This window comes from Serratia silvae, from assembly GCF_023282985.1.
Lineage (GTDB): Bacteria > Pseudomonadota > Gammaproteobacteria > Enterobacterales > Enterobacteriaceae > Chania > Chania silvae.
On sequence record NZ_JAGQDC010000001.1, the window covers coordinates 172,160 to 402,845 of the forward strand.

Consider the following 230,686-nt stretch of genomic DNA (forward strand, 5'->3'; position numbering starts at 1 on the left):
GCGCTGACAGAGTGCCTGAAACTGCCGCAGGGCAGCAAACCGTTGATTGTCAGTCACGGCATCGCGTTGGGGTGCCTGATCGGGACGGTATTAGGGTTACCGGCCTATGCAGAGCGCCGTCTGCGTTTGCGCAACTGCTCGTTGTCACGCGTCGATTATCAACAAAGCCCCTGGTTGGCTCCGGGCTGGATTGTGGAAAGCGCGGGCGATATCTCGCATCTGGATATGCCCGCGTTGGATGAGCTACAGCGCTAACGGCGGATCGGGATCAGATAGTCGCAACGGATCTCGCTGGGTGGCTGAGGCGGACGCCGGTCACCTTGCGGATAGAAGCGTTCAATATCATGTCCTTTGCGGCGGGTCAGTTCTAATGCTGGCAGGCAGGTGCCGTACAGTATCAGGATAAAGTCCTGCAGGCCGGATGCTGGCCCCTGATAACGGAACATGGCGTATTCACCGCCCTGCAGCGTGATCGGCTGGCCTTCCGGCACCTTGGTTGGAACGTGTTGTGCTTCTAGTGCGGTGGTATACAGCACTTCCTGCTCGTCGTCTTTTTCTTGGCTTGGGCGCGAGTGGTGCAGGCCGTACAGCACCGGAGGCAGGGTTTCTATCTGTCCCAGGTATTGTTGCCAGAATTGGGTACGCAGCTCGGAGCGGAAGTTGGAGATTTGCTCTAACGTACAGGAGTAGCTCTGCGTCAGGCCGATCAGATCCAGCTCTGGTAGCGTGATAAACTCTGGATGTGGCAGCGTAAAGGCGCCCAGGCGTATTGGCGGGCACATGCCGAAGGCGTTCCAGTCTTCCGAGCGGCGATACAGCGCGGGGGTTTGCGCAAACTGTTTTTTGAATGCGCGAGTGAAGGTCTGCTGTGAGTCGAAACGGTACTGCAAAGCAATATCCAGAATAGGCCGACTGGTGAGGCGCAATGCGACGGCGGCTTTGGACAATCTTCTTGCCCGAATATATGCCCCGATGGCGTTCCCAGTGATATCCTTAAACATCCGTTGCAGATGCCATTTAGAGTAACCCGCTTTTGCCGCTACGTTATCCAGTGACAAAGGTTGGTCCAAATGGCTTTCCAGCCAGCTAAGCAGATCACGAATGATACCGGCTTGATCCATAGATCTTCCTCGTAGAGCTTCAGGTTCGGAACTCGAACTGTTTGATTTGTCATGCTGATACCTGATGCCCACTGACTTATTTATTAACCAGTTGCATTACATACGGCGCTTTCGCGATATGCGTTGCGGGAAGGCGGGGAAAAACTGGTGTTAACAGGCATTAAGCGATGACGATGCCGCATAATAGCAACTTTTTTCCTCCACGACTCCCAAAGATTTTTTTCTATCTCTGTGCTAAAAAGAGCGGTCTGGGCCGGGATGAAACCACTTCTGTGACCTGAAATATCGGCGTTCTTATTGGCAGCCCTGTTATTTAACACGCTGTTCTATTGGAGTTAAGTGAATGAAAAAAGGATGGATATTTTTATTTGGCCTGGTTTGCGCAACGGTTAATAGCGCACAGGCGGAACAGGTAGGATCGGTCGATACGGTATTCAAACTGTTTGGTCCAGATCATAAAATCGTGGTAGAAGCGTTCGACGATCCTGATGTGAAAAATGTAACTTGTTATATCAGCCGGGCTAAAACCGGTGGGATAAAAGGTGGGTTAGGGCTGGCAGAGGATACCTCAGATGCTGCCATCTCTTGCCAGCAGGTTGGGCCGATAGAGCTGAGCGACAAGATTAAAAAGGGTAAGTCGGAAGGGACCGTGGTGTTCCAGAAGCGTACGTCTTTAGTGTTCAAAAAACTGCAGGTGGTGCGTTTTTATGATGCCAATCGCAATGCGCTGATCTACTTGAGCTATTCCGATCGGGTGGTGGATGGTTCACCGAAAAATGCTCTGAGCGCGGTGCCAATCATCCCTTGGAGTGCGGCCAAATAATTTCAGATCCAGACGGGCGCAGCATCATACAGCGCCCGTCCAGCCAGGCCTCAATAAAAAGGGTTCAGCAAGCTGAACCCTTTAACCAGTGAAGCGAGGCTGGCTTATTCTTCCAGCTCGCCGCAGAAGCGGTAACCTTCACCATGAATGGTGGCAATAATTTCCGGCGTATCCGGCGTGGATTCGAAGTGTTTACGAATACGGCGGATAGTCACGTCTACGGTACGGTCATGCGGCTTCAACTCGCGGCCAGTCATTTTCTTCAGTAGTTCACCACGGGACTGGATCTTGCCCGGGTTTTCACAGAAGTGCAGCATGGCGCGGAATTCGCTGCGTGGCAGCTTATACTGCTCGCCAGCAGGGCCGATCAGAGAGCGGCTGTTGATGTCCAGCTCCCAACCGTTGAACTTGTAGCTCTCAACCAGCTTACGCTCTTCGCCGACGCTGCCCAGATTCATGGTGCGTGACAGCAGGTTGCGCGCTCGGATGGTCAGTTCGCGTGGGTTAAACGGTTTGGTGATATAGTCATCGGCGCCGATTTCCAGACCGAGGATTTTATCGACTTCGTTATCACGACCGGTCAGGAACATCAGCGCGACGCTGGCTTGCTCGCGTAGTTCACGCGCCAGCAGCAGGCCGTTCTTGCCTGGCAGGTTGATATCCATGATAACCAGGTTGATATCATTTTCAGACAGGATGTTGTGCATTTCTGCACCGTCATTGGCTTCATGAACAATGTAGCCTTCCGCCTCGAAAATGCTCTTCAGGGTGTTACGAGTGACTAACTCGTCTTCGACAATCAGAATGTGCGGGGTCTGCATATTTGCTACCTAAAATTGCCAACAAAATAGAAAATAGGAAGTACAGTAGTCTTGGTGTTCTTCCATGGAGGGCAGAGATACCGCTCACGTTCCCTCTATTACCAAACAACTACAGTACGTAAACTCGTTCTTGATGCGCTTTCCATCAATGTCAACAAGATCGCTAGCTGGGTGGGGGTGCTATTTTTTACAACCCCGAATGATGCCAAAACGGCGGATATCCTAACCCTATTAACAGCAATATAACAGTGTGCGCCGAATTCATCACCTAACAAAACTACGGTTTGTTGACATATATCAAATTCAATTGTAGCACGTTAACAGTTTTGTGAAAAACACTTACAGAACTGCCAGCTTAAGTCACAGATCGTCAAATTCTGTGAACGATTCAGCTTTGTTGTGGTTGACGCGTTACAATTGATGGCTAACTGTTTGGGTTGAATATATAGTGCTTTGTTTTTAATGAAAATTAAAACTTAACCTGTAACTATGATTGTTTCGTCTGGTTTTTAAGTTGAACGGCCTATTTAATAATATTATAGCAGGTGGCCATTTGCGATGTTAATCGTTTGTAAATATAATCAGACAAGTCTCAACAGTCAAAGAACTATTCTCATTATTTTTCCGGAGTCTTGATGCAGTTTCATATCGTGTTAGTCGCGCCCGCTCGGGCGGAAAATGTTGGCGCAGCGGCGCGGGCGATGAAAACCATGGGGTTCACCTCGTTGCGCATCGTCGACAGCGAGGCCCATCTGCAGCCCGCGGCCCGCTGGGTCGCCCACGGTGCTGGCGATATTCTGGATGCGGTACAGACGTTTTCTACGCTGGAACAGGCTTTGGCAGACGTGGACTTTACCGTTGCAACCACCGCTCGCAGCCGTGCACGCTTCCATTACTACTGTACCCCTCAGCAACTGACGGACCAGTTGGTGGAGCGCCAGCAATGGGTGCATCAGGCTGCACTGGTGTTTGGCCGTGAAGACTCTGGCCTGACCAATGAAGAGCTGGAGTTGGCCGACCTGCTGACCGGCGTACCGATGGTGGCCGATTATCCTTCGCTGAACCTCGGCCAGGCGGTGATGGTGTATTGCTATCAACTGGCACAGTTAATGGCTGTCGGTGCGACGCAGGAGCCGCTGGCCGATATTGGACAGCTCAAGGCGCTGCGCCAGCGGGCGGATCGACTTTTACAGGCACTGGACGTGGTGGATGACCAAAAACTGCGCGATTGGTTACACCAGCGGCTAGGAGTCTTGCAGCAGCGCGATACGGTCATGCTGCATACTTTGCTGCATGATATTGAAAAAAAACTGACCAAGTGATGTAGGTGTTTTATGTTCTATATCTGGTGTTATTCACTATTTTTGTGGCGTTATTGTGATTTTTTATTCTGCAATTTTGTTTTTTTATCGGATTCATCGCGCAGATCTCGCTGTGGCCAGTAAATAGGCAAAACAAAGAAATAATTTGACTTGGCGAGACGATTGCTTTAACCAATAGAGGGGACAGAGATTCTAATGAGACAGACAGACAAAATGCGAAACATCAGCCTGAATACGACAATTATTACCACCACCGATACCACAGGTAACGGGGCGGGCTGACGCGTACAGGAAACAGAAGAAAAAAGCCCGCACCTAACCAGTGCGGGCTTTTTTTTCGGCATAAATTCAGGAGATAACAGAAATGCGAGTGCTTAAATTTGGTGGAACCTCGGTAGCGAATGCGGAACGTTTTCTGCGCGTTGCCGATATCGTGGAGAACAATGCACGCCAGGGACAGGTAGCCACGGTATTGTCCGCACCGGCCAAGATCACCAATCACCTGGTGGCGATGATTGAAAAAACGGTAGCCGGCCAGGATATTCTGCCAACCATGAGCGACGCCGAGCGCATTTTTACCGAGTTGCTCAGCGGTTTGGCCAAGGCGCTGCCAGGCTTTGAGTATGATCGCCTGAAGGCATTGGTCGAGCAGGAGTTCGCGCAGCTCAAACAGGTACTGCATGGCGTGGCTTTGCTGGGGCAGTGCCCGGATAGCGTCAATGCGGCCATCATCTGCCGGGGTGAAAAGCTCTCTATTGCCATCATGGAAGGCGTCTTCAAAGCCAAGGGCTATCCGGTGACGGTGATTAACCCGGTAGAGAAGCTGCTGGCTCAGGGCCACTATCTGGAATCGACCGTGGATATTGCCGAGTCCACTCTGCGTATCGCCGCAGCGCGAATTCCTGCCGACCATATCGTCCTGATGGCGGGTTTTACTGCCGGTAATGACAAAGGCGAACTGGTTGTGTTGGGGCGCAACGGCTCCGATTATTCCGCTGCGGTGCTGGCTGCCTGCCTGCGTGCCGACTGCTGCGAGATCTGGACCGATGTGGACGGGGTTTATACCTGCGATCCACGTACCGTGCCGGATGCCCGATTACTGAAGTCGATGTCCTACCGGGAGGCGATGGAGCTCTCTTACTTCGGCGCCAAAGTTCTCCACCCGCGTACCATCACCCCGATTGCCCAGTTCCAAATCCCTTGCCTGATTAAAAACACCGCCAACCCACAAGCTCCCGGCACCTTGATCGGTGGCGAAAGCGTGGCCGATGATACGCCGGTAAAGGGCATCACCAATCTGAACAATATGGCGATGATCAACGTTTCCGGCCCAGGTATGAAAGGCATGGTCGGCATGGCGGCACGTGTGTTTGCCGTGATGTCACGCGCCGGGATCTCGGTGGTGTTGATCACCCAGTCCTCTTCCGAATACAGCATCAGCTTCTGTGTGCCGCAGAGCGAGCTGCAACGCGCTCGTCGTGCCCTGGAAGACGAATTCTACCTGGAGCTGAAAGACGGCGTGCTGGAGCCGCTGGACGTGATGGAGCGCCTGGCAATCATCTCGGTCGTTGGCGACGGTATGCGCACCCTGCGTGGCATCTCTGCGCGCTTCTTCTCTGCTCTGGCGCGTGCCAACATCAATATCGTGGCGATCGCTCAAGGCTCTTCTGAGCGTTCAATTTCTGTGGTGGTCGATAATGATTCTGCGACCACTGGCGTGCGCGTCAGCCATCAGATGCTGTTCAACACCGATCAGGTGATTGAGGTATTTGTGATTGGCGTTGGTGGCGTAGGCGGGGCGCTGATCGAACAGGTTTATCGTCAGCAGCCTTGGCTGAAGCAAAAGCATATCGATCTGCGCATCTGTGGCATTGCCAACTCACGGGCGATGTTGACCAACGTGCACGGCATCTCACTGGAAAGCTGGCGGGACGAGCTGGCCGAAGCCAAAGAGCCTTTCAATCTGGGCCGCCTGATCCGCCTGGTGAAAGAGTGCCACCTGCTCAACCCGGTGATTGTCGACTGTACCTCCAGCCAGGCGGTGGCCGATCAGTATGCCGATTTCCTGGCCGATGGTTTCCACGTGGTAACGCCAAACAAGAAGGCCAACACCTCGTCGATGAGTTATTACCAGCAGTTGCGCACCGCCGCAGCTGGTTCTCGCCGCAAATTCCTGTATGACACCAACGTGGGTGCAGGCCTGCCGGTGATCGAAAACCTGCAGAACCTGCTCAATGCGGGCGATGAGTTGGTGCGCTTTACTGGTATCCTGTCGGGGTCACTGTCCTTTATCTTCGGCAAGCTGGATGAGGGGATGTCGCTGTCGGAGGCCACCCTGCAGGCCAAGGCCCTCGGTTACACCGAGCCAGATCCGCGTGACGATCTCTCGGGGATGGATGTCGCCCGCAAGCTGCTGATACTGGCGCGTGAAGCGGGTTATGCGCTTGAACTGAGCGATATTGAAGTCGAATCGGTGTTACCGCCGTCGTTTGATGCCAGTGGTGATGTGGAGAACTTTATTGCCCGCCTGCCGGCGTTGGATGCCGAATTTAACCGCCGTGTGGCCGCTGCTGCTACGGAAGGTAAGGTGCTGCGCTATGTGGGGGCTATCGAAGAAGGCCGCTGCCTGGTACGTATTGATGCGGTAGATGGCAACGATCCGTTGTATAAGGTGAAGAACGGTGAGAACGCCCTGGCCTTCTACAGCCGTTATTATCAGCCATTGCCGCTGGTGCTGCGTGGTTATGGTGCCGGTAATGATGTGACGGCGGCCGGGGTATTCGCCGATCTGTTGCGCACACTGTCATGGAAGTTGGGAGTCTAATATGGTTAAGGTGTATGCACCGGCCTCAATTGGTAACGTCAGCGTCGGGTTCGATGTGCTGGGAGCTGCGGTTTCCCCTATCGATGGTACGCTGCTGGGGGATTGCGTCAGCGTAGAGGTGGCCAGCTGCTTCAGCCTGGAGAATGGCGGGCGTTTTGTCAGCAAGTTGCCGACCAATCCTAAAGAGAACATTGTTTACCAGTGCTGGGAGCGTTTCTGTCAGGCGATTGGCCGAGAAGTGCCGGTAGCGATGCGGTTGGAGAAGAACATGCCGATCGGTTCCGGGCTGGGCTCCAGCGCTTGCTCGGTGGTAGCCGGTCTGATGGCGATGAACGAGTTTTGCGATCGCCCGCTCGACGAGACACAACTGCTGGCCCTGATGGGCGAACTGGAAGGGCGTATTTCCGGCAGCGTGCATTACGATAACGTTGCGCCGTGCTATCTGGGCGGCTTGCAACTGATTCTGGAAGAAGAAGGGATCATCAGCCAGGAAGTGCCTGGCTTTAAAGATTGGCTGTGGGTGATGGCCTATCCGGGCATCAAAGTGTCCACCGCCGAGGCCCGTGCCATTTTGCCCGCGCAATACCGCCGCCAGGACTGTATCAGCCATGGCCGCTATCTGGCGGGCTTTATTCACGCTTGTCACACTCAGCAACCGCGTCTGGCGGCCAAGCTGATGCAGGATGTGATTGCCGAACCTTATCGCACCCGCCTGTTGCCGGGCTTTGCCGAAGCGCGTAAAGCCTCACAGGATATCGGTGCCTTGGCCTGTGGTATTTCCGGCTCCGGCCCGACGCTGTTTGCGGTCTGTGATGACGGCGCAACGGCGCAACGCATGGCCGATTGGCTGACCAACCATTACCTGCAAAACGACGAAGGTTTTGTTCATATTTGCCGCCTGGATACCGCTGGCGCTCGACTATTGGGATAACGCATGAAACTGTACAATCTGAAAGATCATAACGAACAGGTCAGCTTCGCGCAGGCTATCAAACAGGGCCTGGGTAAGCAGCAAGGGCTGTTTTTCCCATTGGAACTGCCAGAATTCGAACTGACCGAGATTGATAAGCTGCTGGAGATGGACTTTGTCACTCGCAGCAGCAAGATCCTGTCCGCTTTTATTGGCGACGAGATCGGCGAAGAGGCGCTGTACAAGCGGGTGAAGGCCGCGTTTGAGTTCCCGGCCCCGGTGGCGCAGGTGGAGAGCGATGTCGCCTGCCTGGAGCTGTTCCATGGCCCGACGCTGGCGTTCAAAGACTTCGGCGGCCGCTTTATGGCGCAGATGCTGGCGGAAGTCGCGGGCGATCAACCCGTGACCATTTTGACTGCAACCTCCGGTGATACCGGCGCTGCCGTTGCTCATGCCTTCTACGGCCTGAAAAACGTGCGCGTGGTGATCCTTTATCCACAGGGCAAGATCAGTTCGCTGCAGGAAAAGCTGTTCTGCACGTTGGGTGGCAACATCCACACCATCGCTATCGATGGCGACTTTGACGCCTGCCAGGCGTTGGTCAAGCAGGCGTTTGACGATCAGGAGCTGAAAGAGGCGGTACACCTTAACTCCGCCAACTCGATCAATATCAGCCGCCTGCTGGCGCAAATCTGCTACTACTTTGAAGCGGTAGCGCAACTGCCGCAGGAAGCCCGCAATCAGTTGGTGGTTTCCGTGCCAAGCGGCAACTTTGGCGACTTGACCGCCGGGTTGCTGGCGAAATCCCTGGGGCTGCCGGTGAAACGCTTTATCGCCGCCACCAACGCTAACGACACCGTGCCACGCTTCCTGACTACTGGCCAATGGCAGCCAAACACCACTGTGGCGACGTTATCCAACGCGATGGACGTCAGCCAGCCGAATAACTGGCCGCGTGTGGAAGAATTGTTCCGCCGTAAAATCTGGCAGTTGAAGGAGTTGGCTCATGGCGCGGTCAGTGATGAAACCACCAAGGAAACCATGAAAGAGTTGGCTGCTTTGGGCTACCTTTCAGAGCCTCATGCGGCGATCGCCTACCGTGTTCTGCGCGATCAACTGCAGGCAGGGGAGTTTGGTCTTTTCCTGGGCACGGCACATCCGGCCAAGTTCAAGGAAAGCGTTGAAGAGATCCTCGGTCAGGAGTTACCGCTGCCACAGGCCTTGGCGGTGCGCGCACAGTTGCCGCTGTTGTCGCATAACATGGCGGCGGATTTTGCCGCACTGCGTCAATTCATGATGACGTTGCCAGTCTGACAAAACCCGTTCCCTCTCCTTGATTGGAGAGGGAACGGATTTCTCACTGCTCCGGGCGTTTGAACACCAGCTCATTACCCGCCGACGCGGCCTCATCGAAGGTATACCCTTCCAGATTGAAATCAACCAGCTGTTCGCGACGACTCAAGCGATTCTTGATGATAAAGCGGCTCATCAGCCCGCGTGCTTTCTTGGCGTAGAAGCTGATGACTTTGTACTTGCCGTTTTTCTCGTCCAGGAATACCGGTTTGATCAGCGAACCGCGCAGCTTGGCCGGTTTGACCGATTTGAAGTATTCATCCGAAGCCAGATTCACCACGACATCATCGCCTTGCTGCTCCAGAGCCAGATTCAGTTTTTCGGTGATCCGATCGCCCCAGAAGCTGTACAAGTCTTTGCCCTGCGGGTTCTCCAGCTTGATCCCCATCTCCAGCCGGTAAGGCATCATCAGGTCCAGCGGACGCAGCACCCCGTACAGACCAGAGAGCATCCGCAGATGCTGCTGTGCGAAGTCGAAATCCTCTTCGCTGAAGTCTTGCGCCTGTAAGCCGGTATAAACGTCGCCTTTAAACGCCAACAGCGCCTGACGAGCATTGTCCGGGGTGAAGTCAGGCTGCCATTCGCCAAAGCGTGCGGCATTCAGGCCCGCGAGCTTATCGCTGATGCCCATCAGACCGGAAATTTGCGCCGGGGTCAGCTTACGGCAGATTTTGATCAGCCTTTGCGACTGATCCAACAATTCGGGCTGGGTAAAGCGTTCGGTGGCTAACGGGCTTGCATAATCCAGGGTTTTAGCAGGTGAAATAATAATGAGCATGGTCACATCCTGTTTATCAACATGCGGCTACTGTAGCAAAAAGCGCGTAAGACCAGGAGGTATGGCTGTGATAGGGCGCACTTTACGTACGCCCTGGGGGATTAACGCTGTTTGGTTGGTAGCCAGATCCCCGGTTCGAGTTGGGATCCCAGCTCCGGGTAGTGGTTGATGTCAAAGGTGGGCAGCTTGCCGAGTGAACGCTGGTGGTTGTAATCCCTGGCCAATTTGAAGGCCACGTCGGACAGTAACAAAATCGCGGTCAGATTGGTGATCGCCATCAGTGCCATCGAGATGTCCGCCATTTTCCACACCGTGGATAATTCTGCCATCGATCCAAACATCACCATACCCAAGGCAAAGCAGCGGAAAATCGTCAGCTTGGTCGGATGGTGGTGCTTGAGGAAGATCAGGTTGTTCTCGGCATAGGCATAATTGGCAATGATAGAGGTAAAGGCAAACAGGAATACGGCAATCGCGACAAAGGGCGCGCCCCAGGAACCGACGGCGCTGGCCATGGCGCGCTGGGTCAGATCGATGCCGCTGATGTTGGATGGGGGGCTATCCAGTGCACCAGAGGCCAAAATAATCGCCGCCGTTGCGCTGCAAATGACGATGGTATCGACAAATGCGCCAAGCATCTGCACATAGCCCTGCGAGGCAGGGTGTGGCGGATAAGGGGTCGCAGAAGCTGCCACGTTGGGGGCCGATCCCACCCCGCCTTCGTTAGAAAACAGCCCGCGTTGTATACCCTGCGTCATGGCCTGGGAAATTCCGTAGCCCAGGGTACCGGCGGCGGCTTCTTGCAGGCCAAAAGCGCTTTTGAATATCAACGTCAGAATGGCTGGCATATGCTCAATATTCATGCCGATGATCCACAGTGCCAGTAGCAGGTAGGCCAAGGCCATAAACGGCACGATTTTTTCCGCGACGCGGGCGATGGAACGGATACCTCCAAAGATCACCATGGCGCTCAGCAGCACCACCACCATTCCGACGTACATGGGTTCGATGTTAAAGGCCACGGAGCTGGCCAGGGCGATGGAGTTGGCTTGTACCGCATTGAATACCAGACCGAAAGCGATCAGCAGGAAAATGGAGAACAACACCCCCATCCAGCGCATACCCAACCCTTTTTCCATATAGTAGGCTGGGCCACCACGGTAGCGGCCGTTCTCGTCTTTGGTTTTGTAGAGTTGTGCCAGGGTGCTTTCAATGAAAGAGGTCGCCATGCCGATAAACGCGACCCCCCACATCCAGAAGATCGCTCCGGGGCCACCTGCCGTGAGCGCTATTGCCACGCCAGTAAGGTTGTTGGGGCCGACACGTGCAGCGAGCGAAGTGCATAGCGCCTGGAAGGATGAAATGCCAGCACCGTCGCTTTTGGTGCTGTTCTTCAGCACGGAAAACATATGGTTGAAGTGCCGAATTTGAATAAAGCGGGTACGCAAGGTGAAGTAGATGCCGGCACCCAACAGCAAGTAGATCAGTACTGAACCCCACAGGATGTTATTGATAAAGTTAATCAGATCCGTCACATGTTTCTCCTTGTTAAGATTACTGCTCCTCAGGTTCTTCGACCTTGGTTCGGAAAACTTGAGTCAGTTCTCTACAGGATCTTGGCTAAAATCTCATCCCAATCGACTGGAACTGCAGTGTTCTTTGTATTTTGCGGTGAATAAAACAGCAGGCGGGAATTTAACATAATTTCCAGAAGTGATAGCGCGTTAATGCCGTGGCGTTGCTTCGGTTATTGCGAATTATCTGTGCGTAACCGGTTGCTCGTATAAGGATAAAACAACCGTCGCCAGTGCGTGATTTTACTGCCTTGCGCCGGGCTACGTGCATGTTATTATCAGGGCAAGGCATGGTTGAACGATGCCAAAAGTTCATGCACAAACGATGAGATAATGCCAACATGACCGATAAATTAACGTCCCTACGCCAGCTGACTACGGTAGTTGCGGATACGGGTGATATCGCTGCAATGAAGCTATATCAACCGCAAGATGCCACTACCAACCCTTCGCTGATCCTCAATGCAGCGCAAATTCCTGAATACCGCAAACTGATCGATGAAGCCATTGCCTGGGCGCGCGAGCAGAGCAGCGATCGCGATCAGCAGGTTGCCGATGCCGCAGACAAGCTGGCCGTCAACATTGGTCTGGAGATCCTGAAGCTGGTTCCGGGCCGCATTTCCACCGAAGTGGACGCGCGTCTGTCTTATGATACTGAAGCCAGCGTTGCCAAAGCCAAGCGTCTGATCAAACTGTATAACGAAGCGGGCATCAGCAACGATCGTATCCTGATCAAACTGGCCTCCACCTGGCAGGGCATCCGTGCGGCCGAGCGCCTGGAAAAAGAAGGCATCAACTGTAACCTGACGCTGCTGTTCTCCTTCGCTCAGGCACGTGCCTGCGCCGAAGCTGGCGTGTACCTGATCTCGCCGTTCGTTGGCCGTATCCTTGACTGGTACAAAGCCAATGGCGACAAGAAAGAGTTTGCCCCGCACGAAGATCCGGGCGTGGTTTCGGTGTCTGAAATTTATCAGTACTACAAGCAGCACGGCTATGAAACCGTGGTGATGGGGGCCAGCTTCCGTAATGTGGGTGAAATCATCGAACTGGCGGGCTGCGATCGTCTGACCATCGCACCTGCACTGCTGAAAGAGCTGGCAGAGAGCGAAGGCGCACTGGAACGTAAACTGTCTTATACTGGCGAAGTGAAAGCGCGTCCGGCACCGCTGACCGAGCCTGAGTTCTACTGGCAGCACAACCAGGATCCAATGGCGGTTGAGAAACTGACCGACGGTATCCGCAAGTTTGCCGTAGACCAGGGCAAGCTGGAAAAAATGATCGCCGACTTGCTGTAATTACGAAAAGTCGTGCAGAAGGTGGCCCCGGCCACCTTTTTTTATATCTGAATACCCACCTCGCCAGGCAAACACCCTAATACCCGTCGTCTTTCAAGCAGCTACTCGATCCATCCCTGGACGGGGCCGCTGTGCACAGCGTTCAAATCTGTTCCCGACAGATTTGTCTCACCCCAGTCACTTACCCAAAAGTAAGCTCCTGGGGATGAGATAGCTTGTCGCCTAGCAGTGCCGTACAGGGATGTACAAATGCCGCGAGCGCAGGGATGCGCTAGAGCGGCCAACTTGAAATCCATAGGGTATACTCCCGTCATTAATCTCCCTTCGGTAACCGGGGCATAAGACAGAGGTAAAACATGGATACATTACGCATTGGTTTGGTTTCTATTTCGGACCGCGCTTCAGGGGGCGTTTATCAGGATAAAGGCATTCCGGCACTTGAAGAGTGGTTGAGCAGCGCTTTGGCAACGCCGTTCACTCTGGAAACCCGGTTGATCCCCGACGAGCAGACGCTGATTGAGCATACGTTGTGTGAGCTGGTTGATGAAATGGGCTGCCACCTGGTATTGACTACCGGTGGCACTGGCCCGTCCCGGCGTGACGTCACTCCCGATGCTACGCTGGCGATCGCCGATCGGGTAATGCCGGGTTTTGGCGAGCAAATGCGCCAAATCAGCCTACACTATGTGCCAACAGCAATTCTTTCACGCCAGGTTGGGGCGATCCGTAAACAGGCGTTGATCATCAACCTGCCGGGGCAACCCAAATCGATTAAAGAAACGCTGGAAGGGGTGAAGGACGAGGCAGGCAAGGTGGTGGTGCACGGTATTTTTGCCAGCGTGCCTTATTGTATCCAACTGCTCGAAGGCCCTTATGTAGAGACCCACGAGGCCGTGGTAGCAGCATTTCGTCCCAAGAATGCGCGACGCGAGATAAATCTCTAAATTTCAGCAAACTACGGGATAACCTTCAGTACATCTGGTGTGTAATTATTTTGCCGTTATAGTAAGGAACTTTTTACAGTCAGCCATTATGCTTTCTGCGTCTTTCCTATTTCCTCTAACGGTATCTTATGCATCACGATAATAATCGCCGGCTCAACCGGCAAGATTATAAGACTCTGACGTTGGCTGCCTTGGGCGGTGCGTTGGAGTTTTATGACTTCATCATTTTTGTTTTCTTTGCTGCGGTAATGGGCGATCTGTTCTTCCCGGCGGATATGCCTGAATGGCTGCGCCAGGTGCAGACCTTCGGTATCTTTGCGGCGGGTTATCTGGCTCGGCCACTGGGCGGCATTATCATGGCGCATTTTGGCGATCTGGTGGGGCGTAAAAAGATGTTCAGCCTGAGCATCCTGCTGATGGCGTTACCGACGCTGGCGATGGGGATGCTGCCCACCTATGCCAATATTGGCATTGCAGCACCGCTGCTGCTGCTGTTGATGCGGGTACTGCAAGGCGCGGCTATCGGTGGTGAAGTCCCTGGAGCCTGGGTGTTTGTGGCGGAGCATGTGCCGCGCAAACGCATTGGATTTGCCTGTGGCACGCTCACGGCTGGCCTGACGGCGGGTATCTTGCTCGGCTCGCTGGTGGCCACCATTATCAATACCACGCTCAGCCAACAGGCTATTCATGACGGTGGCTGGCGTATCCCGTTCTTCCTGGGCGGCATCTTTGGCCTGTTTGCCATGTATCTGCGCCGTTGGTTGCAGGAAACGCCAATATTTATCGAGATGCAGACACGTAAGGCGCTGGCGGAAGAGTTGCCGCTGAAATCGGTGGTGATGAATCACCGTAAAGAGATCGCGGTCTCGATGTTGCTGACCTGGCTGTTGTCGGCAGGTATTGTGGTGGTGATCCTGATGACGCCAACCTATCTGCAAAAACAGTTTGGCATAGCCCCGGCGCTGTCACTGCAGGCAAACAGCATCGCTATCATCATGTTGTTTGCTGGCTGTATTGTCTCTGGTTCGGCGGCGGACCGCTTTGGTGCCAGCAAAACCTTTATCGTCGGCAGTTTGCTGTTGGCGGGGTGCAGTTGGTTGTTCTATCAGTCGGTGGGAATACATCCAGAAATGCTGTTTGCCACCTACGCGCTGGTTGGCTTCAGCGTGGGGATCGTCGGCGCGGTGCCTTACGTGTTGGTGCGGGCTTTCCCGGCGGAAGTGCGATTTAGCGGGATTTCGTTCTCCTACAACGTGGCATACGCGATTTTTGGTGGTTTAACTCCGGTATTTGTCACGCTGATCATGAAGTTAACCCCGTTAGCGCCCGCTTACTATATGCTGGCGTTATCGACGCTCGGCCTGCTGCTGGGGATCTACCTGCGTCGCGACCTGAACAGTGAAAAACCGCTCTTGAACTAAGCGATTTTCGCCCAATAAAAAACCCTGCGATTAAACATCGCAGGGGTTTTTTATTTTCATCATATACCCTATGGATTTCAAGCTGCGGCTAGGCGACAAGCTTACTCATCCCCAGGAGCTTACTTTTGGGTAAGTGACTGGGGTGAGTAAGTGCAGGTAACAACGCTGCAGTTTGAAAGACGACGGGTATCAGGCAGTGACAGCAGCTGGTTTGGTCTGCTGAGCTTCCACCGGGCCGATTGGCAGCACGGTGCGGCCCAACTGTTCGTTGATCACCTCAGCCATCGCCAGATAGATCGCGCTGGCGCCACAGATGATGCCTTCGTAACCGGCGAACGTCAGGATCGCGTGGTTACCGGTGATGTTGCCGATGGCCAGCAGGGCGAACAGCACGGTCAGGCTGGCAAACACGAACTGCAACCCACGGTTGGTGCGCAGCGTGCCGAAGAACATGAACAGGGTGAAGACGCCCCACAGTGCAAGGTAGATGCCAAGGACGTTCGCGTCGGTCGGCTCTGCCAGGCCCATACGCGGCAGCAGCAGGATGCCTCCCAGGCTCAGCCAGAAGCAGCCGTAAGAGGTGAAGGCGGTCAAGCCGAAGGTGTTGCCTTTCTTGAACTCAAGAATACCGGCAAAAATCTGAGCCATGCCACCGAAGAAAATCCCCATACTGATGATGACGGAAGTCAGTGGGAAAAAGCCTGCGTTGTGCAGGTTCAGCAAGACGGTAGTCATCCCGAAGCCCATCAGACCCAGGGGACCGGGATTTGCCAACTTGTTGGAGTGCATATGTCCTCTGCGATAACAGAATTGTAACGAAAATGGATAGGTAATTTAATAATTGGTCTGAATGGCCGAAAAACCCATAACTTCCATCAGAGCGCGCGGCATCATAATGATCCCCACGTCAGGAAACAATGATCTGGCTGCGGATAAAAACGAAATTTTTTTTGCCCTGCCCCTTGATGCTGGTGTGGATGGCCCCATCTTATTGGCAACCGCAGTTGCTGACCGCGGGTAACACTGAGATGCCGGGCAGTTGAAAAGCAAAAAAACGCCCGCATATAGTTAGCAACCTGACCGATTATGAATTTATTAGTGGAGATGTTTAGATGGGCAAAATTATTGGTATCGACCTGGGTACAACCAACTCTTGTGTAGCAATTATGGATGGTGGCAAGGCGCGCGTGCTGGAGAATGCCGAAGGCGATCGCACCACTCCTTCAATCATCGCATATACCCAGGATGGTGAAATTCTGGTTGGCCAGCCTGCTAAGCGTCAGGCTGTTACTAACCCACAAAATACCCTGTTTGCGATCAAGCGCCTGATTGGCCGTCGTTTCCAGGATGAAGAAGCACAGCGTGACAAGGCTATCATGCCTTACAGCATCGTCGCTGCCGATAACGGTGACGCCTGGTTGGAAGTGAAGGGCCAGAGAATGGCACCACCGCAGATCTCTGCGGAAGTTCTGAAGAAAATGAAGAAAACGGCGGAAGATTACCTGGGTGAGCCGGTAACTGAAGCGGTTATCACCGTTCCTGCCTACTTCAACGATGCTCAGCGTCAGGCAACCAAAGATGCTGGCCGTATCGCAGGTCTGGAAGTAAAACGTATCATTAACGAACCGACTGCTGCGGCCCTGGCTTATGGCCTGGACAAAGAAGTGGGCAACCGTACCATCGCGGTTTATGACCTGGGTGGCGGTACTTTCGATATCTCAATTATTGAGATCGACGAAGTTGATGGTGAAAAAACCTTCGAAGTTCTGGCTACCAACGGTGATACCCACCTGGGTGGTGAAGACTTCGACAGCCGCCTGATCAACTATCTGGTGGAAGAGTTCAAAAAAGAGCAGGGCATGGATCTGCGCAATGATCCGTTGGCGATGCAGCGTCTGAAAGAAGCCGCTGAAAAAGCCAAGATCGAGCTGTCTTCTGCTCAGCAGACCGACGTCAACCTGCCGTACATCACTGCAGATGGCAGCGGTCCAAAGCACATGAACATCAAAGTGACCCGTGCAAAACTCGAGTCGCTGGTAGAAGATTTGGTTGCCCGCTCTATCGAGCCGTTGAAAGTGGCACTGAAAGATGCAGGCCTGTCGGTTTCTGATATTCAGGACGTGATCCTGGTCGGTGGCCAGACCCGTATGCCTATGGTTCAGAAGAAAGTTGCTGACTTCTTCGGTAAAGAACCACGTAAAGACGTTAACCCGGACGAAGCGGTTGCTGTTGGTGCTGCGGTTCAGGGCGGTGTGTTGGCCGGTGATGTGAAAGACGTATTGCTGCTGGACGTTACCCCACTGTCACTGGGTATCGAAACCATGGGCAGCGTAATGACGCCGCTGATCACCAAAAACACCACTATCCCGACCAAGCACAGCCAGGTGTTCTCTACTGCCGAAGACAACCAGGCAGCGGTAACCATCCATGTGCTGCAGGGTGAGCGTAAGCGTGCCAATGACAACAAGTCACTGGGCCAGTTCAACCTGGACGGCATTCAGCCGGCACCACGCGGTATGGCGCAGATCGAAGTCACCTTCGATATCGACGCCGATGGTATTCTGCACGTGTCTGCGAAAGACAAGAACACCGGCCGTGAGCAGAAGATCACCATCAAGGCGTCTTCTGGTCTGAACGAAGAAGAAATCCAGAAAATGGTACGCGATGCTGAAGTGAACGCTGAAGCTGACCGTAAGTTTGAAGAACTGGTGCAAACTCGTAACCAGGCGGATCACCTGATCCACGGTACCCGTAAGCAGTTGGAAGAAGCAGGCGAGCAATTGCCAGCCGAAGACAAAACGGCTATCGAAGCGGCGCTGAAAGATCTGGAAGCTGCGGTGAAAGGCGAAGATAAAGCTGAAATCGAAGCGAAAACCCAGGCTCTGGTGCAGGTTTCCGGCAAGCTGTTGGAAATGGCTCAGGCGCAAGCACAAGCACAGGGTGCTGATGCTGGTGCAGACAACGCGGCGCAGAAAGATGACGACGTAGTTGATGCCGAGTTTGAAGAAGTGAAAGACAAAAAATAATAGCCCTTAAGCGGGCACGGTGCGGCCACAGGCCGTAACCGGAAACCAGCACGGGCGTCGAGGCAACTCTACGCCCGTGCACGCATGTTAAGGGTAAGAGAAATAATGGCGAAGAGAGATTATTACGAGGTGCTCGGCGTTGCCAAGACGGCAGACGAGCGCGAAATCAAAAAGGCGTATAAGCGCCTGGCGATGAAGTATCACCCTGATCGTAATCAGGAAAAAGACGCCGAAAGCCAGTTTAAAGAGGTCAAGGAAGCCTACGAGATCCTGACCGACGATCAAAAACGTGCCGCCTATGATCAATACGGTCATGCCGCTTTTGAGCAAGGTGGTATGGGCGGCGGTGGTGGTTTTGGCGGCGGCGGTGCCGACTTCAGCGACATCTTTGGCGACGTGTTTGGCGATATCTTTGGCGGCGGACGCCGTCAACGTGCCAGCCGTGGATCCGATTTGCGTTACAACATGGATCTGACGCTGGAAGAAGCCGTGCGTGGCGTGACCAAAGAGATCCGTATTCCAACGCTGGAAGAGTGTGATGTCTGCCATGGCAACGGTGCCAAGCCGGGCAGTTCGCCGGCAACCTGTCCAACCTGTCATGGTCAGGGTCAGGTGCAGATGCGGCAAGGGTTCTTCACCGTGCAGCAGGCTTGTCCGCACTGCCACGGACGTGGCCAGATCATCAAGGATCCTTGCAACAAATGTCACGGTCATGGCCGCGTAGAAAAATCCAAAACCCTATCGGTGAAAATCCCGGCAGGTGTGGATACTGGCGACCGCATCCGCTTGGCGGGTGAAGGTGAAGCTGGTGAACACGGAGCACCGGCAGGCGATCTGTACGTTCAGGTTCAGGTGAGTGCTCACCCGATCTTCGAACGTGAAGGCAATAACCTGTACTGCGAAGTGCCGATCAACTTTGCTATGGCTGCCTTGGGTGGTGAGATTGAAGTGCCAACGCTGGATGGCCGCGTCAAGCTGAAAGTCCCGGCGGAAACCCAAACCGGTAAACTGTTCCGCATGCGTGGAAAAGGGGTGAAATCGGTACGGGGTGGCAGCCAGGGTGACCTGCTGTGCCGCGTGGTGGTAGAAACGCCGGTAAGCCTGAATGAGAAGCAGAAGCAGCTGCTCAAAGAGCTCGAAGAGAGCCTGGGTGGCCCTTCAGGTGATAAAAATAGCCCGCGTTCGAAAAGCTTCTTCGACGGCGTGAAAAAGTTTTTTGACGACCTGACTCGTTAATCAACGCTTCCCTCGCGTTTATCCTCAAACCCCGGTCACCCAAGCCGGGGTTTTTCTTTGCTGCAAAACTCCTTGTCTATATCCATATAAAAAATGTGACATAAGACCTTCATTGATCGGTTTTTTCGAGTTGTTTTGCATTTATAAACTGCTTTTTTCGATGTTACTCCTCACCTATACTCTGCGAATTATCTGGAAACCTATTACCGGGAGTGACGTACTGTGACTACTATTATTCGTCAATTTTTGCGTCAAGAAGCCGCTGGCGGCATTATTCTGATCGCTGCCGCCGTGGTGGCATTGATCATGGCTAATACCCCCGTACAGGGGCTGTATCAGGCCTTTCTAAACTTACCTGTGGCGGTCAGTATCGCCTCGCTGGAAATTGCCAAACCGCTGCTGCTGTGGATTAACGATGGTTTAATGGCCATCTTCTTCCTGGTGGTCGGGCTTGAAGTCAAACGTGAGCTGATGCAAGGCTCGTTGGCCGGGCGTGACAAGGCCATCTTCCCGGCGATTGCTGCGTTGGGTGGCATGTTGGCGCCGGCGCTGATCTATCTGCTGTTCAACGGTGCCGATGAGGTGACTCGTCAGGGCTGGGCGATCCCGGCAGCAACGGATATTGCCTTTGCCTTGGGTGTGATGGCATTGCTAGGCAACCGTGTGCCGACCAGCCTGAAAGTTTTCCTGCTGGCCTTGGCAATTATTGATGACCTCGGGGTTATCATCATTATCGCGCTGTTCTACACCCATCAGGTCTCAATGGTGGCGCTGGGCGTTGCGGCTGCGGCGATGGTGGTGTTGGCCGTGATGAACTGGCGGGGCGTAGGCAAGACCTCGCTGTATATGATGGTTGGATTGGTGCTGTGGGTGGCGATCCTCAAGTCAGGTGTTCACGCTACCCTGGCGGGGGTGATTGTCGGCTTTATGATCCCGCTGAACGCCAAGAGTGAGCCTTCACCCTCTGAAACCTTGGAGCATGAGCTGCACCCTTGGGTCGCCTTCCTGATCCTGCCGTTGTTTGCCTTTGCCAACGCGGGCGTGTCGTTGCAAGGGGTGTCTCTGAGTGGATTGACTTCACTGTTGCCGCTGGGGATTGCTGCCGGGCTGTTTATCGGCAAGCCGCTGGGGATTTTCGTCTTCTGCTGGTTGGCGGTAAAGCTGGGGATCGCCCGTTTGCCGCAGGATATCGGCTTTAAACAGGTGTTTGCCGTGGCCGTGCTCTGTGGTATTGGTTTCACCATGTCGATTTTTATTGCTTCATTGGCCTTTGCCGATGCGGATGTGGCTCTCAGTACCTATGCCAAATTAGGCATACTATTGGGATCGACGAGCGCTGCGGTAGTGGGTTACGGTCTGTTGCGTTTAACCTTGCCGCGCGGTCGATAACCCTTATGGTTAATCCCTTGTCTGAGAAGGGGTATTATAGTGGTAAATGCAGCGCGGTGGTGTAAGCCGCGCTGATTGTTTGGTTTGGGATTAAAGATAGCGTTGTGTTATCCGAAATTAACGATAGGGAGTTTGTCGCTCATCACGGCAGACCGTTTGCCGATGAGAAACCTAAGGAGAGAACGTTTTGAGAATGTCACATATCAACTTTAACCATTTGTATTACTTCTGGCAGGTCTGCAAGGAGGGGTCGGTCGTAGGTGCGGCAGAAGCTTTGTTCCTCACGCCGCAGACCATCACCGGCCAAATCAAGGCGCTGGAAGAACGGCTCAACGGTAAGCTGTTCAAACGCCAGGGGCGCGGTCTGGTGCCTTCCGAACTGGGTCAACTGGTGTTCCGCTATGCCGACAAGATGTTTATGCTCAGCCAGGAAATGCTGGATATCGTCAACTATCGCAAGGAGTCCAACCTGTTGTTTGACGTTGGCGTCGCGGATGCGCTATCTAAACGTCTGGTCAGCCAGGTATTGGAAACCGCGGTGGTGGTGGACAACGAGCAAATCCACCTGCGCTGCTTTGAATCAACCCATGAGATGCTGCTTGAGCAGCTGAGCCAGCATAAGCTGGATATGATCCTGTCGGATTGCCCGGTTGACTCCAGCCAGCAGGAAGGTTTGTTTTCGCTAAAGCTGGGCGAGTGTGGGGTCAGTTTCTTCTGTCGTCAGCCAATACCCGATTTGCCGTTCCCTGCCTGTCTGGAACAGCGCCGCTTGCTGATCCCGGGAAGACGTTCGATGCTGGGACGCAAATTGCTTAACTGGTTCAATACTCAGGGTATCAAGGTCGAGATACTGGGGGAGTTTGACGATGCGGCGCTGATGAAAGCTTTCGGCCTGTACCACAATGCGATCTTCGTGGCACCAACGTTGTATGCGCTGGATACCTATAGCGATGATGACGTGGTAGAGATCGGACGTGTCGACAGTGTGCAGGAAGAGTATTACATCATTTTTGCCGAGCGAATGATCCAGCACCCGGCGGTACAGCGGGTATGCAACAAGGACTTCTCGGCGCTGTTCGCGCTGTAGGCTTGAACGTCAGGCGTAAAAAAACCGGCCGAGGCCGGTTTTTTTAACAAGCACACAACGAAATGCTTATTGCATTGCGTTGATACGCGCCGCCAAGTTTGACTTATGACGCGCTGCTTTGTTTTTGTGGATCAGGCCTTTAGCAGCCTGGCGATCCACAAGTGGTTGCATTACGAGGAATGCGTTTTGTGCTGCGTCTTTGTCGCCAGCTGCGATAGCTGCGTCAACCTTCTTAATGAAGGTACGCACCATTGAGCGACGGCTAGCGTTATGCTTGCGACGTTTCTCAGACTGTATGGCGCGTTTCTTAGCTGATTTGATATTAGCCAAGGTCCAACTCCCAAATATATATATTGAGGACAATTCAAAGGCCGAGGAATATGCCCTTTTAGCCTTCGTTTGTCAATGGATTTGTGCAAATAAGCGCCGTTTGTACGGGCGGCACTTGCTACGTTGTGATGGCGCAGGATTTTACCAGCTTCAGCCATGGGAATACAGTGTTTCACGAGAAAAATCGCCATGTGATTTGCATCACAGTCTGCAAGCTGTTGGTCCTGGTGGGTTATCCCCCGTCTTTCAAGCGTCGGCCAGAAGCCACGCTCGCTATCAGCGGGCTAATATACCACGCATTGGGCCAGATAAACGGTGGTTAAGGCGATTATCCTCCGGTATGGTATGACTATTACATCAAAGGAACCAATCGCGGGTTAACCTTGACCGCTGTACAAGGTATAATCCGCCGATTTCCACTGTGTTGGGCCAGCTATGCAGCTAATTCGCGGCATCCATAATATCCGGGCACGCCACCGTGGCTGCGTGCTCACCATCGGCAACTTTGACGGCGTTCATCGCGGTCATAAGGCGCTGTTGGGGCAGTTGAAGCAGGAAGGGCGACGCCTGGGGCTGCCGGTAATCGTTATGATCTTTGAGCCACAGCCGCTGGAACTGTTTGCCGCGGATAAGGCTCCGGCCCGCCTCACGCGTTTGCGTGACAAAGCCAAATATCTGGCGCAGGCCGGGGTTGATTACCTGTTGTGCGTCAAGTTTGATCCCCGCTTTGCCGCCCATACCGCTCAGGCATTCGTTGCCGAGTTGCTGGTCGAAAAGCTGGGGGTAAAATTCCTGATGGTGGGGGATGATTTCCGCTTTGGTGCTGGCCGTCAGGGGGATTTCCCGTTGTTACAGCTTGCCGGGCAAGAATTCGGCTTTGAGGTCGTCAGCACACCAAGCTTCCGTGAAGGCGACCTGCGCATCAGCAGCACCGCCATCCGCAATGCGCTGCGTGATGATGATTTGCCACTGGCAGAAACCCTGCTGGGGCATCCTTACAGTATTTCCGGGCGCGTAGTGCATGGCGATGAACTGGGGCGAACCATTGGTTTCCCAACCGCCAACCTGCCGCTCAAACGCCTGGTTGCCCCGGTGAAAGGGGTGTATGCCGTCGATGTGTATGGCCTGGGTCCCGAGCCTTTGCCGGGCGTGGCCAATATCGGCACCCGCCCTACGGTGGCAGGCGTACGTCAGCAGTTGGAAGTGCATCTGCTGGATGTAACCATGGATCTTTACGGGCGCCACCTGGATGTGGTGCTACGCGCAAAATTGCGCAATGAACAGCGTTTTGCTTCGCTCGATGCGCTAAAGCAGCAAATCGCCAATGATGTGGTGACGGCCCGGACGTTCTTCGGGCTACAGACACCGGCTTAATCTACGAACCGAAACGAGATCGAGAATCTAATGAGTGACTACAAGAATACCCTGAACTTGCCGGAAACAGGGTTCCCGATGCGTGGCGATCTCGCCAAGCGTGAACCTGGCATGCTCGCACGTTGGTATGAACAGGATCTGTACGGGATCATTCGTGCCGCCAAAAAGGGCAAGAAATCCTTCATTCTGCATGACGGCCCTCCGTATGCGAATGGCAGCATTCACATTGGTCACTCGGTAAACAAGATCCTCAAAGACATTATTATCAAGTCAAAAGGGATGGCTGGCTTTGATTCGCCTTATGTTCCAGGCTGGGACTGTCACGGTCTGCCTATCGAACTGAAGGTTGAGCAACTGTATGGCAAACCGGGTGAGAAACTGACACCGGCAGAGTTCCGCCAGAAATGCCGTGAATATGCTGCCGAGCAGGTTGAAGGCCAGAAGAAAGACTTTATCCGTCTGGGGGTGCTGGGTGACTGGGATCGCCCATACCTGACCATGAATTTTAAAACCGAAGCCAACATCATCCGTGCGTTGGGCAAGATCATCAGCAATGGTCATCTGCTCAAAGGTGCCAAGCCGGTGCACTGGTGTACGGACTGTGGTTCTTCCCTGGCGGAAGCGGAAGTTGAATATTACGACAAAGCCTCGCCATCCATCGACGTCGCGTTCCACGCGGTTGATGCGGCGGCAGTGGCCAGCAAGTTTGGCGTAACTAGCGTGACTGGCCCGGTGTCACTGGTGATCTGGACGACCACACCGTGGACGCTGCCTGCCAACCGTGCGATCTCGCTGAACGCAGAATTCGCCTATCAGTTAGTGCAGATCGACGGCCAGTGCGTGATCCTGGCAGCCGATCTGGTGGAAAGCGTGATGAAGCGCGCAGGCATCACTTCCTGGGCAGTGCTGGGCGACTGTAAGGGCAGCGATCTGGAACTGATGCGCTTTACCCATCCGTTTATGGGCTTTGACGTGCCGGCGATCCTGGGCGATCACGTTACGCTGGATGCCGGTACCGGTGCCGTACATACCGCACCTGGCCACGGCCCGGATGACTTCGTGATCGGCCAGAAATACGGCCTGGAAGTCGCCAACCCGGTTGGCCCGAACGGCTGCTACCTGACCGGCACCTATCCAACGCTGGACGGCAAGTTCGTGTTCAAGGCCAACGATCTGATCGTTGAGCTGCTGCGTGAAAAGGGCGCTCTGCTACACGTGGAAAAACTGCAACACAGCTACCCGTGCTGCTGGCGTCACAAAACGCCGATCATCTTCCGTGCCACGCCGCAATGGTTTATCAGCATGGATCAAAAGGGCCTGCGCAAGCAGTCGCTGGAAGAGATCAAAGGCGTGCAGTGGATCCCGGATTGGGGCCAGGCGCGTATCGAAACCATGGTGGCTAACCGCCCAGACTGGTGTATCTCACGTCAGCGTACTTGGGGTGTGCCTATGTCCCTGTTCGTGCACAAAGACACCGAGCAGCTTCATCCACGCAGCGTAGAGCTGATGGAAGAAGTGGCCAAGCGTGTTGAGCAAGACGGGATCCAGGCCTGGTGGGATCTGGACGCTGCCGATATCCTCGGTGCTGAAGCGGCCGATTATGTGAAAGTGCCAGACACGCTGGACGTGTGGTTCGACTCGGGTTCAACCCATTCTTCCGTGGTTGACGTGCGTCCAGAATTCAACGGCCACTCTGCCGACATGTATCTGGAAGGCTCCGACCAACATCGTGGTTGGTTCATGTCATCGCTGATGATTTCGACCGCCATGAAGGGCAAAGCGCCTTACAAAGAAGTGCTGACCCACGGCTTTACCGTCGATGGTCAGGGCCGCAAAATGTCCAAGTCCATCGGCAACACCGTCAGCCCGCAGGACGTGATGAACAAGCTGGGTGGCGACATTCTGCGCCTGTGGGTCGCTTCTACCGACTACACCGGCGAGATTGCGGTTTCCGACGAAATCCTCAAGCGTGCTGCCGATTCTTATCGCCGTATCCGCAATACCGCGCGTTTCCTGTTGGCCAACTTGAACGGGTTTGATCCAAGCACCGACTGCGTAGCGCCGGAAGACATGGTGGTGCTGGATCGTTGGGCCGTGGGCCGTGCATTGGCCGCACAGCAGGATATCGAGCAGGCTTATGCCAACTACGATTTCCACGAAGTGGTGCAGCGCCTGATGCAGTTCTGCTCGGTGGAAATGGGGTCCTTCTATCTGGACATCATTAAAGACCGTCAGTACACCGCGAAAAGCGACAGCGTAGCTCGCCGCAGCTGCCAGACCGCCCTGTTCCACATTGCAGAAGCACTGGTTCGCTGGATGGCACCGATCATGTCGTTTACCGCTGATGAGATCTGGGCCTTCCTGCCAGGCAAGCGTGCGCAGTACGTCTTTACCGAAGAGTGGTACGACGGTCTGTTCGGGCTGGCGGCAGGCGAAGGCATGAACGATGAGTTCTGGGCCGATCTGCTGAAAGTGCGTGGCGAAGTGAACAAGGTGCTGGAGCAGGCACGTGCAGACAAGCACATTGGTGGTTCGTTGGAGGCGGCGGTTACACTGTACGCTGATAGCGATCTGGCTGCGCGCCTGAACAGCCTGCAGGACGAACTGCGATTTGTGTTGCTGACCTCATCGGCCAGCGTAGCACCGTTTGCGGATGCTCCGGCAGATGCGCAGCAAAGCGAACTGTTGAAAGGGCTGAAAATTGCGTTCAGCAAAGCGGATGGTGAGAAGTGCCCGCGCTGCTGGCATTACACCACCGATGTCGGCCAGGTGGCGGAGCACGCAGAACTTTGCGGCCGCTGTGTGACCAACGTAGCCGGTGACGGCGAAAAACGTAACTTTGCCTGAGAATAATCGCCTGATGAGTAGACCGATAAGTTCGACCGGCTTGCGCTGGCTATGGTTGGTAGTGGTGGTGCTGGCGCTGGATTTTTTCAGCAAGCAGTGGATCCTGAGTAACTTCGTGCTGGGCCAGACCCAGCCGTTGTTCCCGTCAATCAACCTGTACTACGCCCGTAATTACGGTGCTGCGTTCAGTTTCCTGGCGGATCACGGTGGCTGGCAGCGCTGGTTCTTTGCCGGTATTGCGGTCGCTATTGTGGCCGTATTGCTGGTGATGATGTATCGCAGCAGCGCCCAGCAGAAGCTGAACAATATCGCCTATGCCTTTATCATCGGCGGTGCGATCGGCAACCTGTTTGATCGTCTGTGGCATGGCTTTGTGGTCGATTTCATCGACTTTTATATCGGTAACTGGCATTACCCAACCTTCAATCTGGCGGACAGCTTTATCTGCGTTGGTGCCGCCATGATTGTGCTGGAAGGGTTCTTGCCGGCGAAGAAAAGCGTCAATAGCGAAGGTAAGTGATATGACGGCTCAGGTTAACGGCAACAGCGCAGTACTGGTGCATTTTACGCTGAAACTGGCAGATGGAACGACCGCAGAATCAACCCAGGGCAACGGCAAACCCGCGCTGTTTCGCCTGGGCGATGGCAGTCTGTCGGCTCCTCTGGAACAGCAGCTGATCGGCCTGCGGGCGGGTGATAAATGTGCGTTTACCCTGCAACCGGAGGCCGCGTTCGGTGCGGAGAACCCAGATCTGATCCAGTTCTTCTCACGCCGCGATTTCAACGAAACCGGCGTGCCGGATGTCGGTACCATCATGCTGTTTACCGCTATCGACGGCAGCGAAATGCCTGGGGTGGTGCGTGAAGTTGCGGAAGATTCGATCACCGTTGATTTCAATCATCCGTTGGCGGGGCATCCGGTGACCTTCGATATCGAAGTGCTGGAGATTGACCCGCAGCAGGAGGAAGCGCATGCAAATATTGCTGGCTAACCCGCGTGGCTTCTGCGCCGGGGTTGATCGTGCGATCAGCATTGTGGAACGTGCGCTGGAGATTTATGGTGCGCCGATTTACGTGCGCCATGAAGTGGTGCATAACCGCTACGTGGTCGAAAGCCTGCGCGAGCGCGGGGCGGTATTTATTGAAGAGATTGCGGAAGTGCCGGATGGCTCGATCCTGATCTTCTCTGCCCACGGTGTGTCACAGGCAGTGCGGGCCGAGGCCAAGGCCCGGGATCTGACCATGCTGTTTGATGCCACCTGTCCGTTGGTGACCAAGGTGCATATGGAAGTGGCCCGTGCCAGCCGTAAGGGCACCGAAGCGATCCTGATTGGCCACGCCGGGCATCCGGAAGTGGAAGGCACCATGGGCCAGTACAGTAACCCTGAGGGGGGCATGTATCTGGTTGAGTCGCCAGAGGATGTTTGGCAATTACAGGTGAAGAACGAGCATAACCTGTGCTTTATGACCCAGACTACTTTATCGGTAGACGATACTTCCGACGTGATTGATGCGTTGCGTAAGCGCTTCCCGGACATTATCGGGCCACGCAAGGACGATATCTGCTATGCCACCACCAACCGTCAGGAAGCGGTGCGCAGTTTGGCAGGTGATGCCGACGTGGTGCTGGTGGTGGGGTCGAAGAACTCCTCCAACTCCAACCGCCTGGCCGAGCTTGCCCAGCGTGTGGGTAAACCGGCCTATCTGATCGACTCTGCGGCGGACATTCAGGAGTCCTGGTTTAAAGACGCCAGCAACATTGGTGTTACCGCCGGAGCTTCTGCGCCGGACGTGCTGGTTCAGGACGTCATCAGCCGCTTGAAAGCCTTGGGCGGCAAAGATGTACATGAGCTCAGCGGCCGTGAAGAGAACATCGTGTTTGAAGTGCCGAAAGAGCTGCGCATGGATATCAAGCAGATCGATTGATCGTTGCCAATATCATTAAGTAACGGGGAGCCTTGGCTTCCCGTTTTGCGTTTTAACTAGCTGTAATTAATGACCCCCACACCAGCCTCAGGTTTCCGGTGTCGCGGTATTGAGCTCGCTCTTTAGCGCGCAGAATGAGTAAAAATCGACTTTATCGCCATTCATCGTAATGCATAAATAGTGCATGATTATGTAGTACCAGACAGTTGACACTAATCGGGTAATTGTTAATCAATTGACAGCGTTACTGATAACATACCAGGCATATCATAATTTTCTAATCCGTAAGCAAATCCTCTGGCAGTGGTAAGGTGAGAAAGTTACCCTGAACCTATAGCCGAGGATCGGCTTTTGACCATAAAAGAGAGCAAAGTATGACTGATTCACAAATCCGCATCGCGATTGCGGGTTCTGGTGGCCGCATGGGGCGCCAATTGATCCAGGCCGTGCAGCAGGCGCAGGGCGTGGTATTGGGGGCAGCGTTGGAGCGCCCGGGTTCTAGCCTGGTTGGCACCGATGCCGGTGAGCTGGCTGGCGTTGGCGCATTGGGCGTCACCGTCAGCGATAACCTGGAAAAGGTTGTCAACGATTTCGATATCCTGATCGACTTCACCCGCCCGGAAGGCACCCTGGCCCACCTGGCGTTTTGCGTGGCCCACGGCAAAGCCATGGTGATCGGCACCACAGGTTTTGATGATGCGGGTAAAGCGGCGATCCAGGCCGCGGCACAGCAGATTGGTATCGTGTTTGCCGCTAACTTTAGCGTGGGCGTCAACGTGGTGCTCAAGCTGCTGGAAAAAGCGGCCAAGGTCATGGGCGATTATACCGATATCGAAATTGTGGAAGCTCACCACCGCCACAAGGTAGATGCCCCTTCAGGAACGGCGTTAGCCATGGGCGAGGCGATTGCCGGTGCCTTGGGACGCGATTTGAAAGAGTGCGCGGTTTACGAGCGCGTGGGTTATACCGGCGAGCGCGATCCAAAGAGCATCGGTTTTGCCACCATTCGTGCCGGGGACATTGTGGGTGAACATACCGCCATGTTTGCCGATATTGGCGAGCGGGTAGAGATCACCCATAAAGCGTCAAGCCGGATGACGTTTGCCAATGGTGCGGTGCGTGCCGCGTCATGGATATCAAACCAGCATAATGGGCTGTTTGATATGCGAGATGTGCTCGGTTTAGACCAGTTATAATTTATTGAACACCATCGTGATGTGGTTGTGTTAGTCATAATGATATGATAATAGGGCAATAATTTTATTGTCCTTTTTTTTAACATTGAAAATGGTGGTTACATTTGATTTTAAGTTTGTAGCTGTTATTTTCATGTGTTATCTATCCTGTTTTCTGTTTTTACTGTCATCTTTATTGCTTCCCACACCGATTTTAGCTGTTTTAAGCCATTTTTTCTGTCACTGTGTCTCGCAACCGTTTACTTGGTCAAGTTTGCTGGTGTTTTTGTGCCTGTGGCCCCCTTAAAACCCTGAGGTCAGCAAAAATAATGGAAAAAATAGCGCTTTGGCTAGACAAGTGGGACGCTCATCATTAAAATGCGCCCAATTTGCCAAAAATTGGCCTTGAGGGCGGTTTTTGCATTGATTTAGGGCGTGAAATCTGAATTAATATGCAAATATTGTGATTGATTATTCCTCGGAGGGTGTTTTGATTAAGTCAGCGCTATTGGTTCTGGAAGACGGAACCCAATTCCACGGTCGGGCCATCGGGGCAGAAGGTACGGCAGTGGGGGAAGTGGTCTTCAATACCTCGATGACCGGCTATCAAGAAATCCTCACTGATCCTTCCTACTCCCGCCAGATCGTTACTCTTACTTATCCTCATATCGGCAATGTCGGCACCAATGATTCCGACGCAGAATCCTCCGCTGTTCATGCTCAAGGCCTTGTCATCCGCGACCTGCCACTGATTGCCAGCAACTACCGCAACGAAATGGGTCTGGCCGATTACCTCAAGCGTCACAATATCGTGGCGATTGCCGATATCGATACCCGCAAGCTGACCCGCCTGTTGCGTGAGAAAGGCGCACAGAACGGCTGCATCATTGCGGGCGATCTCACCGATGCGGAGCTGGCGCTGCAAAAAGCCAAGGCTTTCCCTGGCCTGAAAGGCATGGATCTGGCGAAAGAGGTCACTACCAAGGAAGCTTACGCCTGGCAACAGGGGAGCTGGACGCTGGAAGGCGATTTGCCGGAGGCTAAACCTGCGGGCGAACTGCCTTACCATGTGGTGGCCTACGATTACGGCGCCAAGCGTAACATCCTGCGCATGCTGGTGGATCGCGGCTGCCGCCTCACCGTAGTGCCAGCGCAAACCTCTGCGGAAGACGTGCTGAAAATGAATCCTGACGGCATCTTCCTGTCCAACGGCCCCGGTGACCCAGAGCCATGTGATTACGCCATCACTGCCATCAAACGCTTCCTGGAAACCGATATCCCGGTATTTGGTATCTGCCTGGGCCACCAACTGTTGGCACTGGCCAGCGGTGCCAAAACCATGAAGATGAAGCTTGGCCACCACGGCGGTAACCACCCGGTGAAGGATCTGGATAACAACACCGTGATGATCACCGCGCAGAACCACGGCTTTGCCGTTGATGAAAATAATCTGCCGAGCGTGCTGCGGGTCACGCATAAATCTCTGTTCGACCACACGGTGCAGGGCATCCATCGTACCGATAGAGCCGCGTTCAGCTTCCAGGGCCACCCAGAAGCCAGCCCAGGCCCGCACGATGCCGCGCCGCTGTTCGATCACTTTATCGAACTGATTGAGACTTACCGTACCAACGCCAAATAATCAGGAGCCAGAAAAGCCATGCCAAAACGTACAGATATAAAAAGCATCCTGATCCTCGGCGCTGGCCCGATCGTTATCGGCCAGGCGTGTGAATTTGACTACTCTGGTGCCCAGGCGTGTAAGGCGCTGCGTGAAGAAGGTTACCGCGTCGTGCTGGTCAACTCGAACCCGGCCACCATCATGACCGACCCGGAAATGGCCGATGCCACCTACATCGAGCCGATCCACTGGGAAGTGGTGCGTAAAATCATCGAGAAAGAGCGCCCGGATGCGGTACTGCCAACCATGGGGGGGCAAACCGCGCTGAACTGTGCGTTGGAGCTGGAACGTCAGGGCGTGCTGGCCGAGTTCGGTGTCACCATGATTGGCGCGACCGCCGATGCCATCGACAAAGCCGAAGATCGCCGCCGTTTCGATATCGCCATGAAAAAAATTGGCCTGGACACGGCGCGTTCCGGCATCGCCCATAATATGGAAGAAGCGTTGGCGGTAGCCGCCGATGTGGGCTTCCCATGCATTATCCGCCCATCATTCACCATGGGCGGTACCGGTGGCGGTATCGCTTATAACCGCGAAGAGTTCGAAGAAATCTGCGAACGCGGTCTGGATCTGTCCCCGACCAAAGAGCTGCTGATTGACGAATCGCTGATCGGCTGGAAAGAGTACGAGATGGAGGTGGTGCGCGATAAGAATGACAACTGCATCATCGTCTGCTCGATCGAAAACATCGATGCGATGGGTATCCATACCGGTGACTCCATCACGGTTGCTCCAGCGCAAACGCTGACCGACAAAGAATACCAAATCATGCGTAACGCCTCGATGGCGGTACTGCGTGAGATCGGCGTGGAAACAGGCGGCTCCAACGTGCAGTTCTCGGTCAACCCGAAAACTGGCCGCCTGATCGTGATTGAAATGAACCCACGTGTATCCCGTTCATCGGCGCTGGCCTCGAAAGCCACCGGCTTCCCGATTGCCAAGATCGCTGCCAAGCTGGCGGTGGGTTACACCCTTGATGAACTGATGAATGACATCACCGGTGGCCGTACTCCAGCCTCCTTTGAACCTTCCATTGACTACGTCGTCACCAAGATCCCGCGCTTCAACTTCGAGAAGTTTGCTGGTGCCAACGATCGCCTGACCACCCAGATGAAGTCGGTTGGCGAAGTGATGGCGATTGGCCGCACCCAGCAGGAATCGTTGCAGAAAGCGCTGCGCGGCCTGGAAGTGGGTGCGACCGGGTTCGATCCGAAAGTGAACCTGGACGATCCGGAAGCCTTGACCAAGATCCGCCGTGAGCTGAAGGATGCGGGTTCTGATCGTATCTGGTACATCGCCGATGCTTTCCGTGCCGGTCTGTCCGTCGATGGCGTGTTCAACCTGACCAACATCGACCGCTGGTTCCTGGTGCAGATTGAAGAGCTGGTGCGTCTGGAAGAGCAGGTTGCCGAAGCGGGCATCAACGGCCTGAACGCCGATTTCCTGCGCACGCTCAAGCGTAAGGGCTTTGCCGATGCGCGCCTGGCCAAGCTGGCTGGCGTGGCGGAAAGCGAAATCCGTAAGCTGCGCCACAGCTTCAACATGCACCCGGTCTACAAGCGTGTGGACACCTGTGCGGCAGAGTTTGCGACCGACACCGCCTACATGTATTCCACCTATGAAGATGAGTGCGAATCCAACCCGACCAATGACCGGCCGAAAATCATGATCCTGGGCGGTGGCCCGAACCGTATCGGCCAGGGCATCGAGTTCGACTATTGCTGCGTACACGCCTCGCTGGCGCTGCGCGAAGACGGCTACGAGACCATCATGGTCAACTGTAACCCGGAAACCGTCTCTACCGACTACGACACCTCGGATCGCTTGTACTTCGAACCGGTAACGCTAGAAGACGTGCTGGAAATCGTCCGCATCGAGAAGCCAAAAGGCGTGATCGTGCAGTACGGTGGGCAAACCCCATTGAAACTGGCGCGTGAGCTGGAAGCGGCAGGCGTGCCAATTATCGGCACCAGCCCGGATGCGATTGACCGTGCTGAAGACCGTGAACGTTTCCAGCAGGCGGTTAACCGCCTGGGCCTGAAGCAACCGGCCAACGCCACCGTGGCAACCATCGAACAGGCGGTTGAGAAAGCGGCCGGTATCGGTTATCCGCTGGTGGTACGTCCGTCCTACGTACTGGGTGGTCGTGCGATGGAGATCGTTTACGACGACGTCGATCTACGTCGTTACTTCCAGAACGCGGTCAGCGTGTCCAACGATGCACCAGTGCTGCTGGATCGTTTCTTGGACGACGCGGTAGAGGTGGATGTGGATGCAATTTGCGACGGCGAGCGCGTGCTGATCGGCGGCATCATGGAGCATATCGAACAGGCTGGCGTCCACTCCGGTGACTCCGCTTGTTCACTGCCTGCCTATACGCTGAGCAAAGATATCCAGGATGTGATGCGTCAGCAGGTAGAAAAACTGGCGTTTGAGCTGCAGGTTCGTGGTCTGATGAACGTGCAGTTTGCAGTGAAGAACAACGAAGTCTACCTGATCGAAGTGAACCCACGTGCCGCGCGTACCGTGCCGTTCGTTTCCAAGGCTACCGGGGTAGCGCTGGCGAAAGTGGCGGCGCGCGTGATGGCGGGTAAATCACTGGCCGAACAGGGCGTGACCGATGAGGTCATCCCGCCGTACTACTCGGTCAAGGAAGTGGTGCTGCCATTCAATAAATTCCCAGGCGTTGACCCAATCCTCGGGCCAGAAATGCGCTCGACCGGTGAAGTGATGGGCGTTGGCCGCACCTTCGCCGAAGCCTTCTCCAAGGCGATGTTGGGCAGTAACTCCGGCATGAAGAAAGGCCGTGCGCTGCTGTCGGTACGCGGTGGGGACAAGGCTCGCGTAGTGGATTTGGCTGCCAGCCTGCTCAAGCAGGGCTTTGAACTGGATGCCACCCACGGTACCGCAGTGGTGCTGGGCGAAGCGGGGATTAACCCACGCCTGGTCAACAAGGTGCATGAAGGGCGTCCGCACATTCAAGACCGTATCAAGAACGGCGAGTACACCTACATCGTTAATACCACGGCAGGGCGTCAGGCGATTGAAGACTCCAAGCTGATCCGCCGTAGTGCGCTGCAGTATAAAGTGCACTACGACACCACGATGAACGGCGGTTTTGCTACCTCGATGGCGATGAAGGCAGATCCAACCGAGCAGGTCACATCGGTGCAGGAACTACACGCACGAATCACCAAGTAAGTTAGTAAGTTAGTTGCTTTGAGGCGCTGCTTTTGCAGCGCTTTTTTTGTTGCCGTAGCAACCCGGAAGTGGCGATTTACGACTTGTGCTGATTTTGTGGGGATGCGTCATATTTTTGGGATGGTAAATTTGATATCCCATTATCTTTATCTATTTTTAATGATGATTACTGTTATTTTCTGTTGTAAAACGGACCTGTTCAATAAGGTGTCATCATGCTAAATAAACACGAGAATATCCTGCAGATCACCCATCTTAGCCGGGAGGGGATTGCTCAACTGGCTCCTTCATTCAACACACTTCCCCACACCCAGCATGCGGATGGCAAGTACCGTCTGCGGCGTTATTCCGTCGTGCGTTTTCAGGGTGGAAAGGTGGTAGAGACGGGCAAACATGAGTTTGTACAATCTGAGGATATCAACCATTTTCAGGGCAATATTGTTCGCCAATTCGAACCGCTCTTGAGCACGACCTGGCAAAATGAGGGGATGCGTGAAATGTGCGGGGTCTTTGTTGATAGCAATGATCTACCGGACAACCAGGAGATAGAGATCCACCAGATCCGCATTACCACCACCTATGATGAAACTCAGGTAGCGCCGGAAGGCATCCATCGCGATGGTTTTGATCATATCGCGATAGTCGGTATCGACAGGCATAACATTGTAGGGGGGGATATCCTGCTCTATAACAGTAATCGCGAAGAGCCATTTTTCCGTAAGGTGTTAGAAAATGGCGAAATTGCCATGATTGCTGATAGTAAGCTATGGCATAACGCCTGCCCAATCCGTGCTGTCGTGACCGATAAAGAAGGGCATATGGATGTTTTTGTTCTGACGGCGAGGGTGGTATGACATTTACGCCTGAACAAAGCCGGGCGCAATTCAGTGCCCTGGCTCAGCTCTATCAAGGAAAAAGCGTGGTGTTCTTTGATGGCCCCGGTGGCTCACAGGTTCCGCGCACGGTGTTAGACAAGATGGTCGATTATTTGGGCCAGCATAATGCCAACCTGGGGGGACACTATTTTTCCAGCAAAGCCACTGAGCAAGTGATGCTACAAGCCAGAGAGTCCGTTCGGGCGTTCTTGAATGCCAGCTCGGCCGACAATATTGTCTTTGGCGCCAACATGACCTCACTGACTTTTCAACTGAGCCGCGCTATCAGCCGGGATTGGCAAGCGGGGGACGAGGTGATCGTCACCGCTCTGGATCACTATGCGAACGTTTCGAGTTGGCAACAGGCCGCTGATGATAAACAGGTTGTTGTCCATCAGGTGCCTGTTAATGCGCAGGATTGTACATTAGACGTCGATAAACTTTGTGCGCTCATTAACGCCAAAACTCGGTTGGTGGCTGTCACCTATGCGTCAAATACCACAGGCTCGATCGTGGATATAAAGCGTATCGTCGACGCGGCACACCAGGTTGGCGCTTTGGTGTATGTAGATGCTGTGCACTATGCCCCACACCGCCTTATTGATGTTCAGGCGTTGGGTTGCGACATACTCCTGTGTTCCGCGTATAAATTTTTTGGCCCACACGTCGGGATTGCCTATCTGGCCGCGCCGTGGTTGCAAACGTTACGTCCTTACAAGGTCGAGCCGGCCACCGATCTTGGCCCTGGACGTTTTGAGACGGGGACTCAGAGTTTTGAGGGGCTCGCGGGGGTGACTGCTGCGATTGAATACCTGGCTCAGTGGGGAGAACCCGGTGCGCCATTGCGGCAGCGCTTGCAAGACAGCTTTAGCCAACTCAGCCAGCATGAAGAAGCGCTCAGCGCTTATTTCCTGGATAAGCTACGGCAAGTCAAAGGTGCGCGTTTGTACGGTATCGATCGGCCAGATGCCAACTGCCGGACCCCGACTTTCGCCGTGACGTTTGCGCACGTGCTGCCTGAATTGGTTGCTAGAGCGCTGGGCGAGCACAATATTTGTGTCGGGAACGGGCATTTTTATGCGTTGGGGCTGATCCGCCAACTGGGTCTGGAGCAACGTGGCGGTGTCGTGCGGATCGGATTGATGCATTACAACACCCGCCAGGAAATTGACCGCTTGTTTGAGATTATCAATACGTTGAGTCAATCATTGCCATAAGCCGGTGATGCCATATTGCCCCCATATCCTGATAATCAGGTGATGGGGGCATCGTGGGCCAGCAAGTTTTTATGTCAGTAATGGCGGCACGATGACTGGTATATACTCGTTGTATGAAACGCAACAACGAGAAGCGCATGATACTGATTATTTACGCTCATCCCTATCCCCGGCATTCTCATGCCAATCAACGGTTACTACAGGCGGTAAAAGACATTCCCGGCGTGGAGGTCCGTGAGCTATACGAACTGTATCCGGATTTTAATATCGATATCGATGCCGAGCAGCGGGCGCTGGAACGGGCCGATATGGTGGTTTTACAGCATCCGATGCAGTGGTACAGCCTGCCGCCGCTGCTGAAACTGTGGATCGACAAAGTGCTGGAGCATGGCTGGGCCTATGGCCACGAGGGTAACGCACTGGTAGGAAAAGACTGCCTGTGGGCGGTCACCAGCGGCGGAGATGAGCAGCATTTCGCGTTGGGCGATTACCCCAACTTTGCCGCGCTGGGCCAGCCGCTACAGGCCACGGCGATTTACTGCGGCATGAAGTGGCAGCCATATTTTGCCGTGCACAACACCTTCACCTGCAACGAACCGGCCTTGATCGCTGCCGGGGAAGCCTATCGCCAGCGGCTGGTGCAGTATCTGATGGAACACAGCGAGCAAGCAGTAGAGCAGGAGTCCGTGCATGGATAATCACTCGATGATGATTGAAGGGCTGATCTACCTGGGATCGGCCGGGCTGTTGGTGCCGATTGCCGTACGCCTGGGGTTGGGATCGGTACTCGGTTATCTGATTGCGGGCTGTGTCATTGGCCCCTGGGGACTGAAACTGGTTTCGGATCCTGAATCGATACTGACCTTTGCCGAAATCGGCGTGGTATTGATGCTGTTTATCATCGGGCTGGAACTGGATCCCCGGCGGTTGTGGACGCTGCGGGCAGCGGTATTTGGCGGTGGGAGCATCCAGATGGTGGGAGGCGGCCTGGTGCTGAGCGCCTTCTGCTATTTCCTCGGCCTGAATTGGCAGGTCGCCTTGCTGATTGGCTTGACGTTGGCACTTTCCTCGACCGCAATAGCCATGCAGGCGATGAGTGAGCGTAACCTGATGCCTTCGCCGATTGGTCGCAGCTCGTTTGCGGTGCTGTTGTTCCAGGATATTGCCGCTATTCCCTTGGTCGCGATGATCCCACTGTTAGCCAGCAGCGGCGCAGCTACCACGCTGGGTGCCTTTGTATTTTCTGCCGCCAAGGTGGTAGGAGCGCTGGCTGTCGTGGTGCTTTTGGGGCGCTATGTAACCCGGCCCTTGCTGCACTTTGTGGCGCGTTCCGGTATGCGTGAAGTCTTCAGCGCCGTGGCGCTGTTCCTGGTGTTTGGTTTTGGCATTCTGTTGGAAATGGCCGGGTTGTCGATGGCGATGGGAGCCTTTCTAGCTGGCGTGTTGCTGGCCAGTTCCGAATACCGCCATGCATTGGAAAGTGATATTCAGCCATTTAAAGGTCTGCTGCTGGGGTTGTTCTTTATCGGCGTGGGGATGTCGATCGACTTTGGCACCCTGTTCCATCACCCGCTGCTGATTGCTTCGCTGCTGCTGGGCTTTATGCTGCTGAAGGCGGCGCTGTTGTGGTTGGTTGCGCCAATTCTTGGGGTACCCAAGCGCCAGCGCGGGCTGTTCGCCATTTTGCTGGGGCAGGGCAGTGAGTTTGCCTTTGTGATCTTTGGTGCGGCGCAGATGGCCGGAGTGTTACCGCTGGAGTGGGCTAAATCGCTGACGTTGGCCGTTGCACTTTCGATGGCCGCCACGCCGCTGCTGCTGGTGGTTGCCGCTCGCCTGGCCAAGAATGCCCCGCAAGACGAACGCCCGGCAGACGTGATCGACGAAGAAAATGCCAGCGTGATCATCGCCGGTTTTGGCCGTTTTGGCCAGATCGCTGGCCGTATGCTGCTGGCTAACGGCGTGCATACCGTAGTACTGGATCACGATCCAGACCATATCGAAACGCTACGCAAATTTGGCACCAAGGTGTTTTATGGCGATGCGACGCGGGCCGATCTGTTGGAAGCGGCAGGAGCGGAACATGCCAAAATCCTGATTAACGCCATCGATGATGTGGAGGCCAACCTGCAACTGACGGCGCTGGTCAAACGCCATTTCCCACACCTGAAAGTGGTGGCGCGCGCCCGCGATGTGGATCACTGGTATCAACTGCGTCAGTTGGGGGTGGAAAAACCTGCGCGGGAAACCTTTGAAAGCTCGTTACTGATCGGCAGAGAAACTCTCGAGCTGCTGGGGCTGGACGCCTACGAAGCCCGTGAGAAGGCGGATACCTTCCGGCGTTATAACCTGAAGATGCTGGAGGATACGCTGGAGAACTACGAAGATACCGAGTTCCGTGTCGCCAGCCTGCAACGGGCTAAAGAAATGTTGTCGTCGGCCATCGAGCAAGATCAGAAGCGCCTATCTCACGTGCAGCAAAACGGCTGGCGCGGCAGTATTGATGGCAAAGCGCCGGAGGAAGAGGTGGTGGAAGCGAAAGGGTAATTGACTGGCGAGGGGTTGCCCCTCGCCGGTTTTCAGCTCAGCGCGACCTTGATGCCCAAGGCGATTAACATCCCACCCAGCAGTTTATCGACCACCTTCTGAGTTTTCTCCAGCCCACGACGCACTGGCCCGCTTTGGATCAAAAACACCAGCACCGGCCACCAAATGGCGGAAAGGCCGAAAATAATCCCGGCGTACCACAGCTTTTCACCCAGGCCGGAATTGATTTGCAATACCTGGGTAAACACCGCCAGGAAGAACAGCGTGGCTTTCGGGTTGAGTAGATTACACAGGTAACCTTGCACAAAGGCGCTTTTGAGGCTGACCTGCTGTTGAGGCAGGCTGCTGACGTTCATCTTGCTGCCCCCGCGTGACAACAGGGCTTGAATGCCGACCCAAATCAGGTACACCGCACCGGCGTATTTCAGTACGTTGAACAACCACGGCGTGGTGGTGATCACCACCGCCAGGCCCGCGACACAGTAAGACATATGAGTTGCCACGCCGCAGATCACGCCGAACGCGGTCATCATTGCTGCCAGGCGCGGATAGCGCGCCGCGTTTTTAATCACCAGAAAAAAGTCTGGCCCGGGGGAAAGCATGCCGAGCGTGGCAATACCGGCGACAAACAATGAGGTTTCAAGCATGGGCCAGTTCTCTGATAAAAAGACCGAATTATGCTGATAATAACGCCACTCCACCTGATGCGCATCAACCTATTGAGGTAACCTCTGGTTATATGATGAACATTCATTCAGGGAGAGACTTTGGACAATATGAAGCAGGAATTGACCGCAGAGATACCCGGAGTAAATCAGCAACAGCGTGAAATCACCCGTCTGTGTATCCAATGTGCACTGATGCTATTGCAGCACGGGGCGGAAAGCATGGTGGTGGAACAACTCTCGACCCGGCTGGGCCTGGCGCTCGGCATGGATAGCGTAGAAAGCTCCATCTCGGCCAACGCCGTGGTGCTCACCACCATCAGCAATGATGCCTGTCTGACCACCACGCGCAAAAACGTCGATCGCGGGATCAACATGCAAGTGGTGACCGAGGTGCAGCACATTGTGATCCTGGCTGAACACCATTTGGCCGACGCACATGACGTTGCCCGGCGTTTTGAAAAGATCCGCCCGCTGCGCTATCCGCGGTGGCTGGTGGTGCTGATGGTGGGGTTGTCCTGTGGCTGTTTCAGCATGCTCAACGGCGGCGGACCAGATGCCTTTGCGGTCACCTTTATGGCCAGCGGCCTGGCGATGTTTGTGCGCCAGATATTGACCGCCTACCATATGAACCCACTGATCAACTTTTCCCTGACGGCCTTTGTCGCCACGTCGGTCTCCGGCCTGCTGTTACGGTTGCCGTTTTTCCAGCAAACGTCCAGCGTGGCGATGGCGGCCAGCGTGCTGTTGCTGGTGCCTGGTTTCCCGCTGATCAACGCGGTGGCCGATATGTTTAAAGGCCACGTGAATACTGGCTTGGCCCGTTGGGCAATGGCCAGTTTGCTGACGCTGGCGACCTGTATCGGCGTGGTGATGGCGATGTCGCTGTGGGATTTACGGGGGTGGTCATGAGCCTGCTTTGGGCGCTGTTACAGGACATGCTGCTGGCGGCGGTACCCGCGCTTGGTTTTGCTATGGTGTTTAACGTGCCGATGCGAGCGCTGCGCTATTGTGCTTTACTCGGGGCGCTGGGGCGCGGCTCACGGTTGTTGCTGATGCATTTTGGCATGAATATCGAGTGGGGTTCGTTTCTGGCTGCGATCCTGATCGGCATCATTGGCATTTACTGGTCACGTTGGCTGCTGGCACACCCTAAGGTATTTACCGTTGCCGCAGTGATCCCGATGTTCCCAGGCATTTCAGCCTATACCGCGATGATCAGCGTGGTGGAGATTTCGCACCTGGGCTATAGCGAAGCCCTGATGTCGTTGATGATCTCCAACTTTCTCAAGGCCAGTTTTATCGTGGGAGCCTTGTCGATTGGCCTGTCAGTACCGGGCCTGTGGCTGTATCGCAAACGTCCCGGCGTTTAAGGCTTTTGGCTAAGGATCTGGGATTATTACAGTTTATATTCAGAGCCGTCCGATATATTGATATCGCTCGATTCGTCTATCGACGGTTGCCGGGGCTTTACGTATAGTGTGAACAATTTTGCTGTATACAGGGTTACACAATGATTATCAGCCTGATTGCTGCTTTGGCGGCGGATCGCGTTATTGGTATGGAAAATGCCATGCCGTGGCACCTGCCAGAGGATTTGGCGTGGTTTAAACGTAACACGTTAAATAAACCGGTGATTATGGGCCGTAAGACCTTTGAGTCGATTGGCCGCCCCTTGCCGGGCCGCCATAATATCGTGTTAAGCAGCCTGCCGGGTAAAGAACCTGGCGTGACCTGGGTGACTTCGCTGGAGGAGGCCTTGGCTGCGGCTGGCGAGGTGGAAGAAGTGATGGTGATGGGCGGTGGCAGCATTTATAGCCAGTTCCTGCCACGGGCTTCCCGGATGTATCTGACCCATATCGATGCTGAAGTGGGCGGAGATACCTACTTCCCGGATTACGAGCCAGACGAATGGGAAACCTCTTTCAGCGCCTTCCACGATGCGGACGCGCTGAACTCGCACGGCTACTGTTTTGAGATTTTGGAACGTCGCTAAGGCGGGCTAGTTATCAAATGGGTACCCTTGGGTGCCCATTGTCGTTTTAAGAGGCGGCCAACGTATCCGCGCCGTCTATCGCATCACGGCGGTTGCTTGGCTGGGTAAAGTAGCGCCTGTCTTCCCAACGTAGCAGGGTCAAATCCCCGCCCCAACAGCAGCCGGTATCCAGACCGATGATCCCTTCCGGCGTGCCTCTGCCTTCCAGTGATGCCCAGTGGCCGAAGATGATGCTGTACTCGGGATCGACCAGGCGCGGCAGATCAAACCAGGGTTTCAGCGGAGCGGGAGCGGTGCCCGGCGCATCTTTGCAGATCATGTCCAACTGGCCGTTAGGGAAGCAATAGCGCATGCGGGTCAACGCATTGGTGCTAAAGCGCAGGCGTGCCAGCCCACTCAGTTCCGGGCTCCAGTTGTTGGGCATATCGCCGTACATCGCATCCAGGAACAAAGGATAGCTGTCGCTGCTGAGCACTGCTTCCACTTCACGGGCACACATTTGTGCGGTCTCGATATCCCACTGTGGGGTAATGCCGGCGTGGCCCATGATCAGTTTGCGTTCATCATCCACTTGCAGCACCGGTTGGCGACGCAGCCAGTTGATCAACTCGTCAGCATCAGGCGCTTCCAGTAAAGGGGTAATGCGATCTTTGGGTTTGTTACGGCTGATCCCGGCGTACACCGCCAGCAGGTGCAGGTCGTGGTTACCAAGAACCATGCGCAATGCCGGGCCGAGAGAGCGGAGGTAGCGCAGCACTTCGAGCGAGCCGGGGCCACGGGCGACCAGATCGCCAGTCAGCCACAGTTGGTCTTGCAGGGGATCGAAATTAACCTGAGCTAATAGCGACTGAAGTTCATCGAAACAGCCATGAACGTCGCCGATAAGATATGTCGACATATTAGTGGATCAGCGTAGGGATGGCTAAACGGAACACCGGAATAGCGGTACGGAACGGCTGACCCTGTTGATCAACCATTTCATAATGGCCTTCCATGGTGCCCAGCGGCGTTTCGAGTATCGCACCACTGGTGTATTGGAACTCGCTGCCGGGCCGGATAATGGGCTGTTCACCGATCACTCCCTCGCCCTGAACCTCGGTTTGGCGACCGTTGCTGTTGGTGATCAGCCAGTAACGGCCCAGCAGTTGCACGTCAAAGCGCCCCAGATTACGGATGGTAACGGTATACGCGAAGACGTAACGTTCTTCCTCAGGTATCGATTGTGATTCCACATACACACTCTGTACCTGCACACATACACGGGGCGAATCAATCATGACAACTGCTCCTTTATTGCTGTTGCGCCTGCTGTTGTGAAAGCCAGTTTGCCAGCTTACAGTACTGCGCCACAGAAATATTCTCTGCTCTGAGCGTCGGATCGACGCCGAGTTCCGTCAACTGTTCCGGGGTGAAAAGATCGCCCAGGCTGTTGCGGATGGTTTTTCTGCGTTGGTTAAACGCCTGTGTGGTCACGCGGCTGAGCATACGTACATCGCCGACAATATTTGGCATCACCGTATGCGGTACCAGACGAACCACAGCAGAATCGACTTTAGGCGGCGGTGCGAACGAAGTCGGCGGCACTTCCAACACGGGAATAACGTTGCAGTAATACTGTGCCATCACGGTCAAGCGTCCGTATGCCTTGCTGTTCGGGCCGGCAACCAGACGGTTGACCACCTCTTTTTGCAGCATAAAGTGCATGTCGCGGATAGCTGAAGTATAGCTGAAAAGGTGGAACATCAGCGGCGTCGAGATGTTATACGGCAGGTTGCCGAACACGCGCAATGATTGGCCTTCCTCTGCTGCCAGCTCGGCGAAGTTTACCGTCATGGCATCTTGCTGATGAATGGTCAGCTTGTCTTTCAGCTGCGGGTGATTGGCCAGGCGGGCCGCCAGATCGCGGTCAAGTTCAATCACCGTCATGCGATCCATACGCGCGCCAACCGGCTCGGTCAAGGCTCCCAGGCCAGGGCCGATTTCGATCACTGCTTCGCCCGGCAGTGGGTGAATGGCCGAGACAATGCTATCGATGACAAACTGATCGGTTAAAAAGTTCTGTCCAAAACGTTTGCGGGCAAAGTGCCCTTGGTGGACTCTATTATTCATTGCTGTTAATTATCATTTTAATGGCGAGATTCAAGGCCGTTTTGAAGCTGCCTGCATCGGCAGTGCCGCTGCCAGCCAGTTCCAACGCGGTACCATGGTCGACCGAGGTACGGATAAAAGGCAAACCGAGGGTGATATTCACCGCTCGACCAAACCCCTGGTATTTAAGTACGGGCAAGCCCTGATCGTGATACATCGCCAGCACCGCATCTGCATGTTGCAGATATTTGGGTTGGAACAGCGTATCTGCCGGGAGCGGGCCAATCAGCTGGATACCGCGGCTACGCAGCACGTCCAAAGCCGGAATAATCACATCCAGCTCTTCACGTCCCATATGGCCGCCTTCTCCCGCGTGCGGGTTTAGCCCACAGACGTAAATCTGCGGCTGCGGGATGCCAAACTGGTTTTTCAGATCCCGATCGAGAATGGTGATCACTTCGAACAGGCTCTGTTGGGTGATGGCGCCCGGGACGGCCAGTAACGGCAGATGAGTCGTTGCCAGAGCGACGCGTAGCTCCTCGGTAGCCAGCATCATCACCACGCGTTCACAATGGCTGCGATCAGCAAAGAACTCGGTGTGGCCGGTAAAGGCGACGCCAGCGTCGTTGATGATGCTTTTGTTGACCGGGCCAGTGACCAGCGCGGCGAACTCACCGTTTAGGCAACCGTCACAGGCACGTGCCAGAGTCTCTACCACATAGGCACTGTTAGCGACGTTAAGTTCACCCGGGACCACGGCCGCCGGGGCTGCAACGGGCAATACGGTTAATGTCCCAGCACGCTGTGGCTGTGCAGGCTGGCCTGGTTGGTAGTCGCGCAGCGTGAGCGGTAACGCCAACTGGCGGGCGCGATCAAGCAACAAGGCCGGATCGGCGCATACCACCAGCTCAACAGGCCAATCCTGTTGTGCCAGTACGGTGACCAAATCCGGCCCAACCCCGGCAGGCTCGCCGGGGGTGATGACGATACGGTTATTGCGGTGCATTGCTTCCATCGAGGATCTTCACGTAAGCAGCGGCACGTTGTTCCTGCATCCAGGTTTGCGCTTCTTCGGCAAACTTGCGGTTAAACAGCATGCGGTAGGCACGATCTTTCTGCGCCGCATCGGTTTTATCCACCTGGCGGGTATCCAGCAACTGGATCAGGTGCCAGCCAAAGGAAGAGTGTACCGGCTCGCTGATCTGGCCTTTTTGCAGCTTCAACAGCGCATCGCGGAAGGCAGGATCGTACATGTCTGGCGAAGCCCAACCCAGATCGCCACCCTGCAGAGCAGAGCCTGGATCTTGTGACAGCTGTTTGGCCTCGTCTTCAAACTTCGCTTTGCCGCTCTTGACTGCAGCAGCCACTTCTTGCAGCTTGGCGCGTGCCTGATCGTCGGTCATCACTACTGAAGGTTTCAGCAGGATATGACGGGCATGTACCTCGGTCACGGAGATCGACTGGGTGCCGCCACGGATATCGTTGACCTTCAGGATATGGAAGCCGACGCCGGAACGGATCGGGCCAACCACATCGCCTTTTTTAGCGCTGGACAGACGTTCTGCGAACAGCGTTGGCATTTCCTGCAGTTTACCCCAACCCATCTGGCCGCCTTTCAGCGCCTGTGAGTCGGCGGAGTAGGTGATCGCCAGCTTGCCGAAATCGGCACCGCCGGTCGCTTCACCCACCAGGCGTTTCGCCAGCGCTTCGGCTTCATCAACCTGCTTCTGCGATGGGTTTTCTGGCAGTGGGATCAGGATGTGGCTGATGTTGATATCGGTTTCACCGCCGTTCTGTGCGCCGACCTGTTTGGCTAACGCGTCAACTTCCTGTGGCAGGATGGTGACACGGCGACGCACTTCGTTGTTACGCACTTCTGAGGTCAGCATTTCCTTGCGGATCTGCGTACGGTAAGTGTTGTAGTTCAGACCTTCATAGGCCAAGCGGCTACGCAGCTGATCCAGGCTCATCTTGTTCTGGGCGGCGATATTGCCGATTGCCTTGTCCAGATCGGCATCGCTGACGGTGATCCCCATTTTTTGCGCCATCTGCAGCAGGATGTTATCCATAATCAGACGTTCAATAATCTGGTGACGCAACGTATTGTCGTCTGGCAATTGTTGGCCAGCCTGCTGTGCGTTGAGTTTCACCGATTGCATCAGGCCGTTCACGTCGCTCTCGAGTACTACGCCGTTATCGACGACGGCGGCGACTTTATCCATTTGTTGCGGTGCTGCGAACGCGGTATTGGCACAAACCACCAATCCGAGAAGAAGCGTTCTCCAGTTCTTCATACATTTCCCGTTATCTGTTTCCGCAAATGCGGGTGAAAGTTGTTTTTTTTCAATTCGTTAATCAATATCAGAATGCGCGTTGGTAAGGCAGAATACCCGAACGCAGCATTTCATTGGTACCCAGGCTGTGATCGCTGCTCAAGCCACGCAGTTCGACGTTGAATGAAACTTTGTTATCGTACTTGCTGACCTGATTGCCGTAGTCCCAATCGGTGATCTTGCGCTCATAACCCACATTAACCGCCCAGCAGCAGGTGTTATAACGCAGGCCGACCAACTGGTTAGCGGTTTGTTTCGCACGAGTATCGTAGTAATACGCCCCGACCACTGCCCAACGATCGGCAATTGGCCAACTGGCCACCAGACCGACCTGTGAAATGCCGTCCTGATAGCCTGGGTTACTGATATCCGGCAGGGTTGCCGAAATATACTCTGGGCTGGCATAACGGTAGTTCAACTGCACCATGCGGTTCTGATCCTGACGATATTCCACTACCGCATCACCTAACGCGACGCTGTCAAGACGGGTGTCGTACTGAACACCACCACGCAGGCCCCAGCGATCATCAATCTTCCAATAGGTGTCACCGGCCCAGACTACGCTGCCGGTATCATCGCTATTATCAAAGTTGCTACTTTGATCCCCGGTCCGCGAGCGGCTGAGGTAGTAGATTTGACCTACGGACACGTTAAAACGTTCAACCAGCGCGTCATCATAAATACGCGAAGTCACACCAGCTGCCACACGGTTCTGCGAGGCGACGCGATCCAGGCCGCTGTAAGAGCGGTCGCGGAACAGGCCCGAGTAGTCGGTTTGCAGCAGGGTTGAGTCATAAGTATAGATATTGCTTTGATCGCGATAAGGCACGTACAGGTACTGCATACGTGGCTCAATGGTTTGAGTATAACCTTCTGACCAATCCATTGGGCGATCGAATACCACTTTGCCGTCGGTCTTGAACTGCGGCAGTACGCGGTTGACCGAATCTTCCAGATCGGGAACCGGGCTCCCCGGGTTGCGGCTGGCATAGTCGGCGGCAAAACCGTTCGGGATGGTTTGCTGGAAATGCGTTGCCATCAGTTTAGCTTCGGTATTCAGGCTGCCCCAACTGTTGACAAGCGGTAGATTGATCGCCGGTTCAATGTGCCAACGGGTGGCTTCCGGATTATTCGGGTTGACGCTGGTAAAGTTGGCAACCTGGGCGTAGGTGTGGAAGTCAAACGGACCGATATCCGATTTATAGTAGTTGAGATCCAACTGCGGCTGCGCACGGTAGGCGTTTTGGTTGCCCGCCCCGCTGAAGATCTGGAACTGCTTGGAGGCCAGCGTGGCATCCCAGTTCTCATCGGCATAACCGACGCTGAATTTCTGCGTCGCGTAGCCATCGGTGGTGGAACCGTATTTGGAATCCAGATCGGTGAAGTAATAAGGATCGCTGACCTTGGTGTAATCGACGTTGAAACGCCACACCTGATTCATTACGCCGTTATGGCCCCAGTAGAACAGCCAACGCTTGCTGTCGTCGACATCCCCATGATCTTTTTCGTACTGCCTGTCGCTTGGCAGCCAGTCGAAGGCCATGGTGCCCAGACCCGGTTGCAATAGATAACGGAATTCGTTCTGCCACTGCAGGCCACGATTCGTCATGTAGTGCGGGGTGATGGTGGCATCAAAGTTTGGCGCAATGTTCCAGTAATACGGCAGCATGAACTCGAAGCCGTTATTACTGCCATATTTGGCATTGGGGATCAGGAAGCCGGAGCGGCGCTTATTGCCCACTGGCAGCTGCAAATAGGGGCTGTAGAACACCGGCACCTTGCCAATCTTGAAGCGGGCGTTCCACACTTCGGCCACTTCTTCTTCGCGATCGTGGATCACTTCGGAGCCCACTACGCTCCAGCTATCATCGCCAGGCAGGCAGGAGGTGAAGGTGCCGTTTTCCAAGATGGTGTAGCGGTTTTGACCGCGCATCTTCATCTTGTCAGCGTCACCGCGCCCTTGACGGCCCACCATCTGATAGTCGCCCTGATAGACGTCGGTATCTTTGGTGTTCAGGTTTGACCAGGCTTTAGGGCCTTTCAGTTTGATCTGATTATCCGCGTAGTTTACGTCACCGGTGGCGGTAACGGTGCGGATGGGATCGGGCTGCCCGTCTTTTTGCGTCTGGTTCAGCTCAACCTGTTTCGCCGTCAGGGTGCTGTTACCCTGTTCGATGTTGACGTTGCCAGTGAACAGCGCGCTGTTCGGATAGTTGGCTTGCGAATCATCGGAAATGATGGTGACCGGCAGGCTGTTGGGGTCGCCGGTTATCACAGGTTTATCGTAAACAGGCACGCCGAGCATACATTGCTCGGCCAGATCTGCCAGCGCGTGCTGACTATAAATTGCCGTCCAAATCAACGTGGCCAGCAGTGTTGGGAAACTTTTTTTCATACGCGGTTTTTGGTGTTCCGTCATCAGAGGCGTCATGTCCGGCAAACGGTCAGAGACTATATCACTCATCAGCGTTGCGCTAGTGTTAAATCCTGCCGTTCGATTGCGTCGTCGTTAGGCGCAGACGTAAATGACAGGTATGATAATCGAATTCTTGGAAAAAATCGCCTTAACCCTTGCGCGTACCGATAGGGATACACGGCTTATTACGGTTTGATAGTTGGGGAGTATATGCAGTATTGGGGAAAACTGCTCGGAGTGATTGTCGCTATTTGGGCTGGCGGCGGATTCTGGGGTGTCGTGCTGGGGCTGATTGTTGGCCATATGATTGATACCGCACGTAATAACAAGCGCAGCCGAGGGTTCTTTACCGATCAGCAAACGCGGCAGACGTTATTTTTTCGCACCACCTTTCAGGTTATGGGGCATCTGACCAAATCGAAAGGGCGAGTGACCGAAGCCGATATTCAGATAGCCAGCCTGTTTATGGACCGCTTACAACTGCATGGCGAGGCCCGTACCGCAGCACAGCAGGCGTTCCGCGAAGGCAAGCACAGTCAGTTCCCGCTGCGTGAAACCTTGCAGCAGTTACGCAGCATTTGCTTTGGTCGCTTTGACCTGATTCGGATGTTTCTGGAAATTCAGATCCAGGCGGCGTTTGCCGATGGCTCGCTGCACCCGAACGAACGACAGGTGCTGTATGTGATTGCCGAAGAGCTGGGAATTTCCCGCGCTCAGTTCGATCAGTTCCTCAGCATGATCGAGGGCGGGCGGCAGTTTGGTGGCGGCAGTTGGCAGGGGCAGCAAGGGGGGTATTCCCAGGGCGGCTACCAGCAGGCGCAACGAGGCCCAACGCTGGAGGATGCCTGCAAGGTGCTGGGCGTTAACAGCAGCGACGATGCCACTACCATCAAGCGTGCCTACCGTAAGCTGATGGGCGAACATCACCCGGACAAGCTGGTTGCCAAGGGGTTACCGCCGGAAATGATGGAGATGGCGAAACAGAAAGCGCAGGAGATCCAGGCGGCTTACGACCTGATCAAACGCGAGAAGGGCTTCAAGTAGTTAAGGGCGCCGCGTGCGGCACCCCCTATAAACTCAGAAATCTGGCTCTACGCGAAAATGCATCGGGGTCTGAAACGCGGGATGGGTGATACGCAACTCTTGTGCGTGCAACTGCAGGCGCGGTGCCATCACCTTGGCCTCTGGCGGGGCGTAGAAGCCATCGCCGAGAATAGGGTGTCCCAATGCCAGCATATGTACACGCAATTGGTGTGAGCGCCCGGTGATGGGCAGCAGCTTGACCCGCGTGCTGCCATCCGCATCCCGGGAAAGCACCACATATTCGGTCTGCGCGGCCTTGCCGGTTTCGAAACAGACTTTCTGCAATGGCCGGTTCGGCCAGTCGCAAATCAGCGGTAAATCCACCACCCCTTCATCCTGTGCCATATGCCCCCACACGCGGGCGATGTAGCATTTTTTCGGCTCGCGCTCGCGGAACTGGCGTTTTAGCTCACGCTCGGCGGCCTTGTTCAATGCCACAATGATCACCCCGCTGGTAGCCATATCCAGGCGATGTACGGACTCTGCCGCCGGAAAGTCTGCCTGGATGCGCGTCATCAGGCTGTCCTTGTTCTCGGGGGCACGGCCAGGCACGGAAAGCAGCCCGCTAGGTTTGTTGACCACGATGATGTGCTCATCCTGATACAGCACGTGCAGCGGATCTTGCGGGGGATTGTAAGGTTCCATGTTAGCTCCGCTGAGAAGGGCAAACCGGGGAGCCTTGGCTCCCCGTTGTGTGGATCACTGGTGTGTCACTACTACCAGGCGAATAGCATCCAGCCGCCATCCTGCTTCGTTGAGGTTAATCAGCACCTGCTTACGGTTGAACTCCAGCGCTTCGACTTCGTCATCACGGATATTCGGGTTAACCGCTTTCAGGGCTTCCAGACGTGCCAGCTCGGTGCTCAGCTTGTCATCGGCCTCTTGCTTGGCCTGTTCGATCAGGGCGCGTGCCTGTTCTTCCACCAGGCTTTCTGCCTGTTGCAGCATCACGTGCACTTCTTGCTGCACCGCATTGACCAGCTTGCTGGACGTGTGGCGATTGACCGCGTTCAGTTGGCGGTTAAAGCTTTCAAACTCGACCTGTGCCGCCAGGTTGGTTCCTTTGCGATCCATCAACATGCGGATCGGCGTTGGCGGCAGGAAGCGGGTCAGTTGCAGGTGTTTAGGTGCTTGCGCCTCAACCACATACACCAGTTCGACCAGCAGGGTTCCCACCGGCAGTGCCTTGTTTTTCAACAGGGAAACCGCACAGCTCCCGGTGTCGCCGGAGAGGATCAGATCCAGCCCGTTGCGGATAATCGGGTGTTCCCAACTGACAAACTGGGCATCTTCACGCGACAGCGCCTGCTCGCGATCAAACGTCACGGTGCAGCCATCCTGCGGTAGCCCCGGGAAGTCCGGTACCAGCATATGGTCGGACGGGGTGAGGACGATCAGGTTGTCGCTGCGGTCTTCCTGGTTGATGCCGACGATATCGAACAGGTTGAGCGCAAAGCTCACCAGGTTAACGTCGTTGTCCTGCGCCGCAATGGCTTCCGCCAGCGCTTGCGCTTTGTCACCGCCGTTGGAGTGCATTTCCAGCAGACGGTCACGGCCCTGTTCCAACTGCGTTTTCAACTGTTTGTGCTGCTGGTTACAGGCATGAATAAACTCGTCCAGTCCTTCCTGCTCGGTAGGAGCGGCCAGATAGCCAATCAGCTGTTCGTAGCTGCTGTCGTAAATTGGTCTGCCGGTTGGGCAGGTATGTTCGAAGGCATCCAGCCCTTCATGGAACCAGCGGCCCAGCACGGCCTGAGCGGTGTTTTCCAGGTAAGGCACCATGATCTGGATGTCGTGCATCTGGCCAATACGATCCAGACGGCCAATGCGCTGTTCCAGCAGATCCGGGTTAAACGGCAGATCGAACATCACCATCTGGCTGGCAAACTGGAAGTTACGCCCTTCTGAACCGATTTCGGAGCACAGCAGCACCTGCGCACCTTCTTCCTGTGAAGCGAAGTAGGCGGCGGCGCGATCGCGTTCGATAATGCTCAGCCCTTCGTGGAATACGGCGGCTCGGATCGCTTCGCGTTCACGCAGCACCTGCTCCAGTTGCAGAGCGGTTGCGGCCTGGGCGCAAATCACCAGTACTTTCTCATGACGGTTGGCGACCAGATAATCCAGCAGCCACTCAACGCGCGGATCGAAGTTCCACCAGGTCGCATTCTCCCCTTCGAACTCCTGATAAATCTGTTCTGGGTACAACATGTCGCGGGCGCGGGCTTCGACGGTTTTCTTGGCGCTCATGATGCCGGACACTTTGATTGCCGTCTGATATTGCGTTGGCAACGGCAGTTTGATCTGGTGCAGGTGGCGGCGTGGGAAGCCTTTTACGCCGTTGCGGGTATTACGGAACAGCACGCGGCTGGTGCCGTGGCGATCCATCAGCATGGTGACCAGCTCCTGGCGCGCCTGCTCGCTGTTTTCGGTATCGCTGTTGGCCGCTTTCAGCAGGGGTTCAATGTCTTGCTCGTCGATCAGTTCACCCAGCAGGTTCAGTTTGTCATCCGCCAGGCGCTCGCCGCTCAGCAGCAGCGTCACCGCATCGGCTACCGGACGATATTTCTGCTGATCGGTGACAAACTCCTGGTAGTCATGGAAACGGCTGGGATCCAGCAGGCGCAAGCGGGCAAAGTGGCTCTGTTGGCCAAGTTGTTCCGGGGTTGCCGTCAGCAACAGTACGCCCGGGATGTGCTCCGCCAGCTGTTCAATCACCTGATATTCACGGCTCGGCGCTTCTTCGCTCCAGGCCAGGTGGTGAGCTTCGTCTACCACCAGCAGATCCCAGTGGGCATCAGCCAACTGCTCAAGGCGCTGCTTGTTGCGACGCACGAAATCCAGAGAGCAAATTACCAACTGTTCGGTTTCGAACGGGTTGCTGCTGTCGAGCATTGCTTCGGAGTAGCGGCTATCGTCAAACAGCGAGAAATAGAGGTTGAAGCGACGCATCATTTCAACCAGCCACTGGTGTTGCAGGGTTTCCGGCACCACGATCAGCACACGCTCGGCGCGGCCAGCCAGCAGTTGCTGATGAATAATCATCCCGGCTTCGATGGTTTTACCCAGGCCCACTTCATCGGCCAACAGAACGCGCGGCGCATGGCGCTGGCCGACTTCATAGGCGATATGCAATTGGTGCGGGATCAGGCTGGCACGCATACCACGCAGGCCAGCGAACGGCAGACGATATTGTTCGCTCTGGTATTTGCGGGCGCGGAAACGCAGCGCAAAGCGATCCATGCGGTCAATCTGACCAGCAAACAACCGGTCTTGCGGTTTACTGAAGGTCAGCTTGCTGTCCAGCAGCACTTCACGCATAGCGACGCCGCTTTCCTGGGTGTCCAGACGCGTGCCGATATAGGTCAACAGACCGCTATCCTCTTTGACTTCCTCCACCTGTAACTGCCAGCCTTCGTGGTTGCTGATGGTATCGCCCGGGTTGAACATCACGCGGGTGATTGGCGAGTCGTTTCTGGCATAGAGGCGGTTTTCACCGGTGGCGGGGAAAAGCAGGGTGACCATGCGCACGTCCAGCGCTACCACGGTTCCCAGTCCCAATTCGCTTTCCGTATCGCTGATCCAGCGTTGACCAAGTGTAAAAGGCATAGTTTGTCGGCTCGATTCTTATTAAGTAAGTCTTGCTACCCGGCAGATAAGCCCAGGTAACCTGTTTCAACTGCTTGCTATTCCCGGCATTTTGCCTGCCACCGCGTTGTTACCGCCTGGCGAGCTTTATTTTCATTTAGCGGATAATAGCTTGTTACGCCGTGCTGACGTCTGGTGACGGCATGGCGACAACGATGTTGTGAATAGTGGTTCAGAATTTGGGAAGGGCGCTATGGTAATGGAAGGCGGCGCATTCGTCACCTGTAAAACCCGATGATTTTTTCTTCCCAAATGCCGACTAACATCAGTAAAAAGAGAGGGTTTCCCCATGGGGGGGCATTACCCTCTGCTTTGACCGCTCAGAACAGGCCAATCTGCCTGGTTACCAACGCCGAAAAATCGTCGTACAGGAAGGGAAGTATAGCGTCTGCCACCGGTTGCAGCTGGCGTTCGAGATAATGATCGTAATCGATCGCGGATTGCCGGGTTTCCAGCGGCTCTGGCCCGGCTAGCGTCATTACATAGCTGATCCAGCCACCGTTCTGATATTGCAGTGGCCGCCCCTGTTGACGATTATAGTCATCGGCCAGCCGGGCTGCACGGGCGTGGGGGGGAACATTGCGTTGATAGTCGTCCAGCTTGCGACGTAGGCGTTTACGGTACACCAGCCGGTCGTCAAATTCGCCGCTCAGCGTTTTGGCCACGTAATCGCGCACAAAGTCCTGGTAGGGCTGGCGCTTGAAGATGCGTTGATAGAGTTGTTGCTGAAACTGCTGCGCTAACGGGGTCCAGTCGGTACGCACCGTTTCCAACCCTTTATATACCATCTCTTCACTGCCGTCCGGTTTGCTGATCAACCCGGCGTAGCGTTTTTTGCTGCCCTGTTCGGCACCGCGGATGGTGGGCATTAAAAAGCGGGAATAGTGGGTTTCAAACTCCAGCTCCAGCGCATTTTCCAGCCCATATTGCTGTTGCAGGTGCTGCTGCCACCATTGATTGACGTGATCGAGCAGTTCGCGGCCAATCTCGGCGGCCTGCTGTTCACTGTGGGCCTTTTTCAGCCAGACAAAGGTCGAGTCCGTATCGCCGTAGATCACCTGGTAACCTTTAGCTTCGATCAACTCCCGCGTCTGGCGCATGATCTCGTGGCCGCGCAGGGTGATCGACGAGGCCAGCCTGGGATCGAAGAAGCGACAGCCGCTCGATCCCAGCACGCCGTAGAACGCATTCATGATGATCTTGAGCGCCTGCGACAGCGGTTTATTGTTGTGGCGTTTGGCTGCTTCGCGCCCCTGCCAGATCTGGCGAACGATCTCTGGAAGGCAGTGTTTGCTGCGGGAGAAGCGAGCCTGGCGAAAACCTGGCACCGAGTTTTCATCATCCGGGTGCTGCATGCCTTCTACCAGCCCGACGGGATCGATCAGGAAGGTGCGGATGATCGACGGATACAGGCTTTTGTAATCCAGTACCAGCACCGAATCATACAGACCAGGCTGTGAATCCATCACAAAGCCGCCGGGGCTGTGCTCTTCCGGCAACTCCCCAAGGTTAGGGGCCACATAGCCCTGACGATGCATGCGCGGGATATAAAGATGGTTGAAGGCCGCCACTGAACCGCCGCTGCGATCGGCCGCCAAGCCGGTCACGGTGGCGCGTTCGAGCAGGAAGGTCAACAGTTCGGTTTTGGCGAAAATGCGCGTCACCAGCTCGCAGTCTTTTAGGTTATAGCGGGCCAGAGCGGGTTTATCTTCGGCAAAACGGCGGTCTATTTCTGCCATCCGCTGGTAAGGGTTGTCGAGCGATTTCCCTTCCCCAAGCAGCGCTTGCGCCACATATTCCAGGCTGAAGGACGGGAAGTTCCAGGTGGCCGATTTCAGCGCCTCGATACCGTCGATAATCAATCGCCCGGAGGCCGAGGCGAAGAAGTGGTTTTGCTTAAAGCCGTGCTCGCGCCATTCCAACAGGTTACCGCCACGGCCAAAACGCAGGGGGATCTGATAACGTTCGGCGTGTTTCTGCAGCACCCGCAAATCGAACTGCACCAGGTTCCAGCCGATGATGGCATCGGGATCGTGCTGCTCCAGCCATTGGTTAAGGCGTTCCAGCAATTGTGGGCGGCTGTTGCAGTACTCCAGATCGAAATCCAGCACTTTAGTGCCGCCGTTGGCCGGGCCGAGCATATACACTTGGCGCTGGCCGCAGCCTTCCAGCGCGATGGAGTAAAGCTCGCCATGGGCGGTGGTTTCGATATCCAGTGATACCAGCTTTAGAGTGGGGCGGTAGTCTGGGGCTGGCTTCATCTGGCCGTTGAGCCACAGGCCATGACCGTCGGGTTGGCCGTTGAACCACACCGGGGCGGTGATAAAGCGCTCCATCAGATAGCGTTCCGGCGGGCGGATATCGGCCTCAAACACGTTGACGCCGCCCTCTTTGAGCAGCTTTTCCAGCTTGATCAACTGACGATGCTGGCGGCAATAAAGGCCCATCACCGGACGGGAATGGAAATCCTGCAGCGGCAAGGGTTTCAGCTCGACATGACGCTCTTCACGCAGCAGCAACTCTGCCCGCTGACGCTGTTCGGCGGGAATGAATGCCACGGAGGTCTGTGGGGCCAGCCGTAGCCGCTGTGGCCCGCTATCGGTTGCCAGCCAGAACTCAACTTCGGTCCCGGCGGGTGTATCACGCCAATGGCGAGTGAGTAAGAAACCCTGCTGTAGAGATGTCACTAGTTCCTGAGCATCGATGATCTATAGATGTTTATAGTATGGGTTTTTATACAGTGATTGTCTATTACTGGCCGGATTGGCTAAATCTACATACAATTCAACGATTGACTCCTCCTGGCCCGCGCCGGACAATCCTTCACCCATACGTTTAGCTTACCAACAGAGGTTTAATGGAAGCCTATTTACAGCAGTTGATCACCCAGTCATTGGCTTTCACCCTGGTGGTGGTCATGTTGGTGGCGTTCCTGGAGTCGCTGGCGTTGGTCGGTTTGTTATTGCCGGGCACGGTGATGATGGCCAGCATTGGCGCACTGATCGGCAGCGGACAGGTGGACTTTTATATGGCCTGGGGGGCTGGCATTGTCGGCTGTCTGCTGGGAGATTGGATTTCCTACTTTATCGGCCGGGCTTTCAAGGGGCCGCTGCACCGTTGGTCGTTCCTGAAAAAGAACAAGGCGATGCTGGATAAAACCGAGCATGCGCTGCATCAGCACAGTATCGTTACGATTTTGATCGGCCGTTTTGTTGGCCCGACGCGCCCGCTGGTGCCGATGGTAGCTGGCATGCTCGATCTGCCTCCCTACAAATTTGCCCTGCCGAATATCATCGGTTGCCTGACCTGGCCACCGGTCTATTTCTTTCCCGGCATTCTGGCGGGAGTCGCCATCGATATTCCCGCCAGCGCCAACAGCGCGTTGTTCAAATGGCTGTTGTTTGGCGTGGTGGTACTGTTGTGGCTGGCAGCTTGGCTGAGTTGGCGCTGGTGGCGTGAAGGGAAGCGCAGTGCCGATAAGCTTACACGCTGGCTAACGCCGATGCGGCTGCGGTTGGCCTGTATTGCCAGCTGGGTAGGGGCGCTGGTGTGTTTCTATTATATGCATCAGCAGGCGTTGATGCCGGTATATCGACACCTGCTGTGGAAAGTGCTGGCGGGCTGACGCTAAAATTTTGGCACAAAAAAACCGACTGGTGAGGTCGGTTTTTTTTTATTTCCCGCTCTAGAGCTGGTAACTCTGACCGGTTGAAGCCGCATTCATCTAACAGGATTAATTTTATCTTTGATCCCCTCCAATGTCAAAAGCTCAGAAATCGGATATCTAGTATGTCGTGCCTTGGGCTGATTAAGATATAATCAGCGGTTTAGCTCTGTTGCTGTCTTTACTTCGGTGTGCGCATGTACATATTCAAGCCCTGGTCGGGTGTACGGGGGGTGCCGTTATCCGATGCTCTGGCCGGAGTGAAGCCGCATTCATCTAACAACTGAGTGCTGCGCTGTGACAGGCAATGTAAGGGTAAGCGGCGGTGGCTCACTCCATGTTATGGAGAAAACGGGTGATTGATATCGATAAGGCAATCATCGTTCTTGGGGCGCTGGTCGCGTTACTGGAACTGATCCGTTATGTGCTTCAGTTACTGAACTGATAACGGAAACGTAGCTAAGGCCGGGGGCTAACCACTCCCGGCCTTTAACATTCAGCCGCGAAAGCTTACTGGAAGAATGCCTCCAACTGCTCAAACACCCGCATATCTTCGTTATGGCGTTTCACCTGTAATACATCCTCCAGCTTTTCAACCTGGCTGATCATCTGCACCAGACGCTGATCGTCGGCCACCAATAGCCAAATGCGGCTCTGGGTCCCATCTTTCAGCGGCATACACAAAATACCTTCCACGTTAAAGGCACGGCGGGCAAACAGGCCGCAAACGTGGGTCATTACGCCCGGATGGTTCCGTACCGCCAACTCCAGGATCACCTGTGGATTCTTTTGTAGTGATTGCATGGCTTATTCTCCAATCATTTCGATGTTGGCGGCACCCGGTGGCACCATTGGGTAGACTTTTTCGTTGATATCGATCAGCGCGTGGATCAGGCAAGGGCCAGGGCGTTGGATCGCGGCCAGCAACGCGGCCTGTGGATCTGCCTCAGCATTCAAATCGCAGGTGTCCAGGCCAAAACCGGCGGCAATCTTCAGGAAATCGGTACGCTTTGGATAGGTGGCGGCAAAGATATGCTGTTGATAGAACAGCGTCTGCTGCTGGTGTACCAACCCCAGGGCCTGGTTGTTCATCAGGATGATTTTCACATCCAGATTGTGCTCAACGGCGGTCGCCATCTCTTGAATATTCATCATCAGGCTGCCGTCGCCGGAGAAACACAGGACCTTACGCTGTGGCTCTGCCAAGGCAGCACCAATCGCAGCAGGCAAACCAAAGCCCATAGTGCCCAAACCGCCGGAAGTCAGCCACTGGCGCGGACGGCTCAGCGGATAAGCCTGGGCTACCCACATCTGATGCTGGCCTACATCGGTGGTGATAATGGCGCTTTCGTCCACGCAGCGTGCCGTGGCCTTAACCAACCCGTAATGACTTAATGGATCTGCCACGTTCGGCATGTTGATCGGGAATTCACGCTTCAGATCGTTAACGGTGTTCATCCATTCGGTACGCGGTTGTGCCTCGATCATCGGTAACAGCTGTTGCAGCACCTGGCCGACGTCGGCATGGATGGCAATATTGGCCTGTTTAACCTTGCCCAGTTCGGCACGGTCGATGTCCACGTGGATTATTTTGGCATTCGGGCAGAATTGCTCAGTTTTACCAATTGCCCGGTCGTCGAAGCGGGCGCCCAGCACGATCAGCAGATCGGCTTCTTGCAGGATAAAGTTGGTGCTGCGTGCGGCGTGCATCCCCAACATGCCCAATGACAGCGGGTGTTCTACCGGCATCGCACCCAACGCCATCAGCGTCATGGTGGTTGGCAGGTTGGAGCGCTCGGCCATTTCCAGCGCGGGTTTATGGGCTTCTGCGCAGATAATGCCGCCGCCCAGATACAGAATGGGACGCTTGGCCTGATTGATCATGGCCGCGGCCTGTTCGACCTGCTTGCTATCAAAGGCCGGTGGGGCGTCTGGTACGGCCATTGGCGGTAACGAATCCCACTCAATTTCGGCGGTTTGCACGTCTTTCGGAATGTCGATCCACACCGGGCCTGGGCGGCCGGATTCGGCAATGCGAAATGCGTCGCAGATCACCTGCGGCAGATCGCTGATATCGCGTACCAGATGGTTGTATTTGGTTATCGGGATGGAAATACCGTAGGTATCGACCTCCTGGAAGGCATCTGTGCCGATCATCGAAGAAGATACCTGGCCGGTGATGCACACCAGCGGGATCGAATCGAGTTTGGCATCGGCAATGGCGGTCACCAGATTGGTGGCTCCCGGGCCACTGGAAGCGATGCAGACCGCGGCCTTGCCGTTGGTACGTGCCATGCCCTGCGCCATAAAACCGGCCCCTTGCTCGTGGCGGGCCAGCACGTGCTGGATGACGGTGCTTTGGCTCAGAGCATCGTACAGCGGCAGCGCTGCGCCACCGGGAATGCCTGCAATTGTGGTGATACCCTGGCGCTCCAGCAGATGAACGATCAGCTGTGCGCCGGTAATACGTTGGCCTTGGTGTGGCGTGCCCGAAGTTGCCATGTGCCTATCCTTTTCTCTGGGCCGGTTAGCTTTTCTGGGCAGGGGGACTAAAACAAGAAACCCCGCCCGGTTTGCGCCGGCGGGGTTTGGGAATCGCGTTGATTCGGACCCTACGGCGCGTTGCCGACGACCACCACCACACGCACGACGACCACCGCGGCTGGTAGCGCGGTTGTTAGTAGGGTCGAGGTCAGCGAGGATGCGATCACAGGGAGCCTTATCATCAGTAGTAAAAAACAGAATTTTATAAAACCACAGGTGCAAAATTCGCACAACAGGTTTATTGGTTCAGCATAAAAAACGCGTGGTAGATCACGGTTTAACCGGAATACCCAGCACCTTGGCCTCCGGTGCGCTGCCGCTCACCAATGCCTGCGTCGGGCCGTCGTAATAGATCCGGCCATCCACGACCAGCAAGGTACGCGGCGCGATGCGGGCGGCATCCTCAAGATTGTGTGAAACCATTAGCAGTGTGAGTTGGCGCTGGTCGCAGACGTTTTGCAGCAGTTGCAGCATCTCACTGCGCAGTGCCGGATCGAGCGCAGAGAAAGGCTCGTCGAGCAGCAGGATCGGCTGCTGGCGGATCAGGCAACGTGCCAATGCGGCCCGCTGCCGCTGCCCGCCGGAAAGCTGTGACGGCAAGCGCTGCAGATGTTCTTCCAACCCGACCTGCTGGGCAATCTGTGTCAACTGTTCCTGCTGTGCGGCGGTTAAACGCAGGCCAGGATCCAGCCCCAGGCCGATGTTTTGCCTGACTGTCAGGTGGGCAAACAGGTTGTTCTCCTGAAACAGCATCGACACCGGGCGTTTGGCTGGCGGTGAGGTGGTATGATCGTTTCCGTTCAGCCACAGTTTGCCGCTGGCCGCCGGCAGGAAACCGGCGATCAGGCTGAGCAGGGTACTTTTGCCTGCACCGCTAGGGCCCAGTACCGCGACGTGTTCTCCCGGCTGAATGCGCAGGTCAAAACGCATCGGCAGGTGTTCGTACAGATAGGTCAGTTTTTCAAGCGTCAGCATGGCGGCCCGGTAAACGTTCAATCAGGGTAAACAGCAGGAAACAGAGCAGCAGCAGCAGTAGGGCAGTCACGGCCCCATCGTTGCTGCGATATGCGCCAATCTGCTGATAGAGATAAAAAGGCAGGGTACGGAACTGTTCATTGCCGAACAGTGCCACCACGCCGAAATCGCCAATTGACAGCACGCAGGCAAAGGCCAGCGCTTGCGCCAGTGGGCGTTGCAGCGCTTTCAGTTCTATCCAGCGCAGCCGCTGCCAGCCGTGGATATCCAGCGATAAGCATAGCGGATTATAACGCTCGGCCAGATCGCGCATCGGGTTTTCCAGCACTTTCAGCGCGTAGGGCACCGCCATCAACGCATTGGTGAGGATCACCAGCGCATAAGGCGATTGCGGTAGCCCAGTGGTATCGCTCAGCAACAGAAAGAAACCGGTAGCCAGCACAATACCCGGCATCGCCAGGATCACCATGCCGCTCAGTTCCAGCGTTTGGCCCCAGGCGGACTGTTGCCGTAGCCTCAGTTCACGGCTGCTCCACAACAGCATCATAGTCAAGATGAGGCACAATAAGCCTGCACCAACTGCGATACGCAGTGAGGTGAACAGGGCTTGCCACAGAATTGACTGTTGCAGCACGGTGAGCAGGGTTTGATTGGCACCGTCGACAACAACGGCTAACAGCGGAGGTAATAGCAATAGTAGAGCGGCAGCAATGATCAGCGTATCACTGAAGCGTCGCCCAAGGCTGTCTTGCGGATCGCGCCAACGTTGGGCGCGGGTATGGCCTACCGGCAGCGCTTGGCTCAAACGCTGGCTGAGCACCACCAGCCCCAGGCAGCAACCTAGTTGGATCAGTGCCAGCAGCGCAGCGCGGCCGAGATCGTAGTCGTAACTCAAGGCCTGATAGATCGCCAGCTCTATGGTGGTGGCCTGCGGCCCGCCGCCCAACGACAGCACGGTTGCAAAGCTGGCAAAGCACAGCATAAACACCAGGGCGCCGCTGGGGAGGATTTGGCGGCGTAACGCTGGCCATTCCACAAAGCGGAACTGCTGCCAACCGTTCATCCCCAACTGTGCAGCAAGTTGACGCTGTTCGGTGGGGATGTTCTCCAGCGCCTGTAGCAGCAGGCGGGTGGCCAGCGGCATATTAAAGAACAGATGCGCCAGCAAAATGCCTTGCAGGCCATAAGGCGAGAAGCTGTAATTCACGCCCAACCAACCACAGAGCGTTGCCAGCCAGCCTTGCCTGCCGTAGACGCTCAGTATGCCAAACACCGCCACCAGCACCGGCAGCACCAGCGTCATGGCGCACAGGCGCAGCAACAGGTTGCGGCCAGGGAAGCGTCGCCGGTACAACGCCCTGGCCAACCAAATGGCAGGCACCACCGAGATCACGGCGGAGAGTAGCGCCTGCCAAAAGGTAAAGCGCACCACGTGCCACAGGTAGCTATCTTGCCACAGGCCATGCCAATCGCTTTCAGGCGCATGGCGCCACAGCGAACCCATGGCTGCCAACGCGATCAGCAGGATCAGCCCGGCGGCCATCAGCCCCGGCCATAACCAGTAGGGGATCAGTGGCTGACGGCGGTTTGCCATGCTTTGATCCAGTTACCACGCTGTTGTGCCACTTCCTCGGCACTGAATTGCAATGCCGTTTGCGGTACGGTTATCTGTTCGAAACCAGCGGGCAGCTGCGTTTTGATCACCGGGTACATCCAGTTGCCGGTTGGAATGGTGTTCTGGAACGCCGGGGAGACCATAAACTGCATGAAGCGCTCAGCCAGTTCTGGCTGTTTGCTGGCCTTTAGCTTGCCAGCAACTTCGATTTGCAGGTAGTGGCCTTCACTGAAGTTAGTCGCCGCATAGAGGTCTTTTTTCTCTTCGATCAGATGGTAGGCGGGGGAGGTGGTGTAGCTCAGTACCATGTCGCCTTCCCCTTTCAGGAACAGGCCGTAGGCTTCACTCCAGCCTTTGGTAACGGTGACGGTTTTCTTCGCCAACTGTTGCCAGGCAAGCGGTGCCTCGTCGCCATATACTTTCTGCATCCAAAGCAGCAGGCCAAGGCCAGGAGTGCTGGTGCGTGGATCCTGATAGATGATCTTCAGGGGGCGCTCGCTGCTCACCAACTCTTTCAGGCTGGTCGGCGGGTTCTTCAGTTTGTCTTTGTTGTAGACGAAAGCAAAGTAGCCATAGTCGTAGGGAACGAAGGTCTGGTTGTGCCAACCACCGGGAACCGTGAGCTTGCTAGTATCGACTTGGCTGGCGGAGAACAGATCGGTTTGCTGCGCGGCTTGCAGCAGGTTGTTGTCCAGGCCCAAAACCACGTCGGCGGCGCTGTTCTTGCCTTCCATTCTCAGGCGGTTGAGTAACGAAACACCGTCTTCCAGCGCCACGAATTTCAATTCGCAGTCACAATCGGCCTCAAAGGCTTTTTTTACCGCCGGGCCTGGGCCCCAGTCGGCAGCGAAAGAGTCGTAGGTGTAGACCGTCAGCGTTGGCTTGGCCAGGGCCGGCATCGCCGCTAGCAGTAATAAACAGGGCAGGTATTTTTTGACCACTTTGCACTCCTAATAATTAAGGGGCAAAGGTATCTGAGGGCGTTCCCCATCATCTTTCAAGCCGCAGCGTTGTTGACTGCACGCCCTTACTTCAGTCACTTATCAATATAAGCTCCTGGGGATAAGGGCGCTTGCCGCCTAGCTGCGACTTGAAATCTATTGGGGATAAGCAACAAAGCAGCGCCATGCTCAAATCCCTCCGCCGGTATTGACCGGATCAGGTTCGACGGGTGTGCTCTCAGCGGAAAACCGTTGGCCAAAATTGGTTCGTTCTCCGCACCCCGTTGAGTCGGCGCTATTGTAGAGGCTTAGCGGCGCGGGTGAAAGGCGATTATGCTTCCGGCGGCGCAAACCAGGCAGATTTAAAATCGAACCAGCCGAGGGTATTCATCCGCACCCCACGCATGCTGCGTTGACCATGCAGTTGCAGCCAGTGGTGGAATAACGGATGCAACTGATGGCTGCTGACCAGACGTTGGCAAAACTCGGCCATTGGCAGGCGATTTTCCCGCCACAGAGCCGCATCCTGCGCGATATCCTCCGTCAGGCAGTGTTGGATCAACGGCAGTTCATACAGCGTGGCAAACAGCGAAAACTCCAGCGGCAGGGTGAAGTTGGCGCTGCCTAACCACAGATCGCTTTGTGCCTTGCCCTTATGCCAGGCTTCATAATCAACCACCTGCACATTGAGTTTGATGCCCTGCTCGGCCAGCAAAGAGGCGATGGCCTGTTTGATCGCGTTGAACTCGGAGTGTTCGCTGTAGAAGGTCAGGGTCAATTCGGTTAAGTTCGCAGGCTTGGGTTGCTGCCCCAGTACACGGTTGTGCAACCAACGCGGGAGAATGCCATAGGCCGGAGCCCAGTAACGCTGGTAGAGCGGCCCGGCGTGGCTCAGCAGCGCGATTGGGTTGATCAGTTCGCTTAGCCAACTGCGGATTTCCGGATCGGCCGCCAGTGCCGAACGCTGGTCGAACAGCAGAAAATAACAGCCTTCTTCGAGGCGGCTTTCCAGCTCGTTCCTACCGGTATCATCCCCCTGCAACTGGACGCCGGAGTGCGCCAGCTCTTCGGTGATTTCCGGTAATACCCAAATGTTGACCTCATCGATCAGGGCGCGATAGCCAAAGTAGTCGTCAAAGGCATGAATTTTCATCTGGCTTTGGTTGTTGTGTATCACGCGATAGGGGCCGGTGCCGATTGGATGGCGAGCAAAGTCCGGCAGGCTCTGCCATTCGCGCGGCAGGATCATGGCATGTACGCTGCTCAGCAGCCAAGGTAGCCAGTAGTCTGGCGTGTGTAGATGCACATCGATGACATAGGGCGTAGGCGAGTCGATCCTGTCGATATGTGAAAATAGCGGCTGTGGGATCAGGCGGTTGAGCGAATGGATCACATCTTCCATTTCCAGCTCGCGGCCATGGTGAAAATGGATCGCGGGGCGTAGATAAAAGCGCCAGTGTAAAGGGGTGATTGCTTGCCAATGATGCGAAAGATCGGGATCAAGTTCCCCATTTTCCTCGTTTACCCGCGTCAGCCCGTTGAAAATCTGTCGTGCCAGGTGGGTTTCTGAGCGGCGCAGTGCCGAGCCGGGCAACAGGTTGTAAAGCTGACGATAGTAAAGTACGCGCAGGATATGTTTCCCCTGGCGGAAGCTGCGCCCCAGCTGGGAAAGCAGCATTTGGCGTACCACGTCTTTATCGCCGACCAACTGGACCAATTGGTCGATGCGATCCTGTTCCAGCAGCTCCTCGGCGCGTTGTTGTTGCAGTGCCAATCCGGTGTAGTGAAAGCTGAGCTGCGAACGTTTACCCCGGCCGGATTCAGCCTGCCAGGTCAGCCAGCCCTCGTGCTGCATGGCACCCAGTAACGAACGAACATGGCGACGGGAACAGCTGAGTACCTCTGCCAACTCTTGCAGCGTGGTTTCGGTGGTTTGGCCGTGGCAGCGTTGCCACAGGCGTATGAACTGTTGTTGCAGGCGTGAGGTGGACATAAAAGAGGAACTCTCCGGCATCAAGTCGTCAATTTATCTTTCCTCATATTACGCTGATAATGATTGCAGTTGAATTAGCTGAGGGATAACAAATGACGGTTCTGTTGGCTAAACAGTTTTATCAGCGTTATTTCACCGAGATCCACCGCCAGCAGGCCGATTGGCTGAAGGTGGTTCCTGAACAGGCGCGGCTGGAGATGCTGTCCCACTTGACCCAGTGGGACATCGCAACGCTGAGCGACAAGCAATACTGTGAGCGTATCTGACGCTCACCGCAAAAGTGTTTCTGAGTAATGGTGCTTTTCACCAGCCAGTGGGGTAACCCACTGGCATTTTTATCTACTGCCTTTGCTTCCTTCGGCAATTTTCCTTCTGTAGCATAGCCTCCTTTAATTCTGGTCAGGGATATAGGTATGAGTTTCAGACGCTGGTTGCCGCGCCGTTTTAATCCCGTTTTTGCCGCTTTCCTGCTGATTGCCTTCCTGACCGGCATTGCCGGGGCACTGCAAGCCCCCACGCTGAGCCTGTTCCTAACCACTGAAGTGAAGGTGCGCCCGCTGTGGGTGGGTATGTTCTATACCGTGAATGCCATCGCCGGGATTATCGTCAGCTTCCTGTTGGCCAAGCGCTCGGATACTCGTGGCGATCGGCGCAAGCTGATCCTGGTGTGCTGTATCATGGCGGTGGGTAATAGCCTGCTGTTTGCGTTCAACCGTGAATACCTGACGTTGATCACCGCAGGCGTACTGCTGGCCGCAGTTGCCAATACCGCCATGCCGCAGATTTTTGCTCTGGCGCGTGAATATGCGGACAGCTCGGCACGCGAAGTAGTGATGTTCAGTTCGGTGATGCGTGCCCAGCTTTCATTGGCCTGGGTGATCGGCCCGCCGCTGTCGTTTATGTTGGCGCTGAACTACGGTTTTACCGTGATGTTTATGATTGCGGCGGTGATTTTTGCCGTCAGCGTGCTGCTGGTGTGGCTTATATTGCCTTCGGTGCCCCGTGCCAACGTTGAGATTAGCGTAGATTCTCCGCCTATTGCGCCAATCAGCGCCTGGCGCGATCCCGATGTGCGCCTGTTGTTTGTGGCTTCGATGCTGATGTGGACCTGCAACACCATGTATATCATCGATATGCCGCTCTACATCACCGCCGATCTGGACTTGCCGGAACGGCTGGCCGGTTGGCTGATGGGCACCGCCGCCGGGTTGGAAATCCCGGCGATGCTGCTGGCGGGCTATTACGTCAAACGCTTTGGTAAACGTAATATGATGCTGTTTGCAGTGGCGGCAGGCGTGCTGTTTTATGCCGGACTGGTGCTGTTCAAGTTCCAGTCGGCCCTGATGGTATTGCAGCTGTTCAATGCGGTGTTTATCGGCATTATTGCCGGGATCGGCATGTTGTATTTTCAGGATCTGATGCCGGGGCGGCCCGGTGCCGCGACCACCATGTTTACCAACAGCATTTCGACCGGGGTGATCCTGGCCGGTGTACTGCAAGGTGCGCTGGTGGAAAACTTCGGGCACTATGCGGTTTACTACCTGATTACTCTGCTTGCCATCCTGGCACTGTGGATGTGCGCCAAAGTTCGCGAAGTGTGAGCTGTAACACCCTGTTAGTTGATACACATCATTGAGAAAACCGCTCCAGTCTCACTAAGATAAACGGACTCAGAGCGTGAGCTTCGCGCTCTTATCCATCTTGCTATTAAGATGCCGATCCCGTTGATGAATGTGGGTATGTTATGGATAAACTAACGCCGCTCAAACCTGTTCCCTCCCTCTGTGCCGTTATCGCCGCTTTGCTGATCTGGTTTGTGATCCCTGTTCCCGAAGGCGTGGCTCCGAATGCCTGGCATTTGCTGGCGCTGTTTATTGGGACCATCGTTGCCATCATTGGTAAGGCTATGCCAATTGGTGCCGTTTCTATCATCGCTATTGCGCTGGTGGCCGTGACCGGCGTGACCAACCCAGGCAAGCCTGGGGCGGCATTGGACGATGCGCTGAGTGGTTTCTCCAACCAGCTTATCTGGCTGATCGGCTTTTCGATCATGATCTCCCTAAGCCTGAATAAAACCGGTCTGGGATCGCGCATTGGCTACTACTTTATCTCGCTGTTTGGCAAAAAGACGCTGGGGATCGCCTATGCGTTAACCTTGGCGGAAACCGTGTTGGCCCCGGTTACGCCGAGCAATACCGCCCGTGGCGGCGGCATCATCCACCCGATAATGAAATCAATAGCGGACAGCTTTGGCTCCAAGCCCGAGCTGAATACCTCCGGTAAGATTGGCCGCTATCTCTCGCTGGTTAACTACAATATCAACCCGATCACCTCGGCGATGTTTATCACCGCTACTGCGCCTAACCCACTGATTGTCAATCTGATCGCCAAAGGTGCCGGTTCCGAGTTTGAACTGACTTGGGGAATGTGGGCAATAGCGGCGCTGGTACCAGCGGTCTGTTCGCTGATCGTCATGCCGCTGGTGGTTTATTGGCTGTATCCGCCGGAAATTAAAAGCACCCCGGATGCGCCACTGTTTGCACAGGATAAACTGCAAGCGCTGGGGCGGACAACCCTGCCAGAGAAAATCACGCTGGGCGTATTTGCCCTGTTGCTGGTGCTGTGGGCCGGGGTTCCGGCGATGATTTTTGGCCCTGCGCTCGCGGTTAACCCGACGACCGCTGCGGTGATCGGCCTGGCGATCCTGCTGGCAACTGGCGTACTGAGTTGGGACGACGTGCTGAAACACAAAGGCGCCTGGGATACCGTGGTCTGGTTTGCCGCCTTGGTGATGATGGCGACCTACCTAGGCAAACTGGGTCTGATTGGCTGGCTGTCACAAACGGTAGGTTCGGGTATCGATCATATGGGGATGAGCTGGGTCGGGGGAACCATTCTGTTAACGCTTGTCTATCTCTATTCGCATTACTTCTTTGCCAGTACCACCGCGCACGTGACCGCCATGTTCGCTGCGTTCTTTGCCGCAGGTATTGCCCTTGGTGCGCCACCGGCACTGCTTGGCCTGATCCTGGCCTTCTCGTCTTCCCTGATGATGTCATTAACCCATTATGGCACCGGCACCGCCCCGATTATCTTTGGATCGGGCTATGCCACCTTGGGGGAATGGTGGAAAACCGGCTTTATCATGAGCGTGGTCAACCTGCTGATTTGGGCGTTGATCGGGGGAGTGTGGTGGAAGTGGTTGGGCTATTGGTGATTTATGAAAGCCTCACCTGCCGGGCGGCGGGTGAGGCTGAAGCTTAGTTCAGAAACGCCGGTTGCTGTGCCTCGTAGCGGGAAATCTCCGCTTCGTGCTGTAACGTCAGGCCGATGCTGTCCAAACCGTTAATCATGCAGTGGCGGCGGAAGCTGTCGATCTCAAACGGGTAGCTGTTGCCCCCGGCATTCACCGTCTGGTTTTCCAGATCGACCACAAACTCCGTGCCTTCGTGCTCTGCCACCAACTTAAACAGCGTATCCACATCCTGCTCGCTCAGCGCGACCGGCAGCAGCTGGTTGTTGAACGAGTTACCATAGAAGATATCCGCAAAGCTTGGTGCAATCACCACCTTGAAGCCGTAATCAGTTAATGCCCATGGTGCGTGTTCACGGGATGAACCACAGCCAAAGTTTTCCCGGGCTAACAGGATGCTCGCCCCTTTATAGCGCGGAAGGTTCAGCACAAACTCAGGATTGGGCTGTTGACCCGCATCGTCTAGGAAGCGCCAGTCGTTGAACAGGTGCTGGCCGAAACCGGTGCGGGTCACTTTCTGCAAAAACTGCTTTGGGATAATGGCATCGGTATCGACGTTGGCCGCGTCCAGAGGCACCACTAAGCCGGTATGTTGAGTAAATTTAGCCACGCTGGTGCTCCTTAGTGCAATTCACGGATGTCGGCAAAATGGCCGGTAACGGCGGCGGCGGCGGCCATCGCCGGGCTGACCAGATGAGTACGCCCACCCCGGCCCTGACGCCCTTCGAAGTTACGGTTGCTGGTTGAAGCACAGCGTTCGCCAGGGTTCAGACGGTCGTTGTTCATCGCTAGGCACATGGAACAGCCTGGCAGACGCCATTCGAAACCGGCTTCGATAAAGATCTTGTCCAGACCTTCCTCTTCCGCCTGCGCTTTGACCGGGCCAGAGCCAGGTACCACAATCGCCTGCACGCCTGCAGCCACTTTACGGCCTTTGGCGATGGCGGCAGCGGCGCGCAAATCTTCGATACGTGAGTTGGTGCAAGAGCCGATAAACACTTTGTCGATCGCGACGTCAGTCAGTTTGATGCCGGGTTTCAGATCCATATAGGCCAACGCTTTTTCAGCCGAGGCTCGTTCCACCGGATCGCTAAAGGAGTCGGGGGTTGGGATCGCCTGATCGACCGCGATAACCTGCCCCGGATTGGTGCCCCAGGTCACCTGTGGGGCAATATCTTCCGCTCGCAGGGTGATGGTGGTATCGAATTTGGCTTCTGCGTCGGACTTCATGGTGCGCCAGTAGGCCACGGCCTGCTCCCAGTTTTCCCCAGTAGGAGCGAACTGGCGGCCTTTCAGGTAATTGAAGGTGGTGTCGTCTGGCGCAACCAGGCCCGCTTTGGCACCCATCTCAATCGCCATGTTGCACAGCGTCATGCGGCCTTCCATGCTCAATGCTTCGATAGCTTTGCCACAGAATTCCACCACGTGACCGGTACCGCCAGCGCTGCCGGTTTTGCCGATCACGGCCAGCACGATATCTTTGGCGGTGATACCTTCTGCGGCATCGCCGGTAACTTCAATCTTCATCGTCTTGGCGCGGCCCTGCTTCAGGGTTTGGGTCGCCAGCACGTGTTCCACTTCCGAAGTACCGATACCGAACGCCAGCGAGCCAAAAGCACCGTGCGTGGCGGTATGGGAGTCGCCACAGACGATGGTCATGCCCGGCAGCGTCATGCCTTGCTCAGGGCCGATAACGTGGACAATGCCCTGGAAGGGGTGGTTCAGGTCATACAGCGAGACGCCGAACTCTGCGCAGTTCTTGATCAGCTCCTGCATCTGAATGCGGGCCATCTCGCCGCTGGCGTTGATGTCTTTGGTCTGGGTGGAAACGTTGTGATCCATGGTGGCAAAGGTCTTGCCCGGTTGGCGCACCTTACGGCCCATGGCACGCAGGCCGTCGAAGGCCTGTGGGGAGGTCACTTCATGCACCAGATGACGATCGATGTACAGCAGCGGTGTCTCGTTTGGCGCTTCATGCACCACGTGGGCATCGTATAATTTCTGATATAAGGTCTTGGCCATGATTTACGCTCCCTCAGCCACGAAGCGGGCAATGATATCGCCCATTTCACTGGTGCCGATGGCTTTGCCAGCACCGGCCAGATCGGCGGTACGGTAGCCCTGTTCCAATGCCTGATTAATGGCGCGTTCGATCGCATCTGCGGCTTCATCGGCGCCCAGGCTATAACGCAGCATCAGGGTAGCCGACAGAATTTGCGCGATCGGGTTGGCAATGTCTTTACCCGCGATGTCCGGTGCGGAGCCACCTGCGGGTTCGTACAGGCCAAAGCCTTGTTCGTTCAGGCTGGCGGAAGGCAGCATGCCCATCGAGCCGGTGATCATGGCGCATTCATCCGACAGGATGTCGCCGAACAGGTTGGAGCACAGCAGCACGTCGAACTGGGACGGATCTTTGATTAACTGCATGGTGGCGTTGTCGATATACATATGTGACAGCGACACATCCGGGTAATCCTTGGCGACCTGAGTCACGACTTCACGCCACAGGATGGAGCTTTGCAACACGTTGGCTTTATCAATCGAGGTAACGATGTTGCGGCGTTTGCGGGCGGACTCAAAGGCGATACGGGCGATGCGTTCGATCTCAAAGCGGTGATACACCTCGGTATCAAAGGCGCGCTCATGCATGCCCTGACCTTCACGGCCTTTTGGTTGGCCGAAGTAGATGCCGCCGGTTAACTCACGCACGCACAGAATGTCGAAGCCACGCGCGGCGATATCGGCACGCAGCGGGCAAAAATCTTCCAGACCTTGGTACAGGCGGGCAGGGCGCAGGTTGCTGAACAGTTTGAAGTGCTTGCGCAGCGGCAGCAGCGCACCGCGCTCTGGCTGCTCTGCCGGTGGCAGATGTTCCCATTTAGGGCCGCCCACCGAGCCGAACAGGATGGCATCGGCCTGCTCACAGCCGGCAACGGTCGCTGCGGGTAATGGGGAGCTGTGGCGATCGATGGCAATGCCACCAACGTCATATTCACTGGTGGTGATGCAGATGCCAAAGCGTTGGCGTACGGCATCTAACACTTTGTGGGCCTGAGCCATTACTTCCGGGCCGATTCCGTCTCCGGGCAAGACGGCAATGTGGTAAGTCTTAGTCATGTTCACACCGTTTCCTGATTATTTTGATGTTTAGTTTGCTGCAAGCGCTGTTTTTCTTTTTCTACTTGCTGAGAGCGCCAGATATTATTCAATACGTGGATCATCGCCTTGGCAGAAGATTCCACAATGTCGGTTGCCAGGCCCACGCCATGGAAGCGGCGGCCATTGTAAGACACCACGATATCAACCTGGCCCAGTGCGTCGCGGCCCTGACCTTTGGCGGTCAGTTGGTATTTCACCAGCTCAATCGGGTAGTCGGTGATACGGTTGATAGCTTGGTAAACTGCATCTACCGGGCCGTTGCCCGTGGCAGCTTCGGACTTCTCTTCTTCGCCACATTTCAGCTTGACCGAAGCGGTAGCCATAATGCTGCTGCCAGACTGCACGCTGAAGTATTCCAGGCTGAAATGCTCAGGTTCTTCCTGCTGCTTATTGATGAATGCCAGGGCTTCCAGATCGTAGTCAAACACCTGGCCTTTCTTGTCGGCCAGCTTCAGGAAAGCAGCGTACAGCACGTCCAGATTGTAATCCTGTTCCTTGTAACCCATCTCTTCCATGCGGTGTTTTACCGCCGCGCGGCCGGAACGGGAGGTCAGGTTCAACTGGATATCTTTCAGACCGATGGTCTGTGGGGTCATGATTTCGTAGTTCTCGCGGTTTTTCAGCACGCCGTCCTGGTGGATACCGGAGGAGTGGGCGAAAGCGTTGGAACCGACGATGGCCTTGTTAGCCGGGATGGGCATATTGCACAGCTGGCTGACCAACTGGCTGGTGCGGTAGATTTCCTGATGATTGATATTGGTGTGTACCTGCATAAAGTCCTGACGCACCTTAATTGCCATGATCACTTCTTCCAGTGAGCAGTTACCGGCGCGTTCGCCGATGCCGTTCAAGGTGCCTTCTACCTGGCGGGCACCGGCCTGGACGGCAGCGATAGAGTTACCCACGGCCATGCCTAAATCGTCGTGACAGTGGACGGAAATAATCGCCTTATCAATATTAGGCACGCGGTCGTACAGCGTAGTAATGATGCCGCCAAACTGGTTTGGCGTGGTGTAGCCAACGGTATCAGGGATATTAATGGTAGTGGCACCGGCGTTGATGGCGGCTTCTACCACGCGGCACAGGTTATCAATAGGGGTGCGGCCAGCGTCTTCACAGGAGAACTCTACGTCATCGGTATAGTTACGGGCGCGTTTCACAGAGCGTACAGCCATTTCCAACACCTGATCGAAAGAACGCTTCAATTTGGATTCGATATGCAGGGTGGAGGTGGCCAGGAAGACGTGAATACGGAAGGCCTCGGCCACGCGTAACGCTTCGGCAGCGACGTCAATGTCGTTATCAACACAGCGTGCCAGACCACAAACGCGGCTGTTTTTGATCTGGCGGGCAATGGTCTGTACCGACTCGAAGTCCCCAGGAGAGGAGACTGGGAAGCCGACTTCCATTACATCGACACCCATTCTTTCCAGCGCCATGGCGATCTGGATTTTTTCTTTAACGCTCAGGCTCGCCTGCAGTGCCTGTTCACCATCACGCAATGTGGTATCGAAAATAATGACTTGTTGGCTCATCGTGTTGTTCCTTGTCGTGTTTGTTTCACGCTAAGCGGGTAAAAAAAAACCCGCGCAGTAGCGCGGGTTTTGCAGATGATGGGCTGAATCAGCTTTGAACCCCGTCCACCAGCGTACCGCGCACATAAGATGCGATTAGTAGTAGGCCTAGTAGACGGTGGGTACGGATCATAGCGGTCAGCTTCTCTAAAATTGTTTCGTTGTCTAATTTGATACTTTATTGGCCGGGGCATGTCAACACCTGATTAAAACAGGGGGATTGAAAAGGGTGGCACCAGTGGCGGTGGCGCTAGTTGGAAACTCGGCAAAACCCCGGGGAGACCGCGTTAAATCTGCCGTTGTTCGGGATTTTATTAGCATAAATGGTCTGAAATCGGCGCTGTTGCAATGATTAACAAGACAGCTCGGTTAAAACTTATCGTTGGCGCAAAAAAACGGCAGGTGCGGCTTGATGGGATGTTGATGTGGCTCGTTTTGCATTCACGGTGTCAATCTATTGTTGTTTATTTATTTGAGATTTGTATTTTTTGTGCTGAACTGAGCGGCTACAATCAATTAAGTGATGCTAAAGATACCTATTTTGCTCTGGTATGATTGTCCATTAACGCATTTTATGGTCTGATCCAGAGGTTGATGAGTACCAAACGGGTATCCATAACTTAGGTGTTTTGCCTGCCAATTTTGTTTGTATGAAGGCTGCCTACCGACGAACAATGCCAAATAGGCACCACCGTGTCATATTTTTATAGGATGATGCCCGATTGCTATCTTGCCAAGCTAGTCAAAAGGGATAACTAATTTCGCTGTGTGGGAATAACGTAGCCTGCCTTTTCCTGTTATTCCCCTGTGCGCTAGCGGGATTATCTACATGGGACTTAGTGGAGTTTGGATATGTCCGAATATAATTCAGGAACTGTCTTGAGGAAAGAAAATGGTGATATTCATTTGCGCAGTGTGGATCTTAATTTGCTCACTGTTTTTGATGCGGTTATGCAGATGCAGAATATTACCAAGGCGGCCAATTCCTTAGGGATGTCTCAGCCAGCGGTCAGCAATGCCGTGTCACGTTTGAAGATCATGTTCAACGATGAACTGTTTGTCCGCTTCGGCCGTGGCATTCAACCTACTATGCGCGCGCGCCAACTTTTTGGCCCGGTGCGCCAGGCACTGCAGCTGGTACAAAATGAGCTGCCGGGCGCTGGCTTTGATGCTCTGAGCAGCGAACGTCTCTTTGTTCTTTCTATCTGCAGCCCGTTAGATATTCGTCTGACGGCCAAAATAATTAACAACGTCAAGAGCATGGCACCCAATGTGCAGATACAGACCCATTCCTACATGAGCAATAACATCGAGCATCAGTTACGTTATCAGGAAACCGAGTTTGTTATTGGCTATAGTCGCCTTGAACATCCCGAGTTTCAGGATATTGCCTTATTCGATGATGAATTGACCCTGGTCGCTGCGCAGTCTCACCCACGGTTGGTGGGTACCATTAGCCAGAAACAGATGCTGGCGGAGCACCATGCCGTCATCTCGTTAGAGCGTTTTTGTTCCTTTAGCAAACCCTACTATCTTGACGAAGCCATGCAACGAAGTGTCACCCAGCAATGTACCGACCTGTTCAGCGCATTGAATATAGTCGCCATGACCGAGATGGTGGCAATCGCTCCTCGTTGGTTTGCCCAGCAGCATGTACAAGCCTTGCAGCTAAAATTAATTCCGCTGCCTTGGGAGAGGAAAACCGCCACCTGTTATCTCTCCTGGCATGAGTCTGCCGAGCGCGATGAAGGCCATCAGTGGATGAAGTCCGTACTTAGCCAAGCTGGCATATTGCGCTAATGAGTGATTTATTGGCCCAGCGCGCTTTCGAGTGCGTCGGGTTGATAATGGATAGCGCGAAGAATTAATAAGAATACGCTCAGCCAAACTAAGATAATTCCGCATTATGGTGTCGGGGAAATATCATATACCTGTGACGGTTAATTAATTTAATCGACTGAAACTCTCTTCTGCCCCTGACGATACTGTTACTCTTTTAACCTGTTACCTCTCCCTCCTTGTCGTAGATCCCACTTTGTCTGTTAAGCGTAAACCTTTTGCTTTCCCTTTTGTCCAAGATCAAGAGAAATGAGAACAAGCGCGTTTTGGCTCACACTTCGACGCTGAAATCCCTTTTCCCACAGCCGGAGACTAGGTAGACTGCGCAAAAAAAGTAAACACGTGTAAGCTGAGATGTGAGAGCTTCCGCTCCGATCACGGTTAACTGGTTGATTAATTTTAGGCTTGGAGCGCTATGACCAATACTTTGCAACATTACCATCAGGTCGAACGTATACAGCATCAAATTGCTAACCGTGCCGAACATACGGCTTTCCGTCAGTGGTCCCCGCAGGGAGAAACACGGCTGACTTGGTCACAGGTTGGGGCGCACACGCAACATATTGCCTGCGCCTTGCTGGCACTGGGCGTCGAAGTACAGGAACGTGTAGCGATTTTTGCCAACAACAGCATGGCCTGGTCGCTGGCCGATCTGGCGATCCTTCAACTCCGGGCGGTCAGCGTGCCGCTTTATGCCACCAACACCCCGGCTCAGGCGGCATTTATCGTGAATGATGCCGATATCCGCGTTCTGTTTGTCGGTGAGCAAGATCAACTGGATGCCGCGATTGCGCTGCGTGGCGTATGCCCGCAACTGACCCACATTATTGTCTTTGATGCTTCAGCCGATTTGCGCGGCTGCGAGATTGCTCAACACCTGCATCATTTCGAACGTCTTGCGGATATCGAGCGTTTCGATACCCAGCGTCAGCAAAGAATCGCCGAGCGCGATTTGCAGGATTTGTTCACCCTGATCTACACCTCAGGTACCACCGGGGAGCCGAAAGGCGTGATGCTTGACTACCGCAATATGGCTGCTCAGCTGCAGTTGCATGACGATCGCCTGACGGTGACGGCGGATGACGTTTCCCTCAGTTTCCTGCCGTTGTCACACGTTTTTGAACGTGCCTGGAGCTTCTTTATCATGCATTCGGGCGCGCAGAACGTTTATCTGCCCAATACCGACTGGGTGAGAGAAGCGATGGCCGATGTCAAACCGACCCTGATGTGTGCAGTACCGCGCTTTTATGAAAAAATCTTCAGCGCGGTGCATGAAAAGGTCGCACGTGCGCCTTGGTTGCGACGTGCCTTATTCCACTGGGCCATCGTCTGCGGTGAACGCAAGTTCCTTCAGGAAAGGGCAGGGAAACCGTTAGGTAAGTTGTTCGATCTCTCTTACCGCTGGGCTGACAAGTTGGTGTTAAGTAAGCTGCGAGGGATCCTGGGAGGGAGGGTGCGCTTCTTGCCTGCGGCCGGTGCCAAGCTTGATGACAATGTCATTCTGTTCTTCCAGGCGATGGGCATTAACATCAAATACGGCTACGGCATGACGGAAACCTGCGCCACGGTCTCCTGTTGGGAAGAGAACAACTTCCGTTTTGGCTCGATCGGCAAGCCGTTACCCGGCGTGGAAGTGCGCATCGGCGATGAAAATGAGATCCAGGTGCGTGGGCCAATCGTGATGCGTGGCTATTTCAATAAACCGCTGGAAACGGCCGATAGCTTTACCGCAGACGGCTGGCTGAAAACCGGCGATGCCGGCATGATCGACGAAGGCGGCAACCTGTTTATTACCGAGCGGCTGAAGGATCTGATGAAGACCTCCGGTGGTAAATACATTGCGCCACAGATGCTGGAAGGTACCCTGGCGCAGGATCGCTTTATTGAACAGGTCGCGATCGTTGCCGATGCACGCAAGTTTGTCTCCGCGTTAATCGTTCCGAGCTTCGAGTCGCTGGAAGAGTACGCCAAATCGGTCAATCTGAAGTATCAGGATCGGCTCGAACTGCTGCGCAACAGCCATATCATCGAAATGTTCGAAAAGCGTCTGCGGGAGATGCAAAAAGAGTTGGCCCTGTTTGAGCAGGTGAAGAAATTTACCCTGTTGCCAGCGGCCTTCTCGATGGAATTGGGGGAACTGACTCCGACGCTGAAGCTGCGTCGCAAGGTGATCCTCCAGCGTTACCAGCATGAAATTGAGTCCATGTATCAGGAAAAATGATATACCCGTCGTCTTTCAAGCTACAGCGTTGTTACCTGCGCTTGCTGTGCTGTACAGGGATGTACGAATGCCACGAGCGCAGGGATGCGCAAGAGCGGCCAACTTGAAATCCATAGGGTATAGAAAGTGGATATGGGCGAAAAAACCACAGTCGCCATTGCCTGATATAGTTCTGTAATTATCCCACTATGCAAAACAATGCCTAGCTGAATAACCTCTCGGCTAGTGCATAGTTTTGCCAAGCCGCGCATCTCCAGCCTGATGGCAATACCCTTGCCCACGATAAGCCATTTTGCCGTTTGCCTGCCTCATATTCTGACGCTATGTTAAGAGTCCAAAACGTCCATAAGATTTTTGGGGCCATGCCCCAGACAGGACAGGCGCTACGTTCCGGCGTCAGACAAGAACAAGCTATGTAAGCCTGGAGGCAAACCCATGGAAATATTGTCAGGAGCCGAGATGGTCGTCCGATCGCTGATCGATCAGGGCGTTAAGCATGTATTCGGCTATCCGGGCGGGGCGGTACTCGATATCTATGATGCCCTGCACACGGTCGGGGGCATCGATCATATTCTGGTGCGCCATGAGCAAGGGGCGGTGCATATGGCCGATGGCTATGCACGAGCAACCGGCGAGGTGGGCGTAGTGTTGGTCACTTCTGGCCCAGGAGCCACCAACGCCATTACCGGCATCGCCACCGCCTATATGGATTCCATCCCGATGGTGGTGCTCTCTGGCCAGGTGCCAAGCTCGCTGATTGGCTACGACGCCTTCCAGGAATGCGACATGGTAGGGATCTCCCGCCCGGTGGTAAAACACAGCTTCCTGGTCAAGCGTACCGAAGACATTCCTTCCGTGCTGAAAAAGGCGTTTTATCTAGCTTCTACCGGTCGCCCTGGCCCTGTGGTGGTCGATCTGCCGAAAGATATCGTTGGCCCGGCGGTAAGAATGCCCTATGCGTATCCGCAGGACGTCAGTATGCGTTCCTACAATCCGACGGTGCAAGGCCACCGTGGGCAGATCAAACGCGCTCTACAGACCATTCTGGCGGCTAAAAAACCGATCATGTACGTGGGCGGCGGTGCCATTAATTCGGGTTGCCATGAAGAATTGCTGCAACTGGCGGAAAAGCTGAACCTGCCGGTCACCTGTACGCTGATGGGGCTGGGGGCGTTCCCGGGTACTCATCGCCAAAGCGTCGGTATGCTGGGCATGCACGGCACCTATGAAGCTAACAAGACCATGCATCATTCCGACGTGATTTTTGCCGTTGGGGTGCGCTTTGACGATCGCACTACCAATAACCTGGCCAAATACTGCCCGGATGCCACGGTGCTGCATATCGATATCGACCCGACCTCTATTTCCAAAACGGTGGATGCCGATATTCCTATCGTTGGCGATGCCAAACAGGTGCTGACGCAGATGCTGGAACTGCTGGCGCATGAGGACAAAGCGCAGGATTTCGATGCGCTGCGTGACTGGTGGCAGTCCATTGAGCAGTGGCGCGCGCGTGATTGCCTGGGCTACAACAAAGACAGTGGCACCATCAAACCTCAGGCGGTGATCGAAACGCTGCACCGCCTGACCAAGGGCGATGCCTATGTCACCTCCGACGTTGGCCAGCACCAGATGTTTGCCGCGCTCTATTATCCGTTCGATAAGCCGCGCCGTTGGATCAACTCTGGTGGGCTGGGCACCATGGGCTTTGGTTTGCCAGCCGCCCTCGGGGTAAAACTGGCACTGCCAGACGAAACGGTAGTGTGCGTCACCGGTGACGGCAGCATTCAGATGAATATCCAGGAGTTGTCCACGGCTCTGCAGTACAACCTGCCGGTGGTGGTAGTCAACCTGAATAACCGCTACCTGGGCATGGTGAAACAGTGGCAGGACATGATCTATTCTGGCCGCCATTCGCAGTCTTATATGGATTCCTTGCCGGACTTCGTCAAGCTGGCAGAAGCTTATGGCCATGTCGGCATCGCCATTCGTACCCCGGATGAGCTGGAAATCAAGCTGGCGCAGGCGCTGGCTGAAAAAGAACGTCTGGTATTTGTCGATGTGACCGTCGACGAGACCGAACATGTTTATCCAATGCAGATCCGCGGTGGAAGCATGGACGAAATGTGGTTAAGCAAAACGGAGAGAACCTGATGAAGCGCCGTATCTTATCGGTATTACTGGAAAACGAATCCGGTGCGTTGTCGCGCGTCGTCGGGCTGTTCTCTCAGCGTGGCTACAACATCGAAAGCCTGACGGTCGCTCCTACCGATGATCCAACCTTGTCGCGCATGACGATCCAAACGGTGGGTGATGAAAAGGTGCTGGAGCAGATAGAGAAGCAGTTACATAAGCTGGTTGACGTACTGCGCGTCAGTGAGCTGGTGCAGGGGGCTCACGTTGAGCGTGAAATCATGCTGGTGAAGCTGCAGGCCAGCGGCTATGGGCGTGAAGAGGTGAAGCGCAGCACGGATATTTTCCGTGGGCAAATTGTGGATGTCACTTCGTCGCTTTACACCGTGCAGTTGGCGGGAACCAGCGACAAGCTGGACGCCTTCCTAAACGCCGTACGTGAAGTGGCTGAAATCGTCGAAGTGGCCCGCTCGGGGATTGTTGGCGTGTCGCGCGGTGACAAGATTATGCGCTGATAGCGGGTTTTCTGCACTGTATCGAGGGCGTGGCAGGTTTGTTACGCCCTTTCTTTTTTATTTTTTGCCCATTTGCTGGCACCTTTGGGCGAAAGCGGTTGCTCGGCCGTGTTTTCTGCTGTTAGATCGCCATTACGGGTTGAATAACCATAGTGACTATCATGGTTACTCATTACCCTTCCGCTTTCGGTACGCCATACTCTGAAAGCGTGGGGGTAAACAACGCCACAGGATCCATTGTCATTTTGAGAGTCATTTAAAGGGGTTAACGTGAAACTGGATGAAATCGCGCGTCTCGCAGGCGTTTCGCGCACTACGGCCAGTTATGTCATCAACGGCAAAGCGAAGCAGTATCGTGTCAGCGATAAAACCGTCGAAAAAGTGATGGCCGTGGTCAGGGAGCACAATTATCACCCGAATGCCGTAGCTGCAGGGCTGCGTGCAGGTCGCACTCGTTCTATCGGCCTGGTGATACCGGATCTGGAAAATACCAGCTATACCCGCATCGCTAACTACCTGGAACGTCAGGCGCGTCAGCGCGGTTACCAACTGTTGATTGCCTGCTCGGAAGATCAGCCGGATAATGAAATGCGCTGTATTGAGCACCTGCTGCAACGCCAGGTTGATGCGATCATCGTCTCCACTGCGTTGCCGCCGGAGCATCCGTTCTATCAGCGCTGGGCTAACGATCCTTTCCCGATTATCGCGTTGGACCGCGCCCTGGATCGTGAACACTTTATCAGCGTGGTGGGGGCCGATCAGGAAGACGCCTTTGCTTTGGCGCAGGAGTTACGTACTTTCCCCGCCAAGTCGGTGTTGTATCTGGGGGCTTTGCCAGAGCTTTCGGTCAGCTTCTTGCGTGAGCAAGGTTTCCGCCAGGCCTGGCAGGATGACGAGCGGCAGGTGGATTATCTGTATGCCAACAGCTATGAACGTGAAGCGGCCGGCGTGCTGTTCGCGGAATGGCTGAAAACCCATCCAATGCCACAGGCGTTGTTTACCACCTCATTTTCGCTGTTGCAGGGCGTGATGGACGTAACGCTGAAACAGCGTGGGCGTTTACCGACGGATCTGGCGATTGCCACCTTTGGTGACCATGAGCTGTTGGATTTCCTAGAGTGTCCGGTGCTTGCCGTGGCCCAACGCCACCGTGAAGTTGCCGAGCGGGTGCTGGAGCTGGTGCTTGCCAGCCTGGATGAACCGCGCAAACCCAAACCGGGTATGACGCGCATTCGCCGTAACCTGTTCCGCCGTGGCAGCCTGAGCCGCAAATAAGTTTAAAAGGGCCGCAGTCTGCGGCCCTTTCCCTCACACGTAACCCACGCGAAACAGCCTGCGGCAATACTCCAGAAAATAGCCGTACACCACGCCCATCGCCATCGAGATCACCGCATTGCTGGTCACTGCGGCCAGGATCTGCTGGCCATCCGCGCCCACGCTCCACAGAATGGCGGCGTACACCGGCGATTGAAAACTGACGTAAGCCAACAGATCGGCCAGGTTACGCAGCAAAAATTGCCCTCGAGGGCTGCGGCGTGCGGTGGCGATAAAGAAATCGCGGTAGCGACCATAGGGCCAGGCGATCAGGATATTGACAGGGATCGACACCAGTCGGGAGGAGAGCGATTGGCTAAAGCTCATGCCCGAAATCAGTATTTCAATCGCCATCCCGACGATAAAACAGTACACCACCAGCGCAAAAGTATCGGCGGCAGCGCTGCGCCATGGTAAAACGGCTCTAGACATGACACGATCCCTGAATTTATCGGTTAACATGTTGCTTATTAATGTTAATTAGGTGTTATTAACTGACATTTCTGCTGTTTTGTAGTCTACTTGACTGCGTTGGATGTTTTAAGTGGCTTAAAATTTTTATTTTTAACATTTGGCTGATTTTTATCCTGGCAACGGTGGGAAAAGCGTGGAAAGCAGGGATTTAAAATGGTGTTTGACAATATTTTCATTATAAACAGTTGGTTATGGTTTTATGGTGATGATGAGGTGACGGGTTTGCGGGTGGATCAGTAATAGGCTTAATAAATTTACGTATATTCCTGTATTCGCAAAAAAAACCGGATGAATTGTAAATAGGTGTTTTGAGAATAATCTTACGATATTGATTTGAATCATAATTGGCGGCTTGAGCCAGTGGTTCGCCATTTATTTTATCTTTGGGTTGTTCTTTGAAGGAATAATTGAAGTAAAATAGCGCGCCGTTGGCAGTGAAATACTCGCTGAGTGTTATTAAGTCAAGGGTTTATGGCATTTCCCTGCTGGCAGGCGGCTTGCGGCCAAGCCTTGACCGATGCGGGATGCGGTGGGGTTGTCCCCGCCGAGAGCGATGTTGAAAAGTGAGACCTGGATTGCAGAAGGACATAATGAGTTATTTAATCGTCAATTTGTGTTTATTTTAATCACACTCTTTCCGCTTAGAAAATTCTCCTCTTTAATCATGATGTTAATTTATATTCATGCAATAAATAGAGTTCCTTTCGTGAGCCAGCCTCCAAAATATGCCTATAAATATTGCCAAACCGCTCTTGCTCTGGCTTGACAAGGTTTTCATACCCTCCGTAAACTCCCTTATGTGGGAATTTGTGGTGTAAAGTGGTGAAAAGGGTCACGAGGGGGTAGCTCAGGTATGTTTCGTGGGGCAACGATGGTCAACCTCGACAGTAAAGGACGGCTCGCCGTACCAACCCGTTATCGGGATTTACTGAATGAGGAATCGCAAGGCCAAATGGTTTGCACCATTGACCTCCATCAGCCCTGCCTGCTGCTTTATCCATTACCGCAATGGGAAATCATCGAGCAAAAGTTGTCCCGTCTGTCGAGCATGAATCCCGCCGAGCGCCGCGTCCAGCGCTTGCTGTTGGGGCATGCCAGTGAGTGTCAGATGGATAATGCCGGCCGGTTGCTGTTAGCCAATACGCTACGCCAACATGCCGGGCTTACTAAAGAAGTGATGCTGGTCGGGCAGTTCAACAAGTTTGAACTGTGGGATGAACAGACCTGGTATCAACAAGTCAAGGATGATATTGACGCGGAACAGTCCACTCAGGAACCGTTGTCTGAGCGGCTACAGGACTTGTCACTATAAGCATGCTGGAAAATTATAAACATACGACCGTACTGTTGGATGAGGCCGTGAAGGGTCTCAATATTCGCAGTAACGGCATATACATCGACGGTACTTTTGGTCGCGGTGGTCATTCTCGTCTGATCTTGTCCCAACTGGGGCCGGAAGGGCGCTTGTTGGCTATCGATCGCGATCCGCAGGCTATTGCCGCAGCTCAATCTATTGCAGATCCACGTTTTACTATCATCCACGGTCCGTTTTCCGATTTGGCTGACTATGTGCAGCAACGGGAACTGGTGGGCAAGATCGACGGCGTGTTGCTCGACTTAGGTGTATCTTCCCCGCAGCTGGATGACGCAGAACGCGGATTTTCCTTTATGCGTGACGGCCCGCTGGATATGCGTATGGACCCTTCCAGCGGCCAATCCGCCGCCGAATGGTTGATGAAAGCGGAGGCCGACGATATTGCCTGGGTGCTGAAAACCTTCGGTGAAGAGCGCTTTGCCAAACGCATCGCCCGCGCCATCGTGGAGAGAAACCGCGTAGAGCCGATGACCCGTACCAAGGAACTGGCGGAGCTGATCGCCCATGCCAGCCCGTTCCGTGATAAGCATAAACACCCGGCAACCCGCAGTTTCCAGGCGATCCGTATCTACATCAACAGCGAGTTGGAAGAGATCGAACGTGCGCTGGACGGCGCATTAGCTGTGTTGGCCCCAGAAGGCCGCCTGTCGATCATCAGCTTCCATTCGTTGGAAGACCGTATTGTCAAAAGCTTTATGCGCCACCACAGCCGTGGTGCCCAGGTTCCGGCAGGAATTCCGCTAACCGAAGCGCAGTTGCGTGAAATGGGCGGCCGCACGCTGAAAGCCTTGGGCAAAATGAAGCCAGGTGATGTTGAAGTGGCGGAAAACCCACGTGCGCGCAGCTCGGTACTGCGTATTGCCGAGAGGATGCCAGCGTGATTGGCAATGAGCGCCACGGTTTAGTTGGCGTCATTGGTGGCGATCTGCTGCGTAACGCCAAGATCCCGCTGATTTTGATGATAGCCGCGCTGGTTTCCGCCGTATTTGTGGTGACCACCGCACACCGTACCCGCCTGCTGACCGCCGAGCGCGAACAGCTGGTGCTGGAGAGGGATGCGCTGGATATCGAATGGCGCAACCTGATCCTGGAAGAGAATGCCCTTGGCGATCACAGCCGTGTAGAGCGTATCGCCACCGAAAAACTGCAGATGCAACACGTTGATCCATCGCAGGAAATTATCATTGTCAAGCCATGAGTGGTTTAGCCGAAGTCACGATACGGAGCAAATAGCTAACGCATGAAAGCAGTACGTCCCGGTAAGAAGTTGAAACGCCAGGAAGATCAGGCCAGCTTTGTCAGCTGGCGTTTTGCGTTGCTGTGCGGCTGTATTCTGTTGGCGCTGGTTGGGCTGATGCTGCGTGTGGCTTATTTGCAGGTGATCAATCCGGATCGGTTGGTGAAAGAAGGCGACATGCGTTCACTGCGCGTGCAGTCCGTTCCCACTGCGCGCGGCATGATTAGCGACCGCTCTGGCCGCCCGCTGGCAGTGAGCGTACCGGTGAACGCCGTGTGGGCCGATCCGAAAGAGTTGAATGAACGCGGGGGTATTACGCTGGATTCGCGCTGGAAAGCGCTGTCCGACGCGTTACAAATTCCGCTCGATCAGCTCTCCAATCGTATTAATGCCAATCCGAAGGGGCGCTTTGTCTATCTGGCCCGGCAGGTTAACCCGGCGATTGGTGATTACATCCACAAGCTGAAATTGCCTGGCATCTACCTACGCCAGGAATCGCGCCGCTACTACCCGTCTGGCCAGGTTACCTCCCATATCATCGGCGTGACCAACATTGACGGCGAAGGGATCGAAGGGGTCGAGAAGAGCTTTGATCGCTGGCTGACCGGCCAACCGGGCGAAAGAACCGTACGTAAAGACCGCTATGGCCGAGTGATCGAGGATATCTCCTCGGTAGACAGCCAGGCGGCGCACAATCTGGCGCTGAGTATCGATGAACGCCTGCAGGCGTTGGTTTACCGTGAACTGAACAACGCTGTTGCCTTCAACAAGGCAGAGTCTGGTACCGCGGTGCTGGTGGACGTAAACACCGGCGAAGTGTTGGCGATGGCCAACAGCCCATCGTACAACCCGAACAATATGGCCGATACGCCGAAAGACACCATGCGTAACCGTGCCATCACCGATATTTTTGAACCTGGTTCTACCGTGAAACCGATGGTGGTAATGACGGCGTTGCAGCGCGGCGTAGTGAAAGAAAATAGCGTGCTCAATACCATTCCTTACCGCGTTAGCGGCCATGAAATCAAAGACGTGGCGCGTTATTCGGAACTGACCGTAACCGGGATCTTGCAGAAGTCGAGTAACGTCGGTGTTTCAAAGCTGGCGTTAGCGATGCCGTCCTCAGCGTTAGTAGATACTTACTCACGTTTTGGGCTGGGAAAAGCGACCAATTTGGGGCTGGTCGGAGAAAGCAGTGGCTTATACCCAAAAAAACAACGGTGGTCTGACATAGAGAGGGCCACCTTCTCTTTCGGCTATGGGCTAATGGTAACCCCGTTACAGTTAGCGCGAGTCTATGCCACGATTGGCAGCCTGGGCGTTTATCGCCCGCTGTCGATCACCAAGGTTGACCCTCCTGTTGCCGGTGAACGTGTCTTCCCAGAGGCTACCGTGCGTACGGTAGTGCACATGATGGAAAGCGTCGCCTTGCCGGGCGGTGGCGGGGTTAAAGCCGCCATCAAGGGTTATCGTATTGCTATAAAAACCGGTACGGCCAAAAAGGTCGGGCCGGATGGTAAATACGTCAACCGATATATCGCTTATACCGCGGGGGTGGCGCCAGCAAGCCAGCCTCGTTTTGCTCTGGTGGTGGTCATCAACGATCCACAGGGTGGGAAATACTACGGTGGCGCGATTTCCGCGCCAGTGTTTGGTGCCATCATGGGGGGAGTGCTGCGGATCATGAACGTTCAGCCAGATGCGCTGCCCACCGGTGACAAAAGCGAATTAGTGATAAATAACAAAGAGGGTTCAGGTGGCCGATCGTAATTTGCGCGATTTACTCGCTCCGTGGGTGCCAACAGCACCCGAGCGCGCGCTGCGGGAAATGATATTAGACAGCCGTATTGCGGCTGCCGGGGATCTGTTTGTCGCCGTAGTTGGCCATCAAACGGATGGACGCCGCTATATTCCGCAAGCCATCGCACAAGGGGTTGCCGCCGTTATCGCCGAAGCGGAAGGCGAAGCTGAAGACGGTAAAATTTGCGAAATGCACGGCGTGCCGGTGATTTACCTGAGCCAACTTGGCCAGCGCCTGTCGGCGTTAGCCGGGCGTTTCTATCATCAGCCTGCCGAACGTCTGCGCCTGATTGGCGTGACGGGGACCAACGGTAAAACCACCACCACGCAACTGCTAGCCCAGTGGAGCCAACTGTTGGGCGAAACTGCCGCAGTGATGGGTACCGTGGGCAACGGTTTGTTAGACCAGGTTTGCCCAACGGAAAATACCACTGGTTCTGCCGTCGACGTGCAGCACGTGCTTAACGATTTGGCGCAGCAAGGGGCCACTTTTGCCGCGATGGAAGTCTCCTCTCATGGCCTGGTGCAACACCGCGTGGCGGCTTTACCCTTTGCCGCCGCCGTATTCACCAACCTGAGCCGCGATCACCTGGATTACCACGGTGACATGGCCAGCTACGAAGCGGCCAAATGGTCACTGTTTGCTGGCCACGACGTTGGTCAGGCGATCATCAATGCCGACGATGAAGTCGGGCAGCGTTGGCTGGCCAAATTGCCAGACGCGGTGGCCGTCACCATGCAGAATAATTTGCAGCCTGGCTGTCATGGCCGCTGGCTGAAAACCACGGCGGTGGACTATCACGATAACGGTGCCACCATCCACTTCAGCTCAAGCTGGGGCAACGGCGAGATCGAAAGCCGCCTGATGGGAGCATTTAACGTCAGTAACCTGATCCTGGCATTGGCGACGCTGCTGTCTCTCGGTTATCCGTTTGAGAAGTTGGTTAACACGGCCAATCAGCTACAACCGGTCTGTGGCCGGATGGAAGTCTTCAATGCGCCAGGTAAACCGACGGTGGTGGTGGATTATGCTCACACCCCGGATGCGCTGGAAAAAGCGCTGGAAGCCGCTCGCCTGCATTGCCAAGGGCAACTGTGGTGCGTGTTTGGCTGCGGAGGTGATCGTGATAGAGGTAAGCGCCCACTTATGGGTGGCATTGCCGAGCAGTTTGCCGACCGGGTGGTGGTCACGGATGACAATCCGCGCACCGAAGAACCGCAGGCAATCATCAAGGATATTCTGGCCGGGCTGCTGGATGCCGGGCATGTACAGGTGATCCACGGGCGCGCCGAAGCCGTGACCAGCGCCATCATGCAGGCTAAAGAGCAGGATGTGGTGCTGGTGGCGGGTAAAGGCCACGAGGATTACCAACTGGTGGGCAACCGCCGTCTGGATTACTCCGATCGCACCACCGTCGCACGTTTGCTGGGGGTGTTGGCATGATCCCGGTCTCCCTCCAGACGCTGGCGGCGGTATTGGATGCCGAGCTGATCGGCACCGATTGCATCATTACCGAAGTGACGAGGGATACTCGTCAAGTCACTGCGGGTTGCCTGTTTGTAGCCCTGAAAGGGGAGCGTTTCGATGCTCACGACTTTGCTGCTGATGCTGTCGCCGCTGGTGCAGGCGCTTTGCTGGTAAGTAAGCGCTTATTGGTGGAGGCTCCGCAACTGGTGGTGAAAGATACCAGTCTGGCACTGGGGCAGTTTGCTGCCTGGGTACGTCAGCAGGTGCCAGCCAAAGTGGTGGCGCTGACCGGTTCATCGGGCAAGACCTCGGTGAAAGAGATGACCGCGGCCATTTTACGTGAATGTGGCGAAGTGCTGCATACCGCCGGGAATTACAATAACGAGATCGGCGTGCCGTTAACGCTGCTGCGTTTAGAGCCGCAGCATGATTTTGCGGTGGTCGAGCTGGGTGCCAACCATATCGGTGAGATTGCCTATACCACCGCCTTGGCGCAACCGCAGAGCGCGCTGGTGAATAATCTGGCCGCTGCCCATCTGGAAGGTTTTGGCTCACTGGCTGGCGTTGCGCAGGCCAAGGGCGAAATCTTTGCCGGTTTGCCGGCGGATGGCGTGGCGATCCTCAACGCCGATAGCAACGACTGGCCGCACTGGCAGGCGCAGTTACAGGGCAAGACAGTCTGGCGTTTCTCTCCCCAGGCTGCAGAATCAGTGGATTTCTATGCCCGCGATATCCAGGTGAAAGGGAGCGTAACTCACTTCACTTTGCACAGCCCGTTCGGCACGGTGGCGATCAAGTTGCCATTGCCGGGCCGCCATAATGTGGCCAATGCGTTGGCGGCGGCAGCACTGGCGATGTCGGTTGGCGCTACGCTGGCCGCTGTGAGTGCAGGCTTGCAACAGCTTCAGGCGGTGCCTGGGCGTTTGTTCCCGATTGTCTTGGCGAAAGGCAAGCTGTTGCTTGATGACAGCTATAACGCCAACGTCGGTTCCATGACGGCAGCAGCGCAGGTGCTGGCAGAAATGCCGGGTTATCGCGTGATGGTCGTTGGCGATATGGCCGAGTTGGGCGCAGAGGCCGAAGAGTGTCATCGTCAGGTGGGTGAAGCAGCCCGTCTGGCCGGTATTGATAAAGTCATCAGCGTGGGCGGGCTGAGCCAGGTATTGAGCTCCGCCGCCAGTAACGGTGAACATTATCAGGATAAAACAGCAGTGACCGCGCGCGTAGCGGAACTACTCTCAGCACATGCGGTAATTACCGTGTTAATCAAAGGTTCACGTAGTGCCGCAATGGAGCAGGTAGTACGCGCGTTACAGGAGAAAGCACCATGTTAGTTTGGCTGGCCGAGCATTTGGTCAAATATTACTCAGGCTTCAACGTCTTTTCCTATCTGACGTTCCGGGCCATTGTCAGCCTGCTGACCGCGCTGTTCCTTTCCCTGTGGATGGGGCCGAAGGTGATCAAACGCCTGCAGGAAATGTCCTTTGGTCAGGTCGTACGTAACGACGGGCCAGAGTCTCACTTTAGCAAGCGCGGTACGCCGACCATGGGCGGCATCATGATCCTGACCTCCATCACCATTTCGGTGCTGATGTGGGCCTATCCGTCCAACCCTTACGTGTGGTGCGTGCTGTTCGTGCTGGTGGGTTACGGTATCGTCGGCTTTGTTGATGATTATCGCAAAGTGGTGCGCAAAGATACTCGGGGACTGATTGCCCGCTGGAAATATTTCTGGCAATCGGTGATTGCCCTGGTCGTGGCCTTTGCCATGTATGCCGTAGGAAAAGACACGCCAGCCACCGAGCTGGTTGTGCCGTTCTTTAAGGACATCATGCCGCAGCTGGGCTTGCTGTACGTGGCGTTGGCCTACTTCGTGATTGTCGGCACCAGCAACGCGGTCAACCTGACCGATGGGCTGGATGGCCTGGCGATCATGCCAACCGTGTTTGTGGCGGCGGGCTTTGCGCTGGTGGCCTGGGCGACCGGTAACATGAACTTCGCCAATTACCTGCATATTCCGTATTTGCGTCATGCCGGTGAGTTGGTCATCGTCTGCACTGCGATTGTCGGTGCCGGTTTGGGTTTCTTGTGGTTTAACACCTATCCGGCTCAGGTGTTTATGGGCGACGTGGGTTCACTGGCACTGGGCGGCGCGTTGGGCACCATCGCCGTGCTGCTGCGCCAGGAGTTCTTATTGCTGATTATGGGCGGCGTGTTTGTGGTTGAAACGCTGTCGGTGATCCTGCAGGTGGGATCGTTCAAGCTGCGCGGGCAACGTATTTTCCGCATGGCGCCGATCCACCATCACTATGAATTGAAAGGCTGGCCAGAACCACGGGTGATCGTGCGCTTCTGGATTATTTCGCTGATGCTGGTGCTGATTGGCCTGGCGACGCTGAAGGTGCGCTGATTATGGTGGATTATCAGGGTAAAAAAGTGGTCATCATCGGGCTGGGCCTCACCGGCCTGTCCTGCGTTGATTTCTTTATGACCCGTGGCGTGACGCCGCGGGTTATGGATACCCGTATTTCGCCGCCGGGCCTGGACCAACTGCCCGAGAGCGTTGAACGTCATCTGGGTTCCCTGAACCAGGAGTGGCTGCTGTCTGCGGATTTGATTGTAGCCAGCCCAGGCATGGCATTGGCGACTCCGGCCTTGAGCGCTGCCGCCGATGCCGGGGTTGAGATTGTCGGTGACGTTGAGCTGTTCTGCCGTGAAGCCCAGGCGCCAATCGTGGCGATCACCGGTTCTAACGGCAAGAGCACCGTCACCACGCTTGTGGGTGAAATGGCTAAGGCCGCCGGTTGGGCCGTGGGCGTTGGGGGCAATATTGGCCTGCCAGCGCTGAGCCTGCTGCGCCAGGAGTGCCAACTGTACGTGCTGGAACTGTCGAGCTTCCAATTGGAAACCACTCACAGCCTGCATCCCACAGCGGCCACCATTTTGAACGTGACCGAAGATCATATGGATCGCTATCCATTTGGTCTACAGCAATACCGTGCCGCCAAATTGCGCGTCTATGAAAATGCCGAAGTCTGCGTAGTGAATGCGGACGATGCGCTGACCATGCCGGTGCGCGGTGCCGATGAGCGCTGTGTCAGCTTTGGTGCCGACGTGGGGGACTACCATCTTAACCGCCAGCAGGGTGAAATCTGGCTGCGGGTGAATGGTGAGAAAGTCCTCAACACCAGCGAGATGAAGCTCACCGGTCGCCATAACTTTACCAATGCGTTGGCGGCCCTGGCCCTGGCCGATGCCGTCAAGCTGCCGCGTGCGTCCAGCCTGAAAGCGCTGACGACCTTTACCGGCCTGGAGCACCGCTTCCAACTGGTGTGGGAACACAACGGCGTGCGCTGGATTAATGATTCCAAAGCCACCAACGTCGGCAGCACCGAGGCGGCGCTGAACGGCCTGCAGGTTAAGGGCACGCTGCATCTGCTGTTGGGCGGTGATGGCAAGTCTGCGGACTTCTCGCCGCTGGCGCGCTATCTGCAAGGTGACAACGTGCGCTTGTACTGCTTTGGCCGCGATGGCGCACAGCTGGCACAACTGCGTCCGGATGTCGCCACACTGACAGAAACGATGGAGCAGACGATGCAGGCCATTGCCCGCGAAGTGAAGTCGGGTGACATGGTGCTGTTGTCACCGGCCTGCGCCAGCCTGGATCAGTTCCGTAATTTTGAAGTGCGTGGCAACGAGTTTGCCCGTCTGGCACAGGAGCTGGGCGGATGAGACTACGGGTGCCGACGTTTGGCCTGACCAACAAGCTGAAAGACTGGGTGATGGGATCGCGTGAAAGCGATACGAGCAGCATGGTGCTGTATGACCGTACCCTGCTGTGGCTGACCTTTGGCCTGGCGATTGTTGGTTTTGTGATGGTGACGTCGGCCTCGATGCCTATCGGCCAGCGCCTGGCAGATGATCCGTTCCTGTTTGCCAAGCGTGATGCACTTTACCTTGGTCTGGCATTCGGCCTGTCGCTGGTGACGCTGCGTGTCCCGATGGCCGTTTGGCAGCGCTATAGCAACGTCATGCTGCTGTTATCGATAGTCTTGTTGCTGGTGGTGCTGGTGGTGGGCAGCTCGGTCAACGGGGCTTCACGCTGGATTTCACTCGGCCCGTTGCGTATCCAGCCCGCTGAGTTATCCAAGCTGTCGCTGTTTTGCTACCTGGCGAGCTATCTGGTACGCAAAGTGGAGGAAGTCCGCAGCAACTTCTGGGGCTTCTGTAAGCCAATGGGCGTGATGGTGGTGCTGGCGGTGCTGCTGCTGGCTCAGCCGGATTTGGGGACGGTGGTGGTGCTGTTTATCACCACGCTGGCCATGCTGTTCCTGGCCGGGGCGAAAATGTGGCAGTTCCTGGCGATCATCGGTTCAGGGGTGTTTGCCGTAGTGCTGCTGATCATCGCGGAACCTTACCGTATGCGCCGTGTGACTTCGTTTTGGAACCCATGGGCCGATCCGTTTGGCAGTGGTTACCAGCTAACCCAGTCGCTGATGGCGTTTGGCCGCGGCGAGTTCTGGGGGCAGGGGTTGGGCAACTCGGTACAGAAACTCGAGTATTTACCCGAGGCGCACACTGACTTTATCTTCTCCATTTTGGGCGAAGAACTGGGCTATATCGGTGTGGTTTTAGCCCTGTTAATGGTATTCTTCGTCGCTTTTCGTGCCATGTCGATTGGCCGCCGGGCGTTGGAGATAGACCAGCGATTTTCCGGTTTTCTGGCGTGTTCAATCGGTGTCTGGTTCAGTTTCCAGGCGTTGGTGAACGTCGGTGCGGCAGCGGGGATGTTGCCAACCAAAGGCTTGACCTTGCCACTGATAAGCTACGGTGGCTCGAGCCTGATCATTATGTCGACGGCTATCGTGCTGTTGCTGCGAATTGATTATGAAACGCGCCTGACCAAAGCGCAGGCGTTTGTGAAGAGGTAGCGGATGAGCGGTAAAGCTAAGCGTTTAATGGTGATGGCAGGCGGTACCGGCGGGCACGTGTTTCCGGGGCTGGCGGTCGCACATCATCTGATGGCGCAGGGCTGGCAGGTTCGCTGGCTCGGCACTGCAGACCGAATGGAAGCCGATCTGGTGCCAAAGCACGGGATCGAGATTGATTTTATCCGCATCTCCGGGCTGCGTGGCAAAGGGCTGAAAGCCCAGTTGACCGCACCGGTGCGTATCTGGCAGGCGGTGCGTCAGGCGAAAGCGATTATGCGCAGCTATCAGCCGGACGTCGTGCTGGGAATGGGCGGTTACGTTTCTGGCCCTGGCGGTTTGGCCGCCTGGCAGTGTGGCATCCCGGTGGTGCTGCATGAGCAGAACGGCATTGCGGGCCTGACCAACCGCTGGCTCTCAAGGATCGCCAAGAAAGTGTTACAGGCGTTCCCTGGCGCGTTCCCGAATGCGGACGTAGTGGGTAACCCGGTGCGTACCGATGTGTTGGCGCTGCCGCTGCCTGCCGAGCGTCTGAACGGGCGTGAAGGGCCGATCCGCGTGCTGATTATCGGCGGTAGCCAAGGTGCACGCGTGCTGAATCAGACAGTTCCTGAAGTCGCCGCGCTGCTGGGCGATAGAATAGTCCTCTGGCATCAGGTAGGTAAGGGCGCATTGCCAACGGTACTGCAAGACTACGAGAGGGTAGGGCAGACCGGGCACAAGGTGACCGAGTTTATTGATGACATGGCAGAGGCTTATGCCTGGGCGGATGTGGTGGTGTGCCGTTCCGGTGCGCTGACCGTCAGCGAAGTGGCGGCGGCGGGATTACCGGCCATTTTTGTACCGTTCCAGCACAAAGATCGTCAGCAATACTGGAACGCGCGTCCTCTGGAAGAGGCTGGTGCGGCTAAAATTATCGAACAGCCGCAGTTTACTGCCGATGTCGTGGCAGAACTGCTGGCAAGCTGGGACCGCCCAACGCTGTTGACGATGGCCGAAAAGGCCCGCGCGGTGGCGATACCGGATGCAACAGAACGTGTGGCGGCTGAAATTATTCGTGCAGCCCTGTAAGGCCGTAGGGGTTACCCCTGTTGAGCTAAATCGAACCTGATAGATAGAGAAGTGATGAATACACAACAATTGGCGAAACTACGTACTTTCGTGCCTGAGATGCGACGCGTCCGGCACATTCACTTTGTTGGCATCGGTGGTGCCGGCATGGGTGGTATCGCCGAGGTGTTGGCCAACGAGGGTTATCAGATCAGCGGTTCCGACCTGGCACCGAACCCGGTCACCCAGCAGTTGAGCGAGCTTGGGGCAACGATTTACTTTCATCACCGCCCGGAAAACGTGCTGGATGCCAGCGTGGTAGTGGTTTCGACCGCTATCCCGGCAGACAACCCGGAGATCGTCGCAGCCCGTGAGGCGCGCATTCCGGTGATCCAGCGGGCAGAAATGCTGGCCGAGCTGATGCGCTATCGCCATGGCATTGCCATCGCCGGTACGCACGGCAAAACCACCACCACGGCGATGGTGTCCAGTATTTATGCCGAAGCTGGTCTTGACCCAACGTTTGTTAACGGTGGGCTGGTGAAGGCGGCGGGTACCCACGCACGTTTGGGTTCTAGCCGTTATCTTATTGCGGAAGCGGATGAGAGCGACGCGTCGTTCCTGCACTTGCAACCGATGGTGGCGATTGTCACCAACATCGAAGCCGACCATATGGATACCTACCATGGCGACTTCGAGAATTTGAAGCAGACGTTTATCACCTTCCTGCACAACCTGCCGTTCTATGGTCGTGCGGTAATGTGCATTGACGATCCGGTCGTGCGTGAGTTGTTGCCGCGCGTGGGTCGCCATATCACCACCTACGGCTTTAGCGAGGATGCGGATGTGCGCATCGAGAGCTATAGCCAGATCGGGCCACAGGGGCACTTTACCTTGAGCCGTCAGGATAAGCCGTTGATGACGGTGACCCTGAATGCACCGGGCCGCCATAACGCCTTGAACGCGGCGGCGGCGGTTGCCGTGGCGACGGAAGAAGGCATTGCCGACGAAGCCATTCTGCGTGCGCTGGCCGGTTTCCAGGGGACGGGACGTCGCTTTGATTTCCTGGGTGAGTTCCCGCTGGCGGCGGTTAACGAAAAACAGGGTAGCGCCATGTTGGTGGACGATTATGGCCACCACCCAACGGAAGTGGATGCGACCATCAAGGCCGCGCGTGCCGGTTGGCCAACCAAGCGGGTGGTGATGATCTTCCAGCCGCACCGCTATACCCGTACTCGCGATCTGTATGACGATTTCGCCAACGTATTGTCGCAGGTTGACGTGTTGCTGATGCTGGATGTCTATCCGGCGGGTGAAGCTCCGATCCCTGGCGCTGATAGCCGTAGCCTGTGCCGTACCATTCGCAATCGCGGCAAACTGGATCCGATCCTGGTGTCCGATGCGGATACCGTGCCAACGCTGTTGGCGCAGCTGTTGCAAGGGGACGACCTGGTGCTGGTGCAAGGGGCTGGCAATGTCGGTAAAATCGCGCGCCGACTGGCTGAACTAAAACTGCAACCACAGATCAAAGAGGAGGATCATCATGGCTGATAAAGTCGCCGTATTGCTGGGTGGTACCTCCGCAGAACGTGAAGTTTCACTGCAATCTGGCGCGGCCGTGCTGGCCGGGTTGCGAGAAGCAGGCATTGATGCACATGGCATCGATACCCGTGACTTCCCTGTCACCGAGTTGAAAGCGCAGGGGTTCACCAAAGTCTTCATCGCGCTGCACGGGCGTGGCGGTGAAGATGGTACATTGCAAGGCCTGCTGGAGTTTTTGCAGTTGCCTTATACCGGCAGCGGCGTGATGGCCTCGGCGCTGACCATGGATAAATGGCGCAGCAAAATGGTGTGGCAGTCGATGGGGTTGCCGGTGGCACCTTACGTGGCGCTGAGCCGCCGCCAGTATCTGGGCGACGATCAGCAAAGCCAACTGGCAGCCATTGACGCTCTGGGGTTGCCGCTGATTGTGAAGCCAAGCCGCGAAGGTTCCAGCGTTGGCATGAGCAAAGTGACCGAACGCGCAGCCCTGGAAGGGGCGCTGGAAGAAGCTTTCCGTCATGATGAGGATGTGCTGGTAGAGAAATGGCTCAGCGGTCCGGAATACACTGTGGCGATCCTGGGCGATAAGGTGCTGCCTTCCATCAGGATCCAGCCAAGCGGTGTGTTTTACGATTACCAGGCTAAATATATCTCAGATGATACGCAGTATTTTTGCCCGAGCGGCCTGGATGCACAGCAGGAAGCCGCTATGGCAGCGTTGGCATTAAGGGCTTACCGTGGGCTGGATTGCAGTGGCTGGGGGCGTGTTGATGTCATGCAAGACAGCGATGGCAGCTTCTACCTGCTGGAGGCGAATACCTCGCCGGGCATGACCAGCCATAGTCTGGTCCCGATGGCGGCCCGGCAGTCCGGATTAACTTTCTCGCAGTTGGTTGCGGGAATTCTGGCGTTGGCTGACTGAGATGTCGCAAGCGGCTCTGAATGCACGCGATCGCGAGGCGGATAACGGCCCGCGCCGCAGCAATGGCACCCAACTGGCAGGGATAATTTTCCTGCTGATGGTGTTGGGTACCATCCTGTGGTGCGGCTGGGTAGTGGTAGGTTGGATGCAAGATGCCAGCCGTCTGCCGCTCTCAAGGCTGGTATTGACCGGTGAGCGCCATTTCACCACCAACGACGATGTTCGCCAGGCGATCTTGGCTTTGGGAGCACCGGGCACCTTTATGACGCAGGATGTGGATATCATCCAGCAGCAGATCGAACGTCTGCCTTGGGTCAAGCAGGCCAGCGTACGTAAACAGTGGCCGGATGAGCTGAAAATCCACTTGGTGGAGTATGTCCCGGTGGCGCATTGGAATGATTTGCACATGGTTGATGCCGAGGGCAAATCGTTCAGCATTCCGGCGCAGCGTTTGGGCAATCAGAAATTACCGTTGCTCTATGGCCCGGAAGGCAGCGAACAGGATGTTCTGGAAGGTTACCGCGCGATGAACGACGTGCTGGCAGCCAGCAAGTATCAGCTAAAGATGGCGTCCATGACGGCCCGCCATTCGTGGCAGTTGGCTTTGGATAACGATGTTCGGCTGGAACTGGGACGTGACGATCGCATGGGACGCTTGCAACGCTTCATCGGGCTTTATCCGGTGCTGTTGCAGCAGGCGCAGGCGGAAAACAAGCGCGTCAGCTATGTCGATTTACGCTATGACTCCGGTGCCTCAGTCGGCTGGGCTCCGGCGTTTATCAACCCGCAGGCAGCAGCAGGTGATCGGCCAAACAGTAATCAGCAACAGAATCAGGCACAGGCAAAACAACAATGATCAAGTCGACGGACAGAAAACTGGTAGTTGGACTGGAGATCGGTACCGCAAAAGTCTCCGCATTGGTGGGGGAAGTTTTGCCCGATGGCATGGTCAACATTATCGGGGTGGGCAGTTGCCCGTCTCGCGGTATGGATAAAGGTGGCGTTAACGATCTGGAATCGGTAGTCAAGTGCGTACAGCGCGCTATCGATCAGGCCGAACTGATGGCGGATTGTCAGATTTCTTCGGTTTACCTGGCCTTGTCGGGTAAGCACATCAGCTGTCAGAACGAGATCGGGATGGTGCCGATTTCCGAAGAGGAAGTGACGCAGGAAGATGTGGAGAACGTGGTGCATACCGCCAAGTCGGTGCGTGTGCGTGACGAACACCGCATCCTGCACGTTATCCCTCAGGAATACGCCATCGACTATCAGGAAGGTATCAAAAACCCGGTTGGGTTATCCGGCGTGCGTATGCAGGCCAAGGTGCACCTGATCACCTGCCATAACGATATGGCCAAGAACATTGTCAAGGCAGTGGAACGTTGTGGTCTGAAAGTGGACCAACTGATTTTCGCCGGTCTGGCCGCCAGTTATGCGGTGCTGACCGAAGATGAGCGCGAGCTCGGCGTCTGTGTGGTCGATATCGGCGGGGGCACCATGGATATGGCGGTGTATACCGGCGGTGCTCTGCGCCACACCAAAGTGATCCCTTACGCCGGGAACGTGGTCACCAGCGATATCGCCTACGCCTTCGGCACGCCGCCGACCGACGCGGAAGCGATTAAAGTTCGACACGGTTGTGCACTTGGGTCGATTGTTAGCAAGGATGAAAGTGTTGAGGTTCCTAGCGTGGGGGGAAGGCCTCCTCGGAGTCTGCAAAGACAGACATTGGCTGAAGTGATTGAGCCGCGCTATACCGAACTGTTGAATCTGGTTAACGATGAAATATTGCAATTGCAGGAGCAACTGCGTCAGCAAGGGGTGAAGCATCATCTGGCAGCGGGTATTGTGCTGACCGGCGGTGCCGCCCAGATTGATGGCCTGGCAGCCTGTGCGCAACGGGTATTCCATACCCAGGTACGCATCGGCCAACCCTTGAACATCACGGGTCTGACGGATTACGCGCAAGAGCCTTACTATTCTACAGCGGTCGGGCTGCTGCACTATGGAAAAGAGTCTCACCTGAGCGGTGAGGCAGAAGTAGAAAAACGCGCCTCGGTGGGCAATTGGTTTAAACGTATCAATAGCTGGCTGAGAAAAGAGTTTTAATGTTTAGACAAAGAGATCATGCTGAGTAATCTTTTTATGATCTCGCAGCGACAGGCACAAAACGGAGAGAAACTATGTTTGAACCAATGGAACTAACCAATGACGCGGTGATTAAAGTCATCGGCGTCGGCGGTGGCGGTGGCAACGCCGTTGAACACATGGTGCGCGAGCGCATCGAAGGTGTTGAATTCTTCGCCGTTAATACAGACGCTCAGGCGCTGCGTAAAACGGCAGTTGGCCAAACCATCCAGATTGGTAGCGGTATTACCAAAGGTCTGGGTGCAGGCGCGAACCCGGAAGTGGGTCGTAATTCAGCGGAAGAAGACCGTGAAGCCCTGCGCGCCGCTCTGGAAGGTGCAGACATGGTCTTCATTGCGGCTGGCATGGGTGGCGGTACCGGTACCGGTGCTGCACCAGTGGTGGCAGAAGTAGCAAAAGATCTGGGTATTCTGACCGTGGCCGTGGTGACCAAGCCTTTCAACTTTGAAGGCAAGAAGCGCATGGCATTCGCTGAGCAGGGTATCGCCGAGCTGTCCAAGCACGTGGACTCACTGATCACCATCCCGAACGACAAGTTGCTGAAAGTTCTGGGCCGTGGCATCTCTCTGCTGGACGCGTTCGGCGCGGCCAACGACGTGCTGAAAGGTGCGGTGCAGGGTATTGCCGAACTGATCACCCGTCCAGGCCTGATGAACGTCGACTTTGCTGACGTGCGCACCGTGATGTCCGAAATGGGCTACGCGATGATGGGTTCTGGCGTCGCCTGTGGCGAAGACCGTGCCGAAGAAGCGGCGGAAATGGCGATCTCCAGCCCACTGCTGGAAGATATCGACCTTTCCGGCGCCCGTGGCGTGTTGGTCAACATCACCGCTGGCTTCGACCTGCGTCTGGATGAGTTCGAAACCGTGGGTAACACCATCCGTGCTTTCGCTTCCGACAATGCGACCGTGGTAATCGGTACCTCGCTGGATCCGGAAATGAACGACGAACTGCGCGTGACCGTAGTCGCGACCGGTATCGGTATGGACAAACGTCCTGAAATCACCCTGGTAACCAATAAACAGGCCAGCCAGCCAGTGATGGATCACCGTTACCAGCAGCATGGTATGTCACCGCTGCAGCAGGAAGTGAAACCTGCCGCCAAGGTGGTGAACGATCAGAGCGCGCAACCAAACAAAGAGCCTGATTATCTGGATATCCCGGCCTTCCTGCGTAAACAGGCAGACTAGGAATAAGCTGATAATTTGGAATCTCCGCTCTTTGTGCTAAACTGTCCCGCCGGCCTTGCTGTATGCTGGGCTGGTTGGATTGATAACATTGCGAGATAAAACGATGATCAAACAAAGGACATTAAAACGTATTGTGCAGGCGACTGGTGTCGGTTTACATACCGGCAAGAAAGTCACGCTGACAATGCGCCCAGCGTCGGCTAATACCGGGGTCATCTATCGTCGCACTGACTTGAATCCACCGGTTGATTTCCCGGCTGATGCCAAATCCGTGCGTGATACCATGCTCTGTACTTGCTTGGTAAATGAGTCGGACGTGCGTATTTCCACCGTTGAGCATCTTAATGCTGCGTTGGCGGGCTTGGGCATCGACAACATCATCATTGAAGTTGACGCTGCCGAAATCCCGATCATGGACGGTAGTGCCAGCCCGTTTGTCTATCTGTTGCTGGATGCCGGCATCGAAGAGCTGAACTCGGCGAAGAAATTCCTGCGTCTAAAAGACACCGTACGTGTTGAAGATGGCGACAAGTGGGCAGAGCTGTCCCCGCATAACGGGTTCCGCCTGGACTTCACTATCGACTTCAACCACCCGGCGATTGATGCCAGTACCCAACGCTATCGTCTGGATTTCTCAGCCGATTCGTTCGTACGCCAAATCAGCCGTGCGCGTACCTTCGGTTTCATGCGTGATATCGAGTATCTACAGTCCCGTGGCTTGGCCCTGGGCGGCAGCTTCGATTGCGCGATTGTGGTGGATGACTATCGTGTCCTCAACGAAGACGGCCTGCGCTTCGAAGACGAATTCGTACGCCACAAAATGCTGGATGCCATTGGCGATCTGTTCATGTGCGGCCATAACATCATTGGCGCGTTCACCGCGTACAAATCAGGCCATGCGCTGAACAACAAGCTGCTGCAAGCCGTGCTGGCGAAACAGGAAGCTTGGGAATACGTGACATTCCAGGATGAAGCCGAAATGCCGTTGGCATTCAAGGCTCCGTCAACCGTACTGGCCTAAGCTGCCAAGACGTCAATTACTTATCACGACCGGTCTCGTTGGCTCTCTCTCCTGCCAACGAGGCCAGTCGTTCCAACACCTTACGTAATCTTTCAGGGCTCTGCGCCGCCAATCCCCGTAATGCATCCGCACTTTCCAGGCTCAAATGACGCATAGGCACCTCCGTTTGCTGGCCATTTTCCGTGCTTTTGCCGTGGTTTTGTACCTGGCTGCTGCCTTTTGCCATCAACGAAGGATTAATCCTGATGTCGATTGACGACAAAGATGGTAGAATTTGCGCTCGTAGTGCGGATAGCAGGCTGGGTTGTTCATAGCGTAAGCGCATCATCCAACTGGCATTGGCGGTTTCCAGCACTAAAATACCCTGTCTGAAGTTGGCGACACGGCACCAAGGGTGCAGCTGAGCGGGCAATAACCCCTTCACGGCACGATTGAGTTTCAGTAGCGCAGTGGCGCGTTGCTGAACGTTATGCAGCGGTCCTTTCTCTGTTGCAGACGCGTCGTCAAACAGGATATCTAATAATTGTGGACGGCTATCGCGCATAATGGGCTCCGGCGGATAATAAACACGTGATCGGTATTCTAAATCGTTGGCGACAATTTGGCAGACGTTATTTCTGGCCTCATCTCCTGTTGGGGATGGTAGCGGCTACGCTTGGCGTACCGCAAAATCTGTCCGGCACCGTCGATCAAAGCGCATTACCGAGCACCTCGTCCAGTCTTAACCGGCAAAATTCCGTCAGTCACGCCTTCAACAGCTTGGCGTTACTGCAAGAAGTGCATCGTCGCCCAACGTTTAACGTTGATTACTGGCACCAGCATGCGCTTCGAACCGTCATTCGTCACCTCTCTTTTGCTCTGGCACCTCAGGCCGTCTATGCCCGGGTGCAGGAAGCGGAGACCGTTGCGGTTGAACCTCCATTACAGGTGGCTCAGCTTGCCCTGCTCTCCACGCTCAATGCGCTACTGACGCACGAGCCAAAACCACCGACTATCATTCGTGATACCCATCACCCCATCGTTCCTTCTTTGGCGCAGCATCATGCCGGGCTGTGGCTCGCTCAGGTGCAAGGTATTCGCGCCGGGCCGGCAGCCCTCGGCTAATCTTTGCCCTCCGGGCAGCAAAAAACAAACAACACAACAGCTTGTTGACGGCCATTATGGTGTCGTCGCGTAAGAGATATAAAGAATCATGTTAATCAAACTATTGACCAAAGTTTTTGGTAGCAGCAACGATCGTACCCTGCGCCGCATGCGCAAAGCGGTTGAGATGATCAACCGTATGGAACCAGACATGGAAAAACTGTCTGACAGCGAATTGCAGGCTAAGACCGATGAGTTCCGCGCACGTCTGAAAAAGGGCGAAGTGCTGGAAAGCCTGATCCCGGAAGCCTTCGCCGTAGTGCGCGAGGCCAGTAAGCGAGTCTTCGGCATGCGTCACTTCGACGTACAGCTGCTAGGCGGGATGGTGCTTAACGACCGCTGTATCGCCGAGATGCGTACCGGTGAAGGTAAAACCCTGACCGCAACCCTGCCTGCCTATCTGAACGCCCTGAGCGGCCGTGGCGTGCACGTGGTTACCGTCAACGACTACCTGGCCCAGCGTGACGCCGAAAACAACCGTCCGCTGTTTGAGTTCCTGGGTTTGAGCGTGGGTATCAACTTGCCCGGTATGCCTGCTCCGGCCAAGCGTGAAGCCTATGCCGCAGATATTACATACGGTACCAACAACGAATACGGCTTTGACTACCTGCGTGACAACATGGCGTTCAGCCCGGAAGAGCGCGTACAGCGTAAGCTGCACTATGCGCTGGTGGATGAGGTTGACTCCATCTTGATCGACGAAGCGCGTACGCCGCTGATCATCTCCGGCCCGGCCGAAGACAGCTCAGAGATGTATAAGCGGGTTAACAAGCTGATCCCAAAACTGATCCGTCAGGAAAAAGAAGACTCCGACACCTTCCAGGGTGAAGGGCACTTCTCGGTCGATGAAAAAGCGCGCCAGGTTCACCTGACCGAACGCGGCCTGATCATGATCGAAGAAATGCTGATGGAAGCGGGCATCATGGATGAAGGCGAATCTCTGTATTCACCAACCAACATCATGCTGATGCACCACGTCACCGCCGCGCTGCGTGCCCACGTGCTGTTTACCCGTGACGTTGACTATATCGTTAAAGACGGTGAAGTCATTATCGTTGACGAACACACCGGCCGTACCATGCAGGGCCGTCGCTGGTCCGATGGTCTGCACCAGGCGGTAGAAGCCAAAGAAGGCGTAGAGATCCAGAACGAAAACCAGACGCTGGCTTCGATCACCTTCCAGAACTACTTCCGTCTTTACGAGAAGCTGGCCGGTATGACCGGTACGGCGGACACCGAAGCCTTCGAGTTCAGCTCCATCTACAAGCTCGATACCATCGTGGTGCCGACCAACCGCCCAATGATCCGTAAAGATATGCCGGATCTGGTCTACATGACCGAAAAAGAGAAGATCGCGGCGATCATTGAAGATATCCGTGAGCGTACCTCCAACGGCCAACCGGTGCTGGTGGGTACCATCTCGATCGAGAAATCCGAAGTGGTTTCCCGTGAACTGACCAAGGCAGGCATCGAACATAAAGTTCTGAACGCCAAATTCCACGCCATGGAAGCCGATATCGTGGCCAACGCGGGTCAGACTGGCGCGGTAACTATCGCGACCAACATGGCCGGCCGTGGTACTGATATCGTATTGGGCGGTAGCTGGCAGAGCGAACTCTCCCATCTGGAAGAGCCGACTGAAGAGCAGATTGCCGAGATTAAAGAGGCTTGGAAAATTCGTCACGACGCCGTGCTGGCCGCCGGTGGTCTGCATATTATCGGTACCGAACGTCACGAATCACGTCGTATCGACAACCAGCTGCGTGGCCGTTCCGGTCGTCAGGGTGATGCTGGTTCTTCCCGCTTCTACCTGTCAATGGAAGATGCGCTGATGCGTATTTTCGCCTCGGATCGTGTTTCTGGCATGATGCGTAAACTGGGTATGAAGGATGGCGAAGCCATCGAGCACCCGTGGGTCACCAAAGCCATTGCCAATGCGCAACGCAAGGTTGAAAGCCGTAACTTCGATATTCGTAAGCAACTGCTGGAATACGATGACGTGGCCAACGACCAGCGCCGTGCGATCTACAGCCAGCGTAACGAATTGCTCGACGTGTCCGACGTGAGCGAAACCATCAACAGCATCCGCGAAGACGTGTTCAAAACCACCATCGATAGCTACATTCCGCCGCAGTCGCTGGAAGAGATGTGGGACGTGAAAGGGCTGGAAGAACGCCTGAAAAACGACTTCGATCTGGATATGCCGATCGCCGAGTGGCTGGATAAAGAGCCAGAGCTGCACGAAGAAACGCTGCGTGAGCGTATCATGGCGAAGGCGAAGGAAGATTACCTGCGCAAAGAAGAGGTTGTTGGCACCGAAATGATGCGCAACTTCGAAAAAGGCGTGATGCTGCAGACGCTGGACTCCCTGTGGAAAGAGCACCTGGCGGCGATGGATTACCTGCGTCAGGGTATCCACCTGCGTGGCTATGCGCAAAAGGATCCGAAGCAGGAATACAAGCGTGAATCCTTCAACATGTTTGCTACCATGCTGGAATCGCTGAAATATGAAGTGGTCAGCGTGTTGAGCAAGGTTCAGGTGCGCATGCCGGAAGAGGTTGAAGCCCTGGAATTGCAACGTCGTGAAGAAGCCGAGCGTCTGGCACGTCAGCAACAGCTGAGCCACCAGGAAGAAAACGCCTTGGCGGTCACCGATCCGAACGCTCCGGCTGTCGCCGAACGCAAAGTAGGGCGTAACGATCCTTGCCCATGCGGTTCCGGTAAGAAATACAAGCAGTGCCACGGCCGCCTGCAAAAGTAAGCCGGGTATAGTGAACGTTTAACGGTAAGGGCTCAGCATGCTGAGCCTTTTTTTAGATGGTAACATCTGGAGGATGCGATGAAGCACCTGAACATCGCCGTAGGGATTATCCGTAACCCGCAGCAGGAAATCTTCATCACACGCCGCGCTGCTGATTCGCATATGGCGGGTTTCTGGGAGTTCCCCGGTGGCAAGATTGAGCAGGGCGAAACGCCGGAGCAGGCATTAGGCCGCGAACTGCTGGAGGAAACCGGCATCCACACTAATCAGGTACGGTTATTGGACGTACTGGAGCACCGTTTCACCGATCGGATCGTGACGCTGAATTTCTACCTGGTGGAGGATTGGGCGGGTGAACCCTATGGCCGTGAAGGCCAGCCGATGCGTTGGGTGAAGCAGGCCGACCTGCGTGAGGAAGAGTTCCCCGAAGCCAACGTCAGTATCATCAAACTGTTGGTGGCGCAGGCCAGTGCCGCGTAATGCATTTTAGGCCTGGGCTACCAGGCCTAATAACACCACTTTAAAGATCCTTATCTTACTCGACTCGTCCATGAGCCTCGCCCTTTCAGGGCCGCTGCAAGCAGCGTTCAAATCGGTTCCTGACCGATTTGTCGTTCACTCCAATCTTCGCTTTCATTCAGCTCATTATTGCTGGGAATGCGTTTCTCTTCATCGGCCCATTCACCGAGATCGATCAACTGGCAGCGCTTGCAGCAGAACGGGCGATGCGGGCTGACTTCCCCCCAAACCACGCCTTTGCCACAGGTTGGGCATTTTACTACGGTCATATTCATTCCTTTCTCCCTCATACCCGTCGCCTTTCAAGCTGCAGCGTTGTGCACAACTCGGCCCATCCCTGGGCCTCACCCCTTCGGGGCCGCTGCAAGCAGCGTTCAAATCTGTTCCTGACAGATTTGTCACTCACCCCAGTCACTTACAAAAGTAAGCTCCTGGGGATGAGTGAGCTTGGTGCCTAGCTGCAACTTGAAATTCATAGGGTATAAAAGGTTAATTTCATATGCTAGCAACAGGCCAGCTCAAAGGTTAGACGCTCTGGCACTGTGCCGTTTTCGCTGTCTAGCGGCAGGAAACGGATGGCATAGCGCGTCTTGTGGCCGGAAATCTGCGGGTAAAGCTGGTAAGCCAGATTAATACGTAAGCGTAACAGATCTGCACCCTCGGCGTTATCTTGGAAGAAGCCGTTGAGACTGATCTGATTGCGAAACGGCCCGGCCTGGCGCACCAGATCCAACACGACGGTCAGCGCCTGATTCAAGGGTTCGAGGGTTTGCAACCAGTCTGCCACGTCCGCATCACGCTCATGCTGTGCCACGTGCATCCACATATGCAGCGTAGGCAAATCAAAGCTGCAACAGCCGCCAGGGATGCTCAGACGTTGACGAACCAGGCTAATCAGCCGATCTTCACGCAGCGCCTGGCCCATACGCGGGGCAGACATCAGCGCAGATGCACAGCCTTTCAACCGGCTGCGAAGCTGATTGACCACCGAGATATCGACACCGGGCATTTCTGCCCACTGTAATAATTTCTGCTGCTGGCGTTCCAGCTCTTTGAGTAGTTCGGTGCGTACTTCGCCACGTTCCAATACGTCCAGCAGGTCTGCAACGGTACGGAAAAAGGTCAGGGCGATAGCGGTTTCGCTCAGTGCTCTTTGGCCATGCAACTGTTGTAATAAAAACTCGATCCGCAGCCAGGTGCGCATTTTTTCATTTAACGGGTGTTCAAAGAGAACGGTCGGGGAAGCGTCACTCATTCGGTGTGATCCTGTCGGGTCGCTGAGGTTGCCAGCTCAAGATAGTGTTGATGCAATGCGGCGACATGGGATTCAATTCCTTGTGCGCTACCGCTATTGTCAATTACGTCATCCGCCACGGCCAGGCGTTGTTCGCGCGTGGCCTGTGCAGACAGAATATTCAGCGCCTGCTGGCGGCTGATACCGTCGCGGGCCATGGTTCTGGCCAATTGTGTTTCGCTGTCGACATCCACCACTAAAACGCGGTCGGCACGATCTTGCAGGCCGTTTTCTACCAGCAAGGGCACTACCCATAGTACGTAACAACTCTGAGCGTTGGCTAGTTGGCGTTGCGTTTCCCGCTGGATCTGCGGGTGCAGCAACTGGTTTAGCCAGCGCTTTTCGCCTGGATCGCTGAAGATCCGCTGGCGCAAAGCCGCACGGTTGAGGGATCCGTCCGCCAGCAACATTTCATTACCAAAATGTGCCGCAATGGCGTCCAATGCCGGGGTTCCAGGCTCAACAACCTGGCGAGCAATGATATCTGCATCCACAATGGCCACGCCAAAACGAGCAAAGGCGTTGGCAACGGTGGACTTACCGCTGCCGATACCGCCGGTTAATGCTACTAGGTAGGCCATGGTCGAAGGGGATCCTGATATTCACCAAAAATAATAAACGAATCATAAAGCGATCGCGCAGAAGTGCAAGCGGGTGCGTGCGACTTGCCCTGCGCTTGGCGTTTTGAGTGGGATATTTGAGCAGCGGCATTGGGAAAGTGAGGCGGCAATCACATTGGGGTTTAGCAGGTAAATTTGTGGGATTGTACCGTAAATAAAGGCGAAATCGCAGTCTTGCCGAGCGATTATTAGTGCGTATGATAACACCACTGGAACTGGCAATAACAATACCCGTCGCCTTTCAAGCTGAAACTTGAAATTCATAGGGTAGTGGTTCGAAATCCCCTTGCGATCCGTCGCCAAAAACCAGGAAATCATAAGTCATGCGTATTGAAGAAGATTTGAAGTTAGGCTTTAAAGATGTGTTGATCCGCCCAAAGCGTTCCACGCTGAAAAGCCGCTCGGAAGTTGAACTGGAGCGCCAGTTTACCTTCAAACATTCAGGTTGGAACTGGTCCGGTGTGCCGATTATTGCCGCCAATATGGACACGGTTGGCACCTTCCGCATGGCCGAGGCCCTGGCATCCTTTGACGTTCTTACCGCCGTCCATAAACACTACACCGTTGAGCAATGGGCCGAGTTTGTTCAGCGCTCGTCCGAATCCGTGTTGCGTCATGTGATGGTGTCTACCGGTACTTCCGAAGCCGACTTCGTCAAGATGAAGCAGATCCTGGCGCTTTCCCCGGCGTTGAAATTTATCTGTATCGACGTAGCCAACGGCTATTCCGAACACTTTGTTGCCTTCCTGAAAAAAGCCCGTGAAGCTTGCCCTAGCCATGTGATCTGCGCGGGTAACGTGGTTACCGGTGAAATGGTGGAAGAGCTGGTGCTGTCCGGTGCCGACATCGTCAAGGTTGGGATTGGCCCTGGTTCGGTCTGTACCACTCGTGTGAAAACCGGCGTGGGTTATCCGCAGCTTTCCGCAGTGATCGAGTGTGCCGATGCCGCACACGGCCTGGGCGGGCAGATTGTCAGCGATGGCGGCTGTTCTGTACCGGGCGATGTGGCGAAAGCCTTTGGCGGCGGTGCAGACTTTGTCATGCTGGGCGGAATGTTGGCCGGGCACGACGAGTGTGAAGGCACCGTAGTGGAAGAGAACGGTGAGAAATTCATGCTGTTCTACGGTATGAGCTCAGAGTCTGCCATGAAACGCCATGTGGGTGGGGTTGCTGGCTACCGTGCGGCAGAAGGCAAAACCGTCAAGCTGCCACTGCGTGGTGAAGTTGAGTTCACCGTGCGCGATATTCTCGGTGGTCTACGTTCGGCCTGTACTTACGTGGGCGCGGAGCGTCTGAAAGAGCTGACCAAACGCACCACCTTTATCCGCGTGGCGGAGCAGGAAAACCGCGTTTTCGGCAGCAAGTAACTGCCTGGCTTTGTAGGGCGCAGCAATGCGCCCGTATCAAACAGTGCGAAAATAGAGAGCATTACCCCAGCACGTTTCCCAACTGGAATATCGGCAAATACATCGCGATAACCAACGTACCCACAATCCCGCCAACCACTATCATCAGCAGCGGCTCCAGCGTTTGCGCCAGCGTATCGGCGAGCTCATAGGTCTGTTGTTCGTGCCAGACAGCCAGCTTGTCTAACAGAATATCCAGCGTGCCTGACTCTTCCCCCACCCGCACTAATTGCTGGCACAGCGAAGGAAACAGCGGTTGTTGAGCTAGTGCACTGTGGAAGGGATACCCTTGGGAGAGTTGCTGTTCGATCGCCGTCAGCGCCTGACAATAAAACACGATATTCACCGACAGCTTCGCGGCGCTGAGCCCTGCCACCAGCGTCAATCCGGCCTGTTGTGTCATGGCCAGAATACGAAACACCTGACTTAGGCAATTGCCCTTGATCAACGCGGAAATCAATGGGATGCGCAGTAACATCGCCTGCTCACGTTGCTGCCAATCTGCCAATGGATGCAACCAGCGCCAATAAAATCCTGCCAGCCCAGCCACCGTGAGCAACAGATAAGGCCCGGTAGCGATCAATGCGCTGGACAGTGCCAGCAGCCCTTGGGTAAACCAGGGCAACGGGGCGTCGAAAGATTGATAAATCTTGGCAAACTCCGGCAGCACCATTACTAACATCAACACGGTGACCACCATGGCCACCAGGCAGATAAATAGCGGGTAGCGCAGCGCCTTCAGCACTTTTTTCTGTAACCTCTGTTGGGCTTCTTGTTGCTGTGCTAACTGCAGGCAGCAGCGATCCAGATTGCCTGTCAATTCGCCGATGGCAATCAGTTGGCGGTAAATTAGGGGGAAGACGCGATGCTGCTCTGCAATCACTTCGGAAAAGGGCTGCCCCATTGCTACGCTATTACTGATTTCCAGCAACAGACAGCGCCAAGCTGCCGACTGATGCTCCTGAGCCAGCAACTGCAGGCTGTTGACCAGAGGTAACCCGGCTTGCAACAGGGTTGCCAACTGGCGGGTGAATTGGATCATCGGCTCGCCACGCCATTGACCTGCAGAGACCCGTTTCCCCGCCCCCATTTGGTAAGGCTGTAATCCCTGCTCCAGCAAGTGCTGATAGACCTGGTTTTTCTCCTCCGCTAGCAGCTCGCCACGGCGAATTCCACCGTGGCTGTCGATGGCTTGCCAAACAAACAGACGGCGCGGTTTCATGGCGAGATCTCACCCTGAGTGGCCACCCCGACCACGCGGTACAGTTCCTCCAGCGAGGTTATCCCCTTAGCGACCAGCTCCAGGCCCGCTTGCAGCAGCGTTGTTTGACCCTGCTGCTGTGCGATATCGGCTAACTGGATCACCGAGGCATTTTGCATCAGGGCATTTTGGATTTCGGGCGTGATCTTCAGCAGTTCGTAAACGCCGATCCGGCCGTAATAACCGCCAAAGCAATGCTCACAGCCGGCCGCACGCCACGGGATCAGGGGTTCCGGCCAAATGGTAGCCGGGAAGTGCAGGATCTCAACTTGCGGATAGCGGCAATGGGTGCACAAACGCCGCACTAGGCGTTGGGCGATCACCAGTTTCAGACAGGCTGCCAGCAGATAACCGGGAATGCCCATCTGGGTCAGGCGGGTCAGCGTTTCACAGGTGGAGTTGGTGTGCAGGGTCGATAGCACCAAATGCCCGGTTTGTGCCGCCTTGACGGCAATTTCTGCCGTTTCTTTATCGCGGATCTCGCCGATCATAATGACATCCGGATCCTGGCGCAGCAGGGCCCGTAACACGCGGGCGAAATCCAGATCGGTTTTGCTGTTGATCTGCGTCTGGTTAATACCGAACACCGGGATCTCGATGGGATCTTCGACGCTGCACAGGTTGCTCTGTGCATCGTTCAACTGGCGTAACCCGCTGTACAGCGTCACGGTTTTACCGCTGCCGGTTGGGCCGGTCACCAGGATCATGCCTTGCGGGTTGGAGAGGGCATTGGCATACCATCCAAGCGCTTCCTGGCTCATACCAAGCTGTTCGAGCGGCAGCTCCTGGCGATCGGTTTGCAGGATCCTCAGCACCACCTTTTCGCCATGCAGCGTGGGTAAGGTGGAGATCCGCATCGAGAAACTGGCATTATCCAGCAGCACGCTGAGTTGGCCGTCCTGTGGCAGACGGCGCTCGGCGATATCCAGTTGCCCCATGATCTTCAGCCTGGCGGTGATCCTGGCCGCCAGTGAAAAGGGCGGAGAGGCGATCGCCTGTAGCACACCGTCAATCCTGAGTCTGACGCGGAACCTCTGCTGATAAGGTTCAAAATGCACGTCAGAGGCACGCCGCTGAATAGCGCTACGCAGCGTTTGATTAATGAATTGCACCACTGGCGTGTCGCCGTCGTCGTTAAGCGAGGGGGATTGCTCCTCGTTATTTTCAGGCGATGGTACCAGGACGAGGTGTTGCCGCTGGTTCTGTGCCTGTTCCAGCCGTGCAGCGGGCCATTGCTCAATCCCAATGCTTTTGCCGGTGGCGAAACGTAGGGCGCTCACCAGTGCCGCAGGGATTTCACCATGCAGGGCGATAGTCAGCCGCTGCCCGTCTTCGCTGAGTGCCAGTGCCTGATAACGTTGGCACAGCGCGTGGATTTCATCGCTGATTTCCATGCGGGCTCCTTACTGTGTGGCATCATCAAAACGGAAAACTTCCTGGCAGGTTTCCTGCAGGCTGGTGTTGCTACTGCTGCATTGGCGTGTCCAGCGCATTGGGCCGGTGGCGTCTATCGTAGGAACCAGTGTCACCGTCAGGCCTTGCAGGCTCTGAGTGCCAACCAGGCTGATGGTTCCCCCGGAGACCTGGATACTGCTGACGTAACGTGTTGTTACTCCCGCAGGGATCCCCTTGCTGCCTGCATCGCAGCCAGACGGGCCACCGCCTTCCAGTGCGCACAACTCAACCGCCATTTTGTACGGCACCATGGCCTGCAACATATCGGTCATGGCGGCCTTCTGGATATAGCGCTGATAGGCGGGTATGCCAATGGCACTGAGGATGGCGACGATGGCGATAACCACCATTAATTCGATCAGGGTAAAACCGCGTTGTGTTTCCATCTGTTGTTTCCTCCAAAGTTATCAGGAGGCAACGTTAAAATGGCCAATAGCGGGTGGCGAGGGCGGAATGCGGATTATGCGTGGCTGTTCCACCACAATACGCCCGTGTTACGAGGCGTTGAAAAATAATGCGTAGTGCTTCACAACCTGAGCGAACCATATTTTTATTTTATGGTGAGTTGATACCAATCTTTAAAGTCTCCATTATCAGCTAAATTTAACGGTGAGTATAAGTGATGAGGGTTACCATCAGGCTCTGTTCTTTTACATTGTGATAATCGAGAACTAACAGTTCCTCCCCCTCATTGAGTGAAAGGTTTTTGCTGTCCACATATTGTGATAGTATTTTTTTTGCTTGCTCGAAATCTTTTATTTTATTGAAGGTAATTGAATTTCTTTCAAAGCCGTAGTTATCGTCAGGAGAATATGAGAAGTGATAAGTGTCCGTTACTCTCGGTACGCCTGCGATAATAGATGGAGTACTGAGGAAATATTTTAATTTATTACTTTCAGTATACTCCCCCTCATTTCCTAAGTAAATGAGGGGGAGTGCGACACCTAGGGTCAATAATGCCATAAGTACAATGGTCGATCTCAATTTATTGATAGTCATGCTATAAAAATAACTCCGTAACAAGCCTTTTGTCGGATATGGGTCGTATTCTGCTTAGACAATCAGGTAGTGGTATTTTATAGGGTTTATGCGGGATGTCATGATCTTCAGGATCGGGAAATATAAGAGGTTTTAATTCATAATTCTTATAATTTCCTACAGGGCCATAGTGATCCCATATTTTTAATGCATACTCTGTATCTCTAGCCTTCAGGACGTTAATGTAATTAATGTTAAAAATAGCAGAGTGGAAACCAAGTATGTTAGAGATTAAATCTTCTGCACTGTATCCACTATCAGTGACAATATTATAAGGGAAACTGTATTGTAGCGTTTCAAAAGCATGGGATGTATCTAAAAATATCGCGTAAGCGATACCCATTAATTGATTATGGTGCAATCCTCTCTTCACAAGAAAACTTTTAGTAACACCTGTTTTCAGACGAACCTGACTAAATACCCTTTTGGACATGGATTGGGTATAATTGACTCGAAAAAAATCGCCCTGAGTAAAGCGAGGGTTTATCATCTGCCACCATAAGGAAAGGGCACCTTCAGGGTTTGCATGGCCTAAATCAATCCAGCCTAAGTTATCAGTATAAACTAACCCATATTTGAGGAATTCAATACCCATTACACTTCTTTCTGGTCCTGTAATATCTTTTCTTAAAGACATGGTTAATATACTCTATCGCTGCAGATACTATAGCCAGAGGTACCTGCTTTATGATGAGTCCACACAATATCCCTATAATTTAAAGAGATTATTTCCTCTGGTTGACTGTCCTCGTGCGTCAGCGAGTGTGGATAATTAATGTTTATACAACTAAGAAAGGCTTTTCTAAGTTGTATTGAGTAGTATTTCTCCAACCCACCGGAGTGATCTGTCTGATAAAAACCAAGTTCAACATATAATTCTTCATTTTCAGAAATAGAAACGCCTAGCAGAGGTGATGATTTGTCTATGGGTTTTACTATAGTGAAGGGGTGATGACTTGCACTTTGCTCTCTGGTAATACTATGAGCGGCAGAGTAAACTAAAATTTCATTCGTGTGTGCAGCTTGATATTTATTCCCTATTGAATCAAAAGTACCACAGCCAGCAGAGATTAATCCTTGGTTTTTACCTTCTATTTTCATCCGTATTATATTGGCCATTAAATATCCTTTTTAAAATGCTGTAATAAAATTATCCACGAGGTACATTATCAGAGAGCAATATTGCTTTGTGGGATAATGATCACAAAACGAAGGGTGAATGTACTAGGAAGTCATTTTTATTTATGATAGATATGGTTGGCTTATATATCTATGGGGTTATATAATAAAAACCACTTTATTCTGTAGCCATTTACCCTTGTTATTAGCCGATAGAATTTACAATGAAGTATTGTGGTGTGGTACTTGGCAGACAGATTAGCGAGAATGCCCTTCAGCCGAAACCGAAAGGCGCTCAGTAACTCGAATCACTTAAAACGCATCGACAGATCGAGCGCGGTAACGTGCTTGGTCAACGCGCCGACAGAGATATAATCCACCCCGGTTTCAGCAAACTCGCGCAGGGTCTGATCGGTGACGTTACCGGAGACTTCCAACTGGGTGCGGCCCTGGGCCAGGGCAACGGCATCGCGCATCATCTCGACGCTGAAATTATCCAACATCACAATGTCGGCACCGGCATCCAGAGCTTGTTGCAGTTCATCCAGCGATTCCACTTCCACTTCTACCGGTACGTCGGCGTGTAGCCAGAAGGCTTTCTCTACCGCGTTTTTGATCGAACCGGAGGCAATGATGTGGTTTTCCTTGATCAGGAAAGCATCCGAAAGACCAAGCCGGTGATTGCTGCCACCGCCGCACAGCACGGCATACTTCAGCGCGGTGCGCAGGCCGGGCAGTGTCTTACGGGTATCCAGCAGCCGGGTTTGCGTGCCTTGCAGCAACGCTACATAGCGGCTTACCGCCGTGGCTACGCCGGAGAGCGTTTGCACAAAGTTTAGCGCGGTACGTTCACCCGTCAGCAGGATGCGCGCCGAGCCACTCAGGTGGCATAGCGGCTGGTTGGGCACCAGTTTATCGCCATCTTCCACCAACCACTCGATCTTCACCTGCCCACCCAATTGGATAAAGACTTCTTCCAGCCAGCGGCGGCCACAGAACACGCCGGGTTCACGGGTGATCACCGTGGCTTTGGCCTGCTTATCTGCGGGTAACAGTTGCGCGGTGATATCGCGCTCGGCATCCACGATCCCCCCCAGATCTTCGCTCAGCGCCTGGGCGACGGTGGCAGGGACATCATTGGTAATACGTTCGAGAAGCGCGGTACGGCGGCTGTCGGCACTGTAGCGGCGTGTCGGCATGGCAAACTCCGAAAATGGACGGTAGGATCGTAGATGAACATGCTACTCTGTTGCTGGAACTAGTACCACCGCAAGTATATGAGACAAAGGGAGAGGATTAGCTAATGACGCTGTTTACGCTGTTACTGGTTTTGGCGTGGGAACGTCTGTTTAAACTGGGTGAGCACTGGCAGTTGGATCATCGTCTGGAAGTGGTGTTTCAGCGGCTGCATCGGTTTTCTTTGGCACAGACGTTGGCGATGACCCTGGTCTGGATGTTCGTCGTCTGGGGCATCTTGTGGTTGGCTCAAGGGCTGTTTTTCGGCGTTGTGGTGTTACTGTTGTGGATTGTGATTGGTCTGCTGTGCGTCGGGGCCGGGATCACACGTAAACATTATCGGGCCTATTTGCAGGCTGCGCGGCAGGGCGATACCCATGCCAGCGATCAGATGGCGGAAGAGCTGGCGTTGATCCACGGTTTACCGGTGGATTGTAGCGAAGAAGAACGCCTGCGTGAGCTGCAAAACGCCCTGCTGTGGATTAACTATCGCTACTATCTGGCACCGCTGTTCTGGTTTACGGTGTGCGGGCCATATGGGCCACTCGCTCTGGCTGGCTATGCTTTTCTGCGAGCCTACCAAACCTGGCTGGCGCGGCATCATTCACCGCTGCAACGCTCGCAAACGGGGATCGACTTCCTGCTGCATGTGTTGGACTGGGTTCCGGTTCGTCTGGCAGGGGTGGCCTATGCGCTGATTGGGCATGGCGAACGGGCGCTGCCCGCGTGGTTTGCTTCGCTGGGGGATCGTCATACCCCGCAGTATCAGGTGTTGACGCGGTTGGCGCAGTTCTCTCTGGCCCGAGAGCCACATAAGGATCCGGTTCAGACGCCGCGCGCAGCGGTAACATTAGCGCGTAAAGTGACCATGATTGTGGTGGTGGTCGTGGCGGTATTGACGATTTACGGTACCTTGCTCTGAAGGTAACGGCGGGCGCAGAATGGCGCCCGCCAGAAGGTTACAGCTTGGCGAAGCAGCGGCGCGCGGCATCGACGGTGCGCTGAATATCTTCATCGCTGTGTGCAACAGACATAAAGCCAGCCTCGAACGCCGACGGGGCCAGATAAACCCCCTCATCCAACATCAGATGGAAGAAGCGCTTGAAGCGCTCAACATCGCAGCCCATCACGTCCTGATAGCAGGTGACCGTCGGCGCATCGGTAAAGAACAACCCGAACATGCCGCCTACATGGTTGACGACAAACGGAATATTCTCTTCCTTGGCCGCCGCCAATAGGCCTTCTGCCAGCTTGTTGGTCAGTTCGGTCAAGGTCTGGTGAATGCCAACTTGGGAAACCTCGGTCAGACAGGCGAAGCCAGCGGCCATGGCAATCGGGTTGCCGGACAGCGTACCGGCCTGATATACCGGCCCGGTAGGTGCCAGTGCAGCCATCACTTCACGGCGACCACCGAAGGCCCCTACTGGCATACCGCCACCGATAATTTTGCCCAGGCAGGTCAAGTCTGGCACCACATCGTAATAAGACTGAGCACCGGCCAGCGCGACGCGGAAACCGGTCATCACTTCGTCAATGATCAACAGTGCGCCATACTTGTCACACAGGGTGCGTAGGCCCGGCAGGAAGTCTGGCAACGGTGGAATGCAGTTCATGTTGCCCGCGACAGGCTCAACGATGATGCAGGCGATCTCTGAAGGGTACTGCTCGAATGCGGTACGCACGGAATCGAGATCGTTATAGGTACAGGTTAGCGTGTGCTTGGCAAAGTCTGCCGGCACGCCCGGTGAGTTCGGCTGGCCCAGCGTCAATGCCCCGGAACCGGCTTTTACCAGCAGGCAGTCGGCGTGGCCGTGGTAGCAGCCTTCAAACTTGATGATCTTGTCGCGGTTAGTGTAACCCCGCGCCAGACGAATGGCGCTCATGGTGGCTTCGGTACCGGAGTTCACCATACGTACCATATCCATCGTCGGTACCAGCGTGGTGACCAACTCGGCCATTTTCACTTCCATCTCGGTAGGTGCGCCGAAGCTCAGTCCGCGCTGCGCTGCCTCGATCACCGCGTTGCGGATCGCCGGATGGTTATGGCCCAGCACCATTGGGCCCCAGGAACCGACATAATCAATATAGGCTTTGCCATCGGCATCAAACAGATAGGCACCGTCGGCACGTTCGATAAACAGCGGGGTGCCGCCTACACCGGTGAATGCACGCACTGGGGAGTTGACTCCGCCTGGGATCAGCTGTTGCGCCTGGGCGTACAGACTTTCGGACTTACTGTGTAAGCTCATAAACCGGCTCCTGGGTTTGCTTTTGAATGATTTGACCGCGCTATTCTAGAGGAGAGTACGGAGTTATGAAACGATCACAGTCCGATACCTATTTAGAGGGAGCGATAGGGCACTGGCTGAGCTAGAATAATGCACATTGCGATTGGTATGACTTTTCACCTTAATAATGAACCCACTATGACTGAATTACAGCAACAGCCTCCTGCAGCCTCTGGCGTGCGCCTGGCTCGCAACGATAGGGTCCGTCAGTTTATTCGCCAGGATAAAACGCCGGTTTTCATCCTGATCATGGCAGCGGTGGTAGGGACATTGGCGGGATTGTTGGGTGTCGCTTTTGATAAAGCGGTGGAATGGGTGCAACAGCAGCGACTGTCGGGCCTGGCCTATGTCGCCAATTCCTGGTTTCTGGTGTGGCCGCTGGCGTTTATTTTCTCTGCCGTACTGGCCGCTTTGGGATTTTATCTGGTCAAACGCTTTGCGCCAGAGGCTGGCGGTTCGGGGATACCGGAGATCGAAGGGGCGCTGGAAGAGTTGCGTCCGGTGCGTTGGTGGCGGGTGATCCCGGTGAAATTTATCGGCGGTATGGGTACGCTCGGCGCTGGCATGGTGCTGGGACGTGAGGGGCCGACGGTGCAGATGGGGGCCAATGCCGGGCGAATGGTGCTGGATATTTTCCGTATGCGCAGTGCTGAGGCCCGCCATTCCATGCTGGCTACCGGTGCCGCTGCGGGTCTTTCCGCCGCATTCAATGCCCCCCTGGCGGGAATATTGTTTGTTATTGAAGAGATGCGGCCGCAGTTTCGTTACAACCTGATTTCCATCAAGGCGGTGTTTATCGGCGTGATTATGTCGAGCATTGTCTTTCGTGTTTTCAATGGTGAAAAAGCGCTGATCGAAGTGGGTAAACTCGCCTCGGCACCGCTTGATACGCTGTGGCTTTACCTGGTGCTGGGGACGGTGTTTGGCGCGGTGGGGGTGATGTTTAACGCGCTGGTGTTTCGTACGCAGGATAGGTTTGCCCGCTTCCATGGTGGCAAGACGGGCAAGATCCTGCTGATTGGTGCCCTGTTAGGGGGCATTTGTGGCGTGCTTGGGCTGATCGAGCCAGCAGCAGCGGGTGGCGGTTCGGCCTTGATCCCGATCGCGGCGGCGGGCAATTACAGCGTAGGTATGCTGCTGTTTATTTTTATCGCACGGGTGATCACTACGCTGTTATGCTTCGGCTCAGGCGCTCCGGGAGGTATTTTTGCGCCGATGCTTGCCTTGGGGACGCTGCTTGGCACCGCTTTTGGCCTGTTCAGCGCTCACCTGTTCCCTGCATATGGGCTTGAGGCTGGCACCTTTGCTATTGCGGGGATGGGAGCGCTGTTTGCTGCTACCGTGCGTGCCCCGTTAACCGGTATTGTGCTGGTATTGGAAATGACCGATAACTATCAGCTGATTTTACCGATGATCATCACCTGTCTGGGCGCGACCCTGGTGGCGCAGTTTATGGGCGGTAAGCCATTGTATTCCGCCATTTTAGCCCGCACTTTACAAAGGCAGCAGCAGGAATTGGCCGAGAAAACAGGTAAAGAAAATACAACAAATGCGGTGAATACTTGAACGCAACACTCAGGTATTAGATAATCAGCACCATTAATCAGGTTACCGTCGTCGTCGCCTGATGCGAAACACTGTTGGGAGTAACGAGTATGAGTGATGAAACAGCACTGCCCCTGCAATTTACCGAGGCAGCAGCAAGCAAGGTGAAATTCCTGATTGCTGACGAAGAGAATCCAAACCTGAAGTTGCGGGTTTACATTACCGGTGGCGGCTGCAGTGGATTCCAGTACGGCTTCACGTTTGATGACAAGATCAACGACGGCGATATGACCATCGAGAAACAGGGCGTTGCGCTGGTGGTTGATCCGATGAGTCTGCAATATCTGGTTGGCGGCGCGGTGGATTACACCGAAGGGTTGGAAGGTTCACGCTTTATCGTGACTAACCCGAATGCCAAAACCACCTGTGGTTGCGGTTCTTCATTCAGTATCTGACCCGCCGCCGTTAAAAAACCCGCCTGCCTGCACGGTGCGCGGGTTTTTTTGTGCCTACCATTCCACGGTGATCAGTTCGCTTTCCCGATCGTCTACCACTCGTTTACTGTGGCTCATCTTCGGCTGCAAGACTGTGCCGTTGCCGCACTCCACCTGTGGTGTGTTGCCGGTCGTTGTTACGCTGCAGGTGGGTACTATCGTCAGACTGATACCAATCTTGCCGCTGGTGTTCTCGGCCAGCACACTGCTGCTCAACAGCAGTGTGCTGGCGATCAAAAGGCTTTTCTTCATGCTTAAACTCAAAACAATACCTATCCGCTGGCCACAGTAATGGGGCCTATCGGCAAAAGTGAACGGAAATTAACGGCGCGGGATAATTTTTAACGAAGAGTTAACTAGATGATTACATTATTCAAGCGCATTTCATTAGCGCAAAATAATAGCACATTGTTTATATAATAGTCGAATATCCTGCTTGGCAGGAAAACCTCCGCCAAAGCTGGCGGAGGCAAGAGTTACTGTTCGAGAATAAAGGCCGGTAGTTTCAGATGCCAACGAATGGCGGCCAGGCGGATGCCCAGCGTGATGATCATCCCCAGCATCATGGCATGCTGTAACGGCATACCAAAGGTGTAGAACGCCGTGACGTGCACCGTTCCGCCGACGATGCAGGCGGTGGCGTAGACTTCGGTTCGCAAGATCATCGGGATCTCGCGGGCCAGCACGTCGCGGATAATCCCGCCGCCAACGCCGGTGATCACTCCCATGCAGACGGCCACCAGCGGCCCACTGCCAGCGGCGAACGCCTTATTGACGCCTATCCCCACGAACACCGCCAACCCGATGGCATCCAGCACCGGCAGGATCCATTTCGGTAACCGACGCGGTTGGCGCACCAGCAGCAGCGTCAGCACACAGGTGATCATCGCCACCACCAGATCGGTGGGATCCTTTACCCAGAATACCGGGCCGTTGGCGAGCGCCATATCACGGATCGTCCCGCCGCCGACCGCAGTCACTACCCCCAGCACTAATACGCCAAAAGGATCCATCCGTAATTTGCCAGCCAGCAATACGCCGGAAATGGCAAATACCGCAGTACCAAGAATATCCAGCCAAAATACCATCAATGGATCTCCGCCAATTGACCGCATAGTGATTGTGCCGCCAGCATGATGCGTGGCCCGGCACGGTTAAACCAATCTTCCTCGAGCGCAATCACCGGCACGTCGAGCTGTGGGCCCCAGAAGGCTTTCACATTGGCTATCTGCTGGGTATTCCCGCTGATCACGATAGCCTGCGGTTTACGCACCAGCACCTGCTCCCGGCTCACCTGCGGCCAGGGCACGGGGCTATCGGCAAAGATATTCTGTGCGCCGCATAAGGTCAGCACCTGGCTTTGCAACGTGGCCGCCGAACTGGTGAACAGCGGTTGGGTGCCAAACTGCAACAGCACTGGCCTTGGCGAATTGCTGGCATAGCGGGTTTTCAGCTCCTCGACCTGTTGGCGGAGGCTGGTAGCGGCCCGATGTGCCTGTTCTGGATGAGGGCTGTACTGCGCCAATGCATCCAGCGACTGGGCGATCTCGTCAATATTCTTGGCATCTGCATAAAAAATCGGGATGCCGAAGGAGGCGAGCTGATCCAATACCCGTTGGGGGTTACCGCCACGCCAGGCGAGAACCAGATCGGGTTTCAACGCCAGGATCCGTTCCAGGTTGATCCCTTGCCAGGAGGCGACCTGTTCCAGCTGTTTGGCCGCAGGGGGATAATCGGAGTAAGCGCTGACGGCCAGCAGGGTATCCCCCATACCGGCCGCGTAGGCAAGCTCCGTGGTGCTCGGTGCCAGGCTGATCACCCGTTGGGCAGCGCTGGCAGGCAGCAGCATCCCCAGGATCAGCCAGCTCAGCAGGGCGCACAGACGCAGCTTCACATTAACCGCGCTTGGCCAGGGCTTGCAGCATGGCATTGACCATCAGCGAGGACTGCTTGGCGGCCACCGCCAGGAACTCGTCGAAGCTCATATGGGATTCACTATCGGCAACGTCGGAAATCGCGCGTACCACCACGAATGGCGTGCCGAACTGATGGCAAACGTGGCCAACGGCGGCGGCTTCCATCTCGACGGCGGCAACGGTTGGGAAGGTGTTGCGGATGCGTGCCAGCGGCTCGGCACCGTTAATGAAGGCGTCACCGCTGCAAATCAGGCCGCGTACCGCGTTCAGGTTAAGCTGTTTGATGCAGTTTTCCGCTAACTCGATCAACGCAGGATCGGCAATGAACGCTGGTGGGCAACCGGCCATTTGGCCTGGTTCATAGCCAAAGGCGGTCACGTCGGCGTCGTGGTAGCGCACTTCTTCAGACACGACGATATCACCCACGTTCAGCGTAGCGGCCAGGCCACCGGCGGAACCGGTATTGATCACCACATCGGGTTGGCACTGTTCCAGCAGCAGGGTGGTACCCAGCGCCGCCGATACTTTGCCGATGCCTGACTTGAGCAGGGCGACTTCCACGCCGTTGATTTGGCCGGTATAGATCTCACAACCCGCACGTTGCAGGGTCTGGCGGTTCGCAATTTGCTCGCGCAGCAGGGTAACTTCTTCTTCCATTGCGCCGATGATGCCTACTTTCATAAATAATACTCGCTGATAGGGTATGGAAATTGCGCCATAGTCTATCATGGCTCTGTGAGAGAGATAATCCGCAATACCGTTGCATCCGCCGCCGGGAATTGTTATCACGGAGGGAATGCGCAACGGGAGGAGAAACAGATGTCCGGGATCGACTTTAAGCAGAAGATCAGCTTTCAGCGGCCTTTTAGCAAGCCGATTGAAGCCGAAGAAGAGTACGACATCATTCGCCAGTTCGAGAGTGATCGCGGGCGCATCGTCAATTCTGCGGCGATACGTCGTTTACAGCAGAAAACGCAGGTGTTTCCGTTGGAGCGTAACGCGGCGGTGCGTAGCCGCCTGACCCACTCGATGGAAGTGCAGCAGGTGGGGCGGCATATTGCCAAAGAGATCCTCAACCGCTTCAAACAGGATCAGCGTATTGATGCGCTCGGCCTGAGCAAGCTGCTCGATCCTTTCGAGAGTATTGTCGAGATGGCTTGCCTGATGCATGACATCGGTAATCCGCCGTTTGGCCATTTCGGTGAATCTGCTATCAACGACTGGTTCCGCCAGCGGCTCGATCCGGCCAGCTGTGGCAGTGAGCCGGGTAGCCACGATCGCTGCCTGGTAGAGGTGTTACGCCTGCATGAAGGGGAGAGCGATCTCAACCGGCTGCGCAGCCGTATTCGCCACGATCTCAGCCATTTTGAGGGCAATGCTCAGGCGATCCGCCTGGTCTACACGTTGCTGAAATTGAACCTGACCTATGCCCAGGTAGGCTGCATCCTGAAATATACCCGCCCGGCCTATTGGGCGAGCGATATTCCCGCCAGCCACAGCTATCTGATGAAGAAGCCGGGGTATTATCTGGCGGAAGAGGCCTTTGTCGATCGCTTGCGGCGCGAATTGCATATGGGAGAGTTCGATCGTTTCCCGCTCACCTATATTATGGAGGCCGCCGATGATATTTCTTACTGCGTGGCCGATCTGGAAGATGCGGTAGAAAAGAACATCTTTACCGTGGAGCAGCTCTATCAGCATTTAACCCAGGAATGGGGCGAGATTGCACCAGGGGATCTGTTTGATAAGACCGTCGCCAGCGCATTTCGCAAAATTGAGCGCAGCGCAGCGCGCCGCAGTTCGGAAGATCAGTTCTTTATGTACCTGCGGGTATTTACCGTTGCCAAATTGGTTCCCCATGCGGCCCAGCGCTTTATCGATAACCTGGACGCGGTATATCACGGCCACTTTAACGGAGCATTGTTGGAGGATGCCAGCCCGGCTTGCCGCCTGCTCGCTATCTTCAAGAACGTTGCGTTCAAGCACGTGTTCAACCACCCGGAAGTGGAGCAGCTGGAGCTACAGGGTTACCGGGTGATCAACGGCCTGCTGGACATTTATAGCCCGTTGCTGGCCATGTCGCTGGCCGATTTCAGCCAGTTGGTGCGCGAAGATAGCCACCGGGCATTCCCTATTGAAACGCGGCTGTTTCACAAGCTTTCCACCAAACATCGCCTGGCCTATGTCGAGGCAGTGGAAGGTTTGCAGCATCTTTCGGCCGAGCAGCAGGCTATTCGGGAGTATTATTTCCGGGCGCGGTTGTTACAGGATTATATTAGTGGCATGACCGACCTTTATGCCTACGATGAATATCGTCGTTTAATGGCGGCAGAATAAAATAATGAGATAAGTTGCAGTTTATTTATCGAGATAAATCTTGAGCTGGTACATTATTTCGAGTTTTGTAAAGACCGACAATATTTGTTTACTCTTACCGGGCCGCACAAGGGGAACTTCAGCCAATCAACAGGCTCTTACTAAGCACCAAGACCCGGTATTCCTTTTGAACGACTTTTAAGAGACACACAGATGAAAAAAACAGCACTGGTTTTAAGCGCCCTGGCTTTGAGTATTGGTTTGGCAATGGGGCCGCTAACTACCGCCAATGCCGCAGAAACGGCTTCTGCCTCCACTAACGCCCAACCGTTGCCAAGCCTGGCACCGATGTTGGAAAAAGTGATGCCTTCAGTGGTAAGCATTAACGTGGAAGGAAGTGCCGCGGTGGATGCGAAAACGGTACAGCAAATGTCGCCGTTCTGCCAGGATGGTTCACCCTTCCAGGGTTCCCCAATGTGCCAAGGTGGCGCACCGGGTGGGCCAACGACTCAGGAAGCCTTTAAAGCCCTGGGTTCAGGCGTCATCATCAACGCGGACAAAGGCTATGTGGTCACCAACAACCACGTGGTAGACAATGCCAGCAAGATCACGGTGCAATTGAGCGATGGCCGTCGCTTTGAAGCCAAGGTGATCGGCAAGGATCCGCGTTCTGATATCGCGTTGATCCAGCTGAAAGACGCCAAAAACCTGTCGGCGATCAAAATGGCCGATTCCGAGCAGCTGCGCGTGGGCGATTACACCGTGGCGATCGGTAACCCGTATGGCCTGGGTGAAACCGTGACCTCCGGGATCGTTTCTGCCCTGGGGCGTAGCGGCCTGAACATTGAAAACTTCGAAAACTTTATCCAGACCGATGCGGCGATCAACCGGGGTAACTCCGGCGGTGCGTTGGTAAACCTGAACGGTGAACTGGTCGGCATTAACACCGCGATCCTGGCACCGGACGGCGGCAATATTGGTATCGGCTTCGCCATTCCAAGCAACATGGTGAAAAATCTGACGTCACAAATGGTTGAATACGGTCAGGTGAAACGCGGTGAGTTGGGCATTATGGGCACCGAGCTGAACTCCGAGCTGGCGCAAGCGATGAAAGTGGACGCCCAGCGTGGCGCATTCGTCAGCCAGGTAATGCCGAAGTCTTCTGCTGCCAAGGCCGGTATCAAGGCCGGTGACGTGATTGTCACCCTGAACGGTAAAGCCATCTCCAGCTTTGCGTCGTTCCGTGCCGAAATCGGCAGCTTGCCGGTGGGCACTAAAATGGCGTTGGGCATCATCCGCGACGGCAAGCCGGTGACCATTGACGTTACGCTTGAGCAGAGCAGCCAGGAGCAGGTTGATTCCAGCAATATTTACACCGGTATTGAAGGGGCCGAGCTGACCAATAGCACCGACAAAGTGAAAGGCGTGAAGGTTGAAAAGGTGAAACCTGGCAGTGCCGCTGCGCGTATCGGGCTGAAAAAAGGCGACGTGATCATGGGTGTGAACCAGCAGCCGGTCAAGAACCTGGGTGAGTTGCGTAAAGTGCTCGACAGCAAGCCTGCGGTGTTAGCGCTGAACATCCAACGTGGCGACTCGACTCTGTATCTGCTGATGCAGTAATAGTTGTCCCATTTTCTACAGAGGCACGCAGCGGCGTGCCTTTTTTATGGCTAAAAACTGTGAGTTTGAGCACAACTCATGCCCGGCCAAAACGCATTTGGGCATCTGCACAATGTGCCTGTAGAAGCTCGTCGGTATGCTGAACGTTGGTTTATCATCCGACGGGGACAAGAAGCAATGGCGGAATATCATCTTGATGCCAAGCTAGCCAGGGAAATTGTCGCTCGCACCATGAAAATTATTGATAGCAATATCAACGTCATGGATAACCGGGGCCGGATTATTGGCAGTGGCGATCCTGAGCGCCTGGGGGAATTGCATGAAGGGGCATTGCTGGTGCTGTCACAGGCCAGAGTGGTCGCAATTGACGATGCCGTGGCCCGTCATTTGCACGGTGTTAGGCCCGGTATTAATCTGCCCTTGCACGTTGACGGGAATATCGTTGGGGTCATCGGTCTGACCGGTGATCCGGTGCAACTGCGGCAATACGGTGAACTGGTCTGCATGACTGCTGAAATGATGCTGGAGCAGGCGCGTTTGTTGAGCCTGTTGGCGCAGGACAGCCGCTTTCGTGAAGAGTTTGTCCTGAACCTGATCCGAACGGAGGAGCTGTCGCCGGCCTTGATGGAATGGGCGCATCGCCTGGGGATAGATCCCAATCAACCCCGCGTTGCGGCGGTAGTGGAGGTGGATAGCGGCCAGTTGGGGGTCGACAGCGCCATGGCCGAGTTACAGCAGTTACAGGAACTGCTGACGCTGCCGGAACGTGACAACCTGATCGCCATTGTTTCTCTCAGCGAGATGGTGGTACTTAAACCGGCGCTGAATCACCACGGGCGTTGGGATGCCGAGGCCCACCGGCGGCGAGTGGAGAATCTGCTAGTGCGGATCAATGAAAGCAGCCGTTTGCGAGTGCGCATTGCGCTCGGCAACTATTTCATTGGCCCAGGCAGTCTGGTGCGTTCCTACCGCACTGCGCGTACCACCATGGCCGTTGGCAAGCAGCGCATGCCTGAACGGTGGGCCTATTATTATCAGGACCTGATGTTGCCGGTATTGCTGGGCAGCCTGCGTAGCGGTTGGCAGGCGGATGAGCTGGCACGGCCGTTGGAGCGTTTGAAAGCCATGGACGGTAATGGTTTGTTATTGCGTACCTTAAATGCCTGGTTCCTGAATAATGTGCAGCCTACCGCGACCGCCAAGGCACTCTATATTCATCGCAATACGCTGGAATATCGTCTCAATCGCATTTCCGAACTGACCGGGTTGAACCTGGCCAATTTCGATGCGCGCCTGTTGTTGTATGTTGGGTTGCAACTTGATGAAGACTAACCTGGCTGTACGCAATAGTATTGCTGGTGGGAGTCATGCAGAACGCCGATACGCCGTGAATCCGTCCATGGAAGCTCGAATCGCGCATCCCAGCGCTCAACGGTCGGCTAACCTGCATGACTCCCGCCAGCCTCAAGCTTGAGGTATCGCGGCATTTCAACCCCAGCTAATACGGAGTTGAGGTCCAGCTAAGAAGCGAAACAGTGGCACATTCGGAGGGGGAGGAGCATCAAACTCAGGTCACCGGTGCCGGGTTAAATACCGCCAACGCGTTGAACAAACCCCATTGATCCGACCAGGTTTGCTTGCGGCCACTGGCGATATCCAGGATCAGTTCAAACAGTTGCCAGCCCACCTGCTCAATGGTTGCTTCCCCAGTGGCGATAGTTCCGGCGTTGATGTCGATCAGATCGTACCAGCGTTCAGCCAGCGCGCTGCGCGTCGCCATTTTGATCACCGGCACGGCAGTCAGGCCGTAAGGGGTTCCCCGGCCGGTAGTGAACACTTGCACCGTAATGCCGGAAGCCAACTGCTGTGTGCCGCAAACAAAGTCGCTGGCGGGCGTGGCGGCATAAATCAGCCCACGTTTGCTGGGGCGCTGGCCGGGGGAGAGGACTTCGACAATCGTGCTGCTGCCAGATTTGGCAATTGAGCCTAATGCCTTTTCCACCACGTTGGCCAAACCGCCTTTCTTGTTGCCGGGTGAAGGGTTGGCGCTGCGATCGGTTTGCCCTTGATTGAGGTAATCGTCATACCAGGCCATCTCCTCCAGTAAGCGCTTGCCAACGTGTTTATCGGCGACCCGTGGGGTTAACAGGTGGATGGCATCACGCACTTCGGTAACTTCTGAGAACAATACGGTTGCCCCGCAGCGTACCAGCAGATCGGAAGCAAAACCCACCGCCGGATTGGCCGTCGCCCCGGAAAAGGCATCGCTACCGCCACATTGCATCCCCACTACCAGCTCTGAGGCTGGCACGGTTTCCCGCTGGCGACGGTTCAGGCGTTGCAAGTGCTGCTCTGCAACGGCCAGAATATTGGCCATCATAGCCTGAAACCCAACGTGCTTCTCATCTTGCAGGCGCACAATCCGGCTCTCATCCACCGTGATGGGGTGTACATCTGGGGTTCCCTGCAGCAGGCGTTCCGGCTGCAACTTCTCGCAGCCGAGGCCCACTACCATCACTTCGCCGCCAAAGTTAGGGTTGAGCGCCAGATTATGCAGGGTGCGGATTGGCACTATGGCAGCGGGGGCGTTGATAGCCACGCCGCAGCCATAGAGATGATTCAGGCCGACCACGCCATCAACGTTGGGGTATTTGGCCAGCAGGTCGCGCTCAATGATTTTCACCACATAATCCACCACACCGGCTACACAGTGCACGCTGGTGGTGATAGCCAACAGGTTCTTGCTGCCGACGCTGCCATCGGCATTACGGTAGCCTTCAAAGGTATAGCCTTCCAAGGGGGGGAAGGCCGGGGGCACATTGTTGGCTAGCGGCAGGCTGGCCAACTCGGGTGCGGGGGGAAGTAGCACCAGCGATTCATCAATCCAACTGCCCCGGCGAATATCCCGCACGGCAAAACCAATCACTTCGCCATAGCGCAAAATATTCCTGCCCTGAGGAATATCTTGCAGTGCGACTTTGTGCCCTTGAGGAATATGCTCTAATAATGTCAGACCGCAAGGGAAGGCTGCCCCTTTAGGCAGTCCATGATCATTAACCACAATGGCAACGTTATCTTGCCGATGAACCTGAATATAGCGCGGTAATTCTTTGTTACTGCCAACTGCATATTCGGACATAGTAAAACCTCACGCACTCTGACTTAAGTACGCCGTGGGTAATAATCGAAACGCTTGCTCAGCAAAAAGCATAACATTCGCTAGCGTGCCGGGCATTGTGCAAATGACCTGGATTAGGCGCTTTCCGGACGTCAATCTTTGGCATTGTGCTAATCCGCTGTGAGATAGCTCACGCAACCGTTGGTTCCGTGAACCAGCCCGCGCCCGATTGGGCATACGCCATAAATAAGTCGCCATATTAACCCTGTTATTGGGTTATCTGCCCGATGAGTCCCGACAGTCAGTTCCCTATACTTTTCTCACCAAGCGTTAATGCGTTTAAAAATTGCCGATGCCGTATTAATCGAACTGCTCAAAAAAGGCTGCAATTTAATTTAAACCTTTCGTTCTGAGATATTTTTAGCGGTTGTTCAGGATGAATATAGCCAAGGCTATAATGCAGGAGAGCACCATGTCTACTATCAGCGCTGCCAACAGTGCAATCAAGCGAACCAATAAGCGTTACTGGATCGTGGTAATGCTGTTTATTGTCACCTCATTCAACTATGGCGACCGTGCCACGCTTTCTATTGCCGGTACCGCAATGGCTCAGGATATTGGCCTCGATCCGGTTGGAATGGGCTATATCTTTTCGGCGTTTTCCTGGGCCTATGTGATTGGCCAGATCCCCGGCGGCTGGCTACTGGATCGCTTCGGTTCTAAACGGGTCTATTTCTGGAGCATCTTCATCTGGTCGCTGTTTACCTTGTTGCAAGGCTTCGTGGATATCTTCAGCGGTTTTGGCATCGTGATAGCGCTGTTTGCGCTGCGCTTCCTGGTCGGTCTGGCAGAAGCGCCATCATTCCCCGGTAACAGCCGGATTGTGGCCGCCTGGTTCCCTGCCCATGAACGTGGCACGGCGGTATCGATCTTTAACTCGGCCCAATACTTTGCCACGGTGATCTTTGCACCGATCATGGGCTGGTTGACACATGTGGTCGGTTGGTCGCACGTGTTCTTCTTTATGGGCGGGCTGGGCATCATCCTGAGCTTTGTCTGGCTTAAGGTGCTGCACAATCCCAAAGATCACCCCAGCATCAACCAGGCGGAACTGGACTATATCGAAGCGGGCGGTGCCTTGATCAATATGGATCAAAAGCAGGCCACACAGGTGAAGGTCAAAGGTGAGAAGTGGTTCCAGATCAAGCAACTGCTGCAATCACGCATGATGATTGGGGTCTACATCGGCCAGTATTGTATCAACGCGCTGACCTATTTCTTTATCACCTGGTTCCCAGTGTATCTGGTGCAGGCGCGGGGCATGTCGATCCTCAAGGCTGGCTTTGTCGCCTCGGTTCCGGCCATTTGTGGTTTTGTCGGCGGAGTGCTCGGTGGCGTAATTTCCGATTATCTGATGCGCCGTACCCAGTCACTGACCTTCGCCCGTAAAACGCCGATCGTACTGGGCATGCTGTTGTCGATGTCGATGATCTTCTGCAACTACGTCGAAACCGAGTGGATGGTGGTGGGCATCATGGCCGCAGCCTTCTTCGGCAAGGGACTGGGCGCACTGGGTTGGGCAGTGATGGCAGACACCGCCCCCAAAGAAATCAGTGGTCTGAGCGGCGGTCTGTTCAATATGTTCGGTAATATCTCCGGCATCGTCACGCCGATCGCCATCGGCTACATCATTGGTACCACCGGATCGTTTAACGGCGCGCTGGTTTACGTCGGGATCCATGCGCTGTTGGCGGTGGCCAGCTACCTGTTCATCGTGGGCGATATCAAACGAATTGAACTGCAACCGATGGGTAGGCAATAAGCCCTATCCTAGCGACACCTGACATTTTGAGGAGATTTTGATGACTACAGCACCAAAAATTACCGCCATGCAGGTTGTGCCGGTGGCCGGTTACGACAGCATGCTGCTCAATCTCAGTGGCGCTCACGCCCCATTTTTCACCCGTAATATCGTGATCTTGCAGGATAACGCCGGTAACACCGGGCTAGGTGAGATCCCTGGGGGCGAGAAAATCCGCCAGACCCTGGAAGAGGCTCAGTCTCTGGTGGTTGGCAAAACCCTTGGGGAATACAAGAACGTGATGAATCGGGTGCGTGAGCGCTTTGCCGATCGTGATGCCAGCGGGCGTGGCCTACAGACCTTCGATTTGCGTACTACCATCCACGTGGTGACCGGCATTGAAGCGGCGATGCTGGATCTGCTGGGGCAGTTCCTTGATGTGCCGGTGGCGGCCTTGTTAGGGGATGGGCAGCAGCGTGATTCGGTGGAAATGCTCGGCTATCTGTTTTATGTCGGCGATCGCAACAAAACACCGCTGCCTTACCAGAGCCAGCCGGATGAGGCCTGTGACTGGTATCGCCTGCGCCACGAAGAAGCGCTGACTCCGCAAAGTATTGTGCGTCTGGCGGAGGCGGCTTTTGATAAGTATGGCTTCAACGATTTCAAGCTAAAGGGCGGCGTATTGGCGGGCAGTGAAGAGGCCGAGGCCGTCACGGCGTTGGCGCAGCGCTTCCCTCAGGCCCGGATCACGCTCGATCCCAACGGTGCCTGGTCGCTGAAGGAAGCAATCGCACTCGGCAAACAGCTGCGCAACGTGCTGGCCTATGCCGAAGATCCATGCGGTGCAGAGCAGGGCTTCTCTGGGCGGGAAGTGATGGCGGAGTTCCGCCGTGCCACCGGCCTGCCTACCGCGACCAATATGATCGCCACTGATTGGCGGCAGATGGGGCACACGCTGCAGTTGCAGTCGGTAGATATCCCGTTGGCGGATCCTCACTTCTGGACCATGCAGGGTTCGGTACGTGTCGCCCAGATGTGTCACGAATTCGGCCTGACCTGGGGTTCACACTCCAATAACCACTTCGATATCTCACTGGCGATGTTCACCCATGTGGCTGCGGCGGCACCGGGCAACATTGCGGCGATCGACACCCATTGGATCTGGCAGGAGGGCAACCAACGGCTGACGCGGGAACCGCTGCAGATCGTCGGTGGCCGCGTGCAGGTTCCGCAACGGCCAGGATTGGGGATCGAGCTGGATCGGGATCGTTTGATGCAGGGCCATGAGCTTTACCAGAAACACGGGCTTGGGGCACGCGACGATGCGCAGGGTATGCAGTACCTGATCCCTGGCTGGATCTTTGATAACAAACGCCCATGTCTGGTGCGTTAATCCGTCTACAGAGGAAGTTTTATGAAGAGCTGCCATAACCCTTTTCGCCAATCGTTGCTCGCGGGTGAAACCCTGATCGGCTGCTGGTCTGCGCTTGCCAACCCGATTTCCACCGAAGTCTTGGGGCTGGCCGGTTTCGACTGGCTGGTGCTGGATGGTGAGCATGCGCCGAATGATATTGGCACTTTTGTGCCGCAACTGATGGCGCTGAAGGGCAGCCCTAGCGCTGCGGTGGTACGGCCGCCCTGCAACGAGCCGGTGATTATCAAACGCTTGCTGGATATCGGTTTCTACAACTTTCTGATCCCGTTTGTGGAGAGTGCCGAGCAGGCACAGCAGGCGGTAGCGTCGACGCGTTATCCCCCTGCGGGGATCCGTGGGGTTTCCGTTTCGCACCGCAGCAACGGTTACGGCACCGTGCCGGACTATTTTTCCCAGATCGACGAGCAGATTGCGGTGCTGGTGCAGATCGAAAGCCAGCAGGGGGTCGATAACCTGGATGCGATAGCGGAGGTCGCGGGTGTTGACGGCATCTTTGTCGGGCCGGGGGATCTTTCCGCCGCGTTGGGGTATCTCGGCCAGCCTAATCACCCGGAGGTGCAGGCGGTGATCCGTCATATTTTCGAGCGGGCCAGCGCGCACGGTAAAGCCAGCGGCATCTTGGCACCGGCTGAGGCTGATGCCCGCCGTTATCTGGAATGGGGAGCCAGGTTCGTCGCCGTAGGCAGCGATCTTGGCGTATTCCGCACGGCCACGCAGGCTTTGTGCGATCGGTTTAAACAGGGTGTTGAATAAGGGGAACGGAATGAAAATTGGATTTATTGGTTTGGGGATTATGGGGAAGCCCATGAGCAAAAACCTGCTGCAGGCGGGTTATTCACTGGTGGTGATGGATCGCAATGCTGAAGCGGTGGCTGAACTGGCTGCGCTAGGTGCCGATGTTGCCGCCACACCAAAAGCGGTGGCAGCACTGAGCGATATCGTGATCACCATGCTGCCTAACTCACCGCAGGTGCGGGAAGTGGCATTGGGAGAACATGGCCTGATTGAGGGAGCTAAAGCTGGCTCCGTGCTGATCGACATGAGCTCTATTGCCCCGTTGGCAAGCCGTGAAATCAGCGCAGCCTTGGCTGCTAAACAGATCGCCATGCTTGATGCACCGGTGAGCGGCGGTGAGCCCAAGGCAATTGATGCCACATTGTCGGTGATGGTGGGCGGTGAGAAAGAGGTGTTTGAGCGCTGTTTTGACGTGATGAAAACCATGGCTGGCTCGGTGGTGCACACCGGTGATATTGGCGCTGGCAACGTCACCAAGCTGGCGAACCAGGTGATTGTGGCGCTGAATATTGCGGCCATGTCCGAGGCGCTGGTGCTGGCTACCAAGGCCGGGGTTAATCCAGACCTGGTTTTCCAGGCGATCCGTGGCGGGTTGGCGGGCAGCACGGTATTGGAAGCCAAGGCTCCGATGGTGATGGATCGCAATTTCAAACCGGGTTTCCGCATTGACTTGCACATCAAGGATCTGGCCAACGCGCTGGATACCTCCCATGGCGTGGGGGCACAGCTACCGCTCACGGCTGCGGTAATGGAAATGATGCAGGCACTGCGTGCCGATGGGCTGGGTAATGCCGATCACAGCGCACTGGCGTGTTATTACGAAAAGTTGGCCAAGGCAGAAGTCACCCGATAGGGGCAGCGGAGCCGCACTTGTTAAACCACATGCCCCTATCCCAGTAGAAAGGGGCATCAAAGCTTACCCCAACTGGAACTGCGCCTCCGTCTTCACCAGCTCAATCTCATCCAACAGCTCCAGCCATTCTGGTTCTAAATCACCGTTGCTTGCGCCTTGGCGTAGTTGCTGCTCAAGATAGAAACAAAGTTGCTTAAGGCGCGGAACGCCGCTGTAGCTGCAACTGCCGTGCAGCTTGTGGATCAGATCGAGAATGGTGTCGTCCTCTTCCCCATCCAGCACGGCTTTGACCCGATCGTTGACCTGTGGCAGGAACTCGATCAGCATCTGCAATAGATCGCGCGCCAGGTCTTCCTTATTGGCTGCCTGGCGTAATGCCAATGGCCAATCCAGCGATAACGGTGGTTCGGCTGGGCTACGCGATTGGGCTGGCTCTGGTTCAAGCTCGACGGTGTGATAACGGGATAGCACCCGTGTCAGCATGGCTTCGTCAATCGGCTTGGCCAGATAGTCATCCATGCCGGCCTGCAACAGGTGTTCACGCTCGCCGCTCACCGCATGGGCGGTAACCGCGACGATCGGCGTAGAGTTGTGATGAGGCATCTGGCGGATCATCTCACTGGCGCGGATGCCGTCAATGTTTGGCATCTGAATATCCATCAGGATCATATCCAGCACGTTATCACGCGCCAGAACAATGGCCTCCTCACCGCTTTCGCACAGCAGCGTTTTTTCTACCTGTTCTGCCAGCAACGCACCAATCAGCTTCAGGTTAGCCGGGTTATCATCTACTGCCATTACCGTCAGCGGTAAGCGCTTATGTACCGCTGGTGCATTCAGGCGCAGTGGGGCCTCCAGACGCAGTAGCGGATACAGGCGATTACTGCTGATCGGTTTGGTCAAGCAACCGATAGCGCCCAGCTGCTTCATTTTCTCGGCATCGATCTGCGACTGGCTAGGCACCGCCAGGATCACTCGGTCGGCAAGTTTCAGCGATTCCACCAGTTTGTCCTGATGGTGGCTGATACCGTCCCGGTAAGGGATCGGTATGCCTGCCAGCAGGAAGTCGTAATGATTTTTCGGCAATTGCCCCAGAGTTGGCGAATGGGTCACCACCAGATGAGTGACGCTCAACATATTCAACGTAGCCTGGGCCGCGGTTGGGTTGGCTTCGATATAGGCCAGCGTCTTACCGCGCAGATCCGGCAGGCTAGGTGGCAGCGACAACATGCCTTCGTTGAGATCGAGGGTGATGTGGAACCAGAAGGTCGAGCCACGATTGAGCTGGCTATGGAAGTTGATGTCGCCCCCCATCTCTTTCACCAGCTTCTGGGTGATCACCAGGCCCAACCCGGTACCGCCGTGGCGGCGGGAAATGCTGGCGTCTGCCTGGCGGAAAGCCTGGAACAGCTGCGATTGCTGGCGTTCAGAAATCCCGATGCCGGTATCGTGGATCTGCACCTCCAGCTCCACTTGGCGTTCCAGTTGGTTACGTAGCTCAACGCGGATATCGATATTGCCGGTTTCGGTGAACTTCACCGCATTGCCGAGCAGATTAGTGATCACCTGCTGTAGCCGCAGTGAGTCGCCAATCACCTGCTCTGGCACATCGTTTTGCACGTCCAGGGTCAGTTCCAGCCCTTTGTCGTGTGCGCTAGGGGCCAGCAGCACCAGCACTTCATCCAGCGTTTCACGCAGCGAGAACGGAATGTGTTCCAGGATCAGCTTGCCAGCCTCCAGCTTGGAGAAGTCCAGCACGTCGTTGATGATGGTCAGCAGGTTGTTGGCCGAGCGTTCGATAGTTTGCAGATAGTCGGTCTGTGTGGCACTCAGGTCGGTTTTCAACGTCTGGCGGGTAAAGCCGATGACCCCATTGAGTGGGGTACGCAGCTCATGGGACATATTAGCCAGGAATTCGGATTTGATACGGGCAGCTTCCTGCGCGCGCTTCTTCGCCAGATCCAGTTCAACGTTCTGGATCTCCATTTGCTCCAGCGTTTCACGCAGATCGGAGGTGGCCTGGTCGATGTTCTGCTGCATCTCCTCGTGATAGGCGGTCAGCGACATTGCCATCGAGTTGATGCCGTTTTTCAACATTTGCAGCTCGCCTAGCATAAAACCTTCTACCCGGCTATCCAACTGGCCGCGGCGGATACGGTCTACGGTATTGACCATATTGCGGATCGGGCCGGTGACATCGCGCATCAGGCGGTAGGCAAACAGAATGGCTATACACATACACAGCAGCAGTAGCAGGGTAGAAACGAACACCTCTTTATATTGCTGTAGGCGAACCGATTGCAGATCCAGTTCGATCGCCACATAGCCAAGATTGTTGTCAGAATGTGTCTCTTCTTTGGCGTTCTCGTCCGGGAACTGCGACTCCGACAGGATTGGCGTACGCAGGATCAGCGAATCGCCGCGCCGGGTCAGCATCATGTCGGTGGGCATCGGCACACCTTTGGGCAACTGCAGCTGGGTATAGTTGTGATGATAGTTGGAGGTGACAAACAGGTTGTTCTGCGCATCAAACACGGTGATAGCCCGGACAATTTCCGAATGGCGGCGATGCAGCAGACTGACCAGTTGCCGGACTGACTCACGGCTGCGGAATGTCATGCCATATTCGCTGGCGACGGCCAGAGGTTCGATGATACTGGCACCAGCATCGACCAATTGCTCCTGCAGCTCGTTGTAGCGGTGCACTACAAAGAAGGTGCTGAGCAGCAGACCGATCAATAAAGTCGGTGCCAGGATCAGGATCATCATGCGCGCGCGCAAGCTGTATTTGGTCATGGGATTCCAATGTGGGAGAATCGGAGGCTAATCTTAAGCTTAATTAACCAACACACAATCGATAATTATGGCGCAATTCTACTCTCCGAAACGCCGCGTGACGACCCGGCAAGCTTCACAAATATTCACGGTGACGGTAACGGACCTCGATCCATTTGGCCAGGGAGTGGCGCGCCATGAAGGCAAAGCGGTATTTGTCCCCGGCGTTTTGCCGGGGGAACAGGCCGAAATTCAGTTGACGCAAGACAAAAGGCAGTTCGCCAAGGGTAAGCTCAGGCAGCTGTTGAGTTGCAGCATACAACGTGTTGAGCCGCGTTGCCCACACTTTGGTGTGTGTGGCGGTTGCCAACAGCAGCATGTTTCTGAAGCGCTGCAACAGCAAAGCAAGGCGGCGGCGCTGGGGCGCTTGATTTGCCGCGAAACCGGGGTGACACCACAGCAGGAATCGGTGATTGCCGGGCCGCAATATGGCTACCGTCGGCGGGCGCGCCTGGGATTACAGTGGCAGCCCCAGCAGCATCGTTTGCTGATGGGTTTTCACCAGGCCGCCTCATCCGATCTGGTGGCGGTAAAGCAGTGCCCGGTGCTGGCGCCGGAACTGGAACGGCTGTTGGTGCCGTTGTATCAATGCCTGAGCGGCTTGCAGGCGGTGCAGCGTCTGGGCCATGCGGAGCTGGTATTGGCGGATAACGGCCCGGTGCTGGTGTTACGCCATCTGGAAGCGCTCAAGCAGGGTGATCGTCAGGCTTTGCAGCAGTTTGCCCAGCAAAATGCGACTACCGTTTATTTGGCGCCAGATAGCGATCGGTTGGAAAAACTGTGCGGTGAAGCGCCGTATTATCAGGTTGACGGGCTACGTTTAGACTTTAATCCGCGCGACTTTATTCAGGTTAATGATGCGGTAAATCAGCAAATGGTGGCTCAGGCCCTTGAATGGCTCGAGATTGAGCCCAATGATCGCATATTGGATCTGTTTTGTGGCATGGGCAACTTTACCCTGCCGCTGGCCAAGCGGGCCAAAGCGGTGGTCGGGATTGAAGGAGTTGCCACGCTGGTAGCGAATGGGCAATATAATGCCGATAGGAATAGGCTCAGTAATGTCTCCTTTTTCCATGAAAATCTGGAAGATGACGTTGCGCGACAACCATGGGCAGCACAGGGATTTGATAAGGTGATGCTGGATCCAGCCCGCGCAGGCGCCGCTGGGGTGATGTCACATATTGTAAAACTGGCGCCAGAGCGCGTGGTGTATATATCCTGTAACCCCACGACGCTGGCACGCGACAGCAAAGTGTTGCTGGACGCCGGTTATCGTCTTGCGCGTGTGCGGATGTTGGATATGTTCCCGCACACGGGGCATCTTGAATCCATGGCGCTGTTTATCCACGGGTCGCGGAAAAAGTAGGGAGAAGTTATGGTCGCGGTAAGAACTGCACATCTGAATACGGCGGGTGAATTCGCGCTTGATGACTGGATCGCCAGCCTGGGGCTTCCCAACCCGCAGTCAGGTGAGCGATTAGCCGTAACCTGGCGTTACTGTGAACAGCAGACGAAAGACCACCCCGACGCGCCGTTACTGCTATGGCGTGGCCTGGAAATGGTGGAGATCCTCTCGACCCTCAGCATGGATAACGACAGTATGCGCGCGGCGCTGCTGTTCCCGCTGGTAGACGCGGCAATTGTTCCTGAAGCCACCCTTACCGAAGAGTTCGGTTCCGGCATTACCTCTCTGGTACATGGCGTACGCGATATGGATGCTATCCGCCAACTGAAAGCCACCCACAACGACTCTATGGGCTCTGAACAGGTCGATAACGTGCGCCGCATGCTGCTGGCGATGGTGGAAGATTTCCGCTGCGTGGTGATCAAGCTGGCAGAGCGCATCGCCCACCTGCGTGAGGTGAAGGATGCGCCGGAGGACGAACGCGTGCTGGCAGCCAAAGAGTGTTCCAATATTTACGCTCCGCTGGCCAACCGCCTCGGCATCGGCCAGTTGAAGTGGGAACTGGAAGACTTCTGTTTCCGCTATCTGCATCCCGATGAATACAAACGCATTGCCAAGCTGCTGCATGAACGCCGTATTGATCGCGAGCAGTTTATCGATGACTTCGTGGCTTCATTGCATAACGCGATGGAGACTGAAGGCATCAAGGCGGATATTTATGGCCGCCCGAAACACATTTACAGCATCTGGCGCAAGATGCAGAAGAAATCGCTGGCGTTCGACGAACTGTTCGACGTGCGTGCAGTGCGCGTGGTGGTAGAGCGCCTGCAGGATTGCTATGCGGCATTGGGCATCGTCCATACCCATTTCCGCCATCTGCCGGATGAGTTTGACGACTACGTCGCCAACCCGAAACCGAACGGCTATCAGTCGATCCATACCGTGGTGCTCGGGCCGCGTGGTAAAACGCTAGAGATCCAGATCCGCACCCGCCAGATGCACGAAGATGCCGAACTGGGCGTCGCCGCACACTGGAAATACAAAGAAGGCGCGGTGGTTACGGCGCGTTCCGGCTACGAAGAACGTATTGCCTGGCTGCGTAAGTTGATCGCCTGGCAGGAAGAGATGGCGGACTCGGGCGAAATGCTCGACGAAGTGCGCAGCCAGGTGTTCGACGATCGCGTCTACGTGTTTACGCCGAAGGGCGACGTGGTGGATCTGCCAGCCGGTTCTACGCCGTTGGATTTTGCCTACCATATTCACAGCGACGTCGGCCACCGCTGTATCGGTGCCAAGATCGGCGGCCGTATCGTGCCCTTTACCTACCAGCTGCAGATGGGCGATCAGATTGAAATCATCACCCAGAAACAGCCGAACCCCAGCCGTGACTGGCTGAACCCGAACCTGGGCTATGTCACCACCAGCCGCGGACGCTCCAAGATCCACAACTGGTTCCGCAAGCAGGATCGCGATAAAAACATCCTGGCCGGGCGGCAGATGTTGGACAACGAGCTGGAACACCTCGGTATCAGCCTGCGGGAAGCCGAAAAGCTGTTGATCCCGCGTTATAACGTCAACTCGTTGGATGAAGTGCTGGCGGGGATTGGCGGCGGCGATATCCGTCTGAACCAGATGGTGAACTTCCTGCAGGGCAAGCTCAACAAGCCTAGCGCCGAGGAGCAGGATCGCGAAGCGTTACGCCAACTGACCCAGCAGAAGGCTCCGGCAACGGCGGCCCGTAGCAAGGATAATGGCCGCGTGGTGGTCGAAGGCGTGGGCAATCTGATGCACCACATTGCCCGCTGCTGCCAGCCGATCCCTGGTGACGACATCGTCGGCTTTATCACCCAAGGGCGCGGGATCTCGATCCACCGTGCGGATTGCGATCAACTGGCGGAGCTACAGTCTCACGCGCCGGAACGTATTGTGGATGCGGTCTGGGGCGAAAGTTACTCCAGCGGTTATTCGCTGGTGGTGCGTGTCGTAGCCAACGATCGCAGCGGCCTGCTGCGTGATATCACCACCATCCTGGCCAACGAGAAGGTCAACGTATTGGGCGTCGCCAGCCGCAGCGACACTAAAAAGCAGCTGGCCACCATCGATATGGACATCGAAATCTATAACCAGGTGGTGCTGGGCCGCGTGTTGGCCAAGCTCAACCAACTGCCGGATGTCATCGACGCCAAACGCCTGCACGGCGCTTAATACACTTCGTCTTTCAAGCTGTATCGTTGTTGCCGTCTAGATACAACTTGAAATCCATTAGGTATTACTTTTCGCGCAGGCATCATTTTTTGTGCGATTTTTTTAGATAGAGATTTCAATATGATCCAATCAACGCCACTGCAACGCCTGCTGACCATTATGAAAACCCTGCGCGATCCGCAGGTGGGTTGCCCGTGGGATCGTAAGCAGACCTTCGCCACCATCGCGCCTTACACCCTGGAAGAAACCTACGAAGTGTTGGACGCCATTGAGCGTCAGGACCATGCCGATCTGCGTGATGAACTAGGCGATCTGCTGTTCCAGGTGGTGTTTTACGCCCAGATGGGGCAGGAGCAGGGGCTGTTTGACTTCGATCAGGTGTGCAACGCCATCAGCGACAAGCTGGAACGCCGTCACCCGCATATCTTCGGTGAGGCTGAGGCAGCAGACAGCGCAGCGGTTTCCGCCCGCTGGGAGCAGTTGAAGGCCGGCGAGCGGGCTGAGAAAGCGCTGCACTCGGCCTTGGATGATATTCCCAACGCCTTACCGGCGTTGATGAAGGCCCATAAGATCCAGAAGCGCTGTGCCGCAGTCGGCTTCGACTGGAATACCTTGGGGCCGGTCGTGGGCAAAGTGTACGAAGAGCTGGATGAAGTGATGCACGAAGCCCAGCAGGCGGTGGTGGATGAGCAGAAGCTGGAAGAAGAGATTGGCGATCTGCTGTTTGCCACGGTCAATCTTTCCCGCCATCTTGGGCATAAAGCGGAAAAGGCGTTGCAGGTGGCCAACCGCAAGTTTGAGCGCCGCTTCCGCCAGGTGGAGGAAATCGTGCAGCAGCGTGGTCTGACCATGCAGGAAGCCACGCTGGAGCAGATGGAAGAAGCCTGGCAACAGGTAAAAAGCCTGGAAAACTAATTGCCAATGCCGTTGTCCTAACTGTGTCGCTTGTTTGATCGGCGACAATATTCGCACTAGCTGAAACGGTTAAGCTCAGGGTTGTGGATTGCTGAATCTGGTTTAACCGGCAGAAAAGGCCAACAAACTGAAATCTAAGGTGTTTTATTGCATCGAAAGTCGGTTTGAACGTGGTTTTTTATGCTAACTCATTGTTTCTAAACGGCTCTAAAACCGGGGCCGAACGATTAAACCGAGATGAACTCACGAGGGAGGCAGAGATGATGGTGGGTAAAACGATCGTTTGTAGGTCAAGAGAGGTTCGGGTATACTACTTTCCCGTCTTGGTTCTTCCATCGTCTTTAAACCTAAACTCTCAGGTTCAGCATGACAACTAACTATATTTTTGTAACCGGCGGGGTCGTATCCTCTCTGGGTAAAGGCATTGCCGCAGCCTCCTTGGCGGCTATTCTCGAAGCCCGTGGCCTCAACGTTACCATCATGAAACTGGACCCGTACATCAACGTGGATCCGGGCACCATGAGCCCGATTCAGCATGGGGAAGTTTTCGTCACCGAAGACGGGGCAGAAACCGATCTGGATCTGGGTCACTACGAGCGCTTCATCCGCACCAAAATGACGCGTCGTAACAACTTCACCACCGGGCGAATCTACTCCGATGTGCTGCGCAAAGAGCGCCGTGGCGACTATTTGGGGGCCACCGTACAGGTGATCCCACACATCACTAACGCCATTAAAGAACGCATTATTGAAGGCGGCGAAGGCCACGATGTGGTGCTGGTCGAGATCGGCGGCACCGTCGGCGATATCGAATCCCTGCCGTTCCTGGAAGCGATTCGCCAGATGGCCGTGGAAGTGGGCCGCGAGCACACGCTGTACATGCATCTGACGCTGGTGCCGTACCTGGCTGCTGCGGGTGAAGTGAAGACCAAACCTACCCAGCATTCGGTAAAAGAGCTGCTTTCCATCGGTATTCAGCCAGATGTGCTGATCTGCCGTTCCGATCGTGCAGTTCCTGCTAATGAACGCGCAAAAATCGCCCTTTTCTGTAACGTACCAGAAAAAGCGGTTATCTCCCTGAAAGACGTTGATTCCATTTATAAAATCCCAGGCCTCTTGAAATCTCAGGGCTTGGATGATTATATTTGTAAACGATTCAGCCTGACACCGCCGGAAGCCAATCTGGGCGAGTGGGAACAGGTGATCTACGAAGAAGCCAATCCAGGCGGCGAAGTGACCATCGGTATGGTTGGCAAATATGTCGAACTGCCAGATGCTTACAAGTCGGTGATCGAAGCGCTCAAGCACGGCGGGCTGAAAAATCGTCTGACCGTCAACATCAAGTTGATTGATTCGCAGGATGTTGAAACCCGCGGCGTTGAAGTGCTCAAAGATCTGGACGCGATCCTGATCCCGGGTGGCTTTGGCTACCGTGGCGTGGAAGGTAAGGTGATGACCGCACGCTACGCGCGTGAAAACAAGATCCCTTATCTGGGTATTTGCCTGGGTATGCAGGTGGCGTTGATGGAGTTTGCGCGCAACGTGGCGGGTATGGAGAATGCTAACTCCACCGAGTTTGTGCCAGACTGTAAGTATCCGGTTGTTGCATTGATCACCGAGTGGCGTGACGAAGACGGTAACGTCGAAGTCCGTACCGAAGAAAGCGATCTGGGTGGCACGATGCGCGTCGGTGGCCAGCAATGCCACCTGACCGATAACAGCCTGGTGCGCAAGATGTACGGCGAGTCAACCATCGTGGAACGTCACCGTCACCGTTACGAAGTCAACAACATGCTGTTGAAGCCGATCGAAGCCGCGGGTATGCGTGTGGCGGGTCGTTCTGCGGATAACAAGCTGGTTGAGATTATTGAGTTGCCTGATCATCCGTGGTTTGTGGCTTGTCAGTTCCACCCGGAATTTACGTCGACGCCGCGTGATGGGCATCCGTTGTTCGCTGGCTTCGTCAAGGCGGCCGGTGAGCACCAGAAGCGTCAGGTGAAATAAGAGTTTTAGTAAGCAACGCGCGGCCAAAACCGCGCGTTGTTTGTCTGGAGTTTTAGTTTAACTTGTGACTTGAGGAAAACCTATATGTCCAAAATTGTGAAAGTCATCGGCCGTGAAATCATCGACTCACGCGGCAACCCAACTGTTGAAGCCGAAGTTCATCTGGAAGGCGGTTTCGTCGGTCTGGCTGCAGCGCCGTCAGGTGCTTCTACCGGTTCCCGTGAAGCACTGGAACTGCGTGACGGTGACAAGTCTCGTTTCCTGGGTAAAGGCGTACTGAAAGCCGTTGCCGCAGTAAACGGCCCAATCGCGCAAGCGGTGCTGGGTAAAGATGCCAAAGACCAGGCTAACATCGACAAGATCATGATCGAGCTGGACGGTACCGAGAACAAATCCCAGTTTGGTGCTAACGCCATCCTGGCTGTTTCTCTGGCTGCTGCCAAGGCGGCGGCTGCCTCTAAAGGTATGCCGCTGTATGAGCACATCGCTGAACTGAACGGTACTCCAGGCAAGTTCTCTATGCCATTGCCTATGATGAATATCATCAACGGCGGTGAGCACGCTGACAACAACGTTGATATTCAAGAGTTCATGATCCAGCCTGTGGGCGCTAAAACGCTGAAAGAAGCCGTGCGTATGGGTTCTGAAGTGTTCCACACCCTGGCTAAAGTGCTGAAGTCTAAAGGCATGGGCACTTCCGTTGGTGACGAAGGTGGCTACGCGCCAAACCTGGGTTCTAACGCCGAAGCGTTGGCTGTTATTGCTGAAGCGGTAAAAGCGGCAGGTTACGAGCTGGGTAAAGATATTACTCTGGCTATGGACTGTGCAGCCTCTGAATTCTACAAAGATGGTAAATACGTGCTGGCTGGCGAAGGCAACAAAGCCTTTACTTCCGAAGAGTTCACTCACTTCCTGGAAGACCTGACCAAGCAATACCCAATTGTGTCTATCGAAGACGGTCTGGATGAATCTGATTGGGATGGTTTCGCCTATCAGACCAAAGTGCTGGGCGACAAAATCCAACTGGTGGGCGACGACCTGTTCGTGACCAACACCAAGATCCTGAAAGAAGGCATCGAGAAAGGCATCGCTAACTCCATCCTGATCAAATTCAACCAGATCGGTTCTCTGACCGAAACTCTGGCTGCAATCAAGATGGCGAAAGACGCAGGCTACACTGCGGTGATCTCTCACCGTTCAGGTGAAACCGAAGATGCTACCATCGCTGACTTGGCGGTAGGCACTGCGGCTGGTCAGATCAAAACGGGTTCTATGAGCCGTTCTGACCGCGTTGCTAAATACAACCAACTGATCCGTATCGAAGAAGCGTTGGGCAACCGCGCACCGTTCAATGGCCTGAAAGAAGTTAAAGGTCAGTAATATAACGGTTTGATTCGCGACTGAATCAGTAAGCAAACGGAGAGTGCCGTAAGGTGCTCTCCGTTTTTTTTATGCCTGCGTTAAATGTATCCACCAATTTGCAATGTGACGAGATGATTAAATTAAGATTTCACTTAGGTTAGGAAGGGGTATTTCGGCGATGTTTTCCTGCCGTTTGTCGTCATTTTCAAATATCAGATTGGTCGCTGAGTAATCAATGAAGAGGCAGAGTAGGACATAAAATCAATAAAAACACAGGATTAATCCTAACCCCTGGTAACACCCCTAAAAAGGCCGGTATATTTCAAAATGTTTCAACTGGTGACTAATTAATTCCATTTTGGTTTTAATGTGTTGATATTAAATGATTTTATTTGATATTAATGCAAGTTTACTGAATGTAACAAAATGTGAATTTAATTCATTGCCTCATAGGGTCAAGAAAAAATGGTTGTTAAGAAAATTCCTGCCTTGCTAGACTGGCTCGACTTGTCCACAGGGCATCTGAGAAAGATAGTGTGACAAGTTTGTCTCAATAAGTTTAAGCCAGTAAATAATTACTGCCAGGACTGCTTTATTGGAAAAAGTAAATTAAAAGGATTTCTTATGAAAATCAAAATGATGACTCTCGCTTTAATTGCATTCTCTAGCACCTCGATGGCTGACTCTGCCAATACAGTGCAATTCAAGGGTGAAGTTAGTACACAAACCTGCTCGGTCAATATTAACGGCAATGAAACCAATCCGGTGGTGTTACTGCGCACGGTTGCGGCCAACTCGCTCGCGACTAAAGGTGCCACCGCTGGGGAAACGACCTTCACCGTTAACGTGACAGGTTGCACTACCGCAGCCAACGATACTTCCATCAAAACGGTATTTGTGGGGAATAATGCCACGACTAATGGCAACCTGGGTAACACTGGCGATGCAACCAAGGTTTCTATTCAGTTGTTGGATAGCGATGCCACCACGCCATTGAGCTTTGCCACGGGTTCAAAGGCCACCACCAGCGCAATGACGCTGACAACCGGTGCGGTATCAACGTCGCAAGAACTGGTTGCCCGTTATTATGCCGAAGAGGCTGGGGTGACTGCTGGTTCGGTGATCGCCACGGCACAATATGCGATTACCTATAAATAATACTCTGCCGTCCCAGGTTGTTTCCGCCACCGGGCTCAAGCCCGAGGGCGGGAAATAACCCGTTACCTACAATATTGTCAGCATTGCCCGAAACGTTAAGCGGTGCTGGGTTATTTGTCTTGTTGACTGGTCTCTCTTATGGCGTATACCACACGCACCTACTCTTGTTGGGTGGCATTGTTGTTCAGCCTGACATTGCTGATTATCGATAGCGCTGCTGCCAGCGTCACTATGCTGGGCAACCGAGTGATCTACCCGGCTCAGGCACGCGAGAAGACGCTGCAGTTTACCAACGATGATGCTGCCCCGGCGCTCATCCAAGTCTGGCTTGATATCGATAATGACAAATCGACGCCGGAAACGGCCGATGCCCCCTTTGTCGCATCGCCACAGATTTTCCGGATGAATGCCCATAGCGGGCAAATGGTACGGTTGATGTACACCGGGAAAGGCTTACCCACCGACCGCGAATCCCTGTTTCACCTTAACTTCCTCCAGGTGCCAGCCGTCAAACAAAGCGACACGGATAAAAATAAGCTGGTGCTGTTGATCAGCAACCGGCTGAAGGTGTTCTATCGGCCTGAAGGGCTGCCGGGCGAGGGCAATCAGGCGGGCAAACAGTTGCGTATTCAGCGTAATGGCAATGCATTACAGGTCAGTAATCCAACGCCTTATTACGTCAGCATCAGCTATGCCAAAAGCGGCAATAAAAACCTGCATATTGAACCGGCCGATATGGTCGCGCCTTTTTCTCAGGTGAGTTGGCCGCTGGGTTCTGCGTTCCCCAAAGGGAAGCTAAAAGTGATGCTCGGTATCATGAATGATTACGGAGTAGAGGTTCCCGTAACTCTAGAGACGCAGCACTGAAAGAAAGGACAGGGAGGTCCTGATGTCGATAAAAAACTATCCCACAATTCCATCTCTGCTATCAACGTGCTGCCGCTATGGCTTTTTTTTGCTCTCTCTGGGCGGGATCTCCCTGGCACAAGGCGCGACGGACGATTACGCCTTTGACGCCGATTTACTGCGTGGCAGCGTGTTCAGCACCACGCAACTCGAACAGTTCAACCAACAGGATCTGGTGACGCCGGGCAACTATGAGGTCGAACTGTTTACCAACGGTGTGTTTGTTGAACGCAGCGAAATCCGCTTTGTCCTGGGCGACGATCGGCACGTGTTGCCGTGTTTTGAGCTGCAACAATTGGAACGCCTTGGCCTAAAGGAAGTGCCGGCGGCGCCCGTGGAAGGCTGCCTGCAACCTGGACGTGACCTTAAAGATATTCAGGTTCAAGCCGATATGTCACAACTAAGATTGGAGCTCAGCATCCCACAGAGTTTGTTGAACCATAAATCCCGTGGCAGCGTTAGCCCTGGCAGCCTGAGCAGCGGTGAATCAATGGCGTTTTTCAACTACAACGTTAATCAATATCACGTCAAATACCGTCAGGGGCAGGCTAAGGATCTCAACTCTACCTTCGCCAACCTGAACGGGGGGGTTAACCTGGGGTTATGGCGTTACCGCCAGCAATCCAGCTTCCGCTTTGATAATGAATTTGGCAGCCAGTGGGATACCAGCCGCCGCTATGTCCAGCGGGCGGTGCTGCCGTTACGCAGTGAGGTCTTGCTGGGAGAAGGCTTTACCGACGGCCATTTCTTCGCCGGGCTGGGGTTTCGCGGCGTCAGGATGACGTCGGATGATCGCATGCTGCCGGACTCGCTGCGAGGCTATGCTCCCGTAGTACGCGGGATTGCCAACAGTAATGCCAGAGTGACCGTATTTCAGGGCAAAAGCCAACTGTACGAAACCACGGTGGCCCCTGGCCCATTCGCGATTGACGATCTGTTTGCCACCAACTTTTCCGGTGATCTGACGGTGGTGGTGACCGAGGCCGATGGCAGCGTCAACACCTTCACCGTACCATTTTCTGCCGTTCCCCAATCCATGCGCCCTGGATCCTCACGCTATTCGGCGACCCTTGGGCGATCGCGCTTTATTGGCGACAATGACCTGTTCAGTGAGTTGACCTGGCAGTATGGTTTGAGCAACTCGGTGACGTTTAACGCAGGCAACCAGCTAGCTGATGGCTATCAGGCCTTGATGCTGGGTGGGGTCTACAGTAACTCACTGGGGGCTTTTGGCCTGGATAGCACTTTTTCCCATGCCAGCCTGCCGGAAGGCGATACCTCTGGCTGGATGCTGCATCTCTCCTACAGCAAAAGCTTTACTCCAACGGATACCACACTTTCCATCGCCGGGTATCGTTACTCCACCGATGGGTTTCGTGATTTGAGCGATGTGCTTGGCGTACGTCAGGCAGCCAGCAGTGGACAAAGCTGGCAATCCGATTCCTATCGCCAGCAATCGCGTTTTGAAGTGACCGTGAATCAAGGGATCGGCTCATTGGGTAACCTGACGCTGTCAGGCTCTACACAGGATTACCGCGATGGGCGCGGCCGGGATAATCAGCTACAGTTGGGTTGGGGCAAGGTATTTGACAACGGTATCGCGTTGAATCTTTCGGTGACGCGAACCCGTAGCCTGAGCGGCAGCGATAGCGCCTATTACGACGGCGGTCAGCCCTATGTGAATACCAATGATCCCACTAGTACCCATACCTCGCAAACCGTTAGCTCGCTCTCAGTTTCTTTTCCTCTTGGCCGTTCTTCTTCTGCGCCAACGGCGTCTTTGTTCTCCAATCATAGCCAAGGGCAGGGAGGGAGTTATCAGGCGGCGCTCTCGGGCAACGTAGGGGAGACGCAACAGGTCGGTTATGGGCTTAATTTCACCACCGACGATAATAACCATAACCGCATCTGGGGGGGCAATCTGCAAACCCGCCTGCCATATGCCAGTGCCACCGGTTCAGTTTCAACATCCAGCCAATATTGGCAGGGATCGGCTGCGCTACAGGGGGCAGTGGTCGCCCATCGCGGTGGGGTTACGCTCGGGCCTTATGTCGGGGATACTTTTGCCCTGATCGATGCCCCTGGTGCCCGTGGTGCTCAAGTGATGGATGGGCAGGGTGCCCGTGTTGATCGTTTCGGCTATGCGTTGGTTCCTTCGCTGGTGCCCTACCATTTCAATACCGTGGCTCTTAATCCACAGGGGATGAACAGCAAAGCAGAATTGGAAGATGGGCAACGGCGCGTGGCACCTTTCGCAGGGGCTTCGGTGCGACTGCACTTCAAAACCATCCGAGGTCAGGCGGTGTTAATCAAGGTTCAGCGGCCAGATGGCAGTATAATCCCGATGGGTACCTCGGTCTTTGATGATAACAATAACGATGTTGGTATGGTCGGCCAGGCTAATCAGGTTTACCTACGCAGTGACAAATCGCAGGGGAAATTGACATTACGCTGGGGAGAAGGGGCGACTGAACGATGCAGTCTGCCCTATAAATTACCCCCGCCAACCGATGAGCCGATTCTGTTGCTGAAGGCCACATGCCGCTGATTTACCGATTATTAACGGGAGGTTATTCCATGAAGTTAATTTCATTGCTGCGATTGGCGCTGTTGGGGAGCCTACTTGCAGGGATCGGCCTGCCAGCGGCAGCCAGATGCACCCGCGTTTCGCCAGCCATTGACTCCGGTTGCAACGCCTGTGGCGTCGGGGTCGGCCTGGGGCGTATCAACCTGACCAGCACTCACCTACAGCCCGTTGGTACACCGTTGGGCAGCAGCGTGTTTGATTTCACCTCCGGCGTCCGTTACCCGGATCCGAACAAAGTCTTGTATCAGTGCGATGCCAGTGACGTCGGGCAGATTTTTGAAGTGTTTGCCACCAACGGTGACGACCGGGTGGGGGGCTATTATGATTTAGGAGTGGTAGACGGCAACCCCAATTATTATGCCACCTACTTTCCCTATGTCGGTATTCGGCTAACCCATCTGGATTCGGGCAAGGAATTTACCCGTTACTGGCAGGCAACACCGATCACCCGTTATGCTACGGTCGGTGACAAGATCCAGATCCGGGTCAAGGATTTCAGCCCCATACGGGCCGATCTGATCCGCATCAGTTCGCTCCCCGGCCGTGGTGCCAGTAACTACTGTGGTTACAGTGCGTCTAATCCGCTGAGTGGCATGGCTTCCACCACGGGTAATTCGAACTATACTTGCACCCAGCCTAATGGCTATGTGACCTTCCAAGGGCCGGGCATTGCGTCTGATCCTATTGGTAGCGATTCGGCCACCAACTATTCGACCTGGGGAACCGGGCGTTGGAATGCGATGGGGATGGGAACGTCGCCGATTTCTTCCCTTTCTTACACCGCCACCTGTGTGGCACGCAACGTCACGCCGCTGGTGATCCTGCCGACGCTTTCCGTCGGCCAATTAACCGCGGGGCGAACTTCTCAGGCCCAGTTCACCATCAATATCGAATGTGATAATGCTGCCGTTTCGGGGATTAGCACCAATCGTACCGCCCTGGGTCTGCAAGTCCCTTATGCCAGCTTTGCTCTGGCGCAAAAGCTTGGTCTGGTCAACGCCAGCGGTGGCGTCAGCTATTTGCTGTCCGACGGTTATGGCACGGACAGCAGTGTTGCAACTGGCGTAGGGATTGCTCTTTCTAACAGTAGCAATGGTACGCCGATGAACTTTGTCGGTTGGGCCAACTGTAATGCTGGCCTGTGTCCGCAAGGTAATAATGCGGGCTGGTATCCGGTTCTCAATGGAGCGAGCAATGGGGGCAGTACCACGGCAGGGTATACTCATTACACCACACAGTTGACGGCCACATTATCACGCTTGCCGGGGCAGACCGTTACGGCGGGGAAGGTTGATGCCAAGGCTTACGTTTGGGTCAAGATACAGTAGAGAAAGCCATGAAGAAAATCGTCCGTACGTTACTGCTGCTCGGTGGCCTGTTACCTGTAATGTTGGCTCAGGCCGGCATTATAGCCTCCGCGACGCGAGTGATTTTTCGTGAGGGTGATAATGAAAAAAGCTTGATGCTCCTCAATACCAACGACTACCCGATCGTGGTACAAACTTGGGTAGACGATGGGGATGTCAATGCGGCCCCCGAGCAATCAACAGCGCCTTTTGTCAGCTTGCCTGCCGTATTTAGTATGCAACCCAAAACCATGAAAGGGCTGAGGCTGATTTATAACCAACAGTCACTGCCCACGGATAGGGAATCTGTCTTCTGGATTAATCTGTACGAAATTCCGCCGACGCGCCCGGTGATCCCCCCGCAGCAGCCCAGCGTGACTATGGCGATGAACACCCAGATGAAGATTTTCTATCGGCCCAAGGCGGTGGTTGCGGCGGAGAAGGATACGCCTAAGCCGGTGTTCACCCTGAAAAAGGAAGATAATCATTACGTCTTGCTGTGTGATAACCCGTCGGCTGTCCATCTCTCTTTTTCCCGTCTTGCGCTGCGCATTGGCCAGCAGGATTATCCGGTGCAACAAGAGAGCGATATGATGACGCCGCCTTACGGCAGTAAAAAGTATCGGATTGATGATATTGCTCAATCAAGGGATATCTCTTCAGCGATGGTCAACGCCGCCATTATCGATGATCAGGGTAATGCGGTCGATCAGCAATATGCCGTACGGAAATAACAGGCCGCACCTTGCGGCCAAATAGAGAATAAGATGATACCCAATAAACATCAGATCGAACTTGAATTGGAGCAACGAGCCACCAAGATAAGAAGATCATCACAGTTCCATCAGGCGATTATTGAACATGGCGTAATGATATCGGTGGTATACAAGAATCATCCTATGTTCTACAAGGTCATCTTTCGGAACAGCCGATTTATCATCTGCTCAGCTCTGTTGGCTATTTATTACACGCAAAAAGAGGCCGCATTAAAGGATGTTAAGTCCTTTTTTAAAGGCAAAAGTATCATCAGTGAGAATTCGCTGGATTCGTTTCTGTTCTTTCTGCGGGTTGGGCGATGGCTAGTGGTCAAAAAGGCCGATCAAGACCGGCGGACGTTGCTGTTTGCCCCTACCCAAAATGCCTTGAGTGAAGCCCATAATCTGGTTTCTTCGATGGCGTTGCCTTACCAAACGCTAGCCCCCGAAATTCCGGTTGCCGACCTGCTGGATCAGAGCTGGTTTTTACCTGTGTTCTTCAAGGTTTATGGCCAACTGATGATACAGGAGATCTACCTGATCGATCTGGTGCCACAGGCCGCATTATTTATTACTAAAGATGCGGGCCATATGGTGTTGCTGATGCTATTTATGGAAAGTATCCGCCACAATTCCCACATGCTATTTTTGTCCTCGGCGGAGATCGCCAAGTTTAGCTCGGTGTCCCGTACACATATCAATCGGATCCTGCTGGCGGCGGAGAAATCAGGCTTGCTCACTACCCAAAATAACGTGCTGATTGAGTTAAATAGTTCGTTTGTTGTGATGGCAGAGCGCTACTTTAGCCTGTATATGGCGATGGTGGGTTATGGCCTGGATGGGGCATGTCAACAGCATAATATCCAGATCTGCCAAGGAAATCACGAGAGTGTATAGTATTCAGCTAATTATCATGGTATTTTTTTAATTGTAATAATACCATGATTTTATTGATGAAATAAAAATCCCATGTTTCTGTTTCTTGTTGTTCTGCCTTACAGTTGTTAGCTACTAGACTATTCCCATCATGGCCTGGCGCCTTACGGCGTGAAAATCCCCCACGTTGACCTGACACGCCCAGAGCAACTGGCGAAGCCCATTGGGCTACGCACCCGGCGGGTTTATTGCGAAACGCTAGCCAACCCGAATATGCGCCTGATCGATATTGCGGCCATCGCCGAAATCACTCACAGGCAACCACGAGCGCTGTTGCTGGTGGATAACACCGACTGCACACCTTATCTGCAACAGCCGCTGGCGTGTTGCTACTAAAATTCGGCGCGAGCCAACCAGCCTCACGAAATAGAGGCTGGTTGGTCAGTTCTACCGGCTTTCGGTTGAGACTACGGCAGGGGTTTCCCCACCTTTTTTGCGTACCCACAACGTATAAGCCAGCGTCAGGAAGGCTATCCAGACTAGCCCGACATACAGCGCGATACGGCTTTCCTCGAAGTAACCGAGCAGGCCGATGACGAACACCATAAATGCCGTAGCCAATGCAGGAGCTACTGGCCACCAAGGGACTGGGAAGCTCAGTTTGGCCACTTCATCTTTAGTGAGCGTGCGGCGCATGGCGATCTGTGACAGCAGGATCATCAGCCACACCCACACCGTGGCAAAGGTGGCGATGGAGGCAATGATGATAAAGATCTGTTTGGGGATCAGATAGTTGAGCACTACGGCCAACAGCAGGGCAATGGACATCACCAACACCGTCATCCAAGGCACGCCGTTACCGGTCAGCTTGGTGAAGGCCTTCGGTGCTTGCCCATCTTGCGCCATGCCGTACATCATGCGGCCAGCGCCGAAGATGTCGCTGTTGATAGCGGAGATGGCGGCGGTGATCACTACTACGTTCAACACGTTAGCCGCCGAGCTGATGCCCATATGGCTGAAAATCTCGACAAACGGGCTACCGTTCTGGCCGATGCTGTTCCACGGATAGATAGACATCAATACCAGCAGGGTCAGCACGTAGAACAGCAGGATACGCACCGGCACAGCGTTGATCGCCTTGGGCAGCACCTTGGCGGGATCTTTGGCTTCGCTGGCGGTGATACCGATAATTTCAATCCCGCCAAAGGCGAACATCACTACCGCCAGGGAGGCAATGACGCCACCGATACCGTTAGGCATAAAGCCGCCGTGTTGCCATAGATTGCTGAAACCGGTCGCTTGCTGCGTGACGCCGAAGCCGAACAGCATCACCGCGGCCCCACCAATGATCATCGCCACGATAGCGGCAACCTTGACCAGCGACAGCCAGAACTCCATCTCGCCAAAGACTTTGACGCTGCACAGGTTAAGCGCACCGATAAACAGAATGATGCTCAGTACCCAGACCCATTGCGCGACGTCTGGGAACCATAGCCCCATATAGATGCCGAAGGCCGTCACGTCGGCCAGGGCCACGATCACCATTTCAAAAGTATAGGTCCAACCGGTAAGGAACCCGGCCAGTGGGCCGAGATAATGACTGGCGTAGTGGCCGAAGGAGCCGGAAACGGGCTGATGTACCGCCATCTCTCCCAAGGCACGCATCACCATAAATACCGCCGCGCCACCCACCAGGTAGGCAAGCAGTACGGCTGGGCCAGCCAGTTGAATTGCGCCAGCGGAACCATAAAACAGACCGGTACCGATGGCCGAACCCAGGGCCATAAAGCGGATATGTCGCGCGTTCAGGCCACGCCGGAGTTGGGGTTTCTCATTACGCATGTTGCTTCTCCGTTGTCATCATATTGTTGTCGGACAGGCAGCGCTATCCGCACTGGGGGGAACGAACCCCGGCGGGATAGAGGACGAATTGTGCAGGGTAATAAGCCATGCCCCAGACTGAAGGGGCACGGCCTAAAGGCGTTACGCCTGGCTAGGTAACAAGGTGGCAGGGATCAGCGCGGTCAGATGGCCTGCCGCCAACAGTTGGCTGGCTGCTTCGATATCGGGGGCGAAGAACCGATCCTTATCGTAGTAGGCGACATGCTCGCGTAGCAGGTGCCGAGCCTGCTCCAGCCCTGCGGTGGTTTGCAGACCTTTACGCAGATCCAGCCCCTGGCATGCAGCTAACCATTCGACGGCCAGAATGCCGCGTACGTTATCTGCCATTTCCCACAGGCGACGACCTGCTGCCGGTGCCATCGAGACATGGTCTTCCTGGTTGGCCGAGGTGGGGATGCTGTCAACGCTGGCCGGGTGTGCCAGTGCCTTGTTCTCGCTGGTCAGCGCGGCGGCGGTGACCTGGGCGATCATAAAGCCGGAGTTCACCCCGCCGTTATCCACCAGGAACGGCGGCAACTGCGACATGTGTTTATCCATCATCAGTGAAATACGGCGCTCGGAGAGTGAACCGATTTCGGCGAACGCCAGCGCCAGGTTATCGGCGGCCATGGCTACCGGTTCGGCGTGGAAGTTGCCACCGGACAGCACATCGCCCTGTTCGGCAAACACCAGCGGGTTATCGGATACGGCGTTGGCCTCGATCTCCAGCACTTCTGCGGCCTGGCGGATCTGCGTCAGGCAGGCACCCATCACCTGCGGTTGGCAGCGCAGGGAGTAAGGATCCTGCACTTTTTCGCAGTTGGCGTGTGAATCCGACACGGCGCTACGTGCTCCAAGTAGATGGCGATAAGCGGCGGCGGCGTCGATCTGCCCACGCTGGCCACGCACTTCGTGGATACGTGGATCGAACGGGCTACGAGATCCCAGTGCGGCTTCCACGGTCAGGCTGCCGGTTACGGTGGCGGCAGCAAACAGATCTTCGGCATCAAACAGGCCACGCAGCGCAAAGGCGGCGGAAACCTGGGTGCCGTTCAGCAGTGCCAGGCCCTCTTTGGCTGCCAGCGTTAACGGTTTCAGACCCGCTTTGGCCAGCGCCTCGGTGGCCGGTAGCCACTCGCCCTGATAGCGGGCTTTACCTTCGCCCAACAGCACCAGACTCATATGTGCCAGCGGAGCCAGATCGCCAGAAGCGCCAACGGAGCCTTTCAGCGGGATATGCGGATACACTTCGGCATTCACTAGTGCCATCAACGCCTGGATCACTTCCAGACGGATGCCGGAGAAACCACGCGACAGGCTGTTGATCTTCAGCACCATGATCAGGCGCACCAGACTGTCATCGGTCGGTGCACCTACACCGGCCGCATGTGACAGCACGATGGAGCGTTGCAGGTTCTCCAAATCTTCGCGGGCAATACGGGTGGAAGCCAGCAGGCCAAACCCGGTATTGATACCGTAAGTGGTGCGGTTCTCTTCCACAATGCGTTCCACGCAGGCTACGCTCTGCTGGATCGCGCCATAGGCGTTGTCGTCCAGCGTCAGAGTGACCGGATGCTGATAAACCTGGCGCAGTTCGGCAAGCGTCAGCTTACCTGGGCGGATAGTCAGAGCGTTCATGCTTTTTCTCCCTGAGTGGCGGCAACCATTGGCAGGTTCAGGCCCTGCTCGCGAGCGCAGTCGATAGCGATATCGTAACCCGCATCAGCATGGCGCATGACGCCGGTGGCCGGGTCGTTATGCAGCACGCGGGCGATACGCTCGGCGGCTTCATCGGTGCCGTCACAGACGATTACCATGCCGGAGTGTTGGGAGAAGCCCATGCCGACGCCACCGCCGTGGTGCAGAGACACCCAGGTAGCACCGCTGGCGGTGTTGAGCAGGGCGTTGAGCAGCGGCCAGTCGGATACGGCATCAGAGCCGTCCTTCATTGATTCGGTTTCACGGTTCGGGCTGGCGACCGAGCCGGAGTCCAGGTGGTCACGGCCAATGACGATTGGAGCAGAGAGTTCGCCGCGGCGTACCATCTCGTTAAATGCTAGGCCCAACTTGGCACGCTGGCCCAGACCGACCCAGCAGATGCGGGCTGGCAGACCCTGGAAGCTGATGCGCTCACGCGCCATATCCAACCAACGGTGCAGGTGCTCATCGTCTGGGATCAGCTCTTTGACCATTGCGTCGGTTTTGTAGATATCCTGCGGATCGCCAGACAGCGCAGCCCAACGGAACGGACCGACGCCACGGCAGAACAGCGGACGAATATAGGCAGGCACAAAGCCTGGGAAATCAAAGGCGTTCTCAACGCCCATCTCTTTGGCCATCTGGCGGATGTTGTTGCCGTAGTCGAAAGTAGGCACGCCCATTTTCTGGAACGCCAGCATGGCTTCGACGTGTTCGGCCATCGACTGCTTGGCAGCCTTCACAACTACCGCTGGTTCGGTTTGCGCACGGCGGCGATACTCTTCCCAGCTCCAGCCTTTTGGCAGGTAACCGTTGAGCGGATCGTGGGCGCTGGTCTGGTCGGTGACCATGTCCGGGCGCACGCCACGCTTGATCAGTTCCGGCAGGATTTCTGCCGCGTTGCCACACAGGGCAATCGAGATGGCTTTACCTTCGGCGCAGTATTTTTTCAGGCGCGCCAGTGCGTCATCCAGATCGGTGGCCTGCTCATCGACATAGCGGGTTTTCAGGCGGAAATCGATGCGGCTCTGCTGGCATTCGATGTTGAGTGAGCTGGCTCCGGCCAAGGTGGCGGCCAGCGGTTGTGCGCCACCCATGCCACCCAGCCCGGCGGTCAGCACCCAGCGGCCTTTCAGGCTGCCGTCGTAATGTTGGCGGCCAGCTTCAACGAAAGTCTCGTAAGTGCCCTGCACGATGCCCTGGCTACCGATGTAGATCCAGCTGCCAGCGGTCATCTGGCCATACATCGCCAGGCCCTTGGCATCCAGCTCGTTAAAGTGTTCCCAGGTGGCCCAGTGGGGAACCAGGTTCGAGTTGGCAATCAGCACGCGCGGGGCGTTACTGTGCGTTTTGAACACGCCGACCGGCTTACCGGACTGCACCAGCAAGGTTTCGTCGTCTTCCAGCGTTTTGAGGGTGGCAACGATTTTATCGTAGCAGTCCCAATCACGGGCTGCGCGGCCGATACCGCCATAAACGACCAGTTCGTGTGGATTTTCAGCCACTTCAGGATCGAGGTTGTTCATCAGCATGCGCAGCGGCGCTTCGGTCAGCCAGCTTTTGGCGTTTAATTGTGTGCCGCGGGGCGCGCGAATATCAACATGGCGAACTTTGTTATTTGCAGTCACAGCTAGTTCCTCAAACAGTATCGGTACAAATCTCATTACATGACGACTACACACAGGCCATAACAATGAGCGGGGTTTATTAACATATACTTGTATGTACAAGCATATGCAATAGCGACGACACTTTGAGAAAAAAGGCATAAGCAAACGTTATTTTTATTTTAAATCATGATGTTAAACTTAATTTTAGGATTAAGTCTATTAACCGAACATGGCAAAACAGTGAGCTGCTCTACAAAAATGAATTAAAATAGTGTCATTTCTGAGCGACAAATCACAATAATTTTACATATGGATTACATCTTGGCGGGGTCGATAAAAAAATCGTATTACCGGGGGTTGGGAGACAACGATACAAGGGGCGCTGCATGTTGCGCCCGCTAATATAATCAATAGGTTAGATGGCCGGTTGCAATGCGCTTGAACGCGTCATCTTGAATACCGTGGCAAGGCTGGCTAGCAGCGCCGGGATCGCCAGGAACAGCAAAATACTCTGCACCTGCCACTCCATCGCCAGTAGCTGAGCGGCCATCATGGTGCCCGCCACGCCGCCAAAGCGGCCAATGCCCTGCATCCAGGCAATACCGGTAGCGCGGCTGTGGGTTGGGTAGTAGGTGGCAGCCAGGGTTTGCAGGCCGGATTGAGCGCCGTTCATGGTGATGCCCATCAGGAAGATAAAGGCACCGAGCAGCACAATCTGGCTATCCTCGGTGGCCATCGCCACAATCAGCAGGGCGCTGATGGCAAAGCCGGTTGAAACCACCTTGTGGGCATTCCAGCGGTCCATTAACCAACCGGCCATCAAGATCCCCAACGTACCGCCGAAGGTGAACAGCGACGTCAGGATCGCCGACTGCTCAAGCTGATACCCCAGCCCTCGCATCAATAGAGGCATCCAGCTCAGCAATACGTAGTAGATCACCAACCCCATAAAGTAGGTGAGCCACAGCATCAGTGTTCCCACCAGATAGGGGCGGCTGAACAGCAGGCCGACGCTGGTTTTCGACAGGGCCAGCTTGTCTTCATACAGGTAGAAACGAGTGATGTGGCTGATGTTGTGGCTGATAAAGCGTTGGGCAATCTGTTTGATTTTCGCGGTATCTTGACCACGGTTGACCATGTATTTCACCGATTCCGGCAGCAGCAGGATTAACAACACGGTGAGTGATAGCGGCGCAATGGCTCCCAGCAGCAACACGCTGTGCCAGCCGTAAGTGGGGATCAGCCAGGAAGAGATTGCGCCCCCGCCCGCCGCTCCTAACGGAAATCCGCAGTACATGGTGTTGATGGCCAGTGATCGGCAGCGCTGTGGGGCGTATTCGGAGATCAGTGTGATGGCGTTTGGCATGGCGGCACCCAGCCCCAGCCCGGTGAGGAAGCGCCACAGCGTCAGGCTATTGAGTGAACCCGCGTAGGCGGTGGCCAGACTGGAAAGGCCAAAGAACAGGCAGGAGAACACCAGCACCCGTTTGCGGCCAACGCGGTCGGAAATCGGCCCGGCAACCAGTGCTCCCAACGAAAGGCCAAGCAGCGCAGCGCTTAATACCGGTCCCAGATCCTGTTTCACGATCCCCCAGTCTTTGGACACCGAAGGGGCTATATAGCCCATCGCCGCCGTATCGTAGCCGTCGATCGCCAGGATCAGGAAACCCAGGATGATCAAAGTCCAGTGAAACAGCGAAAACGTGCTGTCGTCGATAGCCTGCTGAATATTCAACTCGGTGGAATGGGCCATAGTCCCCTCTAAACGCAGATGTGTTGTTGATGGATGGATCGTCGGAACTGCGCCCGACTTGTGCCTGCCTGTCTATACATCTGCGTTACTGCCACGGTTTGTGTCAAATACTTTTATCTTATTTGTTAAATGAATGTTTATTGCGTGCGGTGGATAACATCGGCGGTTGGCGTTTGCTCCTTAATAAACGTCAGCAATGAGTGGATTACCTGGAGAAAGCTGCTGGTCACCGCCGAACGGACAAAATTTAATACACTTTTCCAGGTTTGGTCGCCCGGCAGGGATCTGCGATAATAGGCCTTTCCTTAGGCAGATTGAGAAAGCTATGCAGTACCCGATTAATGAGATGTTCCAAACTTTGCAGGGCGAAGGCTATTTCACTGGCGTTCCGGCCATTTTTATTCGCCTACAGGGTTGCCCAGTGGGATGCAGCTGGTGCGATACCAAACACACCTGGGAAAAGGACGCCGATCGGGAAGTGGATATGCAACGCATCCTGGTAAAAACTGCCGAGAGTGATGCCTGGGGGAGCGCCAGTGCAGAACAACTGCTGGAGGTGATCGAGCAACAGGGCTATACCGCACGCCATATTGTGATCACTGGCGGTGAGCCGTGTATCTACGATCTGATCCCGCTGACCAGGCTGTTTGAGAATGCGGGCTATGGCTGCCAGATCGAAACCAGCGGCACCCATGAAATCCTTTGTTCCCCCAATACCTGGGTCACCGTTTCACCCAAAGTGAACATGCGCGGTGGTTTGAAGGTGATAGAGCAGGCGCTGATGCGGGCCGATGAGATCAAGCATCCGGTGGGGCGTGAACGTGATATTGAGGCATTGGATGAGCTGTTGGCAACGTTGCACGACGAAAAACACCGTATCATCGCTTTGCAGCCGATCAGCCAAAAAGAAGAGGCGACGCGGTTGTGTATTGAGACCTGCATTGCCCGCAACTGGCGGCTTTCAATGCAGACGCATAAGTATTTGAATATCGCTTAAGACCGGCCCCTCACCCCAACCCTCTCCTTTAGTGAGTGCTGCGGTCGGGGGGCAGGTGCTAATCTGTGGCACGTTCGGTTCCCTCTCCTTGGGGAGAGAGTTAGGGTGAGGGAGATCGCACCGGAGTCAATCTCCTCACTTTGAGCCTTGCTCTGTTAACCTTTATATACGCAGCCTGCGGTACAGGTTTCTTTGACCATCACCGCCGACAGCTCTGGCAGCTGTGGTTTCAACTGCTGCCAGATCCAGGCGGCAAGCACTTCGCTGGTCGGGTTCTCCAAACCAGGAATGTCGTTCAGATTATAGTGATCCAGGCGCTGCCAAATCGGCTTGAAGGCGGCCTTCAGCTCGGCAAAATCCATCACCCAACCGGTGTGGGCGTCTACTTCCCCGGTCACTTCTATACGCACCATAAACGAATGCCCGTGCAGGCGGCCGCATTTATGGCCCTCCGGCACGTTTGGCAGATGGTGTGCAGCTTCAAACTGAAAATCTTTAAATAGCGTGGTTGCCATTGGTACGGCCTCATTGACTCAAAAACCGCCGAATAGTAACGGAAAGTGAGCCTGCTGACTAATCTTACTCATCTAATAGGGGGCAAGAGGGGGATCTTCACGGGGATCTGATAATAATTTTGTTCGGCCACAGAAAGGCTTATCGGACGTAACAATCAACCTTAAATGCGATTCATTCAAGTTTTTAAAAATTAAATAATTAATTATCAATAAGTTAAAAATAATAACCTAACGATTTAGCCACTATCCCTTACCAGGAAAACTGCTTAGTCGTTTTGGTTATTAATTATTGCTATCCCTTATTTAATCGTTGCAATTACGCTCGGTAACCTTACAAACTCTCCTGGTCTTTTCAGGACATTCAATTACAGCGACTGACACTGGCTAAACATAGGATATCCGTACCGCGATGACGACTCAGGTTCCTCCAACATCTTTGCTCCCGCTGACACCCGAACAGCTCTCGAGTTTACAGGCCGTCATTGGTGACTATTCCCCAACGCAGCTGGCGTGGCTCTCTGGTTACTTCTGGGGCAGGGTCAATCAGCAGCCGGGCAGCGTGGTTTCAGCACCGGTTGCAGCGGCTCCTGCGGCCAGTGTCACCCTGATTTCTGCTTCCCAGACTGGTAACGCACGCCGGCTGGCCGAACAGCTACGCGACGATCTGCTGGCGGCGAAGCTGAGCGTGACCCTGGTGAATGCCGGTGACTATAAGTTCAAGCAAATCGCCCAGGAGCGTCTGCTGGTGGTGGTCGCCTCCACCCAAGGGGAAGGGGAGCCTGCGGAAGAAGCGGTGGCGCTGCACAAATTCCTGCATTCGAAAAAAGCCCCCAAACTCAATGAAACTGCCTTTGCGGTGTTTGGCCTGGGGGATAGCTCTTATGAGAATTTCTGCCAGTCCGGCAAAGACTTTGATGGCAAGCTGGCTGAGCTGGGAGCAGAGCGCCTGGTGGAACGCATCGATGCGGATGTGGATTATCAGGAACTGGCTATCTCCTGGCGTAAGCAGGTGGTGGAAGTTCTGAAGGCCCGAACCCCCGCGGAAAACGGCGCTCCGGCGACATTGGCCAGTGGCGCAGTCGATCTGCTGGACAGCAGCCCTTACAGCAAAGAACAGCCGCTGACCGCGCAACTGGCGGCCAAGCAAAAGATCACTGGTCGTGCTTCCGATAAAGACGTACGTCATATCGAAATCGATTTAGGTGATTCCGACCTGCGCTATCAACCAGGCGATGCCTTGGGCGTATGGTTTGACAACGATCCGGCGCTGGTGGATGAGCTGGTACAACTGCTGTGGTTGAAAGGCGACGAACCGGTCGAGGTTGAGGGGCAAACCCTGCCGCTGCGTGAAGCTTTGTGCAGCCACTTTGAACTGACGCAGAACACCACGCTGATTGTGGAAAAATATGCCGGGCTGTCGCGGGATGAAGAACTGATTGGCCTGCTGGCAGACAAGCCTAAACTGCAGCACTACGCCTCTAACACCCCGATTGTGGACATGGTACGCCAGGCCCCGGCCGATCTGAGCGCAGAGCAGCTACTCAGCCTGCTGCGCCCGCTGACGCCGCGCCTGTACTCTATTGCCTCCTCTCAGGCCGAGAATGAAAACGAAGTGCACATCACCGTTGGCGTGGTGCGCTACGACATTGATGGCCGCAGCCGTGCCGGTGGGGCTTCCAGCTTCCTGGCCGATCGTCTGGAAGAGGAAGGCAAGCTACGGGTGTTTATCGAACATAACGACAACTTCCGTTTGCCTGCCAACCCGGAAACGCGGGTGATCATGATTGGCCCTGGCACCGGTATTGCCCCGTTCCGCGCCTTTATGCAGCAGCGTGAGGCCGAAGGTGGCAGCGGGAAAAACTGGCTGTTCTTCGGTAACCCGCACTTTACCGAAGATTTCCTGTACCAGGTCGAATGGCAGCGCTATGTGAAAGATGGCCTGCTGACCCGCATCGATCTGGCCTGGTCACGGGATCAACAACATAAGGTTTATGTGCAGGACAAGCTGCGCGAGCAGGGCGCGGAAGTCTGGAACTGGATCCAGCAGGGCGCGCACATTTATGTCTGTGGCGATGCCAACCGCATGGCGAAAGACGTCGAAAACACATTGTTAGCACTGGTGGCCGAGCACGGTGGTATGGATACCGAGCAGGCAGATGAATTCTTAAGCGAGCTGCGCCTTGAGCGCCGTTATCAGCGAGACGTTTACTGATGAGTGATAAACACCCTGGGCCTCTGGTGGTTGAAGGCAAACTGGCCGATGCCGAGCGTCTGAAGAAAGAGAGTAACTTCCTGCGCGGAACCATTGCCGAAGATTTACAAGACGGTCTGACTGGCGGCTTTACTGGCGATAACTTCCTGCTGATCCGTTTCCACGGTATGTACCAGCAGGACGATCGCGATATTCGCGCCGAACGTGCCGAACAAAAACTCGAGCCGCGCCACGCCATGATGTTGCGCTGCCGCCTGCCGGGCGGGATTATTTCCCCGCAACAGTGGCTGGGGATCGACAAATTTGCCGCAGAAAGCACGCTGTATGGCAGCATCCGTATCACCAACCGTCAGACGTTCCAGTTTCACGGCATCGTCAAAGGTAACGTGAAACCGGTGCACCAGTTGCTGAACCGCCTGGGGCTGGATGCATTGGCGACCGCCAACGACGTGAACCGTAACGTACTTTGCACCTCGAATCCGGTGGAGTCGGAGCTGCATCAGGAAGCGTACGAATGGGCGAAGAAAATCTCCGAGCACCTGCTGCCGCGTACCCGTGCCTATGCCGAAGTGTGGCTGGATAAAGAAAAAGTCGCGACCACGGACGAAGAGCCGATCCTGGGCGCTACTTATCTGCCGCGCAAGTTTAAAACCACGGTGGTGATCCCGCCGCAGAACGATGTGGATCTGCATGCCAACGACATGAACTTTGTGGCGATTGCCGAACACGGCAAGCTGGTGGGCTTTAACTTGCTGGTGGGTGGCGGCCTGTCTATCGAGCATGGCAACAAGAATACCTATGCGCGTACGGCGAGTGAGTTTGGCTATATTCCGTTGGAACACACGCTTGCCGTCGCCGAAGCGGTAGTGACCACCCAGCGTGACTGGGGCAACCGCACCGACCGTAAGAACGCCAAAACCAAATATACGCTGGAGCGGGTGGGGGTTGATACCTTCCGCGCCGAGGTTGAAAAGCGGGCTGGCATCACCTTTGCGCCGGTGCGTCCGTACGAGTTTACTGGCCGTGGTGATCGCATCGGCTGGGTCAAAGGGGTTGATAACCACTGGCACCTGACGCTATTTATTGAGAACGGTCGCCTGCTGGATTATCCAGGTCGCCCGCTGAAAACCGGCGTGGCGGAGATCGCCAAGGTTCACCAGGGTGACTTCCGCCTGACGGCTAACCAGAACCTGATCGTGGCCGGCGTGCCGGAAAGCGAAAAGGCAAAGATCGAAGCTCTGGCGCGCCAGCATGGCCTGATCGACGACGATATTAGCGAGCAGCGCAAGAATTCGATGGCCTGCGTGTCCTACCCAACCTGCCCGCTGGCGATGGCGGAGGCCGAGCGCTTCCTGCCGGAGTTTGTGACCAAGGTAGAGGGGATCATGCATCGGCATGGCGTGGGTGATGAGCACGTGGTGCTGCGTATCACCGGCTGCCCGAACGGCTGTGGCCGAGCGCTGCTGGCGGAGATTGGTCTGGTTGGTAAAGCGATTGGCCGTTACAACCTGCATCTGGGCGGTAACCGTGAAGGGACGCGTATTCCCCGCATGTATCGGGAAAATATTAATGAAGAAGAGATCTTGCAGATCATCGACCAACTGGTAGGGCGCTGGGCAACAGAGCGTACCGCTGGCGAAGGCTTTGGCGATTTCACCGTGCGCACTGGGATTATCCGGCCGGTGGTGGATCCCGCGCAGGATTTCTGGGAATAACCTTGCTGGCTTTCCTCACTCTTTGTGCAGCAGCTAAGTTTGTGCACCATACTGTCCCCTCTCTCTGTGGGAGAGGGTTAGGGTGAGGGGCCACATCATCACTTTCAGGAGATCGCATCATGGCTGAATTGGATCTGGTGGCGCTGAACGCGCTACCGAAGTCCGGGCAGGCGCTGGCACTGGCGGTCGTCAACGGCCAGTTGGAACAGCTTTCGGCGCAGGAGAGGGTTGCCTGGGCGCTGGAACATCTGCCGGGGGAGTTTGTGCTTTCTTCCAGCTTTGGTATTCAGGCGGCAGTGTGCCTGCATCTGGTCACGCGCATCAAGCCGGATATCCCGGTGATCCTGACTGATACCGGCTACCTGTTTCCGGAAACCTACCAGTTTATCGACCAATTGGCCGACAAGCTGAACCTGAACCTGCAGGTATTCCGTGCCGAGCATTCACCGGCCTGGCAAGAAGCTCGTTACGGCAAGTTATGGGAGCAGGGCGTTGAGGGCATCGAGCAGTACAACCAAATCAACAAGGTGGAGCCGATGAACCGTGCGCTGGAAACGCTAGGTGCGCAAACCTGGTTTGCCGGCCTGCGCCGTGAGCAATCGGGCAGCCGTGCCAATCTGCCGGTGCTGGCGGTGCAGCGTGGGGTATTCAAGATCCTGCCGATCATCGATTGGGATAACCGCCAGATTTACCAATATCTGACCGAACATGGGTTGAGCTATCACCCGCTGTGGGATCAGGGCTACCTGTCGGTGGGCGATACCCACACCACCCGTAAATGGGAGGAAGGCATGAGCGAAGAAGAAACCCGTTTCTTTGGCCTGAAGCGCGAGTGTGGTTTGCACGAAGGTTGATGAGCGCATAGTTAACGAACCGGGTTCTGCGAGGGCCCGACTAATTAAGTTCTAGCTCAATAACATGTGACGCCTGAGGGCGCTGGTCAAATCTTGGCGGGTATGCAAGAACAGCAAGATGTCGACGGTATAACCGGTGATTTCATACAACGTCCGGTATTCGTGTTTATCCAGACGTTCTCGTAGTGCCAAGCCATAATCAGCCAAAGTGGCGTTAAAACGATAGTGCTTGGGGTCTTCTCGCAACCCTCTTGTCGTTCCAAGGCCGTTTGGACGAATAATTCTGCGGTTCCATTTTTAGTCACCCAAACACCTCCTTTGAAACTCTATCAGGTGAACCTAGACTTTCTCGTGTCGCTTGTTGCGATAAGGTTTTGTGCGTACTCATTGGTTTCTTCTCGAATACGGGTTTCTCTCAGTGTACTTAACCGAGATGGTGAGTACAAAATTTGTACTCGATTTTACGTCCAATTATTTCTTCTTTTTCTTCTTCGGCTCAGGGGCGGGATGCGCCTGCACCCACTCTTTTACCAAAGGTAACAGGATCCGTACGCTGTCGCGGCTGCGTTTATCGAGCCGCCCTGGCAGGTGGGTTTCCAGATATTGCAGATTGTCGTATTGCGGACGATGCCAGGTAATGCCCTGTGGGAAGCTGGGGCTGGCAGCACGCTGCTGGTATCCGTCCTGAGTCCCCAGCGACCAGTTGGTGGCTTCTACCGCCATCACCGGGATTTTTGCGTTATCGAAGACCATCTGATCGGAGCAGCAACCGGTGCCGGTTGGAAAATCTTTGCTGCCTGGGTTGATGGCCGCTTCAATACCATAACGGTGGGCAATATTCAGTGCCTGATCGCGGGATCTGGCTATCACTTCCGGTTCCGTGTTGCGCCCGGAATGGAAATAGAGGCGATCACCGGTGATCAGGCTATCGAGGTTAATCACCAGCAGCGTGTTTTTGCGCTCTTCCGCCGTCATCCGGCCAAGGTAGTTTTTAGCCCCTATCGACTTAAGCTCTTCACCGCTCGTGGCCACAAAGCGCAGGCTATAGGTGGTGGGGATGTTTTTCAGCCGGTTGGCCAACTCCAGCATCACGCCCACGCCGGAGGCATTGTCATCGACCCCCTGTAACGTCAGGCCACCGAGATTATTGTCTACCTCATCGTCGCTGAGTGGGGTGTAGGTATCGAAGTGCGCCATGATGATGACCTGCTGGGGTCGCTCACCCTTTTTGGTGGCAATCACCGAGGTGACGCTAATTTTGCGCCAGTTTTCACTGGTGTCTTTGTTGGTGTAGAGGTAACGGGCGTCAAAGGTGCGGGTGTCAGCTGGGTAGCCCATCTCGGTAAACTGCTGTTTCAGGTAGTCTGCGGCCAGTAATTCTGCCGGGCTGCCTGCCATGCGACCTGGGAAGTAGGTGGCAATATGGCGGATCTGTTTGGCGGCGAACTGGCCCATCGGGGCTTCTTTTACGGGTTTGGGAGCGGCCGAAACGCTTACAGCACTGCCGAGAGCGGCTAACAACAGCCCAGCTCCCAGACACAAGCGGGAAAACATACCGAAAAATCCTTCTTTAACAGCGGTGATGCCGATTATTTTTGCGGTGTTTAGTATGGGGCGCTAGCACCGATAAGACAATTTCTTCGCGTCCTAATTTTTGTATGAGGTGCGGGCCATACAGCGCCCGATAGCCTACGATAACCAGTCGCTGGCCTGGATAGTGTCATGCCACTTCCCACGTATCAGCGCATAACCCACACTCTCTGGCGGCAGATTGAAATCACCCTCCAATACCGCGACTAACATGGGTTCGTCAAAATCAGGTGGTGTAGTGTACGCCGTGCTACCGCTCCCCTGGAGAATACGTTGGTAAAAATCCCAAGGGGATTCATCATCATACCTGGTGTAGAGAACCGTATTCTGGCCACGAACCCATACCTGCCGAGTGCGTGCTGCGGCATGCAGTACTGTTAGCTGAAACATCGTGGGCCGTACGCCTAAACTAAAATAGTTCATGACATCGGCGCAGATACGTTGCAATGCCGTTTGCGAATTGGCGACATTGTTGTAGGCGAATCCACCCTGATTGCTGGCATCCAGCCAGAAAATACGGCTTTCCTCCACATCCAGAACCAGAGGCACAAACGAGCCAGTCTCACCGGAAAGCTGGAATTTGTGTTCAACGGTACGTGGATCGAATACCGCATATCGAAAAAAGCCACTGCCAGATCAAGATCGGTGGAATAACCTTGTGGCGGCTGACACCAATGCGTAAATAGGCGGATCAGGCAGCCAGAAGGAACCGATAACAACGAGCCGCGTGGTAGATCGATCGCGAGGGAACTGGAGGTGCGCTCGTTGAACGGCACCATAATATCTCGCAGCGTTTCATCGATGACGGCAGTCTGAAAATCAGGCTGTCGCGCAAAGCGTTGCAATAGTTCCTGCTCAATGGCTGCTACCAACGGTAGTGTCACTTCCGGCGGCAGAGGCATGCGATTATCTGCGGTTGCCGGTGCCAGAAACTCAGCTCCTTTCGGGAAGTAGACCCGCACAGGCCAGCGTTGGTCACGATGGGACAAACTGCTTGCCAGCGTGAGCAACATTGGGGTGGCTAACAGAGGTAACTTGCTGCAAAACAGGGCCTGTACATCGGAGCTGCCTTGCTGTGTCTCCATACGGAGTAGGTGATCAAGGCGACGTGCCAACTCCCCTAGGCGTGTGGCCAGCAATTGACACAGTGCTGGCAGATCTTGGGTATTAATATGCTGTTCTACTTCAGCATTGAAGCTGACAAAGCGGGCTTGTCCTTTGGCATCATGGCGATAGCGGGGAAGGTTTAAAGCTGTGTAAAGATGCTTAGCCAGCGGTGTTGCCGACTGGCGGACCAAGGCAAAAGCAGTCGCAACCCGTGGAAAACGCTTGGCGTACTCAAACGGATGCAAAAACTCGCCCATTCTAGGTAGCAATGTTGCTGAATCTGTCGTGGGTAAGACGGGGGCTGCATGCAACTGCCCATACAATGTGAGTCCGCGTTCCATTAATCCTCACCTATAACCTTATTACGTACAGCGAGTTAGGCGTCATTTTAAAAACACCCCATGCCTTTTCGTCATTTCAGGGGGCAAATCACACTCCGTACAGTCACTCTACCACCGCTTGGTTGACAGATAGCTGAATTCTTATACAAACTTGTAGACATAAATAATTCTTCAGTATAGTGTTGAGATAGTATAATTTTCGATTATAAAAATGGAATTTTTATGTCTAGTATCATCTATATGAATATTAAAGGTAAGAAGCAAGGGCTGATATCAGCTGGGTGTGGGACGTTTGACTCGATAGGAAATCGGTATCAGGTGGGCCATGAAGATGATGTTTTTGTTTTATCTTATCAGCACTTGGCTACTCGTTCTCAGCATGTCAATCACCAGCCTGTCATTATTCTCAAGCTTATAGATAAATCGTCCCCGTTAATAGCTGCGTGCATGGATAATAATGAAGAGATAGAATGTAATATTCAGTTCCTTAGGACTAGTGTGAACGGTGGCTTAGAGCGCTATTATTCAATCCGTCTGGGAGGGGCAACTATTGTAGCTATCAAGTGTGATTATCCTCACTCGATTAATGATAATGGGATGATTCCACAAGAGGCAATATCTATAAAATATAGAGATATAACGCGCAATCACGAATCATGCTCGACAGGTTCGTATAGTTTCTGGGATGACAGGGTGTATTGATTATGAATGCTTCATTAGTTGCTTCGACTATAGCAGAGGAGATGTCAGAGTCTATTTCAGCACTAGGAGACTCTGATCTGGCAGATGCAACTTTCTCTCTATTGAATGGTACATGGGAGACTCTTGGTGATTATGGTTATCTCGCCTATGATTTTATAGATACAGATTCGAGATATCAAAAAAACAATGACAAGCATAGACTTGCCAAACTGGTGAAAGATGGAATCAACTCAGAAAAAATCAATAGGACTCTACATATTGTCTTTGAGGATTACTATGGAAATTTGACAGAAGAGCAACAGCAGTTATTGTATCGGAGGCAGACAGCGGGTATTGCGGGAGGAGCGATAGCTAATAACTATCTTTTTAAAAATGTGACTGGTACGCTGTTGACTGGTTTTTTTCCTCGTTTCTTTACTGGTCTGACGATAACAACCACATATACGTTAGGTGGGAAAATAGCCCGCTCAACGTATGGATCTCGACAATTGATGAATGATGCTCCTGATTTATATTGGAAGTTAAGATCGGAAGGAGATTTGGATTTACTTTATTTTTTAATTGAAAAATATGCAGAACCTTTTGTTAAAGCATCTAAAATAAAAAATACCAACCCGATTCTATTTGAAGAGATAAATAATAAATTTTTATCGTTGGAGTTATAAATGAAAGGTAAAATAATTAAATTTATTATTTTTATCACTGATTTAATACTGGGTTATTTTGTTGTGTTGGGTGCTGCATCTATAATTTTATCATTTTTCTTGTTTAAGCATGATATGCGTAACCTGATCTATTTTAATGTAATGATGATTACGGTTGGTCTATTAAGTTGGTATCTTCAACGTAAATTAAAGGCGTATCGAGAGCGCTTGATAAAAGAAGGAATTATTCCTCCCAAGAAAGAAAATCATAGACCTTATTGAGTTCGGGTGTGTGGCGGTAGTAGTGACCTATAATAGTCCACGTGTATCCAGGGTACCGTTAATAAGGTAGGCATATGCTGCCTAAAACTTCAGGGGTACAGAGCTATCCAGGCTGGTGTCTCATCTTCGTTTTTTCTCTTCCTTCCGCTTAGGGCTTGGTGTGGCCTGCCTTATTCCTTTTAAGAACATCTCATGCCTTTTCGTCATTTCAGGGGGCAAATCGCACGCCGTATAGTCACCCTATCAATCTGTTATATGAAAAGGCCGTTGTGGACTATCTACCAATATTTGCCGACCTGAAACAACGCCCGGTGCTGGTGGTTGGCGGCGGCGAAGTGGCTGCACGTAAAGTCGACCTCCTGCTACGTGCCGGGGCCGAAGTACGGATCGTGGCGCAGGCGCTCTCAGCGGAGTTGGAGCACCAACATCTGCAAGGGCATGTTGATTGGCTAGCGCAGAACTTTGTGCCAGAGCAGCTAGACGACGTCTTTCTGGTGATCGCCGCTACCGATGACAGTGCGCTGAACGCCGAGGTGTACGCCGAAGCGGATAAGCGCCGTGTGCTGGCCAACGTGGTGGATGACCAACCGCGTTGCTCCTTTATCTTCCCGTCGATTATCGATCGCTCCCCGTTGGTGGTGGCCGTGTCATCTAGCGGTCAGGCACCGGTATTGGCGCGGATGCTGCGTGAGAAGCTAGAGGCGTTGCTGCCTGCCAGCCTGGGGCAGATGGCGGAACTGGCCGGAGGGTTGCGTGGCAAAGTGAAGCAGCGGCTGACTTCTATCGGGAGCAGACGCCGTTTCTGGGAGAAAACCTTCAACGGCCGTTTCGCGACTTTGGTGGCGAATGGTCAGGTGGAGCAGGCGCAGCAGCAATTGGAGCAGAATTTAACGGCTTTTGCGCAGGGTAACGAGGGAGCGCAAGGTGAGATCGCACTGGTCGGGGCAGGCCCGGGCGATGTCGGCTTGTTGACCTTACGCGGGCTGCAGGTGATGCAGCAGGCCGACGTGGTGCTTTACGATCACCTGGTGAGCGAAGAGACGCTGGATTTGGTGCGTCGCGACGCCGAACGTATCTGCGTGGGCAAACGCGCCGGTGCGCACTCGGTGATCCAGGAAGAGACCAATCGGCTGTTGGTGGAACTGGCGCAGCAGGGGAAGCGGGTAGTGCGGTTAAAAGGCGGCGATCCCTTTATCTTTGGCCGGGGTGGCGAAGAGTTACAGGTGGCCGCCGCTGCCGGGATCCCTTTCCAGGTGGTGCCGGGCGTAACCGCTGCCGCAGGGGCTACAGCCTATGCCGGTATTCCGTTAACCCACCGCGATCACGCTCAAAGCGTGACTTTCATTACCGGCCATTGCCGTGACGATGAAGACGGTTTGGATTGGGCCGCTCTGGCGCGGGCGCGTCAGACGTTGGCGATCTACATGGGCACCATGAAGGCGGCGGATATCAGCCGCAACCTGATCGCCCATGGCCGTGATGCGGATACGCCAGTCGCCGTGATCAGCCGGGGCACGCGGGCCGATCAACAGGTGCAGACTGGCACCTTGCAACAGTTGGAACAATTAACTCGGCAGGCACCGTTACCGGCGCTGCTGGTGATCGGTGAAGTGGTGGAATTACACCATCAAATCGCCTGGTTTGGGCATCAATCGCAGACGGCAGTGGCAGTGCGCCCGGCCGTCGTGAATTTGGCTTAAAGGATCTGTTATGGACCAAAAACGACTCACTCATTTGCGGCAATTGGAGGCGGAGAGCATCCATATCATCCGTGAAGTGGCCGCTGAATTCGGCAATCCGGTGATGCTCTATTCCATCGGTAAAGACTCCTCGGTGATGCTGCATCTGGCCCGCAAGGCGTTCTACCCAGGCACGCTGCCGTTCCCGCTGCTGCATGTGGACACTGGCTGGAAATTCAATGAAATGTACCAATTCCGCGATCGTACCGCCAAAGAGTACGGTTTCGAGCTGCTGATCCATAAAAACCCGGAAGGGGTGGCGATGGGGATTAACCCGTTTGTCCACGGCAGCGCCAAGCATACCGATATCATGAAAACCGAAGGCCTCAAGCAGGCGCTGAACAAGTACGGCTTTGATGCTGCTTTTGGTGGCGCACGCCGTGACGAGGAGAAATCCCGCGCCAAAGAACGCATCTACTCTTTCCGCGATCGCTTCCACCGCTGGGATCCGAAAAACCAGCGCCCGGAGCTGTGGCACAACTATAACGGCCAGATTAACAAGGGCGAGAGCATCCGCGTCTTCCCGCTGTCGAACTGGACCGAGCTGGATATCTGGCAATATATCTTCCTGGAGAAGATCGACATCGTTCCGCTCTACCTGGCCAAACCACGCCCGGTGGTGGAACGCGACGGCATGTTGATGATGGTGGATGATGATCGTATCGATCTGCAACCGGGTGAAGTGATCAGCCAGCGTATGGTGCGGTTCCGTACCCTTGGCTGCTGGCCGTTGACCGGCGCGGTAGATTCTTCTGCGCAGACGCTGCCAGAGATCATCGAGGAAATGCTGGTCTCCACCACCAGCGAACGTCAGGGCCGCATGATCGACCGCGATCAGTCCGGTTCGATGGAGCTGAAAAAGCGCCAAGGGTATTTCTAAGGAGCCGCCGGAATGAACAACGTTATTGCACAACAAATCGCCGAACAGGGCGGGGTAGAAGCCTATCTGCACGCGCAGCAGCACAAGAGCCTGCTACGCTTCCTGACCTGCGGCAGCGTAGACGACGGCAAAAGCACCCTGATTGGCCGCTTGCTGCACGATACCCGCCAGATCTACGAAGATCAGCTCTCAACCTTGCATACCGACAGCAAACGCATCGGCACCCAAGGGGAGAAGCTCGATCTGGCCTTACTGGTGGATGGTCTGCAAGCTGAACGCGAGCAAGGCATTACCATCGACGTGGCTTACCGCTATTTCTCGACCGAAAAGCGCAAATTTATCATCGCCGATACACCGGGGCACGAGCAGTACACCCGTAATATGGCCACCGGAGCGTCGACCTGCGACTTGGCGATCCTGCTGATCGATGCGCGCAAGGGCGTGCTGGATCAGACCCGTCGCCACAGCTTTATCGCCACGCTGCTTGGCATTCGCCATTTGGTGGTGGCGGTGAACAAGATGGATCTGGTGGATTACAGCCAGGCGGTGTTTGAACAGTTCAAACAGGATTACCTGACCTTCGCCGAGCAGTTGCCCAACGATCTGGAGATTAAGTTTGTTCCACTGTCGGCGCTGGACGGGGACAATGTCGCCACCCAGAGCCTCCAGATGCCTTGGTACAGCGGCCCGACGCTGCTGGAAGTCTTGGAGAGCGTGGATGTCATCAGCGAGCGTGAACATCAGCCGCTGCGCTTCCCGGTGCAATACGTCAACCGCCCGAATCTCGATTTCCGGGGTTATGCCGGTACTTTGTCTGCCGGTGTGGTTCACGTGGGCCAGCGCATTAAGGTGCTGCCGTCTGGCGTTGAAACCACCGTGGCGCGTATCGTGACCTTCGATGGCGATCTGCAGGAGGCTGGGCCAGGTGAAGCGATCACGCTGGTGCTGAAAGACGAAGTAGACATCAGCCGGGGCGACCTGCTGGTAGATGCCAGCGAAACCCTACAGGCCACGCAAAGCGCCTTGGCGGACGTGGTATGGATGGCAGAACAGCCGCTGTTGCCGGGCCAAAGTTATGACATCAAGGTGGCCGGTAAGAAAACCCGTGCCCGCGTTGAGAGTATTCGCCATCAGGTGGAGATCAACTCGCTGGCGCAGTATCAGGCCGACGTGTTGCCTCTGAACGGCATCGGGCTGGTGGAGCTGACCTTCGACGAACCGCTGGTGCTGGACAGCTATCAACAGAATCATGATACCGGCGGCCTGATCTTTATCGATCGTTTGACCAACGTCACGGTTGGCGCAGGGTTGATCCGCGAAGCCTTGCAGCAGGATAATCCGGCAGCGGCGGGCAATTTCAGCGCCTTTGAACTGGAGCTGAACGCCTTGGTACGCAAGCATTTCCCACACTGGGGTGCGCGTGACCTGCTGAAGGGGAATTAACGTGGCTGAGGCTGAGTTAGCGAAAGACGAAAATGTCGTGTGGCACCCGCATGCGGTAACGCGTGCGGAGCGCGAAGCCGCGAACGGCCATCAGGGCGTGGTGCTGTGGTTTACCGGTCTGTCTGGTTCGGGTAAATCGACCGTGGCCGGGGCACTGGAACAGGTGCTGCATCAACTGGGCGTCAGCACTTATCTGCTGGATGGTGATAATGTGCGCCACGGCCTGTGCCGCGATCTGGGGTTCTCTGACGACGATCGGCGTGAGAATATCCGCCGGGTGGGCGAAGTGGCCAAGCTGATGGTGGATGCCGGGTTAGTGGTGTTGACGGCGTTTATCTCACCGCATCGTGCCGAACGGCAGATGGTGCGGGAAATGTTGGCCGAGGGGCAGTTTATCGAAGTGTTTGTCGACACCCCGCTGGCGATTTGTGAGACTCGCGATCCGAAAGGATTGTATAAAAAGGCCCGCGCTGGCGAGTTGCGTAATTTCACCGGTATCGACTCGGTGTATGAAGCGCCGGAACGGCCGGATATCCGGCTTAATGGTGAACAATTGGTAACAAATTTGACCGCGCAATTGTTAGACCTGCTGCGTGGTGAGGCTATTATCAAACCCTGAATTCGAAAAAGGCGCATGGCGTGATCCAGCCACGCGCTTTTACTCTAGTAAGTCGCCGCAGAGCGAGCCAATAGACCAGGGAACGCTATGCAAAATGCCACGCCACTAGTGATTGATAGCCAACTCGAGCCAGAGGAACCCTCATACTCCTTTTTGGGCGGCACCAGCGGCTTTGTCTTCTATTGGTTGGCGTTTACCGTGCCTTTTATGGTTTACGGCCCTAACACCTTGTTTTTCCTGCTCTATACCTGGCCGTTTTTTCTTGCTTTGATGCCAGTCTCTGTGCTGCTGGGGATCGTCTTCAGCGTAGTGCTGCGTGGGCGTTTGTTCCTCATGCTGCTGCTGACCGGTATCACCGTCATCTGCCTGTTTTGGCTAGTGTTCAGCTTTCTCAGTGGTTGGTAATGACAAGGGCGCGATAAAATCGCGCCCAAGAGATGTCAAAGCCGTGCTGAAGGTTACAAAACTTTGCTTAAAAATGCCTGAGTGCGCGGATTGGTCGGGTTGCCGAAGATGTGCTCAGGCGTGCCCTCTTCCTGAATAATCCCCTGATCGATAAACAGCACCCGGTCGGCCACTTCGCGGGCGAAGCCCATTTCATGGGTCACCACCACCATCGTCATGCCTTCAAGGGCTAGCGCCTTCATTACCGCCAGCACTTCTCCGACCAATTCCGGATCCAGCGCCGAGGTAGGCTCATCAAACAGCATGATTTGCGGTTCCATCGCCAATGCGCGGGCAATGGCCACACGCTGTTGCTGCCCGCCGGACAGGCTACTGGGATAGGCATCGACCTTGTCCAGAAGTCCCACTTTATTCAGTAGCACCTCGGCGCGCTTAATGGCCTCGCTGCGGGACAGTTTTTTCACCCCCATCGGCGCCATGATGATGTTTTCTAACACCGTCATATGCGGGAACAGGTTAAAGCGTTGGAATACCATGCCCACGCTTTCACGCATCTTGTTCAGATCGGTCTTCTGGTCGTGAATGGCAAAGCCGTTGACGTCGATCTCACCGCCCGAAAGCGTTTCCAGCGCGTTGATACAACGCAGAAAGGTACTTTTACCGGAGCCGGAGGGGCCGATAATGCACACCACTTCTTTTGGCGCGATCTGGCAGGAGATCCCGCGCAGCACGTGGGCTTCGCCAAATTGTTTTTGCAGGTTATGTACGCGAATCACTTTTACCGAACCTTTTTTCCATGTGTTGCACCAACAGCGAGAGCAGGAAGGTGATGACCCAATAGACCAGTGAAATGGCCAGGTAGGGCTCCCAGTAGGTGGCATACGCGCCGGAAACGGTACGCGCAGCATAGGCCAGATCCGCCAGACCAATCGCGGAGGCCAGGGACGAATCTTTAACGATGGCGATGGCGTTGTTGCCGAGCGGTGGCAGCATGCGGCGGAAGGCCTGCGGCAGGATCACCTTACGCATGGTTTTGCCGTAGCCCATCCCCAAGGAGCGTGAAGCTTCCATCTGGCCGCGATCGATCGACTGGATCCCGGCACGGAAGATCTCCGAGACATAGGCACCGGCGTTCAACGTGATGGCGACTACGCAAGACAGGAAGGCACCGTAATCGGAACGCAATGCGCGTGCGAAGTCGACGCTCATCAAACCGTTGCTGACCAACAGGCCGTCACGCGGGTTGATAAACAGCGGTACCAGCGCGAAGTGGACCACCATGATTTGCACAAACAGCGGCGTGCCCCGGAAGGCGCTGATGTAGATGCGTACCGGCCATTGCACGCAATAGTGCAGGATCGGTTTCCAGATGCCGTGCGGTGCCTGCGCCAGACGGCCTAAACCGAGGATCAGCCCCCAGGTGGTGCCCAGGATCACACAGATGATGGTACATTTGATGGTCATCCAGGCACCCTCCATAAACAGCGGAGCGTATTCCTCAATGATCTCCCAACGGAATGCTGACAAAATAGAATCCTTACGGTGGTAGTGCGAACTTGCAGGTCATTGATACGTAGGGGCACAGTCAATTGCGCCCCTATTTACAGCCGGTTTATTCTGCTGGCAGCGTAGGGACGTTGCTGTCGAACCAGGTCTGGTAGATTTTGGCGTAGGTGCCATCGGCGATGATTTTCTTCAGGCCGCTGTTGATCTTGTTACGCAGCTCATCGTTGCCCTTGGCCACCGCAATGCCGAAATACTGGCGCTCAAACTTGGCGTCTGACACCAGCTTGAACTCTTTCTCCGGGTGGGTCTTGATATAGAATTTGGCCACGCCAACGTCACCCACGGCCGCGCCAATGCCATCTTCATACAGCTCTTGCAGCAGTAGCGGGGTGTTATCAAAGCGTTTGATGGCGGTGCTGTTTTTACCCAATACGTCGGAAACCACGATGTCGCCGGTGCTGGAGTTAACCACGCCCACCTTCAGGGTTTTCAGCGCGTCGATGGAGTCGACTTTAGACTCTTTCGGCACCACGATGGCCTGCTCTGCCGGGAAGTATGGCGTAGAGAAGTCGACCATCTGCTTGCGCTTGTCGGTAATGGTGATGCCGGAAATGATGATGTCGCGGTCGCCAGAGTTCAGGGTGGCAAAGATGCCTTCCCACGGCGTATTCACCAGCTTCACCTGAAAACCTTCCGCTTTGGCGACGGCTTTGATCACATCGATATCGAAGCCTTCCAACTCTTTTTTGCTGTTTTCGTATTCGAACGGGCGATAGGTACCGCCGGAGCCGACTATGTACGTCGGTTCTGCGGCAAAGGAAGCCGCGGAAAAAGTGGCCGCCAGGCAGGCACTTATCAGTACTAAACGTTTTAACATTAGGTATCCCCGAATAAGTTGAGTCGTTGAGTAAAGGTTATAACCTTCGCCTTTCAAGCTGCAGCGTTGTTACCTGCGCTTGCCCACCCCAGTCACTTACCCAAAAGTAAGCTCCTGGGGATGAGCAAGCTTGTCGCCTAGCTGCAACTTGAAATTCATTGGTTATATATTGGGTTTATTTATGCACTTTAGGTGCATAAAAATAAACTTACATGAATAAAAACACAACCACTACCTGATGATGAAAATGCTAATAGTGTTAAATATGAATAATTATTTAAAAGCTGGCGTAAATGTCGGTAAAAACACCGTCGGCCCAGTTATTCTTACTGCATACTGACGTTACTATGTGGATGGCGATGTGTGCACATTGTCATGCTGCACCCGTCTGGATTTAATGCCGCTTTCAGGCGACAATCAGGCGCTAAACTCAGGTAATTCTTATTACGTTTGCTGGCCGCAGGTGAAAAGCCGCTGCTGATGTGGAGTCAAACGGCAAGTTGTGGGATGATTAAGCGCTTTTTTTAGGGGGCGGAGATGGGAAAACTGACGCTGCTTTTGTTGGCGCTGCTTGGCTGGCTACAGTATTCGCTGTGGCTGGGGAAGAATGGTATTCACGATTATGTACGGGTCAATGATGACGTTGTGGTTCAGCAGAGCAGCAATGCAAAATTGAAAGCGCGTAACGATCAGCTGTTTGCCGAGATCGATGACCTGAACGGCGGTCAGGAAGCGATAGAAGAACGCGCGCGCAATGAACTGGGCATGATCAAGCCCGGCGAGACTTTCTATCGTCTGGTTCCTAAACCTTCCGGACGCAACGCGGCGTCTGCCACACAGAACAACCCACCGAAGTAACGCATGAATCCATCCGTAGGCTCCTCTCCTCAGGTGATCGCCGTCCTGCCCGCTGCCGGTATTGGCAGCCGCATGCAGGCCGATTGCCCGAAGCAATATTTAACTATCGGCCATCAAACTATTCTTGAGCACGCGATCCACGCTTTGCTGCGCCATCCGCGTATTACTCAGGTGATCGTTGCTATCAGCCCCGAAGACCAACAGTTTAAAATGTTACCCATTGCCAGCGATCCGCGGGTGGTGGTCACCGAGGGGGGTCAACAGCGTGCCGATTCGGTCATGGCCGGGCTGCAACTGGCAGGCAACGCGCAATGGGTCTTGGTGCACGATGCCGCCCGCCCTTGCCTGCATCCCGACGATCTGGAGCGGTTGCTGGCGATCACGGTACACAGTAAGGTCGGCGGCATTCTTGCCGCGCCAGTGCGTGATACCATGAAGCGTGCGCAGGTGGGCCAGAACGTTATTTCACACACCGTCGAACGCCAGGATCTGTGGCATGCCCTGACGCCACAGTTGTTCCCGCTGGAACTGCTTAAACTCTGCCTGCAACGCGCCCTGGATGAAGGGGCTACGGTGACCGATGAAGCCTCGGCGCTGGAGCATTGCGGTTATCATCCTCTGCTGGTTGCGGGGCGTGCGGACAATATTAAAGTGACGCGGCCAGAGGATTTGGCGCTGGCCGCGTTCTATTTGACTCAATTGAACAACTAAAGGAGCGCATCATGCGTATCGGTCACGGTTTTGATGTCCATAAATTTGGCGGCGAAGGGCCGTTGGTGATCGGCGGTGTTCGCATTCCTTATGAAAAAGGACTGCTGGCTCACTCCGACGGTGACGTGGCGCTGCATGCGGCCACCGATGCCCTGCTGGGGGCGGCAGCGTTGGGGGATATCGGCAAGCTGTTTCCAGATACCGATCCTGCCTTCAAAGGGGCCGATAGCCGCGAGCTGCTGCGCGAAGCTTGGAAACGCATTCGTGCCAAGGGCTATCGTCTGGGGAATCTGGATGTCACCATCATTGCCCAGGCACCGAAGATGGCACCGCACATTCCTCAGATGCGCATCTTCCTGGCGGAAGATCTGCAATGCCATATGGATGACGTTAACGTCAAAGCGACCACTACCGAACAGCTCGGTTTTACCGGCCGTGGCGAAGGTATTGCCTGCGAAGCGGTTGCCCTGTTGATCAAGGAATAACGCATGGACATGGCTAATCTGACTTGGTTACACGGCAAGCCAGGGGCTACCGGCGTGCTGAAAGCCAACCCGGAAGACTTTGTGGTGGTTGAGGATCTGGGCTTTACCCCTGACGGTGAAGGTGAACACCTGCTGGTGAACATCCGTAAGAACGGCTGCAACACCCAGTTTGTGGCGGACTATCTGGCGAAGTTTGCCGGGATCCATGCCCGTTCGGTCAGCTATGCCGGGTTGAAAGATCGCCATGCGGTCACCGAGCAGTGGTTCTGCCTGCATCTGCCGGGGAAAGAATCCCCCGATCTTAGCCAGTTTGCGCTGGAAGGCTGCGAAGTGTTGCAGGCCGCTCGTCACTTACGCAAGTTGCGCATCGGCACGTTGAAAGGTAACGAATTCACCCTGGTGCTGCGCCAGATCAGCGATCACCAAGAGGTTGAGCAGCGTTTACAGGCCATCGCGGCGGGCGGCGTGCCGAACTATTTTGGCAGCCAGCGCTTTGGCCGTGGCGGCAATAACCTGACGATGGCACGTCGCTGGGCCAGCGATGAGATCCGAGTGAAGGAACGTAGCAAACGCAGCTTCTACCTGTCTGCCAGCCGTAGCGCGTTGTTCAACCTCATTACCAGTCAGCGCTTGGCTAACCAACAGCATCAAACGGTGCTGGAAGGGGATGCATTGCAGCTTGCCGGGCGTGGTAGCTGGTTCGTGGCCAAAGCGGAGGAGTTAGCCACCCTGCAACAACGGTTGGATGCAGGTGAACTGATGATCACCGCTCCGTTGCCGGGGGATGGTGAACCCGGTACTGCTGGGGAAGCGTTGGCTTTTGAACAAGCTTGTCTGGTGTCGCAGCCAGAGCTGATGGCGTTGTTAAAGCGTGAGCGCGTAGAACCTGCGCGAAGGGCTTTGCTGTTACAGCCGCAGCAACTACAGTGGAATTGGTGGGATGATGTCACCGTTGAACTCCGTTTCTGGTTACCAGCAGGTAGTTTCGCTACCAGCGTGGTGCGCGAAATAATGCAATTGAATAGCGGTGACGCAGAAATATCTGAATAACTAACTGCATACGTAGGGGGTTGCATGTGCTCCCCTACGCTCCCACATATTTGACCCTACTAAAATTCAGCCTATTCCCGCTTTGTCATCAGAGTATTTGCAACGTGATGCTCTTTTCTTTCCAATTCTGGATGTAATCTAAATTTAGATTATTAGTTTAATTATAATAAAAAATTATCTACTTTATTATCAATGTGTTAGTTATAAGTTTTTTGGTGCTGATAATGTTATAATTATTAAGTTGAACTATCGCGCCGCGGTATTTATAGTTATCGTAATTTGGTTTTCGCACAGATGAGTAAAGAAATTATCTAATTGCTGTCTGTTGGTGTGACTGTAATTTACGACAGGTTAATTATGAATATCAATGATATTAAATGCCTTTTTGGTATTTTACTTTGTGCTATTTTTTCTGGCGGCGCACTAGCTAATATGAATATTTACCCAATGAATGTTGAGCTCGGCGAAACGGGCGCGACTCAAATAAAGGTGATGTCGCAAAGCGACGCGGTGCAATTTGTCAAAGTGACGGAAAAGCAAATCATCAACCCCGGGACACCACAAGAAAAAGAAGTGAGCGTTGAGGGGTTTGCTAAAAACTCGCTGGTGATCACGCCACAAAAACTGGCCATTTCCGCCGGTAGCCAACGGCTGGTACGGCTGGTGGCCGTGGAATTACCGGAAAAGGAAACCACCTGGCGGGTCTATTTTGAGGGTGTGCCAGAGCTAGACGATAGCGCCGCTGCTGCCAGCCCGCAGACCCCCTCTACCAAAGTAGGTATCAGCCTGGTGTGGGGCGCGCTGGTTCACGTTGCACCCAAAAAGGCGGTTGCCAGCCTTCGGTTGGATGCCCAGCGCGGCCTGGTGATTAACGACGGCACGCTGCGTATCCCGCTGCGCGAGATCGGGGTTTGTGATCTGGCCGGTGCTTGCCAGTGGAAAAAAGAAATGAACACGATCTACCCTGGTACCGAACTTAAAGTGCCTTCGCTGATTGCGCGGCCAGGCAAGAAATATAAAGCCCGATATTATCACTGGCTCAAAAAAGCCATCGAAGAGATTGATTTGCCTGTAAATAGTTAATCATAGCCAAATCATTGACCCTATTTTTATGGGGTGAGTAAAGCCGGACGTTATCTGAAAATAAATATGGAGATTTTATGAAAAAGTTGATTAAACCACTGCTGATCGTTTCAATCATGGCAACAGCATTCGCCACTCAGGCTGTACAAAAAGATATTACCGTCAACGCCAGCGTGGATGCGACTATCGATATGACGCAGCCTGATAACACGGCTTTGCCAAGCAGTATCAATATGCAGTACATGCCGGGCAAAGGCCTGACGCCTTTTAACCTGAATACCAAGATCTGGTCTAACAGCGATAAATCTGGTGTCAACGTACGTCTGGTGAGAGAGGCGAGCCTGGCCGATATCAATGGTGCCAACAAAATCCCTCTGACCGTTAGCCTGGGTGGCAAAACGCTGAGCCTGACCAACACGCTGCTGGATTCGGCAACCCTGTTCCCTGCGGGTGTTGAGAAAGGTTCAGACGTGCTGCCACTGCGCTTTGCGCAGACCACTCAGGGCGTTGTTGCCACCGGGACTTACAGCGGCATCGTTAGCCTGGTGCTGACCCAGGCAACCGCTACGCCTTAAGGCTGTTAGCGAGGTTGGGCTTTATGCTTTATGGGGCCTTTGGCCCCATTGTTATCCAGGGATGAACGATGGTTTTTCACGGTAAGCTGGCTACAGGATTGTTGGTGGGCCTTATGACCATTCATCACAACTCATTGGCTTTACCGCAGGTCCCCCCGGGTTTTGAAGAGTTGGCACATGGGCAACAACTTTGGGTCGACGTCTACCTCTATGGGCAATCTCTTGGGCTTTATGAAGCCAATATCAATCTGCAGCAGGTTGTTTTCATAAAGCCAATAGAGCTGAGTATGGCTGTAAAACAGCAGTTCAACGACGACCCCGCGCTTGGCGCACTGCTGGCTTCTGCGTTGGGGCAGGCGCTGGAGCGTAACGGCAATCTGGCCTGTAGCAGCAACGGTAATGCGCCGAGCTGTGACTATCTGGAAACCCAGACGGTCGGCATCATCTATGACGAAAATAATGCCCGCGTTAATCTGTTCCTTGACCGCCAGTATTTACCGCAAAAGGCTGCCGGTAGCAGTTTCTATCAGGCTACGGCGGAAAGTGAAAATGCGCTGGTGCATCAGCAGAACCTGAACTTTGTGGCCGATGAACTATTCCAGTCTTTGTCTATGCAGGGTAATGGTTCATTAGGCGTGACAGAAAACGGCTACCTCAATACCGACTGGACCTATCAGGGGCAGCGCTATCGCCAGGCCAGCCATCAGCAGATCGACGTGAATAACGCCTATTTTCGCCAGGACCTGTGGAAACGCCTCTATTTGCAAGGCGGCATGATGGACTCGCGCGATATCTTCAGCAACACCGGGGGTAATATCAATCTGAACCAGTTGCCGATCAGGAAAATCCGTGGGCTGCGTACAGGCTCGACCATGGCCTGGATCAATCAGGCACAAGTTTCCAAGGGAACCCCGGTATCGGTGTTCCTATCGCGTAATGCGCGTATCGATGCCTATCGCGACGGGCAGCTATTGTCCTCTTTTTACCTGAATGCGGGCGCACAGGAGCTGGATACGCGCACGTTCCCCAACGGTAGCTATACCGTGACGCTGCGTGTCTATGAAGATAACCAACTGGTCAGGACGGAAACCGTTCCTTATACCAATATTGGTGTGGCCCCGTTGAATACTTTTCAGTGGTTCTTGCAGACCGGGCTTGAGGATGATAGCGACGCTCAGCGTACGGACGGTAACCGGCGTGTGGTGCAAGGCGGGTTGCGCCTGCCGCTGACCGATATGTTGTCGCTGACGGCGGGGGCTACGCTATTGAGCAAGGTTCACTATTGGGAAGGTGCGGCAGACTGGAGCCACGGCTTTAACACCGGCCCGCTGGACGGGATATTGACCGCACGCGCCAGCTACCTCACCGGTAGTGACGGTGCACGGGGTAATGTCCAGCAGCTTAATTATAACGACGGCTTTTCCCTGAGTTTTTACCGTTCGGCCATGTCGGCAGCGGACTGCAACACTCAGGGGGAGAGCGTCAACTTTAGCGGCTGTTACCAGAGCGCCAACCTGATGCTTTCGGTTCCCTTTGAGCAGTGGTTCGCCAACGTTGGTTACTCGGTTAACAGCAACGAAGGGCGATACCGTTATCGCAGAGAACTGCCCGACAATGATGGACACCGTCAAGAGGGGGCGCCCTGGGAACAGGTTTATGCCACGAGTTCGCGTAGCCACACCTGGCAGCTTGGCGTTAGCCGTTCCTTTACGGTGAGCGATATTAACGTGAATACCGGCCTCAGCGCATTTATGCGCAATGATAGCGGCCAGCAAGGCACCGACAAAGGGGGATATTTCACCGTCAGCCTCTCGTTCTCTGGGCGCAGCGGTGGTCGTGCCAGCAACAGCAATACCTCCCTGGGGGCCAGCTATCAGGATAGCCAGCGCGGAAAAGGGCAATTCAGCTATAACGCCAACTACAGCCGTTATACCGACGAGAGTGGGCAAAACGAGCTTGGCGCTTCGCTCTATGGTGTTAACAGCCAGACCTTGAACGCCTCAACCTACGCGAGAGCCAGTGGGCAGTACGGTAACGGCAGCCTTGCTCTCAGTGATGCGTATGACAAGGCTGACAACCGGCACCGGGTTAGCGGCAGCGGCAGCTATAGCTCCTCACTGTTGGTCGATCGTACCGGACTGTATTGGGGGCGTTGGGGGGATGGCCGTCCAGCCTCTGCGATTACGGTCGGGGTGGACAGCGTGGCAGAAAACCGCGCCGCGCTGGTTAACGTGTCGATAGATGGTGTTGGCCAGACGGACGTGCGTAGCCACAGTCGGGCGCTGTTTACCGTGCCCGGCTATCAGCCAACCACTTTCGATATCAATGAGTCGCTTACTGCGCCGGTCGGTATCAGCAGCGAAATTCGCCGTGGGGCGGGAACGCGTACCGCGTTTATGGTGCCGGGTAAGGTATTGCGCCGGGATATCGAGGTGAACTCGCGCTACACCTGGCTGGGAAAAATGCTTGATGAGCAGGGCAAACCGTTGGTTGACGGTATTCCCCTTAACGTCCTCTCCTGGACGCCGTTGGGCGAGGGCGGTTTTAGCCTGGAGACCGTCAGGTTGGTGAAGCAACTGTATCTGCTGCGTGGAGCGGAGTTCTACCAGTGCGCAATGACGGTTCAGGCGGTACGTGACGTGGTGCGCTATGTGGGTATTACGCGCTGTACCGGGGTTACGATGGCCAATATACCGCCAGCCGAGCAGAAGCAGGCACAACTGATGGTAATCAGGCAGGGCCAGGCTGCCATACCAACGGCAATGAAAACGAATTAGGTGATGCACTATGCGATTAACAATAAGCGGTCGTTTTAAATTTATCATCGAAGGGGGCATGAACCCCTTTATCCTGTGTGGTTTGCTTTTCGGGGCTGTTTTACCGCGGGTACACAGTGCCTCCGTTGCTCCTCAGCCACAGAACACCGTGATGAATGTGACCCTTGATCGTATGGGTTTGCCGAAGGAACTCTTTATCTGGAATGACGTATTTGGTGGCAGTACGGACATTGGCGTTTGCACTACGTTGATTACTAGTGATAGTTGCAAAGATCAAGATTTCGTCAACTCGCTGGTCTGCTTGCCCGGCAACAATGAACTCATTGGTTCTTGCCCCACAAGTTTGTTTTGGCCATCAAGTAACAAGACGGCCAACGCCCGGCTGACGCTGCGTTTCACTCATACTAACGGGCAGACTAAGGACTTGGATATCCGCTCGATTAAAACGACGGGAACCTGGCCCTCCTGGATACCTGATGCTCCTTTATACAGTGGAGGATTCAGCACTTCGATTCTCTCGTCAGAGTTGAAAAAACTGTCCATTCCCGGCATCTGGCGTGCCCAACTCATTATGATGGTAAAAGCCTGGGATGATTGTTCTACCGCGAGTACGGATGGTTGTCCTGGCAATTTGCGCGCCTTCTGGCAAGCTGATATTACTCTTAACGTGACGGACAAGAGTAATCAGCAGATTTATCTACCCGCTTTTCCGACTTCGGCACCGGTGATTAACCTGAACCTGAATACTCGCCCAGGAGCGGGTGGCGGCAAGACCGTCAGCGGCAGTACTAGCCTGGATATGTGCCTTTACGACGGTAACGACTCGGCTAGCAACCGTATTAATCTGTTGTTACAGGATGAAGGGGTCACGGCAGCGGGACGCCCCGCCGGGCAGTTCTCCATTTATCGCCGCGGGGGGGATAAATCGAAGGCTGGCGATAGGCTGGATTATCAGGTCAGCGTAATCAATCCGACTACCGGGGCGGCCCAGCGGCTTGCCAACGGCACAGAAATCATCTGGAGCGACACTAACAAGCGCAATATCCAGCGCCAGGTGATATTACCCGGTGTCAGCAAGCCAGCTCTCTGTGTGCCTGCTCCGCTGACGTTGACGACGCCAGCATTCTCTTTGTCAGACAAAACGTCGGGGGATTATACCGGCACGCTACGTATTATCTATATGCCCTCCACTAAGACGGCCCAATAGTCTGTTGGCGAAGTCTTTGTTCTTCTACCAACCCCAGGTAACTAATCCCGGCCCCTTTGCTGAGTGCCCCGTTTGCCACTGATGACGGTTGAATTGTATAGTAGATCGCGTAGCTGGCCGTTTTGGCCAATACTATCAGCAACAGCGGGGCAAACCTTGCTGTGTCTCGCTAGTCAGAATGCGTAAAACGGCAGGTTGGGCTTACTATTGAAAATATCATTAAAAACAGATAGATGTAAAAAAATAGGGCCACATCCTCGTTTTATCGCTTTCAGTAAGAAAGTCGTTTAAATTCAATATGAGAATACTACTGAGCAACGACGACGGCGTTAGCGCCCCTGGTATCCAGGTGTTGGCGGCGGCGTTGCGTGAATTCGCCGAAGTGCAGGTGGTGGCCCCCGATCGTAACCGCAGTGGTTCTTCCAACGCGTTGACGCTGGAGTCACCGCTGCGTACGCTGACGTTGCCCAACGGCGATATCGCCGTGCAGCAGGGCACCCCGACGGACTGTGTCTATCTTGGCGTTAACCAACTGATGCAGCCAGCACCGGAGATCGTGGTGTCCGGTATCAACGCCGGGCCAAACCTCGGTGATGACGTTATCTATTCCGGCACGGTGGCCGCCGCAATGGAAGGCCGCCATCTGGGGCTGCCCGCGTTGGCCGTGTCGCTCAATGGCCATCAGCATTATGATACTGCGGCGGTAGTTACCTGCCGTATATTGCGCGCGTTGCAACAAGAACCGCTGCGTACCGGTAAAATCCTTAATATCAATGTCCCAGATTTGCCGTTGGCGGAAATTAAAGGGATACGTGTGACCCGCTGTGGCAGCCGGCATCCCGCCGATAAAGTCTTTAGCCAACAGGATCCGCGTGGTCAGACGCTGTATTGGATCGGGCCGCCGGGTGATAAATTCGATGTTGGCCCAGATACGGATTTTGCCGCCGTGGAGCAGGGCTATGTATCGGTCACGCCATTGCAGGTGGATTTGACCGCTTACGGGGCGCAAGATGTGCTATCCACATGGTTAACCAAAGCAGAGGTTAGCGGGGAATGGTGAACAAACGCATACAAACGCTGCTGGTACAGCTACGCCAGCAGGGGATCAGGGACGAACGGCTGCTCAAGGCAATCGAGAACGTACCGCGTGAGTGTTTTGTTGATGAAGCTTTAGCCCATAAAGCCTATGAGAACACGGCTCTGCCGATTGGTTCGGGGCAGACGATTTCTCAGCCTTATATGGTGGCGCGCATGACAGAGCTGCTGAACCTGCAGCCCACCTCACGCGTGCTGGAGATCGGCACCGGTTCGGGTTATCAGACCGCGATCCTGGCGCATATGGTGCAGCACGTCTGCTCAGTTGAACGTATCAAAGGGCTACAGTGGCAGGCAAAGCGCCGCCTCAAGCAGCTTGACCTGCACAATGTCTCGACTCGCCATGGCGACGGTTGGCAAGGCTGGGTCGCGCGCGGGCCATTTGATGCGATCATTGTGACGGCCGCGCCACCGGAGATCCCGCAGGCATTGATGCAGCAATTGGACGATGGCGGCATTCTGGTGTTGCCGGTGGGCGAACAGGCCCAGGTTTTGCAATGCATTCAGCGGCGGGGCGGTGAGTTTTCCATCGATACCGTTGAAGCGGTGCGATTTGTTCCCTTGGTCAAGGGCGAGCTGGCTTAGCGTATGCAGAGCAATGTGACGGATAAATAAGTTGAATAATATTAATTTTCACTAGAATTGTTCCACTATGTCGTTGTCTTATGGCGTGATCGCGTCAATGTCGCTAGCATTGGCACCACGGTTTTTAGCTCCCTGGTGGGTGATCTTCTGGTTTTCAGGGATCGGCCGGGGAATCCTTGCGTTGTAGAACGATAAAGCTCGGCTACGATGTATAAGGTATTTTTTGATATTGCTGTCATGGGGGAAGCATGAGCACGGGAAGCCCAATGAGTTCTTTACGCCGAGTTGCGGTGTGTACGATGTTAAGTTTGTGGTTAGTTGGCTGTTCGGATAAAAATTCCACCTCGGCACCTATCAGCAGTGTCGGTAGTGGTGGAGCCGCCGCATCGGCCAACGCCGGTGGCGGCAACGCATCACAGGGGCGTATGGTTTACAACCGTAGCTATAACTCGATCCCCAAAGGGAGCTACAGCGGTGGTAGCACCTATACCGTCAAACGTGGCGACACGCTGTTCTATATTGCCTGGATCACCGGCAACGATTTCCGCGATCTGGCCCAGCGCAACAATATTCCACAGCCGTACAGCCTGGAAGTCGGCCAAACCCTGCAACTGGGTAGCGGTTCTGCCAACGGTGGTGGGATGTTAGCTGGCGGTAATGGTACGGTGTCAAAACCGCCTTCGACGAGCCAGATACAAACTGCAACGGTTGATTCTCAATCAACGAACGCGTATTCTGATAACTCGAGTAAACAGAATGTAGGTAAAATGTTACCTGCATCAGGAGCCGTTGTGGCAGGCTCAGTCGCCGCTCCTGTTACCGCGCCAGCCGCTACGCCACCAGCGAGCAGCACCGTCAGCAACAGCGCCCCAGTTAGCACCTGGAAATGGCCAACTGACGGTAAGATCATCGATAACTTCTCCTCATCGGAAGGTGGGAACAAAGGTATCGATATCTCTGGTTCCCGTGGGCAGCCTATTGTTGCTACCGCCGATGGCCGTGTAGTGTACGCAGGCAACGCTTTGCGGGGTTACGGTAATCTAATCATCATCAAGCACAATGATGATTACTTGAGTGCCTACGCCCATAACGACACCATGCTGGTCCGGGAACAACAAGAAGTTAAGGCGGGGCAGAAAATAGCAACGATGGGAAGCACCGGAACCAGTTCAGTACGTTTGCATTTCGAGATTCGTTACAAGGGGAAATCCGTAAACCCGCTGCGTTATCTTCCGCAGCGATAGATTGGGCAGAATGCGCTGTATTCTGCTCGCGCGGTATCACGGGTAGGAGCCGCTTTATGAGCCAAAATACGCTGAAAGTTAACGAGTTACATGACGATGCAGATTTCGATGAGAACGCCATGGAGGCTGAGTCATTCGATGAAAAAGCGCAGGTAGAAGAAGAGACCAGCGAGAATGACTTGGCGGAAGACGAACTGTTGTCTCAAGGTGTTACCCAACGCGTATTGGATGCAACGCAGCTCTATCTGGGCGAAATCGGTTACTCCCCTCTGCTGACCGCAGAGGAAGAAGTTTATTTTGCGCGGCGTGCACTGCGCGGAGACGTGCCGTCCCGCCGCCGCATGATAGAAAGTAACCTGAGGCTGGTAGTGAAAATTGCCCGTCGTTATAGCAATCGCGGCCTGGCGCTGCTGGATTTGATCGAAGAGGGCAACCTTGGTCTGATCCGTGCGGTGGAAAAGTTTGACCCAGAGCGCGGTTTCCGTTTTTCCACCTATGCGACCTGGTGGATCCGCCAGACGATTGAACGGGCGATCATGAATCAAACCCGGACGATTCGTTTGCCGATCCATATCGTCAAAGAGCTGAATGTTTACTTGCGCACCGCGCGTGAGCTTTCTCACAAACTGGATCATGAGCCCAGCGCTGAAGAGATTGCGGAGCAACTCGACAAACCGGTTGATGACGTCAGCCGTATGCTGCGCCTGAACGAACGTATCACGTCTGTTGATACGCCGTTGGGTGGGGATTCAGAGAAAGCTTTGTTGGACATTCTGACCGACGAGAAAGACAACGGGCCTGAAGACACCACGCAAGACGATGATATGAAACAGAGCATCGTCAAATGGTTGTTCGAATTGAACGCCAAACAGCGTGAAGTGTTGGCTCGCCGTTTCGGCCTGTTAGGCTATGAAGCGGCTACGCTGGAAGATGTTGGCCGTGAGATTGGTCTGACACGTGAGCGTGTTCGTCAGATCCAGGTAGAAGGCTTACGCCGCCTGCGTGAAATTCTGCAAATGCAGGGCCTGAGTATTGAGGCACTGTTCCGCGAATAAAACGCGTTATAGCGATAAAATAAAAACGGTGGGCATTGATGATGCTCACCGTTTTTTTATGCCTGCGATTTGCTGTGATTTACCGTTATTTGAGGTAGAACTTCGTCGCTATGCTCTGCCGTCCGGTCAAAGAAGCGTCAATTAAACGTCACCAGCATTTCGGCGGCGGCGCTAACGTTGCCGAGCGGCAGGTCTTTGCCCCCGGAACACAACCGCCAGGTCACCTGATTGGTGATACTCAGGCTGCTTTGCGCCTTGGTGATGCTGCCAATTTTTAACTGACTATTATCGAACGGCAGGCCGCTGGTGGCGGTGCAGCTCCCGCTGCCGGTCACGCTGTTATCAATCTCGCCGGTGATATAGCCGCCGCCCTCATGGAGCGCCAAACGGGTCTTTTCAGCATTATACAGGCCGGTTATCGGGCGGAACTGCAGGTTGATATTGGCATCGATCTGGTCAGAGGGTTGCCCACAGCTGGTCGTCAGTGGGTAGGATTGAGCGCCAAGCTCGTATCCGGCTTGCTGATTTTTCATCACGTTGCCAAAGGTGATTGAAGTGGGGGTATTGACCGAACACTCGAGCGTGGATATGCGCAGCGTGATATTGGATGGGAGGATCGAGGCACGTTTATCCCCAGACAGCTTCTCTGAGAAACTGCCGGCATACATCACCGGCATTTTTATTTCACCAGACGTCTGCTGACCATCGGCGACCAGTACCCAGGTGCCTGATATCGTGGCTGTACGCGGAGCTGTAGGGTTATAGTAGTAAAGACCAAATTTCATGGCTGGCGGAAGGCACCAGCTAAAAGTATCAGGTGAGGTCACTGTATTTCCGTCGCTCACCACCCCTTTGGTTTCTGGCAGCCCCAGCGTACCGGATAGCGACGTAACATCTGTGTGATCATACCTTGAAAAGCTTGCATTACCGGTGGCCCTGGGGATGAGCCCCACGTTTGACGTTAGCTTTACTGCCTTATAATTCCCAATGGTCACTAGAGCAGTCGTTTCTTGGCAGTATCCCTCATTTTTAGAGATAGACAATAGCGCATACTTGGGATCAAGCCATTCGTGATCCATCGCGCCACTTAAGGTGACATTAAACGGCAGGCCTTCCCACAAAATGCCACTACCTTTGCCAATAGTAATGGTTTCTGCCCGTGCGGTTGGCTGGCCCAGGCAGGCTAACAGCAGTATGCAGGGGGCTATGCGGTGGCGGTTTAGCGCATGTCTTGGCATGCTGGCGGTATCTTTCACTGTTATTTATCCCTATGGATTGGTTTGCGCATTGTTATCGGCCAGTTTCACAATGCGCCGTCAATTAAACGTCACCAGCATTTCGGCGGCGGCGCTAACGTTGCCGAGCGGCAGATCGCTGCCCCCGGAACACAACCGCCAGGTCACCTGATTGGTGATACTCAGGCTGCTTTGCGCCTTGGTGATGCTGCCAATTTTTAACTGACTATTATCGAACGGCAGGCCGCTGGTGGCGGTGCAGCTCCCGCTGCCGGTCACGCCGTTATCAATCTCGCCGGTGATATAGCCGCCACCCTCATGGAGCGCCAAACGGGTCTTTTCAGCATTATACAGGCCGGTTATCGGGCGGAACTGCAGGTTGATATTGGCATCGATCTGGTCAGAGGGTTGCCCACAGCTGGTCGTCAGTGGGTAGGATTGAGCGGCAAGCTCGTCCCCAGCCCGGGTATTTTTCGGGACGTTGCCAAAGTCGATGGCGTTTGGGGTATTAACCGTACACTCGAGCGTGGATATGCGCAGCGTGATATTGGATGGGAGGATCGAGGAAAATTTATCCCCAGACAGCTTCTTTGAGAAACTGCCAGCATACATCACCGGCATTTTTATTTCACCAGACGTCTGCTGACCATCGGCGACCAGTACCCAGGTGCCTGATATCGTGGCTGTACGCGGAGCTGTAGGGTTATAGTAGTAAAGACCAAGTTTCATGTCTGGCGGAAGGCACCAGCTAAAAGTATCAGGTGAGGTCACTGTATTTCCGTCGCTCACCACCCCTTTGGTTTCTGGCAGCCCCAGCGTACCGGATAGCGACGTAACATCTGTGTGATTATACCTTGAAAAGCTTGCATTACCGGTGGCCCTGGGGATGAGCCCCACGTTTGACGTTAGCTTTACTGCCTTATAATTCCCAATGGTCGCTAGAGCAGTCGTTTCTTGGCAGTATCCCTCATTGTTAGAGATAGACAATAGCGCATACTTGGGTTCAAGCCTTTCGTGTTCCATCGCACCACTTAAGGTGACATTAAACGGCAGGCCTTCCCACAAAATGCCACTACCTTTGCCAATAGTAATGGTTTCTGCCCGTGCGGTTGGCTGGCCCAGGCAGGCTAACAGCAGTATGCAGGGGGCTATGCGGTGGCGGTTTAGCGTATGTCTTGGCATGCTGGCGGTATCTTTCACTGTTATTTATCCCTATGGATTGGTTTGCGCATTGTTATCGGACAGTTTCACAATGCGCCGTCAATTAAACGTCACCAGCATTTCGGCGGCGGCGCTAACGTTGCCGAGCGGCAGATCGCTGCCCCCGGAACACAACCGCCAGGTCACCTGATTGGTGATACTCAAGCTGCTTTGCGCCTTGGTGATGCTGCCAATTTTTAACTGACTATTATCGAACGGCAGGCCGCTGGTGGCGGTGCAGCTCCCGCTGCCGGTCACGCCGTTATCAATCTCGCCGGTGATATAGCCGCCGCCCTCGTGGAGCGCCAAGCGGGTCTTTTCAGCATTATACAGGCCGGTTATCGGGCGGAACTGCAGGTTGATATTGGCATCGATATAGTCAGAGGATTGTCCACAGGTGGTTATCAAAGGATAGGATTGAGTGGCAAGCTCTTCCCCAGCCCGGGTATTTTTCGGGACGTTGCCAAAATCGATGGCGCTCGGGGTATTGACCGAACACTCGAGCGTTGAGATCCGCAGCGTAATATCTGACGGGAGGATCGAGGCTGATCTATCTCCGATCGCAGTATATGAGTAACTGCCGGCATACATCACCGGTACCTTAATTTCCGTGGTCTTTTGGCTACCGTCAGCAACTAGTAGCCAGGTGCCTGATATTCTGGCTTGTCGGTTTTTGTCAAAGTCATAGTATCTATCTTCATTCCTATTTCGTGCCGGAAGGCACCAGCTATACCCACTAGGTGAACTCACATTATAACCCCAGCTGTCTTTTCCCTTGGTGTCAGCGTTTTTTGGCCCAAGCGTACCGGTCAACGTGGCTGGATCGTCGCTGTAGATCCAGTAATAGGTCACAGTACCGGATGCTCTGGGAACGAGCCCCACGCCGTCTGCGATCTTTACTGCGGGATAACCCGCAATTTCCGTCAGATCACGCGATAGTTGGCAGCGGCTGGGGGATGAAGAAATAGACAAGAGTCCGTATTTCATATCCAACACTGTATCGGCCATACGGCCGCTTAAGGTCTGATCAAACGGCAGTCCTTCCCATACAATGCCTTTGCTTTTACCAATGGTAATTATTTCCGCCTGTGCAACCGGCTGGCACAGGCCCAATAGTAGTGCCAGCAGGCACGCCGTGGTGCGGTGGTGATGCCGGGTAGAGCATAACGTTCCGGCGGTATTCTTCATTTTCATCGGGTTTAACTGTGTCGTTATCGGCCAGTTTCACAATGTGCCGTCAATTGGCGGATGGGGTTGCTGGCCGAGGGCGCGGCAATGCCACTCAGATTGAAACTGGCCCGGCACTGCTGATCGTTGGCATGACCCCATTTAACCGTCAGCGCACCCCGTTCCGGCAGCCCGCTCAGATACACTTGACCTGCATCACCGACAATACCGGTATTGCTTTTTCCTGCCGGGGTGCCCACCACGGTTACCACCGTGCCGAATGGCATGCTAGTTTCCCCTCGCAACAGCGTTATCAGCGCCTGGTAGCCCACGCGGGTTTCAAACTTCGCCATCACGACGGCGCCTTTGGTTGGGTAGACGTTAAGGCTTGACTGTGCCATATCCACATCGTCCGGCAGGGTAGTTGGGTTCAGGCTGATGCTGTTATTTTGGTAGTTTGCCAGATAGGGCACCAGAGCATAGCCACGGCTGTCGGTTCGCACGTTGCCGTTGCTCACCTCAACGCCGCCAGCATCCGGGGCGCTTACCACCGCCACCGAGTTGCCGAGCATCGGCCCAAGCGTCACGCCTTCCGGGTGCAGCAACAGGCTGCCGTTACCGCTGAGGTTGAGTGAACGGAACTGGTTGCTGTAGCTGTAACCCAGATTGGCCTGGCCTTTACTGCCCCGATAACCCGTGTTCAACGTACTGTTATTATTACTGTTACCGTTCGACCAGCCCTGCATCACATTGTAGGAAAGACGGTTATCCAAGGCGTTGCCACTGATCCCTGCCTGTTGTTGAACCTGGCCCTGATTGTCATGGGTCATCTGGTAGCTGGCATAGCTTTGGCTAGCGGTTGGCGCGGTGCTAAACAGGCTGACGGGAACCTGCACCGTCATCGATAGCTGGCGGTTTTCCGGCCAACTGCCGTCGCCCTTGATGCGGTCAATACTGTAGGCAACGCCGTAGCTTATGTTGCGGTAACTACCGTTGTAACCGGCAGACATTGTGTTATTTACCCGGCCATTACCCCAGTAATCGTTGCGCGAGGCCGATAAGTACAGCGCCCCCCATGAAGCCAATTGTTGGCTGATGCGCAGCTGGAAATTGGAGCGTTGGCGCTCCAAAGCCCAGGGAACCTGCCCGGCGTTGAGTTGATAGCCCAGCGTATTGAAGTCGGAGAAGCTGTAATAGTTGCGGGTGGAATAGCGGTAGGCCGCCAGGTCTACCGAGGTTCCGGTGTTCAGCAGGCTTTTGGCATAACGCAGCCGGTACGAGGCCCCTTGCTGGCGATCGTTGTGCCCATGTAACCGGGCATCAGAGGTGGTGACGTCTGCCGATAATGCGCCGAAATCACCCAGTGACAGGCCAGTACCTGCCACCAGGGAAGCATAATCTGCGGCCACCAGTGCGCCGCCGTAAAGGGTGACATTATTCGGCAAGCCATACATGAAGGTGCCCAGCCCAAAGGTTGCTTTCTGGGAACTATCGGTGATACCGCCGTTATAACGCCCACTGGTGAGCTCATACTTGAGTGCGCCGGGGCGTTGCATGACCGGCAATGACGAGAAGGCCAGGGTCTGGGTGCGTACCTCGCCGTTGGCCTCGGTAATGGTAACCGTCAGGTCGCCGCCCTGGCTGGTCTGGTATAGATCGTTGATGCGAAACGGACCCGGAGCCACATAGGCTTGATAGACCACGTTGCCGTTCTGGCTGATCGTCACCCGTGCGTTACTTTGGGCAATACCGGAAATCACAGGAGCAAAGCCGCGCAGGCTATTAGGCAGCATCTCTTCGCTGGAATTCAGCGTGACACCCCGGAAGGGAATGCTGTCGAACACCTCATTACCGCTGCTGCTTTCACCCGCCAGGATCTCGGAACGCCATGCACGGATATCGTGTTGTAAATAAGTACCGGAGAATTGGCTGTTGTGGTAACGGCTTGAGGACATCCCCCCACTGTTTTCACTGAGGGTATAGGTCATGGTGCTGCGCAGGCGCCATCCCAGGTAGTTTAGTCCGCCACTCAGGTTGGCGAACAGATTGGTCTGTTCGCTCTTGTTCATGTTGGCCTGTGGGCGTTGCCAGTTACGGCTGCCGTTTACGCTATAATTCATTAACATCGCAGGCAGACCATCATCCCATTGTGCGGGATCGACGTAGTCCCGGGCATTTTGCTGCATGGCGATCTGCGGAATACTGATGTCCAGACGCAACTGGGCCAAATCGAAGTGTAGCTGCGATTCAGGGATCAGCTTCGCCAGACTGCTGATGGGAACCTTCGGTGGCAGCCCGTTAAAGCTGGGCAATGTCCGGGTATTGACGCCCAATTGGTGAAGGTACTCCGGTGTAAGCTGCGGCTGAACCTGGCCCTGCGGATCCTTTTTGAAGACCAGACTGTGTTGCCCCTGTTCCGACTGGTTCATCCACACTGTCACCAGATAACTCCCCTCGGGGATCTGGCCGGAAGATTCAAAAGCGCTCAGATCGGTGGTTGCCAATTGGCTTCCACCCAGCGCCAACAGGCCAGGGTCGAAGTAGTCCTTGGCCCAGACGGGAACGGCTCCGGCCAGCAGCAAGGCGCTGGCCAGCGAAGGTGAAAGCACCCGCGTGCGAGGCTTGTTTTTGATTGTTGTTCTATCCATGACTCAAGTCTGTCCTTAAGGGGCCAAGGGGGTCATAAAGTTTGTTGGCAAGCGGGAGTATTCCAGCCATCTTCGTCAATGAGTTGCCACTGCACACTGCCGCTTGCCGCCGTGGGCAAGGTATAGCGCTGTTGTCCTTTCGGCGGCACCATCAAACGTAATACGGGTTTATCCAGCGCGACGTTGCCCACTTTCAACCGTGAAAAGGTGAGCCAGTAGGGCGTAGGGTTGTCGGCAATCAGCATCTCACCTGAGTGGCGAAAACGCAGTTGGCAGGCCACGTCTGCCACGGCACGTTTGGCCAATCCCTCAGGGCGATAGAACAGTTTCATATTGCTGACTACCGTCACGGCCATCTGGTTGGCAGTTGGCTGTTGATCGCTTTGCGCCATAGCGGGTATCGCCTTCATGGAGATGAAAAATACCGATTCGCGATCGGACGGCAACGGTTCCCCGTTACGGCGGATACGCAGCGTCAGTTCACTGTCGGCCTCAAAACGCGTCAGTGGTGGTGTGATAATAAAAGGCATTTTCACTTGCCCGTCGTAGTCCAGATCGACGTCGCCGGTCTGGCTATCGACCGGGCGCACCCATGACTGCATCAGATAGGGCGCTGCGCTTTTGTTGTATACCTTCAAGCTGACGCCTTTTTGTGTGCTTTCGGGGTAAATCACCCGCAGGACATAAAAAGAGATCCCTTTGGATTCGGGCTCTGCCGCCCGGGAAGCGGTGCTGAACGACAGGCTGCACAGCAGCAACATAGCCAGGCCAAGGCGTTTCATGTGTGTTGTTCCTCTAGCGATGGCAGGGCCTGTTGGCATGGTGCAGACAAGCCGCCAAAGTCGGTGATGGTTTGCCAATCGGCGTGCCTGACTGGCTTTTTGGCCGGGTAGTTCTCCGTGCTCATTGGCGCAATCATTGTGGGCTGGGTGTCCAGATCGATCATGCGGCCATCGAACTTTAACGAGGCAAACGTTAAAAAATAGGGGGTAGGATTAGCGATACGCACCCCTGTTGCCGTGGGGATCAACTCCAACCGACAACTGGCGTCCAACGGCGCGATCTTCAGGCTCTCAGGGCGGTAAAACAGCTTGATGGCAAAGCGAAAGCCCATCGATAAGTGCGCCTCTGCCTGAGCCGCCTGTTTCTGTGCGGGGATCGCTAATACCGAAAGGTAAAACAGCGATTCCCGATCTGTGGGCAGAGGCTCATCCTGCTTGAGGATGCGCAGTAATTGTTTGCGCTCAGGGCCGAGCTGAAACAGTGGCGGCGTGACGATAAACGGCGTTGAGGCCTGGTTGTCGAGTGCGCGCTGAATGCGGCTTTGGATCAAATAGCTTTGGGCGCCAGTATTTTTTACCGTGACGGTTTGTGCTTTATCCGTAGCGTAAAATACCACCCGGGTCTGGTTTAAACTGACGCCGCCGTCGGCTGCCGTCGTTGCTGGTAAAGCGGTAAACGCGATAAGCAGCAGTGCGATGAATGAAGAGCTGGCAGATGGCATGGCGACCTCAGCGATAGGCAAAAGTAAAGGTGATACGGGCGGTAACGGTCCCCGTTTTCACCGTGGCGCAGCCGGTAGATCCACCGCAGCTGATGCCAGCAAAGAACGGCAGTTCTTTATCGACGGGTATCTGCCCCACACCGGCCAGTGGGAAGGCATCCGCAGGTTTGACCTCGGTGTTGGAGTAGCTTGGCGTGTTGCTGCTTTGCACCAATATCACCCCGGCTCCACCGGCGGTAGAATCACTACTGCGAAACAGCCATTTACCATCTTGGGTAACTCCGTCACCGTTGACCGTAATCACCGGCTGTAGGCTGCCACCGGCAACCCCGGAACAGTTGTCAGCCTTGAGAATAAAAGGCTGTGGGTTGATCAGCACACCGCTACCCAAGCGTGCCTGAGAGGTATCGTTCAACTGCAACACGCTCTTATCCAGGCTCAATGAACAGGTACCTTCCACAACCGTGGCGGAAAAATTCAGTGTTACGGCCTGTGCGGTGCTGTTAGTGAACCCTGCACCTATCGCGAGTGTGACGAGTAACGCCTTCCTATGGCAGAACCTGTTTAAAAGCATCAACGCCTCCCTGGTCGTTAATGGTTTGCCAGTCAATAGCCCCACTTTTGACCTTGGTGGGATAGGTATGGGAGCTGAATGGCGCAATCATCAGCGCATCCGGCGTATCCAACTTAAGCGCTTGGCCAGCAAAGGTCAGGCTGGCCAGGCTGACAAAGTAGGGTGATGGGTTACTCACCTGAAGCCCATTGACCACGCGGGCAAACTGCAGATTTTTTTGTGCTGAACCAGAATTTGATGGTAGGCCTGCAGGGCGATAGAACAGCTTGATGATGTTGCCTACGCCAAATTGGGCCGTGGCCTGCACGTTGGCGCTCTGTTGGTTGGCGCTCGGTGCCGCTGCGGCTGGGACTGCCATCGCCTGGAAATAAAATACCGACTCGCGATCTTTGGCTAATGATGTGTCATCACCAGCAATGCGGATTTGATTTATGCTCTTGGCTTCCAGACGGAAAATGGGTGGCGTTACCGTAAAAGGTGTGGCCTCACGGCTATTCGGGGTCTGGCTAACCGTAGCCTGCACCAGATAAGGCAACGCAGGTTGGGTATTACGTACCGTGACTGCAATGCTGCCTGCCCCTTGCGGGTAGATGAGCCGGGTGGCATTAATGCCAAATCCATCCGCTAATACGGCCTGTGAACTGCACAGCAGCGCCATTATTACGGGGAAAAATAGCGTTAGGCGCTTCATTCATTGACCCTTGGTTTCAAAAATAGCAGGCAACCGAAGCCGCCTGCTAAAAGGTGAATCAGTTATAAGAGAAAGCAAACATGATCGGGGCGTTGACGGCACCAATGTTGGTTTTGTCCGCGCTGGTGGAGGCCAGGCCTACCTGCAGGCTCAGCGTTTTGCCGTTAAAATCACCGGCTGCTGGCGTTTCACCAGCGGTAGCGAGCTGTAATTTTTCACCGGCCTTGATGTAGGTAGTCGGCTTTTCAACCGTGCTCAGCATGATGCCGGTGTTGGTGCCGGTGGTGTTGAACACATTTGGGTTAGCTGCCAGTGTTTGGCCGCTTACTACCAGATTGGCGGTATCGGTTGCATTCGCTGGCGTTTCACAGTTGTTCAGACCCACGGTGAATTGCTTCGCGCTGGCAGCGATTGGCGTCAAGATGCCGGTAAATTGCGCTGGTGAAAAGTTACCCAGATCCAGGCTGTTGGTAGACAGTGAAACGTCACAGGTTGCAGCAACTACGTTAGCCTGTACGGTTAATTGGGCGTTAGTCGCAGCCTGAACGTTTCCAGCGATAGCCAGTAATACCAATGCAGCAGGAGCCAGAGTAAAAATTGATTTACGCATAAGAACTATTCCTTTAGATATAAAATTACTTATTTAAATTAAACATGTTGATACTCGACATACTTTCAGTTATTTCCATTCGGAAGTAGCTGAAAATCTATCTTATCTAGAAGCGTGGTTAATTTATCATGCAGGTATTAAAGATATATTTAGTAAGGGTTTTTACGCCCACCCTGATATATCGTCTAAACGCTTTCATTGAGGATGAATCACCTTTGCTTTCGCTTTCAATGATTTCATAAATACGTGACGGCTGTCAAAAACATATTAAAATAAAAAAATTAAACTACAAGCCTTTGATTTTATTCATTAATTATTTAAAATGCCGTAATTTTTATGAATTCATGCTAGTCATTATCATTTTATTCTTATTGGTTATTAGTTTTAAATTTTATCTATTTGCATTTTTGTGGTTTAAAATGCTGTCTTGGTGTGCTATTTCCTTATTGGCGAGGAGGGGGGGGACGTATGTAATAAATAATTACGGGGATTACACCTGTTAAGTAAATATCAAATGTCGATATAATGGTAGCTCAGGATAAAAACGAATGCTGTTCATGTCATCATCCCGTAAACTTGGCCTATGAGTTCGCCCACAAAGTCAGTGATTGAGCTAAAAGCGATCGTGGAAGAGGTCAGCCTTCATGGCTATTGGCGTAACGGTAAGCGCTGATGCCCAGTTGTTGAACGGGCCTTTTTATACAGGCTCGGTTGACCAACGGGTTAACTGACTCACAATGCGCTGTACTACCGGACTGTGTTTTTGCGACTTATGAATATGGATAAAGGTATTGTCGTGGTGATTGATTAAAAAAGAACATTCTATGGCGTGCAACGAGAGCATGGTGCAGCGGATGCGAAGTAAATTCAGGTCTAATAGCTGCTTCGTTACTTCCCCCTCTTATTATTTTATAACACGGGCGTAGAGCTCAGACGCGGGAGTTAATATTTAGCACGTTTAGTCCTCTCCCTTTGGGAGCTGATTCGGTGCTGAGGTTAAATACAGAACCTCAATTGTGGCACGTTCGGCCCCCTCTCCCTTTGGGAGAGTGTTAGGGTGAGGGGACACGTGCTTAAGCGAATGAAACCGCCTCAGACCAGGCTTTTCAACCGGTAGATCCACTCCAACGCCTGGCGTGGCGAAAGAGAATCCGGATCCAGCGTTTCCAACGCCTCTACCGCAGGTGACACCTCTTCGTTCAACAGCGTCATCTGGGTCGCATCTACCGTACCCGCCGCCGTCTGGCTGGAGAGGCTCTCCAACTCACGCAATTTCTGGCGCGCACGCTTGATCACATCACGCGGTACACCGGCCAATGCGGCCACTGCCAAGCCGTAGCTCTTACTGGCAGCCCCGTCCTGTACACTATGCATAAAGGCGATGGTGTCGCCGTGCTCCAGTGCATCCAGATGCACGTTAACTACGCCCTCCATTTTCTCTGGCAACGTGGTCAGCTCAAAGTAATGGGTGGCAAACAGTGTCATAGCCTTGATGCGGCTGGCCAGGTTTTCTGCGCAGGCCCAGGCTAAGGAAAGCCCGTCGTAGGTGGAGGTGCCACGGCCAATCTCATCCATCAACACCAGGCTGTTTTCCGTGGCGTTATGCAGGATATTGGCAGTCTCGGTCATTTCGACCATGAAGGTTGAGCGGCCAGAAGCCAGATCGTCTGCTGCACCCACGCGGGTAAAGATGCGATCTACCGGCCCTATGGTGGCCTTTGCCGCCGGAACATAGCTACCGATATGTGCCAGCAACACAATCAGTGCCGTTTGACGCATATAGGTACTTTTACCGCCCATATTCGGGCCAGTAATGATCAGCATACGGCGCTGCGGTGAAAGGGAAACCGGGTTGGCAATAAAGGGTTCTTTCAACACCTGTTCCACCACCGGGTGGCGGCCATCCACGATGCGAATGCCGGGCTGCTCGCTGATGGTTGGGCAAGCGTAGTTCAACGTTTCGGCACGTTCCGCCAGGTTGGCTAATACATCCAGCTCGGCCAAGGCTGCGGCGCTCTGTTGCAGTTGCTCCAGGTGCGGCAACAGCAGATCGAACAGCTCGTCATACAGCCCTTTTTCGATCGCCAAGGCTTTCCCTTTTGAGGTCAGTACCTTGTCTTCATACTCTTTCAGCTCGGGAATGATGTAGCGTTCCGCATTCTTCAGCGTTTGGCGGCGCACATAGTGGATCGGCACCAGATGGCTCTGGCCACGGCTGACCTGAATGTAGTAACCATGTACGCCGTTGAAACCGACCTTTAGCGTATCCAGACCCAGCTTCTCGCGCTCGCGGATCTCCAGACGATCCAGATAGTCGGTAGCACCGTCGGCTAGCGACCGCCATTCATCCAGTTCTTCGTTATAACCCGGGGCAATCACGCCGCCATCACGGACCAACACCGGTGGGGCTTCTACGATGGCGCGCTCCAGCAGTGCTTGCAATTCGTCAAACTGGCCGACCTGTGACAGCAGCTTTTGCATCTGTGGCGCTTCGGCGCTTTCCAGCAGGGCGCGGATATCTGGCAACTGTTGGAAGGCATGACGCATACGAGCCAGATCCCGTGGACGCGCCGTGCGCAGCGCCAAACGGGCAAGAATACGTTCCAGATCGCCAACCTGACGCAGGGGTTGCTGCAAATCACTGCTCATTGGCTGCAATGCGGCGATGGCCTGTTGGCGGTTATTCAGTACCTGGACGTCGCGAGTGGGCATATGTAACCAGCGCTTGAGCATACGGCTACCCATTGGGGTAACGGTGCGGTCAAGGATCGCGGCCAGGGTATTTTCACTGCCGCCAGACAGGCTTTGGGTGATCTCCAGGTTACGGCGGGTGGCCGCATCCATAATGATGCCGTCTTGCTGACGTTCCATGGTGAGGCCACGGATATGCGGCAACGAGGTACGCTGGGTATCTTTGACATATTGCAGCAGGCAGCCTGCTGCACGCAGTGCCTGATGGGCCTGCTCGACGCCAAAGCCGGTCAGGTCGCGGGTGCCGAACTGCAGGTTCAACTGCTGACGTGCAGTATCCAGCTCAAATTCCCACAGCGGGCGACGGCGCAGACCGTGGCGCGGTTCGATCAGCGCCATGTGCTCGAAGTTTTCCGGGTAGAGTAACTCAGCAGGATTGGTACGTTGCAGTTCGGCCGCCATGGTTTCAAGATCTTCAGGCTGGGCGATGCGGAAGCGGCCGGAGCTGAGATCCAATGTGGCATAACCAAAGCCGCGGCCATCCTGCCAGATGGCGGCCAGCAGGTTGTCCTGGCGTTCTTGCAGCAAGGCTTCATCGGTAATGGTGCCTGGGGTAACGATGCGCACTACTTTACGTTCGACCGGGCCTTTGCTGGTGGCCGGATCGCCAATCTGCTCACAGATGGCGGCCGATTCCCCAAGCTGTACCAGCTTGGCGAGGTAGTTTTCCACCGCATGGTGGGGGACACCCGCCATTGGGATGGGTTCACCCGCTGAAGCACCGCGTTTGGTCAGCGAAATATCCAGTAGCTGAGAGGCGCGTTTGGCATCGTCATAGAACAGCTCGTAGAAATCCCCCATCCGATAGAACAGCAAGATCTCTGGATGCTGTGCCTTAAGGCGCAGGTATTGCTGCATCATGGGGGTGTGCGAATCGAGTTTTTCGGTGCTTGTCATAACGTTACCGTTTCCAATCCATTGAATTTAAAGTTGATTGTGATATTCGTTGTCATCATTGGGTATCACGTCGCCTCATTAAAAAAACCGCCAAAACGTTCAGGATGAGCAAAAGTCAGCGCTGCTCAAATAAATCAATCGGTTGGTCAAGGGATCGAGCATATATGACCGGCAAACAGGCTGGCAAACCTTTGTCGTTCAAAGCCTGCGTAATGATGAGATTGGCGGATAAAATCCACGCCAAACTCGGCAAGATCCTAGGTTTACATGCCGTAGCATCAGGATCTTTTTTCAGCCGCTATACTAGCCCAGCAGACAATAGGCTGTCACAGCCAAAAATTGGAAGCATTACGCAAACTGCGCTTGTAATAGGTCGAATAGGTTACATCGCTGAAGTTAAACAGTAAGGAAGGGGTTGAAAGAAGCAAGGGGCGTTCTCAGCTTTAAAGCGTGGTCTCCATAAAGTGAATCGTTAATGTCACACCCTCTCTTGCTGCTCAGCTTCCAAGCGGAAATAACCGGCAGCGCCAGATGGCTCTGTACCTGATGATCCATTGCTATGCACAACCCCCCCTCCGTAGTTAATCAACGGGGTGTCGCCAACGCCATTTCCTCCGGCTGATGGCCAATCACCACCAGGTGACTTTCATGGCTGGCGCTGCCCACCAGCGCCCCGTTTAGCTCGGTGAGGGAATGCCTGCGGTCTAAGAGCTTTGTCATTGTTATTGGGCGTGTGGAGTGATTTATCGAATCCCCCCATCCCCGTATCGCATCATTTCACTTACGTGCACAGTAAAATGACGGCACCTGTCCGGTAGAAAAAACATACCCTGCTTCCGATACCGGGTAAACGGTGAAGTCGAACTTCAGTCCCGGTTGTAGGTAAAACAGAGGGAGGTAACGGGCGATATCTTCGGTTTTACTGTTATCGGCCGGTGTTGTCACCGTAGACGTTGATTGTAGGTGATAAAGGCCCTCTTTCTGATTAAATGTAAAGTAACTCTTCCTGCTGACGCCGGTGGTTTTGTCGCCCTGTCTCAGGTTTCCCTTCAGAGTGGCGATACCGTCATTACCTTGGAGGATAAAGTTAAACGCGAGAGCCAGCTCCGCATCATCTTTGTCAATCACCAGCAAGGCTTCACAGCTAAAATGTGTTTGTTGATATTGGCTATAGAGGTGGTATGCCCCCATTGCGAGCAACAGGAATAACAAAGATAGCAGGGTAAATGTACCGAACAGTTGGGGTTTATTCATTATGCTGCCACTCCAGATGATATTCAGAAATACAGGTATTTTTTGAGCCTGAAGAAAAGGGTCGCTCACAGCGAATTGCTGAGGCGCGTGGAACCAATGGGTTAGTAGTGAAATAGACAACCTCATGTTCATTACAGGTGAAGTTGTTTTGTGCAATAAATTGCATGTAGGACTTGAACGATGTCTGGTTACCTTGGAGATAGACAGAACACTGCTCTATGTTCCCTACGAAGTTAAAATTAGAGAAAAAATTTTTGTTCTCTGAGCTATTCCACACAGCAAACAGGGCAACACCGACACAAAAAGAGAGACTAAGCAATATTGCCCACACATATCGAGACAGAGGGAGGGGGAGATTATTCACTTTGCTCGATGTTAGCGGTTGGCTTTCCTCCGCAATAGGATGTTCTTCGGCAGTGACTGTACTGATGTCCGGCATTATTTTTGCTACTGGAACCGCAGAGGGGATGGTAAGGCCCTGGCGGGGAACTGTTTTTATCACTGCCTGTTCATATCCGGCGAGCTTTAACCCTTTGCGTAACATAAGGATGTTTTGGTAAAAGGTATTGTTAGACACCTCTAAACCATTTTTTTGCCATCCGGCTTCAAACAGATCTCGCTGCGGAATCAGTTCACCTTGATGGCTTAATAATAGCCGAAGGCAGCGTGAGGCTGCAATAAATAGCGTGATTCTCTCACCGTTGACACGAGAGTAAAGCAAGTTTTCCTCTGGCCAAAATTCAACAGCGTCACCTATGAGGTAATAACAATCGTTACAGTTACTAGTCATTCCCTTTACTTCCTTGTTCAAAATCACGAGCATTATTAAAACAAAAATTCACGGTTAGCATACAATTTATCAAATAAGATTTTTCTTATTGGTTACTAAAGCGTCACCGTTTAATCGCTAGGATTCAGGCGTGTCCTGGCCTTGTGCTATAAAATCTACCAAGAATTTTCTGATTAGTAAATTGATTAATGTGAGCTAAGACTCAAATATTACGCTCTAAGGATGTTCTTAAGGTTTATTGATCTTAAGTGAAATTTTTATCAACATGTTGATTATGTTGGTTTTTTTTATTGCTTAAATTAAATTTCTCAGGTTGATATAAATTGATTATGACATTGGCTATCCGGTCGCTAACATGCATCCAACTTTTCAGCGATAGTGGTGGGAAGCAGATGTACGATAGCCGATATGGATTTGGCGATGAGTTTAGTAGTGTTAAGGATGACTGGCACGGTGCGGACGAATATGATTTTGATGATCATAGTGAAGATATCAGTGAGATTTCGTTCCATATATCCAGCAATAATAGCTACTTCTTACAAGGTATCAGATGTAGCTTGCTTAAGTTGCAGCAGCAACACAGTCATATTACCTTCGAGCAGACGATATCGGATGGCTCGGCACGTAGTGCATTACTGATTAGCGAAATGATACGCGAAAAGAAAAGCAAAGCGTTGATGGTGGTGATTGCCAGTACTGCATTATTGAATATATTGTCGCTAAGTATAGAACCGCGTTACAGAGATCGGGTTGTTTTTATTGCGACCAATGAGTGCTGTACTGCGTTGTTGACACAGATTGCCGATTCGCCGAATACGACATGGGCAAGGCGTGGCAAATTTACTCCTAAAGGGACACTGGCTGCGTTAAGTAACAGAGAGAAACGAATTTGTTATTATCTGTTCCGCGGTTATACGCCAAAAATGATCGGTGCGATTTTAGGAATTAATATTAAAACGGTCAGCAGTCATCGCGTGTCCGTTATGAAGAAAATTGGTTGCACCAATAAGATAGGTTTATATAAGACCTTGCGGGTCTATTACGGTACCAGCGTGGAAGGCTGACCGTTATAACCTGCCTTGAGTGCCACAAGTATAAAAAATGAAGCAACGACCTCATTGACTAATGGGGGGGCGCTTCATGTTTTTTGTAGTACCCCAGACCATGCTTGGCATGGGTGGTTATTAGTTGTTTATATCAATTTATTTAATAAAGGAATAGAAATATGAAACTGAACAAATTCATGGTTGCCGCAATCGCTTTGGGTTTTGTTTCTGCTGCCAATGCTGCACCAAAGGATCAGGGCCATGGCACAATCGAATTTTACGGTTCCATCATTGATGCGCCTTGCTCTATCGCCCCAGGCGATGACAACCAGCGTATCCCTATGGGCCAGATCGCTAACGTGGCGCTGAAAGACGGCGGTAAATCTACCCCTGAAAACTTCTATATCCACTTGGAAAACTGTGATGTAACTACCGGTAAATCGGTAACCACTACTTTCACTGGTCCAACTTCTGCGGGTAACGCTAATCTGTTTGGTATCACCGGTACTGCTCGTGGCGCTAGCCTGGCTATCACCGATGGTAGCGGCACTCTGATCAAAGCGGGTCAACCAACTGCTCCACAGACCATCCAGAATCACACCAACATCCTGAACTTCTCTGCTTACCTGCAGGGTGACATGAATGGCGGTGAAGACGGTAAATCTGCTGCAGAAATCGTCCCAGGTGACTTCAGCACCACCACTACCTTTACCCTGACTTACCCGTAAGTTTTAACCGGTTAAACGGTCACACATGCGGGGAAACCCGCATGTTTATTCTTAAGGTCATGGTGTCGAAGGGAATTAACGGCGTGAACAAAATGGAATATATCGTGGCGAGTTGCCTGTTCAGCGCTCTGTTTTGCGTAACAGCAACAGCGGAAACGTTAATGGGACGGGGCCGTGTCGTCATGGAAGGCAGCATTATTGAAACTGCCTGCGCCATTGAGATGAGCAGCCGTGAGCAGGTTATTGAGATGATCACCGTTCCTGCGTCACAGATTGCTCAGGATGGGCATGGTATCGCTAAACCTTTTGTCATTCGTTTAATTAACTGCACCCTGCCACGTTTCGATCCCTCTATGCCCGATTGGCAGGCATTCCGCGTTACTTTTGATGGTATCAAGGATGGCGCTTTACTGGGTATTGAAGGCGAGGCCCAAGGCGTTGGGCTACAGATTAAAGACCAATCAGGCAACATCGCATTACCCGGCGTCGCTATGCCCCTGGCAGAGTTAAGCTCCGGAGATAAGCTGCTGCAATACACCATAAACCTGTTGCCGAATCACCAGATACTGCGAGCCGGTGAGTATCGCTCCACCGTGCGTTTCAAGATGGATTATTACTGATAAACGGAATTTTATCGATGGCCAAACCTGTTGCGAATTCTACTTTCCGGCTGCGCGGATTGTGGGTCTGTATTGCCTTATCGCTGGGAAGCCCGGTTTATCTTACTCATGCCGCAGATGATATCCAGTTCAATACTGATGTGTTGGATATAAAAGATCGGGAAAATCTCGATCTCAGCCATTTCTCCCGTGGTGGCTATATTATGCCAGGGACTTACACCATGGCGGTGTTTCTCAACCGGCAGCAAATAGCGGAGCGTCCAATCACCTTCGCCCCATCTGAAGAAGACCCTAAAAGCAGCTTACCTTGCCTGACGCCTGAACTGATCGATCTGTTTGGCCTGAGAGACAACGTGCTCAAGAACATTGTCTGGGAAAACGATCGGCAATGTATCGATCTAAAAAGTATCCCAGGATTGATGGCTCGAGGCGACTTGGCGACTTCGTCCCTGCAGCTCAGCGTGCCGCAAGCCTATCTTGAATACAGTTCTGAGGATTGGGATCCGCCTTCCCGTTGGGATAATGGTATTCCAGGTGTGTTGTTTGACTACAACCTGAATTTCCTGACCTCGCGCCAGCAGCACCAGGATCAGGCCTATAGCCTGAGTGGTAATGGGACCACCGGGGCCAACCTTGGCTCTTGGCGTCTGCGCGCCGATTGGCAGTTGCAGATGAAGAATCAGTCTGGTAGCAACGGCGAAAATAGCCTGGACTGGAGCCGTTATTACGCTTATCGCGCCTTACCCAAGCTGCTTGCCCGCCTGACGGTGGGGGAGAATTTTCTTAATTCCGATATTTTCGACAGCTTCCGCTTCACCGGCGTCACGCTCAATACCGATGACAACATGCTGCCACCGAACCTGCGCGGCTATGCCCCAGAAGTGAGTGGCGTAGCCAAAAGCAACGCCAAAGTGACTATCAGCCAGCAGGGCCGCGTGTTGTATGAAACTCAGGTCGCTCCAGGCCCGTACCGCATTCAGGATTTAAATGATGCGGTGTCCGGCCAACTACAGGTTCGCGTTGAGGAGCAGGATGGCAGCGTGCAGGAGTTCTCTGTGAACACCGCCAGCATCCCTTATCTGACCCGTCCAGGTTCGTTGCGCTATAAACTCGCAGCAGGACGGCCGACCGATTGGAAACACAACGTTACCGGGTCACTGTTCTCTACCGGCGAATTCTCCTGGGGGGTTAGCAACGGCTGGTCACTGTACGGTGGCGGCGTGGGGAGCGACGACTATAACGCGTTGGCGCTCGGGGTTGGCCGCGATCTAATGATGCTGGGCGCTCTGTCGTTCGATGTCACCCAATCCAGGGCTAATTTACCGCAGCAGGGATCGCTGTTTGGTAACTCTTACCGCCTCAGTTATTCCAAACGTTTTGACGATTATGACAGCCAGGTGACTTTTGCCGGCTATCGCTTCTCCGAACGCAACTTCATGAACATGAGCGAATTTTTGGACGCTCGGACTACCGGTTACCGCGCTCAGAGCAGCAAGGAGATGTATACCGTTACGTTCAATAAGCAATTTGTCGATCTGGGCCTGAGCACTTTTATTAATTACAGCCACCAGACCTATTGGAATGACAGTGCCAACGATCATTATAACCTGTCGCTGGCGAGATACTTCGATCTGGGGAAGTTCAAGGATCTTAACCTCTCGTTGACCGCCTATCGTAACAAATTTAACGGCACCAACGACGACGGCATGTATCTGGCGATCACCATTCCCTGGAGCCACTCCGGTTCCATCACCTACAGCGGGTCATGGGATCGCAATGAAAATACTCACCAGGTGGGCTATTTCGGCCGCGTGAATAACGCCGACTCTTATCAGATCAGTGCGGGTAGTGCCCGTCAAGGTGCGGTTGCCAGCGGTTACTACACCCACTTGGGCAATAACGCACAAGTGAGCGCCAACGCGGGTTATCAAGCTGGGCGCTCCAGTTCTCTGGGCATGTCGCTGCAAGGTGGCATGACGGCGACCGCGGAAGGGGCAGCTCTGCACCGGATTGGCATGCCAGGCGGAACGCGCATTTTATTGGATACCGACGGGGTCGCAGGTGTTCCTCTGCGCGGCTATGGCTCAACCACCTTATCCAACCGCTTTGGTAAAGCCGTGGTGGCGGACATCAACAGCTACTACCGCAACCAACTCAGCATCGATCTGAACGCGCTGGACGACAAGACTGAAGCGATCAGCTCGGTGCAGCAGGCGACATTGACCGAAGGGGCGATTGGTTTGCGCCGGTTTGAAGTGGTTGCCGGTGAAAAAGCGATGGCGGTAGTTCGTTTGGCTGATGGGACATCACCGCCTTTCGGTGCCACGGTACAAAATAGCAAGAAGCGGGACGTTGGCATTATCAACGATGACGGCAGCGTTTACCTGAGCGGCATTCAGCCCGGAGCCAGGATGACCACCAATTGGAATGGCATCACCCAGTGCGAAATAACGCTGCCAATGCATATCCCACAGAACGGGACACAGAATTTACTGCTGCCTTGTCGGCCAATCGCCGCTGGGGAAAATCCGGTAACGGAAAACAGAAGCTGAACGGAAAAAGACTGATGAAATTAACGACAACACATTTATTAACCGCTGGCGCATTGCTGCTGGCCATCTTTACCTCACAGGCCAATGCGGCGATTGCCTTGGATCGTACTCGGGTGATTTATAACGCTTCCAGCAAGTCTGTCAGCATGAACGTCAGCAATGAAAACAAGCACCTGCCTTATCTGGCCCAGGGGTGGATTGAGGATGAGCAGGGTAATAAGATCACCAGCCCGCTGATCGTTCTGCCGCCGGTGCAGCGTATTGAGCCCGCTGCTAAAAGCCAGGTGAAAGTGCAGGGGCTGCCTGCTTTACAGCAATTACCGCAGGATCGTGAATCGCTGTTTTATTTCAACCTGCGTGAAATCCCACCGCGCAGTGACAAGCCGAACACGCTGCAAATTGCGTTGCAAACACGCATTAAACTGTTCTATCGCCCGCGGGCGATTGAACCGACCAAGGAGCAGATGAGTACGCCGTGGCAGGAACAAATGACGCTGACGCGCCAAGGCGATCGCTATGTGGTCAACAACCCAACGCCGTATTACATCACCATCGTTGAGGCTAGCACCACCAAAGGTGGCCAGAGCGCCAAAGGGTTTACTCCGTTGATGGTGCCACCCAAGTCCAATGCGCCGTTAACCGCCAGCGTTAGCGCGTTAGGCAGCGCCCCGGTGTTGACCTACGTGAATGACTTCGGCGGTCGCCCGGAGCTTATTTTCCGCTGTGCTGGTGATACCTGTCAGGCAGAACCTGGCAAACGTAACTCATAGCCGACGCGCAACAGAGGTGACCTATGCCGTGGAAAATTTCGACGGGGCTAGCAGGCTTGGTACTGGTTTTGGGCATGTCTGCGGCCATTGCCGCGACGTCCAACCTGACTATCTCGGGCAATATTTTACTGCCACCACCCTGCGTGATTAACGGGGATCAACTCATCACGGTGGATTTTACCAACGAGGTGATGACGACCCGGGTTGATGGTATCAATTATCGCCAGCCGGTGCCTTACACATTGGAATGTTCGGCTGGTAATACCAACGCGTTAAAAATGCGGATCGTGGGTGTGGACGCCGGTTTTGCTGGTGCTCTGTATACTTCGAAAGGCGATCTGGGGATTGCCTTGACGAATGACAGCCAGGCAATGCCGGTGAATAGCTGGCTGAATTTCACCTTGCCTAATCAGCCAAAGCTGTTTGCCACCTTAGTGAAGCGCCCAGGGACCACCCTCAGCGGCGGTCCTTTTACGGCGGGAGCCACGATGGTGATCGACTACCAGTGAAACGGGAGAAAGGAATGAGATCGATTGCAAGGATGTCACTATTGCTATCGTTTGCTCTGCTGGCCATAAGCCCGTCGCAAGCAGCAGAAAATATGAGCTTTAGAGGTACGTTGATTGAGCCACCTCCTTGTCTGGTCAATAACGGCAACGACATCGACGTGCCTTTTGACAAGATCGGTGTCAAGAGCGTGGATGGGGTGAACCACCGCAGGCAAATTCATTACGTGCTTGATTGTACGGCGGGACCTGCATGGAGCATGGCGCTGACGCTGATTGGTCCAACCGCCGCTTTCGAGCGGGCAACGCTACAAACCAATATTACCAATCTGGGTATCAAGATATACCAGAACGGTTTGCCGTTTGAGCTAGATACGCCTATCGCTATCAACCCGCAAAATCCACCGATGTTAGAAGCCGTGCCGGTTAAAAAACCAGGCACAGAGCTGACTGAGGGGGCGTTTGAAGTTACGGCGACGCTGCTTGCGGAATACCAATAAGGAGCTGATATGCGGCAAATTCTGGGATATTTATGTGCCACCTTCGCTCTACTTGCGCTGAGTTTGGACGTGCAGGCGGCTAATAATATGCGCTTGCATGGCACGCTGGTGGCGGAACCTTGTGTCATTGCGCCGGGTGAGGAAACTGTCCAACTGGATTTTGGCACGGTGATTGATAAGCAGTTGTATAGCGATCATAAAACCAGCAGCAGAGAATTCAAACTGCACTTGAGCAACTGCGATCTGACGCTGGGCAAAACGGTGCAGGTCACGTTCACTGGCGTTGAGAATCCCGCATTACCTGGGTTACTGGCGCTGGATGCATCCAGCCAGGCATCCGGGATTGGCATTGGTATTCAGTCGGCAAATGGCGATCCTTTGCCATTGAATAAGTTAGGCACTCATCGCTACCCGTTAGCGGCAGGAGGCAACTACCTGCGCATGATGGCCTATGTGCAAGGTGAGCCAGACGCGATTACCAACAAAACCATTAACCGCGGTCCTTTCAGTGCCAGCATGACCTTTGCATTGACCTATGACTAATGGCTGATGCCGCTTGGCCTCTGTGAAGGGGCTAATCAGCAACAGCGCAGAGCAATAAGGAACAGAAATGAAGTTAATAGGCACAGCACTGCTTAAAAAAACCGCCGTTATCGTTGGCCTGTTGATGCCTGTATGCGGTTACACCGCCGGGATTGATGTGAGCTGGACGGGGCCAAAGCAATTAACCATTAGTGCTCAGCCTGATGGGATCGCTGGATCCACCACGAGCTGTAAAATCGGTACGACAGTGAATTTTTACGCCATACTCATGACCTCCACGGGTATGTATCAGCGGTTGATTGCCTCAGCGCCGGGGGTGGCAAGTGGAAACTGTAGTGAGGTTTTGACGAGAACACTCCCTATCACGATAACACTGAAGGCCGGGGAAGAGTATTTCTTCGGTCTGGGTCAAGAGGTCAACAGGCGGCCTGCTGATGGTCCTTCTGTCAGCGTTACTCTCGAACATACCAGAGGGACCGGTGATGGGTGGAAACCTCAGCCACCGCCAGGTCCTTCCTGTTCACTGGTTGGCAGCTCGGTAGACATCAGCTATGGGGATATTCAGGCCAATAGCGTGCCGGGATTGAAAAAAAGCTCGGATTTGTACGTTCGCTGCACCTCCAGCGCCACAGTAAAAGTAACGTTGATCGGCTATACGGCCTCCACCGGTGTCAAGCTACGAACGGATGGCTCACTGGCGGCAGAAGTGTTTGTGCGTGACCAGCCTGCAAATGTCGGTAGTCTTGAAAAGATCGCCGCCAACCAAACGATGGCCGTACCCATCTCTTCCGTGTTGAAGGTTAACGGTACTCTGGCGGGCGGTGCTTTCCGTGGCTCGGCAGTGATTAATGTGGATATCCTTTAACGAATCAACCTTGATGGTAATCGTCAGCCCGCGTTTTGCGGGCTGATGTCTTCAGCCGTTTCCGGCCTGTTCCACGATCGCCAATCGGCCGGGTTCTTATTACCGCTTGTCTGCCTTTCCTTCTCTGAACTTCCCAATCAATAAGCCAGTTAAACGTAATTAGTAATTGTATTACCGTCAGGGTTAATGTGACATTCGGGTCGTTCAAAAATAGCATGACGAACAATTGATTAGCGAAACAGCGTGACGGTATTTTCATCTTATTACAAATTTTAAAATTCTATTTAGCTCATTTTTATCTAGCAGGGTGACTAAGAGATATCCTCACTTTGGTGGGATGCGGCAGGCCAGTGCTGGTTTTGCTTGCAAAATGCACTTTTTATGAGATAAATCTCATTTCTATGGGCGTGGAAAACAAATCTTTAAATTCTTATGGTCTTGTAGTTGTTTTATATTTTAGTCGCTTGACGATAAAAACTATTTTTATTTGGTAATCATTCATCGCAATAGGCTATGCTTTAAGCGATCCGTCAACGGCAGATTTTATTCATTGTTGAGCGAGTCATATCCAGCAAAATTGCAATAGGAGTTTTTTGTGGCACAACGTAAATTTCTCACTCTCACAGAGGTTAACAACCTGATGAGTGCTGCCCGGAATAAACAGACCGGGGTACGGGACAGTTGCCTGATCCTGCTTGCCTTCCGCCACGGGTTTCGTATCAGCGAGTTGTTGAACCTGCGTTACCACGACCTGGAAATGATGGAAGGGAGGATAAATATACGCCGACTTAAGAATGGATTCTCTACCGTTCATCCTCTGATGAGTGATGAATGCAAGGCGATTATGGAGTGGAACCAGGTCAGGGCGCAGTGGAAGCCTGCCGTGGATCCGGAGATTGTTTTTATCTCCCAACGTGGCACCCAACTATCGCGCGGTCAGGCTTGGCGCATTATTCGTCAGGCTGGGGAACTGGCGGGCACCGCTACCCATACGCATCCCCATATGCTGCGCCATGCCTGCGGTTATGAGCTGGCGGAAAGGGGCACAGATACCCGCTTGATTCAGGATTATCTGGGGCATCGTAACATCCGGCATACGGTACGTTACACCGCCAGCAATGCGGCGCGCTTTGTCGGGATGTGGGAGCGTAATGGGTTGGTTATAAAGGATTTACTGTTAAATAATAAGATGCAGGATGAAACAATTGGGGCTAAACTGTTCCTAATTCTTCAATGTTCGCTAAGATTTTGCAATACCTCATGTTGGAATATTCCTTAATTGCATTTTATCATAATGATAAATAAGCTTATTTTTTTACCTCCCCAGAACGACCTCTTCCCCCCCTGCAATTTGGTCATGGTATAAATTCTCTGCTGCTAATCGCCAATCCTACCTGGTTCACAATTAAATTATTATTACAAAGCATTTAATGTTTTTGTTCCTGGATTTAAATATTAAAAATAGTCAATTAATTCACCATTCATTAATCTACCGTTTTTTTATAGGGTGCGACAAAATAGCCCCAAATGTCTCATGTTGATGGCGAAAACTGAACGGAATAGGGAGGTCCGGCCGTGAGTAGAAATGAAGTCTGTGCGGTTGCCCACCAGGGGAATCGACCTCCACACTTTTTCATGGTTATGAAACATTATGTGTTCAAAGGAAAACAGTATGAAAATCAAATCACTGGTTGCTGGTATTGCCGCAGTTCTTTCTCTGGTTGGCGTCGCTAATGCGGCTACGACTACCGTCAACGGTGGCACTGTCCATTTCAAAGGTGAAGTTGTTAATGCGGCCTGTGCCGTGGACGCGGGTTCTATTGGCCAGACAGTAGAATTGGGGCAGGTTAAAAGCACCACTTTGGCTACCGCCGGTAATACCAGTTCCTCTATCGGGTTCAATATTCAACTGAATGATTGTGATTCCACCGTCGCTACTCAGGCCGCTGTTGCTTTCAGCGGTACGGCAGTTAGCAGCACCTATAATACCGCGCTGGCCCTGCAAGGCTCTGCTGCGGGTAACGCAACCAATGTCGGTATTCAGATCCTTGACCGTACCGGTACTGCGTTAGCGGTTGATGGCGCTACCTTCAGTGCGGCTACTACGCTCTCTGATGGTACCGTAATTGTTCCATTCCAGGCTCGTTATATCGCGACCGGCGTTGCCACTGCCGGTATTGCCAATGCTGACGCGACTTTCAAGGTGCAGTATCAGTAAGCTGAATTAATCCATCAAGGATGATTATTTTAGGCCAGGGAGGCCTGTTTTCAGCTACTGGAGGCAAGGAGCGTGCGATGTGGAGAATGGGAGCGGGACTGCTGTTAACGCTGTTACTGGGGGCGCAGGCCATTGCTGATGATCGTGGGGGGGACAAACCTACCGGTGGCTTGATGCGCTTTCAGGGGGAAGTGATCGCGGAAACCTGTTCGGTTGAAACCGGCGATCGCAATCTGACAGTGTCGATGGGGCATATCACCACTGACCGGTTTCGTATGGCGGGCGATGAGTCCGGCTCAGTCCCCTTTGATTTGCATCTGCAAAACTGCAATACCGCAGTCAGCCGCAACGTGGGGGTCATGTTCCATGGCATGGCAGACCGTAATAATTCGCAGGTACTTTCTGTTGGAGACGGGCCAGGTATCGCCTCTGGCGTCGCCGTGGCGTTGTTCGACGTCAGAGGGCAATTTATTCCACTCAATACTGCGCCGCGGTACTGGGTGTCATTGCAAGAGGGGCCGTTGATCCTGCATTTCGTGGCGAAATATCGTGCCACCGGACAGCCGGTGAACGATGGTTTGGCTAACGCTCAGGCATGGTTCGCGCTGACTTATCAGTAGGCCTTGGCCGCAAGATGAAAAGTAATAGTGCTGCGTAATTCCTGGCCCTTGGCCGTGCAGTGCTATGGAGGTCAGATCCTGATGGATGAGGTAAAAGTGAAAACAACAACGATGGGTGGAAAGGTCATGTCCGTATTGCTGCTGTTGGCTGCGGGGCATTTAGGCATGGCCAACGCCGGGGTTGGCCTAGGCGCGACCCGGGTGATTTATCCTGCCGATCAGAAGCAGGTGACTCTGGGGGTCAGCAATAACGATGAGAAAGGCACCTTTTTGATCCAATCCTGGGTAGAAAATGCCGACGGTCAAAAAGATGGCCGGCTGGTGATTACCCCACCGTTGTATTTGATGCAGGGAAAAAAAGAGAACACCTTACGCATTATTGATGCGACGAATCAAAGCTTGCCGAAGGATCGGGAAAGCCTGTTCTGGGTCAATGTTAAAGCCATCCCATCGCTGGACAAATCACGCAAGGAAGAGAACACCCTGCAATTGGCTATTACCAGCCGTATAAAACTGTTTTATCGGCCTAATGGGCTCAATATTGCGCCAGATAAAGCGCCGGAGCAATTGCGTTTTAAACGTAGCGGCAATGAACTGACGGTCGTCAATCCCACCCCCTATTTCATCACGCTGAGCGAGTTGAATGCTGGCACGCGGCGGCTGGCAAACACCATGGTGTCACCTATGGGGTCGACCAATGTTGCACTCCCCGCCGATGCAGGCAGCACTATTAGCTATCGGACGATTAACGATTACGGTGCCCAGACGCCGGTGCTTAAAGGTGTGATGCAGTAAGGCACGTAGCCACCATCTATTACCCGTCGTCTTTCAAGCTGCAGCGTTGTTACCTGCACTTACTCACCCCAGTCACTTACGAAAAGTAAGCGCCTGGGGATGAGTAAGCTTGTCGCCTCGCTGCAACTCGAAATCCTTTGGGTATATAACCAGATAAATCAGGCAGCCGGGCGACCTGTATCGAACCGGAGGGATCATGCTATACCTGAAAAACGGCACGGAAAGTCGCAGAGTGATGAAAGAAAACCACCAGGATGCCAGCATTTTTAAGCGGACGTTAACGCCTTTGGCAGTGATGTTGCTGGCGTTATGTGGTGGTATGTCAGCTCGTGCGGAAAATTATTTTAACCCTCGTTTTCTGGCTGACGATCCGGCGAAGGTAGCCGATCTGTCCGGTTTCGAAAAGGGATTGGAAGCACCTCCGGGCATTTATCGCGTCGACATTTATATGAATGACGGATTTATGTCTACCCGGGATGTCTCTTTCCGCGCCGATACCGATCAGCAGACCCTGGTGCCTTGTCTGACCCGCAGCCAGTTAGCTGCAATGGGTGTCAATACTCGGGCGATCCCTGGAATGGCCGTATTGGCAGCAGAAGCCTGTGTGCCATTAACCTCGATGATCAAAGAAGCCTCCACTGATTTTGACGTCGGGCGGCAGCGCCTGTCTATCAGCATTCCTCAGGCTTTCATGGGTAATCTTGCTCGTGGCTATATCCCGCCTGACCAATGGCAAAACGGCATCACTGCCGGGTTACTCAATTACAGCTTCACTGGCAGTAATGTCCGTAGCAGCCAGTCGAGCACCAGCAATTATGCCTTCCTTAACCTGCAAAGCGGCGTGAATCTGGGCGCCTGGCGGCTGCGGGATAATACTACCTGGAGTTACTCCAGCGGCGGCAGTGGCTCTGCCAATCAAAACCGCTGGCAGCACGTTAATACCTATTTGCAGCGGGATATTGCGCCTCTGCGGAGCCGTTTGACGCTGGGCGACGGCTATACCTCTGGGGACGTGTTTGATGGTATCAACTTCCGCGGTGTGCAGGTGGCGACGGATGACAATATGTTGCCAGAAAGCCAGCGGGGGTTTGCTCCCGTGATCCACGGCATTGCTCGCGGCACCGCCAGAGTCACGGTCAGGCAGAACGGGTTTGAGGTTTACCAAGCCACGGTGCCACCGGGGCCATTTACCATCGACGATCTTTCTGGCGCTGGCAACGGCGGCGATTTGCAGGTCAGCATTCAGGAGGCGGATGGCACGGCACAGGTATTTACCGTGCCCTATGCGTCGGTGCCGGGGCTGCTGCGCCAAGGGCAGGTGAGATATTCGGTGATGGTGGGGCAGTATCGTAGCGGCAACGATCGGCAAGAAAAACCGACTTTTGGCCAGGGTACGCTGATGTGGGGGGTGGCAGATGGCTGGACGCTGTCCGGCGGAAGCCAACTTGCTGATCGCTATCAGGCGTTCAACCTTGGGGTCAGTAAAGACCTGGGCATTCTCGGCGCCGTATCGCTGGACATTACTCAGGCTCGCGCCACCTTACCGGATGATAGTACCCATCAGGGGCAATCGCTGCGCTTCCTTTATAACAAGGCATTGAACGAGTGGGGTACCAACCTGCAACTGGTTGGTTATCGCTATTCCACCAGCGGCTATTACAGCCTGGCTGACACCACCTGGGGCCAGATGAGCGGTTACAGCACGGCAACCGATGAAGGCATTGTCCAGATCACCCCGAAACTCACCGATTACTTCAATCTGGCCTACAACAAGCGTGGGCGGTTGCAGATGACGGTGACTCAGCAGGTGGCTGACAATGCGACCCTTTATCTGACCGGCAGCCATCAGACTTATTGGGGGATCGGCAAGGCGGATGAACAACTGCAGGCCGGTTACAGCGGCACGTTGGAGGATATCACTTATACCCTCAGCTACAGCCTGACCAAAAATGCCTGGCAGGACGGGCGCGACAATATGCTGGCGTTCAACATCAGCATCCCGTTCAGCCATTGGTTGCGTTCCGACAGCCAGTCGGCTTTCAGACGTTCCAGCGTCAGCTACAGCATGTCTGACGATCTGAACGGCAGAATGACCAATCAGGCGGGGGTGTATGGCACGTTACTGGATGACAACAACCTGAGTTACAACGTGCAGGCCGGTTACACCGGCGGCGGGGAGGGAACTTCGGGAGGGACCGGTAACGCAGCGCTGACCTATCGGGGGGCTTCTGGCAATGCCAACGTGGGCTACAGCCGCAGCAATGGTTACAACCAACTGTATTACGGGCTGAGCGGTGGCGTGTTGGCGCATGAGAATGGCATCACCCTGAGCCAACCGCTAAACGACACCCTGATCCTGGTTAAAGCGCCGGGGGCGGGCAACGTGTCGGTGGAAAACCAGAGCGGGATCCGTACCGACCATCGGGGATATGCCGTACTGCCGTTTGCCATGGATTACCGGGAAAACCGCGTGGCGCTGAACCCCAATACGCTGGCAAACAACGTCGAGCTGGATGAGGCGGTGGTCAGCGTAGTGCCGAATCATGGTGCGGTGGTGTTGGCCGATTTTAAAACCCATGTCGGGCTGAAGGTGCTGATGACGCTGACCTATAACGGGCAACCGCTGCCATTCGGCTCGGTGGTGTCTTTCGATAATGGCCGTTCTGGCAGCATTGTCGCCGACGGCGGGCAGGTGTATCTGACCGGGTTGCCGCCAAGTGGCGAGGTGAAAGCCAAATGGGGCGAGGGCGCAACCGAACAGTGTGTGGCGAGTTACCAACTGCCACCGGAAAGCCAGCTAAAGGCACTTAGCTATCTAACGGCACTATGCCGAACTATGCCGACGGGCGGGAGAGGCGAGCGATGAGAAAGCAACTTTATATCCTGTGTCTGCTGGCGTTGGCCAGCTCCAGGATAGTTCAAGCAGCGGACAGCACGATCTCCATTACCGGCTACGTTAAAGACAATGCCTGCTCCGTAGCGCCGGGTTCACAAAACTTTGTGGTGGATTTGCTGAGCAATGCGGCCAAGCAGTTGCATCAGGTCGGTGCGACTACACCGATGGTACCGTTCAGTATCGTGTTCGATAAATGTGGCGGCTCGGCGATTGCGGTGAAAGTGGGGTTCACGGGAGGGGCCGACAGCGACAATACCACCTTGCTGAAGCTTGACGGTGGGGGGGGCGCGGCGGGTGGCATGGGAATACAGATCCTCGATAGCAGCGGGAATGCCATTGCGCTCAATGACGTATCGAGCATGCTGAACTGGTCAACCCTCACCGCGGGGCAATCCAATACGCTGCATTTCTCTGCGCGCCTGATGGCGACCCGTACCCCGGTTACTGCCGGGCTGGTCAGCGCGACGGCAAACTTTACCCTGGAATTTCAGTAACCGGAGACAAAGGATGAACACAACAAAGCTTGGTCTGATCGCTGGAGGGTTACTGATGATGGTGCTATCCAGAGCGCATGCGGCCGATGTCAACATCACCATCAACGGTAAGGTGGTGGCAAAACCCTGCACGGTATCCACCGTATCTACCACGGTAGATCTCGGGGATTTATATACCTTCAACCTGCTGTCGGCTGGTGCCACTTCGCCATGGCATTCGGTGACGTTGAACCTCACCAACTGCCCGGTGGGGACCTCAAAGGTAACCGCGACCTTTTCCGGCACGGCCGATAGCAGCCGAAGTTATTACGCCAATCAGGGAGCGGCCCGCAATATTGCGTTGCAACTGGCCGATAGCAACGGCCTGAATCTGCCCAACGGCAGTACCAAAGCTGTTGCGGTGAATGACGCATCGCTGGCTGCCAGCCTGATTTTGCAGGTGAGGGCCATTACGCCCGGAGGCAATGCGACTCAGGGATCGATTCAATCCCTGATCAACGTGACTTATACCTACTCCTGATGATGAAGAACATATGAAACACTTAATCAGCGTATTTCTGAAATATCTCGGTGCAGCAGCGCTAGTGATAGGCTATTCATCCAATGCTCATGCTTTTGCTTGCCGAACGGCGGCTGGTGCGACCATTCCTATCGGCGGTGGCAGCGCCGACGTCTTTGTTACTTTATCTCCGCAGATCGGGGTGGGCCAAAACCTGATTGTTGATTTGTCCACCCAGATATCCTGCCGAAATGATTATCCAAATAGCCGAATAGACTATGTTTCTCTGCAAAGAGGTTCGGCCTATGGCGGTGTGCTGGAAAATTTCACCGGCAGCTTTGTTTATGACGGTTCGTCTTACCCATTCCCGACGACCTCTGAAACCAAGGCCGTGACTTATAGAACGACCACCATGACGCCATGGCCCGCCGTACTTTATCTCACGCCTATCAGCACCGCAGGTGGAGTGGCTATAACCAACGGTTCTTTGATTGCGGTTTTAAACATGCATCAAACCAATAACGTGGGGGAATCGCACGCGTATATATGGAATATCTACGCCAATAATAGCGTGGTGATCCCTACCGGGGGGTGTGACGTTTCGTCCCGTGATGTCACCGTGAACCTGCCGGATTATCCGGGAACCGTGTCGGTGCCGTTGACGGTACGCTGCGCTCAGCGCCAAAACCTGGCCTATTATCTGACCGGGGCAACCACGGATACCGCATCCACGATTTTTGCCAACACCGCATCAGCGCCGGTGGCTCAGGGGGTTGGCATTCAGCTTGCCAACCGTAACGGTGTGCTCGCCACCAACAGGAATGTTGCATTGGGCACCGTTGGTAGTTCGCCAGTCAGTTTGAATTTGACCGCTAACTATGCGCGCACTACGGGTCAGGTCGTGGCCGGTAACGTCAAGGCTTTGGTGGGTGTGACCTTTTTGTATCCTTGAATGTGCTTTTGAACGCGACCTCAGCCCGGGGAACGGCACTAAACACGGTTATTTAGGAGGAAAAATGCAGCAGGTAAATCATCATCAAGCCGAGCATGTGGCAGCGGAACACCGCAAACGAATTCTGGTTGTCGAGCCATCCAGGATCAATTGGATCGGGCTGCAAAGGTTACTGGGTGATGCGGGTCGCACGGAGTTAAGTTTTTGCCGGGTCAGCAAATTGACCGATGCTAAAAAGAAAGTTTATGAATTTAAACCTGATGTGATCTTGTTTAGCTCATTATCTCGTGGCATGGACTATCTGTCGTTATTATCCTTTTTGTCAGATATTGCCAGTTATCATTTAAAAACCAACTCGGTGATCTGGTTGCAGCATGATATGGCCTGGATGGTGCAACTTCTCCACGCTTTCGGGGTGGATACGGTATTGATTGATCCGGTTAACCTCTATCAAATCACCCAATGCTTTGGCAGCGAACAGACTGACAAAGTGCCGAAAAATGCGGCTTTATTAGGTAAACAGGAAAGATTAATTGCGCTGGCCTTACTGCGCGGGCGTAGTGCTACGGCTATCGCCAATGTGACTGGCAAAGATGTACGCACCATCAGTACGCAAAAGAAATCGATCATTAGAAAGTTACAGATGACAACCAATGAGGAACTCTACCTGCTGGCGGGTAGGCTGGTTTATTTAACCAAGATAAACAGACTGAGTGGTGAGACGTGATGAAAAAAATAATGATTATGCATCCCTGCATTGTTACCTGGCATGGCCTGTATCAGTTATTCAGGCGCAAGCTGCCCGACGCTGAGATTGTACCGGCGCACTCTATCTATGATTTGGTGTTTAACGATGATTTATCTGATGTTGATCTGATCGTCAGTGAGCTATATGGCCTGAATGAGAATATCACTATGGGAGTGAAGCTGCTGTCATTTGTTCAATCGGTCAGGCAGGACAAGCCGCTACTGATTATGACCGATGTGCCTGGACAACAGGTGTTGGATTACCCGGGTTACCTGCCTGGGGCATCCTATATTGCTCTATCTGAAGATATTCGTCAGCTAGTTAATCAGGTCGATCGGGTTTTGGCTGGCAATATTGTTATCAGTCCGTCTTTGCGTAGAGAGCAGGAGATTAGGCTATTCAACGTCGATGCCAGACCTTTTTCCCGTTCGGAAATAAAGGTTTATAGCTTATTGCAGGAAGGCTTCAGTATCTCGCAGATAGCGAAGAAGATTTCCCGCAGCGTCAAGACCGTGAGTGCGCATAAACGCAACATGATGGGAAAGCTTGGCATTGAGAGTGAAGTAGAGCTTTATGCCTGTTTTAATCAATAGTCAAATATCGGTTACAGCCAGGTTTGGAGATCGTTGGTTACGCGATCTCCGGCGGTGGCAGGAATGGTTTGCCGCATAGTGCTCGAAAAAGTAAGGTTGCTCTGGCGGATTCAGCCGTTTTTTCGTTTACCTGCTTCCCATATGCCAGCGAATCGTGCCGCATTACTGGCGGTATAGCGTACGGTATGGCGGATATTACGGTGCCCCAGATAATCCTGGATCAAGCGGGTATCGGCGCCTCTTTCCGCCAGTTCATAGCCGCAGGCATGGCGTAGCATATGGGGATGCGTATTGATGACCGTACCTGCCAGTTCGCCGGCCTGGCGAATAATGCGCCAGGCTTGACCGCGCGATAACTGGGTTCCTCGCTGAGAAATAAAGATAATGTCCGGGTCTGCGCCTGGTTTCCATTGGGCCCTGAGCTGCTTCCACTCCCTGATTGCCTCGCATTCGTCATTCATCAGGGGATGAACGGTAGAGAAGCCATTTTTAAGCCGGCGTATATTTATCCGTCCTTCGACCATCTCAAGATCGCGAAAACGCAGGCGCAGCAGCTCGCTGATACGAAACCCGTGGCGGAAAGCCAGTAGGATCAGACAGCTATCTCGTACTCCAGTTTGTGTCTTTCTGGCAGCACTCATCAGGTTGCGGACTTCTGTCAGAGTGAGAAATTTACGCTGTACCAAAGAAAACTCCTATACTTTCGCTTAAAAAACGCCAGAGTTAGCATTAAATAGAATAAAATTCTTACTTACCATTTTCAAATCCCAATGGTGCAATAAAATGTACTAAACATTCAGTTAGAGGTAATTTTGCAGGAAAGTTCCTATTTTGAATTTATTGCGATGTTACAGGTGGTGGCCGACAATATCCAGTATTTACGGGGGAGAGAATTTGTACCGTTTAAATAGCATTTATAATACAGTCTGCAAGTTGACTATTTCCCGTTAATATAACGATTATTGGGTTTCTTAATGGTGTAAAATGTAATTAATTTCATCTTTGTCAGAATAAAAAATTGATGTATAGCGCAATGAACCGGTACTAGCCAAAAATTGTGCATTGAGCCTATCATGATAAGGATAACCCCCGTGCCCATTGCTAGAGGTTGCCAATATGAATATTCAAATAAAAGTTGATAACCATCTGTTCGACAACTTGTCTGAGAAAGCCCGTGAGGCCCTGCTGGACGAACTGCAAACTCGTGTCCATGAAGTCTACCCAGCCAGTCACCTCACGGTGATCGCTGGGCTGAATGATAAGACTGAGATAGTAGCCAGTGATTTTTTTAACGATGTTGAGGCAAAGCTGACCGTGCAGGAAATTGTCGACGATGTCAGCCTGCATGGCCATTGGCGTAACGCATAGCCCTCACCTTACCCCTGAGGGGCCCGTGCTTTACCCATCCAGATGCCCTCCCTGCGCCGTATTTTTCCCACCCAACATGGAAAAAATGAAAGTACGACATATACTTATGATGCTAAAGCTGACTCTCTGATTAAACACCGTTTTATTCTGGTTTTGCTGGACCATAAGGAGCGATAATGACTTATCACCTACTCACCCTGTGGGATATTCTGGTTACCACGTTTTCATTTTTCTTTTTCATCGCCTACCTGTTTATTCTGTTCCAGGTCGTTTCAGACCTGTTCCGCGATCACCAACTGAGCGGCTTTTATAAGGCGGTATGGATTGTGTTCCTGCTGTTCATCCCGTTGTTAACGTCCCTGGTCTATCTGATTGCCCGTGGCAAAGGCATGGCCGAGCGGCATCGTGCGCAAGTGCAAAAATCCGTCTCAGCCACCAACGAGTATATCCGTGAGGTTGCAGGCAAATCGCCAGCCGAGCAAATTTCTGACGCCAAAAGGCTGTTGGATGATGGTGTGATCACCGAAAGTGAATACCAGCAGCTTAAGGCTAAAGCACTGGCCTGAGGTTGAAGTTGGCAGAAAACATCACTGGAGAGGGAAAGGGGGCTGCAAGCCCCCTAATAGAAATCATTCGGCAGGGAACTGTGACCCCACGTCTTCGTTATCATCCCCTTCGGCACTGCGCTGATTAGCCATATCGCGGGTGTTTTTCTGCACGGCAATGGCGCCGAACAGGCTCAAAAAGAAGGAAACACCGTAGAAACCCTTTTCACTCAGCAGCAGTTTGGCATTCCACAGGCCAATGCACAGCAGGCCAACGGCGATGGCAAAGGCCACCCAGCAGGTGATGATGTAGATATGGGTCACCGGCAGGTTGTCTTGCAGGTCGCGCACCGTTTTCTGGATGGTGATGGCGCTGAACAGGCCGAGGATCAGAACGGCAAAGTAGTAACCTTTTTCATTCAGTTCCATCTCGGCGTTCCATAACCCCACCAAAAACACGGCAAAACCGCCCAGCAGGGCCGCCCAGGAGGCGAGAATAAAAGCAGATGAGGTGGTATTTTGTGTCGTAGTGCTCATGTGGTATATCCCTTAATAACAAGAAAACTCCCTTACTCCCAAGAGGTACACCACTTGGGAGGTCTCTTGCAATCTACCGGTCCTGTATGACGAATGCAACTACGCCGCCGCCGATCGTTGACTAATGGCTTTGCCGATTAGCCAGAAAATCCCTAACGGATATCCGCTGGTTTTAGGCTGGCACGTGGGTCATGTTTATTATCGATTTTAAATCGAGATGAACATCTCAGGTCGCCTGTCGCGGTGGTATCGCAAAACAACACCAGGGTGCTGTGGTTCGCCGGTATGTTGGTAATGTAGACGAACTCATCTGGATTGCAAACCACGTTATTGACGGTTAAATACTCCTTGTAGCCCGCCACATTGGTTTGCAGATCGTTTCTATCTATATAGACAGAACATTGATTGATATTGGCAACTTTATTGTGGCTGTTAAAAAAACGTACACTTTGCGACTGATTGCTGGCCAATAGCAGCAGCATAGCAATGCTGAACGCCGCATAAAGGCCATAGCGCAATAGCTTTTTTAGGTTTAAGCCTGTTCGTTTTGGTGGCGGCATTTCTGCCTGCGGTTTCTCGGCGGGGAGCGGCTCTGGTTTATTGCTTTGCTGCACAATAATGTTGGCGCTTTCTTCTTGCTGTATTTCAACTGTGCCGGAAAAAAACACCCCGACTTTGGGAATCGTTCTGATGATGTTTTGGCTCAGCCCGGCTTCCCGCAGCCCTTTTCTTACCAACGAGATGTTCTGATAGAGCGTATTGGCGGTGACATATTGACCATTTTTTTGCCATACCTCGTTAAAAAAGTCGCTTTGGCTGATCACCTCGCCGGGGCGTTGCAACATTAATTGCAGGCAACGGCTGGCAGGAACGTTCAAAACGGTTTCTTTACCCCGAGCGCGCAGCGGGCACAGGCGGTGTTCTTCGGGGAGGTACAGTACGGTATCGTTAATTATAATTTTATGTTTCATTTCAATGTATTATCTTTTATTCGGTTTGTTTAAAGTATAGTTTAACCGTTTATAGCGGGGTGAAAAATCAGTAACAATTCACATTTATTTAAAAACAATCTGTTAACAATAAATCTTAAATGAGAGTTACTGTCATTTAAGAGCGATTAAGAATGGTCTTTTCTGAGTTAATACTATTTATTAATTTATTGAATTTCATGTTTTTTTTTGTTCTTTTTAAGATTAAAACTACTTCACTAAGAAAAATCCCACTAATGACCTAGTATTTATTCCATCAGCAAGGGAGGAGAGAAGTAAGGCTGCTTCATCTTGCTGAGATAAAGGATAGCTTCACCGGTAGAGGATTTTATATATCGGCATGGCAGATAAATCCTAACCTTGGGTTTGTAGGTAATGGGTTGAATATCAATGAGTAAAATTTAATGGCTAGCTATAAATGTCGTAAAATAAAAATCTTTGACATTTATGACTACTCAAAAGAGGTGAAGTAATGAGATATGAAAAATATCAGGGTAATTCGTGTTAGCTAGCGGTAAGCTCTGACTTAATTTAGTTGCTCAGCATTTATTGCTGTTATGAGGCATTTAGAGATCGCAATGTGATAATCCTGGCGCGGTTGCCATAGTGGAAATTGCTTCTATAATGTCTCACTTAAGGGAGGTTTGTTATTTTTGTTACAAAATCAAAATAACAATCCGAGATACATATGGAAAATAGACTTTATGGATTCATAATTGATGATGACATTCAATTCGATATTGCCAACCGCAGGCTCCTTTATTATTCGGATGGGGCTTCTGAACGCACCTTGTTTTTCAAGGTTATCTCTCTAAACGAGATCCAGACCCGATTACTGATTTATTTGCTGGCGAATAGCCGGGATGCCGTCATCTATAAAAATGACATAATGAAAAACGTTTGGGATGCGGTTAATTTATCTTCGTCCAGCCAGCGTTTATGGCATGCTATAAATGAGTTGCGTAAAAAATTGACGTCACTTGGTCTCCCGGAAGATTTTATAGCGAACGTTCATGGTATTGGCTATTCCGTCGATAACCACAGAGTCTCTTCGCTATTTATTAAGTAAGTTGTTGTAAATATAAATGCTGAAATAATCTAGCTATACCCATGCCTATGGGTATCCACCAGGCCATTTTAATGGATATTAAAATGGTATTCATAATACAAGGTAAGTAGGAATATATATGAAAAAGTTAACAATCGTTGCATCCCTGATCGCTGTTTTCGGTACTGTTGGTCTGGCTCAGGCTGCCTCTACCGGTACCATCACTTTTAACGGTGAACTGACAGCCAACACCTGTGACGTGTCTATTGACGGCCAGCCTACTGACGCGACCGTGATCCTGCCAACCGTGAGCACTGGCACGCTAAATACTGCCAACCGTACGGCAGGTGACACCCGCTTTATGATGGCGCTGACCAACTGTGCTGATTCGACTCAGACCGCTTCCGCGTTCTTCCAGGCCGGTGCAACAGTGGATAGTAATGGCCGCTTGATCAACGGTGGTACTGCTAGCCAAGTTAGCCTGCAACTGCTTGACGGTTCAAGCTCGACTCAGGAAGTGATCAAGATCGGTAGCCAGGATCAGGTAGCGAAAACCGTTTATAACGGTATCGTTGGCGGTAGCGCCTCTCTGCCGTACATCGTTCGTTATTACGCAGAAGGTGCAACCACTGCCGGTACCGTAATCAGCAACGTTGTTTATTCTATTCAGTACCAGTAATGGACTGTGGGAGGGGGCGCGCCCCTCCCAATCTGTCAGTTTTCGGAGTTTATGATGAAGTTTCTTTCTATTAATGCGCTGCAAGTTGGCACTTTTGCCGCCGCAGCCTTGTTTAGCGTCAGTAGTCTGGCTAGCGTGGTGATTAGCGGTACGCGGGTAATTTACCCTTCTGATGCCAAAGAAGTCAGCGTCAAAATCACCAATGGCGGTGCCTCGCCGGTATTGCTGCAAAGCTGGATCGATAACGGTGACGCCGACGCCAAGCCGGCGGCGATCAAGGTGCCGTTTGTCCTGACACCACCGATGAACCGTGTGGAGCCAAGCAAAGGCCAGACGTTGCGCATCAGCTACGCCGGTGGTTCGCTGCCGATGGATAAAGAATCGGTGTTCTGGCTGAACGTGCTGGAAGTTCCGGCCAAATCCCAGGCGAAAACCGCCGAGAATCGCTTGCAGATGGCTTTCCGCTCGCGCATCAAGCTGTTCTATCGCCCAGCGGGTCTGGAAGGTAACGCCAATGAAGCGGCTAAAGCGCTAACCTGGAACAGCCAGGGTAACCGGATTCAGGCCACCAACCCAACGCCTTATTATGTCTCGTTGGTCAATCTGTCGGTTAATGGTAAAAAACTTGACCATGCGATGGTGGCCCCCCGTAGCTCTATGACATTGGACTTGGCGGGTAGTGCGGGTAGTAAGGTTACAGGAAGTTTCGTAAATGATTACGGTGCGGTTAATATTTTTGATGCCGTAATAGAATAACGCCCCGCTATATAAAACACTCTCGCATTAATCAGTTGATTGCTATTCAGGAATCAGTTCTTGAAGGGATATCTATGTCTAAATCTTTACAATATCGCCTGCGTAGCCAGCTATCTCCACTGGCCATAGCGATTATATCGACTTTTTTTGTAGCCAACGTTAATGCTGAGATCGCGGTTTCTACACCACAATATATTGCCAAAAATCTTGAGTTCGATGCCTCTTTCCTGAATGTGGATGATGAGAATTCGGTTGACCTTAGCCGCTTTGCCAATGGTTCTTCGGGCTTGCCTGGGATCTATAAAACGGCTTTATATATTAATAATCAACCGGTCAGCAATACCGATATTGAATTTAAGGCGCGGGCAGATAACAGCGTTTATCCCTGCCTGACCCGCGAACTGATTAAAAACATTGCGTTTGATTACGCCAAGCTGCCGGCGGATTTTTTAACCTCGCTGGACAAAGGGGATGTCTGTTTCGATCTCCAGCAGCGGCTGCCCGAAGCTCAGGTGAATTACGACAGTAACGAGCAACGTCTGGATATTATGGTTCCGCAGATTTACATGCTCAATACCGCTCGAGGCACCGTGAGCCCGGAGCTGTGGGACAGCGGCGTACCGGCGTTGTTGCTGGGCTATAACGTCAATGGCTACACCAGCGAATCTCATGGCAGCAGCTATAACTCGCTGTTTGCCGGAGTGAACGCCGGGGCTAACGTCGGAGCCTGGTATTTGCGCCACAATGGTTCCTATAGCCGGATGGATAACGGCGAGAGCCAGTACAGCAACCTTAATACCTATTTGCAGCGTGACATCCCGGCGCTGAAAGCGCGTGTCCTGATGGGGCAGTCGAGTACCTCCGGTCAACTGTTCGATACCGTGCCGTTTACCGGTATGCAACTGGCCAGCGACGAGCGCATGTTACCGGAATCTCTGCGCGGTTACGCGCCGGATATTCGTGGTATTGCCCGCACCAACGCCCGTATCACCGTGCGTCAGGGCGGTCAGATACTGTACGAAACGACGGTCACACCGGGTGAGTTTCTGATCAACGATCTGTACCCGACCGGCTACGGCGGCAATCTGGACGTTACGGTACGTGAATCCGACGGCACCGAGCAGACCTTCAGCGTGCCTTATGCCTCGGTGGCCCAACTGTTACGGCCAGGGTCATCGCGTTATGCGATCACGGCGGGTGAGGTGCGCAGCGACAACTTGCGTGACAAACCGGCGCTGTACCAAGCGACCTATCAGCTTGGCCTGACCAACACCGTCACTGGCTATGGTGGCCTGCAGGCCAGCCAGGATTATTACGCACTGCAACTGGGAGCCGCCGTGGGTACACCGATCGGTGCCCTGGCATTTGATGCCACCCAGGCTCGTGCCCATTTGGATGACAGCACCGATGTTGATGGTCGACGTCGTTCGGGTAGCAGCCTCAGCGGGCAAAGTTATCAGGTGAGCTACAGCAAAATGATCAGCGAAACCAACAGTAACTTGTCGTTGGCGGCATACCGCTTCTCCACCGATGGTTACATGGATTTTATGACCGCGATGCAAACCCGTGATGCGGTGGCGCAAGGTTATTCGCCGGACTCGATTTCGCGTGCCAAAAACCGCCTGACGGTCACTGCTGGGCAAGGCCTGCCAGAAAACTGGGGCCAGCTGTATATCAGCGGTTCCTTGCAGAACTACTGGAACAAAGACGGTAGCGAGAAGCAGTACCAGATGGGCTACAACAATCGTTACAAGGATTTGACTTACGGCCTGAGTGTGAACCGCAGTTTTTCCAGCCTGGGCACGTCGCAAACCAACTATTTGTTGAGTTTCAGCCTGCCGCTGGGAAGCAACGAACAGACACATACACCACAGCTACGTATGGATCTGTCCCATGACAGCAGTGGCCGTTATGGTCAGCAGGCGACGGTATCCGGCAGTACCGGGGCGGAGAATCAGTTCAGCTATGGCGTGACGGCGATGAATGCCAATCAGGGCCAAGGCAGTAACGGATCGCTGAATGGTAGCTACCGTACCCCGGCTACGGCGTTGAGCGGCACTTACAGCACCGGTAAAGGTTATCAGAGTGCTTCTGCCGGGATGAACGGCACGGTGATCGCCCACTCTGGCGGGGTGACCTTTACGCCGTACACGTCGGATACCGTTGCGCTGGTGGAAGCCAAGGGGGCAGAGGGGGCGAAAGTTTCCTCGTATCCCGGCGTGAGCATCGATTCACGGGGTTACGCGATAGTGCCTTACCTGAATCCGTACCAGATGAATGAGGTCAGTATCGACCCGAAAGGGACTGCGGCCGGCGTGGAGTTGGACAACACCAGCCAGAAGGTCGCGCCGTATTCCGGAGCGGTAGTGAAGATGAAATATATCACCAAGCAGGGGACGGCAATCCTGATTAACTCCACCTATCAAGGTGAGCCAGTGCCGTTCGGCGCCGATGTCTTTGATGGCAAAGGCAACAGCGTGGGCACGGTGGGCCAAGGCGGGCAGCTCTATGCCAGAGTGGCGCAAGATAAGGGCCAGCTGCGCGTGAAGTGGGGCGACAACAGCGCCATGCAGTGCATCGTCAGCTATGTGCTGATGCCGATGGCTAAAGGAAGCAAGCAAGAGCAGATACAGCAATTCAACTCTCCTTGTGCAGCGACGGCATCAGCGAATACCCAGAAAACGAAACTGGCGAATAATGGCGCGATTTCGCCTGTTAACCAAGGTTAACGGCCAGGCATGACAACTATTTTCCTTTCTGGCATTGGCTGCCAGAAAGAGGGTTAATGATAAATGAAGTTATCG

At 54.1% G+C, this 230,686-nt stretch carries 206 protein-coding genes, 2 pseudogenes, 1 riboswitch and 1 other annotated feature (1 of these 210 only partly in view); of the genes and pseudogenes, 133 read left to right on the forward strand and 75 right to left on the reverse strand.

The features are described 5' to 3' along the window. Window positions 1-255, forward strand: the 3' portion of a protein-coding gene (gene gpmB / locus KAJ71_RS00780; protein ID WP_248943943.1) for a 2,3-diphosphoglycerate-dependent phosphoglycerate mutase GpmB. It extends 393 nt beyond the left edge of the window; only the last 255 of its 648 coding nucleotides appear in the window; its start codon lies off the left edge, out of view; it ends in the stop codon at window positions 253-255. On the opposite strand, the gene robA is transcribed toward gpmB, so the two are convergent. Continuing rightward, complete coding sequence (robA, locus tag KAJ71_RS00785) at window positions 252-1,121, reverse strand: MDR efflux pump AcrAB transcriptional activator RobA (RefSeq protein WP_248943944.1); 870 nt, start codon at window positions 1,119-1,121, stop codon at window positions 252-254. The two genes, gpmB and robA, sit on opposite strands and share 4 nt — an antisense overlap. 343 nt (window positions 1,122-1,464) lie before the next feature. On the opposite strand from robA, the gene creA reads away from it, so the two are divergent. After that, entirely contained in the window at window positions 1,465-1,944 is a 480-nt protein-coding gene (creA, locus tag KAJ71_RS00790) for a protein CreA (protein ID WP_248943945.1), read from the forward strand. 104 nt (window positions 1,945-2,048) lie between these two features. Here the strand turns inward: creA and arcA are convergent, their stop codons facing one another. Continuing rightward, window positions 2,049-2,765: a two-component system response regulator ArcA gene (arcA, locus tag KAJ71_RS00795; protein WP_248943946.1), complete on the reverse strand. Its 717-nt coding sequence runs from the start codon at window positions 2,763-2,765 to the stop codon at window positions 2,049-2,051. 108 nt (window positions 2,766-2,873) lie between these two features. On the opposite strand from arcA, the pseudogene yjjY reads away from it, so the two are divergent. From yjjY to thrC, 6 genes and pseudogenes are all read left to right on the forward strand, one after another. Further along, window positions 2,874-3,011 (forward strand): annotated as a pseudogene (yjjY, locus tag KAJ71_RS23495) (YjjY family protein); the annotation flags it as partial. 389 nt (window positions 3,012-3,400) lie between these two features. Further along, on the forward strand, window positions 3,401-4,087 hold the full coding sequence (locus tag KAJ71_RS00800) for a tRNA/rRNA methyltransferase (protein ID WP_248943947.1): 687 nt from the start codon (window positions 3,401-3,403) through the stop codon (window positions 4,085-4,087). A 213-nt stretch (window positions 4,088-4,300) separates the two neighbouring features. After that, window positions 4,301-4,369 carry a thr operon leader peptide gene (gene thrL, locus KAJ71_RS00805; RefSeq protein WP_071998276.1) on the forward strand — a complete coding sequence of 23 codons (69 nt, stop codon included), beginning with the start codon at window positions 4,301-4,303 and terminating at the stop codon, window positions 4,367-4,369. Then, window positions 4,308-4,426: a sequence feature (Thr leader region), on the forward strand. It overlaps the preceding gene by 62 nt. A 25-nt stretch (window positions 4,427-4,451) precedes the next feature. Beyond that, window positions 4,452-6,911, forward strand: a complete 2,460-nt coding sequence (gene thrA / locus KAJ71_RS00810; protein ID WP_248943948.1) for a bifunctional aspartate kinase/homoserine dehydrogenase I — start codon at window positions 4,452-4,454, stop codon at window positions 6,909-6,911. A 1-nt stretch (window position 6,912) separates the two neighbouring features. Next, a complete protein-coding gene (gene thrB / locus KAJ71_RS00815; protein WP_248943949.1) occupies window positions 6,913-7,842 on the forward strand; it encodes a homoserine kinase in 930 nt (309 codons plus the stop codon). Between the two features lie 3 nt (window positions 7,843-7,845). Beyond that, window positions 7,846-9,135: a threonine synthase gene (gene thrC, locus KAJ71_RS00820; RefSeq protein WP_248943950.1), complete on the forward strand. Its 1,290-nt coding sequence runs from the start codon at window positions 7,846-7,848 to the stop codon at window positions 9,133-9,135. 43 nt (window positions 9,136-9,178) lie between these two features. On the opposite strand, the gene yaaA is transcribed toward thrC, so the two are convergent. Next, window positions 9,179-9,952, reverse strand: a complete 774-nt coding sequence (gene yaaA / locus KAJ71_RS00825) for a peroxide stress protein YaaA (RefSeq protein ID WP_248943951.1) — start codon at window positions 9,950-9,952, stop codon at window positions 9,179-9,181. A 101-nt stretch (window positions 9,953-10,053) separates the two neighbouring features. Continuing rightward, complete coding sequence (locus KAJ71_RS00830; RefSeq protein ID WP_248943952.1) at window positions 10,054-11,487, reverse strand: alanine/glycine:cation symporter family protein; 1,434 nt, start codon at window positions 11,485-11,487, stop codon at window positions 10,054-10,056. Between the two features lie 380 nt (window positions 11,488-11,867). Between KAJ71_RS00830 and tal the strand changes: the two genes are divergently transcribed. The 3 genes from tal (at window position 11,868) to KAJ71_RS00845 (ending at window position 15,186) form a co-directional block, all read left to right on the forward strand. Next, on the forward strand, window positions 11,868-12,821 hold the full coding sequence (gene tal / locus KAJ71_RS00835) for a transaldolase (protein WP_024483582.1): 954 nt from the start codon (window positions 11,868-11,870) through the stop codon (window positions 12,819-12,821). A 356-nt stretch (window positions 12,822-13,177) separates the two neighbouring features. Beyond that, entirely contained in the window at window positions 13,178-13,765 is a 588-nt protein-coding gene (gene mog, locus KAJ71_RS00840; protein WP_248943953.1) for a molybdopterin adenylyltransferase, read from the forward strand. Between the two features lie 128 nt (window positions 13,766-13,893). Continuing rightward, on the forward strand, window positions 13,894-15,186 hold the full coding sequence (locus KAJ71_RS00845; RefSeq protein WP_248943954.1) for an MFS transporter: 1,293 nt from the start codon (window positions 13,894-13,896) through the stop codon (window positions 15,184-15,186). A gap of 189 nt (window positions 15,187-15,375) precedes the next feature. Here the strand turns inward: KAJ71_RS00845 and satP are convergent, their stop codons facing one another. Then, window positions 15,376-15,975 carry an acetate uptake transporter gene (satP, locus tag KAJ71_RS00850; RefSeq protein ID WP_248943955.1) on the reverse strand — a complete coding sequence of 200 codons (600 nt, stop codon included), beginning with the start codon at window positions 15,973-15,975 and terminating at the stop codon, window positions 15,376-15,378. Window positions 15,976-16,298: 323 nt separating this feature from the next. On the opposite strand from satP, the gene dnaK reads away from it, so the two are divergent. From dnaK to nhaR, 4 genes are all read left to right on the forward strand, one after another. After that, window positions 16,299-18,212, forward strand: a complete 1,914-nt coding sequence (dnaK, locus tag KAJ71_RS00855) for a molecular chaperone DnaK (protein ID WP_248943956.1) — start codon at window positions 16,299-16,301, stop codon at window positions 18,210-18,212. Between the two features lie 105 nt (window positions 18,213-18,317). Continuing rightward, window positions 18,318-19,448: a molecular chaperone DnaJ gene (gene dnaJ / locus KAJ71_RS00860; RefSeq protein ID WP_024527213.1), complete on the forward strand. Its 1,131-nt coding sequence runs from the start codon at window positions 18,318-18,320 to the stop codon at window positions 19,446-19,448. Between the two features lie 222 nt (window positions 19,449-19,670). Next, on the forward strand, window positions 19,671-20,837 hold the full coding sequence (nhaA, locus tag KAJ71_RS00865) for a Na+/H+ antiporter NhaA (RefSeq protein WP_248943957.1): 1,167 nt from the start codon (window positions 19,671-19,673) through the stop codon (window positions 20,835-20,837). 187 nt (window positions 20,838-21,024) lie between these two features. Then, complete coding sequence (gene nhaR, locus KAJ71_RS00870) at window positions 21,025-21,924, forward strand: transcriptional activator NhaR (protein WP_021179255.1); 900 nt, start codon at window positions 21,025-21,027, stop codon at window positions 21,922-21,924. A 66-nt stretch (window positions 21,925-21,990) separates the two neighbouring features. Here the strand turns inward: nhaR and rpsT are convergent, their stop codons facing one another. After that, window positions 21,991-22,254, reverse strand: coding sequence for a 30S ribosomal protein S20 (gene rpsT / locus KAJ71_RS00875; protein ID WP_248943958.1), 264 nt, complete (start codon window positions 22,252-22,254; stop codon window positions 21,991-21,993). Window positions 22,255-22,689: 435 nt separating this feature from the next. Here rpsT and ribF point away from each other — a divergent pair, with 435 nt between their 5' ends. The 12 genes from ribF to kefC all read left to right on the forward strand — a co-directional run bounded on the left by ribF (window position 22,690) and on the right by kefC (window position 39,091). Beyond that, on the forward strand, window positions 22,690-23,628 hold the full coding sequence (gene ribF / locus KAJ71_RS00880; RefSeq protein ID WP_248943959.1) for a bifunctional riboflavin kinase/FAD synthetase: 939 nt from the start codon (window positions 22,690-22,692) through the stop codon (window positions 23,626-23,628). Between the two features lie 30 nt (window positions 23,629-23,658). Further along, the gene (gene ileS / locus KAJ71_RS00885; RefSeq protein WP_248943960.1) at window positions 23,659-26,475 is read left to right on the forward strand and encodes an isoleucine--tRNA ligase; all 2,817 of its coding nucleotides are present in this window, start codon (window positions 23,659-23,661) and stop codon (window positions 26,473-26,475) included. Between the two features lie 13 nt (window positions 26,476-26,488). After that, a complete protein-coding gene (gene lspA / locus KAJ71_RS00890; protein ID WP_248943961.1) occupies window positions 26,489-26,995 on the forward strand; it encodes a signal peptidase II in 507 nt (168 codons plus the stop codon). Window position 26,996: 1 nt separating this feature from the next. Next, window positions 26,997-27,467: an FKBP-type peptidyl-prolyl cis-trans isomerase gene (gene fkpB, locus KAJ71_RS00895; protein WP_024483572.1), complete on the forward strand. Its 471-nt coding sequence runs from the start codon at window positions 26,997-26,999 to the stop codon at window positions 27,465-27,467. Next, a complete protein-coding gene (ispH, locus tag KAJ71_RS00900) occupies window positions 27,448-28,401 on the forward strand; it encodes a 4-hydroxy-3-methylbut-2-enyl diphosphate reductase (RefSeq protein ID WP_248943962.1) in 954 nt (317 codons plus the stop codon). The genes fkpB and ispH overlap by 20 nt, the downstream gene beginning before the upstream one ends. Before the next feature lie 374 nt (window positions 28,402-28,775). Beyond that, entirely contained in the window at window positions 28,776-29,597 is an 822-nt protein-coding gene (dapB, locus tag KAJ71_RS00905; RefSeq protein ID WP_098928836.1) for a 4-hydroxy-tetrahydrodipicolinate reductase, read from the forward strand. A gap of 469 nt (window positions 29,598-30,066) precedes the next feature. Further along, on the forward strand, window positions 30,067-31,215 hold the full coding sequence (gene carA, locus KAJ71_RS00910; RefSeq protein ID WP_248943963.1) for a glutamine-hydrolyzing carbamoyl-phosphate synthase small subunit: 1,149 nt from the start codon (window positions 30,067-30,069) through the stop codon (window positions 31,213-31,215). Between the two features lie 18 nt (window positions 31,216-31,233). Continuing rightward, complete coding sequence (gene carB / locus KAJ71_RS00915; protein WP_248943964.1) at window positions 31,234-34,455, forward strand: carbamoyl-phosphate synthase large subunit; 3,222 nt, start codon at window positions 31,234-31,236, stop codon at window positions 34,453-34,455. 215 nt (window positions 34,456-34,670) lie between these two features. Further along, window positions 34,671-35,309 (forward strand): 2OG-Fe dioxygenase family protein, encoded by a 639-nt coding sequence (locus KAJ71_RS00920; protein ID WP_248943965.1) that lies wholly within the window; start codon window positions 34,671-34,673, stop codon window positions 35,307-35,309. Beyond that, window positions 35,306-36,547 carry a cysteine desulfurase-like protein gene (locus KAJ71_RS00925; protein WP_248943966.1) on the forward strand — a complete coding sequence of 414 codons (1,242 nt, stop codon included), beginning with the start codon at window positions 35,306-35,308 and terminating at the stop codon, window positions 36,545-36,547. Before KAJ71_RS00920 ends, KAJ71_RS00925 begins: the two co-directional genes overlap by 4 nt. A gap of 137 nt (window positions 36,548-36,684) precedes the next feature. After that, the gene (kefF, locus tag KAJ71_RS00930) at window positions 36,685-37,245 is read left to right on the forward strand and encodes a glutathione-regulated potassium-efflux system oxidoreductase KefF (RefSeq protein WP_248943967.1); all 561 of its coding nucleotides are present in this window, start codon (window positions 36,685-36,687) and stop codon (window positions 37,243-37,245) included. Beyond that, complete coding sequence (kefC, locus tag KAJ71_RS00935) at window positions 37,238-39,091, forward strand: glutathione-regulated potassium-efflux system protein KefC (RefSeq protein ID WP_248943968.1); 1,854 nt, start codon at window positions 37,238-37,240, stop codon at window positions 39,089-39,091. Before kefF ends, kefC begins: the two co-directional genes overlap by 8 nt. A 32-nt stretch (window positions 39,092-39,123) precedes the next feature. Here kefC and KAJ71_RS00940 read toward each other — a convergent pair whose 3' ends face one another. Beyond that, complete coding sequence (locus KAJ71_RS00940) at window positions 39,124-39,738, reverse strand: LysE family translocator (RefSeq protein ID WP_248943969.1); 615 nt, start codon at window positions 39,736-39,738, stop codon at window positions 39,124-39,126. A gap of 129 nt (window positions 39,739-39,867) precedes the next feature. On the opposite strand from KAJ71_RS00940, the gene KAJ71_RS00945 reads away from it, so the two are divergent. The 3 genes from KAJ71_RS00945 (at window position 39,868) to folA (ending at window position 41,752) form a co-directional block, all read left to right on the forward strand. Then, window positions 39,868-40,668, forward strand: a complete 801-nt coding sequence (locus KAJ71_RS00945; protein WP_248944151.1) for a threonine/serine exporter family protein — start codon at window positions 39,868-39,870, stop codon at window positions 40,666-40,668. Further along, the gene (locus KAJ71_RS00950; RefSeq protein ID WP_248943970.1) at window positions 40,665-41,129 is read left to right on the forward strand and encodes a threonine/serine exporter; all 465 of its coding nucleotides are present in this window, start codon (window positions 40,665-40,667) and stop codon (window positions 41,127-41,129) included. The genes KAJ71_RS00945 and KAJ71_RS00950 overlap by 4 nt, the downstream gene beginning before the upstream one ends. Window positions 41,130-41,269: 140 nt before the next feature. Beyond that, window positions 41,270-41,752 (forward strand): type 3 dihydrofolate reductase, encoded by a 483-nt coding sequence (folA, locus tag KAJ71_RS00955; RefSeq protein ID WP_248943971.1) that lies wholly within the window; start codon window positions 41,270-41,272, stop codon window positions 41,750-41,752. A gap of 46 nt (window positions 41,753-41,798) precedes the next feature. Here folA and apaH read toward each other — a convergent pair whose 3' ends face one another. The 6 genes from apaH to lptD form a co-directional block, all read right to left on the reverse strand. Continuing rightward, a complete protein-coding gene (apaH, locus tag KAJ71_RS00960; RefSeq protein ID WP_248943972.1) occupies window positions 41,799-42,650 on the reverse strand; it encodes a bis(5'-nucleosyl)-tetraphosphatase (symmetrical) ApaH in 852 nt (283 codons plus the stop codon). 1 nt (window position 42,651) lies between these two features. Further along, on the reverse strand, window positions 42,652-43,029 hold the full coding sequence (gene apaG, locus KAJ71_RS00965) for a Co2+/Mg2+ efflux facilitator ApaG/CorD (protein WP_039995481.1): 378 nt from the start codon (window positions 43,027-43,029) through the stop codon (window positions 42,652-42,654). A gap of 13 nt (window positions 43,030-43,042) precedes the next feature. Further along, a complete protein-coding gene (gene rsmA / locus KAJ71_RS00970) occupies window positions 43,043-43,861 on the reverse strand; it encodes a 16S rRNA (adenine(1518)-N(6)/adenine(1519)-N(6))-dimethyltransferase RsmA (protein ID WP_248943973.1) in 819 nt (272 codons plus the stop codon). Beyond that, entirely contained in the window at window positions 43,854-44,846 is a 993-nt protein-coding gene (gene pdxA, locus KAJ71_RS00975; protein WP_248944152.1) for a 4-hydroxythreonine-4-phosphate dehydrogenase PdxA, read from the reverse strand. Before pdxA ends, rsmA begins: the two co-directional genes overlap by 8 nt. Then, the gene (surA, locus tag KAJ71_RS00980; protein ID WP_248943974.1) at window positions 44,833-46,134 is read right to left on the reverse strand and encodes a peptidylprolyl isomerase SurA; all 1,302 of its coding nucleotides are present in this window, start codon (window positions 46,132-46,134) and stop codon (window positions 44,833-44,835) included. Before surA ends, pdxA begins: the two co-directional genes overlap by 14 nt. Window positions 46,135-46,201: 67 nt before the next feature. Further along, complete coding sequence (gene lptD, locus KAJ71_RS00985) at window positions 46,202-48,568, reverse strand: LPS assembly protein LptD (protein WP_248944153.1); 2,367 nt, start codon at window positions 48,566-48,568, stop codon at window positions 46,202-46,204. A gap of 231 nt (window positions 48,569-48,799) precedes the next feature. Between lptD and djlA the strand changes: the two genes are divergently transcribed. After that, window positions 48,800-49,633, forward strand: a complete 834-nt coding sequence (gene djlA, locus KAJ71_RS00990; RefSeq protein WP_021179279.1) for a co-chaperone DjlA — start codon at window positions 48,800-48,802, stop codon at window positions 49,631-49,633. A 33-nt stretch (window positions 49,634-49,666) separates the two neighbouring features. Here djlA and rluA read toward each other — a convergent pair whose 3' ends face one another. From rluA to KAJ71_RS01005, 3 genes are all read right to left on the reverse strand, one after another. After that, a complete protein-coding gene (gene rluA / locus KAJ71_RS00995; RefSeq protein ID WP_248943975.1) occupies window positions 49,667-50,317 on the reverse strand; it encodes a bifunctional tRNA pseudouridine(32) synthase/23S rRNA pseudouridine(746) synthase RluA in 651 nt (216 codons plus the stop codon). Window positions 50,318-50,371: 54 nt separating this feature from the next. Continuing rightward, window positions 50,372-53,278, reverse strand: coding sequence for an RNA polymerase-associated protein RapA (gene rapA / locus KAJ71_RS01000; RefSeq protein WP_248943976.1), 2,907 nt, complete (start codon window positions 53,276-53,278; stop codon window positions 50,372-50,374). A 359-nt stretch (window positions 53,279-53,637) separates the two neighbouring features. After that, complete coding sequence (locus KAJ71_RS01005) at window positions 53,638-56,004, reverse strand: DNA polymerase II (RefSeq protein ID WP_248943977.1); 2,367 nt, start codon at window positions 56,002-56,004, stop codon at window positions 53,638-53,640. Window positions 56,005-56,174: 170 nt separating this feature from the next. Between KAJ71_RS01005 and KAJ71_RS01010 the strand changes: the two genes are divergently transcribed. Beyond that, window positions 56,175-56,942, forward strand: a complete 768-nt coding sequence (locus KAJ71_RS01010) for a DedA family protein (RefSeq protein ID WP_248943978.1) — start codon at window positions 56,175-56,177, stop codon at window positions 56,940-56,942. Between the two features lie 403 nt (window positions 56,943-57,345). Next, window positions 57,346-57,426 carry a damage-inducible type I toxin DinQ gene (dinQ, locus tag KAJ71_RS01015; RefSeq protein ID WP_248944154.1) on the forward strand — a complete coding sequence of 27 codons (81 nt, stop codon included), beginning with the start codon at window positions 57,346-57,348 and terminating at the stop codon, window positions 57,424-57,426. 65 nt (window positions 57,427-57,491) lie between these two features. Here the strand turns inward: dinQ and ilvN (KAJ71_RS01020) are convergent, their stop codons facing one another. The 7 genes from ilvN (KAJ71_RS01020) to sgrR all read right to left on the reverse strand — a co-directional run bounded on the left by ilvN (KAJ71_RS01020) (window position 57,492) and on the right by sgrR (window position 65,049). Then, window positions 57,492-57,785: an acetolactate synthase small subunit gene (ilvN, locus tag KAJ71_RS01020; protein ID WP_021179286.1), complete on the reverse strand. Its 294-nt coding sequence runs from the start codon at window positions 57,783-57,785 to the stop codon at window positions 57,492-57,494. A gap of 3 nt (window positions 57,786-57,788) precedes the next feature. Then, entirely contained in the window at window positions 57,789-59,483 is a 1,695-nt protein-coding gene (gene ilvB, locus KAJ71_RS01025) for an acetolactate synthase large subunit (RefSeq protein WP_248943979.1), read from the reverse strand. Window positions 59,484-59,593: 110 nt separating this feature from the next. Further along, window positions 59,594-59,707 (reverse strand): ilvB operon leader peptide IvbL, encoded by a 114-nt coding sequence (gene ivbL, locus KAJ71_RS01030; RefSeq protein WP_193569011.1) that lies wholly within the window; start codon window positions 59,705-59,707, stop codon window positions 59,594-59,596. Window positions 59,708-59,795: 88 nt separating this feature from the next. Next, window positions 59,796-60,500 (reverse strand): thiamine ABC transporter ATP-binding protein ThiQ, encoded by a 705-nt coding sequence (thiQ, locus tag KAJ71_RS01035; RefSeq protein WP_248943980.1) that lies wholly within the window; start codon window positions 60,498-60,500, stop codon window positions 59,796-59,798. Further along, window positions 60,487-62,094 carry a thiamine/thiamine pyrophosphate ABC transporter permease ThiP gene (gene thiP / locus KAJ71_RS01040; protein ID WP_248943981.1) on the reverse strand — a complete coding sequence of 536 codons (1,608 nt, stop codon included), beginning with the start codon at window positions 62,092-62,094 and terminating at the stop codon, window positions 60,487-60,489. Before thiP ends, thiQ begins: the two co-directional genes overlap by 14 nt. After that, window positions 62,070-63,056: a thiamine ABC transporter substrate binding subunit gene (thiB, locus tag KAJ71_RS01045; protein ID WP_248943982.1), complete on the reverse strand. Its 987-nt coding sequence runs from the start codon at window positions 63,054-63,056 to the stop codon at window positions 62,070-62,072. The genes thiP and thiB overlap by 25 nt, the downstream gene beginning before the upstream one ends. A 176-nt stretch (window positions 63,057-63,232) precedes the next feature. Then, a riboswitch (TPP riboswitch) is annotated at window positions 63,233-63,350 on the reverse strand. Between the two features lie 37 nt (window positions 63,351-63,387). Beyond that, window positions 63,388-65,049 (reverse strand): HTH-type transcriptional regulator SgrR, encoded by a 1,662-nt coding sequence (gene sgrR / locus KAJ71_RS01050; RefSeq protein WP_248943983.1) that lies wholly within the window; start codon window positions 65,047-65,049, stop codon window positions 63,388-63,390. Window positions 65,050-65,141: 92 nt separating this feature from the next. Between sgrR and sgrT the strand changes: the two genes are divergently transcribed. The 3 genes from sgrT (at window position 65,142) to KAJ71_RS01065 (ending at window position 68,266) form a co-directional block, all read left to right on the forward strand. Further along, window positions 65,142-65,315: a glucose uptake inhibitor SgrT gene (sgrT, locus tag KAJ71_RS01055; RefSeq protein WP_248943984.1), complete on the forward strand. Its 174-nt coding sequence runs from the start codon at window positions 65,142-65,144 to the stop codon at window positions 65,313-65,315. 147 nt (window positions 65,316-65,462) lie between these two features. Further along, complete coding sequence (locus KAJ71_RS01060; RefSeq protein ID WP_248943985.1) at window positions 65,463-66,650, forward strand: sugar efflux transporter; 1,188 nt, start codon at window positions 65,463-65,465, stop codon at window positions 66,648-66,650. A 143-nt stretch (window positions 66,651-66,793) separates the two neighbouring features. Beyond that, window positions 66,794-68,266: an anion permease gene (locus tag KAJ71_RS01065; RefSeq protein ID WP_248943986.1), complete on the forward strand. Its 1,473-nt coding sequence runs from the start codon at window positions 66,794-66,796 to the stop codon at window positions 68,264-68,266. Window positions 68,267-68,309: 43 nt separating this feature from the next. On the opposite strand, the gene leuD is transcribed toward KAJ71_RS01065, so the two are convergent. Genes leuD through leuA form a run of 4 tightly spaced genes read right to left on the reverse strand, consistent with a single transcriptional unit; the run spans window position 68,310 to window position 72,996 of the window. Then, window positions 68,310-68,912 (reverse strand): 3-isopropylmalate dehydratase small subunit, encoded by a 603-nt coding sequence (leuD, locus tag KAJ71_RS01070; protein ID WP_248943987.1) that lies wholly within the window; start codon window positions 68,910-68,912, stop codon window positions 68,310-68,312. 11 nt (window positions 68,913-68,923) lie between these two features. Continuing rightward, the gene (gene leuC, locus KAJ71_RS01075) at window positions 68,924-70,324 is read right to left on the reverse strand and encodes a 3-isopropylmalate dehydratase large subunit (RefSeq protein WP_024527182.1); all 1,401 of its coding nucleotides are present in this window, start codon (window positions 70,322-70,324) and stop codon (window positions 68,924-68,926) included. 3 nt (window positions 70,325-70,327) lie between these two features. Continuing rightward, entirely contained in the window at window positions 70,328-71,419 is a 1,092-nt protein-coding gene (gene leuB, locus KAJ71_RS01080; RefSeq protein WP_248943988.1) for a 3-isopropylmalate dehydrogenase, read from the reverse strand. Window positions 71,420-71,421: 2 nt separating this feature from the next. Next, window positions 71,422-72,996 carry a 2-isopropylmalate synthase gene (gene leuA / locus KAJ71_RS01085; protein WP_248943989.1) on the reverse strand — a complete coding sequence of 525 codons (1,575 nt, stop codon included), beginning with the start codon at window positions 72,994-72,996 and terminating at the stop codon, window positions 71,422-71,424. A gap of 891 nt (window positions 72,997-73,887) precedes the next feature. Between leuA and leuO the strand changes: the two genes are divergently transcribed. The 4 genes from leuO (at window position 73,888) to ilvN (KAJ71_RS01105) (ending at window position 79,743) form a co-directional block, all read left to right on the forward strand. After that, window positions 73,888-74,835, forward strand: coding sequence for a transcriptional regulator LeuO (gene leuO / locus KAJ71_RS01090; RefSeq protein WP_248943990.1), 948 nt, complete (start codon window positions 73,888-73,890; stop codon window positions 74,833-74,835). A 454-nt stretch (window positions 74,836-75,289) separates the two neighbouring features. Next, entirely contained in the window at window positions 75,290-77,095 is a 1,806-nt protein-coding gene (locus tag KAJ71_RS01095; RefSeq protein WP_248943991.1) for an AMP-dependent synthetase/ligase, read from the forward strand. Window positions 77,096-77,530: 435 nt separating this feature from the next. Beyond that, window positions 77,531-79,249, forward strand: coding sequence for an acetolactate synthase 3 large subunit (ilvI, locus tag KAJ71_RS01100; RefSeq protein WP_248943992.1), 1,719 nt, complete (start codon window positions 77,531-77,533; stop codon window positions 79,247-79,249). Further along, window positions 79,249-79,743: an acetolactate synthase small subunit gene (gene ilvN, locus KAJ71_RS01105; RefSeq protein WP_021179312.1), complete on the forward strand. Its 495-nt coding sequence runs from the start codon at window positions 79,249-79,251 to the stop codon at window positions 79,741-79,743. The genes ilvI and ilvN (KAJ71_RS01105) overlap by 1 nt, the downstream gene beginning before the upstream one ends. A 41-nt stretch (window positions 79,744-79,784) precedes the next feature. Here the strand turns inward: ilvN (KAJ71_RS01105) and KAJ71_RS23390 are convergent, their stop codons facing one another. After that, window positions 79,785-79,916 (reverse strand): hypothetical protein, encoded by a 132-nt coding sequence (locus KAJ71_RS23390; protein WP_283106604.1) that lies wholly within the window; start codon window positions 79,914-79,916, stop codon window positions 79,785-79,787. Between the two features lie 97 nt (window positions 79,917-80,013). Here KAJ71_RS23390 and cra point away from each other — a divergent pair, with 97 nt between their 5' ends. Continuing rightward, window positions 80,014-81,018, forward strand: a complete 1,005-nt coding sequence (gene cra / locus KAJ71_RS01110; RefSeq protein WP_248943993.1) for a catabolite repressor/activator — start codon at window positions 80,014-80,016, stop codon at window positions 81,016-81,018. Window positions 81,019-81,051: 33 nt separating this feature from the next. On the opposite strand, the gene KAJ71_RS01115 is transcribed toward cra, so the two are convergent. Beyond that, on the reverse strand, window positions 81,052-81,489 hold the full coding sequence (locus KAJ71_RS01115) for an L-alanine exporter AlaE (protein ID WP_248943994.1): 438 nt from the start codon (window positions 81,487-81,489) through the stop codon (window positions 81,052-81,054). 895 nt (window positions 81,490-82,384) lie between these two features. Between KAJ71_RS01115 and mraZ the strand changes: the two genes are divergently transcribed. From mraZ to lpxC, 16 genes are all read left to right on the forward strand, one after another. Continuing rightward, window positions 82,385-82,843, forward strand: coding sequence for a division/cell wall cluster transcriptional repressor MraZ (mraZ, locus tag KAJ71_RS01120; protein WP_024483534.1), 459 nt, complete (start codon window positions 82,385-82,387; stop codon window positions 82,841-82,843). A gap of 2 nt (window positions 82,844-82,845) precedes the next feature. Beyond that, window positions 82,846-83,787, forward strand: a complete 942-nt coding sequence (rsmH, locus tag KAJ71_RS01125) for a 16S rRNA (cytosine(1402)-N(4))-methyltransferase RsmH (RefSeq protein ID WP_021179317.1) — start codon at window positions 82,846-82,848, stop codon at window positions 83,785-83,787. Beyond that, window positions 83,784-84,104 (forward strand): cell division protein FtsL, encoded by a 321-nt coding sequence (gene ftsL / locus KAJ71_RS01130; RefSeq protein WP_021179318.1) that lies wholly within the window; start codon window positions 83,784-83,786, stop codon window positions 84,102-84,104. Before rsmH ends, ftsL begins: the two co-directional genes overlap by 4 nt. 42 nt (window positions 84,105-84,146) lie before the next feature. Next, on the forward strand, window positions 84,147-85,913 hold the full coding sequence (gene ftsI, locus KAJ71_RS01135; RefSeq protein ID WP_248943995.1) for a peptidoglycan DD-transpeptidase PBP3: 1,767 nt from the start codon (window positions 84,147-84,149) through the stop codon (window positions 85,911-85,913). After that, window positions 85,900-87,387: a UDP-N-acetylmuramoyl-L-alanyl-D-glutamate--2,6-diaminopimelate ligase gene (gene murE / locus KAJ71_RS01140; protein ID WP_248943996.1), complete on the forward strand. Its 1,488-nt coding sequence runs from the start codon at window positions 85,900-85,902 to the stop codon at window positions 87,385-87,387. The genes ftsI and murE overlap by 14 nt, the downstream gene beginning before the upstream one ends. Continuing rightward, entirely contained in the window at window positions 87,384-88,745 is a 1,362-nt protein-coding gene (gene murF, locus KAJ71_RS01145; RefSeq protein ID WP_248943997.1) for a UDP-N-acetylmuramoyl-tripeptide--D-alanyl-D-alanine ligase, read from the forward strand. Before murE ends, murF begins: the two co-directional genes overlap by 4 nt. Continuing rightward, on the forward strand, window positions 88,739-89,821 hold the full coding sequence (mraY, locus tag KAJ71_RS01150; protein ID WP_021179322.1) for a phospho-N-acetylmuramoyl-pentapeptide-transferase: 1,083 nt from the start codon (window positions 88,739-88,741) through the stop codon (window positions 89,819-89,821). The genes murF and mraY overlap by 7 nt, the downstream gene beginning before the upstream one ends. Before the next feature lie 2 nt (window positions 89,822-89,823). Then, window positions 89,824-91,143: a UDP-N-acetylmuramoyl-L-alanine--D-glutamate ligase gene (gene murD / locus KAJ71_RS01155; protein ID WP_248943998.1), complete on the forward strand. Its 1,320-nt coding sequence runs from the start codon at window positions 89,824-89,826 to the stop codon at window positions 91,141-91,143. Next, entirely contained in the window at window positions 91,140-92,342 is a 1,203-nt protein-coding gene (gene ftsW, locus KAJ71_RS01160) for a cell division protein FtsW (protein WP_248943999.1), read from the forward strand. The genes murD and ftsW overlap by 4 nt, the downstream gene beginning before the upstream one ends. Window positions 92,343-92,345: 3 nt before the next feature. Continuing rightward, the gene (gene murG, locus KAJ71_RS01165; protein ID WP_248944000.1) at window positions 92,346-93,410 is read left to right on the forward strand and encodes an undecaprenyldiphospho-muramoylpentapeptide beta-N-acetylglucosaminyltransferase; all 1,065 of its coding nucleotides are present in this window, start codon (window positions 92,346-92,348) and stop codon (window positions 93,408-93,410) included. 54 nt (window positions 93,411-93,464) lie between these two features. Beyond that, a complete protein-coding gene (gene murC / locus KAJ71_RS01170) occupies window positions 93,465-94,940 on the forward strand; it encodes a UDP-N-acetylmuramate--L-alanine ligase (RefSeq protein WP_024527168.1) in 1,476 nt (491 codons plus the stop codon). Further along, a complete protein-coding gene (locus tag KAJ71_RS01175) occupies window positions 94,933-95,853 on the forward strand; it encodes a D-alanine--D-alanine ligase (protein ID WP_248944001.1) in 921 nt (306 codons plus the stop codon). The genes murC and KAJ71_RS01175 overlap by 8 nt, the downstream gene beginning before the upstream one ends. Before the next feature lies 1 nt (window position 95,854). Beyond that, window positions 95,855-96,709: a cell division protein FtsQ gene (ftsQ, locus tag KAJ71_RS01180; protein WP_248944002.1), complete on the forward strand. Its 855-nt coding sequence runs from the start codon at window positions 95,855-95,857 to the stop codon at window positions 96,707-96,709. Next, window positions 96,706-97,962: a cell division protein FtsA gene (ftsA, locus tag KAJ71_RS01185; RefSeq protein WP_004950148.1), complete on the forward strand. Its 1,257-nt coding sequence runs from the start codon at window positions 96,706-96,708 to the stop codon at window positions 97,960-97,962. Before ftsQ ends, ftsA begins: the two co-directional genes overlap by 4 nt. A 74-nt stretch (window positions 97,963-98,036) precedes the next feature. Next, window positions 98,037-99,191, forward strand: a complete 1,155-nt coding sequence (ftsZ, locus tag KAJ71_RS01190) for a cell division protein FtsZ (RefSeq protein WP_024483522.1) — start codon at window positions 98,037-98,039, stop codon at window positions 99,189-99,191. 103 nt (window positions 99,192-99,294) lie between these two features. After that, a complete protein-coding gene (gene lpxC / locus KAJ71_RS01195; protein WP_025120498.1) occupies window positions 99,295-100,212 on the forward strand; it encodes a UDP-3-O-acyl-N-acetylglucosamine deacetylase in 918 nt (305 codons plus the stop codon). Window positions 100,213-100,228: 16 nt separating this feature from the next. Here lpxC and KAJ71_RS01200 read toward each other — a convergent pair whose 3' ends face one another. Beyond that, the gene (locus tag KAJ71_RS01200) at window positions 100,229-100,756 is read right to left on the reverse strand and encodes a DUF721 domain-containing protein (protein ID WP_248944003.1); all 528 of its coding nucleotides are present in this window, start codon (window positions 100,754-100,756) and stop codon (window positions 100,229-100,231) included. 26 nt (window positions 100,757-100,782) lie between these two features. On the opposite strand from KAJ71_RS01200, the gene secM reads away from it, so the two are divergent. The 3 genes from secM (at window position 100,783) to mutT (ending at window position 104,596) form a co-directional block, all read left to right on the forward strand. Further along, window positions 100,783-101,316 (forward strand): secA translation cis-regulator SecM, encoded by a 534-nt coding sequence (secM, locus tag KAJ71_RS01205; RefSeq protein WP_121608691.1) that lies wholly within the window; start codon window positions 100,783-100,785, stop codon window positions 101,314-101,316. A gap of 88 nt (window positions 101,317-101,404) precedes the next feature. Beyond that, window positions 101,405-104,116: a preprotein translocase subunit SecA gene (secA, locus tag KAJ71_RS01210; RefSeq protein ID WP_248944004.1), complete on the forward strand. Its 2,712-nt coding sequence runs from the start codon at window positions 101,405-101,407 to the stop codon at window positions 104,114-104,116. A 78-nt stretch (window positions 104,117-104,194) separates the two neighbouring features. Then, window positions 104,195-104,596, forward strand: a complete 402-nt coding sequence (gene mutT / locus KAJ71_RS01215; RefSeq protein ID WP_248944005.1) for an 8-oxo-dGTP diphosphatase MutT — start codon at window positions 104,195-104,197, stop codon at window positions 104,594-104,596. Window positions 104,597-104,703: 107 nt separating this feature from the next. Here the strand turns inward: mutT and yacG are convergent, their stop codons facing one another. The 3 genes from yacG to coaE all read right to left on the reverse strand — a co-directional run bounded on the left by yacG (window position 104,704) and on the right by coaE (window position 106,510). After that, a complete protein-coding gene (gene yacG / locus KAJ71_RS01220; RefSeq protein WP_248944006.1) occupies window positions 104,704-104,910 on the reverse strand; it encodes a DNA gyrase inhibitor YacG in 207 nt (68 codons plus the stop codon). 227 nt (window positions 104,911-105,137) lie between these two features. Then, window positions 105,138-105,890: a cell division protein ZapD gene (zapD, locus tag KAJ71_RS01225; RefSeq protein WP_248944007.1), complete on the reverse strand. Its 753-nt coding sequence runs from the start codon at window positions 105,888-105,890 to the stop codon at window positions 105,138-105,140. Then, entirely contained in the window at window positions 105,887-106,510 is a 624-nt protein-coding gene (gene coaE, locus KAJ71_RS01230) for a dephospho-CoA kinase (RefSeq protein WP_248944008.1), read from the reverse strand. The genes zapD and coaE overlap by 4 nt, the downstream gene beginning before the upstream one ends. A 362-nt stretch (window positions 106,511-106,872) precedes the next feature. On the opposite strand from coaE, the gene KAJ71_RS01235 reads away from it, so the two are divergent. Continuing rightward, complete coding sequence (locus KAJ71_RS01235; RefSeq protein WP_248944009.1) at window positions 106,873-107,916, forward strand: GMP reductase; 1,044 nt, start codon at window positions 106,873-106,875, stop codon at window positions 107,914-107,916. Between the two features lie 61 nt (window positions 107,917-107,977). On the opposite strand, the gene hofC is transcribed toward KAJ71_RS01235, so the two are convergent. The 7 genes from hofC to nadC all read right to left on the reverse strand — a co-directional run bounded on the left by hofC (window position 107,978) and on the right by nadC (window position 114,027). Next, window positions 107,978-109,177 (reverse strand): protein transport protein HofC, encoded by a 1,200-nt coding sequence (gene hofC, locus KAJ71_RS01240; RefSeq protein WP_248944010.1) that lies wholly within the window; start codon window positions 109,175-109,177, stop codon window positions 107,978-107,980. Next, window positions 109,174-110,610: a type II secretion system protein GspE gene (gene gspE / locus KAJ71_RS01245; RefSeq protein WP_248944011.1), complete on the reverse strand. Its 1,437-nt coding sequence runs from the start codon at window positions 110,608-110,610 to the stop codon at window positions 109,174-109,176. The genes hofC and gspE overlap by 4 nt, the downstream gene beginning before the upstream one ends. A gap of 9 nt (window positions 110,611-110,619) precedes the next feature. Further along, a complete protein-coding gene (gene ppdD / locus KAJ71_RS01250; RefSeq protein WP_248944012.1) occupies window positions 110,620-111,057 on the reverse strand; it encodes a prepilin peptidase-dependent pilin in 438 nt (145 codons plus the stop codon). Between the two features lie 217 nt (window positions 111,058-111,274). Next, window positions 111,275-111,670, reverse strand: a complete 396-nt coding sequence (locus KAJ71_RS01255) for a hypothetical protein (RefSeq protein WP_248944013.1) — start codon at window positions 111,668-111,670, stop codon at window positions 111,275-111,277. Window position 111,671: 1 nt separating this feature from the next. After that, window positions 111,672-112,346, reverse strand: a complete 675-nt coding sequence (locus KAJ71_RS01260) for a hypothetical protein (RefSeq protein ID WP_248944014.1) — start codon at window positions 112,344-112,346, stop codon at window positions 111,672-111,674. Window positions 112,347-112,348: 2 nt separating this feature from the next. After that, window positions 112,349-112,828: an Hcp family type VI secretion system effector gene (locus KAJ71_RS01265; protein WP_248944015.1), complete on the reverse strand. Its 480-nt coding sequence runs from the start codon at window positions 112,826-112,828 to the stop codon at window positions 112,349-112,351. 308 nt (window positions 112,829-113,136) lie between these two features. Continuing rightward, complete coding sequence (nadC, locus tag KAJ71_RS01270) at window positions 113,137-114,027, reverse strand: carboxylating nicotinate-nucleotide diphosphorylase (protein ID WP_248944016.1); 891 nt, start codon at window positions 114,025-114,027, stop codon at window positions 113,137-113,139. 104 nt (window positions 114,028-114,131) lie between these two features. Here nadC and ampE point away from each other — a divergent pair, with 104 nt between their 5' ends. Next, on the forward strand, window positions 114,132-114,986 hold the full coding sequence (gene ampE, locus KAJ71_RS01275; RefSeq protein WP_248944017.1) for a beta-lactamase regulator AmpE: 855 nt from the start codon (window positions 114,132-114,134) through the stop codon (window positions 114,984-114,986). 37 nt (window positions 114,987-115,023) lie between these two features. Here ampE and hemL read toward each other — a convergent pair whose 3' ends face one another. Then, on the reverse strand, window positions 115,024-116,313 hold the full coding sequence (gene hemL, locus KAJ71_RS01280; RefSeq protein ID WP_248944018.1) for a glutamate-1-semialdehyde 2,1-aminomutase: 1,290 nt from the start codon (window positions 116,311-116,313) through the stop codon (window positions 115,024-115,026). Between the two features lie 177 nt (window positions 116,314-116,490). Here hemL and clcA point away from each other — a divergent pair, with 177 nt between their 5' ends. Together clcA and erpA are read left to right on the forward strand one after the other, a co-directional pair. Continuing rightward, window positions 116,491-117,918 carry a H(+)/Cl(-) exchange transporter ClcA gene (gene clcA / locus KAJ71_RS01285; RefSeq protein WP_248944019.1) on the forward strand — a complete coding sequence of 476 codons (1,428 nt, stop codon included), beginning with the start codon at window positions 116,491-116,493 and terminating at the stop codon, window positions 117,916-117,918. 89 nt (window positions 117,919-118,007) lie between these two features. Beyond that, window positions 118,008-118,352 carry an iron-sulfur cluster insertion protein ErpA gene (gene erpA, locus KAJ71_RS01290; RefSeq protein WP_021179368.1) on the forward strand — a complete coding sequence of 115 codons (345 nt, stop codon included), beginning with the start codon at window positions 118,008-118,010 and terminating at the stop codon, window positions 118,350-118,352. Between the two features lie 54 nt (window positions 118,353-118,406). On the opposite strand, the gene KAJ71_RS01295 is transcribed toward erpA, so the two are convergent. From KAJ71_RS01295 to mtnN, 4 genes are all read right to left on the reverse strand, one after another. Beyond that, on the reverse strand, window positions 118,407-118,643 hold the full coding sequence (locus tag KAJ71_RS01295) for a hypothetical protein (RefSeq protein ID WP_248944020.1): 237 nt from the start codon (window positions 118,641-118,643) through the stop codon (window positions 118,407-118,409). Between the two features lie 224 nt (window positions 118,644-118,867). Further along, complete coding sequence (locus KAJ71_RS01300; RefSeq protein ID WP_024483478.1) at window positions 118,868-119,482, reverse strand: TRIC cation channel family protein; 615 nt, start codon at window positions 119,480-119,482, stop codon at window positions 118,868-118,870. Further along, window positions 119,479-120,285, reverse strand: a complete 807-nt coding sequence (btuF, locus tag KAJ71_RS01305; protein ID WP_311292309.1) for a vitamin B12 ABC transporter substrate-binding protein BtuF — start codon at window positions 120,283-120,285, stop codon at window positions 119,479-119,481. The genes KAJ71_RS01300 and btuF overlap by 4 nt, the downstream gene beginning before the upstream one ends. A 1-nt stretch (window position 120,286) precedes the next feature. After that, complete coding sequence (gene mtnN, locus KAJ71_RS01310; RefSeq protein ID WP_248944021.1) at window positions 120,287-120,988, reverse strand: 5'-methylthioadenosine/S-adenosylhomocysteine nucleosidase; 702 nt, start codon at window positions 120,986-120,988, stop codon at window positions 120,287-120,289. Between the two features lie 138 nt (window positions 120,989-121,126). On the opposite strand from mtnN, the gene dgt reads away from it, so the two are divergent. The 3 genes from dgt to KAJ71_RS01325 all read left to right on the forward strand — a co-directional run bounded on the left by dgt (window position 121,127) and on the right by KAJ71_RS01325 (window position 125,575). Beyond that, complete coding sequence (gene dgt / locus KAJ71_RS01315; RefSeq protein ID WP_248944022.1) at window positions 121,127-122,644, forward strand: dGTPase; 1,518 nt, start codon at window positions 121,127-121,129, stop codon at window positions 122,642-122,644. A gap of 192 nt (window positions 122,645-122,836) precedes the next feature. Continuing rightward, window positions 122,837-124,243: a serine endoprotease DegP gene (gene degP, locus KAJ71_RS01320; RefSeq protein ID WP_248944023.1), complete on the forward strand. Its 1,407-nt coding sequence runs from the start codon at window positions 122,837-122,839 to the stop codon at window positions 124,241-124,243. 177 nt (window positions 124,244-124,420) lie between these two features. After that, on the forward strand, window positions 124,421-125,575 hold the full coding sequence (locus KAJ71_RS01325) for a CdaR family transcriptional regulator (protein WP_179244930.1): 1,155 nt from the start codon (window positions 124,421-124,423) through the stop codon (window positions 125,573-125,575). A gap of 235 nt (window positions 125,576-125,810) precedes the next feature. Here the strand turns inward: KAJ71_RS01325 and garD are convergent, their stop codons facing one another. Further along, the gene (garD, locus tag KAJ71_RS01330; RefSeq protein ID WP_248944024.1) at window positions 125,811-127,382 is read right to left on the reverse strand and encodes a galactarate dehydratase; all 1,572 of its coding nucleotides are present in this window, start codon (window positions 127,380-127,382) and stop codon (window positions 125,811-125,813) included. A gap of 451 nt (window positions 127,383-127,833) precedes the next feature. Between garD and KAJ71_RS01335 the strand changes: the two genes are divergently transcribed. Genes KAJ71_RS01335 through garR form a run of 4 tightly spaced genes read left to right on the forward strand, consistent with a single transcriptional unit; the run spans window position 127,834 to window position 132,245 of the window. After that, on the forward strand, window positions 127,834-129,183 hold the full coding sequence (locus KAJ71_RS01335) for an MFS transporter (protein ID WP_248944025.1): 1,350 nt from the start codon (window positions 127,834-127,836) through the stop codon (window positions 129,181-129,183). Between the two features lie 40 nt (window positions 129,184-129,223). After that, complete coding sequence (gene gudD / locus KAJ71_RS01340; protein WP_248944026.1) at window positions 129,224-130,555, forward strand: glucarate dehydratase; 1,332 nt, start codon at window positions 129,224-129,226, stop codon at window positions 130,553-130,555. 21 nt (window positions 130,556-130,576) lie between these two features. Next, window positions 130,577-131,350, forward strand: coding sequence for a 2-dehydro-3-deoxyglucarate aldolase (gene garL, locus KAJ71_RS01345; RefSeq protein ID WP_248944027.1), 774 nt, complete (start codon window positions 130,577-130,579; stop codon window positions 131,348-131,350). A gap of 10 nt (window positions 131,351-131,360) precedes the next feature. Continuing rightward, complete coding sequence (garR, locus tag KAJ71_RS01350) at window positions 131,361-132,245, forward strand: 2-hydroxy-3-oxopropionate reductase (RefSeq protein ID WP_248944028.1); 885 nt, start codon at window positions 131,361-131,363, stop codon at window positions 132,243-132,245. Window positions 132,246-132,308: 63 nt separating this feature from the next. Here the strand turns inward: garR and barA are convergent, their stop codons facing one another. Then, window positions 132,309-135,041 (reverse strand): two-component sensor histidine kinase BarA, encoded by a 2,733-nt coding sequence (gene barA, locus KAJ71_RS01355; RefSeq protein ID WP_248944029.1) that lies wholly within the window; start codon window positions 135,039-135,041, stop codon window positions 132,309-132,311. Window positions 135,042-135,108: 67 nt separating this feature from the next. On the opposite strand from barA, the gene rlmD reads away from it, so the two are divergent. The 12 genes and pseudogenes from rlmD to KAJ71_RS01415 form a co-directional block, all read left to right on the forward strand. After that, window positions 135,109-136,446 carry a 23S rRNA (uracil(1939)-C(5))-methyltransferase RlmD gene (gene rlmD / locus KAJ71_RS01360; RefSeq protein ID WP_248944030.1) on the forward strand — a complete coding sequence of 446 codons (1,338 nt, stop codon included), beginning with the start codon at window positions 135,109-135,111 and terminating at the stop codon, window positions 136,444-136,446. A 9-nt stretch (window positions 136,447-136,455) separates the two neighbouring features. Further along, complete coding sequence (gene relA / locus KAJ71_RS01365) at window positions 136,456-138,690, forward strand: GTP diphosphokinase (RefSeq protein WP_248944031.1); 2,235 nt, start codon at window positions 136,456-136,458, stop codon at window positions 138,688-138,690. Between the two features lie 120 nt (window positions 138,691-138,810). Next, the gene (mazG, locus tag KAJ71_RS01370; RefSeq protein ID WP_248944032.1) at window positions 138,811-139,605 is read left to right on the forward strand and encodes a nucleoside triphosphate pyrophosphohydrolase; all 795 of its coding nucleotides are present in this window, start codon (window positions 138,811-138,813) and stop codon (window positions 139,603-139,605) included. A 366-nt stretch (window positions 139,606-139,971) separates the two neighbouring features. After that, window positions 139,972-141,609, forward strand: coding sequence for a glutamine hydrolyzing CTP synthase (pyrG, locus tag KAJ71_RS01375; protein WP_248944033.1), 1,638 nt, complete (start codon window positions 139,972-139,974; stop codon window positions 141,607-141,609). 84 nt (window positions 141,610-141,693) lie between these two features. Beyond that, window positions 141,694-142,989, forward strand: a complete 1,296-nt coding sequence (eno, locus tag KAJ71_RS01380) for a phosphopyruvate hydratase (protein ID WP_248944034.1) — start codon at window positions 141,694-141,696, stop codon at window positions 142,987-142,989. Window positions 142,990-143,595: 606 nt separating this feature from the next. Next, window positions 143,596-144,129, forward strand: a complete 534-nt coding sequence (locus KAJ71_RS01385) for a fimbrial protein (protein WP_248944035.1) — start codon at window positions 143,596-143,598, stop codon at window positions 144,127-144,129. A 138-nt stretch (window positions 144,130-144,267) separates the two neighbouring features. Further along, complete coding sequence (locus KAJ71_RS01390) at window positions 144,268-144,996, forward strand: fimbrial biogenesis chaperone (protein ID WP_248944036.1); 729 nt, start codon at window positions 144,268-144,270, stop codon at window positions 144,994-144,996. Between the two features lie 22 nt (window positions 144,997-145,018). Continuing rightward, window positions 145,019-147,583: a fimbria/pilus outer membrane usher protein gene (locus KAJ71_RS01395; protein ID WP_248944037.1), complete on the forward strand. Its 2,565-nt coding sequence runs from the start codon at window positions 145,019-145,021 to the stop codon at window positions 147,581-147,583. Between the two features lie 29 nt (window positions 147,584-147,612). Further along, complete coding sequence (locus tag KAJ71_RS01400) at window positions 147,613-148,950, forward strand: fimbrial protein (RefSeq protein WP_375540710.1); 1,338 nt, start codon at window positions 147,613-147,615, stop codon at window positions 148,948-148,950. 8 nt (window positions 148,951-148,958) lie between these two features. Beyond that, window positions 148,959-149,702, forward strand: coding sequence for a fimbrial biogenesis chaperone (locus tag KAJ71_RS01405; protein ID WP_248944038.1), 744 nt, complete (start codon window positions 148,959-148,961; stop codon window positions 149,700-149,702). 33 nt (window positions 149,703-149,735) lie between these two features. Beyond that, window positions 149,736-150,620, forward strand: coding sequence for a cyclic nucleotide-binding domain-containing protein (locus KAJ71_RS01410; protein ID WP_248944039.1), 885 nt, complete (start codon window positions 149,736-149,738; stop codon window positions 150,618-150,620). A 120-nt stretch (window positions 150,621-150,740) separates the two neighbouring features. Further along, window positions 150,741-150,983, forward strand: a pseudogene (locus KAJ71_RS01415) (PLP-dependent transferase); the annotation flags it as partial. Window positions 150,984-151,046: 63 nt separating this feature from the next. Here the strand turns inward: KAJ71_RS01415 and hutT are convergent. The 4 genes from hutT to KAJ71_RS01435 all read right to left on the reverse strand — a co-directional run bounded on the left by hutT (window position 151,047) and on the right by KAJ71_RS01435 (window position 157,541). Beyond that, entirely contained in the window at window positions 151,047-152,441 is a 1,395-nt protein-coding gene (gene hutT, locus KAJ71_RS01420; protein ID WP_248944040.1) for an L-histidine transporter HutT, read from the reverse strand. A gap of 141 nt (window positions 152,442-152,582) precedes the next feature. Then, a complete protein-coding gene (gene hutH / locus KAJ71_RS01425; protein WP_065687040.1) occupies window positions 152,583-154,118 on the reverse strand; it encodes a histidine ammonia-lyase in 1,536 nt (511 codons plus the stop codon). Next, entirely contained in the window at window positions 154,115-155,806 is a 1,692-nt protein-coding gene (gene hutU / locus KAJ71_RS01430) for a urocanate hydratase (RefSeq protein WP_248944041.1), read from the reverse strand. Before hutU ends, hutH begins: the two co-directional genes overlap by 4 nt. Window positions 155,807-156,203: 397 nt before the next feature. Continuing rightward, window positions 156,204-157,541 carry an MFS transporter gene (locus KAJ71_RS01435; RefSeq protein WP_248944042.1) on the reverse strand — a complete coding sequence of 446 codons (1,338 nt, stop codon included), beginning with the start codon at window positions 157,539-157,541 and terminating at the stop codon, window positions 156,204-156,206. A 325-nt stretch (window positions 157,542-157,866) separates the two neighbouring features. On the opposite strand from KAJ71_RS01435, the gene queE reads away from it, so the two are divergent. Continuing rightward, window positions 157,867-158,538, forward strand: coding sequence for a 7-carboxy-7-deazaguanine synthase QueE (gene queE, locus KAJ71_RS01440; protein WP_248944043.1), 672 nt, complete (start codon window positions 157,867-157,869; stop codon window positions 158,536-158,538). 155 nt (window positions 158,539-158,693) lie between these two features. On the opposite strand, the gene queD is transcribed toward queE, so the two are convergent. Further along, window positions 158,694-159,053: a 6-carboxytetrahydropterin synthase QueD gene (queD, locus tag KAJ71_RS01445; protein WP_021179400.1), complete on the reverse strand. Its 360-nt coding sequence runs from the start codon at window positions 159,051-159,053 to the stop codon at window positions 158,694-158,696. Window positions 159,054-159,462: 409 nt separating this feature from the next. Here queD and cysJ point away from each other — a divergent pair, with 409 nt between their 5' ends. The 3 genes from cysJ to cysH all read left to right on the forward strand — a co-directional run bounded on the left by cysJ (window position 159,463) and on the right by cysH (window position 163,834). After that, on the forward strand, window positions 159,463-161,265 hold the full coding sequence (gene cysJ / locus KAJ71_RS01450) for an NADPH-dependent assimilatory sulfite reductase flavoprotein subunit (RefSeq protein ID WP_248944044.1): 1,803 nt from the start codon (window positions 159,463-159,465) through the stop codon (window positions 161,263-161,265). Continuing rightward, complete coding sequence (gene cysI, locus KAJ71_RS01455; RefSeq protein WP_248944045.1) at window positions 161,265-162,980, forward strand: assimilatory sulfite reductase (NADPH) hemoprotein subunit; 1,716 nt, start codon at window positions 161,265-161,267, stop codon at window positions 162,978-162,980. Before cysJ ends, cysI begins: the two co-directional genes overlap by 1 nt. Before the next feature lie 119 nt (window positions 162,981-163,099). After that, complete coding sequence (gene cysH / locus KAJ71_RS01460; protein ID WP_248944046.1) at window positions 163,100-163,834, forward strand: phosphoadenosine phosphosulfate reductase; 735 nt, start codon at window positions 163,100-163,102, stop codon at window positions 163,832-163,834. 51 nt (window positions 163,835-163,885) lie between these two features. Here cysH and KAJ71_RS01465 read toward each other — a convergent pair whose 3' ends face one another. The 4 genes from KAJ71_RS01465 to KAJ71_RS01480 all read right to left on the reverse strand — a co-directional run bounded on the left by KAJ71_RS01465 (window position 163,886) and on the right by KAJ71_RS01480 (window position 166,872). Beyond that, window positions 163,886-164,080 (reverse strand): type II toxin-antitoxin system RelE/ParE family toxin, encoded by a 195-nt coding sequence (locus KAJ71_RS01465; RefSeq protein WP_248944163.1) that lies wholly within the window; start codon window positions 164,078-164,080, stop codon window positions 163,886-163,888. Window positions 164,081-164,305: 225 nt separating this feature from the next. Next, the gene (locus KAJ71_RS01470) at window positions 164,306-165,388 is read right to left on the reverse strand and encodes an aminopeptidase (RefSeq protein WP_248944047.1); all 1,083 of its coding nucleotides are present in this window, start codon (window positions 165,386-165,388) and stop codon (window positions 164,306-164,308) included. 135 nt (window positions 165,389-165,523) lie between these two features. Then, on the reverse strand, window positions 165,524-165,814 hold the full coding sequence (locus tag KAJ71_RS01475; protein ID WP_248944048.1) for a hypothetical protein: 291 nt from the start codon (window positions 165,812-165,814) through the stop codon (window positions 165,524-165,526). Window positions 165,815-165,843: 29 nt separating this feature from the next. Beyond that, entirely contained in the window at window positions 165,844-166,872 is a 1,029-nt protein-coding gene (locus KAJ71_RS01480; protein ID WP_248944049.1) for a hypothetical protein, read from the reverse strand. Window positions 166,873-167,094: 222 nt separating this feature from the next. Between KAJ71_RS01480 and KAJ71_RS01485 the strand changes: the two genes are divergently transcribed. The 8 genes from KAJ71_RS01485 to KAJ71_RS01520 all read left to right on the forward strand — a co-directional run bounded on the left by KAJ71_RS01485 (window position 167,095) and on the right by KAJ71_RS01520 (window position 173,586). Beyond that, window positions 167,095-167,574 (forward strand): Hcp family type VI secretion system effector, encoded by a 480-nt coding sequence (locus KAJ71_RS01485; RefSeq protein WP_248944050.1) that lies wholly within the window; start codon window positions 167,095-167,097, stop codon window positions 167,572-167,574. 2 nt (window positions 167,575-167,576) lie between these two features. Continuing rightward, a complete protein-coding gene (locus KAJ71_RS01490; protein WP_248944051.1) occupies window positions 167,577-168,239 on the forward strand; it encodes an Ssp6 family T6SS pore-forming effector in 663 nt (220 codons plus the stop codon). After that, on the forward strand, window positions 168,240-168,500 hold the full coding sequence (locus KAJ71_RS01495; RefSeq protein ID WP_248944052.1) for a hypothetical protein: 261 nt from the start codon (window positions 168,240-168,242) through the stop codon (window positions 168,498-168,500). Window positions 168,501-168,769: 269 nt separating this feature from the next. After that, window positions 168,770-170,200: a siroheme synthase CysG gene (cysG, locus tag KAJ71_RS01500; RefSeq protein WP_248944053.1), complete on the forward strand. Its 1,431-nt coding sequence runs from the start codon at window positions 168,770-168,772 to the stop codon at window positions 170,198-170,200. Between the two features lie 10 nt (window positions 170,201-170,210). Next, a complete protein-coding gene (gene cysD / locus KAJ71_RS01505) occupies window positions 170,211-171,119 on the forward strand; it encodes a sulfate adenylyltransferase subunit CysD (RefSeq protein ID WP_024485711.1) in 909 nt (302 codons plus the stop codon). 12 nt (window positions 171,120-171,131) lie between these two features. Next, on the forward strand, window positions 171,132-172,562 hold the full coding sequence (gene cysN, locus KAJ71_RS01510) for a sulfate adenylyltransferase subunit CysN (protein ID WP_248944054.1): 1,431 nt from the start codon (window positions 171,132-171,134) through the stop codon (window positions 172,560-172,562). A 1-nt stretch (window position 172,563) separates the two neighbouring features. Continuing rightward, a complete protein-coding gene (cysC, locus tag KAJ71_RS01515) occupies window positions 172,564-173,181 on the forward strand; it encodes an adenylyl-sulfate kinase (protein ID WP_311292340.1) in 618 nt (205 codons plus the stop codon). An 87-nt stretch (window positions 173,182-173,268) separates the two neighbouring features. Further along, window positions 173,269-173,586 (forward strand): DUF3561 family protein, encoded by a 318-nt coding sequence (locus KAJ71_RS01520; protein ID WP_248944055.1) that lies wholly within the window; start codon window positions 173,269-173,271, stop codon window positions 173,584-173,586. A gap of 53 nt (window positions 173,587-173,639) precedes the next feature. Here the strand turns inward: KAJ71_RS01520 and KAJ71_RS01525 are convergent, their stop codons facing one another. From KAJ71_RS01525 to KAJ71_RS01535, 3 genes are all read right to left on the reverse strand, one after another. Next, window positions 173,640-174,362: an amino acid ABC transporter ATP-binding protein gene (locus KAJ71_RS01525; protein WP_248944056.1), complete on the reverse strand. Its 723-nt coding sequence runs from the start codon at window positions 174,360-174,362 to the stop codon at window positions 173,640-173,642. After that, the gene (locus KAJ71_RS01530; RefSeq protein WP_248944057.1) at window positions 174,346-175,113 is read right to left on the reverse strand and encodes an amino acid ABC transporter permease; all 768 of its coding nucleotides are present in this window, start codon (window positions 175,111-175,113) and stop codon (window positions 174,346-174,348) included. The genes KAJ71_RS01525 and KAJ71_RS01530 overlap by 17 nt, the downstream gene beginning before the upstream one ends. Window positions 175,114-175,198: 85 nt before the next feature. Then, on the reverse strand, window positions 175,199-175,969 hold the full coding sequence (locus KAJ71_RS01535; protein WP_248944058.1) for a basic amino acid ABC transporter substrate-binding protein: 771 nt from the start codon (window positions 175,967-175,969) through the stop codon (window positions 175,199-175,201). A 537-nt stretch (window positions 175,970-176,506) separates the two neighbouring features. Between KAJ71_RS01535 and ftsB the strand changes: the two genes are divergently transcribed. The 12 genes from ftsB (at window position 176,507) to rpoS (ending at window position 188,694) form a co-directional block, all read left to right on the forward strand. Beyond that, window positions 176,507-176,827: a cell division protein FtsB gene (ftsB, locus tag KAJ71_RS01540; RefSeq protein ID WP_248944059.1), complete on the forward strand. Its 321-nt coding sequence runs from the start codon at window positions 176,507-176,509 to the stop codon at window positions 176,825-176,827. 3 nt (window positions 176,828-176,830) lie between these two features. Further along, window positions 176,831-177,538 carry a 2-C-methyl-D-erythritol 4-phosphate cytidylyltransferase gene (gene ispD / locus KAJ71_RS01545; protein ID WP_248944060.1) on the forward strand — a complete coding sequence of 236 codons (708 nt, stop codon included), beginning with the start codon at window positions 176,831-176,833 and terminating at the stop codon, window positions 177,536-177,538. A gap of 11 nt (window positions 177,539-177,549) precedes the next feature. Continuing rightward, window positions 177,550-178,023, forward strand: coding sequence for a 2-C-methyl-D-erythritol 2,4-cyclodiphosphate synthase (ispF, locus tag KAJ71_RS01550; protein ID WP_021179414.1), 474 nt, complete (start codon window positions 177,550-177,552; stop codon window positions 178,021-178,023). A gap of 3 nt (window positions 178,024-178,026) precedes the next feature. Beyond that, window positions 178,027-179,073 carry a tRNA pseudouridine(13) synthase TruD gene (truD, locus tag KAJ71_RS01555; RefSeq protein WP_248944061.1) on the forward strand — a complete coding sequence of 349 codons (1,047 nt, stop codon included), beginning with the start codon at window positions 178,027-178,029 and terminating at the stop codon, window positions 179,071-179,073. Between the two features lie 357 nt (window positions 179,074-179,430). Beyond that, on the forward strand, window positions 179,431-180,156 hold the full coding sequence (locus tag KAJ71_RS01560; RefSeq protein ID WP_248944062.1) for a fimbrial protein: 726 nt from the start codon (window positions 179,431-179,433) through the stop codon (window positions 180,154-180,156). A gap of 77 nt (window positions 180,157-180,233) precedes the next feature. Further along, window positions 180,234-180,731 (forward strand): CS1 type fimbrial major subunit, encoded by a 498-nt coding sequence (locus tag KAJ71_RS01565; protein WP_248944063.1) that lies wholly within the window; start codon window positions 180,234-180,236, stop codon window positions 180,729-180,731. 113 nt (window positions 180,732-180,844) lie between these two features. Then, entirely contained in the window at window positions 180,845-183,508 is a 2,664-nt protein-coding gene (locus tag KAJ71_RS01570) for a TcfC E-set like domain-containing protein (RefSeq protein WP_248944064.1), read from the forward strand. 10 nt (window positions 183,509-183,518) lie between these two features. Beyond that, window positions 183,519-184,715: a CblD like pilus biogenesis initiator family protein gene (locus KAJ71_RS01575; RefSeq protein WP_248944065.1), complete on the forward strand. Its 1,197-nt coding sequence runs from the start codon at window positions 183,519-183,521 to the stop codon at window positions 184,713-184,715. Between the two features lie 298 nt (window positions 184,716-185,013). Beyond that, on the forward strand, window positions 185,014-185,775 hold the full coding sequence (gene surE / locus KAJ71_RS01580; protein ID WP_248944066.1) for a 5'/3'-nucleotidase SurE: 762 nt from the start codon (window positions 185,014-185,016) through the stop codon (window positions 185,773-185,775). Further along, the gene (locus tag KAJ71_RS01585) at window positions 185,769-186,395 is read left to right on the forward strand and encodes a protein-L-isoaspartate(D-aspartate) O-methyltransferase (RefSeq protein ID WP_248944067.1); all 627 of its coding nucleotides are present in this window, start codon (window positions 185,769-185,771) and stop codon (window positions 186,393-186,395) included. Before surE ends, KAJ71_RS01585 begins: the two co-directional genes overlap by 7 nt. Window positions 186,396-186,661: 266 nt before the next feature. Continuing rightward, window positions 186,662-187,639 (forward strand): murein hydrolase activator NlpD, encoded by a 978-nt coding sequence (gene nlpD / locus KAJ71_RS01590; protein WP_248944068.1) that lies wholly within the window; start codon window positions 186,662-186,664, stop codon window positions 187,637-187,639. A 56-nt stretch (window positions 187,640-187,695) separates the two neighbouring features. Then, the gene (rpoS, locus tag KAJ71_RS01595) at window positions 187,696-188,694 is read left to right on the forward strand and encodes an RNA polymerase sigma factor RpoS (protein ID WP_024484093.1); all 999 of its coding nucleotides are present in this window, start codon (window positions 187,696-187,698) and stop codon (window positions 188,692-188,694) included. Between the two features lie 137 nt (window positions 188,695-188,831). On the opposite strand, the gene KAJ71_RS01600 is transcribed toward rpoS, so the two are convergent. The 10 genes from KAJ71_RS01600 to mutS all read right to left on the reverse strand — a co-directional run bounded on the left by KAJ71_RS01600 (window position 188,832) and on the right by mutS (window position 201,971). Continuing rightward, window positions 188,832-189,479, reverse strand: coding sequence for an adhesin (locus KAJ71_RS01600; RefSeq protein WP_248944069.1), 648 nt, complete (start codon window positions 189,477-189,479; stop codon window positions 188,832-188,834). A gap of 531 nt (window positions 189,480-190,010) precedes the next feature. Then, a complete protein-coding gene (locus KAJ71_RS01605; RefSeq protein ID WP_248944070.1) occupies window positions 190,011-190,658 on the reverse strand; it encodes an adhesin in 648 nt (215 codons plus the stop codon). A gap of 531 nt (window positions 190,659-191,189) precedes the next feature. After that, window positions 191,190-192,317: a hypothetical protein gene (locus KAJ71_RS01610; RefSeq protein WP_248944071.1), complete on the reverse strand. Its 1,128-nt coding sequence runs from the start codon at window positions 192,315-192,317 to the stop codon at window positions 191,190-191,192. A 23-nt stretch (window positions 192,318-192,340) separates the two neighbouring features. Beyond that, a complete protein-coding gene (locus tag KAJ71_RS01615) occupies window positions 192,341-194,944 on the reverse strand; it encodes a fimbria/pilus outer membrane usher protein (protein WP_248944072.1) in 2,604 nt (867 codons plus the stop codon). A 32-nt stretch (window positions 194,945-194,976) separates the two neighbouring features. Further along, a complete protein-coding gene (locus KAJ71_RS01620) occupies window positions 194,977-195,726 on the reverse strand; it encodes a fimbrial biogenesis chaperone (RefSeq protein WP_248944073.1) in 750 nt (249 codons plus the stop codon). After that, entirely contained in the window at window positions 195,723-196,448 is a 726-nt protein-coding gene (locus KAJ71_RS01625) for a fimbrial biogenesis chaperone (RefSeq protein WP_248944074.1), read from the reverse strand. The genes KAJ71_RS01620 and KAJ71_RS01625 overlap by 4 nt, the downstream gene beginning before the upstream one ends. Before the next feature lie 7 nt (window positions 196,449-196,455). Then, window positions 196,456-197,022: a fimbrial protein gene (locus KAJ71_RS01630; protein ID WP_248944075.1), complete on the reverse strand. Its 567-nt coding sequence runs from the start codon at window positions 197,020-197,022 to the stop codon at window positions 196,456-196,458. Then, on the reverse strand, window positions 196,997-197,713 hold the full coding sequence (locus KAJ71_RS01635) for a fimbrial biogenesis chaperone (protein WP_248944076.1): 717 nt from the start codon (window positions 197,711-197,713) through the stop codon (window positions 196,997-196,999). The genes KAJ71_RS01630 and KAJ71_RS01635 overlap by 26 nt, the downstream gene beginning before the upstream one ends. Before the next feature lie 58 nt (window positions 197,714-197,771). Next, window positions 197,772-198,323, reverse strand: coding sequence for a fimbrial protein (locus tag KAJ71_RS01640; protein WP_248944077.1), 552 nt, complete (start codon window positions 198,321-198,323; stop codon window positions 197,772-197,774). Window positions 198,324-199,415: 1,092 nt separating this feature from the next. Beyond that, window positions 199,416-201,971: a DNA mismatch repair protein MutS gene (mutS, locus tag KAJ71_RS01645; RefSeq protein ID WP_248944078.1), complete on the reverse strand. Its 2,556-nt coding sequence runs from the start codon at window positions 201,969-201,971 to the stop codon at window positions 199,416-199,418. A gap of 164 nt (window positions 201,972-202,135) precedes the next feature. Between mutS and KAJ71_RS01650 the strand changes: the two genes are divergently transcribed. Next, a complete protein-coding gene (locus KAJ71_RS01650; protein WP_248944079.1) occupies window positions 202,136-202,378 on the forward strand; it encodes a DUF4102 domain-containing protein in 243 nt (80 codons plus the stop codon). Between the two features lie 178 nt (window positions 202,379-202,556). On the opposite strand, the gene KAJ71_RS23395 is transcribed toward KAJ71_RS01650, so the two are convergent. Genes KAJ71_RS23395 through KAJ71_RS01660 form a run of 3 tightly spaced genes read right to left on the reverse strand, consistent with a single transcriptional unit; the run spans window position 202,557 to window position 204,015 of the window. After that, window positions 202,557-202,691: a hypothetical protein gene (locus tag KAJ71_RS23395; protein ID WP_283106606.1), complete on the reverse strand. Its 135-nt coding sequence runs from the start codon at window positions 202,689-202,691 to the stop codon at window positions 202,557-202,559. 57 nt (window positions 202,692-202,748) lie between these two features. Beyond that, window positions 202,749-203,225 (reverse strand): YqeJ family protein, encoded by a 477-nt coding sequence (locus KAJ71_RS01655; protein WP_248944080.1) that lies wholly within the window; start codon window positions 203,223-203,225, stop codon window positions 202,749-202,751. After that, window positions 203,218-204,015, reverse strand: a complete 798-nt coding sequence (locus KAJ71_RS01660) for a winged helix-turn-helix domain-containing protein (protein WP_248944081.1) — start codon at window positions 204,013-204,015, stop codon at window positions 203,218-203,220. The genes KAJ71_RS01655 and KAJ71_RS01660 overlap by 8 nt, the downstream gene beginning before the upstream one ends. A 392-nt stretch (window positions 204,016-204,407) precedes the next feature. On the opposite strand from KAJ71_RS01660, the gene KAJ71_RS01665 reads away from it, so the two are divergent. The 19 genes from KAJ71_RS01665 (at window position 204,408) to KAJ71_RS01755 (ending at window position 221,960) form a co-directional block, all read left to right on the forward strand. Next, the gene (locus tag KAJ71_RS01665) at window positions 204,408-205,079 is read left to right on the forward strand and encodes a helix-turn-helix transcriptional regulator (protein ID WP_248944082.1); all 672 of its coding nucleotides are present in this window, start codon (window positions 204,408-204,410) and stop codon (window positions 205,077-205,079) included. Between the two features lie 161 nt (window positions 205,080-205,240). Further along, window positions 205,241-205,789, forward strand: a complete 549-nt coding sequence (locus tag KAJ71_RS01670) for a fimbrial protein (RefSeq protein ID WP_248944083.1) — start codon at window positions 205,241-205,243, stop codon at window positions 205,787-205,789. Between the two features lie 41 nt (window positions 205,790-205,830). Further along, window positions 205,831-206,409 carry a fimbrial protein gene (locus tag KAJ71_RS01675; RefSeq protein ID WP_248944084.1) on the forward strand — a complete coding sequence of 193 codons (579 nt, stop codon included), beginning with the start codon at window positions 205,831-205,833 and terminating at the stop codon, window positions 206,407-206,409. 17 nt (window positions 206,410-206,426) lie between these two features. Further along, window positions 206,427-208,961: an outer membrane usher protein gene (locus KAJ71_RS01680; RefSeq protein ID WP_248944085.1), complete on the forward strand. Its 2,535-nt coding sequence runs from the start codon at window positions 206,427-206,429 to the stop codon at window positions 208,959-208,961. Between the two features lie 14 nt (window positions 208,962-208,975). Next, on the forward strand, window positions 208,976-209,731 hold the full coding sequence (locus KAJ71_RS01685) for a fimbria/pilus periplasmic chaperone (protein ID WP_248944086.1): 756 nt from the start codon (window positions 208,976-208,978) through the stop codon (window positions 209,729-209,731). 23 nt (window positions 209,732-209,754) lie between these two features. After that, window positions 209,755-210,240 (forward strand): fimbrial protein, encoded by a 486-nt coding sequence (locus KAJ71_RS01690; protein ID WP_248944087.1) that lies wholly within the window; start codon window positions 209,755-209,757, stop codon window positions 210,238-210,240. A 14-nt stretch (window positions 210,241-210,254) separates the two neighbouring features. After that, the gene (locus KAJ71_RS01695) at window positions 210,255-210,737 is read left to right on the forward strand and encodes a fimbrial protein (RefSeq protein WP_248944088.1); all 483 of its coding nucleotides are present in this window, start codon (window positions 210,255-210,257) and stop codon (window positions 210,735-210,737) included. 9 nt (window positions 210,738-210,746) lie between these two features. Further along, entirely contained in the window at window positions 210,747-211,280 is a 534-nt protein-coding gene (locus KAJ71_RS01700) for a fimbrial protein (RefSeq protein ID WP_248944089.1), read from the forward strand. A 67-nt stretch (window positions 211,281-211,347) separates the two neighbouring features. Further along, a complete protein-coding gene (locus KAJ71_RS01705; protein ID WP_248944090.1) occupies window positions 211,348-212,145 on the forward strand; it encodes an MrpH family fimbial adhesin in 798 nt (265 codons plus the stop codon). A 595-nt stretch (window positions 212,146-212,740) separates the two neighbouring features. After that, window positions 212,741-213,424: a tyrosine-type DNA invertase gene (locus KAJ71_RS01710; RefSeq protein ID WP_248944091.1), complete on the forward strand. Its 684-nt coding sequence runs from the start codon at window positions 212,741-212,743 to the stop codon at window positions 213,422-213,424. A 393-nt stretch (window positions 213,425-213,817) separates the two neighbouring features. Continuing rightward, complete coding sequence (gene fimA / locus KAJ71_RS01715) at window positions 213,818-214,363, forward strand: type 1 fimbrial major subunit FimA (RefSeq protein WP_248944092.1); 546 nt, start codon at window positions 213,818-213,820, stop codon at window positions 214,361-214,363. Window positions 214,364-214,440: 77 nt separating this feature from the next. Next, window positions 214,441-214,983 carry a fimbrial protein gene (locus KAJ71_RS01720; RefSeq protein WP_248944093.1) on the forward strand — a complete coding sequence of 181 codons (543 nt, stop codon included), beginning with the start codon at window positions 214,441-214,443 and terminating at the stop codon, window positions 214,981-214,983. A 111-nt stretch (window positions 214,984-215,094) separates the two neighbouring features. Beyond that, window positions 215,095-215,778 (forward strand): fimbria/pilus periplasmic chaperone, encoded by a 684-nt coding sequence (locus tag KAJ71_RS01725; protein ID WP_248944158.1) that lies wholly within the window; start codon window positions 215,095-215,097, stop codon window positions 215,776-215,778. Window positions 215,779-215,974: 196 nt separating this feature from the next. Next, entirely contained in the window at window positions 215,975-218,644 is a 2,670-nt protein-coding gene (locus KAJ71_RS01730) for a fimbrial biogenesis usher protein (RefSeq protein WP_375540711.1), read from the forward strand. Continuing rightward, window positions 218,641-219,168 (forward strand): type 1 fimbrial adaptor subunit FimF, encoded by a 528-nt coding sequence (fimF, locus tag KAJ71_RS01735; protein ID WP_248944094.1) that lies wholly within the window; start codon window positions 218,641-218,643, stop codon window positions 219,166-219,168. The genes KAJ71_RS01730 and fimF overlap by 4 nt, the downstream gene beginning before the upstream one ends. Window positions 219,169-219,181: 13 nt before the next feature. Continuing rightward, a complete protein-coding gene (fimG, locus tag KAJ71_RS01740; protein WP_375540712.1) occupies window positions 219,182-219,688 on the forward strand; it encodes a type 1 fimbrial minor subunit FimG in 507 nt (168 codons plus the stop codon). Between the two features lie 13 nt (window positions 219,689-219,701). After that, window positions 219,702-220,619: a fimbrial protein gene (locus tag KAJ71_RS01745; RefSeq protein ID WP_248944095.1), complete on the forward strand. Its 918-nt coding sequence runs from the start codon at window positions 219,702-219,704 to the stop codon at window positions 220,617-220,619. Window positions 220,620-220,683: 64 nt separating this feature from the next. Continuing rightward, window positions 220,684-221,346, forward strand: a complete 663-nt coding sequence (locus KAJ71_RS01750; RefSeq protein WP_248944096.1) for a helix-turn-helix domain-containing protein — start codon at window positions 220,684-220,686, stop codon at window positions 221,344-221,346. Then, window positions 221,346-221,960: a helix-turn-helix domain-containing protein gene (locus KAJ71_RS01755; RefSeq protein ID WP_248944097.1), complete on the forward strand. Its 615-nt coding sequence runs from the start codon at window positions 221,346-221,348 to the stop codon at window positions 221,958-221,960. Before KAJ71_RS01750 ends, KAJ71_RS01755 begins: the two co-directional genes overlap by 1 nt. A gap of 110 nt (window positions 221,961-222,070) precedes the next feature. On the opposite strand, the gene KAJ71_RS01760 is transcribed toward KAJ71_RS01755, so the two are convergent. After that, window positions 222,071-222,646 (reverse strand): tyrosine-type DNA invertase, encoded by a 576-nt coding sequence (locus KAJ71_RS01760; protein ID WP_074031653.1) that lies wholly within the window; start codon window positions 222,644-222,646, stop codon window positions 222,071-222,073. A gap of 430 nt (window positions 222,647-223,076) precedes the next feature. Here KAJ71_RS01760 and KAJ71_RS01765 point away from each other — a divergent pair, with 430 nt between their 5' ends. Beyond that, a complete protein-coding gene (locus tag KAJ71_RS01765) occupies window positions 223,077-223,328 on the forward strand; it encodes a DinI family protein (RefSeq protein WP_248944098.1) in 252 nt (83 codons plus the stop codon). Window positions 223,329-223,504: 176 nt separating this feature from the next. After that, window positions 223,505-223,894 carry an SHOCT domain-containing protein gene (locus KAJ71_RS01770; protein WP_248944099.1) on the forward strand — a complete coding sequence of 130 codons (390 nt, stop codon included), beginning with the start codon at window positions 223,505-223,507 and terminating at the stop codon, window positions 223,892-223,894. Between the two features lie 63 nt (window positions 223,895-223,957). On the opposite strand, the gene yiaA is transcribed toward KAJ71_RS01770, so the two are convergent. Further along, window positions 223,958-224,410 (reverse strand): inner membrane protein YiaA, encoded by a 453-nt coding sequence (yiaA, locus tag KAJ71_RS01775; protein ID WP_248944100.1) that lies wholly within the window; start codon window positions 224,408-224,410, stop codon window positions 223,958-223,960. A gap of 152 nt (window positions 224,411-224,562) precedes the next feature. After that, window positions 224,563-225,381, reverse strand: coding sequence for a winged helix-turn-helix domain-containing protein (locus tag KAJ71_RS01780; RefSeq protein WP_248944101.1), 819 nt, complete (start codon window positions 225,379-225,381; stop codon window positions 224,563-224,565). Window positions 225,382-226,087: 706 nt separating this feature from the next. Between KAJ71_RS01780 and KAJ71_RS01785 the strand changes: the two genes are divergently transcribed. The 4 genes from KAJ71_RS01785 (at window position 226,088) to KAJ71_RS01800 (ending at window position 230,611) form a co-directional block, all read left to right on the forward strand. After that, window positions 226,088-226,468, forward strand: a complete 381-nt coding sequence (locus KAJ71_RS01785) for a winged helix-turn-helix domain-containing protein (RefSeq protein ID WP_248944102.1) — start codon at window positions 226,088-226,090, stop codon at window positions 226,466-226,468. A gap of 118 nt (window positions 226,469-226,586) precedes the next feature. Further along, window positions 226,587-227,126 (forward strand): fimbrial protein, encoded by a 540-nt coding sequence (locus KAJ71_RS01790; RefSeq protein WP_248944103.1) that lies wholly within the window; start codon window positions 226,587-226,589, stop codon window positions 227,124-227,126. Between the two features lie 51 nt (window positions 227,127-227,177). Continuing rightward, complete coding sequence (locus KAJ71_RS01795) at window positions 227,178-227,882, forward strand: fimbria/pilus periplasmic chaperone (RefSeq protein ID WP_248944104.1); 705 nt, start codon at window positions 227,178-227,180, stop codon at window positions 227,880-227,882. Window positions 227,883-227,956: 74 nt separating this feature from the next. Next, entirely contained in the window at window positions 227,957-230,611 is a 2,655-nt protein-coding gene (locus tag KAJ71_RS01800; RefSeq protein ID WP_248944105.1) for a fimbria/pilus outer membrane usher protein, read from the forward strand. Window positions 230,612-230,686 lie beyond the last annotated feature (75 nt).

Coding starts and splice junctions, on each gene's coding strand:
- KAJ71_RS01060 (WP_248943985.1), top strand. CDS start 65,463: ATGAGTTTCAGACGCTGGTTGCCGCGCCGTTTTAATCCCGTTTTTGCC.
- tal (WP_024483582.1), top strand. CDS start 11,868: ATGACCGATAAATTAACGTCCCTACGCCAGCTGACTACGGTAGTTGCG.
- KAJ71_RS01495 (WP_248944052.1), top strand. CDS start 168,240: ATGAAAGGTAAAATAATTAAATTTATTATTTTTATCACTGATTTAATA.
- dgt (WP_248944022.1), top strand. CDS start 121,127: ATGTCCGGGATCGACTTTAAGCAGAAGATCAGCTTTCAGCGGCCTTTT.
- barA (WP_248944029.1), bottom strand. CDS start 135,041: ATGACCAAATACAGCTTGCGCGCGCGCATGATGATCCTGATCCTGGCA.
- ftsZ (WP_024483522.1), top strand. CDS start 98,037: ATGTTTGAACCAATGGAACTAACCAATGACGCGGTGATTAAAGTCATC.
- KAJ71_RS01745 (WP_248944095.1), top strand. CDS start 219,702: ATGAAACACTTAATCAGCGTATTTCTGAAATATCTCGGTGCAGCAGCG.
- surA (WP_248943974.1), bottom strand. CDS start 46,134: ATGAAGAACTGGAGAACGCTTCTTCTCGGATTGGTGGTTTGTGCCAAT.
- yaaA (WP_248943951.1), bottom strand. CDS start 9,952: ATGCTCATTATTATTTCACCTGCTAAAACCCTGGATTATGCAAGCCCG.
- kefC (WP_248943968.1), top strand. CDS start 37,238: ATGGATAATCACTCGATGATGATTGAAGGGCTGATCTACCTGGGATCG.
- yiaA (WP_248944100.1), bottom strand. CDS start 224,410: ATGAGCACTACGACACAAAATACCACCTCATCTGCTTTTATTCTCGCC.
- ftsW (WP_248943999.1), top strand. CDS start 91,140: ATGAGACTACGGGTGCCGACGTTTGGCCTGACCAACAAGCTGAAAGAC.
- fkpB (WP_024483572.1), top strand. CDS start 26,997: ATGACGGCTCAGGTTAACGGCAACAGCGCAGTACTGGTGCATTTTACG.
- KAJ71_RS01490 (WP_248944051.1), top strand. CDS start 167,577: ATGAATGCTTCATTAGTTGCTTCGACTATAGCAGAGGAGATGTCAGAG.
- hutT (WP_248944040.1), bottom strand. CDS start 152,441: ATGCGTAATGAGAAACCCCAACTCCGGCGTGGCCTGAACGCGCGACAT.
- KAJ71_RS01390 (WP_248944036.1), top strand. CDS start 144,268: ATGGCGTATACCACACGCACCTACTCTTGTTGGGTGGCATTGTTGTTC.
- KAJ71_RS23395 (WP_283106606.1), bottom strand. CDS start 202,691: ATGACAAAGCTCTTAGACCGCAGGCATTCCCTCACCGAGCTAAACGGG.
- arcA (WP_248943946.1), bottom strand. CDS start 2,765: ATGCAGACCCCGCACATTCTGATTGTCGAAGACGAGTTAGTCACTCGT.
- secA (WP_248944004.1), top strand. CDS start 101,405: ATGTTAATCAAACTATTGACCAAAGTTTTTGGTAGCAGCAACGATCGT.
- satP (WP_248943955.1), bottom strand. CDS start 15,975: ATGCACTCCAACAAGTTGGCAAATCCCGGTCCCCTGGGTCTGATGGGC.
- KAJ71_RS01655 (WP_248944080.1), bottom strand. CDS start 203,225: ATGAATAAACCCCAACTGTTCGGTACATTTACCCTGCTATCTTTGTTA.
- yacG (WP_248944006.1), bottom strand. CDS start 104,910: ATGAATATGACCGTAGTAAAATGCCCAACCTGTGGCAAAGGCGTGGTT.
- KAJ71_RS01770 (WP_248944099.1), top strand. CDS start 223,505: ATGACTTATCACCTACTCACCCTGTGGGATATTCTGGTTACCACGTTT.
- KAJ71_RS01785 (WP_248944102.1), top strand. CDS start 226,088: ATGGAAAATAGACTTTATGGATTCATAATTGATGATGACATTCAATTC.
- KAJ71_RS01485 (WP_248944050.1), top strand. CDS start 167,095: ATGTCTAGTATCATCTATATGAATATTAAAGGTAAGAAGCAAGGGCTG.
- mtnN (WP_248944021.1), bottom strand. CDS start 120,988: ATGAAAGTAGGCATCATCGGCGCAATGGAAGAAGAAGTTACCCTGCTG.
- cysD (WP_024485711.1), top strand. CDS start 170,211: ATGGACCAAAAACGACTCACTCATTTGCGGCAATTGGAGGCGGAGAGC.
- fimF (WP_248944094.1), top strand. CDS start 218,641: ATGAGAAAGCAACTTTATATCCTGTGTCTGCTGGCGTTGGCCAGCTCC.
- queD (WP_021179400.1), bottom strand. CDS start 159,053: ATGGCAACCACGCTATTTAAAGATTTTCAGTTTGAAGCTGCACACCAT.
- apaH (WP_248943972.1), bottom strand. CDS start 42,650: ATGTCGACATATCTTATCGGCGACGTTCATGGCTGTTTCGATGAACTT.
- fimG (WP_375540712.1), top strand. CDS start 219,182: ATGAACACAACAAAGCTTGGTCTGATCGCTGGAGGGTTACTGATGATG.
- murF (WP_248943997.1), top strand. CDS start 87,384: ATGATCCCGGTCTCCCTCCAGACGCTGGCGGCGGTATTGGATGCCGAG.
- mutS (WP_248944078.1), bottom strand. CDS start 201,971: ATGACAAGCACCGAAAAACTCGATTCGCACACCCCCATGATGCAGCAA.
- hemL (WP_248944018.1), bottom strand. CDS start 116,313: ATGAGCTTACACAGTAAGTCCGAAAGTCTGTACGCCCAGGCGCAACAG.
- ftsB (WP_248944059.1), top strand. CDS start 176,507: ATGGGAAAACTGACGCTGCTTTTGTTGGCGCTGCTTGGCTGGCTACAG.
- KAJ71_RS00940 (WP_248943969.1), bottom strand. CDS start 39,738: ATGCTTGAAACCTCATTGTTTGTCGCCGGTATTGCCACGCTCGGCATG.
- KAJ71_RS01065 (WP_248943986.1), top strand. CDS start 66,794: ATGGATAAACTAACGCCGCTCAAACCTGTTCCCTCCCTCTGTGCCGTT.
- surE (WP_248944066.1), top strand. CDS start 185,014: ATGAGAATACTACTGAGCAACGACGACGGCGTTAGCGCCCCTGGTATC.
- KAJ71_RS01665 (WP_248944082.1), top strand. CDS start 204,408: ATGTACGATAGCCGATATGGATTTGGCGATGAGTTTAGTAGTGTTAAG.
- KAJ71_RS01475 (WP_248944048.1), bottom strand. CDS start 165,814: ATGTTTCAGCTAACAGTACTGCATGCCGCAGCACGCACTCGGCAGGTA.
- KAJ71_RS01385 (WP_248944035.1), top strand. CDS start 143,596: ATGAAAATCAAAATGATGACTCTCGCTTTAATTGCATTCTCTAGCACC.
- KAJ71_RS00925 (WP_248943966.1), top strand. CDS start 35,306: ATGACATTTACGCCTGAACAAAGCCGGGCGCAATTCAGTGCCCTGGCT.
- ftsI (WP_248943995.1), top strand. CDS start 84,147: ATGAAAGCAGTACGTCCCGGTAAGAAGTTGAAACGCCAGGAAGATCAG.
- cysJ (WP_248944044.1), top strand. CDS start 159,463: ATGACGACTCAGGTTCCTCCAACATCTTTGCTCCCGCTGACACCCGAA.
- KAJ71_RS00950 (WP_248943970.1), top strand. CDS start 40,665: ATGAGCCTGCTTTGGGCGCTGTTACAGGACATGCTGCTGGCGGCGGTA.
- ftsA (WP_004950148.1), top strand. CDS start 96,706: ATGATCAAGTCGACGGACAGAAAACTGGTAGTTGGACTGGAGATCGGT.
- KAJ71_RS01265 (WP_248944015.1), bottom strand. CDS start 112,828: ATGGCCAATATAATACGGATGAAAATAGAAGGTAAAAACCAAGGATTA.
- ivbL (WP_193569011.1), bottom strand. CDS start 59,707: ATGATAAGGCTCCCTGTGATCGCATCCTCGCTGACCTCGACCCTACTA.
- KAJ71_RS01400 (WP_375540710.1), top strand. CDS start 147,613: ATGAAGTTAATTTCATTGCTGCGATTGGCGCTGTTGGGGAGCCTACTT.
- KAJ71_RS01405 (WP_248944038.1), top strand. CDS start 148,959: ATGAAGAAAATCGTCCGTACGTTACTGCTGCTCGGTGGCCTGTTACCT.
- rapA (WP_248943976.1), bottom strand. CDS start 53,278: ATGCCTTTTACACTTGGTCAACGCTGGATCAGCGATACGGAAAGCGAA.
- gudD (WP_248944026.1), top strand. CDS start 129,224: ATGACTACAGCACCAAAAATTACCGCCATGCAGGTTGTGCCGGTGGCC.
- truD (WP_248944061.1), top strand. CDS start 178,027: ATGGACATGGCTAATCTGACTTGGTTACACGGCAAGCCAGGGGCTACC.
- dnaJ (WP_024527213.1), top strand. CDS start 18,318: ATGGCGAAGAGAGATTATTACGAGGTGCTCGGCGTTGCCAAGACGGCA.
- KAJ71_RS01600 (WP_248944069.1), bottom strand. CDS start 189,479: ATGAAATTTGGTCTTTACTACTATAACCCTACAGCTCCGCGTACAGCC.
- KAJ71_RS01800 (WP_248944105.1), top strand. CDS start 227,957: ATGTCTAAATCTTTACAATATCGCCTGCGTAGCCAGCTATCTCCACTG.
- hutH (WP_065687040.1), bottom strand. CDS start 154,118: ATGAACGCTCTGACTATCCGCCCAGGTAAGCTGACGCTTGCCGAACTG.
- KAJ71_RS01730 (WP_375540711.1), top strand. CDS start 215,975: ATGCTATACCTGAAAAACGGCACGGAAAGTCGCAGAGTGATGAAAGAA.
- clcA (WP_248944019.1), top strand. CDS start 116,491: ATGACTGAATTACAGCAACAGCCTCCTGCAGCCTCTGGCGTGCGCCTG.
- KAJ71_RS01680 (WP_248944085.1), top strand. CDS start 206,427: ATGGCCAAACCTGTTGCGAATTCTACTTTCCGGCTGCGCGGATTGTGG.
- mog (WP_248943953.1), top strand. CDS start 13,178: ATGGATACATTACGCATTGGTTTGGTTTCTATTTCGGACCGCGCTTCA.
- nlpD (WP_248944068.1), top strand. CDS start 186,662: ATGAGTTCTTTACGCCGAGTTGCGGTGTGTACGATGTTAAGTTTGTGG.
- KAJ71_RS01010 (WP_248943978.1), top strand. CDS start 56,175: ATGGAAGCCTATTTACAGCAGTTGATCACCCAGTCATTGGCTTTCACC.
- ilvI (WP_248943992.1), top strand. CDS start 77,531: ATGGAAATATTGTCAGGAGCCGAGATGGTCGTCCGATCGCTGATCGAT.
- KAJ71_RS01295 (WP_248944020.1), bottom strand. CDS start 118,643: ATGAAGAAAAGCCTTTTGATCGCCAGCACACTGCTGTTGAGCAGCAGT.
- ispH (WP_248943962.1), top strand. CDS start 27,448: ATGCAAATATTGCTGGCTAACCCGCGTGGCTTCTGCGCCGGGGTTGAT.
- KAJ71_RS00845 (WP_248943954.1), top strand. CDS start 13,894: ATGCATCACGATAATAATCGCCGGCTCAACCGGCAAGATTATAAGACT.
- KAJ71_RS01585 (WP_248944067.1), top strand. CDS start 185,769: ATGGTGAACAAACGCATACAAACGCTGCTGGTACAGCTACGCCAGCAG.
- queE (WP_248944043.1), top strand. CDS start 157,867: ATGCAGTACCCGATTAATGAGATGTTCCAAACTTTGCAGGGCGAAGGC.
- KAJ71_RS01255 (WP_248944013.1), bottom strand. CDS start 111,670: ATGACTATCAATAAATTGAGATCGACCATTGTACTTATGGCATTATTG.
- murG (WP_248944000.1), top strand. CDS start 92,346: ATGAGCGGTAAAGCTAAGCGTTTAATGGTGATGGCAGGCGGTACCGGC.
- KAJ71_RS01115 (WP_248943994.1), bottom strand. CDS start 81,489: ATGTCTAGAGCCGTTTTACCATGGCGCAGCGCTGCCGCCGATACTTTT.
- leuO (WP_248943990.1), top strand. CDS start 73,888: ATGTCCGAATATAATTCAGGAACTGTCTTGAGGAAAGAAAATGGTGAT.
- creA (WP_248943945.1), top strand. CDS start 1,465: ATGAAAAAAGGATGGATATTTTTATTTGGCCTGGTTTGCGCAACGGTT.
- KAJ71_RS01685 (WP_248944086.1), top strand. CDS start 208,976: ATGAAATTAACGACAACACATTTATTAACCGCTGGCGCATTGCTGCTG.
- KAJ71_RS01660 (WP_248944081.1), bottom strand. CDS start 204,015: ATGACTAGTAACTGTAACGATTGTTATTACCTCATAGGTGACGCTGTT.
- ilvN (WP_021179312.1), top strand. CDS start 79,249: ATGAAGCGCCGTATCTTATCGGTATTACTGGAAAACGAATCCGGTGCG.
- fimA (WP_248944092.1), top strand. CDS start 213,818: ATGAAAATCAAATCACTGGTTGCTGGTATTGCCGCAGTTCTTTCTCTG.
- djlA (WP_021179279.1), top strand. CDS start 48,800: ATGCAGTATTGGGGAAAACTGCTCGGAGTGATTGTCGCTATTTGGGCT.
- rluA (WP_248943975.1), bottom strand. CDS start 50,317: ATGGAACCTTACAATCCCCCGCAAGATCCGCTGCACGTGCTGTATCAG.
- KAJ71_RS01095 (WP_248943991.1), top strand. CDS start 75,290: ATGACCAATACTTTGCAACATTACCATCAGGTCGAACGTATACAGCAT.
- KAJ71_RS01435 (WP_248944042.1), bottom strand. CDS start 157,541: ATGGCCCATTCCACCGAGTTGAATATTCAGCAGGCTATCGACGACAGC.
- leuA (WP_248943989.1), bottom strand. CDS start 72,996: ATGAGCCAACAAGTCATTATTTTCGATACCACATTGCGTGATGGTGAA.
- KAJ71_RS01535 (WP_248944058.1), bottom strand. CDS start 175,969: ATGTTAAAACGTTTAGTACTGATAAGTGCCTGCCTGGCGGCCACTTTT.
- erpA (WP_021179368.1), top strand. CDS start 118,008: ATGAGTGATGAAACAGCACTGCCCCTGCAATTTACCGAGGCAGCAGCA.
- KAJ71_RS01795 (WP_248944104.1), top strand. CDS start 227,178: ATGATGAAGTTTCTTTCTATTAATGCGCTGCAAGTTGGCACTTTTGCC.
- hofC (WP_248944010.1), bottom strand. CDS start 109,177: ATGAAACCGCGCCGTCTGTTTGTTTGGCAAGCCATCGACAGCCACGGT.
- KAJ71_RS01720 (WP_248944093.1), top strand. CDS start 214,441: ATGTGGAGAATGGGAGCGGGACTGCTGTTAACGCTGTTACTGGGGGCG.
- eno (WP_248944034.1), top strand. CDS start 141,694: ATGTCCAAAATTGTGAAAGTCATCGGCCGTGAAATCATCGACTCACGC.
- leuC (WP_024527182.1), bottom strand. CDS start 70,324: ATGGCCAAGACCTTATATCAGAAATTATACGATGCCCACGTGGTGCAT.
- mazG (WP_248944032.1), top strand. CDS start 138,811: ATGATCCAATCAACGCCACTGCAACGCCTGCTGACCATTATGAAAACC.
- KAJ71_RS01755 (WP_248944097.1), top strand. CDS start 221,346: ATGAAAAAAATAATGATTATGCATCCCTGCATTGTTACCTGGCATGGC.
- relA (WP_248944031.1), top strand. CDS start 136,456: ATGGTCGCGGTAAGAACTGCACATCTGAATACGGCGGGTGAATTCGCG.
- KAJ71_RS01630 (WP_248944075.1), bottom strand. CDS start 197,022: ATGCTTTTAAACAGGTTCTGCCATAGGAAGGCGTTACTCGTCACACTC.
- KAJ71_RS01615 (WP_248944072.1), bottom strand. CDS start 194,944: ATGGATAGAACAACAATCAAAAACAAGCCTCGCACGCGGGTGCTTTCA.
- garL (WP_248944027.1), top strand. CDS start 130,577: ATGAAGAGCTGCCATAACCCTTTTCGCCAATCGTTGCTCGCGGGTGAA.
- lspA (WP_248943961.1), top strand. CDS start 26,489: ATGAGTAGACCGATAAGTTCGACCGGCTTGCGCTGGCTATGGTTGGTA.
- KAJ71_RS01750 (WP_248944096.1), top strand. CDS start 220,684: ATGCAGCAGGTAAATCATCATCAAGCCGAGCATGTGGCAGCGGAACAC.
- KAJ71_RS01395 (WP_248944037.1), top strand. CDS start 145,019: ATGTCGATAAAAAACTATCCCACAATTCCATCTCTGCTATCAACGTGC.
- KAJ71_RS01780 (WP_248944101.1), bottom strand. CDS start 225,381: ATGAAACATAAAATTATAATTAACGATACCGTACTGTACCTCCCCGAA.
- ftsQ (WP_248944002.1), top strand. CDS start 95,855: ATGTCGCAAGCGGCTCTGAATGCACGCGATCGCGAGGCGGATAACGGC.
- KAJ71_RS01235 (WP_248944009.1), top strand. CDS start 106,873: ATGCGTATTGAAGAAGATTTGAAGTTAGGCTTTAAAGATGTGTTGATC.
- KAJ71_RS01570 (WP_248944064.1), top strand. CDS start 180,845: ATGACCATTCATCACAACTCATTGGCTTTACCGCAGGTCCCCCCGGGT.
- ilvN (WP_021179286.1), bottom strand. CDS start 57,785: ATGCAATCACTACAAAAGAATCCACAGGTGATCCTGGAGTTGGCGGTA.
- KAJ71_RS01470 (WP_248944047.1), bottom strand. CDS start 165,388: ATGTTTTCCCGCTTGTGTCTGGGAGCTGGGCTGTTGTTAGCCGCTCTC.
- ppdD (WP_248944012.1), bottom strand. CDS start 111,057: ATGGAAACACAACGCGGTTTTACCCTGATCGAATTAATGGTGGTTATC.
- KAJ71_RS01610 (WP_248944071.1), bottom strand. CDS start 192,317: ATGAAGAATACCGCCGGAACGTTATGCTCTACCCGGCATCACCACCGC.
- garR (WP_248944028.1), top strand. CDS start 131,361: ATGAAAATTGGATTTATTGGTTTGGGGATTATGGGGAAGCCCATGAGC.
- KAJ71_RS01625 (WP_248944074.1), bottom strand. CDS start 196,448: ATGCCATCTGCCAGCTCTTCATTCATCGCACTGCTGCTTATCGCGTTT.
- ileS (WP_248943960.1), top strand. CDS start 23,659: ATGAGTGACTACAAGAATACCCTGAACTTGCCGGAAACAGGGTTCCCG.
- KAJ71_RS01480 (WP_248944049.1), bottom strand. CDS start 166,872: ATGGAACGCGGACTCACATTGTATGGGCAGTTGCATGCAGCCCCCGTC.
- ispD (WP_248944060.1), top strand. CDS start 176,831: ATGAATCCATCCGTAGGCTCCTCTCCTCAGGTGATCGCCGTCCTGCCC.
- leuB (WP_248943988.1), bottom strand. CDS start 71,419: ATGACTAAGACTTACCACATTGCCGTCTTGCCCGGAGACGGAATCGGC.
- garD (WP_248944024.1), bottom strand. CDS start 127,382: ATGTCCGAATATGCAGTTGGCAGTAACAAAGAATTACCGCGCTATATT.
- coaE (WP_248944008.1), bottom strand. CDS start 106,510: ATGGCCTACCTAGTAGCATTAACCGGCGGTATCGGCAGCGGTAAGTCC.
- KAJ71_RS01675 (WP_248944084.1), top strand. CDS start 205,831: ATGTTTATTCTTAAGGTCATGGTGTCGAAGGGAATTAACGGCGTGAAC.
- sgrR (WP_248943983.1), bottom strand. CDS start 65,049: ATGTCCACCTCACGCCTGCAACAACAGTTCATACGCCTGTGGCAACGC.
- degP (WP_248944023.1), top strand. CDS start 122,837: ATGAAAAAAACAGCACTGGTTTTAAGCGCCCTGGCTTTGAGTATTGGT.
- KAJ71_RS00800 (WP_248943947.1), top strand. CDS start 3,401: ATGCAGTTTCATATCGTGTTAGTCGCGCCCGCTCGGGCGGAAAATGTT.
- carB (WP_248943964.1), top strand. CDS start 31,234: ATGCCAAAACGTACAGATATAAAAAGCATCCTGATCCTCGGCGCTGGC.
- KAJ71_RS00945 (WP_248944151.1), top strand. CDS start 39,868: ATGAAGCAGGAATTGACCGCAGAGATACCCGGAGTAAATCAGCAACAG.
- KAJ71_RS01650 (WP_248944079.1), top strand. CDS start 202,136: ATGACCGGCAAACAGGCTGGCAAACCTTTGTCGTTCAAAGCCTGCGTA.
- pyrG (WP_248944033.1), top strand. CDS start 139,972: ATGACAACTAACTATATTTTTGTAACCGGCGGGGTCGTATCCTCTCTG.
- KAJ71_RS01575 (WP_248944065.1), top strand. CDS start 183,519: ATGCGATTAACAATAAGCGGTCGTTTTAAATTTATCATCGAAGGGGGC.
- rpoS (WP_024484093.1), top strand. CDS start 187,696: ATGAGCCAAAATACGCTGAAAGTTAACGAGTTACATGACGATGCAGAT.
- KAJ71_RS01635 (WP_248944076.1), bottom strand. CDS start 197,713: ATGAAGCGCCTAACGCTATTTTTCCCCGTAATAATGGCGCTGCTGTGC.
- KAJ71_RS01260 (WP_248944014.1), bottom strand. CDS start 112,346: ATGTCTTTAAGAAAAGATATTACAGGACCAGAAAGAAGTGTAATGGGT.
- folA (WP_248943971.1), top strand. CDS start 41,270: ATGATTATCAGCCTGATTGCTGCTTTGGCGGCGGATCGCGTTATTGGT.
- nadC (WP_248944016.1), bottom strand. CDS start 114,027: ATGCCGACACGCCGCTACAGTGCCGACAGCCGCCGTACCGCGCTTCTC.
- KAJ71_RS01175 (WP_248944001.1), top strand. CDS start 94,933: ATGGCTGATAAAGTCGCCGTATTGCTGGGTGGTACCTCCGCAGAACGT.
- thiQ (WP_248943980.1), bottom strand. CDS start 60,500: ATGCTGACGCTTGAAAAACTGACCTATCTGTACGAACACCTGCCGATG.
- rsmA (WP_248943973.1), bottom strand. CDS start 43,861: ATGAATAATAGAGTCCACCAAGGGCACTTTGCCCGCAAACGTTTTGGA.
- sgrT (WP_248943984.1), top strand. CDS start 65,142: ATGACGGTTCTGTTGGCTAAACAGTTTTATCAGCGTTATTTCACCGAG.
- KAJ71_RS01765 (WP_248944098.1), top strand. CDS start 223,077: ATGAATATTCAAATAAAAGTTGATAACCATCTGTTCGACAACTTGTCT.
- zapD (WP_248944007.1), bottom strand. CDS start 105,890: ATGAGTGACGCTTCCCCGACCGTTCTCTTTGAACACCCGTTAAATGAA.
- gspE (WP_248944011.1), bottom strand. CDS start 110,610: ATGGAAATCAGCGATGAAATCCACGCGCTGTGCCAACGTTATCAGGCA.
- murC (WP_024527168.1), top strand. CDS start 93,465: ATGAATACACAACAATTGGCGAAACTACGTACTTTCGTGCCTGAGATG.
- KAJ71_RS01695 (WP_248944088.1), top strand. CDS start 210,255: ATGAGATCGATTGCAAGGATGTCACTATTGCTATCGTTTGCTCTGCTG.
- dnaK (WP_248943956.1), top strand. CDS start 16,299: ATGGGCAAAATTATTGGTATCGACCTGGGTACAACCAACTCTTGTGTA.
- KAJ71_RS01700 (WP_248944089.1), top strand. CDS start 210,747: ATGCGGCAAATTCTGGGATATTTATGTGCCACCTTCGCTCTACTTGCG.
- mraZ (WP_024483534.1), top strand. CDS start 82,385: ATGTTTCGTGGGGCAACGATGGTCAACCTCGACAGTAAAGGACGGCTC.
- cysI (WP_248944045.1), top strand. CDS start 161,265: ATGAGTGATAAACACCCTGGGCCTCTGGTGGTTGAAGGCAAACTGGCC.
- ilvB (WP_248943979.1), bottom strand. CDS start 59,483: ATGGCAACTTCGGGCACGCCACACCAAGGCCAACGTATTACCGGCGCA.
- thrA (WP_248943948.1), top strand. CDS start 4,452: ATGCGAGTGCTTAAATTTGGTGGAACCTCGGTAGCGAATGCGGAACGT.
- rlmD (WP_248944030.1), top strand. CDS start 135,109: ATGGCGCAATTCTACTCTCCGAAACGCCGCGTGACGACCCGGCAAGCT.
- rsmH (WP_021179317.1), top strand. CDS start 82,846: ATGCTGGAAAATTATAAACATACGACCGTACTGTTGGATGAGGCCGTG.
- mraY (WP_021179322.1), top strand. CDS start 88,739: ATGTTAGTTTGGCTGGCCGAGCATTTGGTCAAATATTACTCAGGCTTC.
- KAJ71_RS01560 (WP_248944062.1), top strand. CDS start 179,431: ATGAATATCAATGATATTAAATGCCTTTTTGGTATTTTACTTTGTGCT.
- thrB (WP_248943949.1), top strand. CDS start 6,913: ATGGTTAAGGTGTATGCACCGGCCTCAATTGGTAACGTCAGCGTCGGG.
- murD (WP_248943998.1), top strand. CDS start 89,824: ATGGTGGATTATCAGGGTAAAAAAGTGGTCATCATCGGGCTGGGCCTC.
- KAJ71_RS01335 (WP_248944025.1), top strand. CDS start 127,834: ATGTCTACTATCAGCGCTGCCAACAGTGCAATCAAGCGAACCAATAAG.
- lpxC (WP_025120498.1), top strand. CDS start 99,295: ATGATCAAACAAAGGACATTAAAACGTATTGTGCAGGCGACTGGTGTC.
- cysN (WP_248944054.1), top strand. CDS start 171,132: ATGAACAACGTTATTGCACAACAAATCGCCGAACAGGGCGGGGTAGAA.
- KAJ71_RS01670 (WP_248944083.1), top strand. CDS start 205,241: ATGAAACTGAACAAATTCATGGTTGCCGCAATCGCTTTGGGTTTTGTT.
- kefF (WP_248943967.1), top strand. CDS start 36,685: ATGATACTGATTATTTACGCTCATCCCTATCCCCGGCATTCTCATGCC.
- KAJ71_RS01325 (WP_179244930.1), top strand. CDS start 124,421: ATGGCGGAATATCATCTTGATGCCAAGCTAGCCAGGGAAATTGTCGCT.
- KAJ71_RS01640 (WP_248944077.1), bottom strand. CDS start 198,323: ATGCGTAAATCAATTTTTACTCTGGCTCCTGCTGCATTGGTATTACTG.
- KAJ71_RS01200 (WP_248944003.1), bottom strand. CDS start 100,756: ATGCGCGATAGCCGTCCACAATTATTAGATATCCTGTTTGACGACGCG.
- dapB (WP_098928836.1), top strand. CDS start 28,776: ATGACTGATTCACAAATCCGCATCGCGATTGCGGGTTCTGGTGGCCGC.
- KAJ71_RS00920 (WP_248943965.1), top strand. CDS start 34,671: ATGCTAAATAAACACGAGAATATCCTGCAGATCACCCATCTTAGCCGG.
- cysH (WP_248944046.1), top strand. CDS start 163,100: ATGGCTGAATTGGATCTGGTGGCGCTGAACGCGCTACCGAAGTCCGGG.
- KAJ71_RS01705 (WP_248944090.1), top strand. CDS start 211,348: ATGAAGTTAATAGGCACAGCACTGCTTAAAAAAACCGCCGTTATCGTT.
- thrC (WP_248943950.1), top strand. CDS start 7,846: ATGAAACTGTACAATCTGAAAGATCATAACGAACAGGTCAGCTTCGCG.
- pdxA (WP_248944152.1), bottom strand. CDS start 44,846: ATGCACCGCAATAACCGTATCGTCATCACCCCCGGCGAGCCTGCCGGG.
- KAJ71_RS01620 (WP_248944073.1), bottom strand. CDS start 195,726: ATGAAACGCCTTGGCCTGGCTATGTTGCTGCTGTGCAGCCTGTCGTTC.
- KAJ71_RS01605 (WP_248944070.1), bottom strand. CDS start 190,658: ATGAAACTTGGTCTTTACTACTATAACCCTACAGCTCCGCGTACAGCC.
- ribF (WP_248943959.1), top strand. CDS start 22,690: ATGCAGCTAATTCGCGGCATCCATAATATCCGGGCACGCCACCGTGGC.
- KAJ71_RS01520 (WP_248944055.1), top strand. CDS start 173,269: ATGCAAAATGCCACGCCACTAGTGATTGATAGCCAACTCGAGCCAGAG.
- KAJ71_RS01725 (WP_248944158.1), top strand. CDS start 215,095: ATGGGTGGAAAGGTCATGTCCGTATTGCTGCTGTTGGCTGCGGGGCAT.
- thiP (WP_248943981.1), bottom strand. CDS start 62,094: ATGGCAAACCGCCGTCAGCCACTGATCCCCTACTGGTTATGGCCGGGG.
- mutT (WP_248944005.1), top strand. CDS start 104,195: ATGAAGCACCTGAACATCGCCGTAGGGATTATCCGTAACCCGCAGCAG.
- apaG (WP_039995481.1), bottom strand. CDS start 43,029: ATGATTGATTCGCCCCGTGTATGTGTGCAGGTACAGAGTGTGTATGTG.
- KAJ71_RS23390 (WP_283106604.1), bottom strand. CDS start 79,916: ATGAGTAACCATGATAGTCACTATGGTTATTCAACCCGTAATGGCGAT.
- robA (WP_248943944.1), bottom strand. CDS start 1,121: ATGGATCAAGCCGGTATCATTCGTGATCTGCTTAGCTGGCTGGAAAGC.
- ampE (WP_248944017.1), top strand. CDS start 114,132: ATGACGCTGTTTACGCTGTTACTGGTTTTGGCGTGGGAACGTCTGTTT.
- KAJ71_RS01565 (WP_248944063.1), top strand. CDS start 180,234: ATGAAAAAGTTGATTAAACCACTGCTGATCGTTTCAATCATGGCAACA.
- KAJ71_RS01790 (WP_248944103.1), top strand. CDS start 226,587: ATGAAAAAGTTAACAATCGTTGCATCCCTGATCGCTGTTTTCGGTACT.
- KAJ71_RS01690 (WP_248944087.1), top strand. CDS start 209,755: ATGCCGTGGAAAATTTCGACGGGGCTAGCAGGCTTGGTACTGGTTTTG.
- ispF (WP_021179414.1), top strand. CDS start 177,550: ATGCGTATCGGTCACGGTTTTGATGTCCATAAATTTGGCGGCGAAGGG.
- KAJ71_RS01410 (WP_248944039.1), top strand. CDS start 149,736: ATGATACCCAATAAACATCAGATCGAACTTGAATTGGAGCAACGAGCC.
- lptD (WP_248944153.1), bottom strand. CDS start 48,568: ATGAAAAAAAGTTTCCCAACACTGCTGGCCACGTTGATTTGGACGGCA.